Raw genomic sequence first — 230686 nt, forward strand, 5'->3', positions numbered from 1 at the left:
TCACAGCTTTTGTGGATTTTTGACTTTAAACCAACTGACTCATTTCTTCATGTCTACTAGCTCAGACAAGTCTTGATCATTAACCAATAGCGCAATTTGGTCTTTGAAGAATTGGAAACGACCTGATAACATATGCTCTTGGAAATCTTTCCAAGATTGGAATTCGCTGAGTCGGTATGGAAGGGAGGGATCCATCTTTTCAAGGAAATAGACTTTTCCATCTTTTTCATACAGCAAGCCAACATGCATGCTAATCACAGAACCTTCTACATTTTGCACTGCTGATAACAGGCGTAATTTATTAGAGAACGCCACACCTGCATCTTTCCAAGCCTTGGTCAAATCCTTTGCCGACTTGTAGGCTGGATTGTCAAGAAACAACAGACTATAGAGCTGACTGTCTGCATCTGTCAATTCAGGATGGTATTGTTTCAAGGTCTGAAACTCTGGATGTTCTGCCAAATTGCTCACCTTGCTTGTATCATAGGTCAAGAGGGAGCGTAGGAGCAGAAAAGCTGTTTGGCGACAGTTCAGATCTTTTGGAAAATGGCTGACCTTTTCCTTGTACTCTGCTTCATCCAACATCGTCGTAAACTGATTTGCATCTTGCCCGAGCTCCATACTGGTCCAGTCCTCAGCTTCCTTTTCATAGGATTTGTTATCCTGATGATAACTGTCTATAAAGGCAGATAGGGCTTGCCAATTTTCCTTTGCACCGCCTTGTGCTTGTAAATCTTCTTGAAGCTCTTCTGTATGTTTGGTGCTGACAAGATTGTGGTAGCGGTAACTAGGTGTGGCTTCTTTTTTCATCTCCGTCTTTGGGGCTGTATGGCAACCAACCAAGACAAAAGCACATAGGCTGACTAGGGCAATTAGTTTTCCTTTCACGTCTGGATTCCTCCTTATATTCTTTGTACGTTTATCATATCAGATTTATCTCATGCTTCCCTATGCTTCATCTGCTTTTCGTCTGTTTTTTTGAAAAATATCTTGCCAGTAAGTGAAGGGGTTAGAATGGCAAAAAACGAGCCAGATATAGCTCGTTTTACAAGATTTTCAGCTCACCAAATGAAAATGTCCTATATCAGCATACCAATCCCATTATTCAGCTACTAACTCTCTGAAGAAGGCTTTTAATTCTTCATTGGCTGTTTCTCGGAAATAGAGAATTTGCTCAGGATTTCCTTGATTCTGCTCAGTAATCCAGACTTGTGGTCTTCCTTGCTGGATTGTAAATAGATAAAGATGGGAGGCAGGAAATCTTGTTGTTTCAATGTCTGAATAAACAGCTACCAAGGCTATTTGTCCCGCTTCCACCAGTCCATTTTCTGACCAAATCAAATAAGGGGTCTGCCCTGCAAAATCAGGTACCATGCTTGGGAACTGACTTCGCTCCAGACTTGGGTTCAAAACATAACTCGGAATCAGCATCCCATAAAAATTCACATCATGCATGGGGTCATAAGAACGGTATTCCTGCCCCAAAGCTGGTCCCCAGTACCCAAAAATATAGTCCTGTAATCGCTGAGCTTTTTGGGCATTCCAATAGCCTCTTTCCGCCACACTCGGCTGTGTTTGATGATTGGAGTTTGTTGAAGAAGATCCAGCCATTGAAGAAGAATTTTTCTCTTTTTCGCTACTAGAAGACTTTTCCTGCTGCGCTTCTGTGGAAGATTTTTCTCTCTTTTTATTTTCAATGCTACTTAATGGACTACCGGACGTTGTTTCTTGAGGTCTTCCTGCACACGCTGCAAGCACTACCGTACACAAAAATAGCCCGACACCTATTAATTTGTTGTTCTTTATCCTTTTCATCAGAATACGTTCTCCTTATTTTATGCTATAATAATACCATATTCTCTATCCATACTCAAAGACGAATTTAGGAGAACCTTATGCCCTTACTTCATCGGACGATTAAGCTGGTGCTGGCGACTTGTATCGCCATTTCTCTAGCCGATTTTTTACAGCTATCTTATGCTACATCCGCAGGAATTATCGCTATTTTAAGCGTTTTAGATACGAGACGGGCCTCCCTAAAAACTGCCTGGACTAGACTTTGGTCAACGGTTTTAGCTCTTGCAATTGCCGCTCTTCTTTTCTCCCTTTTTGGCTTTCACCTCTTAACTCTAGGTCTCTATCTCTGTCTTTATGTGCCACTCGCTTATAAGGCGAATCTGACGGCAGGCATTGCCCCTTGTACAGTCCTTGTGACCCACCTTTTCTTAGAACAGTCCACATCCCTAGCTCTATTAGGAAACGAACTTGCTCTCTTTCTCATTGGTGCCGGCATTGCTCTTCTGGCCAATCTCTACATGCCTTCGCAAGATAAAAAAATTCAATGCTACCACGACCAAGTCGAGCAAGAACTTAAGGCTATCTTACTACGCTTCCAAGATTTTTTACTAACCGGTGATGGTCGCAACGAAGCACTGCTCATCACCCAATTAGATCAAACCCTTCATGAAGCTCTTGATATTGTCTACCTTGACCGCCACAATCAGGTTTTCCATCAAACGAACTACCAAGTCCATTACTTTGAAATGCGGTCGGCACAAAATAAAATCCTACGAACCATGGCCAATAACATCAATAAATTCTCTCTTGAAAGCCGAGAAGCCGTCATTCTAGCCAGTCTTTTTGAGCGAACAGCCTGTCAACTGAGTAGACAAAATCCTGGCCACGAACTGCTAGAAGATATCGAACTCTTTCATCAGACCTTCCGTGAGCGTCCACTTCCGCAAACACGAGAAGAATTTGAAGCGCGGGCTACCCTCTTTCAACTCCTCCATGATATGGAAGCCTTTATCCAGTTGAAAGTCGATTTTTACGAGCAATATACAGCAGAAAATGCAGCCTAAAATACCCAAACTCCCCACCAATGGCAGGGAGTTTTCTTATAGTTCAACAATTACGAAGACTAAACAATTGCTTTGTTTGTTCCATTATCAAAGAAGTGTGCTTTGTTGAGGTTGAAGGCAAGACGCACTTTTTCACCTGGTTTGTGGAAATCACGCGCATCAACACGAGATACAAACTCAGTTGAGCCGACACGGCTATAAAGCATAGACTCTGCACCGAGCAACTCAGATACCACCACTTCTGATGTCACGATGCTATCTGGATAAGTATCCAATTCCAATTGAGAAGCCTTGATGTCTTCTGGACGAATACCAAGTGTAAAGGTTTTTCCTTCGTATCCTTTTTCTTCTAAGTGTTTTCTACGACCTTCTGGTAAACGAATAGAGAAGTTATCACCATCTGATAAAACGCCATCTTTCAAGGTAACATTGAAGAAGTTCATCGCTGGGCTTCCGATAAAGCTTGCAACAAATTTATTGACTGGAGAATTGTACAATTCTTCTGGTGTACCAATTTGTTCAATCCGTCCGATCGTACCTGTACCAGCATCATTTTTCGTTGCACTCATGATAACGATACGGTCAGCAAGTGTCATCGCTTCTGTCTGGTCATGGGTTACGTAGATGGTTGTCGCACCGATACGGCGGTGGATTTTGGCAATCTCAGTACGCATAGATCACGAAGTTTTGCATCCAAGTTTGACAATGGCTCATCCATCAAGAACACTTTTGCATCACGGACAATCGCACGACCCATGGCAACACGCTGGCGTTGTCCACCTGAAAGGTCTGCTGGTTTCCGTTGCAAGAATTCAGTCAAACCAAGAATACCAGCTGCTTCTTCTACCCGTTTTTTGATTTCATCTTTGCTGTATTTGCGCAATTTCAAACCAAAGGCCATGTTGTCAAATACAGTCATGTGTGGGTAAAGGGCATAGTTTTGGAATACCATGGCAATGTCACGGTCTTTTGGCGCTACATCATTCATCAAGACATCATCAATGTATGCTTCACCTTCTGTAATGTCTTCAAGCCCTGCAATCATACGAAGAGTTGTTGATTTCCCACATCCTGAAGGACCTACGAATACGATGAACTCTTTATCTTTAATATCTAGGTTGAAGTCTTCAACTGAATAATGTTCACTGTTTGGATATTTCTTATAAATGTTTTTTAGATTTAATTGAACCATGTTCAAACCTCGCTTTCTTTTAGAACCTGTATTCATAAGCGAAGTAATTCTAATCGGGAGCTTATTTTACGATAATCAAGGCGTTTTTTTGAAGGAATACTGACTGTATTTCGAAAAAAAGCAACGATGAGTAGCGAAAAATAAGCCTCGAAGAGAGTTGCTGAACTGTGAATACATGTTCTTGCTCTTTTAGTATAAATGAAAACGCTTTATTTTTCCCTGTCAATGTGAACAAAAAGAAAAAAGCATTTTGTACAAGTTGCACAAAAGCCTTTTCGTATTCCGTCACTAGACTACCTTTCTTCCAATACGATTTGGTAACAAACTGCTAAATCCGTCAAATTGCGGAGTTGCAGACCACTGACATCAAGCCATTTTTCAAGGCGGTATTGGAGCGTATTGCGGTGCACATAGAGGCGCTGGGCTGCCTTTGTGACTACAGCGCCTTCTTCCCACAAGGCAAGAATACTGTCTGCCAACTGGTCTTGCTGGCTAATCATGTGAGATAGTTGATGCCGCAAAACCGAAAGCGACAATTCCTGTCCCTGTCCCCATAAAAAGGCCTGTCCAAAAGTTAGGACGCGTGAGGACTGGAACCGCTCTTGCCAAGCGATAAAGAGCTGATGTTCTGCTTGAAAAATCCTTGTCCAGTCCTCATCTGCTACCTGCGACCACATTTGCCCGATTAGAATAGTCAACTTCAAGCCGAAGTCAAATTCCATGGCAGACAGAGTATCAGCTAACACTTCCTGGATTGGAATAAAGGTGCTTTGATCTAAGATAAAAACTGTGTCATAGGCTGTTACTTGAAAATCTGCAATGCGGTTGGGCAGTAAGGAACGCATGACGTCACACCATGATTCAACTACCTCTTTTTCTTCATTGGCAGATAGGGAATGACGCACATGAACCCATTGCATAGGACCGATCTGCCGTGGCATTGTCCCTACTCCCTTGACTAAAAAGCGGTACCAGGGATGTCGAGAGTAGACTGCTTCATCGCCAGTCGAAAGAGACAGCAAATAGCGTTCTCGCTCTGTCAGGCTCTTCTTTTCTACCTGCAACCACTGACCATTTGATAAGGGAAAGGCGAGCTGATTAGTCTCGTGGATTGGCGTATCCACTATGGCAGCAGCTGGAAAAAAGGCTAGCGCCTCTTGGCTGTCTAACAAGCGGGAACTTCCCTCTCTCCTTACTTTACTCTTGTTTGAAAAAAGCAGTTCAGTCTGCATAGGACCTCCTATCCATTTTCGATACACCAGTCAATCACTTCTTCCAGCCGCTCGATTTGCTCCGTCATATGGAGGTAACCAAGCACTGCTTCAAAACCAGTAGACATGCGATAAGTCACGACATCCGCATTTTTTGCCTTGGTATGACTGTTCGTATTGCGGCCACGTTTGTAGATGTCAACTTCCTTTTCGCTGAGAAATTCCTCGTCCAACATTTTAGAGATGAGCGCAGCTTGCGCCTTGGCAGAAACATAGCGGTTCGCTTCTCTGTGCAAGTGATTAGGCTTGGTTAAACCTTTAAAAATCAAGTGCCTACGAATATACATGGAATAGACAGCATCACCCTCAAACGCAAGAGCAATCCCATTGATGAGTGTCACATCAATCACGTGTCCACCTCACTCCGTCCTTGGTATCAAGAAGCTTGATTCCTTGTGCAGCTAGTTGGTCACGAATCTCATCTGCCTTTGCAAAGTCCTTGGCTGCCCGTGCTGCTTGACGTTGTTCAATCAAGGCTTCAATCGCACTATCTAACACCTCTTCCTCAAAAACAATCCCAAAGACTGCTACCATTTTCTCAAATGCCGTTTTTATATCCGCATTATAGTTTCCAGAATTGATCCACTTGGCCATTTCAAAGACGACGGTAATCCCATTTGCCGTGTTAAAGTCTTCATCCATCGCTTGGCAAAATTTACTTTCAAATGTCGCTAAGCGTTCCATATCCACATTGTCAGTAAAGGATTGCTCATAAGTATTTTTCAAATACTTGAGATTGATTTCTGCGTCTAGCACCCCTTTTTCGGTAAAATTAATGGGTTTTCTGTAATGTTGAGTAGCAAAAAAGAAGCGCAAGACCTGTCCGTCAACCGTTTCAAGAGCATCGTGAACGGTAATAAAGTTACCCAAAGATTTGGACATTTTGACATTATCAATATTGACAAAGCCATTGTGCATCCAATAATTGGCAAAGGTCTGCCCTGTTTTGGCTTCTGACTGGGCGATTTCATTGGTATGGTGAGGGAATTCCAAATCCGCACCACCACCGTGAATATCAATCGTGTCTCCTAAAATTTCTGTCGCCATAACAGAACATTCAATATGCCAACCCGGACGGCCTGCTCCCCAAGGGCTATCCCATGAAATCTCACCTGCTTTAGCCGATTTCCAGAGGGCAAAGTCTACTGGATTTTCCTTACGAGCTGTCTCTTCATCTGTCCGACCACTAGCTCCTAGCACCAAATCTTCCAAGGTTTTATTGGCCAAAGCAGCATAGTTTTTTGACTTTTCAACACGGAAATAGACATCCCCTGCAGCCTCATAGGCATAGCCTTTTGCAATCAATTCCTCGATAAAGGCTACAATTTCATCCATAAAGTGCATAACGCGAGGGTGTTTCGTAGCAGGTTTGACCCCTAATTTTTCCACATCTGCGGAAAAGGCTGCAATGTATTTTTCAGCGATTTCCTGCGGTGTAATTCCTTCTTCCTTGGCACGATTAATAATCTTATCATCGACATCGGTAAAATTCGAAATATAGGTCACCTCAAAACCGCGGTACTCAAAATAACGCCGAATGGTATCAAAAGCAACGGTTGAACGGGCATTGCCAACATGAATATAGTTATATACAGTTGGTCCACAGACATACATCTTGACCTTACCTACCTCTAAAGGCACGAACTCTCGGAGACTTCGTGTCATGGTATCATAAATCGTAATCATCGTTTTATTCTTGAGCGTTGGAATTCTTCCCCCGCTCTTTCCTTTCTATCGGAAATCATCTGTCCGCATCTCTGCAAACCATCTCTATAAATAAGAGGGTAAAACAAGAACTTTAGCGTCTCTTATAAGCTCTGTAAAGCCGAACGAGCCAAAAGAGCGCAAGAGCTCCCCAAATAAGAGCAGAATCTATCTGGTCCTGTAAGAGACGAACAATCATCAAGATGATAGCACCAATCATCGTAACGAAATAATGCCAATAACGCTTGAAAAAAGCTCTACTCTTCATGATGCAACTCCTTGGCTATCGTAAAAGCAATCTCAAAAAAGGTCAGAGGATTGAGGCTTCGTTCTTCATGACGTGTATCCCATGTTTCTTGATGATGATCCACATAGTCCGCTGTATAGAAAAACTGATAAACTTTCGCCTTTCTAAAACGGCTCCAAGCCATGATGCTGGCCGCTTCCATCTCGACAACTTCTGCACCACTGGCCATTCGCCGTTTGACCTTGGCAGCCGTTTCTCGGTAAAAAGCGTCTGTCGTCCAGGTTTTGGTCCGAATATGCTCAATCTGGTGTTTATCTAGGATCTTTTCCATGGTGGATAGCAGAGCTGGCTCATAGCTAATTTCATCGCTTGAAGGAGCGTAGTGGTAGCTCATTCCTTCATCACGAAGGGCTGCGCTGGGTAAAATCAACTTGTCTGCCGCAATCTGCTTGTCCAAGACCCCGCAAGTCCCAAAAATGATGAAATTCTCAAAGCCAAGAGCCTTATATTCTTCTAGCTGACCGACAGCCATTGGTGCTCCAATGGTTAAGAGAGCAACCGCAACCTGACAGCCATCCTGTTCGTAGAGATACCAAGGGTGACGGCCGTTGAGACTCGTCAAAGCACCGCCTTCACGGACTCCCTTCATCTGCCGCACCTGATCGAGCACTTCTCCTGAAAAAGTGAGAATCATCGTCGGACAAATTTCTGCGTTGAGATGCCGTTTCACCACTACTTCTGGCTCAATGACAGCTGTGGTCGGTTCAAATTCTTCTAAAAGCATGATGTACTCCTTTCTTCATTCTTACAACTTGGCAGAATAATAACTTGCCTCTCGTGCTTCCTGTAAGGGACGGATTGCTTCTTCATCTTTTTTGCCATGAATCCGAACAATTTTTGCCGGCATCCCGACAACCGTCACGTCTGCTGGTACGTCTGACAAGACAACAGCTGCTGCACCGACCTTGGCATTTTCACCAACTTCAATGGGGCCAATCACTTGGGAATGGGCTGAGATAAGGGCACCTTTTCGAATAGTTGGATGACGTTTCCCACAATCTTTCCCAGTCCCTCCAAGGGTCACTCCGTGGTAGAGCATGACACCCGTCTCAACCTCAGCAGTTTCCCCAATCACCAGACCTGCACCGTGGTCAATAAAGACCCCACTTGCAATCTTAGCACCTGGGTGAATCTCTATTTGCGTCCAAAAACGCCAAAATTGGCTGTGCATCCGTGCCAGCAACTTCAAATTGTGCCGCCATAGAAAATGCGATACACGGTGAGCAGCGAGAGCTTTGACTCCTGGATAGGTTAGTAGCACTTCTAAAGTCGTACGTGCTGCTGGATCTTTTTCTTTTACAATCTCAATGGTGTCTTTCCACCAACCCATTTTTTCTCCTTTATTGTGGATAAGACAAGTTCTAAAGAACTTGTCTTACTCTACTTTCTACTTTTCAACCTTGTGGAACTTGAATTCCCCAAAGTTGCTATTTTCTTTCTTTTCTCTTGGACGACGTGGGCGGTCTGTTTTTTCTCTTGGTTCTGCTTGCTCAATCTTCTCTGGTCGAGGAAGGAGAACTTTCATGGACGCATCCACGCGACCTTTTTCATCAATCTTGATGACTTTGACATCCACCTCATCACCGATTTGCACCAAATCTTCGACTTTGTTCACACGAGTCCAAGCCATTTCAGATACATGAACAAGGGCATCTGTCTTGTCAAAAAGATTGACAAAGGCACCGAATTTTTCAATGCGAACAACCTTAGCACGGTAGACTTCATCAACCTTAGCTTCACGCACCAGGCCTGCGATGATTTCTTTGGCACGGTTAATGGCATCGCGGTCACTTGAGTAAATGGCAACATTTCCATCCTCATCAATATCAATCTTGACACCTGTCTCTGCGATAATCTTATCAATCGTTTCGCCACCCTTACCGATGACGATCTTGATTTTATCCACATCAATCTTAATGGTCTCAATCTTCGGCGCAGTTGGTGCTAAATCTGGACGCACAGCTGGAATAGCTTCTTCAATGACATCCAAAATTTCAAAGCGAGCTTTCTTGGCCTGAGCAAGGGCTTCTTGCAGGATTTCTGCTGTAATTCCCTCAATCTTGATATCCATTTGAAGAGCAGTAATTCCGTCACGTGTACCAGCTACTTTAAAGTCCATATCTCCAAAGTGGTCTTCAAGACCTTGGATATCCGTCAAGACAGTATAGTTGGTCCCATCTGAAATCAAGCCCATGGCAATTCCTGCGACAGGAGCCTTAATTGGCACACCACCAGCCATAAGGGCAAGCGTTCCTGCACAGATAGAGGCTTGTGAAGACGAACCGTTCGATTCAAGCACTTCTGCCACCAGACGAATGGCGTATGGGAATTCTTCAAGACTTGGCAACACTTGCTCAAGAGCACGTTCCCCAAGAGCACCGTGACCAATTTCACGACGACCTGGCGCACCGTAACGTCCAGTTTCCCCTACAGAATATTGAGGGAAATTGTAATGGTGTAAGAAACGTTTTTTATACTCAGGGTCCAAGCCATCCACAATTTGTGTTTCTCCCATTGGTGCCAAGGTCAAGACAGACAAGGCTTGGGTTTGTCCACGAGTGAAGAGACCTGAACCATGCACGCGCGGTAAGAAGTCTACCGCAGCTTCAAGCGGACGAATTTCATCCACACGGCGACCGTCAGGACGAACCTTGTCTTCTGTAATCAAGCGGCGCACTTCTGCGTGTTCCATTTGTCCTAGAATCTCCGCCACATCGCGCATAATGCGGTCGTGTTCTTCATGGTCTGCATATCTTTCTTCGTAAGTTGCAGTCACTTGCTCTTTTACCGCATTGGTTGCTGCTTCACGAGCTAATTTTTCTTCTACTTGAACCGCTTTTTGCAAATCGCTATTGTAGGCTGCGACAATCTCTGCTTGTAATTCTTCATCTACATGAAGAAGCTCAACTTCTGCTTTTTCTTTGCCGACTTGGGCTACAATTTCTTCTTGGAAAGCAATCAATTCTTTTACCGCTTCGTGACCCTTGAGAAGGGCTTCAAGCATAATGTCTTCTGAAAGTTCTTTCGCACCAGACTCGACCATGTTAATGGCATCTTTCGTTCCAGCCACGGTCAATTCCAGTAGGGAACGTTCTGCCTGTTCTTGACTTGGGTTGATGACCAACTCCCCATCCACATAGCCGACTTGAACACCAGCGATTGGGCCGTTAAAGGGAATATCTGAAATAGACAAGGCAAGAGAGCTGCCAAACATCGCTGCCATTGGGGCACTTGCATTTTCATCATAAGACAAGACGGTGTTGATAACCTGCACTTCGTTGCGGAAGCCTTCAGCGAACATGGGACGAATCGGACGGTCAATCAAACGAGCGGTCAAGGTTGCATCCGTTGACGGACGACCCTCACGCTTGTTAAAGCCTCCTGGGAATTTCCCAGCCGCATACATTTTTTCCTCATAGTTGACTTGAAGAGGGAAAAAGTCTCCTGTTGCCATTTTTTTCGACATGACAGCCGCAGTCAGCACTGTACTTTCTCCGTAGCGGACAACGACGCTACCGTTTGCTTGTTTTGCAACCTGACCGACCTCAACAACGAGCAGACGGCCTGCAAAGGTCATTTCAAATGTTTGTTTAACCATTTGGTATCTCCTGATTATCTAATTATTCCAATTTTCTTTAGAACACCAACTGTCGGCAAAACATACCCGTTCTTCATTCCAAAGAGGATGACGTGTTTTCTACAAAGGTCAACCCAGGAAGCTCCCAGACTCAACTTTGCACAAAACCACGTATCTTGTTTATTTTATCATATTTTAGCCGAAAAACAAACGAAGGAAAAGCGAATTTCTACGGAATACATGCTAAGAACCTGTATTCACAGCTCAGCAACTCTATTCAGGGACCATTTTTCGCTATTCATCATTGCTTTTTTTCGAAATACAGTCAGTATTCCTTCAAAAAAACGCCTAGATTATCGTAAAATAAGCGCCCGATTAGAATTACTTCGCTTATGAATACAGATTCTAAAAGTCGTGAAAAATTCAGTAGGACATTTTATTAAGAACCTTTTTTCTTTATTTTATACTCAAGTATTATAAATTTACTAGACTATACTTGAGAGAAATACAGAAAAAGCCCTCCCTGACTGGGAAAGCCTTCTTTCATCAAATTAACGACGAAGACCTAATGAATGAATCAATTCGCGGTAACGGTTAACGTCTGTCTTACGCAAGTAAGCCAACAAGTTACGACGGCGACCGATTTTTTTCATCAATCCACGGTAAGTTGCGTGGTCTTTTTTGTGTTGTTTGATGTGGTCGTTCAAGTGGTTGATTTCCCAAGTAAGCACAGCTACTTGTACTTCAACTGAACCAGTATCACCTTCATGACGAGCATATTGCGCCATGATTTCATTTTTTTTCTCTTTTGAGATTGCCATGAGTATTTTCTCCTTTGTTTTGAGCCACATCCGAGTAACAGGTTGGCAACCCGTGACCAAGAAAGGCTAATTCTTGTCCTTAGGACTTCATCATTGTACCAATCTTTATCACTTTTGTCAACTATTTCAGTGCTTCACGTGGCAGGATAAGGTTGAGGATGATACCGACAATTGCACTCAGCGCTGTTCCTGAAAGCGTGATAGCACCAATGTTTAAGACAGCACCACCCAGTCCCAAAACGAGCATTGAGCTTGCAATGATCAGATTACGAACTTGTCCAAAGTCCACACGGCTTTCAATCAAGACTTTCAAACCATTACTTGCAATGACACCATACAGCAAAATCGACATGCCTCCTAAAACGGCACTTGGAATGGTCGAGATTAGGGCTGTGAATTTCCCAAGGAAACTAAAGGCAATAGCGATGAAAGCTGCGTTACGAATCACCGATACCGAAGCAATGCGTGTCATTCCAATCACTCCTGTATTCTCACCATAGGTCGTATTAGCAGGACCACCGATGAAGGCAGAAACAGCTGTTGCAACCCCATCCCCAATCAAGGTCCGGTTCAAACCTGGATTTTTCAAAAATGGACGGCCACAAATTTGGCTCAAGACGGTGTGGTCACCAATATGCTCTGCTACCGTCACCACTGCAATCGGTAAAATCGCAAGCATTTCTGGTCCAAAGTAGAGTTTGTATTGCTCAAAGACACCCGTCTTAAATGGCAAATAGAAGCGGGGTAATTCAAGCCAAGGAGCTTCAATAACAGGTGTGAAGTCAACCAATCCAAGCGCCAAGGCTACTACGTACCCTCCGATAATGGCAATCAGAAATGGGACAATCTTCACAAAGCCTTTTCCTTTGGTATTGACAAAGGCAGCAATCAAGAAGGTCGCAATCGCTGCAACAACATTACGCCAATCACCGTCTGCTACAAATCCTGCATTGGTAACCGCAGAGTTAGCTAAACCAAGACCGATGACAATAATCATTGGCCCAATCACAATCGGTGGCAAGAGCGTGTCGATCCACTTGGTTCCGATTACCTTGACCAAGGCGGAAATCAATACATAAATCAAGCCGACAAAGAGAACCCCTGTCTGAGCAGCAGACACATCCCCATTCATCTCCTTAATCGCAAGCGCCATTGCTGAAATGTAGGCAAAGGATGATCCAAGATAGACAGGTACCTTGCATTGGGTAGCCAACTGATAAATCAAGGTTCCCACACCAGAGGCAAAGAGAGCCACAGACACAGGCATCCCCAAAATCAAGGGAACCAAAATAGTTGCCCCAAACATGGCAAATACGTGCTGGAAGCTTAGCAAAATACCTTGCCCAAACGACGGCTTTTCATCGACATCGAGCAATAAACGAACAGAATCTTTCATATTCCTCCTTCGGGGCACACAAAAAAGGCCCTCTAACTCATCTAGTAGTCATAGGCCTTTTGAAATCCGTATGTGTCTTTCTCACCTCACAGGATGAGTTTAAAAACCTATGCTTGTACTAGTCTACCATAAAATCATTCATTTGGCTAGTTTTCAAGTAAGATGGATTACATTTTCTTCCCAAGTAAAAAATACTAGCTGACAAGTCTCCTTGTTCCAGCCAGTATCATACAATCTGCTACACACGTCTTCTTCTTGCTGTGGAAGTTTTTTGCTTCAAGCGCAGGCTAGACCCTAGCATCAAACTCAAACCGACAGCAACAAAAATCGCTGTTCCAATCCCACCTGTATGCGGGAATTCATTTTTAGCATTTTTCACCGATAGGACAATCTGCTTATCCTCTGTACTCGTTTCCAGACGAACAATTTCTTTGTCCTTGTCTTCTAAGGTAACTTGACCATTCGAACCGATGACCAGCTTGATATCATCAGCCAAACGCACATAGCCATTCGGTGCTTTTTTCTCTCGGATATAGTAGGTTCCTTGTGGCAGATCTTTCAAGACCAACTCACCTTGATTATCCGTCACTCCTTCTTGCTTATCTATCGCCTTTTTAGCTTCATCAAGCAACTGGAAGTGTGCTCCTGACAGAGTTGTGTTGGTGTCAGACTCACGTTTGATAATTTTTAATTGATAGCGGTCATTTGGCACCAAGACAACCCCTACTTTTTCTGGTTCAACCGCAAACAGACCATTCGTTGTCACAGAGAAGGAATTCCAAGCTGCTCGCTCTTTTTCATCAATGGTGGTATCTATCACAGTCGCATCTGGATTGTCCGGAGCCTTCATCTTAAAGTCCATGTGGATGTTTTGCCCCTGAATCCAAGCAACACCTTCGTTTAACTCCACCTTAAAGGCTGTAACCGCTGACCAATCGGCAATCATATCCGCTGTCTGCCAGTTTGGATCCTCGGCATTAACCGCGTCTGGTTGGCTGGCGCCTTCTGGATAGTCAACCTTGGAATACAAGTCCTCACGGCTTGGAACTGCAACCGTGGTATAGTAAACCGTTACCTTATCCTGCCATTCAGCAGGTACAGTAATCGGCCCTGTCAAGCTAGGACGGAACTTGGAACCACGCTGCGTTGTATTTGTCACAGCTGTATCATTGAGATTTGGTAAGACATCCATGAAGCCCATACGGCGAATCACATCACCGGTCGTATTGGTAATGTCCAAACGATAGTCAATCATACCGCCGACAGGTGTATGACCAAAGGCAGAGTATTCCTTATCCAGCTCCCCTTTTACAGTCTTCTTAATCTGCAAATCACGACTGTTTGCTAATTTATAATTGGCTCTAGCAACCGCTAATTTCTCATCACGCTTATCATCACCATCAATATTATTTGTATCAATAATCGGATCTAGGGCTCCTGTTGGAACTGTGAAGTCTTTATTTCCCACGTTTCCATATCCCTCAAGGGTAAAGTTTGGATCGACAGTATTGGTAACATTTGCATTGATTTCAAGTTCGATACGATCACCTACTTGGAGCTTAGCATTGGGATCATTCCAAGTGAAGATGAGCGTCTCTCCACCTTGGGCATTGGTCCCTGTCGCAAGGTGGCCATATTTCCCATCTACGTTAATAACTTTCTTTTCCTTTCCACCTTTTTGATACAGAGTAACTTTCCAGTCAGGGTTGCCTCTATCTAGTGTGACCCCTGGTGGTAAAGATGCCGTCATAGAAATTGGCCCCGTCGCTGCTACCAAGGATGGTCCGCGATTTGTCAGACTCAACGACAAGCGATTTTTCCCTTTGGCACTAATGCTTCCATCTGCTTGAGGAACACCAGCTGTCACCACATTTCCATCTGCTTTTTGTAAGCCAATAGCAACATCGATGATGGGATTTGGTTTAGAGGTTGAATACACATTTGCTGTTCTAGCTCCGAAGGTAGAGTTCGTATCTCCAGTGCCACCCAAAGCTTGGCGGGTAAAATGGCCAACAACGCCTTGTCGTTCATTTGGACCCAAGTACACTCTATTTTGCCCAGCAGAAAAAGTAGCCGAACTCTCGTTTTTGACTGTTTTATTTGTCCCAGGCTTGATAGTATACTTGTCTACGACATTGGTCCAAAACTCTTGAGGAAGTTTTCTTTGGGCATCGTGATTTTGAAATACCACGTTATATTTAGAGACACGTTCTCCTGGGTTTAATCCCAAATCATCTCGATTCAGGACGACTACTCCACCTTGGTCATAATCAGGCGCTGTAAACGAGTTTAAAATTTCCTTACCTTGAAGCTTCGTCCAGTCCACTGGTACCGTTGCGTAACGAATCAAATTCCCGTCTAAGTCTGTTACCGTCATCCGAATTTCTGTTTTATCAGGGAGATAGTCCAGTTGGTAGGATGGCTGGTTAATATCCATCATCCGAACAGGTTCATAGATGTAGAGTTCCTGAAGGATAAGAGCATCATCGACTTTTCGCTCCATATCGATCCATTCGTATTTTTTAAAGACATTTGCTAACTCATAACCAATATTAGCTTCATTATATCGCCTAAATCTTCCATATCCATCTTTCAAATAGTATTCTGTCGGCTTACGAGGTGGGACAGGTACGGTTGCAGGTGTATTTGGATTCGCAGTCATTTCATAACCGCCAAGCGCGTCATCTGTCCCCGGTATCCTGCCCTCCAAATCATTTTAAAGGCAAGAGTCGCTGTATCAGGTACTGTCGGCGTTGGATTATAGCCACTAATTGTTCCGTTATTGATAAAGGCTCCTGCAAGCATTCCATCTCCATCCTTTGGACCAAGATTGACACCTACCAACACCCTTCCGTTCGGAGAGATTTGGGACGGATTGGATCCTTTTCCTAACGTGAATGTCGCTTCGTTTGATTCTGCTTGAATCGTTTTATCTGAGATATTGGTAAAGCTTGTGGACAGTTTATTTTTCACATTGCTCAGTTGACCTTGAAAGTTATTCGCTCTTGTCCGAATTTCAACTTCTTTTTCAAAAAGATTGCTTCGATTGGGATCAGCTTGAGCGGCAAGTTGCTCAACTAAAGATGGAGCTGCAAAACTCAAGGATACGGTTGACCCATTTCGTCTGACAGAAGCCCCTTCTCCACTTGCTCCCACATAGGTTAGCCCACTTTGAATGGTATCTGAAACAACAATCTGGCTACCTTCCTTGATAAAGGCTAGGCCAAATTCGTCCTTGGGAACTTCGACTTTCCCTTTCCAGACAATCGTCTCCCCTACCTTAGGAACATGATCCGCATCATTCTCATACCCTACTGTATAAGCATAGGTCTTGGACAAGGCGACTTGGGTGTCAGATGTCACAGACACTTGAGCCGCCTTACGGACAATCTCCCTATCTCCTTGAGTAAAGATAGCTTCTGTCTTTAGAGCCATGCCATTTGGGATGATCCCGTTTTGCGTATTGACCCGCAATGTCACACTGTAGGATTGGCCGGCCGTCAGCTGGTCAAATGTGTATTTTAGACTATTGGTCGTCTCGTCATAGACCGGCACTTGGTCAGCAATCTTCAAATCTTCTAGTTCAGAAGCTAGACTGGTCTTTCCATTTTCGTTTTCTGGTAATTTAATCTCCAGACCGACCGGTTCGGTACTCGTCCCATCAATCCCACTGGCGTAGAAATCTAGACGGTAAATGGCAGTCTCCCCTGATTGAATCGTTTGATTTTCATTCAATGAAGTATAGAAAGCATCAACCTTTACCCCTGCTATATCGTCCAAGGCCTGAGCCAAATTGTGCGGAACGATCGACAGTAGTAATATTAAAATGGTACTGATGATTAGTAATCTTTTCCTATAAAACATTCATTTCTCCCTCTATCTTCGATAAGTTCCTTTTCTCTTCTTAGCCTGTATGCCCCGCTTCCGCTGATAGCGAATGATAGCACCTATCAGCACGATGACAAGCAGGCAATTGATATAAAACAGGTATTTGTAAAAGTTTGCCTGACTGGCTTTTTCTTGCTCAGACTGCTCCTCTTCTGCCACATAGTCCGTCCGCTCCCCTGTCACCAAGAGACGGTGACTGTTAATCATATAAGGCGTACAGGTTAAGAGTGTCACATAATCCTTGCCCTCTTCAATCGCGATGGACTTTAAGTCACTGGGCTCCACCACTTTGATAGCAACTACTCGATAGGCTAAGGTCTCTTTGATGTTGCGCACATAAAAGAGGTCCCCTTTTTTCACCTTATCAAGGTCTGTGAAGAGACGGGCAGTTGGTAGGCCACGATGAGCTGTCAAGACGGAATGGGTGCTGGCGCCACCGATTGGTAGCGAAGTCGCCTCCAAGTGGCCAACCCCTTTTTGTAAGACCGCCTCTGTCGTTCCGGCATAGATGGGAATTTCTTGCGAAATCCTTGGAATCTTCACATAGCCAATCTGCTCATTGACCTCGAGCATACGGGCATATTCTTTCAGACCATCTTTTTGGCGCTGCGTAAAGATATCCTGTATACCGTCTTGCATCTGATGGACTTCATTGTAGGCCTGAGCCAGACCAATCCTTCGGTCAATCTCAGATGTGTCAATCGCAGAAGCTTGCTGATCAAACTCCTGCACCGTCACCCGAGAAGCGTAGTAATACATCACCTGACTGACAATCGGAAAGAGCATAATCGCAAAACCAAGTAAAAATATCACAATGAGAAACTTTTTGCCTTTTTTCTGCCGACTTCGTTTACGCATTCTCTTTCACTTTCTTGTGCTTACGATACAACCTGATAAAGAGTATCAATAAGATAATAAGCAGTACCAAGGTACCATAGAATAATACTTTATATAGCTGATTTTCTTTGAAGCTGCTCGTCTCTTTTTCTTCGATTGCTTCCACATATTCGATGCGGTGCCCTCTAACCAATAGCCGATGAGTATTGACCATGTAGGGTGTACAAGTCAAGAGCGTTACATAGTCATGACCTTGCACTACCGCTAATTGCTCAATGTCTGTCGGTTCGATAACGGTAATTTGATCCACCTCATAAGCTAAGGTCCCCCCGAGATAATGGATATAAAATTTGTCACCCTTTTCCAGCTTGTCTAAATTGGTAAACAACTTGGCCGTCGGCAGACCTCTATGAGCCGTCAGGACGGCATGAGTATTATTGCCACCGACAGGAAGAGAAGTCCCTTCCAAATGACCAACACCACGCTGTAAGACATTTTCTGAACTTCCCGCGTAAATGGGCAAATCTTCGACAATTTTTGGAATGCGAACATGGCCAATTTGCTCATTAACTTCCAGCATCTTGGCGTATTCCTTCAGGCCTGCTTTTCTCTCTTCTTCTGAGTAGGGGTCTGTAATCTCAATATTATTTCCAGAAGCAACGCTATCGTTGTAGGCTTCTGCTAGACGGACACGTCGCTCAATTTCTGATTTGTCAATTTTTTTCACACCATCATCAAAGCTAGCCACTTCGACAATCGATGCTCGGTAGTAGAGGTATTGACTAACTAGAGGAAACGCCAATACACCAAAACCGACTAAAAAGATAAGGAGTGAGAGGACTCGCCTCATCGTCCATTTGCCTTGTTTTCTAGTTCTGGTCATCTGTTTTTCTCTTCTTTTTCACAATCAACACCAGACCAATAGCTAGTAGTCCAATCATTCCCATGATGCTCACAGCCTCCCCTGTATGCGGTAGGAATTGACGAATGATAGGAGGAAGATTTGAACTTGGTGGAGTTAACTTTGGATCAGTTGGCGGACTGGGTGGCGTAGAAGCGAGTGGTTTATTGATAATCTCTAAAATCGTACCATCCATATAAGATGTGGCCGTCACGCTAAAGCGAATCTCTTGCGACAAGAGAGCATACTCTACCCCATCGACTACGGGAGCCTTCTCTTCTCTTAGGAAATAATCACCATACGGCAGATTCGTCACCTCAAAATAGCCATTTTCATCTGAAGTCACCTGAAAAAGAGTGTTTTTCTTGCTGTCCAGAACAGTGAAGACTGCGCCTTTCAAGACTGCTTTTTCTTCATTGACTTTTCTAAATCGTTTTCCGCCCTTATCTGTCGGCTTGTTTTCTACCTCGATGTGAGCCACATTTCCTTGTTTGATAGTAACTGCATAGTCTTGTTGCAACAGCTGATAGCCTGGAAGCGCTCTGACTTCCTTGAAATAATAGTCTCCTTCGGCGAGACCTGAAATGGAAAGCCGACCATTTCGATCCGTCTCTAGCTCATGCACGCCATCTGCATCGAGTGTCGCTTGGCCATGTTTCACGCGCACGGGCTGATGATTGGCATCGTAGAGAGTAAAAACGACTCCAGCTAACGGAGATTTTCCCCCATCCTTCCATTCATACTTAAAAAGCTGAACATCTCCAGTAGGGTGATAGGGCTTAGCATAAATTACATGGTCTTTTCCAACATCTGTCACCCCCAAGAGAAAAGGCGCAATAGTACTGACAAGTTGGTTAGTACTTGAAGAAACTGCAACCACATAGTAGGTGCCCAACCCTACAGTAACAATCTGTTTTCCAAGCTCTCCGGACGCCCGTGTCTCCACAAATGGATAGGTCTTTTCCAACACGTCTTTAGAGAGTGTTTTGACTTTCTCTATCTGTCCTTTATCTGCTATCTGAAACAGCTGGTAGCGAACATCTTGCTGGCCAACAGGGCTGATAATGGTCACACCTACTTGTTGGTCATCTGCGTGGACTGGTCGGATAAAGCTCACCAAACCTAACGTTAAACTCGTCATCAGCAGAGCGAACAACTTCCTGATTTTCATCTCTTTCATTCTCCTTTATTTTCCTAAGAGCATACATGTCTTTTCAAGGAGGATTTCGCAAAACCCTCCTTAAGAAAACAGGTGACAAGCACCTGCTCTTCTTATCTCCATATCTTCATTCTGTATGAGAAATTAGCTATGTTTTTTATCTTTTTTCAAGCCAAACACTGCAAGTCCCATCAAAGCAAGGCCGCTCACCACAAAGATGATGGTTCCGATGCCACCTGTATGTGGAATGTTTGGACGTTTGTTGTTGACTACTTCTTGCGGATCTGCATTTCCTGCGTTAGCTGTAATCGTCGTTGGATTTGTATTGTATGAAGTTTGGTTTACTTTGAATTCAATACGACCTGACAAGACTACATAACCAGCAGGAGCTTTTGTTTCTTGTAAGTAGTAAGCTTTCTCACCATCACTCTTGTTATCAGCTGTATTTGTATCAGGTGTATAACCAAGACCTTTGATTTCAAATTCACCTTTCGCATCTGACTTCAAGACAATCTCTTTACCAGCCTCAACTGTTCCGCCAAATTTACCTGCATCAATAGCAGTTTTGTTTGCCTTGATCAAACCTTCTGTCCATTTAAGTGCTTCTCCGCCTGTTGCCTCTTTATATAATTGGAATTCAGCACCTTGAAGTTTCGTTTTTGCTTCACCTTCTCCGACCTTCACAAATCTCTTACCACCTGTGTAGACATAAACTGGTGGAGTTGGCGGAGTTGTTGGTGGTACTGGTGGCTCACCTGGTGTTCCTGGAGGTGTCGGTGGAGTTGTTGGTGGTACTCCTGGTGTTCCTGGAGGTGGAGTTGGATCTTTTGGATCACCATGTTGGCCACCACGGTTATTGTAGGTAATTGTGGTACTGTTTTCAATTCCTTTACCAAGGACAGCTGTTTCATTGATTGTTGCTTTTAGGGTAACATCAACGTATGGTTTGTCAGCTGTATTTGTAGCCTTATCTAACTCTTCTTGGTTTGCATATAGACCACGTTTGTCAACAGAGATGTTGTTTGCAATCCAGTCAAGACCAGCATCAGTCAAGGCAACTTCTACCTTACGGCTAGCCTCATCGTATTTAACAGTATAGTGAGTCTCAACTGTTAAATCTTGGCCACCAACTGTGACTTTCTCAACTCCCTTATAGTCCAATTGAGAGTCAAGAGTATCATTGAATTGATAGGTCTTGTAGTCATTGATATTTTTAGGAATCGTTCCTTTCAGATGGAAGTTGATGTCATCTCCGATATTGTAGCTTCCTTCATTTTGACCAACATTCTCAACATCCTTATCTGCAACTGGTGTGTTAGAAGTTACGTTCTTTGGATAGACGTGCACTTCGCTCAAGTAGCCCGAACCATCTGCAGCACCCATCGGGAATGTCAAACGGAATGGTACAGCATAGGCTTTTGATACTTCTTGTGGAGCATTCTTTTCAATGACCCAGTACGTACCATTTTGGTCTTTCGTACGTTTAAACTCTGTAAGACCAGAAGCATCTGTTGCCGTCAATTCACCATTGTCTGTATAAAGTTTATCCAACTGCTCCTCTGTCATTCCGCGGAGTTCGTCATCGTTCTTTCCATCTGTTACTTTATACCATTTGAAGGTAACACCTGCCAAACCTTTGACATCTGCTCCTAATTCTGCCTTAAGCTCCTCTAGCGATTTTGCTACACCATTTTCATTGAGAGCAATTTTTTCATACGATTCTGCCTGCAACTTGGTAATCTTAACCGTAGTTGAATCAGGCACCTCTGCTGTCGTAACTGGTCCTTCAGCTACTACCGAAGTCACAGGTGATAATGGATAAGCTAGAGGGGCAACAACGCCACCTAATAACGCAGCCAAGACACCTAACTGAATAAGTTGTTTTTGTTTCTTCACGTTAAATCTCCTTTTCTTTTATTTTAAGTTAATATGAAGACAAGGTGATTTTACCCCCCCCCCGAAGGTTTTGTCAAGCATTTATGTGCAAATCCTTTATACTCTTATAAAATTCATAATCTTCTGATTTTTCTGTATATTTTCATTTTTTGACTTCCTTTATCAAACAAGGAATAGTTACAACTCTTATAATACCAACGATGTTTCCGTTTCCACTTTTTTAAAAACCTGCTTAAAATAGGCCTTTTGTCACTAGAAAATCTGTCCTTCCTCTATTTCTACAGTATATACCATTATTCTAGGATTTTTTGTCACCTTTTGTCACTAGATATGGAAGCAACTATTTTAAAATAGCTAATTTTAAATCGCAAAAAAATAGAAGAATTTTACATCTTCCATTTTTATTATTCCACTCCAAAGACAGTCAAGGCTTCCAATTCATCGGCAGTCAATCTACGATAGGCTCCCAGAGCGAGCTCATCGTCCAAAGTCAAGGGTCCCATGCTAAGCCGCTGTAAATCCGTCACTTCTTTGCCACAGGCTGCGACCATTCGCTTGACTTGGTGGAATTTTCCTTCAGCGATACGGATGTGAACCAGCGATGTTTCCTCGTTTTCATCCGTTTCTATAATCTCCAAATCCGCTGGCTGACAGGTAAAGTCTTTCAACTCTATCCCTTGAGCAAATCGATTGCGGTCTTCTGCCGTCATGATGCCTGCCACCTCAGCTTGATAGAGCTTCTCCACATGTTTTTTAGGCGACAAAAGCTCGTGAGCCAGTGCCCCATTATTGGTCAAGAGCAAGAGACCATGGGTATCGATGTCCAGCCTTCCAACCGGAAAGACCTCTTTTTGCCGAGCCGTATCATCTAGCAGGTCAAGAACCGTCTTGTGCTTGGCATCTTCCGTCGCCGAAATGACGCCCTTTGGCTTATTTAAGAGATAGTAAACAAATTTTTCATAGGTTAACACCTGTCCTTGATAGGTGATAATATCCTCTTTTTCATCAATCTGAGCCTTGGCAGATTTTTCGATGGTTTCGTTGACCATAACCTTGCCTGACTTGAGGATTTTTTTGACCTCTGTCCGTGAACCAAGGCCACATTCCACTAAAAACTTATCCAAACGCATCTTCTACTCTCCTTTTCCTTTATGATACAATTTTTCCACCAGACAAGCAACTGCATTTGCCAAAAACACTCCTCATACTCTATAAAAATCAACATCTGACTAGGATGAGGCTGAGACAAAAGTGTCTAGCTCAATTCCCTTATAGATTTAACAGTTTGATAGTTGTCGGGTTTGTAAAACGTTGATCAATCAACATTCTACAAACCGCGTCAACCTTGCGGGGTATGAACAGTCAGGGGAGTGACTGTTTATACCTGAACCCAAAAATTGGAAAGCGAAGACGACAAAATCGATTTCTGCGAAATACCGATTTTTCTCTCACTCCCAAGATGATCGATAAAACTAGCCTAGCTTGTGTCCTAAAAACCGCAAGGGGTAAGCAAGGTTAGCTGGACTGTTGATGCAAAGTGAGTGAACGACGCCAGATTTTGATGGTTGACAAGTATCAAACTTTCTTTCTACGCCCATTTATGGTATAGTTATCAATGAGAAAAAGGAGAATACTATGTCTGTAATTGAACGATTAACCAAAGCTAGTCACTTAATTGATATGAACGATATTATTCGCGAAGGCCATCCAACCTTGCGAAAAGTAGCCGAGGAGGTGTCTTTTCCCTTGAGCGATGAAGACGTGATTCTTGGGGAAAAAATGCTACAATTCCTCAAACACTCACAGGACCCTGTTATGGCTGAGAAAATGGGGCTTCGTGGCGGGGTGGGACTCGCAGCACCACAGCTTGATATTTCAAAGCGAATCATTGCCGTCCTTGTCCCGAACGCTCCTGACGAAGAGGGCAATCCTCCCCTTAATGCCTATGATCTAGAAGCTGTCATGTACAATCCAAAAATCATCTCTCATTCTATACAAGACGCTGCTTTAGCAGACGGAGAGGGTTGTTTATCAGTCGATCGCGAGGTCCAAGGTTATGTGGTTCGTCATGCGCGAGTGACCGTGGAATATATGGATAAACATGGTGAAAAACATCGCCTCAAACTAAAAAGTTACAACTCTATCGTTGTCCAACACGAGATTGATCATATCAATGGCATCATGTTTTACGACCGAATCAACCAAAACAAACCCTTTGAAATCAAAGAAGGCATGTTGGTCATTGAGTAATCTGAAAAAGGGAGTACGACAAAAATCGTGATTTCGTAGAAATCGATTTACCTCATTTCTTTATCTCTAGGTTCGGGCTAAACGAATCCACTGGATTCGTTTCCGCTCACCCCCGCAAGGTTGACTAGCTTCCACAATTGAGAATTGTGAAAGGTTGGGAATAGGGCTAGCAAAGAAATGCTCGCTAGCCTCTTTAATAGAATGTTGATTTAGCAACGTTTTACAAACCCGACAATCCTCGCTTTCAAATTTCTAGGCTCAGGTATCAATAGTCACTCCCCTGACTACTGATATAAGTCAAACTATTAAAACTATAAAAGAAGCAAGGCTGGACACTTTTGTCCTGGCCTCTTTTGCTTTATAGAGATAGTCTTAGTAAAATATCGTTGTCTAAAAAATATTAAAAAGACTATCAATTTAATACAGACGGACGAGCTATCTTACATATCCGAGATAGCCGTTCCAGTCGCACACGAAACGGAGCTGGTCGCACGAAAGTCATAACCACCCGTGAAAACGGGTGGCTTGTACACCGGCTATAAGCCGTTTCCCTCCAGCGGGCGTCTAAAGACGCTCGCTGAACTTCGTTCAGGTTAGTGCTATAATTACTTGACTCATGCTAGTCACAACGGGCTTTTATCTTGTTCTAAAACTGCCATCTGAAAATGGATCTTCATACTCTTTGACACTCAAGAATCAAGTGCAATGTCATTTTTCTCCTGTTCGCGAATATAGACGCGAACGTTTTTTCGTTCAGTCCAACGGTACTAACATAGTAGCCTCTAACCCAAAACTTTCGATTTCCATACTTATATTTTAAATTAGCATGTTTATCAAATATCATTAAAGCGCTTTCACTTTTCAAATAACCCATAAAATCGGAAATAGAAAGTTTTGGTGGCATCAATACAAGCATATGAACATGATCTGACATCATGTGTCCCTCAATGATTTCAACACCTTTGTATTGACATAGATGACGGAAGATAGCAATTAAATCCTGTCTAATTTTCTAGTAAATGGATTTTCTGCGATACTTCGGTGTGAAAACTATATGATATTTGCACATCCATTTAGTATGTGATAAACTGTAACTGGTTTTAGCCATTGCTAAAATAGTCCACTGGACTATTTTACTCCCCCTTTATCTAACCTGAGCAATTAAATTATAACAGGAAAAAGAAAACCACCAGCTATGCTGGTGGTTTTCTTTTTTTCTCTTCGAGAAAAACTGGCTCGAAGCCATAACAGAAAGCTCCGTCCGCTATGTATCGTTAGATGAGAAGGGAAGATCGTTGCTAAAACATGCCATCAAAGAAGCAAAAACAGTCAAAAAAATCACTGGCACTATCCTAAAACCTGAAAAAGATTATATCACGATCAGCATTAAAAATGGCAAGTTAAAACTAGAATCACCTTCATTCATGAACAAAATCTTTAAAATAGTGAGTAACGAAGTCAATATCCATGTAACACCTCACATTATGCGCCACTTTTTCACCACTCAAGCCCTGATAGCTGGAGTAAACCAATACGATGTCATGCGGTACGTTGGACACACTCAAACTAGGACTACTTCCGCCTATACTCATATCCGAGACGAACGCGCCCAATTGGTCACAGATGCCTATATTGACAGCATTCGCGAGGCATAAAAATCCCGACATTTTTGCGACCTGTTACACATAATTCACAAATCGTGATAGGTACAAACCTTGATAAATCAACGTTTTTGCTATTTATTGTTTCCATAAAAAGTGGCGAAAATTAGGTTTTTCTTATCGTTGCGATAGGTTTTTTATATTTTACAAAGGCTAGATACAGGAGTATACTAAGAACAACAAAAAGTGGAGGTGCCTTATGGCGATTTATCAAAACATTACTGAATTAGTTGGAAAGACTCCTATCGTAAAATTAAACAATCTCGTACCAGAAGGGGCTGCGGATGTGTATGTGAAATTAGAAGCCTTCAACCCTGGTTCATCTGTGAAAGACCGCATTGCCTTAGCCATGATTGAACAAGCTGAAAAAGACGGAATCATCAAACCTGGCGATACGATTGTAGAGCCAACTAGTGGAAATACTGGAATTGGTCTTGCCTGGGTCGGAGCTGCAAAAGGGTACAAGGTGATTATCGTCATGCCTGAAACCATGAGCATCGAACGTCGGAAAATCATTCAGGCTTATGGAGCAGAACTTGTTCTTACTCCAGGTAGCGAAGGAATGAAGGGAGCTATTGCTAAGGCACATGAAATAGCTGAGGAGCAAAATGGCTGGGTACCGTTGCAATTTGCCAATCCTGCTAATCCGAAAGTCCACGAGGAGACAACCGGTCAAGAAATTCTAGAAGCATTTGGTGCAACAGGACTCGATGCCTTCGTTTCTGGAATTGGAACAGGTGGAACGATTACCGGTGTATCACATACTCTCAAACAGGCAAATCCTACTATTGCCGTTTATGCTGTCGAAGCAGACGAATCCGCTGTTCTATCAGGTGAAGCTCCTGGCCCACATAAAATCCAAGGCATTTCAGCAGGGTTTATTCCAGATATCTTAGATACAGACTCTTATGACCATATTATCCGTGTGAAATCAGACGATGCACTAGCGACTGGTCGTGCGGTTGGGGGACAAGAAGGATTTCTTGTCGGTATTTCATCTGGAGCGGCTATCTACGCTGCTATTGAAGTTGCAAAAGAGCTTGGTGCAGGAAAAAAAGTCCTTGCCATTCTTGCAGACAACGGTGAACGATACCTATCAACTGCTCTTTACGAGAGGTAATACTCGTCGACAAGTGGACAAAGCTAACAGTCAACCACTACGGCAATATGTTTTTATGAACTTTGGGAAGAGAAAATAGACTTTTATCAACTGTCCTACCAAGTAAAAAAGAGAGGAGCACACCATTTCAAGGAAATGATGTCGCTCTTCTCTTTTTACTGTTCTTTTTGTTTTTCCAAAAAACTTTTTGCTTCTTTCATCCAATGCGGGAGTTGTTTCGCCAAAGGTTCAAAACCAATTTTATAGCGATCACTTGTGAAGCGGTGAGGTCGTGGCAGTTTCTGTTTTTCTTCTTCCAACGTTCGTAAAGATAGGCTAGCTTTTTTGCTATATTCATCAACATCAACAACTTGAACTAGTAGTTGTTGCCCAATAGTTAAATAATCTCGAATATTATCGACATAACCTGTCTTGATTTCTGAAATATGGATTAAACCCGTTGTCCCATTTTCCAGTTCTACAAAGGCGCCGTAGGGTTGAATTCCTGTTACGGTCCCTCGCAATTTTTCTCCAATTCTCATCTTAATCCTCAATCTCGATTGTTTCGATGACGACGTCTTCCACAGGTTTATCCATCGCACCTGTTTCCACAGCCGCAATAGCATCTAAAACACCATAGGACGCTTCATCACGCAATTGACCAAAGACTGTATGACGTTGATCCAAATGTGGAGTCCCACCTTGTGTGGCATAAATTTCCGCAATCGGAGCTGGCCAGCCACCACGTTCTAATTCTTTTTTAGCATAGGGTAGGTTGGTGTTTTGCACGATGAAAAATTGACTGCCGTTGGTATTTGGCCCTGCATTAGCCATCGAAAGAGCTCCTCGAATATTGAAGACTTCCATGGAAAATTCATCTTCAAATGCTGCTCCATAAATCGACTCTCCGCCCATACCAGTGCCAGTCGGATCTCCACCTTGAATCATAAAATCTTTAATAATGCGGTGGAAAATGACACCATCATAGTAACCGTCTTTAGCAAGAGCTACAAAGTTAGCAACTGTTTTGGGGGCAATTTCCGGGAATAACTGAAGCTGCAACTCACCATGATTTGTCTTAATGGTAGCGCGCGTGCCCCTTTACGTTTTCTACATCTAATTGAGGGTAATATTTTTTCTTTTTCTACCAACCAAATTCCTCCAAAGGCATAAAAATACCATCTTCTTCTACTGTTTTTGTAAATATAATCTGCTTTTGATTCTAATTCTGGATGGGAAACTCCCATTGCAACACTAATCCCTGCATAGTCAAAGGCCTCTAGATCGTTTAATCCATCTCCAAAAACCATGACATTTTCCGGTTTTAAACCCAGATGTTCTACAACAGCTGCAATACCAGCTGCTTTTGAAGCATCTTTTAAAATAATATCAGACGAAATAGCATCCCAGCGAACACTCCGCATATTTTCCTGAAGGTCTGCAGGAAGTTCTACTTGCCTACCTTCTTGCTCAAAAGTCCACATTTGATAAATAGGATGAGCTTGATAAAAATCCGGATCTGTTTCAAGATTTTCATAAATAATGTCGATAGTCTTGCTAATGCGCTCATCTCGATGAGACAAGGTAGACTTATCTCTTCCCATCAGACCATAATCAATGCCCACTTCTTTTGTCCACTTAACAAAACGCTTAACAAGCTCCTCAGGGATAGCTTTTTGGCGGATAACCCTGCCTTTTGCATCCTCGACAAAACTCCCATTGATCATGGCATAATAGTCAGGTTTTAAAGCTTTTAGTTCTGGAACGACTCCATAAATCGCACGTCCAGATGCAATTCCAGTGAAAATCCCTTTCTTTTTCAGAGCTTGAAACACGTGCGTCAACGAGGCTGGAACGTACCCTGTATCTTTCACGCGCAAGGTATCGTCAATATCAAAGAAAATGAGTTTTATTTTCTTTGCTTTATATTTTAATTTTGCGTCCATAATTCTCCTTTTCTCCTCTGCTTATTATATCACGATTCCTGTTCTTGTGCTACCAGTCCATGCTGGAAGGCATAGACCACTGCTTGTGTTCGGTCACTAACAGCTAGTTTGGATAAAATGTTGGAGACATGGGTTTTCACCGTCTTTAAGGAGATAAAGGATTCATCGGCAATTCGTTGGTTATCGTAGCCTTTGGCCAATAAGGTCAATATCTCTTTTTCACGTGCTGTCAAACCATCATGCAAGGCAGGATGGCGTTTTTGGTACTCCATCTTCTTTTCAACTTCTGTTTCAATCGCCAATTCTCCCTGATAGACCTTCCGAATGGCACGGACAATTTCATCAGCGCTAGACGTTTTTAACATGTAACCCTTAGCACCCGCTTTTAAAACAGGATAAATTTTTTCGTTGTCTAAGTAGGAGGTCAATATCAAGACCACTGCTTCTTTCCATTCTTTCAGAATTTCCAAGGTCGCATCCACTCCTGATAGCTGAGGCATCACCAAGTCCATTACAATAATGTCTGGCCTTAGTTCTAAGGCCTTTGCAATTCCTTCTTGACCGTCGCTTGCTTCTGCAATGACCTCAATATCTGCTTGTAAATTTAAAAAACTTTTCAATCCTAGACGAACCATTTCATGGTCATCCACCAATAAGACTTGTATCTTGCTCATGTTCTTTTCCTTTCAATAATGGCACACGAATATCAATCGCAACGCCCTTATCAGGGGCCGTACGGATTTTTACCGTTCCTGCCATATCTTCTACCCGTTCTTGAATGTTTTGCAAACCGTAACTAACTTCTTGTTCATCACTGTTCACAAAGCCCACACCGTCATCCGTCATTTTTAATTGGACTTCATGTTCTGACTGGACAAGGTAAACATCCAGATGTTTTGCTTTGGAGTGGCGCAAGGTATTACTAATAATCTCCTGACCAATCCGGAAGAAATGTTCTTCAATCGCCGTTGGTAATGTGTCTACTTCATGGTGAAAATGGACAGCAATACTACTCTTATCACTGACTTCACGTAGAATCAGCTCGAACCCTTCAACTAAGTTTTTCCCATCAAGCTCGCTAGGACGTAAATGTAAAAGCAAGATTCGCAAGTCCCGCTGGGCTGTTTCAATTGTTTCTTTGACAATGCCAAGTTGCTGCTGCAGGGTCTCTGCTGGTAGCGTCTCTAAGCTACTCGACAAACCGGATAAAATCATACTGCTGGCAAATAATTCTTGGCTGACCGTATCATGCAAATCACGAGCAATTCTCCGACGTTCACCTTCAACAATTTCTTCTTTTTTGACCAAGTCCTGATTATCAATCAGTTGAACCTGACGTGTCAAACCGCGCACTTTTTCCGATAGTTGAAGCAGGAGTTGGTCATCCTCTGATGAGGTGCGAATATTTTTATTTTGGATAATCGCACGAATTTTCTGCCGCATGCTTTGGGTTGCAACAATGGCAATGGATTGGACTAAAACAACTAGGAAAAAAGTCAGGATAATAATCAACAGAATCACTGTAAAAATAAACTGCTCTGTCGACGTCCATAAAGAGATGTCCAATAAGGATTGGTGGAGTAAGGGAAATACAGCCGATAACACAACCAGAACAATCAAGGTTGCATACCAAGCTAGAAGAAGAATAGTCCCTTTTTTTATCATACGCGGACCACCTCCACATCACCAAATAGGCAATTGACGACCAGTTTCACCCGTTTATGGGAATCCTTGTAATAGGGACTAGCTATCGCAAAACTTTCATTGCGCAAATCCCAGTAAGACAAGCCTAGAAAATGGACACGACCGTAAATACTAGAAGCAGACAGTGAAACTTCTACATCAATTGGTACGATAATCTTTGTTTTTCCAAAGGTCTTGCGAACAACAACAATATTGTCCCGCCCAACTAGAACGGTTTCATCTAGATCTACCACATCATTACCAAACAAGCGAATCAAATTAATATCTTCAAAACCGTAGGAATCCTGAGAATGATTTTGACTTCCGAACCACTTGGTTTTTTCTTTTTTGGCTTCTAATGTCTGCTCATCGAGGATAATATGTGTATATTGATTTCGCTTTTCATAGCGCGAAAAGAAGTTAATAAACATATAGACAAGCATAAAAAGAACGCCAAGTAAAAAGTAGGGATTGAGGGCAAAAATCAGAAAGACTAACAAGATAGCACTACTCAAGAATACACTTGTGATTTGACGCCCTAAAGCATACCAAATCACCAGCAAAATCCCAGCAACGAGCAACATAGCCCTTGCCCTCTCACTTGCAAGTACATCAAAGCAAGCCAAGACAAAGAGAACACTTTCGACTAGTAAAAAAAACTGAACTTTTCTCATGGACGGATTCCTTTCTCTATTATTGTACCAAAATTTGCGTGAAAATCCTCCTTCTGGAGTAGGAAAAAGGAAGCAGGCAACTAACTACCTGACTTCCTTTACTGGTTATATTCTATAAAAATCAATATCTGACTAGGTTCCACAATTGAGAATTGTGGAAGGCTGGAAATAGAAAGAGTGCAACTCGCCCCTTGCAATTGAGAATTGTGGAAGGTGACAGATAAAACTAGCGTAGCTTATCTCCTAAAAACCACAGAGGTAATGGAGGTTAGCTGAGGGGTATTTCATAACCCTTATTTCCAACCTTCAACAGTCCGCCGGACTGTTGAAGCAAGGTGAATTAAGGGCGTCAGATGTTGATTTTTGACGAGTATTAGTGATTACTCGCTGTCTCTGTCGAACTAGTCGATGTTTCCGTACTAGCATGAGTAGTGGACGAGCTGTGTGTCGGTTGTTGCGCAGCTACGGAAACATACAAGGTGACGTTTCCATCGATCATATCACCTGCTGCAGGATATTGTCCGACCACTAAATCTCCGCTAGCGCTCACATAGCTCGTATCTTCAATCTTTTCAACTGTTACATTTAGCCCTAGACTTTGTAACTGTCTGCGTGCCTCGGCATAGCTGACTTTCAAGATACCAAAGTCTGGCATAATCGGAGCTGCACCCTTAGAAACAATGAGGTTTACTGTTGAGCCCTTAGCAATTTTTCCTCCCATTTCAGGGTCTGTTCGGATAACAGAGCCTTTAGGAACCGTATCGCTAAACTCTTCCATGGTTGTTCCAACAGAAAAACCTGCTTTTTTCAGCTCCTGCGTCACAGACTCTACGCTCTTACCAGCTAGGTTTCCTGGAATCGCAACCGCCTCCACTCCTTTTGAAACCGTCATAAGAACCTTGCTTCCTTTGGCTTTGGACGAGTTTGCTTTAGGATCTGTTTCGATTACATTCCCTTCTGGTACCTTGTCACTAAAGGCTTGCTTAATGTCAACCTCAAAACCCGCTGCTTCAAGGTCACTACGTGCCTTTTCAGCTGATTCTCCTGAAACATCTGGTACAGTTATCAACTCCTTAGTTGCTACAATAATATCAACTAAGTTTCCCTCAAGTTTTGAAGTATTCGCTGCGGGATTGGTCCGCAGAACTCTACCTTCTTCTACATCGGACGAGGCCTCCTCTATAATTGTCCCAACTTTCAATCCTGCTGTCTCAATTTTTTCTTGGGCAATTTCTACCGTTTCGCCTCTTACATCAGGAACCGTAACAGTTGCTGGAGTATTGTATAGTAGCGCCACAAATGCTGCAATCACAAGCAAAATAGCGCTTATCAGGACCTTGTACCGCATTCTCATCCGTCGCTTTACCTTAGAAAGCTTTTGAGGAGAGGAGTCCGTTTTCTCTACCTTTTTATGAGTTTTTTCAGGGGCTTTCTGACGCCTAGCTTCTGCAGAAGAAGTTAATTTTGGTAAGGATTTCGTATCGACTTTTCCCTCTTCCAAAGCGACCCGTTTCTCGTTTCTCCGGCTCGTTGAAAGGGTTGAAGCCAAGTCAGCATACATTTCTGCTACTGTTTTGTAGCGCTCATCTAACTTTTTTGCGGTTGCTTTTAGAACCACATTTTCCAAGGCTTGGGGTACCGCAGCATTTTCCGCTCTTACAGAAGGTAAAGCTTTTTGGAAATGTTGAAGCGCAATGGTCACGGCACTATCTCCATCATAAGGAATGTGACCTGTCAACATCTCAAATAGAATGATTCCCATCGCATAAATATCGCTTTGAACCGTGGCTTTTGACCCACGCGCTTGTTCTGGCGACAAATAATGAACAGACCCTAACATGGAATTGGTTTGAGTCAAACTCGTCTCCGCAAAGGCAACGGCAATCCCAAAGTCCGTCACTTTTGCTGTTCCATTTCTCGTCAAAAGAACATTCTGTGGCTTTAAATCACGGTGAACAATCCCACGTGTATGTGCCATTCGCATCGCTAATAGAATCTGCCCCATAATCCGTACTGCTTCGTCATTGGATAGGGGGGCATTTTCCTTGATATACCGCTTTAAATCGAGTCCATCAACATATTCCATAGCTAGATATTGCTGGCCGTCTTCTTCACCGATATCTGAGATGCGGACAATATTGAGATGATCCAAATCCGCCATGGCACGCGCTTCACGTTGAAAACGTTGAACTGCAATCTGATCGGTTTGATAATTGGTCCGAAGAACCTTAACCGCTACTTCTTCCCCATCTAATATGAGATCCTTTGCCAGATACACATCTGCCATACCACCACGGCCGATCTGACGAACGATCCGGTAGCGGTCGGCAAATATCTTTCCAATTTGAATCATTACCTCTCCTCCTCAGTAATATGGAGAAGAGCCACCGTAATATTATCTGTTCCTCCTGCATTATTGGCAAAACGAATCAGACTTTCCGCCTTGCTGTCTAAGGAGACATCACTTAAGATAATATCCCGAATATCTTCATTTGAAACCATATTGGTCAAGCCATCACTATTAATCAGTACGTAATCGCCTGCTTCAAGGGTCTTGATGGCAATGTCTGCTTCAACAGGTTCGCTTTGTCCAATAGACTGGGTAATAAAGTTCTTCTGAGGATGGTGCTTTGCTTCTTCTTCTGTCAATTGACCTGCTCGTACCAAGGCGCCAACTAAGGAGTGATCACTCGTTAACTGTTGGTATTCTTCACCACGAATCAAACCGATACGTGAATCCCCGACATGGGCGTACATCATTTGATTCTCAATGATAACAACTGCTTCTAAGGTTGTCCCCATGCCACGATATTCTTCAGACTGACCCAATTCGTGAATCTTTTGATTTTCTGCTTCCAAAATCGTCGCAAACCATTCCCGAACATCATTCAAGGTGTGAATTTGGGTGTCTACCCAGGAAATGCCCAAGTCTGTCGCTGCCATCTCACTAGCAATATGACCCGCTCTATGACCACCCATCCCATCTGCCAAGACAATCAAATCAATCCCTGCTCGGTTCTTATAACGATTAACATAGTCTTGATTATTGGTCCGTTTCTGACCTACATCTGTCAATAATGAAATTTCCATACGTCCATTTCCTCCTCTTACGATATTCGCTGGAATTGACTGATAAAGAATCCATCACTGCCATATAACTCTGGTGTGATGAGAATGCAGCCATCCTGTAAAATATCTCCTCTTTTATGTTCTAATGTTACTTGTTTAAAGTTAGGGTGTGTCGCTAAAAAGGTTTCCACGACTTCCCTGTTTTCCTCTGCTACAATTGTACAGGTGCTATAGGTTATTATACCACCTTTTCTAAGACTTTGACAAACATTGTCTAGTATCTCTAGTTGTATGCTTTGAAGCGCTGCAAAATCCGCTGTTGCCTTATTGTATTTGATGTCTGGTTTACGACGCAGCAGCCCAATACCAGAGCAAGGAGCATCCACCAAAATTTTGTCAAAGGCATCTGCACCAAATGCTTCAAAAACTTCTCTAGCGTCTAGCTTTTTCGTCATGACTTTATCCGCCACACCTAGTCGCTTAGCATTTTGCTCAATCAAGGCTAGTTTATGGTCGTACAAATCAAGAGCTGTCACTGTTCCCGTGGTCAAATACCTGGCAATATGCGTCGTCTTCCCTCCAGGAGCTGCACAAGCATCTAGCACCTCTTCGCCTCCTTGAAGAGCAAGGGTCGGGGCAACGAGTTGGCTACTTTCATCCTGAATCGTAATCCGTCCTTCCTGAAAGGCAGATGTCCCTGCAAAATGACCACTTGATTTGACCAAACCAACCGTTGACAAGAGAGATGTTTCTGCTCCTGTTTCTTGTTTTAGGACTTCTAAATCATCCGGATTTGTGACACGAACACTCGCTTTATTTCGCACCAATAAGCTCTCAAAAATCTTGACAGCCCGTTCTTCGCCGTATTCCTCTATCAGCTTTTTCACAAGCCAAACAGGCAAGGAATATTGAATGGACAAGCGTTTATTTTTCCGTTTAATGGTCGCAGGGTCTGGTAATTCCGTATCGATTAGTTTTCTTAAAATGGCATTCACAAATCGATCAGTCCCACGACTTTTTTTGGCCAGCTCGACCGCTTCGTTGACAATCGCGTGGTTGGGAATTTTATCCAAGTAGAGCATCTGATATAGGCTCATCATGAGCAGGTAATAGACCCAAGAATCCAGTTTATCTCGGTCCTCAATCACATGTGCCAGATACCATTCCAAGGTGATTTTCCGCATCACCGTCCCATAAACCAACTCCGTCACCAGTCCCTTATCTTTTTCGGATAAGTTCGATGAGGATAAGGCATGTTGGAGAGCCAAATTGGAATAGGCTCCTTCGTCAAAAACCTGTCCTAAAACCTTTAAAGCAAGCGATCGTGCTGTATCTTTTTTATTCACCAAATCGATCTCCTACTGCTAGTTTACGGCCAAATCCATTTAGAAAATCTGCAATTCCCATTTTAGGCTTGCCTGCTGGCTGAACTGTTTTTAGAGCAATAGCTCCCTGACCTGTCGCCACCACTAATTCCTTTTTACTAAGTGCAATGATTTCCCCTGGTCTTCCAGAACCTTCTACAAGCCTAGCTTCATAAATCTTGAAGCGTTCCCCCTTTAATAAGGTATGAGCTACCGGCCATGGGTACATTCCACGAATGTGATTAAAGATTTGTCGATTGGTCTTGGTCCAATCAAGTCGCTCTTCTTCTGGGCTAATATTGGGCGAAAAGGTCACTTGGCTTGGGTCTTGTGCTTCTGGTGTTAACTCTCCCGCTACATAAGCAGGAAGATTTTCGAGCAGTAAATCGCGACCCACAACTGCCAACTTCTCAAACAAGGTTCCGACATTGTCCTCGTCTGTAATTGGAATGGCACGCTTGGCAATCATATCCCCAGCATCCATTTCCTTGACCATCTCCATGAGGGTCACACCAGCCTCGCTCTCTCCATTGATAAGAGCATAATGAATCGGTGCTCCACCACGATATTTGGGAAGAAGAGAAGCGTGGACATTGACTGCAAAATGCACACTATTTAGTAGTTTAGTCGGTAAAAATTGCCCAAATGCTGCGGTGACAATGCCATCCGCACCTAGCGACATCAATGCGTCTAATTCTGGACTGCCAGCTAATTTTTCAGGTAATTTTTCTGGTTGGTAAACTGGTAGGTCATGTGCCAAGGCTACTTCTTTGACAGGTGTCATTCGAATTTCCTTTTTCCTGCCGACCGCACGATCTGGCTGGGTCACCACCGCTAGAATCTCATACTGGGCATCTCCTAACAAGCCTTTTAGCACTGTTGCTGAAAAATCAGGTGTCCCCATAAAAATCAATTTTGTCATTCACATACTCCCTTTCTTTGAAGAATTTTCTTAACCATCGATAGAATCCATTTTATTATACCATTTTTTAGACCAATTCCCTGTCTTAAAGCCTTTAAATATCGCGCTAAACAGCGGAAAATCACCAACTAGCCGACCTTGGCATAAGCTGCAAATCGAACAGGGCCACCACTTTCTCTTACATCATATTTTGAGGTTCATGGTCAATCGTCACCCGAAGGTCTTGGTTTTCCTTTTCCTGACTCCAGTCTAGTACACGATTTAACACTTGTGACAACTGCGGTTCTTTACGATATTTGACAATCATCTGATAGTGATACAAGTTATGGGTTCGGGCAATAGGCTTAGGAGTCGGACCAAGTAGCTGAATCTGGTCGCTCAAATTTTCCCTCAGTAATGTGAGGACCTCAAACGATTTTTTGACAACCATTTCTTCTGAACGATGCGACAAGGTCAAGCCAACCGTATAGTAGTAAGGCGGATAACCCAACGATCTGCGAACGCCCATTTCATACTGATAAAAACCCTCGTAATCCTGCTCTTTTGCAAAGGTAATCGCATAATGCTGCGGATTGTAGGTCTGAATGACAACTTCGCCTGCCTTGTCAGCTCGTCCCGCTCGTCCAGCTACCTGGGTGAGTAGTTGAAAGGTTCGCTCAGAAGAACGAAAGTCTGGTAAGTTCAAGGCTGTATCAGCATTTAAAACGCCTACTAAAGTCACATTTGGAAAATCCAACCCCTTGGCAATCATCTGTGTCCCTAGCAAAATATCTGCCTCACCACGGCCAAATGCGGTTAAAATTTTCTCGTGACTCCCTTTTTTCCGTGTCGTATCGACATCCATTCGCAAGATTTTTGCTTCTGGCAAAAGCTCTGCTAATTCATCGTAAGCCTTTTGGGTGCCTGTCCCATAATAGCGAATGGAACGACTTTGGCAATTTGGACAAAGACGTGGAATCTCTTTTTGATAGCCACAATAATGACAATTCATCGTTTTGGTATCCATATGAAGCGTCAGAGAAATATCACAGTTCGGACATTCATCTACCGTACCACAGTCTCGGCACATCACAAAAGACGAATACCCACGGCGATTAAGCATCAGGACAACCTGTTCTTTTTTGGCTAATTTTTCCTTGATTTTCTCTAGCAAGACCGGTGTCACATTGCTAGCTTCTTGCTGACCAATATAGTCTCGAAAATCAACAATTTCTACAGGCGGAATATGCGCTTGCGGATTGGCACGTTTCGTCAATAGTAACAGGCCATAGACCCCCTTACTAGCCCGTGCCCGACTCTCTAGACTAGGAGTAGCAGAACCAAGTACCAATACTGCACGATGATAGTCTGCTCGCAATTTGGCAACATCACGCGCATGGTAACGAGGATTGGAATCCTGCTTATAGGTTGCTTCATGCTCTTCATCAATGATAATCGCACCAATATTTTTCAACGGAGCAAAAATAGCTGACCGCGCCCCTACAACGACTTGGGCTTCACCACGCTCAATCTTTCGCCACTCATCATATTTTTCACCATCTGATAAACCCGAATGAAGAATAGCCACTTTTTGACCAAATCGTGCAATAAACCGATTGGTCATCTGTGGTGTCAGGGAAATCTCAGGCACTAGCATAATGGCTGTTTTCCCTTGCTTGAGGACATGATCAATCACCTGTAGATAGACCTCAGTCTTTCCACTTCCAGTCACTCCTTCTAGCAAATAGGTCCTGCTCGCTTGGCCAATTTCTGAAACAATCTCTCGCACAGCAATCGCCTGCTCACTATTTAACTGCAAAGCGGAGACAGCTTGTACCCCCTCAAAATAAGCCTTGGTACGACTGACTTCTTCTTCCCACACTTCAATCAAGCTATTATCTTGAAAAAATCGAATGATTTCCGCTGAGTAGCGTTCTCGCAAACGAGTCACCAAAGCAGGTTCTGCCTGTTCCAGTAATTCTTCCTTTAACGCCTGGCGCTTTTTAGCACGATTGCCTACATCAAAAGTACGCAACTTATCAAAGCAGACTCGATACCATTTTTCTGTCTTAACCTGCTTTTTATCCCTTGCTAAATAGTCTACTTGAATTTTCCCAGATTGGACCAAGCGCATGACCCGTGCCTGTTTTTTTATATCCAAATCCGAGAAATGCACGCTCGTTTTGCCCCCAAAAATCGCTTGCCTATCCGTGTCTGAAAGCCCCACTCCTTGGGAAATCACTTTGTCATAAGAGGAATTAAGCAGATTGGGTAGCATGGCCTTTAGGAGAGAAATTTTATAGGAAAAAACTGTTTTTCGCAATTCATCAGCTAACCATAACTGCTCCGCATGTAGTACGGGCGAAAAATCCAGTACTTCTACAATATCCTTCGTTTCAGTATCTGTATCTTCCGCAAAACCAACGACAATTCCTTGAATCAGGCGATTTCCTCTCCCGAAAGGAACATGAACCCGCATCCCTACCTCTATCATCGCTTCAAACTCTTCCGGAATCCGATAGGTATAGGGACGATCTGTCTGCATCAAAGGGACATCGACAATAACTTCTGCAAACATCCTTACTCCTTTCTACTACTCAATCATTTAACGAGTGAAAAATGAAAATAAACTCAGTTGGAATGCCAACCGAGTCTTTCCTTTACATCTTGTCGCCTTCTTCTTTCTCTTTGGCGATTTGTTCTTTAATCTTACGTTCTTCTTCTTCTTGGCGAAGACGTTCTTCTTCTGCACGACGGCGAACTGCTTCTCGTTTTGCTTCTGGATCTGGATGGATAACCACATTTCCAGATTCAATTTCTTCCAAGGCACGAAGCGTTGACTTAATAGAAGTAAATTCTTGTGTTGCTTTTGCTCCTGCTTCTAATTCATGAGCACGCTTTGCCTCTAAGATAACCAATGAATACTTTGAAGGTACCTTGTCCAACAATGTATCAATCGAAGGTTTTAACATCATATCTCTTACCTAATTTCTAATTTTTTATCTCTTTTAGCATGTCTTGGTAATGACCAATCACACGATCAACACGGAAATGCTCCGCCTCAATCACCCGCTTGACACGCTCTGCCGCTAATGGCACTTCATCATTGACAATCGCATAGTCATATTCACGCATCAGAGCAATTTCTTCTTTTGCTTTTTCAATCCGTTGGGCAATCACTTCTGCACTATCTGTACCACGACCAACTAGACGATCTTGTAATTCATCCAAATCTGGTGGAGTTAAGAAGATAAAGACCGCATCAGGCACCTTCTTTTTCACCTGCAAAGCCCCTTGGACTTCAATTTCAAGGAAGACATCAATACCCTTGTCCAGTGTTTCATTGACATAGGTCAGTGGCGTACCGTAGTAATTTCCCACATATTCTGCATATTCTAGCATTTGTCCTTGACGAATCAAATCTTCAAACTCTTCACGTGTTCTAAAGAAATAATCTACTCCATCTACCTCACCTGGGCGCTGAGGACGAGTTGTCATTGAAACAGAATACTGAAATTTATTTTCTGAGCTTTCAAAAATCTCACGTCGAACCGTTCCTTTACCAACCCCAGAAGGTCCTGAAAAAACGATTAACAAGCCACGATCTGCCATCATATCTCCTTCATAATCTTTCTCTTTAGTGTATCAAAAATCCCATCCTTTTTCAACTGCTTTTCTTTATCTTCTCAAATAAAATCATATAGAAAAGATTAGCTCCTACAAACTAATCTTTCTGATTCTTATTTAGCAACTTCCGTTGCGCGTGTTTCACGGATAACCGTTACCTTGATATTACCTGGGTAATCGAGATTGTTTTCAATCTTTTCACGAATATCATGGGCCAAAATGGTAATCTTATCATCATTGACAATCTTTGGATGAACAATGATGCGAATCTCACGACCGGCCTGAATCGCATAGGCTTGCTTGATTCCTTTAAAGCTGTTAGCAATTTCTTCCAAATCTTGGAGACGTTTCACATAGGCTTCCATCGACTCACGACGTGAACCTGGTCGGGCTGCACTGAGGGCATCTGCCGCTGCAACAATCACTGCAATCGTGCTAGTCGCTTCCACATCACCGTGGTGACTCGCAATCGCATTGATCACTACTGGATGCTCCTTATACTTACGAGCTAGTTCTGTCCCAATCTCAACGTGGCTACCATCCACCTCACGGTCAATAGCCTTCCCGATATCATGCAAGAAACCTGCACGGCGAGCCATATTGACATTCTCACCGAGTTCTGCCGCAAGTACACCAGCTAATTTAGCTACTTCAATCGAATGGCGTAGTACATTCTGTCCATAAGATGTGCGGAAATGCAAACGTCCCATGATCTTAATCAAATCCGGATGAAGGTTTGGTGCACCAATCTCGTATGCTGCTGCCTCACCATATTCCCGAATGCGATTGTCCATCTCAACACGATGCTTTTCAACCAATTCTTCGATACGAGCTGGATGAATCCGCCCATCTTGCAACAAGGCCTCCATAGTCATGCGAGCAATTTCTCGACGGATTGGGTCAAATCCAGACAAGACAACTACTTCTGGTGTATCATCAATAATTACATCAATCCCTGTCAGACTTTCAAACGTTCGGATATTTCGCCCTTCACGTCCGATAATCCGCCCCTTCATCGTATCGTCTGGCAAATGAACAGATGTAATGGTTTGTTCTGTTACGTATTCACCAGAAATTCGTTGCATCGCTTGGGCCAACAGGTCTTTGGCTGTCTTATCAGCCCGTTCTTTGACTTCGCGCTCTGCTTCTTTTATGCGAGTGGCAATTTCATGGGTCATCTTATCGCGTGTATCCGTTAAGATTAACTCACGTGCTTCTTCCTGAGTGAGCGAGGCTACTCGTTCTAATTCGATAGCCTTTTGCTCTTCTAATTTTGAGACCTCTTCTTCGCGCTCTTCAATGTGTTTAGACTTATCTGTAAGAGATTGCTCCTTTTGCTCCAAAGCTTTTTCTTTACTTGTTAAATTATCGTCTTTACGGTCCAAGCTACTTGCACGTTCTGTCAAGCGCGCTTCCGTTTGTTTCAATTCTTGTCGTTCCGACTTAAATTCTTCCGCAATTTCTTCACGATATTTTCGAGCGTCTTCTTTCGCTTCTAAAAGCAATTCTTTTTTCAAGGTTTGACGGTCGCGTTCCGCAACAATCATCAACTGTTCTGCCTCTTGCTCAGCTTTTCCTCGAATATTACTTGCTTCTTGTTCAGCGTTTAAAAGTGTTAATTCTGCAGCTTCTTTTGCAGTTTTCATTTTTAAAGAAATCGCTAGATAACCAATAACTAAACCAATGAGAGCGGAAATAAGGGCAACAACAATGGATACTGTTGACATTTTTCCACCTCTTTTTTTATTTATTTTTAGATTAAAAATCTTCTTTCATTCTACCATATTTTTATTCATTTCACAATGTCCAAGTCAAAAATATGTTATAATCATTTTAAAACAAAAGGAGGACTGTTATGACCAAAGAAGTTCTGGTTGAAAGTTTTGAATTGGACCATACCATCGTGAAAGCACCTTATATCCGCATGATTTCAGAAGAAACGGGACCTAAAGGAGATGTCATTTCAAATTATGATATCCGTCTTGTCCAACCAAATGAAGATGCGATTCCTACTGCTGGTCTCCATACCATTGAGCACTTACTGGCTCTTCTCATCCGAAAACGAATGGACGGGTTGATTGATTGCTCGCCATTCGGCTGTCGGACAGGCTTTCATATGATTATGTGGGGGACTCATTCTACCACAGAAATTGCAAAAGTCATCAAATCTTGCTTGGAAGAAATTGCAGAAGTAACTACTTGGAAAGATGTACCTGGCACAACCATCGAATCCTGCGGCAACTACAAGGACCATAGCCTCTTTTCTGCCAAAGAATGGGCTAAACTAATCCTAGCTCAAGGCATTTCCGATGATCCATTTGAACGAAATCCGGTTTAATAACGTTAAAAAGAAAGGGAGGCCCCTTTCTTTTTATTCTATCCCTTTTCTTTTTTGCTTCGATAAGCAAATCCTGTTAAGGCAGCAATGGCAACTCCAAGAGCTCCTAGCCAAGCTGTAGTCGTCTCACCTGTTCGTGGAAGAATAGTCTTCGCTCCCGGTGTTGCTGGGGAGGATGGACTTGTAGATTGAGACGGTATGCCTGATGGTGTTCCTGGTACTGGTTTTGTACTTGAAGGAATTGTCGGCGTACTTGATGGAGTGGTTGCACTTGGCACTGTTGGTGGGGTACTTGTACTTGGCGGAGTAGACATACTTGGAACCGTTGGTGGGGTGCTTGTACTTGGCGGAGTAGTCGTACTTGGAACCGTTGGTGGGGTGCTTGTACTTGGCGGAGTAGTCGTACTTGGAACCGTTGGTGGGGTGCTTGTACTTGGCGGAGTAGTCGTACTTGGAATCGTTGGTGGGTGCTTGTGCTTGGTGGCACAGGTTCATTTTCGAACTCACCTAAGTCAATCTCTTTTCCGTCTCCTGTGACCGTTACTACACGCGTTTCAGAGCTAAGGCGATAACCACTAATCGTCACCTTTTCTGAAAGAACATAGGTTCCTGGCTCAACATTCTCAAAGCGAGCAATACCGTCTATACCCGTAATTGCTTCTACATCTTTGACGCCATCTCTATGTAAGGCAAATACGACGCCTGCTAACACTTTCGTATGATCTTTTGCATCAACTTTTTTAAGCACAACATTGCTACTTGGCAATTTCGGCTCATCATAGGTGTTTGTAAACGTTGGCACCTCATGTAAACCATCGTATGTCACTTCTGCAACAAGCGATTCCCCTGTTTTTATCACTGTCACGATGACTTGCTTTTTAGTCGCATCATAGGTTACATTAGCTTGACCATCATTTTCTTCAGCAATTGTATAGGTGTACACTCCCTCTTTGTCAAATGTCATTTCTGGGAAGGTCACACGTCCTGCCTTATTATTTGTCGCAACAACCTTGTCTGCAATGCCATCACCTGTCAGTACAAAGCTAAATTGGCCTGACTCCAAATCTTTTCCAGCCAACTTCTTATCAACTTGTAGCACTACTGGTACTACTGGCGCTGGTGGCGCTGTATAGACGTTGGTAAATATTGGAATCTCACTTGCTCCATCGTAAACAACTTCTGCAACTAGCTGGTTTGCGCTATTTTTCGTTACAGTAATTGACACTTGTTTTTCAGTCGCATCGTAGGTTACATTCGCCTGATTATCATTTTCTTCAGCAATCGTATAAGTATAGGTACCTTCCTTCTCAAACGTAAGCATCGGGAACTTGATTAGCCCATCCTTACTATTAGAGACACTCTCCAAGACATCAGTTCCTTGGCGCAATTCAAATTTAAATTGATGTTCAGCGAGTTCTTTGCCATCAAGAACTTTTTTAGCTTGCAACTCCACTGAAGCTGGAGTCACTTTTGGCTCCTCGTAGCTATTTGTGAATGTTGGAACCTTAGCAGAGCCATCGTAGCTTACTTTTGCAACAAGTTGACCTTTTTCGTCTTTTGTGACTGCCACAAGGACCTTCTTCTCACTTAGATCGTAAGTCACATTAGGTTGCCCATCGTTTTTCTCAGAAATCGTGTACTCATACTCGCCTTCTTCGCTGAAGGTTTGAGCCTCGAAGGTAGCTCGGCCCGTCGCTACGTTTTGCGCTGTTGCAACAACTTGGCCGTCTTTCTTCAACTCAAAGGTAAATTGGTTTGCCTTCAATTCTGCACCCTTGAGCTCTTTATCTACTGAAAGAGATACTGAAGCTGGAGTCACTTTTGGCGCCTCGTAGCTATTTGTGAATGTTGGAACCTTAGCAGAGCCATCGTAGCTTGCTTTTGCAACAAGTTGACCTTTTTCGTCTTTTGTGACTGCCACAAGGACCTTCTTCTCACTTAGATCGTAGGTCACATTAGGTTGCCCATCGTTTTTCTCAGAAATCGTGTACTCATACTCGCCTTCTTCGCTGAAGGTTTGAGCCTCGAAGGTAGCTCGGCCCGTCGCTACGTTTTGCGCTGTTGCAACAACTTGACCGTCTTTCTTCAATTCAAAGGTAAATTGGTTTGCCTTTAATTCTGCACCCTTGAGCTCTTTATCTACTGAAAGAGAAACAGAGATTGGTTGTGATGTTGGTTTTTCTTTGATATTGACAATCGGATCTAGGACAACATCCTCACCATCCTTTGTAATGGCTACCGTTCTCTCTGTTGGATCAAGAATATACCCCTCAACCGTTGATACCTCGACGATTTGATAAGTACCAACTGGAACGTTATCAAATCGAACACGCCCAATCTCATCTGAAATAGCTGTATCAACTACTTCATTATTTTGTCTCAATTCAAAGACAACGCCGGCTAGAGCATATATTGCAGAGGAATCAGCGCTTGGAGCAACATCTTTCTTTTCGGCTTCAGTAGTGCTTGACCCGCTATCATTAGCCCGTTCTACTATCCCACTTTCTCTATCAACAACACCACCTGTATTCCATGGTGACTGCAATACCGTAGATGAAACTATATGACAACCTGAACGACCAGCATCCGCACCACTCACGATAACAGGAATTGTCGAATCAGCTCGGTCAACGACACCGCCTGAATTGGTTGGTAATTGTATAACGACACTGCTATTTTGCCCTGGTGGACATGGAACGTCCGAAATTTTTTGGAAGGAAATACTTCCGGTGTTGGCCTTCTCGTTTACAACCTGATAAATAGCAGCACGAGCATCCTCTCTTGTCAAATCAATCTTTTGGGTGTGGGCTCCTTCTTTTGGAGGTTTGTAGCCTTCAGGCGCCTTCACTTCTTCGACAGTATACACACCCGGAGATAGATTTTCTACGGCGGCTTTTCCTTCATCATTTGTTGTTACATTGGCAACTAGCTCATTTTGTGCATTATAAACTTCGAATTCTGCTCCTGCTAATTTTTTACTAGCATCTTTGCTGTCAACTTTTTCGATTTGAATTTCCTTATAAGGAGTGCAGGCTTTTGATTCTGTTAAATCACCATTCTTAACTGCTTTTGCCCATTCTTGAGTAGGCTCTTTTGTCATATAAGCTACGATTCCAGAAGGTTTTGTCTTTCCAGAAGTTGGGTCAGTGTAGGTGGTAATTAACTGAACCCAAATCCCTAGGTCTGGATTATAATTCCCCTGTGCAACAACGACATACTGGGTGTGGGTATTGCTTTTTGTAGTATATTCAAGGTTCTTACCCTTTTCTTCCCGAGTGAATGATGCCGTCACGTCTGTCCAAGTATCACTATACGAACGGAAGCTTCCGTCTAGCAGCTCATCTTCTGGAACCGCATAGATGGTTAACTGCGTATCCGCACTGCGAGTCACCCTCGAATCTTGATCGTAAGTAAACTTCAACTCACTTCCAGTACCGGATACCTTGGCATTCATGATGGTCTTAAAGGTGGTATTTAGGGGGTTAACTTCTGTCAGTTTGTTCACAACCTCTGCAGGATTTTCCGAGTCGACATTGTTAAAGCGAGTCACATCTTGAAGCGACCAGTTATCCAAGTAATAGCTGTAAGAAGATTCGTGACCGGCATAGTTTCCTTTAAAGGTATAATTCTGATTTCCTCTGAGTTTGTCTTGATTTAATGTTTCAACATACTCTGTATGGATTTGAATATCTTTGTGACTTTCTACATAGGCGGTAAAGACATACGTAATGGTATTCGTCGTTGGATTATAATGAGCTGTTGCTACTAGCTCGCCACTATCATCTTTTGCATAAATATCTTTAGCTCGTGCCAAATTTTGCTGCAGCAAATCTTCAAAACGAGTCTCTTTTGGTAATTGTACTGTGAAGAAATCTCCTGCTTTCAAGGAGCCATCCTCGTTTTTTAAGGTCCCGTCAAAAGAGGTATGAATTGTTTGATAATCATTGATTTCCCACTTTTTATCACTCGGATCAGAATAGGCCTCTTTGCCTTTTTCTCCATCCCACTTTTTATGTCCAATCATAACATCTGTAAAGTCGTCTTTCACATCCCTTCCGACCCTACATTTTTCTTCATAGACATATGTCACCTTATTCTCTGGCGCTGCCACTGGCGTAGTTTCGTCTGCCGAAACTGTCAGCGGTACAACTAAACTGCTTGAAGCAAGTCCAATGACTGCTACAGCATGTTGTAGTTTTTGTAAAAACTGTTTCAATTTCATTTTCTATCTCCCTTTTTACAGTATCTCATCCAACATTTTAGCTAAATTATCCTTGTTTTCTACCGTCACTACTACTTTTTCAATCTTGTGATGACGGACAAAATACATGGTAGGAATCGTATCTACCTGTAATGCAGTTAGGGCACTAGACTCTGTATCAAATACAACCGGTAGACTATAGCCGTTTTCAGACAGGTATTGCAGGGCCTTGTCCTTTGTCTCTCGGCTACCATCGGTCATATTGACACCGATAAAATGAACCTTGTCCTTATACTGCTGGTACAGTTCTTCTACGATTGGCAGTTGTTGTTGACAATCCGGACACCAACTTGCCCAGGCAATCAGCAAGGTAGGCTGGTCACTCACTAATTCTGTCGCATACTTAGTCATGCTATCTACCGTCTGAACGGTAAAATCAGGTAATTTCTGCCCTTGCACTGCTAATGCTGTATTGATACCTCCAGCCTTATTTTCTTGTTCTTGCGTTGCTTCTGCGCTTTCTGTAGGCGCTTTGCTCTGTGCAGCACAACCACTGATCAGCAACATAGCCAAGCTAACAAGGACAAGCTGTCTCCATCTTTTCATTTTTCTCCTTTTCTTTTTATATCATATTCCCTTCATTATACATTTATTCTAGTTTTTTAGCAAAAATAATCAACCAAAAAGTAATTTCACTTATTGATCTATAAAATCCTCTTTCCTGCTGTAAAGCAAAAAAAAGAAAGGAGCGATTTTTCTTCATCACTCCTTTGTGTGCCTTCTCTTAGTAGTCCAAATCATCGGCGTAACCAGCACCATTTCCGACAAAATATCCTGTCTTCGCATTTATTGAAAAAAGATAGGTGCCATCTGGACGGAAAAGATTATAGTATCCATTTCCGTTGATAATATTGACGGGTTCTAAAATATACTGGTAGCCACTAATATACCCACGCCCCTGTGACACAGCAATAATCTGCTCCAGCACTCCTGAATTGAAAGCCCAAGCCGGATTAGTCACATCGTCAATTTTTGCTTGGTCGTACGGTACACGACTGAGATTGCGCTGCAAAGTAACTCCTGCTGGCACAGCGATACCATATAATGGATTGGTGCCGACAACAATCTGGCCAGCATTTCCGCTGATTGGTGCGACTGGTGCAACTTCTGTCACTGTAGCCTCTAGCGCAGGAGCTGGATTTGCTGGTGCGCTCGGAGCTGCCGCTGAAGAGGCTGGCGTATCTTGTTGAGACCGACCAAAATTAATTGCGGCGGTAATAGTCGCATCTACTCCTGCAATTCCTGTCGTTGTAGATGCAAAATTCGCATCTGTTTTGGCTGTTACAGTTGTGTCCAACTCTCCATCAACAATGATTGGCTTGTCAAATTGCTGGTTCGTTTCTTGAACAGCTTGAATGGCTTTTGCTAGATGATCATACTTATCCTTAGCTTTTTTATAGTCAGCTGACTTAGAATCCATTTTATCCAACAAGGCTTTTAAATTAGGCAATTTATCAAACTGAGCATTTTTTAATTTATTTTGACTGGTATCTGTAAAAAAGCTAGCATAAAGGGTGTTAAACGCCTTAGTATTTGCATCTTGACTACTTGTGGATGTCGTTGAGCTACTGCTTGACTCAGTCTCCGTCACCTTATTTTGCTCAGAATGATTGAGCCATATAAACGCTGTCGCTAACACTGCAACAAATAGCGCAACCAAACTAGACCAAATCAACACCTTCTTCTTTGTTGACACACCAACTTGGCTATCCTCTTCAAAATCATTAAACTCAGCAGATTCAGGAGCAGGGAAGGGTTCCACCACCACACTAGCTACTGCCTCATCTACTGAAGGAACATCCTCATGACTAGTTGGGAATTCCACTGTCATTCCCTCAGTAGCAAGATTCTCTAATTCTGCAATTTCTTCTGTGACCACTGGAATATTGACTTTCGTCTCATATTTTTCCGACTCGATCTTATCCCGATGTTGCTTGATATAGCGGTCTAGCACGCCGTCCTCATCTGTGACACCGACTTGCAACTCCTCGTGTTTTCGCACCGCTTCTTCTATGGTCATGTGCTTGGCTTCTTCAAAATCCAAAACTTTCTCATCATTTTCTGGAAGGTTAGCTTGCTGTTCTGTCTCTTTTACCATATCCTATCCTACTCTTTCACTATGCGTTTTACCCGTTGGCCGAAAAATTGATACAAATCAACTTTTAGCGTTCCGTTATATAATTTCCGCTTTTTGTCCGCCTGTTGTCCATAGCGGCTTTCAAATTGCTCATCACTGGTCAGGATAAATTTTGACCATGTCTTCAGCGGTTCAAAAGTTTGCCCCATCTCACTATATAGCTTTACAATCGCATCATCATCTAACAAGCGCTCTCCATAAGGTGGATTTGAAACAATGACCCCATTGATTTTGTCTGTCCGCAAATCTTGTAAACGCATTTGCTTGAAGGCGATATCCTTTGCTACACCTGCTTCAGTCGCATTTTTCTTTGCAATCTCAATCATGCGACCGTCAATATCAAAACCTGAAATATCTAGTTCTATATCAGAACGAATGGCCGCACGTGCTGCTTCTCTTTCTTGCTCTATCAAGGTAGCATCTACCCAATTCCATTCTTCAAAGGCAAAAGAGCGCTTTAAACCAGGGGCAATATTTCGAGCCAGCATTGCTGCTTCGATACAAAAAGTCCCTGAACCACACGTTGGATCAATGAAAGGCTTGTCTGGATACCAGTTGGACAATTGTAAAATCGCCGCTGCCATGTTTTCCTTGATCGGCGCACCACCTTTTTCAGCCCGGTATCCACGCTTGAACAAGCTGGAACCCGTTGTATCAATCAAAACAGTCGCAACATCTTTTAAAATCGATACCTCAATCTTAAACTCTGCTCCTACTTCCTGCAAGGGCACCCCTTCTGGGCGCGAAAAATGTTTTTGCAATTTTTTTACCACTGCTTTTTTGGAAATCGCCTGAACACTCGGTTCATTGTGCAAGGTGGATTTGACACACTTGGCTTTTGAAATCGGAAATTTACACCCTAGCGGTAGGTACTCTTGCCAATCAAGGGCAAACACCCCTTGAAAAAGCTCTTCAAATGTCTTTGCTTTAAAACTTCCTACAACAATCTTGATCCGATCCGCAGACCGTAACCAAAGGTTGGTCCGAATCAGTGCAATGATGTCACCTTCAAAACGGACCCGCCCATTTTCAACCTGACAGTCATAGCCTAACTCACGGATTTCCCGTCCAACCACCGCTTCCAAACCTGCTGCTGCAGTCGCAATAAATGTAAATCTTTCTTTCATGATTCTCCTACAATAAAAGCTAGCAAAGCTAGCTTACCTATATATGCAATTTTCTATAAGCCATGTTCTGTTCCAGCGGTACTAGGTACTACCACCTTCGATAATCATCTGTCTACTGCCTATTGCAGTCAGAAAAGTTCGTTCGGATTCCGACTTTCCCGTGCCCCGACCAAAATTTGGGTTGCTAGCTTGAGGGGTTTACCGCGTTCCACTTTCTATGTTTCCATAAAAACTCCGTCACTGTGGCACTTTCAGACCTACTCGAGCCTATCTTACGACTTAGCTGTTTTGGTCGCCGTAACGCATCGCTGCGTCCCTAGGCTTATGGATTCGCCTAGCACAAACACTACTGGCATCACAGCCAGTGCTAGCATGGACTTTCCTCATAGTAGAAATCTACCATGCGATTATCCAAAAATTGCAAAAAGCTGATATTTTCTTAATCTTCCTGAACGATTTGCTTGCCAAACACTTCTTTTTCCAGTCGATTCAATCGGCGCAAAATGTCAAAGTTTGTTGCCGAAGCCGTACGCTCTGTTCGTATCGTTTCACCAGCATCTGCTGTAGAAACAGACGTACGAGAAGCATTAGCCATCTGTGCCTTCAGACGCGCAATCTCCCCTTTTAATTCCTTAATGATGGCTTCATAGGCATCATAATCTTTCATGATATCATCAAGGAAATCATTGACCTCATCTTGGTCATATCCTCGAAATCCAATCTTAAAATCTTGTTCAAATATATCTTTTGTTGTAAACTTCACACTCGCCATAGTACTCTTCCCTTCTCTAAAACGTCACTGTCTCTATTATATGAAAAAATATAGGGAAAAATCAAGTCATATCACTCAATTTCTTTAAAATTTTCTGCTACCTCATTTAACCGATCAAAGGTAAGCGTTTTTTTACTATACTCTTCTTTTTTTAACATCTCATGATAGAGATATTTCAAGTTTGTTTCATTTTCGCTATCATAAAAAATATACGCACCGTCTGTATTGTCTAAAAGAAATTGGTTATAAGAGCGAAACTGGCTCGGATTTTCATAGCGGGGATAAATCACCTTCACAAAGTCCGTCGAGCGGAAATGAGCTAGTTTAACCTGATTGACTTCATTCCAGTTCTCTCCGTGATTTTCAAACAGGAAAAGCGTTGCCAGTTGGCACGAATAGCCTTCTTCTTTCAATTCTTTTGCGACTTCCAAGCACCAATACTCAAATCCTAAATTCCCGGTGAAGATGAGCCACTCTACACCTTCTTCAAGAAAGCGAATCAAATCTTGTCGAATAGCTTCCTTAAGGACGGCCAATCTCGGATCTTTTTCTGAAAAAATCCCTAGGTCCGTATGACGATAACCCACAACCAATAGGCTTTTAATATGCATTACTTGAACTCTTTTCTTAGTTTGTGATATAATATACTGATATTATTTTATCAAGAAGGAGTTCTATGGTCAATTATCCTCATCAGGTAAAACGCACTATCAGTAGAACCAAGCATGATACTTCCAAGGAGAAAGTGAATTTCGCTAATCGAGGGATGTCCTTTGAGGCAGCGATTAATGACAGCAATGCTTACTATTTAGCACACAACATGGCGGTCATTCACAAAAAACCCACTCCTATCCAAGTCGTAAAGGTGGATTACCCCAGACGTAGTCGGGCAAAGATTGTTGAAGCTTATTTTCGTCAGGCATCAACAACTGACTACTCAGGGGTATATAAGGGCTACTATATCGACTTCGAGGCCAAGGAAACGCGTCACAAAACCTCTATGCCGATGAAAAACTTTCATACCCATCAAATTGAACACATGAATCGCGTCGTGCAACAAAAAGGAATTTGCTTTGTGCTCCTTCACTTTTCAACACTCAAGGAAACCTATCTCCTCCCTGCACCTGCTCTCATCCACTTCTACAAAGAAGAACAGGGTAGAAAATCCATTCCCATTGACTATATACGGGAGCACGGATTTGTGCTAGAGATGGGGGGCTATCCTAGTCTACCTTACTTGACGATCGTTGAAAAAAATTTATTAGGTGGTGACACTCTTGAAAAATATAAACGTTAAAAAAATACTGATATGGATTGCAAACATTGCGTTGGCGGCTTTTATCTTTATTTTTATTGCAGTTGCCTGCTTGGTCGGCTACTACATTTCCACAGCTCCTAAGCTGACAGAAGAAGCGTTGACCGCTACTGTTTCTAGTAAGATTTACGACAAAGACAATCACTTGATTGCCGATTTAGGATCAGAAAAGCGGTCAAATGCGACGATTGCAGAAATTCCAACCGACCTTGTCAATGCCATTGTTTCCATTGAAGACCAGCGCTTCTTTGATCACCGTGGTATTGATGTCATTCGGATTGCCGGCTCCTTGGTCAATAACTTAAGAGGCGGTCGCCTTCAAGGAGGCTCAACCCTTGATCAGCAATTTATCAAGTTGACCTATTTTTCCACATCAACGAACGACCGTACAATCAAGCGAAAAATCCAAGAAGCATGGCTGGCGCTTCAACTTGAACGCCGCAATACCAAGCAAGAGATCCTGACCTACTATGTCAATAAAGTCTTTATGGCAAATGGGAACTACGGGATGAAAACAGCTGCCAAGTCTTACTACGGAAAAGAGTTAAAGGATTTAACACTTTCTCAAGTAGCCTTGTTGGCAGGTATGCCTCAGGCGCCAAACCAGTATGATCCCTATACACAGCCAGAAGCTGCAAAATATCGCCGTGACCTTGTTCTCGGACAAATGCTTGAGAAAAAGTATATTTCTCAAGAGCAGTACGAAGCAGCGATTCTAGCACCTGTTACCGATGGATTGCAACCTCTGACAAATACCTCTGCTTATCCAGCTTATATGGATAACTATCTCAAGCAAGTAATCGAAGAGGTAGAGGAAAAAACAGGCTACAATCTTCTAACAACCGGCCTTGATGTCTATACCAACGTTGACTCTGCTGCCCAACAACAACTCTGGGATATTTATAATTCCGACCTCTATGTCAATTATCCAGACGACGACTTCCAAGTCGCCTCTACTGTCGTTGATGTAGACAATGGCCGCGTGATTGCACAGTTAGGCTCACGCCACCAATCTGCCAATGTTTCTTTCGGAACCAACCAAGCCGTTGAAACCAACCGCGACTTCGGTTCCACAATGAAGCCCATTACAGATTACGCCCCTGCCTTTGAGGAACAAATTTTCACCTCAACTGCAGATACAATCGTTGATGCGCCATACTACTTCCCAGGTTCGACAACACCTGTCAACAACTGGGACCGTAGTTACTATGGTACAATGACGGTCAAGTCTGCCTTGCAGTACTCACGGAACGTACCTGCCGTCAAATCTCTTGAAGCAGTTGGACTGGATAAGGCAACTAAGTTTTTAAACAGCATTGGAATCTCTTATCCACAGCTACTCTATTCAAACGCAATCTCTAGTAATACAACAGAGGCTAGCACCAAGTACGGTGCAAGTAGTGAAAAGATGGCTGCAGCTTATGCTGCCTTTGCAAATGGTGGAACTTACTACAAGCCACAATACGTCAACAAAATTGTTTTCAGCGATGGTTCTGTCTCCGAGTATGCCCCAGAAGGCAAACGGGTTATGACCAAGCAAACAGCCTATATGATGACGGATATCCTAAAAAGCGTATTATACCTCGGAAACGGAGCTAATGCAGCAATCTCTGGCGTCCCACAAGCTGGAAAAACTGGAACATCTAACTATTCCGACGATGAATACCAAGCCATCCGCGGTGGCAATGAGGCTGCCAATTATAGCTTAATGGTCGTACCTGACGAAAACTTTGTCGGCTATTCAACCAAGTATGCGATGGCTGTTTGGACAGGATACAATAATCGACAAACACCTGTCTTAGATAGCGGAATCTTAATTGCCACAGATGTATATCGCAATATGATGACCTATCTGAATCCAGTTGAAACAGCAGAAGATTGGGAAATCCCAAGTGGCCTATATCAATACGGCTCCGGTCTATACCTAGAAAGCGCCGTTCCAAAATATACACCATCTACCTATTACGTGCCGGAAAGCTCGTCATCAACTAGTTCTTCAACAACTTCTGAAACTAGTACAAGTGACAGCACTACAAGTACGAGCGAAACAACTGAAGCAGGTAACAGTGATGCTCAGCCAATTACCGCAGAAACTGTTCCAAGCTCTTCGCAATAGCTATAAAATCAAAGAGGCTGAGACAAAAGTGTCCAGCCTCAATTCCTTTATAGATTTAACAGTTTGACTGATTGCAATAATCAGGGGAGTGACGATTGATACCTGGGCCTAGAAATAAAGGAGTGAGGATAATCGATTTCTGCGGAATACCGATTTTTGTCCCACTCCCTTTTTCTTTTTCCGCTATTTATGATAAGATAGAGCTATGAAACCAGAAAAATTTTACACAACTTTAGAGGCACAAGGATTTGCCTTAACTGACCAGCAAAAAGAGCAATTTGCCCTTTATTTTAGCCGCCTTGTCGAGTGGAATGAAAAAATTAACTTAACGGCCATCGTCGATCAAGAAGGCGTCTATCTCAAGCATTTCTATGATTCGCTGGCACCTATCCTACAGGGTCATCTGCCAAATGAACCGCTTCGTCTCTTAGATATCGGAGCTGGTGCAGGTTTCCCAAGTCTTCCGATGAAAATTTTATTTCCAAACCTACAGGTCACCATTATTGACTCTCTTAATAAACGGATTCAATTCCTAACCACCCTTGCTCAAGAACTAGGATTAACAGGAGTTCATTTCTACCATGGGCGGGCTGAGGACTTTGCTCAAGACAAGAATTTCCGTGCGCAATACGACATTGTTACGGCTCGAGCAGTTGCTCGTATGCAAATTTTAGCAGAACTAACGATTCCTTTTCTCAAAATAAATGGTAAATTGATTGCCCTCAAGGCTTCACATGCAGAAGACGAATTAGTTGAGGCAAAAAATGCCTTGACTCTTCTCTTTGCCAAGGTCATTGAAAACGTAGATTATGTATTGCCAAACGGCGATCCACGGACTCTAACTATTGTAGAAAAGAAAAAAGAAACACCCAATAAATACCCGCGAAAAGCAGGAATGCCTAACAAACGACCATTATAAAACCAAAAGAGTGAGGAAATATCATGTTGATGCCCTCACTCTTTTTCATGCTATTCTAATATGACTTTTGGCGAGTATGACAAACACCAAATCAACCATAAGCGAATTAGGCTAATGAAGAAACACTTAGCCTCTACCGATTTATGACTTCCACGGATTGTAAAAACGTCCGCCATTGATGACAAATAATGCTACTGTCAAGAGTAAAATGCTCACCGCAATCAATAAGACGATATAATCTCTTTTTCCAAGAGCTTGGTAGGTATACCACGTTCTTTTTTTATTTTTACCGAACCGTCGGAGTTCCATCGCAGTTGAAATGGTATCAATCCGCTGCAAGGAACTAAAGATTAGCGGAATCACCAAGGCCAGATTTCCCTTAATTCGGTCCAGAAGTTTTCCTTTCTGAGATAACTCAACACCTCGTGCTTCTTGGGACATTCGAATGGTATAAAATTCCTCTTGAATGTCTGGAATATAACGCATGGTCAAACTGACCGAATAGGCCACTTTATAGGAAATACCGAGTTGATTTAGGCTCGAAGCAAATTGACTAGGATGAGTTGTCATTAAAAAGATAACCGCTAACGGAATGGTACAAAAATACTTCAAGAGAAGATTTAAGAGATAAAATAATTCTTGACTGGTCAACGTATAAGCCCCAATTCCTGACCACAAGACCGTCTCTGCCCCATACAGATCAGCCCCGTACTGGGGCGCAAATAGATAAACCATTAGGGCGTTCATCAGCGCAAAAATTATGGTCACAATAAAAACGAAGGAAACATCTTTTATACGGATTCCTGACCATTTAAAAAGAGAGAGTGAAAAGACCGCTATAGCAAGTATCAACCGAGTATCATAGGTTACCATTGCTGCTACTGATACGACAAGAAAAAAGACAAGTTTACTAACGGCTGATAGATTATAAATGAACCCTTCACCAGCCCGATAGCCGATAATATTTGTTCCTTTCATCTACTATCCCCTTTCTCTTTCCATATAAAATTGAGTTAGCGCAAGCGCATCCACCCCTACACGTTTCGCTAAGTGGAAAATACTGGTCTCCTTTAAATTTGCAAGCTGAATCAGTTCTGGATTGCTCAAAATAGAAGCTGGGTGGTCATCTGCCACAATCTTCCCATCTACCAAGACTACCGCGCGATCCGAATAGTCCAACATGAGCTGCATATCATGTGTAATCATGATAATCGTATGACCTTGTTGATTCAATTCGTCTAAGAAGTCCATCATTTCTGTATAATGGCGTTCATCTTGCCCAGCAGTTGGCTCATCTAGTAAAATAATCTCTGGATTGAGCACCAAGATTGACGCAATGGTAACCCGCTTTTTCTGCCCAAATGAGAGGGCTGAGATCGGCCATTTACGAAAGGCATATAAACCGCATGTCTGTAAGGCCTGCTCTACTCGCTGTGTGATTTCTTCTTCGGCAACCCCGCGCAAGCGAAGTCCTAGAGCCACCTCATCAAAAATCATGGTCTGACTAATCATTTGATTGGGATTTTGCAAGACATAACCAATACGTTCTGCACGCTCCTTAATCGAATCTCCCAGAATAGACTGACCCCTCCAGAGAACTTCACCAGAAACCGCAACAAATTGACATAAGGCTTTGGCAAGAGTCGATTTTCCTGCCCCATTTTTTCCAATAATTGCAAGCCGTTCTCCCTGACGAATCGTAAGAGTTAGATCTTTTAAAATCTCTTTTTTGCCATAGGCAACTCTGAGATGGTTGGCTTCAAGAAGTGGAGCTGGTTGAGCCTGAGAAACGACCATTTCAGGTAGATTTCCGACAGCTACATCTGTTAAACTCAAGTTATCTATAGATGTAAGCGAATCTTCTCTTGTCACATCATAGCCTAACTGACGAAGGGTTGTAAGATAAAGCGGCTCACGGATACCATTTTCAAGCAATAAAGAAGTCCGAAGAAGAGTGTCTGGATCTCCATTGTAGACAATACGGCCGTCATTCACCAAAATAATTCGATCCACCGAACGATACAAGACATCTTCCAAACGATGTTCAATGATAATGGTTGTCGTGCCTTGTTCTTGATGCAGACGATCAATCAAATCCACCGTATCTTGACCAGATTTAGGATCAAGGTTAGCCAAAGGTTCATCAAAGAGTAAAATCGGACTTTCGTCAATCAAGACACCAGCTATACTCACTCGTTGTTTCTGCCCGCCTGACAAATCCTGTGGGCGATGACTGAGGAGCTCATGCAACTCCAAACGGCTAGCCCATAGTTGAATGCGGTCGCGCATGGTATTGATTGGAGTCACATCATTTTCAAGTGCAAACGCCAAATCCTCAGCCACACTAAGGCCAATAAATTGGCCATCTGTATCTTGCAAGACCGTACTAACCAGTAATGATTTATCATAAATAGACAGGTCAAAGGCATCCTTGCCATAAATGCGGAGTGCTCCTGTTTTTGTCCCCTGATAGATATTCGGAATAATCCCATTCAAACATTGACCGAGCGTTGATTTTCCAGACCCTGACGGTCCCACTATTAAGACCTTTTCGCCCTGGTAAATGGTCAAATCGATATCATGCAAGGTCGCCTCTTGTTGCGCATGGTATTTAAAACTAAATTTTTCAAACTCAATGATCGCTTTCTTCATAACTACTTTTATCTCATTTCTTCTGCACAGCTGATTTTACTCATTCGTATAAACCGTTTCCTATCCTTTTATTTTACCATAGATTCTAGTTATTTCTGCATAGTTTTTGGATATAAAGAGCTATAGATTTTACAAAAGGAAAAAGGGAGTGGGACTCAATTGTGATTGCGTAGAAATCGATTTTGTTAATTTCGCTTTCTAATTTCTAGGCTCAGGTATTGACAGCCCCCCTGACTGTCAATATCCGTATGTTGATTAGCTTTCACAATTGAGAATTGTGGAAGGCTGGAAATAGAACGAGCGTAGCTCGCTCATTGCAATTGAGAATTGTGAAAGGTTGGAAATAAGGCTAGCGAAGAATAGTTCGCTAGCCTCTTTATCAACGTTTTACAAACCAGACAATTCTCGCTTTTTGATTTCCAAGCTCAGATATCAATCGTCACTCTCCTGACGATTGATATAAGTCAAACTGTTAAAGCTACAAAAGAAGCAAGGCTGGACACTTTTGTCCCAGCCTCCTCTTTTCCACATCTTATAGAATCTTTTCATTTTAATTTCATACGAAGCACAGAATAAGTTAACGACCTGATAGATGTTAATTCTATTTTAATTTGCCACTACTTCATCAAGCGTTTCACCAGTACTAGAACTATTTAAAGTACTTTGATGCATTATCGATTGAATACATACCGATTCAATCTATCAAATGCTTCCGAAACTCGCGAATGTGGTAACGCTAAATTCATGCGAATATGGCACTCACCATTAAATGCTCTTCCATCTTGCCAACCAACTCCAACATCATAACCTGCTTTTAATAACTCATCAATACTTCTGTCATGTTTTTGACACCATTCTGTACAATCTAGCCACAGCATATATGTTCCTTCTGGTTTAGAAAGATGGACACCGTCAAAATGTTCAGTAATATAGTCATAAGCGAAATTGACATTTTTAGCCAACACTTCACAAAGCTCATTTACCCAGTGATGCCCCTCAGCACTGTAACCTGCTAATAATGCATGCATAGATAGAACATTCATGCTGTTATAATGAGATAGCGAAGCTTCCTTATCTATCCGATGTTTTAGCCACTTATTATAAATAATATGATAACTACCAACTAGTCCTGCCAAGTTAAATGTCTTACTTGGAGCATATAAAGCTACTGTTCTCATTTTTGCATCTTCTGATACACTTTGTGTCGGGATATGCTTTGCCCCATCCAATATTAAGTCAGACCAAATTTCATCCGAGATAACATAGACATCATATTTTTTAAACAAGGCCATAACCCGCTCTAGCTCCCACTGTTCCCACACTCTACCAGACGGATTATGAGGTGAACAAAAAATAGTTGCATGGATATTTTGAGTTCTAATTTTTTCTTCCATATCTTCAAAGTCCATCCTCCACACATTATTTTCATCTAAGTAGAGTGGACTATGAATAATTTCGTATCCATTATTAACAAGGCTATTGGTAAATCCCATATATGTCGGTGAGTGAACTAAGACTTTATCCCCTTTAGAGCATAATACATTCAATGCGGTGATAACTCCACCTAATACGCCATTTTCATATCCAATATGTGCACCTTCTAAACCGTCCACTCCATGTTTTTGGTGATGCCAGTCAATGATACTTTGATTATAGTTTTCATACGGAACAAAATAGCCATAGGCTGGATGTTCTGCTCTTTTAATAATCGCTTTAGGGATTTCTGGAAAAGCAGGAAAATTCATATCTGCAACCCACATCGGAATTGTATCAAAACCCTCTTTTCCTTTTTCCGGTGCAATACCTGGATACTGACCTAGAACATCTAAAGCAACCGCATCCTTTCCTTCTCTGTCCATAATTGTAGTAAAATCGTATTTCATATTGATACTCCTATCTTTATTTACCCTTCTGTTTGAATGTTCAAAGAGCGGTATTCCACTCTTGTAATAATTAAAAGGCCAATGATTAAAATGGATAAGGCAACAGATACAATAAATGATCCCGTAGTCAAATCTGTTGTAAACAACCCTGCAATGCTATTTAATAAAAATGCTGATATAAAGAATCCTGCACTGGTAAAGGCTGAATAAAGACTGACAGCTTTTGAAATAAGTTCTTCTTTTACAATTGAAGTAAGGAGATAGACTAATCGAGTCATAATAATACCCGCACTAATACCAGTAAAATAGCTTCCGATAAACAAACCTATTTGATTATGAAAAATTAAAAAGCAAATAAAGGACAAGGCAGCAATCAAATATCCTGTTGTCAAAGTCAAACTCTTAAAAATCTTGATAAATTGATTAATGAATAGACCTGCCGAAATCATACCCAGACTAAGAACTGATAACGCAAGTCCTGATACCGATGAATCACCTATCTTATATTGTTCTGTAAAGATAGCAATATTATTAAATGACCCGCTCACAATAATGGTTACTGACACACTAATTGCTAATAACAGGAGGATGAACGGAGAGGTGAGGGATACTTTATTGCTCCCCTTTTCTAATACAACATTTCCTGATTGTTCTCCTCCAGACTTGGATTGTTTGTCTTGAGGAATCGTTAAAAAGAAGATAATAAATGATGCAATTGGAAGTAGATAAACATAATAGTTATTGACCCAGCTATAACTTGCAAGAAATCCTCCCAAGGCTAATATAAGCATATTTCCTATACCTTGAAAGGCTGTTTGCTTCCCTAATAACGAAGATCTTGCATCCCCCTCAAAATAGGTTGAGATTAAAGAGGGAGATACTACTGTCAGCATACCTGCTCCAAAGCCAACAACACCTGAGGAAACAAGTAATACATAAAAGTTAGAATGATAAAATATTGGAAGAATACCAAATACTCCAACCAACGATAAAGCAAATAAGCCTAGTTTTCGTAATGAAACATATTCTTGAAATTTTCCGCACAACAATGCAGAGAAAAATCCAGTGAAACCTCCAATCGTTACAATAGACTGGATGACAGAAATCGGAATATCAGGAAACGATTGGGCAATACTAGGAACAGACGGAGCTAGAGCTGCATTTGACTGGGAAACAAAGGCCATTGCCAAAATTCCTAGTGTTATTTTAAACTGCTTATTCATATAGTGTCTCCTTTTATGATGAAGCTAACCCACAAAATGCAATCCCATCAATCTCAATGAGAGATTGCTTAGCTAATGCTTGCACACCTACCGCCACTCTTGAAGGAAGTTTATTGGGAAAAAATCGAGTGTAAATCGGATTAACTTCTGAAATATCTTCTATATTCACCAAATAAAGATTCATCCGGACAAGAGAATCCATGGATAAGTGTAACGACTGCAATATCGACTGTATATTCTCCATCACTTGCTGGGTCTGTTCAACAATTCCTCCTTCTACAATCTCTCCTGTTTGGAGATTAATAGGGAGTTGACCAGAGAGATACACATAGTCTCCTTCCTTTCTATACGTTGAATACGGTTGCATATTTGAACCTCCTTTTTAATTTTTATTATCTTGATAAAATTTTATCATTTTGATAAAATTTTGTCAACGAATATTGATATATTTTTTATTTTATGTACTATACTTTAAAATAAAAAAAGCTGAGGCAAACCAGAATGAGCGCGACACGCTCATTCTGGTTTGCCCAACTCCCAATAGTCCCATTTTAGATTCGTTTTAATGATATCGCTAGCATACCTCTCACTTTTGTTGCTTTTTGAGTTTAAATATTTTTCAAATACCGATAAAGAGTTGCTTCAGAAATTTTAAGAGCAACCGCTACCTCAGAAACAGCGCCCTTCAGCTGAAAAATTCCCTTTTGTTCTAAAACTTTGACAATTCTCTTATTATCGTCACTACTCAGTTTAACTGGATTATTACTTAAATCAATTCCAGCCGCAGAATTAATCAAATCAGCTATTGATTCAGGGAAAGTCTCAATATACTTTGTAGGATCATCTGTATTTGAATAACTTTCCGCCAGTGTTAATTGAGGCTCCTGAACTAAGGATAACAAGCTATTTGTAATGTCTAAAATCTTACTACAATCATGGTTGATACATAACATCCCCAATATTTCTGAACCATCTTTAATAAAAAAAGTTGATGAGCGTAATCGTTCTCCTGACTTTGATTTTCCACTATAACCAACGATAAAATCATGTTCTAGATACTTTTTTTCCTTTATTAATTGTAAAGCAAAGTCAGTCAAAGGTGCTCCGACTTTTCGACCACTAATATGCCCATTAGCAATTGCAACAATTCGAAAGTCTCCTTCAGATACTTTTTGAAGTGCAACTTCGTAATCAGCTCCCAAAGCTTGCCCCAAAAACGGAACTAGGATTTTGTAGGATTCCAATTTATCAATCTTCAACTTGATTTCTCCTTTTCTACATAGTTCTATAGTTACAGTGTTTACGTACCCTCATTATATCATAATAATTCATTTAATGATAAATATCCGAAAGGCATTCACATCAATATAAAATACTCTTATCAGCTGATATAACATCCGTAAAAAGCAGTTAGAAGGCTGATACGAAATATAAAAACATCCCAAAGTCTAGAAGAAATCGTCTAGGCTCTGAGATGCTATTTAGGTTTTAATTTGCCACTACTTCATCAAGCGTTTCACCAATTACAGCCAAACGTTCGATTACTTCTGCGCGTGTCAATTGATGTTCTGCTACATAGCGATTGCGTGGGTGAACACGGCATTCGTGTGAGCAACCACGGAGGTATTTGTGCTCATTTTCTTCCGAAGTCAAGATACGGCGGTTACAGAATGGATTGCCACAGTTGACATAACGCTCGCATGGGGTTCCATCAAACCAGTCTTTTCCAACCACAACAGGGTCTACATGGTTGACATCGACAGCAATACGCTCGTCAAAGACATACATTTTACCGTCCCAAAGTTCCCCGCGAACTTCTGGATCTTTTCCATAAGTCGCAATTCCACCATGCAACTGACCAACATCTTTATAGCCTTCACGCACCATCCAACCAGAGAATTTCTCACAGCGGACACCACCTGTACAGTAAACAACCACTCGTTTGTCCATGAATTTTTCCTTGTTATCACGGACCCATTGTGGCAACTCGCGGAAATTACGAATGTCTGGGCGAATGGCACCACGGAAGTGACCGAGGTCATATTCGTAGTCGTTACGTGTATCAAGAACTACCGTATCTTCATCCAAGAGAGCTTCTTTGAATTCTTTTGGTGATAGGTAGGCACCTGTTGTTTCAAGCGGGTTGATGTCGTTATCAAAGTCATTGTCTTCTAAGCCCAAGTGAACGATTTCTTTCTTGTAACGTACAAACATTTTCTTGAAGGCTTGCTCTTCTTCTTCATCAATCTTGAACCAAAGGTCTTCCATACCAGGAAGTGAGTGAACATAGTCCATGTATTTTTGAGTTGTTTCGTAATCACCCGAAACGGTTCCATTGATTCCTTCGTCCGCTACAAGGATGCGACCTTTTAAGCCGATTGATTTACAAAATGCTAAGTGTTCCGCCACAAATTCTTGTGCATTTTCAATCGGAACGTATTTGTAATACAGTAAGACACGAATATCTTTTGCCATAAGATTTCTTCTCTCTTTTCTTTCTAAAAATTGTCTGAATTTTATCATTCATCCATTCTATTATACTTTGCCAGAGGGATACAAGGCAATTTATTTGCCTGAAAATGTCCTCAAAAAACCTGATCAGCAATCACTGAACAGGTCATGAACGAGTAAGTTCTAATCTTTTGATAAGCTGTTACTTTGCACTTGTCTCTTAGCATAGACGGCTAGTAAAATAGTCCCCGCAATCGCAACTGTAACAGCATTGGCAGCACCCGCAACCACTCCCTGGGCAAGGACCTTGTTTGGTGCTTCATGGTAGATAATAATATCCAAAATCGGTGCAATCACTCCCCAAATAATAATATTAGCCACAACTTGGACACTATTGAAGGTAATGATATCTTTAGTTGTAAAGATTCCTTGGTTAATTCGAAGACGATTTTTCAAGATACCAACAATGAAACCAAAGACACCTGAAGCGAAAATCCATGTCCACCATGGGCCGTAGGTGAGGGAGTCTTTTACAGCATGACCGATAAAACCTATCAAAAAGCCAACGATTGGCCCGAAAAGAACAGCCAAAAGAGACTGCACTGCATACTGGAGCTGGATACTCGTATTGGGTACAAAAGTAGGGATATTGATGACTAAACTAATCACCACAAATAAGGCTGCTCCAATCCCCGTTGCTACAACTGTTTTAATCGAATTATTTTTCATAGACGTTCCCCTTTTTCCTAAATATTCATTTTCTTGATTTCAATATGCCAATTTTGTCCAACACCGACATTATAGGCCTTAGCAAATGAACCTTGATTGATAGCAAGTCCCACACGATAGAGGGAATTGATATAAAGCAAAGGCTGACCGATACGGACATCCGCAAAAGATTTCCCATAGGTTACTTGATTTTGATAGACCAACATGTCATTGTTGTAAATCGTTACCTCAAAGCGATCATCGAAGGCAGGATTTAAACTATAAAACTCTTCACGGGTAATCGATGTCCATAGAGAACCAAAACGGACATCTAAGATGTCAATCGCACCTTTGACAAAGTCTGAACCCACTTCTGTTGGAACGGTTGGGATTTCAACGATATCTGCGACACTTAATTCTGGCCCTACTTCTTCAAAAGTAATATGACCTGAAGCCAATTTTGCTCCTGTATAAGCATAAACATCTCGACCATGGAAGGTATAGGAATGTTCTGTATTGGCACGGCGATTGGCCACTTCTGAAATCTCACGTACCGCCTTAATTCCCACGTGTTGTTTGATGAATGACAGGGTGCCATTATCTGGGGTGACAATATAATGGTTTTGCTCTGTCAGAGCAACCACGCTCTTTCGTTTGGAACCCACACCTGGATCAACCACCGATACAAAAGTCGTCCCTTCTGGCCAATATTCTACTGTTTGAAAGAGTCGGTAAGACCCTTCAAAAATATTGTAGGGTGTAATGTCATGTGTTAAGTTATGAACAACCAAATCCCGTGATTCTTGTAGTGCAACTCCAATCATAGCAGATACTGCACCATCGCCCAAGCCAAAGTCGGATTGTAAAACAAGTAAATTATTTGACATAGTTTCTCCTATCGGTAAAATTACCTCTCTATCATACCAAAAAATCCCCTACTTGACTAATACCAAACCCTTATGAACCGCCATAGGCAAGAGCTATATAATGAACAAACTCCTTCGTAAATAGATGTCCTGCGAAAGGTCTTGCAGACAATTTGCTCGCCATAAAGAAAAGCAGACGGGAAACACAAAAAGCTAGACAAACCTATTAAAAAACAGTATGACTCGATGGCCATACTGTTTTAAGTTCTATAGACAATCTCCTATCATTTGACAAACGGTTCTGATGGACAATCCTATCGAACTTTCTCTTCATATCTTAAGCCACAATCGCCTTTGCGACTTCTTCTGTTGTCATGCGTGAGAAGTAGTGAGTTGTATCAATGGTTTGGAGTTTGGCTAGTACATCGGCATACTCATAGCGTGTTCCTACGAGTAATTCTTCAATGTCTGAGACATCTCCGATTCCAAAGAAATCCCCATAGATTTTAATTGATTCGATAAGGGATTTTTCTGCCTTAACGTAGGTGGTAATTTTTCCAGCTGGATAGCGAACGCTACGCTCAACCGTATACTCAGGTGTCTGACCGAAGGTCCAATCCCATGTGCCAAATTGGGTATCACGAATTTCTTGGATACGAGCCAGTTCATCTTCTGATAAGACATACTCGTCCATATCTGGGTATTCTTGCTTCATCTGATTTAAAATGGCATCTTTAAATTCTAAGACGGTCATTTTTTCTGGCAATTCGTTGTTGATATTGGTCACACGCGCACGAACGGATTTGACACCTTTGGACTCAATCTTATCCTTGCTAACTTTTAGAGCATCACCCAAGACCGTCATATCGACATCAAATAAGAGACAGCCATGGTGCATCATACGCCCCTTGGCATAGGCTTGGGCATTGCCGCAAATCTTTTTCCCATCAATTTCAAGGTCATTACGGCCCGTAAAATCAGCCTTAACCCCAAGAGTTTCCAGCGTATCAATAACTGGTTTTGAAAAGGTTTTAAAATCAAAGGCTCCTTCATCTGCCTTATTCGAAATAATCGTATAGTTCAAGTTGTTCAAATCATGGTAAACTGCACCACCACCTGACAAACGACGGACAACATGAATTCCATTGGCATCTGTATATTCCTTGTTGATTTCCTGAATGGCATTTTGGTGTTTTCCGATGATAATGGCAGGCTCGTTAATCCATAAAATAAAAATCTCATCCACATCGGTTAATTCCTTAAAGGCATAGGCCTCTAAGGCAATATTGTAGGCAGGGTCGTTACTGTTATTGACAATGTATTTCATATCGTACTCCTCATTTTTTATCACTATCTAGTATAAGGCAAACGCTGTCAAAATACAACTAATTGACACCGTTTCTTCCTCTCACAAAAAATGATATAAAAAGAGGCTACCGCCTCTTTTTGCTTTCTTATCCTCTATAAAAATCACAATCTGACTAGCTTCCACAATTGAGAATTGTGGAAGGTGATCGATAAAGCTAGCGTAGCTTGTGTCCTAAAAAACGCAAGGGTCACGGAGGCTAGCTGGAGGCTGGGAGTAAACGAATCCAGTGGATTCGTTTAGCCCGAACCTAGAAATAAAGGAGTGAGGACAAGCAGTTTCTTCGAAATCACGATTGAGTCCCTCTCCCTTATTTCCAAGCTTCAACAGTCCGCTAGACTGTTACAGCAAGGTGAGTTAACGACGTCAGATTTGGATGTTTGCCGAGTGTTATTTCCGTTTTGGTGGGTTGTGAATCGCTACTCCCAAGACATCTAAGAAGGCCTCGTACATCACTTCTGAGAAGGTTGGGTGCCCATGGATAGATGCTGCTACATCGTCCACTGTCAATTCTGCTTCCATGATGGTTGCTGCTTCGTTAATCATTTCAGCTGCTACCGGACCAATAATGTGAATACCGAGGATTTCATGGTATTTCTTATCTGCAATGACTTTGACAAATCCATGTGCCTCATTTGAAGCAATGGCACGACCATTTCCAGTAAAGCTACATCTACCGATTAAGATATCATCTCCGTATTGCTCACGCGCTTGATCTTCTGTCAAACCAACCATAGCAATTTCTGGATGTGTATAAACCGCTGCTGGTGTGAAATCCAATTTCGCCTTGTGGTGGTTACCCAAAATCGCATTTTCAGCTGCTACTTCACCCATACGGTAGGCAGCATGCGCCAACATCTTCGTACCATTTACATCACCTGGTGCATAGATACCTGGGATAGATGTTTCTTGGTAGGCATCCACTTTAATGCGACCACGATCCATTTCAAGATTAAGATTTTCAAGACCTGCCAATTGTGGCACACGTCCAATTGAAAGAAGGGCTTTTTCAGAAACAATTTCTGAACCGTCGTTCAATTTAATGGTCAATTGGTTGTTGGCTTCGATGATTTCTGATACTCCAACAGATGTCAAGAATTTCATACCTTTCTTAGAAAGCACTTTTTGTAATTCAACAGATACTTCACGGTCCATACCTGGGATGATGCGGTCTGCCATTTCAACAACTGTTACTTCTGTACCGTATGAAGCATAGACAAGTCCAAGCTCCACTCCAACAACACCACCACCCATAACTGTAAGGGATTTTGGAATTTCACGAAGATCAAGGATATCATCTGAAGTCAAGACAAGTTTAGAGTCAATTCCTGGGATATTGATCCGAGAGACTTTTGAACCTGTCGCAAGAACGATACTACGTCCTTTGATAGTTTCGCCACCAATTGTAACCGTCTTATCCGGATTTACTTGACCAAGACCATTGAAAATAGTGACTTTGTTGGCTTTCAAGAGACCTCTCACCCCACCTGTCAATGTCTTAACAACTGAGTTTTTAAAGTCTACGGTCTTGTCCATATCAATTGTATAGTTGGTTGAAGCAAGATTGATACCACGGCCAGCAGCAATCTTCAAACCATCAAGAATTTCAGCATTTTTAAGGTAGGTTTTGGTTGGGATACATCCTTTATTCAAGCATGTTCCACCAAATTCTGATTTCTCGACGATGGCAATTTTGCCACCTAATTGTGCACCACGAATCGCAGCGTAGTAACCTGCAGGACCACCACCGACAACAATCATATCATATTCATCTGCTGCAAGTTCTGCTTTAGGGGCTACAGGAGCCGCTGCTGGAGCTGCTGGTACTTCAAGACCTGCCGCTTTCAAGTCTGCTGTTGCTTGAGCAACATCTGCTTTAGGAGCTGCTGCGCCTGCTTCAACGACTTCTCCTTCTGCACCGATATAGCCGATTACTTCTGTTACAGGTACTGTTTCGCCATTTCCACGAACGATTTTTAGCAAGATTCCTGAATCTTCTGCCTCCAATTCCATGCTGGTCTTATCAGACATCATCTCTAAGATAACGTCCCCTTCATTGACGACATCACCTTCTTGTTTTTTCCATTCGATGATTTCACCTTCTTGCATGTCAACGCCGAGTTTCGGCATAATAATTTCAACTGCCATAATTATGATACAAAGAACGTCAAAATGCGACCGAATTTTAGAGTCCAACGTAGGATAGTTTGTATCCACAAGGAGGACTATCTAAATTCCGAGCATTTAGTTCGTGTTCAAATCCAACGAACTCGTTCTACATCCTTTCTTTCTTTTGTTTAAAAACTCTTCTACTGATAACGTATCCCGTTATTTCGTACTCAAATCAACAATTCCAATGGATTTTCAAGTAAATTCTTGAGATCCACCATAAACTTAGCTCCATTCATACCGTCAATAATACGGTGGTCAATGGTCAAGCAGAGGGCCATAATTGGACGGATTTTAATTTCGCCGTCGATTACGACTGGTGTTTGAACAGTTGAAGCAACTCCGAGAATTGCTGAGTTTGGTTGGTTAATAATTGGGTTAAAGGTCTTGGTACCAAACATACCGAGGTTGGTAATAGAGAAGGTTGAACCAGACATTTCTGCCCCTTTCAACTTACCTGATTGCGCTTTTTTGATAACATCTTTTGATGCAACAACAAAGTCAGAAAGGCTCATCTTATCTGCACCATGTACTACTGGCACAACCAGACCCTCGTCCAAACCAACGGCAATTCCAAGGTTAACAAATTTATGCAACTCAATTTCTTGGGCATCGTTGATGAGAGATGCGTTCATATAGCGATGCTCTTCTTTCATCAAAGTACGAGCAACCGCTAGACCAATCAAGTCGGTAAAGGTAACTTTTAGCCCTGTCTTATTCATGATTGGCTCAAGGACTTGCTTACGAAGTGCCATGAGGTTAGTCATGTCAATATCATAGTTGAGCGTAAAGGTTGGTGCCGTCAAGTAAGAGTTGACCATTCCTTTTGAAATCGCCTTACGCATTGGGCTCATCTTGATGATTTCAACGCCTTCTGGCAATTCTTTGGCTGGTTTTTCTGCTGCTTTTGCTGGAGTTGGCTCTACAGTTGCTGGTTGTTTCGCTGCTAGAGCTGCAAGAATATCTTCCTTGACAATCTTACCATTGACACCTGTTCCAACAAGCTCTTCAAGATTGATTCCTTTGTCAGCTGCCATTCGTCGAGCAAGTGGTGTCGCTTTAGGAGCTGCACCCTTGAAGTCTTCTACATCTGACTTATGCACACGACCATTTGCACCTGTTCCCGGAACAAGTCCAAGATCAATATCTAAGTCGTTCGCTAATTTACGAGCAGCCGGCGTTGCACGTACTTTTCCACCACCTTGTGGCTTGGCAGCTGGTGTCGGAGTAGCTGCTACGGCAACTGGAGCTGATTCAACAGAAGCAGTTTCTGTTACTTCTGGTGCATGCGCTGAACTTGCAACTACATCCACACTTTCGCCTTCTGCTCCGAGATAGGCAATGACTTCTGTAACAGGAACAGTTGCGCCATTCCCATGAACAATTTTAAGAAGAACACCGGAATCTTCTGCTTCTAATTCCATGCTGGTCTTATCAGACATCATTTCCAAGAGGACATCGCCTTCATTGACAACATCACCTTCTTGCTTCTTCCACTCGATGATTTCACCTTCTTGCATGTCTACACCGAGTTTAGGCATGATAATTTCTATTGCCATCTAATCTTCCTTTCTGTTTTTCCCTGCTTTTCAGTTAGAAAACAAGGGAGCGACGGCTGTGAATCATCACAAAACCGTCTTCCTTTCTTTTACCCTTTATTCACTTGTTTGTAAATTGCAGCTTTAATTTTTTCAACACTTGGTAAGACTGCATTTTCAAGAATGTTAGCGTAAGGAACAGGAACGTCATCAGAAGCGATACGAACAACTGGGGCATCTAGGTAATCAAATGCTTCGCTTTCTGTGATAATCGAAGCAATCTCACCGATGAAACCACCTGTTTTGTAAGCATCATTCACTAAAATAACTTTTCCAGTTTTCTTCACAGAATTGATAATCAATTCTTTATCAAGCGGAATAAGTGTGCGTGGGTCAACCACTTCTACGCTAATTCCTTCTGCTGCTACTTCATCAGCTGCTTGAAGCACACGTTCTAACATACGGCCATAAGACACGATTGTCACGTCTGTTCCCTCACGTTTGATTTCCCCTTTTCCAAGTGGGATATAGAAGTCTGGATCAAGGTTAACTTCTTCCTTTTTACCATAAAGTGCTTTTGGCTCTAAGAAGATAACTGGGTTGTTGTCCAAAATAGAAGATTTCAAGAGCCCTTTGGCATCGTTAGCTGTACCTGGTGCCACTACCTTGATTCCTGGAATATGCGTCAACCATGCTTCAAGTGATTGAGAGTGTTGTGCTGCTGATCCAATCCCTGATCCTGAAGCTACACGGAAAGTGACTGGGGTTTTCAAACCACCACCAAACATATAGTTAGTTTTAGCTGCTTGGTTGACAATGGCATCAAGGGCAATGGTAATAAAGTCCATGAAGGTCAAGTCAACAATTGGACGAAGACCTGTCTGAGCCGCTCCTACTGCTGAACCAGCAATCGCTGCTTCTGAGATAGGTGTGTCGCGAACACGTTTTTCACCAAATTCTTCCAACATCCCCACAGATGTTCCAAAATCTCCACCATAGATTCCTACGTCTTCTCCCATTAAGAATACGCGCTCATCTTTACGCATTTCCTCGCTTTGAGCTAAGTTAATCGCTTCACGCAAGGCCATTACTTTTGTTTCAGTCATGTTTTTCTCCTAGAAAATATCAAATCTTGGTTCCTTTAAACGGAACTCTTTCAATCGTTTTCGATAACTATGCTTATGCTGTACCTATCTATTAGTCCACAAAAACATCTTCATAAGCGATAGAAATGTCTGGATCTGGACTTTCTTGGGCAAACTTCACAGATGCTTCTACTTCTTCTGCAACTTGTGCTTCAATAGCATCTAATTCTTCGTCTGTTGCAATCTTGTTTTCTGTCAAGTAAGCACGGTATTTTTTAAGTGGATCTTTTGCTTTCCAAGCGTCTACTTCTTCTTTGGTACGATATGCACCAGCATCTGCTGTTGAATGTCCAAACCAGCGATACGATTCCACCTCTACAAGAGCAGGGCCATTTCCAGCACGCACGTATTCAATGACTTCGTGCATTTTTTCGTAGACCGCTACAACATCATTTCCATCTTCCACATAATGCCCTGGCATACCATAGGCATCTGCACGAAGGTAGAGATGAGGGATTTTCGTTGAATACGTGATATCTGTTGAAATACCATAACGGTTGTTAATAATGAAGAAGATAACTGGCAAATTCCAAACAGCAGCCAAGTTCATTGACTCATGAAAACTACCTTCGTTGGTCGCTGAATCTCCTGAAAAAGCAATGACAATGTTATCTGTTCCAAGATATTGTTGAGTTAAAGCTGCACCGACTGCAAGGGCATAACCACCACCAACGATACCATTTGTTCCATAATTTCCTTTTTCAAGGTTGGCCAAATGCATAGAACCACCACGTCCTTTTGAAGAACCTGTTGCTTTTCCAGCAAGCTCCGCCATCATGGCATTGATGTCAATTCCTTTAGCAATAGTTTGACCATGACCACGGTGATTTGAAAAGATAATATCTCGATCTGTCAAATCCGCAATTGCGCCGACAGAAGCTGCTTCTTCTCCGACTGAGAAGTGAGTCATCCCTTGTACAAACCCACGACGGACAAGTTTATTCAATTTCATATCCACATCGCGAATTTGTTGCATTTTTAAAAACATATCTAAATGTTTCTCTTTTGAAATAGATACCATATTTTCCTCCAAAGTATTTCTGTTTCTTCTATATGATAATTCAAAAATTCACAATTTGCAAATAATTTAACCGTTTTCCCATTCTTTTCATAACTTTGAAAAAGCCCTATATTCGTGCACTTTTTCACAAATTTTCAGAATCATTTCTTGTTTCCATGTTCTTTTTTTCACAAAGTTAATTTTGCATTGAATCGTCAACCATTTTATGATAAGATAGCCCTGGAGGGCGCTATGGATTTCGATTTATTTCTACTCATTTGCAACTATATTGGTACTATTTCCTTTGCTGTATCTGGAACGATTAAGGGCTTTAAGAAAAAACTCGATATTTTTGGCATTACACTCCTAGCCACGATTACGGCTATCGGTGGGGGAGTGATTCGGGATACCATGGTTAATCAGATTCCTGCCGCTCTTGTTGAGCCTTCTTCTATCTATCTCTCAATCGTCGTATCCATTATCATGTACCTATTTGTTATCATGAAGAAGAATGAATCCCCACGCGACAAGACTCTCTATCATTTTCTCAGTAAGACCAATCTTTTTTTTGATGCTATTGGGCTAGTTATCTTTGCTTTGATTGGTGCAAGTACCGGTGTCGAACTTGGCTTAAATTGTATGACATCAGGCATTTTGGCAGCCTTGACCGGTGTAGGGGGAGGAATTGTTCGAGATTTGTTGGTCAATGAAACTCCTCTTGTCTTGAAAGAAGATGTCTATGCTGTGCTGGCTCTTTTTACAGGTATTTGCTACCATATCCTTGTCCTTGACTGGAAATTAGCACGAATCCCTACCTTTATCAGCCTCTTTTTCATCTTCCTCCTCATTCGCCTACTCGTTATCAAGTACCACATCAACCTCCCAAATATGGAAAAGCCACTCAAAAAACGCTGAACACCAGCGTTTTTCTCTTTATCATTTTCAAGAAGCAAAACATCAGCTATTTGGAGTATCTGCCATCATTTCTATCTTATACTCTCATCTGACTAGGTAACGAGACCATCGATTGAACCGTCATTCATCTAGGCAGGTTAACAAAATCATAGTTTGATTTTTGATGAGTATGACTTTGTTCAGGTATTATCAAACAAGCATTGATCAGGCTATCATCATTCAACTAGTGATACAAAAGGCTCACAACAACGCATTTCAATCATTTATAGACTGACTAGCCCTCATCTTCTTTTCCCATTGCTAATTTCTCAACATCAACCACTTTATCACAAATCCTAGCGAGCAATTCATCATCGTGAGAGATGAGGAGGACAAGTTTTCCTTTTGATTTTAAGAGCTCAAGTTGAGCTGCTAGTTGCTCCATTTGCTCTCTATCAAGACCACTGGAAGGCTCATCAAAGATAAAAATTTCTTTGTTGCTAAATAGGCTAGCTGCTATTATCAAGCGCTGTTGCTCTCCCATGGATAAACTCATCGGATGACGCTCTAAGAGATGTGAAAGCCGAAAAGCACGTAATACGTCCTCATCCAACTGATCTATGCCCAGCCCCAAGCGCAATTCTTTCTCTACTCGCTCTGTAATCAATTGCTGGCGGACATCTTGCATAACATAGGCGATTCTTGCGAGGCGTTTTCGTGCAGGTAAGGATTCTCCCTGCCAACTGACAACACCTGTCTTATCCCCTTCTAAACCGACAAGAGAGCGGGCAAAACTCGTCTTACCACAGCCATTTGCCCCAATCAACCCGACAACCTGACCAGCAGCAAGCACTAGTTCAGTCACTTGATAGAGACACTTAGATTGATGATAGACTCGAAAGCGTTCCAAGGTAAGACCTGTTGGGTCATTGGTAAAGGCTCGTGCCATCTCCTTGACCTGTGCTTGAAAAGGAGCCGTATCAGATGTTCGTAAACCTAATTCCTGTCTTTTTTCCTCAGAATAAGCAAGAAAATCATGCGCAGGCAGATGGTCTACTAGCTTACCCTCATAAAAATACGCATAAGAATCTGCTATCTCTTTCAGATAAGCCAAGCGATGGTCTGCAATAATCAGGGTCTTACCCTGTTTTTTTAATGCCTTCAATAATTCCTGTACTCGCTCGACACCTCGTGCATCAAGATTGGCAGTCGGTTCATCAAAAATCATGATGTCTGTTCCCTGCATGGCTGCTGTGCCAATCGCCACGACCTGCTTTTGTCCACCAGACAATTTTTCCATGTCTTCATGTAACAAGGACGCCAGTTGAAATCGTTCTACCACCTCTGCCAATCGGTTTGAAATAGCCTCTCGTGACATTCCTTGATTTTCACAGGGAAAAACTAATTCTTGTAAAACTTCTTGATGAAAAAATTGTGTCGCCGGATTTTGAAACACAGACGCCACTTGATAAGCCAATTCTTCCACGCTACTTTCTTGATAGGATAAGGAACCAATTCGCAAACTTCCCTCAATCTCTCCTTGATAATACTCAGGAACCAAGCCATTGATGAGATGAAGAAAGGAAGATTTTCCCGAACCACTCGGACCACATAAGACAAGACACTCACCCTTCTTCACTTGTAAGGCTCCAATCTGACAGGCTATGGTCTGACTAGACGCATATCGAAGCTGGACATTACGAGCTTCTAGTTGAATTTTAGGATAAGAAAGCTGAGACACCATACACAGATACTCCAATCTAGCCAAGTCCAACGGGACTGGACAAACTCACTGGGTCTATTGGTCATCGCAATTCCCTTGGTCAAGGTTGCAACGGTCAAATCCTGAGCCGAGCGCAAGAGTGACATCATCAAGGGGACCAAGACACATTCCAAATAGCGATGCGGCTGTAAGAGAATATCTCGCTTTCTCAGAAAAATCCCCCGTGTTTTCAAGGAAACGTGTACCACTCGCACCTCTTTTTTGATCAGCGGTAAAAAGCGAAATAGAACACCTAAGGTCAATAAAAAACTCTCTGGCACATGCCATTTCCTCAGACCATGAATCAATTCATAGGCTGAGGTCGTCAACAGAAGAAAATGCCCAGCCATTAAGGGAACCCAGATATGGCTAAGCATAAAGGTAAGGCGAAAAAGCCACATAGGAAGAACAGCCACTTGACTCATCTGATAGACCAAAAGATAACCTAGCACTGTCACAAGTGCCATTTTGATACGACCGACAAGCAGACAACAAACTGCAATTCCCAGTAGTAGATAAGCACGCTCCCAAGCCGTCACATGCAGACCATAAGTAACTCCTGCAAAAATACTTAGCAGGACCTTGCTTCTGGCATCAAATCTCATTGCAGCAACCCCGATTTTTTAAAGGATTTATCGACCATTTTTTGTCCTATAACAGCTCCAATCAAGCCTCCAACGATAATGGTGGCAGAAAGCCACAAAACATTTCCAACCGTGAAATCAACCATGACACGCGCAATGTACGCTGCAGACTTTCCACGCGCTAAAAGATTTGCCTCATAGGCATCTTTCATCAACCACATAAGAATGATTGGCCCTAAATTTCCAAAAGAAAAAATAATAAAACTCACGATGTTAAGGCATTTTTGCTTGTATTGGCCTTGCTTGGCCACAAGATCTCCTGCAATCCCAAAGACTAAACTAGGTAGGAAAGCTGAGGTCATGTAGCCTGACATGAAAAAGAAACAAGCCATGACACCACTCACCAGACTAATCGAGCCAAATTTTCCCACTTTCGAGAGCAATACCATATAGACTGGACCGCCAATCACAGCTGAAAAAGCAGGCGCATACATCATATTCCCTGAACGGTCAAATACGGCTGCAATCAAGGTCCCAAGTCCTACACACAAGAAGTACAGAGCCGCAAAAGCTCCTGTCACCATAATATCTTTTACCTTTAATTGTTTCATCATTTTCTCCATAAAATCAGAGGGAAACTTCCCTCTTCAGTGCCTGACAAGCATCAGCTGTTTTCTCGTATACCTGTCTCAAGTGATACTATGATACCATGAATAAGGTACACGTGTCTATCTTTCGCTAAGCGCTACCATACCATTTTCAACTCGGAAAATCTGATCCGCACAGGCAATGGTACTAGCACGATGGGAAATCAGAAAGACAAGACCCTGACATTCCTTTTTAATCAATTGGATAAACAAGGCTTCATTGAGCGAATCCAAATTGCTTGTCGGTTCATCAAAAATGTAAACGTCTGCCTGTTTTAGCAAGGCTCTCATCAGCTCCAACCGTTGCGCCTCTCCTGCAGAAAAACTAGTCGCATCTACAACGGTATCCAAGCCTGATTCGGCTTCTAAAATCCGTTCCTTCATCTGGCATTTTTCTGCCAACTCCAAAATCTCTTCATCTGAGATATCTGTTCGACCCAAAACTAGGTTCTCCCGAATTGTCTGTTTGAAAATCTGAGGAATTTGAGGAACATAGGCAAAGTGAGACTGCAAAGCGTCTGGATGCAAGGTCTTGCTCTGATGGCGATTTAGCTCAATTGTCCCTGATTGCCAATCATACCACCGCATAATCAGCTTCATTAAGGTTGACTTTCCAGCACCTGACGGACCAACGATACCGATAATCCCACCTTTTGTAAAGTCGATAGATAATTGATCGTAAATAACCCGCCCTTCATCCTCATAGGCAAAATGAATATCACGCAGGTGAACGGCGTCAATGGTCTCTCGCAACGACTCTCCTGCTTTTTCCATTTCAGCCTCATCCAGTAGCGAAAAGATATTTCTCCCAGCATTCATCGCTCGTTTAAAGCCAAGCGGTAAGCGACTTAATTCTAAAAATGGGGCAAAGGAACTCGTAAACGCAACAAGCACAGAAAGACCTGTTACAACATTCAAGCTTTTTTCCTCCACAAGATGAAAGGTTCTCCAGGCAAAAAGCGTAATGGCAAGACCAATCACTAAAAAACTATAGGCTTGTTGCATAAAATTGGTTTGAGCGACTTGTCTTTCTCGTCTATTGACTTGCTGACTTTGCTGATTCAAGACAGTTGTGTAAGCAGGCATTTGTTGGAATTGAAGTAGGTCTTTGATAGCCTTCAATCCTTGAATAAAGGAAGCTACATAAACCTTTCGTTCCTGATTTTGCTCCTGTAAAATTGGGGTCAGTCGTCTAGCAAACTGATTAGGTAGATAAATAGCCAACAGGCTGTAGGTGAAAAACGCTATACAAGCCAGACCCCAATCCTGCCATCCTATTCCTCCAACCATTAGAAGCGTGACCAAAATTCCTGTCGAAATCGGAGCCAAGGTATGGGCAAAAAAGATTTCTAAGGCCTCAATATCCTCCCCAATCATCTTCAGCAAAACACCGCTGTCTTGGCGATCTAACTTGCCCGGCGCCAAAGCACGCAATTTAGCGAATAGCATCTTCCGAAAGGCAGCCAAGCTATGAAATGCTACATAATGCCCAAAATAATGTTCGCCATAGCGAAAAGCCCCTCGTAACAGTCCGAGCAACATCAACACGAGAAGAAAAACAAAAGAAGGTGCTTCACCTGCTTGTAAGGTGTGCCCTGCTAATTGAACCAACAGAATTGGAATACCAATCGTTGTCGCAAATCCTAGCACAGCAAATAGTACCGCAACTGCTATAAACGGCAGTAAATGCCGCATCGTCTGAATCAGACGTGGAATCAAAATCTGCGTTGGGTATGTTTCCTTATCCATAAATCGACTCCTCCAATTCTGCTTGAGTATCCACCAGATTACGGAAATCTGGCTGTTGTTGGTACAATTCCTCCGCTGATCCGACAAAGGCCTCATGATGTGACAAGAAAAGAATCTGATCTGCCAGATAAACCTGCTTCATCTTGTGCGTAATCATCACAACAATGGCTGTCTCTGAAACCAGCTGGATTAGTTGGTAAATCAAGGCTTCATTGTCCGCATCAACACTCGATGTCATTTCATCAAAAATATAGAGGGAACGCTTGGCTAATATCGCACGCGCACAGATAACTTGTTGACGTTGACCAGGTGATAAGCCCTCCCCATTTTCTCCTACAATCGTATCCAAACCTTCGGGTAATTCATGGATAAATTGCAAAATACTATGTTTATCCATCCAGGCCGTAATTTCTTCTTTTGTCCAATCACAAGCCATCGCCAAATTATCATAAATAGATTGATTCAAAAGATAAGACTGCGCAGAAACATACAGGATTTGGCGGTTAATCTCTGCTTGCGACAAATCTGATAAGGACGTTTGACCAAGTAAAATGTCGCCCGTTTGAGGTACCAAACGCTTCATCAGCAACTGCGCCAAGGTCGTTTTCCCTTGTCCAGACCCCCCGGCAATTGCATAGATATGACCAGCAGTCATCTCAAATTGAACGCCTTGTAAAACTACCTTTTTATCGTATGAGAAGGACACATCCTGCAAGCGTATCTGGTTAAAATCCGCTAAAACAGTACCTTCTTCTTCGTTTTTTTCCTGCATACCATCCAAAAATCCAAAAATCCGATCAGCCATTTTAGTATTCATCATAACTAAATGCATTCCATAACCTTGCTCGCGAATCGGTGCAAAAAATTCCGTTGCAATGAGAATAAAGAAAACGAAATGAAAGAAGGACAATTCCCCTGTCACCAATTGACTAACTGCTACGAAGCCTGAAATCCCAATCCCCAGATACATTACTGCATCCATATAACCAACCGCCTGCAGTTGAAATCCGAGCAATTCCATTGTCGCATCTCGGAAATCTTCAGCCTGTTCATTAAACGTCTTTTCGTAGGTTGCATCTGCCTGATAAGTATATAGGGTATTTAAGCCCTTTAAATCATCTAGAAAAAGATTGCCAACATCCATGTAAGAAGCCCAATAACGGTTCATAATGCGTTTTGAACGCTTCTGCATCAAGATAATTGAAATTGGAATCAAGGGAAGAGCTAGGACAAAAATGACGCTTCCAAGCGGAAAGAGCCAAGCAACTAAGGCTAGAACAGTTAAACAGTTCAAGTAGGTTCTAAGGGACATCGTGAGGTAATGAGAATAATAGGTGTCCAAGCTGTCAATACCTTGCGACGCAACCGTAAAGACATCTGCCGCAGTCGCCTCAGACTCAAACTGACCATCTCGTGCAATTAAAGCCTGAAAAAAAGAACGTTTAATCGTATCACGAGCAAACTGTGACCCGATTCCCTGTAGGTGCTTGGCAAGGATAGATACCAGAAACCCTACAAGGTTAACAGCGACTAATCGAAGCACCAATCCTCCTAAGTCAAACACGCCTCCAGTCATATATACCGCAAAGCTCTCACTAATCCAATAAAAACTCAAAATCCGCACCAAAAACTGGATCCAGGATAAGAAAGCTGCTGTATAGACCAAACCGATTTTAGGGCGTATCTGCTCCTTCAGCCTGCCCAGTAAATATTTTTTCTTTTCTCGTGAGATTTTTTTCTCTTGACTCACCCAATAAACTCCTTCCTATACTTTGTGACTATTATAACATTCTTTGAATTATCTGTAAATTTTAATTTAAACGATAAGAGGAAGAAAACGCTTCCTGTTTGTGATATAATAGACATAGTATTTCAATCAACGCAGATAGAAAAGGAGAAAAAATGAAAAAAGTCTTCCCATTATCACCGCTTTCGACCATCGCCTTATGTAGCAGTGTGCTACTCTTAACAGCCTGTACTCCGAACAAGTCAACCACTCAGTCAGACAAGTCCGAGCAAACTAGTCAAGCAAGCTCTTCTTCTAAAGAAGTCAAAGAAGTCAAAAAAGCAACCCCAGAAGAGGATAAAAAGTCTTATGCAAGTGTCTTTGAAGACTATCAAAAAATACTCGAATACAGCGCCACTTATAACACCAACCTAGGTCATATCCGAGAATTACTAGATAGCTTATCCATTGAACTCAATTCTTGGGTAATCGAAAGTGCTCTATACTCTCCAAATAACTTGCGCTACACTTTTCTTGATGTCAACCAAGACGGACAAAATGAATTACTGGTCGGCTCCATTCAATCGGATCAGCAAATTTTTCCAGTTGCTCTTTACTATTTAGACAATAACGCCCCTAAACTCTTTGCAGAAGGCTTTGTCGCCGGTCATGGCGGAGCTAGAAATGCCTTTAGGATTTACCAAAACGGCGATGTAGTCACCGCTAGTTGGAGTTCTGGGACAGGAGAAGGTACCGCAGCGCTTTACCAACTTCCTGCAGATAATAACCAACCAAAACAAAGCGACCAAACTGAATTTCAGCTTGGTCAGGATAAACTGGATCAGTTATTTGGCAAATCAACAGCAGAAGAGCTAAACTTAACTGCTCTCGACTGGGCGTCGTTTGAAGCACCTCAAAAACCTGCCGCAGCCAAGGACACCACTGCTAAAAATATGGATATTAATGCTATCTCCGCTGGTGATTTCTCAAGCCTTGTAGGAACTTGGAGAAACGCACAAGGCTGGGTATTGACCATTGACGCAGACGGGAATATCGCTTATCCAGACTATCCTGAGGTCACTAAGTATATCAATTTAAACAATGCCAAGATCGCAAACGGAATACTGAATGCTAACATCACAAACCCGAACATTCAAGCATCTGCAACCGTTCCAACTATTTTTATTCCTAAAGGAGTTGCCATCACACCAATCGCAAATGATGAAAGCGACCCAACAGACCAAACAAAAGACAGATTCTATTCCACTCAGCACTACATGTCAGCTGATGAACTCCTTCAAGAAGTTTTCTATCGCACGGATGACTAGGGAGCCATTGGGTGAAGCAGAGGCTAGGACGAACCAGAAACGACCGACTTGATAATCTACAAACAGCTACCACAGCTCCTTAGTTTTGGTCAGGCACAAAACCCACAGACTAAGATTAACCACAACATACAAAATAAGATTGGGGAAAAGCCTCTTTTAGGCAATTTCTCCAATCTTTTTGCTTTGCTCAGAAAAAATTAAAAAAACCAGTTGTTCCGCATTTCTAAGAGCTTTCACTCACACATTCACTACCGTTATTTTTATACGTCGAGCGCAATACGGACTGGTTTGCCTTTTGAAAACCAGTAAAAACTTGACTCGCCTTTATCTTTTACAAGCTCATGAAAAAACAGTCCACTGGACCGCCTCGATCTATAGTTGCTTGGCGAGGGAAAAAGAGATCCACCGGACCTGAAAAAACAACCCATCAAGGGTCTTACTCGCTTTCTTATTTTCGAGCTCGTGAAAAAACAGTCCACTGGACTGTTTTTTTAATCTTCATTTACAAATGGTAATAGTGCCATTACGCGAGCGCGTTTGATAGCTGTTGTTACTTTACGTTGGTTTTTAGCTGAAGTTCCAGTTACGCGACGTGGTAAGATTTTTCCACGTTCTGAAATGAAACGGCTAAGAAGCTCAGTATCTTTGTAATCAACATATTCAATTTTATTCGCTGCGATATAATCAACTTTTTTACGGCGTTTGAATCCGCCACGACGTTGTTGAGCCATGTTTTTCTCCTTTATAATTTTTATCTGTCCTTACCTAGAATGGTAAATCATCATCCGAAATATCCATTGGGTTTGTTGTCCCAAATGGGCTTTCTTCGCGTGCAAAGTTTGGTGTAGATTGTGCAGGCGCTTGATAGGAAGTATTGTAATCATTTCCACCAGCAAATGAATTACTTGCTTGATAACCTCCACCTTGGCCTTCACGTGCAGTACGACTTTCCAATAATTGGAAACTTTCTGCAACAACTTCTGTTACATAAACGCGTTGGCCTTGCTGGTTGTCATAACTACGAGTCTGAATACGACCAGTAATACCCACCAAAGCACCTTTCTTAGCCCAGTTTGCCAAATTTTCAGCTTGCTGGCGCCAGATGACCACATTGATAAAATCCGCTTCTCGCTCACCGTTTTGATTTTTAAAATTGCGATTCACCGCAAGTGTAAAAGTCGCAACAGCCTGATTAGACGGTGTGTAACGAAGTTCTGCATCACGGGTCATACGACCAACTAGTACTACATTATTTATCATAATCTACCTTCTTACGCGTCTAATTTTACAATCATATGACGAAGAATGTCGCCGTTGATTTTTGAAAGACGGTCAAACTCTTTAAGAGCTACGTCATCAGTTGCTTCAACGTTCACGATGTGGTAAAGTCCTTCACGGAAATCTTTGATTTCGTATGCAAGACGACGTTTTTCCCATGCTTTTGATTCAACAACAGTTGCACCGTTGTCAGTCAAGATAGAGTCAAAGCGTGCTACCAAAGCATTTTTAGCTTCTTCTTCAATGTTTGGACGAATAATATAAAGAATTTCGTATTTAGCCATTGATATGTTCCTCCTTTTGGTCTAATGACTCATGGTCTAGCCACGAGTAAGTGAGGGTTTCTCACAAGACATTATTATATCGCACTTTCAAGGAAATAGCAAGGAAAACAACAGGATTTTTGAATGAAATATAAAAAAGAGGGAACACGCTAAATTTCAAGTTCAAGTTAGCCAGTCTGTAAAAATTCTCTAGGAGATTTGTAACCCAATATCTTCTTTGGATAGTTGTTAATCCAGTTTTCAATAAATGCGACTTGTTGTTGCGTCGCATTTTTGCTTCCCTTAGGCAACCAACGCCTGATGAGTCTATTATGATTCTCATTAGTTCCTCTCTCCCAAGAGGAATAAGGATGGGCATAATAAATGTTCTCAGGATCAAAGACATCTGCCAAACGACTGAATTCAGGCCCGTTATCAGCTGTGATTGAGTTAATTTGATACTCTCTGAGGATCATTTTCAGAGCTTGATTGACTGAAGACGCGGACTTATCGGGAATAAGTCGGATGATTTGATAACGACTCTTTCTATCAGTTAGAGTCAACAGGCACTCGTTTTTTGCCCGTGTTTGAATAACCGTATCAATTTCAACATCACCAACATTCTCACGCTGATTAATGCTTTCAGGCCGTTCCTCAATCGATTTTCCAGCCGGCTTAAAGTTGGGACTCGCTTGCTTTTTCTTCGTTTTCTCTTTTCGAGGATAGAGCATGTCATCCTTGGTCAATCCTAAGTGTCCATGATGAATCCAGTAGTAAATGGTGGAGACGGAGACAGGTATCCCTTTTGCTTTTACCATCATCTCAGGAGAGTATTTCTGTTTGATGTAGTGCAGAATCTTTTCTTTGAGTTCCTTGGTTAGGGAAGCCTGCTTCACAGAATGTTTACGATTGTTTTGATAGGCTTCTTGAGCGAAGTCAGCTGAGTAGATTATTTCAAATTTTCCTTTACGCACTTGTTGTCTAACCTGACCACGTTTGACTTCGTTGTGAATAGTTTGAGGAGCTTTAGCCAATCTCCTAGCGATTTCACGATTTGAGAACCCTTCTTGAAGCCAACGTTCAATCATTCTACGCTCAGCTAGTGTCAACTGTTTCCTTTTTGGTGTATAATAGTTTTGCATCTCAGAATCTTTCTAATTGTTGTTGTGGTGATTACAATTATATCTCTCTGAGATGTTTTTTCATACCATTGAGTGGCTAACTTCATTTTAGAACTTTCGAAAGAGGGAACACCCCCTTTTTTCTAATATGTAACTAACTGGCGTTTGCCTGACAAGAAATAGGTACTGGTCAAGCTATCCTGACCGCCATTCACAAAGAGTTCGATGCTATTTGTATCAAGAACCACTAATACGTGGGGATTTTCAGCTTGCACAGCACGGCGTTCCGTAGACCAGGCTTCCTCTCCTTGAATCGCTTGTTTTAATGAACTGCGATCAATGTAGACTTCTTGCCTTTCTGCATCATAGCCAAATTCGATATAGTCCGCTTCGCTTCCCAATCGAAAGACCTTTCCACCACTCCAATCTCCTTGGAAATAGCCGACTTCAACTGCTCCTTGCTCAGGTAAGACGGGTAATTGCTCTAACAAGCTGGCAGGAAGTTCTTGAACCAGTACCCCGTTATCCCATTTCAATTTTCTTGGTAAGGTCATAGCACAAGCCCACTTATGGTCTAATTGATCCGTGATATTGGTCCGACCCCAAGTCTGCATCCAAGCAATCATAATGCGTTCCCCAGCTGTATTTTCCAAACTTTGAGGTGCATAGAAATCATGACCGTGGTCAATTTCTTTGACTGTTTCCAGTTCAAAGACCTTCTTGTCCCAATCTACACGACCTGTCATAATGACAGAAGAATTGATATTTGCATAGTCAAGACCTGTCTTTTCATATCGCATCGGCGACATAGCTAGGCAAGACACCCCATCCAATTCAAAGTAATCAGGACACTCCCACATAAAGCCTTGATGTGGCTCACCTTTTAAGAAAATAGAAGCAAAGTTCCAATTGACTAAGTCGGGTGATTCAAGTAGAACAATCGTCCCAACATCCTCACGATGTTTGGCAGCAACAACCGCATAATAATGGCCATTTTTTTCAAATAATTTTGGGTCTCGGAAATCACTGGCAATGAGCTCTTCTGGTAGCATCTCCCCTGTCGCAACTGGATTGGAGTCTAATTTTTCAAACTGAATGCCGTCTTTGGAAAAAGCCATGTTTTGCACTTGTGAAATAGAGCCATCTGCATTAACAATATGACCGGTATACATCAACCAAAGAACATCGTCTTTGACAATAGCACTTCCTGAGAAGCAACCATCCTTATCATAAGATTGATCAGGAGCAAGGGCCACTGGGAGATGTTCCCAATGGAGCAAATCCCTACTCTTTGCATGTCCCCAGTGCATTGGCCCCCACTGTGTTCCGTAGGGATAATATTGGTAAAACAAATGGTATTCCTCTCTGAAATACACCAAACCATTCGGATCGTTGATCCAGCCTATCGGCGCTGTAAAGTGAGCCTCAGGCTTGTACAAAGGATTCACCTCTGCTTGATGCTCCGCAATATACTCGTTGGCTTTGGTTACACTCAATACTTCTCCCATATTTTCTCGCTCTCTATTTCTATTTTTGATTTTCTAAGTATTTATCGTAGTATTTTTGTTTAATGGCTAACCAATCTGACAAGCCATATTTTTCTAATTCCTTGAGATAGTCATCCCATTCTTTATCGATGTTGCCGTTAACAATCCACTCTGCACGTTTGCGATAGATATAGTCATTCATATCTGCTTCAATTTGAGCAAGTTTATCCAAATCTTCTTCTTCCATGAAGACACGTGGGTAGATAGAATCATTGTTCATATATGGAACATAGGTCTGCTTCAAAATATCTAAGCGCCATGCAGCATCATCTGGTTTTGTTGTCACTTTACCATAGTAGCTGTCTAGGATAGCAAGAGGTCCTCCTACTTCTGTCTTCTGACGAAGCTCTCCTGGTGCTGTTCCTTCAAGTGGCAAGTGTTTCAAACTATTGGTTGCTTTGTCAAATTCAAAGATATTTTGTTGCGTATCATCGCCATAAGTCCCCCAGTTATTTTGAACAGATTGCAATGGTGCATACTGGGCATCAATCCATTTAGCTGTCAATTCAAGGTTTTTATTAGCACTTGTAATCACCATACGGTCGCGTGAGAAGCCCATTCCATTTGTACGAGCCACATGTTTTTTACCGCTTGGTCCTGCTAGGACTGGTAGGACATCATAGCTATCGTTAAAACCTGAAACGTTCGCCTTATCCCATGTAAAGTAAACCCCATATTGATGTTCGCCACCTTTTGCAATATAGGTGTTCCAATCTTGCTCAAAGGCTTCTGGATCAAGCAACCCTTTTTCTTGCAATTGACGAATAAATTTTACACCTTCTTTGTATTCTGGGTTGTCAGCCGTAAAGTCTACCACACCGTCATTTCCAACGACCAAGTGATCATCGTTATCCCCGATACCAAACGCTCCAAACAAGAGTTTGAAATCTTCATTTCCACCAGCATTGATAAAGGACATTGGAATTTCATCAGCTTTACCATTTCCATTTGGATCTTGTGTCTTGAAGGCTTCTAGAACTTTCACCAATTCATCTGTGGTAGTTGGCATTTCAAGATTTAATTTTTTCAGCCAATCTTTGTTAATCCAAGCCATGTCATTCACAGAGTGAATCGATTCTTTTCCGTCACCCAATTCCTCAATCCAAGGGAATGAATAGATATGACCATCTGGTGCTGTCATCAAGGCACGGTATTCTGGCTTCTCTTCCAAAATCTTCTGCAAGTTTGGCATGTATTTCTCAATCAAATCTTCAACCGGAATAATCACACCTTGTTTTGCCCATTTAACCAATTCGACATCAGAAGCACCGTCATTATGAATAGCATCTGGCAAGTCACCTGACGAAATATCCAAATTACGTTTTTCACCAAAATCAGATGAATAGTTTGTCCAGTCAATATGGACACCTGTTTCTTCCTCTAAACGTTGGTAAATCAATTTATCATTCGGATCTTTGGGAGCCAGTGGTGAACTACCTGTGATAAATTTCAAGGTCACTTTTTCCTTGAGCGGGAAAGAAACATTTTCGAGCTTGTAATCTGGACTTGAAGCTGTATTTTTGCTACCACAAGCAGCCAAGACCAAAGTAGATGTTGCTAATAGAGTCGCACTAAGACTCATCCATTTTTTCATTTTCATGAGAAAACTCCTTTTTTATTAATACAAATTTACTGATACTCTCTAAAAACTAATTTTCAGCGAGTATTACCCTTTCAATGATCCTGCCATAATACCCTTATCAAAGTATTTCTGGAAGAATGGATACATAACAATCAACGGTAAACTAGAGATAACAATTGTTGCATACTTAATCATTTCTGCAATCCGTTTCATTTCATTCATCGCAGCCTGAGCCCCAATCATATCTTTTCCTGGCTCACTTTGAATCAAAATCTTCCGCAAAACAAGTTGAAGCGGTTCTAAGTTTGGATCTTTGATATAAATCATGGCATCAAAGTATGAATTCCATTGTCCGACAAAAGCATATAGGAAAAGGACAAACATGATTGGCTTAGCAAGTGGCAACATAATCTTGACAAAGATTTCTAAATCATTTGCTCCGTCAATATAGGCTGCTTCTAACAACTCATCTGGAATACCTTGGAAATAAGTCCGTGCCAAAATGATATTCCACACATTAATAGCACCTGGTACAATAATGGCCCATACGGTATTTAGCATCCCCAAATCTTTCACAAGCAAATAAGTTGGAACCAGACCTCCACCAAAGAACATGGTAAAGATGAGAAAGGCATTAATCCATTTCTTTCCAACCAAATCCTTTTTCGATAAGGGATAGGCGGTCAGAACGGATAAAAACACCGTTAGAGTAGCAAAACTGAAGGAGTAAAAGAGAGAATTGAAGAAACCTCTTATAATTGACTTGTCACTAAATACCCTTTGATAGCCTTCAACCGTCCAATCAGCCGGATTAAAACTAATTCCTTTGCTAACAAGCACTTGAGGATCCATAAAGGAAGCTACTAAAATATAGATTAGCGGAACAAGTGTAATAAGGACCAAAAAGGCAATGATGATTTTATTGACAACTAGCATCCGCCGGTCAAATTTCGTATAAATCTGCGTATTCATTTTATCCTCCCTTATAATCCTTGACCATCATTCATTCGTTTCACAATTTGATTCACTGCAACCAATAAGATAACGTTGATAACGGCATTGAAGAGCCCTACTGCTGTCGAGTAAGAATAATCTCCTGAGACAAGACCGACCTTATAAACATAGGTTGAGATAATCTCGGAACTCGTCAAGTTGAGTGATGTTTGCATCAAGAAGGCTTTTTCATAGCCGACATTCATGATATTTCCAGCTGCCAGCACAAATTGAATCACCATAACAGGTCTTAAGGCTGGCAAATCAATATGCCAAATTCGTTGGAAAATATTGGCACCATCCATCTTCGCTGCTTCAATCAGGGACGTATCTACATTGACCAAGGTTGCTGTATACAGTGTAGAAGCCCAACCCATTCCTTGCCAGATTCCACTAAAAATATAAAGTGGTCTGAAGGCATTGGGATCGGTCAAAAAGTTCGCTTTAATCCCAAAAAGTGATAGTAGGCTATTGATTGGACCTCCAACTGAGAAGAAGAGAAATATCATTCCGACAATAACCACAACAGAGATAAAGTTTGGTGCATACAGAATGAGTTGAATCCGCTTTTTCGCCTTATCGCTTAGTAACTGATTGAGCATAATTGCCAAGATAATCGGTGGTAAGAAACCTAACAGCAAGCCATACACACTTAATTTCAAGGTGTTCCCTAACAAAATACCGAAGTTAGGAGAGGAGAGAAATTTAGTGAATTCTTGAAATCCAATCCACTCACTTCCCATTACACCCTTTAAAGGGTTGTAATCTTTAAAGGCAATCAAGACACCGTACATCGGTATGTACTTAAAGACAAACGTCAACAACAAGCCAGGAAATAGCATCATTAGCAATACTTTTTGCCGTTTGATCCTACTCCACAAAGAGTAATCCTTTCCTACGTTCATAATTCCTCCTTTTGAAACGTTTCAAATTTGAGAGAAAGGAGAAAACCTATTCACTCTTAATAGATTTTCTTTTTTGAAACGTTTCAGTTTTGTTGTAAAAAATAAATTTCCTACCTATAGTCTATCATTGGTAGCGCTTTCTGTCAAGTGTTTTTAAAAATTTTTTTGTTGTTTTTCCTTCAACATAGGAAATTGGTAAAATACTTTGGAGTTTAGGCTTTTGATTTTGTATGATAGCTAGCAAAATATCTACAGCTGTTTGAGCCATCTGCTTTAAGGGTTGCTTAATCGTAGATACATGGTAGTTTCTATCATTAGAAAAACGAATACCATCATAACCTATCACTTGAACATCATCAGGGACTCGTTTACCTTGTTTCTCTAGAATAGCAATCACATCTAAAGCTGTAAAATCATTGATTGCAAAGATACCATCAATTTGCGGATGTTGTTCCAGAAAAGCTTCTAGCTGTTCTAGAAAATTATCAAATGGCTCTTCTAAATCAAAAATCAAGCATTCCTTATCCGTCAACCTTACTGTCTCTTCAAAAAATTGACGGCGTTTTTTGGTCTCATTGACCGTGTTGTTGTGACTCCCCACAAAAGCTAGATGCTGGCAACCCTTTTCTAAAAGCATTTGCGCTGCAAGTTCACCACCTGTTTGATTATCAGATGTGACACAAGCAATTTCCTTATCCTGATACGTTCTATCAATACTTACAAAAGGAATATTCGATGCTAAATAATCTTCAATTGGACTATAGGTAATCGCAATAATGCCGTCTACCTTATTTTGTCTCAACATAGATAAATATTCAATCTCTTTTTTTGCGCCATCTGTATTGCACAGCAATAATTTATAATTCTTCTTGCTGAGGGCTTCTTCAACAAAAAAGGCAAACTCGCTAAAGAATGGATGCCAAATGGTCGGCAGAATTAAAGCGACTGTCTCTGTCCGATTGGTTTTCATTCCTCGGGCATAAACATCTGGAATATAATCAAGCTCAGCAATCGCTTGTTGAACCTTTTCAAGCGTTGTTTTCTTAATACCTTGCTCTTGGTTGATGACACGCGATACTGTACCTACACTGACGCCCGCTCGCTGTGCTACATCTTTCATTGTAACCGATTTTTTTTGCTTATCCTCCATCACTTCACCTCCTTTGTTTTTTATTATATCATTTTTTGAAATCGTTTTCCATATTTTTTTCAAGAAATAGATTATCTAGCTATGAAAGTACAAAAGAAACCCATTCCTAATCTACAAGAATAAGTCGTTTTCTCACCAATATAGACTAGCAAAAAAGCCAAGCACTACTGCTCAGCTTTCTCATTCTATTCAACACTAAACAAATATGGGTATACTGGTTGGCCACCTTGGTGGATTTCCACTTCAATGTCTTCAAATTTTTCTTCTAATGCTTCGGCGAGGGTTTCGGCTAATTCTTGATGACCATCTTCTCCAACGTAGATAGTAACAATCTCGCTGTCTTCATCTAGCATCGCTTCAAAAGTTGCCTCTAGCGTTGCCATCATATCAGGATTAGACACAACAATCTTACTGTCAACCATGCCAAGATTGTCATTTTCATGAATTTCAAGACCGTCAATCGTCGTATCACGAACTGCCGTCGTCACACTACCACTTTTAACATCGACAAGCGAAGCTGTCATCGCTTCAAAGTTTGCTTCAATATCGCGGCTTGGATCAAAGGCTAATAAACTAGTAAATCCTTGCGGAATCGTCCGTGTTTCCACGACTTTGACAGCTACTTCTGCAACTTCTGCTGCTGATTGAGCCGCCATTAAGATGTTCTTATTATTCGGCAGTAAGATAACGTTGCGTGCATTGACCAAATCAATTGCCTTCACAAAGTCTTCGGTAGAAGGATTCATGGTTTGACCACCTGAAATCACATAGTCTACCCCTTGTGACTTGAAGATTTCAGTTAAACCTTCACCCGCTGCAACAGCAATCACTGCGTATTCTGTTTGTTCAGCTGGCTTTTGGAAACTTTCTTCTTTTTCCACCTGCGCTTCGTGTTGCTCACGCATATTATCTACTTTGACCTTGACCAAACTACCATATTGAAGACCTGCCTGCATAACCAGTCCTGGATCCTCCGTATGGACGTGGACTTTCACGATTTCATCATCATTCACTACCAAGAGAGAATCCCCTAAGTCATTCAAATAGGTACGAAATTCTTCGTAATCAAATTCTTTTACATAAGTTGGCCCTTGACGAAGAGCCACCATGATTTCTGTACAGTAACCAAATGTAATATCTTCTGTTGCAACATGTCCCGCTACTGACTTATGATGCTCTGCATTAATCATCCCAGACATCACCGCAGGAGTTGCTTCAAAATCATCAGAAGCAATGTATTCACCAGTTAAAGCCGCTAAAAAGCCTTCATAGATATAAACCAGACCTTGGCCACCAGAATCTACTACACCAACTTCTTTCAATACCGGAAGCAAATCTGGTGTTTTCTTGAGTGCACGTTTTGCTCCCTCTAGGGTTGCACGCATCACTTCAACTGCATCATCTGTCTGCTCAGATTTTTTCAAAGCTGCAGTTGCTGCACCACGAGATACCGTAAGGATTGTCCCTTCAACCGGCTTCATTACCGCTTTATAAGCTACTTCAACACCATGCTGGAAGGCTTGTGCTAGGTCTTTTCCTGTTAACTCGTCTTTTCCTTTAACTGATTGGCCAAAACCACGGAATAATTGAGAAGTGATTACTCCTGAATTTCCACGAGCTCCCATCAACAAGCCTTTGGATAAAATTTGAGCTGCTTCACCAACCGTATTAGCAGGTTTATCAGACACTTCTTTTGCACCATTGGTAATGGTCATGCCCATATTGGTTCCTGTATCTCCATCTGGAACAGGAAAGACATTTAATGAATTCACATATTCTGCTTGTTTATTCAGACGAGTTGATGCAGCTTGCACCATTTCTTGAAATAAACTAGTTGTAATTTTAGACACCATTATTCTCCTACGACTTTGATATTTTGAATATAGACATTGACCGTATCTGCTGCAATCCCTAATTGATTTTCCAAGTTAAATTTCACACGCTCTTGGATATTACGAGAAACCTCACTGATTTTGACACCATAGCTCATCACAGTATAGACATCTACTGCGATATGCCCTCCTTCTGTCGTCTTAATCACAACACCCTTGGCATAATTTTCCTTACCGAGAAGCGCTTGGAAATTATCCTTAATCGCAGATTTGCTGGCCATACCAACAACGCCAAAAATCTCTGTCGTAGCACCACCCACAACCGTAGCAATGACATCATCTGTTAGCTCAATCTGGCCATCTTTTGTATTGATTTTAACCGTCATTTTTCGTACCTCAAATCATTTTATCACTCTATTTTACCATATTTTCTCACGAGTGTAAAAAACTAGGCTGTTACAGCAGATTAGACTTTTCAAACGGATAGTAGCACGCCTTCGGCAATAAAATAAAAAAGGTCATTGGACTGTCTCGGATTGCAGAAAAAGTTTTTTTGAGATACTTTTCTTAGGTGGTACGGACGGTAGCGACTTCCTGTGGAGTAAAATAATCCAGTGGATTATTTTAGCCCGAGCCCAGAAACAAAGGAGCGAGGATAATCGATTTCAGCGAAATCACGACTTCTGTCTCACTCCCACTTTTAGCACGGCGGTGGTGGCGGTATTATGCTCGCTACGCTCGCAAATTTTCTAACCTTGAAACTACAGAAATTTAAATATTGTTGTAATGTTTTTCTGAATTGTGAGGTTTGCCTACATTCTGAAACAGCTTATCAGGCTATCTGCATTTTCCGGTTTTAAGATTCAGAGAAAAAGAAGTCCACCGGACTTCTAAACTCGCTATTCTGTTTTCTTAGCTCGTGAAAAAGAGGTCCACCGGACCTCTAGACTCGCTATTCTGTTTTTTTAAACACGTTCAATTTTACCTGATTTAAGTGCGCGAGCTGAAGCCCAAACTTTTTTAGGTTTTCCATCAATCAAAACAGTTACTTTTTGAAGATTTGGTTTTACCGCACGTTTTGTTTGGTTCATCGCATGTGAACGGTTGTTTCCTGATACAGTTTTACGACCTGTAAAATAACATACTTTAGCCATGTGTATTCCTCCTCATTTGATCAAATATTACGGATGTGCTAGCACCACATACTTGACTATTCTACCAAAAAATATGACTCTTGGCAAGAAGAACTTTTAATTTTTTTAAAATCAGCACATTGTCAAGCCAAGCGAAAGTTCTAAAATGAAGTTAGCCACTCAATGGTATGAAAAAACATCTCAGAGAGATATAATTGTAATCACCACAACAACAATTAGAAAGATTCTGAGATGCAAAACTATTATACACCAAAAAGGAAACAGTTGACACTAGCTGAGCGTAGAATGATTGAACGTTGGCTTCAAGAAGGGTTCTCAAATCGTGAAATCGCTAGGAGATTGGCTAAAGCTCCTCAAACTATTCACAACGAAGTCAAACGTGGTCAGGTTAGACAACAAGTGCGTAAAGGAAAATTTGAAATAATCTACTCAGCTGACTTCGCTCAAGAAGCCTATCAAAACAATCGTAAACATTCTGTGAAGCAGGCTTCCCTAACCAAGGAACTCAAAGAAAAGATTCTGCACTACATCAAACAGAAATACTCTCCTGAGATGATGGTAAAAGCAAAAGGGATACCTGTCTCCGTCTCCACCATTTACTACTGGATTCATCATGGACACTTAGGATTGACCAAGGATGACATGCTCTATCCTCGAAAAGAGAAAACGAAGAAAAAGCAAGCGAGTCCCAACTTTAAGCCGGCTGGAAAATCGATTGAGGAACGGCCTGAAAGCATTAATCAGCGTGAGAATGTTGGTGATGTTGAAATTGATACGGTTATTCAAACACGGGCAAAAAACGAGTGCCTGTTGACTCTAACTGATAGAAAGAGTCGTTATCAAATCATCCGACTTATTCCCGATAAGTCCGCGTCTTCAGTCAATCAAGCTCTGAAAATGATCCTCAGAGAGTATCAAATTAACTCAATCACAGCTGATAACGGGCCTGAATTCAGTCGTTTGGCAGATGTCTTTGATCCTGAGAACATTTATTATGCCCATCCTTATTCCTCTTGGGAGAGAGGAACTAATGAGAATCATAATAGACTCATCAGGCGTTGGTTGCCTAAGGGAAGCAAAAATGCGACGCAACAACAAGTCGCATTTATTGAAAACTGGATTAACAACTATCCAAAGAAGATATTGGGTTACAAATCTCCTAGAGAATTTTTACAGACTGGCTAACTTGAACTTGAAATTTAGCATTGTCAAGCCAAGTGCCATTTATAAAATTCTAAAAAATATAGGATTTGTTGCACTAATTGCTTGATTTATTTGTAATTAGTGATACAATAGAAATTAGAAAGCGCTTTCTTTTTCATCTTCTTCCTATTTTTATGTGCACGATAGCTCTGAAAACGTTGGAAAATGCATGCTTTTATTAACTGTTAATTTATTATCTTGTACGATAATAAATAAGGTTACTGCAACAGATATAAATAGTAGTGCCGCAATCCAAACAGACGAAGATTACACTGCTCAGCAAAGCGAGATTGAGAATGAATTATCTCACTGTTGATGGAGAGAGAGTCTATTTTGATTATGAACAAGCTCAGAAAAACAGTGAAGATTAGGTGAATCGAAAATTTAATCTAGATAAATATCTAAAGGTAGAAACCCCTATTCACGGTAACTATTGTGGTCCAGGACACAATGGGGATAATGTCATTCTACCGGTGATTGATGTATTAGCTTAGGGATGCCAAAATCATGATAGATATTACCAGTAGGAAGGATGTCATCGTCCGTTATTAGAGTATCTCTGCATCAATAGACATTGGATTCTAGCCGATGTCCACTGAAAGGCAGATACTATGAAGATTTATTTCGAGGTGATACAATGTTAAAGGTTCGTCAATTCGTATCGCGATACAAGATAGATTGGTATTGTGTATTAGTTGTGCTACTATTGTGGTCCACTCTTTTTTGGGCATCTGAGTGGCAACTGTCATTTTTGGGGAAAGAAATGACTTGGTTTGAGCTACTACTAAGATATACTCTACCGAATATGGGAGTTGTGTTTATAATTTCTTCTATCTTTCTGCGTAGAATAAAACTGTTTATTTTAGGTGTGGCTTGCTATAATGCTTTTCTACTCACCTATGCTTTTGAATGGTTTCGCTACAGTATAATTCATTGGTTTACTAATCAATAATGGTCACTTCTCTGACTATTGGTATGCGTCAAACTATTAAATCTATAGAAGAGTTGAGGCTGGACACTTTTGTCTGGCTCTTTTTTTCATGGCTTTTAGCCATAATAAAACAACTTCTCCACGGAGAAGTTGTTAGATGTTTGGGCTAATTAAGCCTTGTTTTCAGAACCGAAAACGTCAATACGCTCTTCAACAGATGCTTGGATAGCTTTTACACCGTCAGCCAAGAACTTACGTGGGTCAAAGAGTTTTTTCTTGTCGTATTCTGCTTCGTTTGCTTCATAAGATGCTGCAAATTTACGAGTTGCGTTTGCAAATGCGATTTGGCACTCAGTATTTACGTTTACTTTTGCCACACCAAGTTTGATAGCTGCTTGGATTTGCTCATCAGGAATACCAGAACCACCGTGAAGTACGATTGGGAAACCTGGAACAGCTTCTGTCAATTTCTTCAAGTGATCAAGGTCAAGACCTTCCCAGTTCGCTGGGTATGGACCGTGAATGTTACCGATACCTGCTGCCAAGAAGTCGATACCAGTTTCTACCATTGCTTTTGCATCTTCGATTGGAGCAAGTTCACCAGAACCGATAATTCCGTCTTCTTCTCCACCGATTGTTCCAACTTCAGCCTCAACCGAAATTCCTTTTGCGTGTGCCAATTTAACCACTTCGCGTGCTTTTTCAAGGTTTTCTTCAACTGGAAGGTGTGAACCGTCAAACATGATTGAAGTGTAACCTACTTCGATACACTCAAGTGCATCTTCGTAATGACCATGGTCAAGGTGAATAGCTACTGGAACTGTGATGTTCATTGATTCTACAAGGTTTGCAATCAAGTTACGAGCTACTTTGTAACCACCCATGTATTTTGCTGCACCCATTGATGTTTGGATTAAAACAGGAGCTTTTTTAGCTTCTGCTGCACGCAAGATAGCTTGAGTCCACTCAAGGTTGTTTGTGTTAAATCCACCAACTGCGTAACCATTGTCACGAGCTGCTTGGACGAATTTTTCTGCTGAAACGACTGGCATTTTCTAGCCTCCTCTTAATTTTTGTGGGCTTCTCCCACTTACATTGTTTATTTTATCACGTTTTCGAGAAAAACGCCACTTTTTTTCTGCTCTTTCAATCTAGTTTTTGAAAAATGCGTAGATTTTCACATCCTATTTACAAGAAAAAGACTGGATAAACCAGCCTTCATTAGTGCGGAGAGAGGGACTTGAACCCTCACGACCTAAAGCGGTCACAGGATCCTTAGTCCTGCGCGTCTGCCAATTCCGCCATCCCCGCGATTGAGTACCTTAACAGTATATCAAGGATTGACTCTCTTGTCAAGAGATTTTGTCAACTTTTTTCAAATTTTCATGTTTTCTTACTATTAAAAAGTTCTAAAATGAAGTTAGCCACTCAATGGTATGAAAAAACATCTCAGAAAGATATAATTGTAATCACCACAACAACAATTAGAAAGACTCTGAGATGCAACACTATTATACACCAAAAAGAAGACATTTGACACTAGCTGAGCGTAGAATGATTGAGCGTTGGCTTCAAGAAGGGTTCTCAAATCGTGAAATCGCTAGAAGATTAGAAAAAGCTCCTCAAACTATTCACAACGAAGTCAAACGTGGTCAGGTTAGACAACAAGTGCGTAAAGGAAAATTTGAAATAATCTACTCAGCTGACTTCGCTCAAGAAGCCTATCAAAACAATCGTAAACATTCTGTGAAGCAGGCTTCCCTAACCAAGGAACTCAAAGAAAAGATTCTTCACTACATCAAACAGAAATACTCTCCTGAGATGATGGTAAAAGCAAAAGGGATACCTGTCTCCGTCTCCACCATTTACTACTGGATTCATCATGGACACTTAGGATTGACCAAGGATGACATGCTCTATCCTCGAAAAGAGAAAACGAAGAAAAAGCAAGCGAGTCCCAACTTTAAGCCGGCTGGAAAATCGATTGAGGAACGGCCTGAAAGCATTAATCAGCGTGAGAATGTTGGTGATGTTGAAATTGATACGGTTATTCAAACACGGGCAAAAAACGAGTGCCTGTTGACTCTAACTGATAGAAAGAGTCGTTATCAAATCATCCGACTTATTCCCGATAAGTCCGCGTCTTCAGTCAATCAAGCTCTGAAAATGATCCTCAGAGAGTATCAAATTAACTCAATCACAGCTGATAACGGGGCTGAATTCAGTCGCTTGGCAGATGTCTTTGATCCTGAGAACATTTATTATGCCCATCCTTATTCCTCTTGGGAGAGAGGAACTAACGAGAATCATAATAGACTCATCAGGCGTTGGTTGCCTAAGGGAAGCAAAAATGCGACGCAACAACAAGTCACATTTATTGAAAACTGGATTAACAACTATCCAAAGAAGATATTGGGTTACAAATCTCCTAGAGAATTTTTACAGACTGGCTAACTTGAACTTGAAATTTAGCGTTTTCTTACTATTAAGGCCCAAAGATTAGTGGCTATTTTTCACCGCTGCTGTTACAAAGGCAGTGTATAGGCCTTCTGGACGGTTTGGACGACTGGAGAGTTCTGGGTGATACTGACATGCCACAAAGAATTGATTATCAGGAATTTCCACAATTTCGACCAGACGATTATCAGGTGATACACCAGAGAATACAAAACCTGCTTTTTCAAAGGTTTCACGGAATTGGTTGTTAAATTCGTAGCGATGACGATGGCGTTTTTGGACAACATCTTGATGGTCATAGGCAGCTGCGGCACGACTTCCTTTTTTCAACTTAGTTGGATACAATCCCAAGCGAAGCGTTCCGCCCATGTCTTCGATATCGATTTGATCGCGCATGATATCAATGATTGGATACGGTGTTGCTGCATCCAATTCTGCAGAATTTGCCCCTTCAAGTCCAAGAACATGGCGGGCAAACTCGATACAAGTTAACTGCATTCCAAGACAAACCCCCAACATTGGCACATCTTGTTCGCGTGCATATCTGATGGCTTGAATTTTTCCTTCTGTTCCACGTTGACCAAATCCGCCAGGAACGATAATACCATCCGCATGACCAAGCAAGTCTACTACATTGTCCGCTGTCACATCATTGGCATTGATCCAATCAATCTTCACTTCCGCATCATTGGCATAGCCAGAATGTTTCAAAGCTTCCACAACAGAGATATAGGCATCTTGCAATTCCACATATTTTCCAACCAAGGCAATCTTCACTTGTTTTTTCAAGTTCATGACCTTGTCCACCATAGCAGACCATTCTGTCATGTCTGCTGCTGGCGCATCAATCTTCAAATGGTCACAAACGATTTGATCCATGTTTTGTGCTTGCAAATTGAGCGGAATTTGATATAAATGCTCTACATCAAGCGACTCAATCACTGCTTCTGGTGCCACATCACAAAATTGGGCCAATTTATTCTTAATGCCTTGACCAGCCGGCTCTTCTGTCCGAATCACCAACATATTTGGCTGAATACCAAGTCCGCGCAATTCTTTAACCGAATGCTGAGTTGGCTTGGTTTTCATCTCACCTGCCGCCTTCAAATAAGGAAGGAGAGTTGTGTGGATATACATAACATTATCAGCGCCCACATCCGCCTTCATTTGGCGAAGAGCTTCAAGAAATGGCAGACTTTCAATATCTCCAACTGTTCCTCCGACTTCTGTGATAATCACATCTGAGTCCGTTGTCGTTGCAGCTCGTTTGATTTTTTCCTTCAAAGCATCTGTAATATGCGGAATGACCTGAACGGTTGCTCCCAGATATTCTCCTTTGCGCTCCTTACGAAGAACTTCGCTGTAAATCTTCCCTGTCGTCACGTTTGAATATTTATTGAGATTAATATCAATAAAACGTTCATAATGACCCAGATCAAGGTCCGTCTCTGCTCCATCATCTGTAACAAATACTTCCCCGTGCTGATACGGGCTCATTGTCCCTGGGTCAATATTGATGTATGGGTCAAATTTTTGAATTGTGACCTTCAAACCGCGATTTTTCAAGAGACGTCCCAAACTAGCAGCTACAATCCCTTTTCCGATTGAGCTGACCACGCCACCCGTTACAAAAATATACTTTGTTGCCATGCAATTCTCCTTAAAAAACAAAAATAGCTCCCTGAAACAGGGAGCACTGACCTCAAAAGAGGTGCCCGATTAATAGCATATCGAAAATGAGAACATTTGTCAAATGATAATTATGCCTCATCGACTGTATCGTCATCTTCTTCAGAATAATCATCATCTTCTTCATTCAATTCGACTTCTTCATCAACCAAATCCTCGTCTGGGATAATTTCATTGATTTCTGAATCGTATGACTCTACTTCATCTTTTTCGTCATCTGGATTGTCATCGCCATATTCAGTTGCAGCCGTTGCATCAAATCCATCTTCATCCTCTGGATCATCATTTCCGTAATCGATCGCATCCTCATCGCCATCCATAAAGGCATTGACACGTTTTTTCTTCCGTTTTGGTGCATCTTCATCATCTTCTTCAAGTGTAATGACTTCTTCATCAATCTCATCAATCGCATACCATGAACGAAGCCCCCATTTGTTTTCACCTAGAGGGATGAAGCTACCGTCCACATTCAAATCAGAATAGAAGGTAGGAAGGGCAGCACGAATATCGCTATTTGATTTTTCAAGATAGTTTTGCACCTCATTCACTAAATCATTAAAATACATCTCGTTATCACGGCCACGTTCTTCCAAGATAGCACGTGCCACCTCAATCATGGATAGTTCACTTTTTTCTTGTCCTGCAAATACCGTTAATTCCAAGGTTATTCTCCTTATGTCTATCTGAGTCCGTTTCAGCAACAAAAGCTTAGGACGCATTCATTTTTGTCTTTCCTTACTATTTTACGCTAAAATCAGTAAATAGTCAAAGATAATTTTATCCTTATAAAAATGAGAGAAAAATAGAAGCTGAGACTTAGCTCAACCTCTATTCATCGATTTTTTGTGTTATTTTACAGTTGCTGTGCTTGTAATCACTTCCACAGCTTTTTTCACTGCAATGTCATGTTTCAACATATCTTCTGAAAGAAGGCGACGTACTTGTTCTACTTCCATGTTATATGTTGCAGCCAATTCAGTGATTTCTGCTTCGATTTCTTCTGCTGTTGCTTCAAATCCTTCTGCTTTTGCTACTGCTTCAACGACAAGATTTGTTTTTGTGCGTTTTTCAGCATCTGCTTCGTATTGTTTATGAAGGTCATCTTGTGTAGTTCCTGTGATTTGGAAGTACATGTCTGGTGAGATACCTTGTTGTTGCATACCGCCAAGGAATTCGTTGATAGCGCGGTGTACTTCTTCGTGAACCATTTCTTCTGGAAGGTCAACGATTTCTGCATTTGCAACTGCCAAATCAAGCGCTGCTGATTCAACTGCATCGTCAAAAGCAATTTCTTTTGCTGCTTCTAATTCTTTGCGGTATTTCGCTTTCAACTCATCAAGTGTTTCCACTTCTTCGTCAAGATCTTTTGCCAATTCATCATCAAGTGCTGGCACTTCTTTTGCTTTTACTTCATGAATTTTTGTCACAAAGAGAGCTGGTTTTCCTGCCAAGTCTGCTGCTTGGTAATCTTCAGGGAAGGTTACTTCTACATTTACTTCTTCACCTGCACTGTGACCTACCAATTGGTCTTCAAATCCTGGGATAAATTGACCGCTACCAAGAGCCAATGAGAAGTTCTCACCTTTTCCACCGTCAAATTCAACTCCGTCGATTGACCCAACAAAGTCAATCACAACTGTATCGCCTTCAGCTGCTGGTTCCTCCTTGATGACCAATTCTGCTAACGTATTGCGTTCGCGCTCAACTTTTGCATCTACTTCTTCATCTGTTACTTCTTTTGTTGCTTCAACAGATACTGCTAAGTTTTTGTAGTCACCTAATTTCACTTCTGGTTTTGTAACGACTTCAGCAGTAATCGTCCAGTCTTGACCTTTTTCCATTGATACAACGTCGATTTTTGGTTGCGCAACCACTTCAAGACCTGCTTCTGCTACCGCTGCTTCATAGGCTACTGGTAAAAGAGCATTGACAACATCTTGGTACAATGATTCTTCACCAAATTTTTGGTTGAAGACCGCACGTGGCAAGTGACCTTTACGGAATCCAGGTACGTTAATATCTTTCTTAACCTTGTTAAATACACGATCCAATTCTGGTTTGATAGCATCTTGAGCGATTGTAAATGTCAAGACACCACGGTTTGTTTCTTTTGATTCAAATGATACAGACATTCTGTCATTTCTCCTTAAAATTTTATTGCATACACGCTATTATATCATATCTCTCTATATTCTCCAAATTTTTGTGCCAAATCTTTTCATAACGTAATTTCCCAAAGTAAGTTCCACTTTCGTTTTCGAAGCGGAAGTTAGTCTAAAACGGATTTTTATGGTGGAATTAAGTCTGAGACGTTTGGGTTAGAAATGAGCCCTTACGATGACAAAATACAAACACCTTACCCTCTCAGACCGCAATGATATCCAGCTAGGATTAGAAAGAGGAGATTCCTTCAAAACCATCGCACAATTCATCCTTAAAGATCCTACTACTGTTTCCAAAGAAATCAAACGTAACAGACAGATCAGAACATCTACTAGTGATGGGCTTCCTTGTCCTCTCCTTGATAAGGCTCCTTTTGTCTGTAACGCTTGCCCTAAGAGAAGACAAAATTGTGGCTATAAAAAAATATTCTATTTCGCTAAACAAGCTCAAAAACAATACGAACAAACTCTCGTTGAAGCTCGTGAAGGAACACCTCTCAATTCTCAAACCTTCTGGGACATGGATAAAATCATTTCAGATGGGGTGAGAAAGGACGGTCTTATGAGGACTTCCAAAAGTATTTGACCCATAACCAACTAACTTCTTGGTTAGAAATGGACACGGTTATGGGGCGTATTGGTGGAAAACTGCTCCTCACTTTCAACGTCTCTTTCTGTAACTTTATCTTCGCTAGACTTCTGGACAATAAAACTGCCGCTGAAGTCGCTAAGCACCTCTACGAGATCAAGAAGGCCTTCTTTCAAGCAGGGAAAGATTTCCATGAGTTATTCCCTGTTATCCTAACTGACAATGGTGGGGAATTCGCTAGAGTCGATGATATTGAAATGGACGTGAGAGGAGAGGTAAACCTCTTCTTCTGTGATCCTAACCGGTCTGACCAGAAAGCAAGAATCGAGAAGAAGCATACCCTCATTCGAGATATTCTCCCTAAAGGAACGAGCTTTGATACCTTAACTCAGGACGATATCAACCTGGTCTGTTCGCATGTCAATAGCGTGAAACGCGCTGCTTTGAATGGAAAGTCAGCTTATGAACTTTTTACGTTTACCTATGACGAAGAACTGGCTAAGCTTCTCGGTATTTCCTTAATTCCCGCTGAAGACGTCTGCCAGTCTCCTAAAGTATTGCAACATAAATCCTAAAAACGAACCGAATAAAATCCACTCAAACGTCTCACACTAACTTCCACCATAGCGGAACTTAATCTGAAACGCTTTCAGATGAGGGGTTTTTGTGCGCTCTTTTTTTCAACTACCATTCGCCTAAAAAAGCCATGAAATCAACAATTATAAAAACCAGTGGAACTTACTCTGACATGGATTTCCACTGGTTTTTAACGTTTTTATCAGACTAAATGCCACTTTAAGAGGCTATGGAAGTTAGTTTGAGAATTTAGCATTGCGTATCGGTTATGACAGAAGCTACAAAATCGTCTTTACTATATGGAGCCCCATATCTGCTAGCACGATGCGCCCTCGCCTAATTCGAGCATTGTTTAATTGTCAAATTTCTCTGTTCCACAGAAATTGAACTGGTTTGCACTGCACTCCCTTCTTCTCCCTTAAGGACCCTTTTAAAACCTGCTTGAAGTTCTTGATTTTCCGTCGGTTTGACATAGACCCTATCACCATTTGTAGTGGGCGAATGAAAAACAATCACCTCCCCTTGCGCCGTAACGGCAAAGAAATAGGTATGAACATCCGGGTAATTATTCCAATTTTTATAAATTTCTACAATACGGTAGGTGCAGTACCGTCACCAGTCTCTGAGAGTTGGGCATCTAATTTTTGGGAGGATTCATCCTCATAAGAATAGATTTGGTCTATCATTTTGCCAGCTTCTTGTTCTGCCACATAGCCTATCTGTCCCATTTACTGGCTCCACTCTTCAATAAAATGCACCAACTGAACATACTTCCCTTGATCCCAAAACGTCTGAATAGCTGACGCTTTAGTGTCCACCTCAGATATTTTTCTTACTTGACCACTAGAAGTAGTAGTTGATGTATCGTTTGAGTTGATTTCGCTTCTCTTGTCTGGCGTGACTTCTTCCTTTTGGCTACAAACGCCTAGCAAAACTATTGCTAATACGAGACTCCCAATTATTTTTCCATAGGACTGCATAATTAACTCCTTTCTACATGTTACTTTTATTATGATCTATTCCAGAGCTTATGACTATCCTGAACCCTTCTAAATTAAAGTTAGCATCTTACATTAGACTGTTCCAAATGAAGCCAAGAAAGACTTCGCTTGCCAATACTTGTGTCCCCTATAAAACCAAAAGGATTTCCATCATCTGGCTTTGGAAATCCTTTCGTACTACTCACCTATTGTGTCTAACCAAAACGAAAACATGTAGGCTGTATTTGCTTCTAGCAAGTATTCATCATGAACTGGTGCGCCCCAAGAATTATCTCCTCCAACACCCATTTGAGCCGCCAATAGACGAATCCATGTGAATTGAGATGGTCCCAATTCTTCTTGGTGCGTTGCTTGCTCTAATTCATAAGCACTATGTGGTAACACACTCATTTCGAACGGTTTGTCCTTAGCGGTAAAACGCAAACCATACCCTTGCGAATCTGCCACTTCCAACCATCTAACATTACAACGATTCCCTGTTTCCTGCGGAACTAGGTAGGGCTGTAAATTTTTCTGAGCTGTTGTGTCAAAAATACCCAATCGTGCTCCTGACTTGCGATCAATATAGTTCTCCTCTGGTCCGTAGCCATAATATCGCACATGATGATAAGAGTTTTTTACCTTAAAATCAATCCCATATAGGGGTAAACTTGGTAGACCTTCATATCCTGGGTAATGTCCCTCAATCCGAATACGCCCCTTTCCATCAACCATATAAGCAACAGTATGAACAACATCTGTACCAATCGGCAACTGATGAGTGAATCGAATCGTTACTCCCGTCATAGATTCTTCCACGGATACATCAACACATTTTTGATATAGACTGGCACCTAACCAACTCCCCCTATCAAAACCATGCTTTGCTCCTCGATCATTGTCTGTTAAAGCACGCCAAAAGCTTGTCTTAGGAGTTCTGGTAATAAATTCCGTCCCATTTTTCACATAAGAAACTAGGCCACCTTCAATGACAGAAAATAAAATATCAAAATTATAGCCATGCACTCCAATATGACCATCACCCTTGACTACACGAAAATCGGCTGGAAAATCGGCTGGAAAATCGGCTGGAACCACACTAGACTCTACACATTGTATTGTCTGACCCCAACTCAATTCATGCCCTTTTTCTGCCCACAATGTATCCTTGCATAAATGCTGAGTTACCTCATAGGTATATTCACCTGCTATTGTTTGTCTTGGATAATCAAGCGATACATAGGTCACTTCTCCAGCTAAAATCGTTCGTTGAAATTCCTTTTGCCAAATTAACTCTCCATCACGCCTCAAGCGGGCTACAAAATAGGAATCACTAGTATCAGCAAACAAACATTGATTATGGATGGTTACTCCATGTACATCCGGCTTCAGGATGACATTTGCATACAATTGTTTCACCTCTTGTAATTTCGCAGTCGGTTTGCGATTAGCAAATACTAAGCCATTGCCGCAAAATTCAAAATCTGTAGCACGATCCCCCCAATCCCCACCGTATGTAAGGACTTTTTGACCAAAATCATTCTGCTTGAAAAGCGCTTGGTCAATATAGTCCCAGATAAAACCTCCTTGATAATGTGGATACCGATTCGCCAATTCCGTATAAAGGTGCATTCCTCCTAAAGAATTTCCCATCGCATGCATATACTCACACAAAATAAGCGGCTTAGAAGGTTTCTTCTCAAGATATTGGATTACATCAGCAGGCGTGGTGTACATCTGCGACTCTACATCGCTGGCCTCTTCAAACTCTCTATTCCAAAAAACACCTTCGTAGTGGACAATTCGTGTATCATCCACCTTGTGGAAAAATTCCGTCATCGCAGCGATGCATTCCCCAGCATACGATTCATTCCCGCAAGACCACATCAGGATGGATGGATGGTTTTTATCTCTCTGGAACATGTTGTTTGCACGATCTAACACATTCTCACGCCACATCGGTAAACTCCCCGGTACATTCCATGAAGGTTCGACTCCGACAGGCTTCTGCCAAGAGCCGTGACTTTCTAAATTCGCTTCGTCAATTACATATAAGCCATATTCGTCACATAGCTCATACCAGCGACTCTGGTTTGGATAATGAGATGTCCGCACAGCATTAATATTATGCTGTTTCATCAGACGAATATCCCAGAGCATTTCTTTCTCAGTTATTGCACGCCCCCTTTCCGGATGAAATTCGTGTCGGTTGACTCCTTTGAAAATAATACGTTCTCCATTCAGATACATCACTCCGTTTTGGATTTCAAACGTCCTAAAACCAACCTGTTGCCGTACAACTTCAATAGTCTGGTTATCCCGAACAAGCCGTAATTCCAACTGATAAAGATTTGGTTGCTCTGCACTCCAAGTAAGCACCGAAGAAAGTTGTTTTTCTAAAATAATTTTTTCTTTGGCTACTTCACGGTGCTGATAAACAACATCTCCTCCTGCATTTTTCAATTCTGCACAAAGATAAACATCTGTCACATCGCCGACAATTTGTAGCTCTGCCCAAAAAGAACCATTCTGATAGTGATTCGCTAGGCTTCCCTTTACAAATAAATCTTGCACATGAACTTCCGGAATAGCATATAGATAGACTTCCCTAAAAATCCCTGAAAATCGCCAAAAATCTTGATCCTCTAACCAACTTGCACTTGAACGTTTATAAACTTCAACAGCTAGCTTATTTTCCCCTTTTTGAATATACTCCGTAACATCAAACTCAGATGGCGTAAACGAGTCTTCTCCGTAGCCTATAAATTGACCATTTAGCCATACATAAAAGGCTGTTTCAACCCCTTGAAACGATAAAAATATTCGCTTATCCTGCAAAGGATTTTCTAACTCAAACTCCTTTACATAAGAACTAACTGGATTGTACTCTTTTGAGATATGCGGGGGCCGCAATGCTTCCTGACCATCCCAAGGATACAAAGAATTGATATACTGAGGAGTATCATATCCTTGCAACTGTATGTGCCCCGGTACCTGAATCGTATTAAAAGAACGGACATCATATTCCAATTTATAAAAATCCTTGATTCTCAAACTTGGGTTTACAGCATAGGCAAATTTCCAACTACCGTTTAGCGATTGTTTTAATGGGCATAGCTTCGAATCCGCTTGCGACACTGTTTCATAATATGCGTGCGCAGAATGCGCCGGAATCGTATTCACTCCAAACACTTCAGAATCCTCTAACCATCCTAAACTAGGTTCTCTATAATTCATCATTTTCTCTTTCTATTGACATTGTTTTACCCTATTACATAGGCTATTTCGTTGACCCTAACATTCCAGCCACAAAGTACTTTTGCAACGCAAAGAAAATAACCAATGTAGGAATTGTTGCTAACAAGACTCCTGACATAATAAGACCGAAGTCAGGAGAATAACTAGAACCAAGCTGTGAAATCACTAGCGGAACCGTTTGTTTTTCCGTAGATTGAATGACAACTAAGGGCCATAAGTAATTATTCCAGCTATTCATAAATGTAATAATGGCTGCAGCTGCATAAGTTGTTTTCATCGTAGGCATATAAATTTTAAAGAAAAGACCCACTTCAGATACCCCATCGATTCTACCAGCCTCCAACATTTCCTTTGGAAACATTTTCGTATTTTGTCTAAAATAGAAAATCAAAAAGGCTGTTGCAATATAAGGCATAGAGATAGAAATATAGGAGTCAATCCCAATTATAGGAGCTACGGTGGAAACTTTAGCAAACAATCGAAAAAGAGGCACCATAATGGCCGCAAAAGGAATCATCATAGATAATAAGATAATGTTAAAAACAATATCTTTTCCACGACTTCTATAAATCTCAAAGCCGTATCCTGCCGACGATCCAATCAATAATGCTAATAAGGTTTGTCCAACTGCAACAATTATTGAATTTTTGAAAGCCATAAGCATATCTGTTTGGGTAAAAATATTGCGAATATTAACCCAAAACTGATTGCCGGGCATTAAACTACCTTTCGTTACATCCACACTAGCATTTGTAGCACTAATGATCATAAAATAAAATGGGAAAGCAAAAATAATCGACATGATTCCTAAAAACAAATACGTTACTAAATTACTTTTTCGCATCTTTTCCCCCTATCCAAGTTTGAATAACCGATAATACCACCACTAAAAATACAATAGCGTACGAGACTGCTGCAGCATAGCCGAAATCAGGAGTGTATTTAAAGCTCAAATTGTAAATATACTGTGAAATTGTCTGCGTAGCTCCTCCTGGTCCACCCTGAGTAAGATTCATTGGCTCGTCAAACAGTTGTAAGGTTCCAATTGTTGAAGTAATCGTTGTAAACAAAATAACAGGTTTTAACAATGGGACTGTAATACTAAAGAATTTCCGAAACGATGTTGCACCGTCTACATCAGCTGCTTCATAAATTTCAGGGTCAATATTCTGTAATGCTGATAAAAAGAATATCATATTATAACCGGTCCAACGCCACGTAATCGCAATAATAATCAAGACTTTCGCCCAAAGCGGATCTGATAACCATAGGATAGGTTCTTTTACTAGGTGAAGCATCTGTAAAATTTTATTGATAACTCCATCATTAGCAAACAAAGACTTAAAAATCATTGAATACGCTACAAGGGAGGTCACAGCAGGCAAAAAGACGATCGTTCGAAAGATACCCTTAAATTTTAGCGTTTTTTGATTAAGCAAGACCGAAAAGAATATTGCTAAAAGTACCATAATAGGCACCTGAAAAACCAGAAAAATCAATGTGTTTTTTAGAGAATCCAAAAATGCAGGATCATGAAACAAACGCTGGTAGTTTGAGAAGCCTACATAACTAAGCTTCACGCCCTTACCAGAAGACAATGACAGCCGAAAGGATTCCACCATTGGATAGAAGTAAAACAGAATAATCAACAGCACTGGTACACATATAAATAATTGGCCAATAATTTTCGACTTTAAAAATGGGTTTATTTTTTTCACAATATCCCTCCTCACCATTTCATATTTGACAATTCACCGATTCAATTATCCATCCTAAATAAGAACTATCAGCTAGCCCATCACAATAGATATGTGTCCTTGGGCTAGCTGAGTAGACTTTATTTATTCTTTAATTGTGCTTCTGCTTCTTTCTGTGCATTTTCTAAAATAGTATCCAAATTCCCGCCATTCAGATATTCTTGAAGAGCTTTTTCAATAATATCCTCAATTTCATATGTGTTTTCACCATAGCTGACAGCGGGAATCTCTGTTGCCCAACTCGCAAAATCTTTATAAATTTTTTGACCTTTAAAATACTCTACTTCTGTATCATAAATTCCACTATCTGCCGCTGGCTTATAGGTACCCATTGCTCCAATCGCTTTATTGATTTCAGCATAAAAATCTTTACTAGACCCAAATGTTTCCTTTAAAAATTCTGCCGCAGCCTCTTTACCGTCTAAATTTAGCACATATACTGACGAACCTCCTAAGTTAGAAGCATTTACGGATTCCTTCAAATCTTGACGGGGATAAGGGAGGACAGCCCACTTCCCAGATTGGTCTTTTTGTTGCATAACTGATGGAGTAATCCAGTTCCCTTGAGGAACGGTCGCTACTTTCCCAGAGTTAAAGGCCTCAAGCATTTGTCCCCAATCAGAATGACTAGCCAATATCCCCCCTTCTTTATACGCTTTGAATGTTTGTAAAGCTTCTTTTAAGGAAGCATTATTTTTAATATTCGGTGTTTTACCATCTGCTTCTGTATACCATGACCCGCTAGAATTCATCATTGTTCTAATCCATCCCAAATCGTTTGGATCTTGTGTCATGATATCAACTCCGGCTTTTTCTTTTACTTTTTTTCCAATTTCTAATAGTTGACTCCATGTAAGATTTTGTAAGTCTTCCACTTTATAGCCAGCCATTTCTAAGTAATCTGTTCTAATATATAGACCTGTAACTCCTGTATCAAAAGGAAATGCATAATGTTCTCCTTGGTAGGAAGTTGCCTGAATCTTATAATCTGCAAAATCTTTTTCCTTAATAAACTCAGATAACGGGAAAAAACTGTCTGGATAAGCCTGCAAGAAGCTTTGCGCTCGATAATCTTCAATCAAAACGATGTTCGGTAGGCCTTTTGTCACACCAGAACTTAATGCAGTATTTAATTTTTGAACAATATCATTTTGGGCATTCTCGACAATATTTAAATCAACTGTATCCGGATGCTCCTTATCATAGATCGTTTCAGCCACTTCGAATGCTTTGATATTGAAGTTTTTATCCCAAGCCCACACAGTCAATTCTTTATTACCATCTTTTCCTGTGCTTGAATCAGATGAACCTGCCCCACAGCCTGCCAACAAGGCACTCGATAAAATAAGACCTGCAACTATTTTTGCTATTCTTCCTTTTTTCATGATAGCACTCCTTTTAAAATGATTACCTATATTATAATAGAAAACGTTTACAAAGTCAATGTTTTTTTGCTTAATTTTTTAATAAAATTAAGTAAAATTTAGTAAACATATTGATATATTATATTGCGATGCTAAATTCTCAAACTAACTTCCAGTGCCTCTTCAAGTGGCAGTTAGTCTGATAAAAACGTTAAAAAACAGTGGAAATCCATGTCAGAGTAAGTTCCACTGGTTTTTATAATTGTTGATTTCATGGCTTTTTTAGGCGAATGGTAGTTGAAAAAAAGAGCGCACAAAATCCCCTCATCTGAAAGCGTTTCAGATTAAGTTCCGCTATGGTGGAAGTTAGTGTGAGACGTTTGAGTGGATTTTATTCGGTTCGTTTTTAGGATTTATGTTGCAATACTTTAGGAGACTGGCAGACGTCTTCAGCGGGAATTAAGGAAATACCGAGAAGCTTAGCCAGTTCTTCGTCATAGGTAAACGTAAAAAGTTCATAAGCTGACTTTCCATTCAAAGCAGCGCGTTTCACGCTATTGACATGCGAACAGACCAGGTTGATATCGTCCTGAGTTAAGGTATCAAAGCTCGTTCCTTTAGGGAGAATATCTCGAATGAGGGTATGCTTCTTCTCGATTCTTGCTTTCTGGTCAGACCGGTTAGGATCACAGAAGAAGAGGTTTACCTCTCCTCTCACGTCCATTTCAATATCATCGACTCTAGCGAATTCCCCACCATTGTCAGTTAGGATAACAGGGAATAACTCATGGAAATCTTTCCCTGCTTGAAAGAAGGCCTTCTTGATCTCGTAGAGGTGCTTAGCGACTTCAGCGGCAGTTTTATTGTCCAGAAGTCTAGCGAAGATAAAGTTACAGAAAGAGACGTTGAAAGTGAGGAGCAGTTTTCCACCAATACGCCCCATAACCGTGTCCATTTCTAACCAAGAAGTTAGTTGGTTATGGGTCAAATACTTTTGGAAGTCCTCATAAGACCGTCCTTTCTCACCCCATCTGAAATGATTTTATCCATGTCCCAGAAGGTTTGAGAATTGAGAGGTGTTCCTTCACGAGCTTCAACGAGAGTTTGTTCGTATTGTTTTTGAGCTTGTTTAGCGAAATAGAATATTTTTTTATAGCCACAATTTTGTCTTCTCTTAGGGCAAGCATTACAGACAAAAGGAGCCTTATCAAGGAGAGGACAAGGAAGCCCATCACTAGTAGACGTTCTGATCTGTCTATTACGTTTGACTTCTTTGGAAACAGTAGTAGGATCTTTAAGGATGAATTGTGCGATGATTTTGAAGGATTCTCCTCTTTCTAATCCTAGTTGGATATCATTGCGGTCTGAGAGTGTGAGGTGTTTGTATTTTGTCATCGTAAGAGCTCATTTCTAACCCAAACGTCTCAGACTTAATTCCACCATAAAAATCCGTTTTAGACTAACTTCCGCTTCGAAAACGAAAGTGGAACTTACTTTGGGAAATTACCGAAATTACCCATTAACCTGCCTTTCTATCAATATTTCATTTCCCACTTGACCAATCGGCTTTTTTTCGATAGAATATTAATTGTTATGGCGGTATAGCCAAGTGGTAAGGCACGGCTCTGCAAAAGCTTGATCGTCGGTTCAAATCCGTCTACCGCCTTTTTATACCTGATTTATCAGGATTTAACCAAGTAAAAAGCCCGTAAAATCGGGCTTTTTTGATTTTTAATTTGGATAAATACAGATAAATATAGAAATTATTTCGGACGAAAAAGCCAGTTTATCAATCTCGTTAAAACAATACCAAAAAACACCAGCCTTATGGCTGGTTGTTTTCGGAGATTATGAAAAATTTTAGGATTGACTATAGTATAAACGAATCAAGTTCAAAACACATCGGTCTCAAGATGTAGTTTTTCTCTTTTTTCTACCTAGAGGAGTTACCCTTATTTCCTAGCTCTTTCATATTCTTCATCAGCTCATGATAACGAGCTATAGTATTATAAACAGCATCTTCTGACAATACCCCACGCGCCATATTTTTCGGAAATTGTCCCGCCTCGTCCATTTGATAGTGACGCATCCATTCCTTGCTTTCATAATAGGAGAACAAGCTAGATAAGGTGGGATGAAACTGCTCAAATGCCTCTAAAGACTGCTCCAAGTTTGTCAATACTGTTTCTGCTTGGTTCAAGATTTCTTCCATTTCTTGGATTTTTTTGATATCATTCATAGTTTCAGTATAACAAAAACACTAGCGGATTTGCTAGTGTTTTAAGGAGATTATGAAAAATATTTAGGATTGAATATAGTATAGCTTCTTTTAGTCCAAATGAAATCAGTCTCCAGACCGATATTTTGGATTTTACAACAGATACGCTATCACAGCGATGACCCAGATATGAAGCGGATAAAAAAGATAGAAAAAATACTTGCTCCACATCGTCTGTAAACCACGCTCACCATTATAAAGATACATAAATGGCAAGACAGTAATGAAGAGCCAATCAGAATTGTACAACAATTCGCCTAATGTCTCCTGCCAACTCAGATAAACTTGGAAACTCATAATAAATAGTAGCACACTCAAAACAACATAAGAGCTATTACGTACCATTTCTTTCTCACGAAAAGCATAGGTGAGTACAATGAATGGAATCATTAGAATCCCACCTTCTGTACCGAAAGATGCAAGGGCACCAACTAGAATCGCCAAAAAAATCCGCAAGCCTTTCTGAGGAATCAACTGCTGACCATCTCCCCAAGCTAATTGCAAGACCAGTACACCTCCTGCCAAAGTCATAAAGATATTATTACCGATGTGTACCTCTGGGCTTGCTAATAAGAAGTTCAGCGCGCCATTACCAAGTAACATCATAAGCGCAAAGGCAACTAATCGCCTAAGATAACCCCATCGGCTACGTGTATAAATAAATCCTTCAACCGCCATATAGGCAAACCAAACACCAACACAACGAGTTAATGCATGAAAAATAGACTCCATTGTCGGGTTCACTAAACCTGGAATAACATGAATATGGTCCAACACCATTAGCAAGGCCATCCCTAGTTTCAATTGAAAAGCATTAAACCGTTTCATAACTACCTCATCCATCTCGTTTACTTTTCTTTATTGTAACACATCAGAATCAGGTGTTCCCTTACAGTTTTGTAAGGAATGCTACATCATAAAAGAGGGAATGCATTCCCTCTTTTCAGTCTCGCTTATAATTCCGCAATCTGACTCAAATTCACTTCAGCAACGGTATCATTTCCAAACATAGAAATGACCATTTTTACTTTATTGTTGTCAATTTCAGTAATTTTTCCTGTATAGTCCGTAAAGGCGCCATCAATAATGCGAACCGTATCACCTACCTTGACATCAATGTCAAATTCTTGAACGGTTTGTCCCATAGACACGAGGATTTGACGAATTTCTTCTTCCAAAAGTGGTGTTGGTTTGGAACGATTCCCGTGTGAACCAACGAATCCTGTGACGTTGGGGGTATTTCGCACGACAAACCAGGCCTCATCTGTCATGACCATTTCGACCAAGACATATCCTGGGAAACGATTTTCCTCTACTTCTTTGACTTCTCCATTTTTTTCAACTTGGACAGTCTGAGTAGGGATTTCCACGCGCAGGATATTTTCAAGCATATTATAGGTATGCGCCCGTTGAAGAAGATTTTCTTTGACCTTGTTCTCATATCCTGAATAGGTTTGAAGTACAAACCAGCCTTTATCAAAACTATCTAACATAGCGTGCTTCCTTTCATAATAAAAAAGCCCGAAGGCTTTCCCTTTTCTTCATTATAGCATGGCAATTTTGGTCTTGCAAGTATTTTCTAGAAAAGATTAATCAAGCTGATCAATCCTTTTGACAGCACAAGGTCAAAAAGGTAAATGATCACCACAAAAAACGCTGTATACTGCACAACAGATACAAAGTCTTTCCAACTTTGCTTTTTCGTTGGCCACGTCGTATCTTTTAAAATACGAATAATATCTTTTAAAAATTTCACAACAAACTCCTATCTGGTTTCTTTGTGGACCGTATATTGACCACAATGCTTACAATATTTATTTACTTCTAATCGTGTCGGCTTAGGATTGCTCGAGAGTTTGATTGAATAATTACGCGATCCACAGACTGCACACGCTAGGCTTGCTTTTTTCAGTGCCATAAAGCCCTCCATCTCTGCTATTCTACCATGTTTTTTGAGATTTGGCAACTACTCAAACCAACTCTTGAGATTATCCCAAAGCGTTTTGGCGCGTTCTGGAAGCTGAGCATCTATGATTTCTTGCTTGGTTTGCTCCAGCAAGGTCTGCGCTTTGTTTTTGATATCATTGATTTGTTCTTGATAATTTCCAATGTTAGGAATAGGATTTGATTGGGTTGACGGGACTATTCCGTTTTGAACATAGGCATTTTCAACTGTGAACTCGGTGCCAGCTGTATTCGGTAAGATAGAACCAGCTACCGTTTGGAAGACGGCAGGCGCCATCCAGGAATTACTGCTATCGATATAGTGCTGTTCATCTGTTTTCTCAAAACCAACCCACTGGCTAATGACAAGATCTGGAGTATAGCCGATGACCCATTGATCATTTGTCAAACTAGCATCAAAGCTGGTTTCCGTTGTCCCTGTCTTTCCTGCAAGAGTATAGCCGTAAACAGTTGCGTTGACTCCAGTACCATTACTAAAGGTTCCCAGCATCATGGCGGTCATTTTCTCCGCAACAGCCTTGTCCATAATGCGCGTAGATTCTCCCTTATGACTCACCAACACCTTACCGCTTGCTGTTTCAATGCGAGTAATCAGATGAGCGTCTTTCATAACCCCGCCATTTGCAAAGGTTGCGTAAGCTTGAGCCATCTCAAATGGATTGGTAGAAATGCCACTCCCAATCGCAACACCCAAAACGCGGTCTGCCTTATCCATTTTTAAACCAAATTTTTTCCCATACTCAAATGCCTTATCAATTCCTAGCGTATTGACCGCCGCAACTGCCGGAAGGTTGTACGACATAGCCAAGGCTTGGTACATCGGTACAGTTTCTGAGGTTGAAAAATCATAGTTATGTAGGGTATAGTTACCGTAGGTTTCTGTATGATTGTCCAATTCCTTATCAATCGACCAACCTGCTGCAACTGCCGGAGTATAGGCAACCAAGGGTTTTATGGTCGACCCTGGGCTACGCTGAGACTGAGTAGCAAAATTAAAGCTACGATAGCTGGTTTCCCCTGTACTGTTGACCCGACCGACCAAGGCACGCACCGCCCCCGAAGCTGGTTCCATCGCTACACTGGCTGATTGTGCATGTGAACCGTCGTAAGCTGAACTCGGAAACAGACTGGCATCATTGTAAATCAACTGCATGCTAGTCTGCGAATTTTGGTCTAACTCGGTGTAAATACGGTAGCCGTTATTGATAATGTCACTTTCCTTCAGTCCATATCGGTCAATCGCTTCTGCCAAAACGGCATCAAAATACGATGGATAATTGTAATTACTTTGTCTACCAGCATAAGTATCACTGAGTTGACTAGCGATATCTACTTGCGCATCAGCATCAGCAGTCGCCTGGTCAATATAACCCGCATCAACCATCGCTTGAAGAACGGTATTTCTCCTGTTGGTAGCATAGTCAATCGAGTAGTAAGGATTGTAAATCTCAGGGCCTTTTAACATCCCTGCAATGGTTGCAGCTTGTTCCACTGTTAATTGACTAGCGGATGTCCCAAAATACTTCTGGCTAGCATCTTCAACACCCCAGACACCGTTTCCAAAATAAGCGTTATTTAGGTACATGGTGAGAATTTCTTCCTTGCTGTATTTTTTGTTAATCTCAAGAGCAAGGAAATACTCACGTGCCTTTCGACTGATTGTCTGGTCTTGGGTAAGGAAGGCATTTTTAGCCAGTTGCTGGGTAATGGTTGATCCACCGCCAGATTTTCCAAGGGTCAATACTGCAAGAAGGGTTCGTTTATAATTGATACCTGAATTTTTATAAAAGGTGCGGTCCTCAGTCGCAACAACAGCCTGCTGCAAATTCGGACTAATGGCATCTAGCTCTACATAGGTCCCTTTTTGACCAGACAAGGCCCCTGCTTCATTCCCATCCTTATCATAAATGACAGTCGTCGCTTTTAAGGCGGCTTGCAAATCCCCGACATTCGCCGTTTTTGCTAGGAAAAACAAATACCCCCCACTGTTAAGACTAGCAACCCAAGGATAATCAAAACAATCTTCGTTAGCTGATAGCGGCGCCAAAACCGACGAATCGGATCCGGTATGCGGGATTTTTTCTTTGGTTTTGCTTCACCCTCTGTCACTTTGCGACGACTGCGTCTCAATGGAAGTGCATCTTGCTCCACTAAGTCATCTTCTCTTCTATCAAATTCCTTCATTTATCTCTTCCTTTCTACATAATTTCGTACCATTATACTATATTTTACACCATTCGGCCTGATAAAACCGTTAAAATCAACTTTAGGATCTTGTCACTCTTACTATCTCAAGGCTAAACTTTAGCTCAGCGTCTAATTTTTTTGCGGCTCAGAGTGGCTTTTTTGCAGTTGTGAAAGTTATTTTATTTTGTGGTAAAATAGAGATATTCTGACTGAAAAGAGGATTTCAATGACTGAACTATATGATATTACCATTATCGGAGGGGGCCCTGTAGGCTTATTTACCGCTTTTTATGCGCATTTACGTCAGGCCAAGGTAAAAATCATTGACTCACTTCCCCAACTAGGTGGCCAACCTGCTATCTTATATCCTGAAAAAACGATGCTAGATATTCCAGCTTTTCCACATTTGACAGGGCAAGAACTAACAGATAATCTTCTAGCCCAACTTACACCATTTGAAACCAGTATTTGCCTCAATGAAACGGTGATTGGGATTGAGAAAGGCGAGCAGTTTACCATTACAACATCAAAGGGAGAACACGCTTCTAAAGCCGTTATTATTGCCATGGGAGGCGGTGCTTTCAAGCCACGTCCGCTGGAAATCAAACAGGCTGATGCCTTTGACAATATCCACTATCATGTCGCCAATATCCAGCAATATGCGGGTCAAAGAGTAGTCGTCCTTGGTGGTGGGGATTCTGCGGTTGACTGGTCACTTGCCTTTCATCATCTGGCAAATACAACTCATATTGTTCACCGCAGGGACAATTTCCGGGCTATGGAGCATAGTGTTGAAGCCTTAAAAGCATCAGATGTTACGATTCATACGCCCTACATTCCAAAAGCGCTCCAGGGAGAAAATGGACAGGCGACAGCGATTGAATTTGCCAAGGTCAAAAGCGAAGAAACTCTGACCCTGCCTTTTGATCACCTCTTTGTCAACTATGGTTTCAAGTCTTCTGTCGGTCGGTTGAAAGAATGGGGACTGGATTTGCAACGCAATCGGATCTTAGTCAATAGCAAGCAAGAAACGTCTATCCCTGGGATTTATGCAGTTGGCGACTGTTGCTTCTACGATGGAAAAGTTGACTTGATTGCGACAGGATTAGGCGAAGCGCCAACTGCTGTTAACAATGCCATGCATTTTATCAATCCCGCTGAAAAGGTGCAACCAAAGCACTCCTCTAGTTTATAATTCTATGAAATATACCATTACCATTCCTGAACAATTTCCTGCCATGAGTGTCAAAGAATTGTTAGAAGACTATTTTTTAATTCCACGAAAAATCCGCCATTTCCTGCGAACCAAAAAGCATGTTCTGGTCAATCGACAGATTGTCCACTGGCAAAGCAAGATTCAAGCAGGAGCTCGGATTGAGTTAACCTTTGACGAGGAAGATTATCCTGAGAAAATCATTCCTTGGGGGAAAAGCGAGCTTGTGCAAGTCTTGTATGAGGATGAGCACCTGATTGTTGTCAATAAACCAGAAGGCATGAAAACACATGGCAATGATCCTACTGAAATCGCCCTTCTGAATCATGTTTCTGCTTACGTACAGCAGACCTGCTATGTGGTGCATCGCCTCGATAAAGAAACGAGTGGTGCTATCTTATTTGCCAAAAATCCCTTTATCCTCCCTATTCTAAATAGGCTCTTAGAAGACAAAGTGATTTCCCGTGAATATCTTGCCCTCTGCCAAGGACGATTCCCAGAAAACACACAGACCATAACAGATAAAATCGGGCGCCACCGCCATGACAGACGCAAACGAGTAATCGACCCACAAAAAGGACAAACGGCCATTACCCATATCACTCGATTAAAAGCACTGGGAAAAACGAGCCTTGTTGCCTGCCGGTTAGAAACGGGACGAACTCACCAGATTCGCGTCCACCTCTCCTATCATGGACACGCTATTGTCGGCGACCCTCTATATAGCCACATTGTTGCAGATAGGCTCATGCTCCATGCCCACAAGCTTACCTTTACACATCCGTTTACCCTTGAAACCATTTCTGTTCAGGCTAGTTCAACGAGTTTTGAAAAAGGGTTGAGAAATCGCTAGCTATCACCGAATAGAAAAAATATATAACCAAAGGAGACAAGATGTCAAAAAAATCATTACAGCAAGTCTGCCTCTATGGCCTATTATTACTCGGAACGAATTGGGGCTTAGGGTTTCTCAGCTACTTCTTCACAGGTACTACCTACTATGTCATCAAAACAGCCTTACTGGCCTCTATCTTCTACCTAGTTGGACATCGCTTTCTCCATTTGACAATACCCCTAAAAGCTCGTATTGGAGTAGGAGAGCAATTACGGGTCAACTGGCTCAATTTTGTTTACCTCTTTCTAGTCTGCATTCCTCTGTTGGTCTTTGGGCTTGTAGAACATCTGAACTATTTGCCTGTTGCCTTGGTAACGGCTCTGGGAGCTGGATTTGTAGAAGAGTACATCTGCCGTGGTATTCTGTTACAAATCGCCTTTAAAGACGGGTTGCATTCTTATAAAAATGTCCTGCAAGCTGTCCTTCTGTCAAGTTTGATTTTCGGACTGGCTCATCTAGGAAACTTACGTACTCAGCCACTTGATGTCACCTTATTTCAGGTCTACTATGCTATGGCAATGGGAATCTACTTTTCTGCCGTTGTCATTCGCACACGCAGCCTGTGGTGGACAATTTTTATTCATTTTATGATTGACTTTGCTGCCATTTTAGCAACTGCAGGTACAGATGCCACTTCAAAACCAGCACTTGTTCCCGTTCTCATCTGGCTATTTGTTGCGATTATCGCCTTTATTCTTATCCGTCCAAAACAAATCCAACGGCTGATTGACCAAAAAATTTGACCCTAAGGAACGATTTCAGAGATGGTTAAGAAAAATTTAAGCTTGTCGCATTATACTGTATCTATCCTAAAAAACTTTTCTTTTTCATAAAATCTCCTTGAAAAGAGGCAGTTCAACAACTGCCCCTTTTTTGCTATCTAAAAAACCTTTCTTATTGCTGCTCTCTCTGCTCTTTTAAGTATTCTTTGATTTCTCGAATCGTAGCTGATACCGAATCATCTTCAAAGAATAGGATTTCTTCATTCCCGTCTTTATCAAACCTTTGAGAAAAACCTTTCCCATCTGGAGAAGTCAAATAACCCCCACCTGGATAAGCAATAATCTTGTCATTATCATCGCTATGTCGGAAGTAGGCATCTACTTCTTCCTCCGTAGAATCTTTCAACAATTCAGCATAGATTTTTATTGTCCGATTTTCAGGTACCTTTGTTTCACTGATCTGGTCACTATTTGCCGACAAACGGTTCATAAACAGCACAGGCAAAACCAGCAAGACCGTAGCTATGATAGCTAATTTATATATTTTTTTCATATTCTAGTCCTCCATAATTAGACAGGGTTGCTAACTCTATATCCTGAATTTGGAAGAGGGTCGTAAGTTTTAAAGTAGGTTCCGTTTTTGCTATATACTCGAACTGGCGCCCAATATGCTCCTATACCCACAGACACACCAAAACCATCCTCCACAATTCCTCCATCTACAAAAGCCTCCCAAGCTAGGTAGTCTCCCGTAAAAGGAGCTGGAAAAAATCTAGCTTCCCCATATCTCCAGCCTGAAGCTGAGAACGTTGGGAGGTATACGATTGATTAGCCCACAACACATGTGGTTCACTTTGCGGAAGGGCGGCTCTAAAGCCACTATAATTGATTGAATAGGCATCATCGGAAATGTCTAATTTTCTGAGAAATTCTTTATATTCCGAAACCGTCATCACATCTCGACCTTCAAGCGCCAGTTGTTCTGCTGGAAAACTAGCACTGCCATCACCGTTTTGTATATAGCCACCATCTGCGGTAGGTAATACATAGTGGTGTTCAGGCAAGCCTTCTACAGCTTTTTCAATTTACTCTTCAGTCAGGTATTCTGCCGCTTCAACCGTTGTTGTAGCAAATAGAGTAGTCCCCCACAATAAAGAGACAAGCCAATAAACGAACATTCTTAATCATGGTATACTCCTTTCTAATACCATTCACAAGTGTCAGCGCCGTTCCTACTATCACCTCTCTCCTAGCTGTATCATTACACTGTATACCTATCTGTATTATACATCTTTCACACTAAATATGTTAGCGTTTTATGCCCCTAAAATGCATTTGCTAACTGCTTTCATAAAAAATATTAATGCTGTAACTAGTTTCAAGAAGGAGACTACTCTCCTCATGTCACTCTATTCAATTAGTACTTGTCAAAAATCGGCTTATTGCGTTGTTCACTTACCTTGCTAAACTATAAAAAATAGGCTAGGACAAAGTCCCTAACCTCATTATTTTTATAGATTGAGCAGTTTGACTTATATCAATAATCAGGAGAGGGACGATTGATACCTGAGTTTGGAAATCAAACAGCGAAGATTGTCTGGTTTGTAAAACGTTGATGATTCAGCATTCTAATAAAAGAGGCTAGCGAACAATTCTTTGCTAGCCCTATTTCCAACCGTTCACCATTCTCAATTGCAAGGAACGAGCTACGCTCGTTCTATTTCCAGCCTTCCACAATTCTCAATTGTGGAAGCTAGTCAACATGCGGATATTGACAGTCAGGGAGTGACTGTCAATATCCGAGCTTAGAAACTAGAGAGCGAGGACAGTCCAGTGGACTGTTAATACTTGAGCTCAGAACTGAGAAAGTGAAGTTGACAAAATCGATTTCTACGAGATCACGATTGAATCCCATTCCCCAGATTGCAAGGCTATCAGCTATTGCAATTACCTACAGTTTCGTTGTCTAATCACATTTTGATTTTTGACGAGTATCAACGTATCCTCATTTAAAAATATTGCCCAATTCAACATCAACCTTATTTTCTTTGACATCAATGTTGGTAACAGCAAGCAATGACTTGTAATTTGCTACATTGCGGGCTCCTTTTTGGTTTTCTGCAAAAACGGCTACACCAGCTAAGCTACTGTCAAATTCTGATAAGAGGCTGATCATCCCGTTAATGGTTCCACCATTTTTTAAGAAATCATCGACAATCAAGACACGGCTACCAGCCTTAAGACTGCGTTTAGACAGAAACATTTTTTCAATTCGATCGCTAGAGCCTGAAACGTAGTTGACAGAAACCGTTGAGCCTTCTGTAATCTTTAAATCACGTCGCACAATGACAAAAGGAACATTCAAGACATTGGCAACCGCATTGGCTAACGGAACTCCTTTTGTCGCAACCGTCATCACTGCATCAATTTGCTCATCCTTGAAGCTATTTGCAATAATACGTCCGACATTTTTCAAAATATGAGGGGTTGAAAGCAAGTCAGAAGAATAGATATAACCACCTGGTAAAATCCGGCTACTTTCCGCCATCTGCCCCCGTAATTCTTCGGCAATTGTAAGAGACTCTTCCTCTGAAATCGAAGGAGTAAAAATGACACCACCACTTGCCCCTGTAATGGTTTCAATATGCCCAATCGCACTTTCTTCAAAGGCTTTTTTAATAATGGCAATATCCTCTGAAATCGACGATTTGGCAGAACTATACTTCTCTGCAAACATATTTAAACTTGTCAATTCATAAGGGTGATTGATGAGATAATGAGAGATGACAACCATTCGTTCACTTCTTCTTAATTTCATAGTCGATTCCTTCTTTGCTTTTTTAATATTATATCATAAAAAAGGAAAAAACGAACTTTTTTTATGCATTAGCCCGTTTTTTTCGTATTTTATTGATACTCTACATCTAGCAAGTTGCATTATTTTGTATTCTAACCGAATCAGTCATTTGATTAGCTATCTATTCAGTCAATATCTGGTTTATAGAAAGCACGATTGTCCATGGCAAAGATTCGACTGGTCATTTCCCCCGGTCCCACCTTATCCAAGGCTGTTAACATCATCATCATCTCCGCATCGATATTGTCAATCATATGGAGAATTTCTGCTTCCATAATCTGCGGACGAACAGGACTGCCATATTCAAGTAAGCCATGATGACTAAGAATAACATGGCGTAAAACTGTCACTTCTTCCTTGGTATCATCGATTCCTAACTCGATTAGTACCTTGGTAATCTCCTCGTCAATCAGAGAAATATGACCGATAAGATTGCCTCGTACGGTGTAGTTGGTATTGTCAGGACCAGATAATTCAATGACCTTGGCTAAATCGTGTAGCATAATTCCTGCGAACAACAAACTCTTATTGAGCCGGGGATAAATGTCTCCAATCTTATCTGCCAAGCGAACCATGGTTGCTGTGTGAAAAGATAGACCTGAGTAAAAGGCATGATGGTTCGTTTTAGCAGCTGGATAAGAATAAAATTCCTGGTCATACTTGCTATATAAGGCACGTACAATACGTTGCCAGACAGCATTTTCAATCTGAAACATCATCTGACTTAAATACTTGCGCGTATCTTCTACATTGACAGGTGGCTTTTCCTTGAAATCCGCCGGATCAGACGGCTCACCCGGTTTTGGTAACCTTAAGATAATTTGATTTACCTGAGGTGTATTGTTGTATACTTCACGCCGCCCCTGCATGTGGACGACAGTACCTGCCGTAAAATCTTTAATCTTTCCTGGTTGGGCATCCCATATTTTTCCTTCAATCTCTCCAGTATCATCTTGGAAAGTCAAGGCAAGATAATCTTTTCCAGCCCTTGTCTGCCGAACATCAGCTGTCTTAATCAGATAAAAGCCTTCAAAGAGCTCATCTTTTTTCATTTGGTTAATTTTCATCTTCTTCCCCTTCCTCCTGGAAATTCAATAGGGTAAACGAGTCCGTATCATCTGGTAATTCAATATGGCGCAGGGTACGCTCAATCGCATTGGTCCGCCGTGTCAAGAGGTCGTCTAGATTACCTGAGGCATGCTGTAAATGACGCTGAGCCTTCATCAATACTGTCCCAAATTTGCCAAATTCTGACTTGACATTCCCCAGAACCTTACTGATGTCATCAGCAGACCTCTGGATATTCAATGTCTTAAATCCGACAGATAAGGAATTCAAGAGGGCAGATAAGGTTGACGGCCCTGCCACCACAATATGCTCTGCCCGCCGCAGTTCATCAAAGAAAATCGGATTACGAACCACTTCAGAATACAGACCTTCTGTCGGTAAAAAGAGAATCCCAAAATTCGTCGTTGCTGGTGGATTCAAGTACTTCTGCTGAATATCCTTAGCAAAGCGTTTGACAGAAGCTAAGAGATGTTTACGGTGCAACTCAATCTGCTCCTTGTCACCCGCCTCATACGCATCTTCTAAACGATAGTAATCTGCCAGCGGAAACTTGGAGTCAATAGGAAGGTAAACCGCATCCTCTTTCGTATGCCCCGGTAATTTAATCGCATATTCTACCCGCTCATTAGAACCTGCTACTGTAGCAAATTCTCGTTCGTATTGGGAGGGTGTTAAAATATCTTCGATAATTTGTCCCAATTGCAACTCGCCCATAATCCCACGCGTTTTAGTATTTGAGAGAATTTTGTTGAGTGCTCCAACATCGCGCGCTACCGTCTGCATTTCTCCAAGACCACGGTTAACGGATTCCAATTGCTTTGATACCGTTTCAAATGAGGCTTGCAAGCGAGTTTGCAAGGTTTGTTCTAACTTTTCCTCGACCGTCTGACGCATTTCTTCCAGTCGCTTCTCATTCGAAGCCTGAATAGCCTGTAAACGCTGGTCTGACACATCACGGTTCTGCGACAGTAACTGGTGCATTTCCTGCCGCAGGACTGTCAATTGTTGGTACAACTCCCTACGTAAATCAGTCATATCCTGATGTAGAACTTGTTGCTGGGCAAGAGTCTGTTGATTTTTTTGATCTAAAAGATAGGTGAGCTGGTCTGACAGATGGTCTGCCATATCTTCTGATTGTATCGATAAGCGCTTCATGTGTTGCTCTAGACGGAACAACGTAAACACTGAAACCATTATTGCTACAAAGGCTAGGATATCCGCCATTTTACCTCCTATCTCGACTATAGATGAGCACAACATACCCTTTATCTATTGTAAATTCGATTTCTTTTCCGATAAATTCATTACTGCTGTAACATTTTTTGAAAAAATAATTGCTCTCATTCAAGGGATATTTGGCATGAGAGATACTCAAGCGACTGTCATCAGACGGCATAAAGGACACATAGGTCATTCCCTCAATCGGAGCAATTGTATACTGTCCTGCTGGATAAAAGCGGACAATGTTCACATCATCCACTAGCTCAATCTGCCGCATATACGGTGCTAATGCCGGTTCACTAGCGAGAAAGAGATTGCTCATCATGTGATCCAAACGGCCACCAAACGCTCCAAAAATGGTGACAGTTGCTCCTTGATAACGTGCGAAGACTTCTTTCAGCGCCAGTTCCAAATCTGTATCATCTTTTTCTGCCGGTGCCTGCACAAAAACTCCCGCAGTTTGGGCAATACGCTTGCGCTCCTCATCCGTCACCGAATCAAAATCACCCACTGCCATATCAAGAGGCAACTCTTGCTCCAAAAGATGAAGCGCCCCCCTGTCCACTCCAACAAAAAAATCGTAATCAGGCGAAATAGCTCCTCTATCTCCCCCTGCAACAAGAGCAATATTAATCATGGAGAGCTGCTTTCAAGGTCGTAACATTTGCTTGCAAGTCTCCCTTAAACAAGTAGGAACCTGCCACAAAGACATTTGCCCCTGCTTCTTTCGCAGATACAATCGTCTTGTTGTCAATGCCACCATCTACTTCAATATCAAATGACAAGCCCTTTTTCTCACGCAAACGTGCTACTTCCGCTATTTTTTCTGCTACTTCAGGAAGATAGGCTTGGCCACCAAAACCTGGATTGACTGTCATCAATAATACCTGATCTACCATATGCAAGACCGGTTCAATCAACACGACAGGTGTTCCTGGGTTGATAACGGCACCTGCTTTCATACCTGTAGCACGAATTTTTTGCAAGGCTCCATGAAGATGTTGGGTCGCTTCCGCATGAATGGTCACAATATCTGCACCTGCACGCGCAAAATTCTCAATATGCTGCTCTGGATTAGACACCATCAGATGGCAATCAAAAACTAGCTTGCTATGTGGGCGCATTGCAGCTACCACATCCGCACCAAATGAGATATTGGGGACAAAATGCCCATCCATAATATCAATATGGACATACTCCACACCAGTTGCCTCAAGACGTTTCAATTCTGCTTCAAAATTCGCATAATCCGCAGCAAGGATCGAGGGAGCAATTTTATAATGTGACATAGGAATTCCAACTTTCTATTTCATTTTTTTACTGACTTTTTTATAGGTTTCACGCACATTTTGAATTTCCGATAAAAATTGCAGATAATTGTCGTAGCGACTTTGGGAAATCACCTGTTTTTCCACAGCAGGCTTGACAGCGCAATCTGGCTCATGCGTATGGGTGCAGGTCCGAAATTTACAAGCTTGACTTTCCTTGGCAATTTCTGGAAAACAATCATTCAGTGCCTCTGCCTCTTTTACTTCGTAATCGAGCGAAGAAAATCCCGGAGTATCAGCAATTTTTCCACCATAAACGTTATAGAAGCTGACAGCTCGTGTCGTATGGCGTCCCCGACCCAAACTATCTGAGATTGTACCTGTTTCCAATTGCAATTCTGGTGCAATTTTATTGAGCAAGGTCGATTTACCAACCCCTGTCTGCCCCATAAATACCGTTACCTTATCCTTCAAGAGAGGTATTAATTCCTCCAAACTGGAAACAAAATGATAGCCGATTTGCTCATAAATCGCACGATAACCGTCCAACTCGTCTTGCTTTTCCAGCAAATCCATCTTTGAGATGTAAATGATTGGCATCATATCTTTCTGCTCTAGCAAGACTAGGAAGCGATCCAAGAGATTGGCATTGAAATCAGGCTCTTTGGCTGACATGATAACAACTGCCTGATCAATATTGACAATTGGCGGTCGTACCAAGCTGTTTTTGCGCTCATAAATCTTTAAAATATAACCCTCTGACTGCTCTTCTGCAGAAAAGTCGACAATATCTCCCACGTAAGGCGTTTGCCCTTTTTTTCGAAAATTCCCACGCGCTCGTGTCTGATAAATCTGCCCGCCGGACTCTACGTAGTAAAATCCAGCAAGGGCTTTCATAATAATACCTTGCAAATCTGCTCCTTTTATTTCCAGTTTTAGCGATTAGCAAGCCGATTCTTCCTAATCACCATTTCATTGCATATACTTGCTCTTATTATATCAAAAATCAGGCAAAATAGCCCATATTAGCTAGTAAAATCAAAGAAAAACGAAGCCAACCCTAGCCTCGTTCCCAGTATTCTCCTATCCTAACCCCGCTGCTTTCAGCGCATCACTCAAGCGAGCAAAATCTGCCAAAGTAAGAGCCTCACCGCGTACTGATGACCGTAAACCTGCTGACGCAATCGCTGCTTCCAACTTTTCTTTAACCCCATCTGCCTTTCCAAAATAACTGGTCAGATTATTCCACAAGGTCTTGCGACGGTGGGTAAAGCTAGCCTTTGCCACCTTGAAAAAGAATTTTTCGTCCGTCACTGCGACCGCAGGCTCTGGACGTCTGGTCATTTTCAAAATCGCACTATCCACATTTGGAGCAGGGACAAAAACCGTGCGTGGCACGATAAAGGCTACTTTAGCGGTCATATAATACTGCACCGCAATAGACAAGCTGCCATAAGCCTTGGTATTGGCCTCAGCAGAAATCCGGTCCGCTACCTCCCGTTGCATCATCACGACAAATTCGCTAAATGGAATTCCACTTTCAATCAAATGCATCAAAATCGGAGTCGTGATGTAGTAAGGAAGATTGGCCACTACCTTAATCGGTAGCTCAGGATTTTTAAACTGCTTGATATGCTCTACCAAATTGGTCTTTAAAATATCCTGATTGACCACCGTCACATTGTCAAAATCACGCAGTGTATCAGCCAAAATCGGCACCAGTCGGTCATCAATTTCAAAAGCCATGACCTCCGCTGCCCGCTCTGCCAAAAATTCTGTCAAGGCCCCAATTCCTGGCCCAATTTCAATCACATTGACCGACTCATCAATCTCAGCCGTATCTACAATCTTCTGTAAAATATTTGTGTCCGTCAAAAAATTCTGACCAAAGGACTTCTTAAACGTAAAACCATGACGCTCCAAAATCGCGCGCGTCACACTATAATCTGCAATTCTCATATAAGATACCAAGGGCGTAAAACGGACAAAGCCAAAATAGGAGTTTTTGTACGGAGATGCTGGCATCTACAAAAAAACTATCTTTTGGGCACAGGCCGTAGCCCGGGTTCAGTTCCTTTCTGTTTCTAAAAGTACATACAAACTAAAAAGCCACTATTTTCTCGACACTTTTAGCTCGTATTCAATTCCTTTCTTTAGATAGTAAGCCCATAAAGAACGAGGCAATCAAATTTTTCTCAGTTCCTTACATATTCATCAATCGTTCTACGACACTCAGTTTGCGTGCCGTCATGGTACTGCCCAAATATTTTTCGAGATAATTGGTGTACAACCGTTTCTTTTTCGCATCACGTGGCAGATACAAGTACAGGCATTCGCTTCCTTGAACCAGCTTCTCATCGCCAAAATCCTCCTGAAGCAGTTTGTCGAGTTTAGTTTGGGCAATAGTGTCATTTGTAAAAACCAAATGAATCCTAGTTCTGTCGTGTGAATCATCAAAGGGCTGTTCAGCCGCCGCCCTTTCCAATTGCTGGGGTGTTTTAACAACTACCGCCAAATCAGCCCCAATCTTCTCACGTATCACATCGTGAACAGTCTGCTTGATTTCTTCGTCTGACTTCGTGGTCTGTAACACGATATTCCCACTTTGAATATATGTTTTGACTTCTTCAAATCCTACTTTTTGTAAAATTTCTACAAGATAAGACATCTTGGGAATGCGATTTTGCCCTGTCGGCGTTACACCACGCAATAGTATCACTTTCTTACTCATACCCCTCCATAACCTCTTCCACTTCCGCCAAAGAAATGCCAAACATCTCAAGGCGTTTCAAAAGTTGCTTGCCATTGGTATAGCCAATACGGAGCTGTTCTCCAAGGTATTCCCTGCGTTTGCGGCTGTCTAAGCCTGCAAGAAAGCCTAAACGAATCAAATCACTCCGTGTGATGTCAAAACTCGATTGTTTCTCCGCTACATCCAGCACCTGTGAGAGTGCCCGATCCAAATCCTCAAAAGCAGCATGTTCAATCCCGAGCGATTTTCCCTTGGTTTTAGAACTGGGAGCCGCCTCATCTCGGTTTAAGAAGGCATGTTTTGCCGTTGGAACAGCTGCCATGATCATCTTGCGAATCCGCTCCCCGTTAAAGTCCGGATCTGTAAAAACAATCACTCCATGTAAGTCATTCAAGCGCTTGATCCGCTCAAGATCCTCCTGCGAAATGGCCGACCCTCTGGTTTCGTAGGTTTCTACTTCGTAAAACCGTTTGAGGTTAGCCGTATCATCTCGACCTTCGACTACGATAATTTCTGCTATTTTCCGCTTCATATCAGTCTTTTAACCCAAACAACTCTTGTGCATTAGCGTAGGTTCTATTGGCCACTTCTTCCACAGACAAGCTACGGAGCTCTGCAATCTTCTCCACCACATAGCGGGTATAGGCTGTACGATTTTCCCTCCCACGCTTAGGAACAGGAGCTAGATACGGTGCGTCTGTTTCTACCAAAATCTTATCAAGTGGCAAATGAAGTGCAGCTTCTTGGATGTCTAGGGCCTTCTTAAAGGTGACAACTCCTGAAAAAGAAATGGTCATCCCAAGCTCGATAAACCGCTCTGCCATTTCCAAAGAACCAGAGTAAGAATGCATAATCCCACCACGAGAGCCCACCCCCTCACTCTTGATGATGGCATAAGTATCCTGCAAAGCATTCCGAGTATGGACAACAAAGGGGAGACCTACTTCTTTGGCCAAGGCAATCTGCCGGCGGAACACCTGCTCCTGCACCTCTTTAGGCGCTGTCATCCAATGATAATCCAAGCCAATCTCACCTAAAGCAATGACTTTTTCATGAGTAAGACGCTCTCGCAAAAACTGCTCCACCTCATCCGTGTAACTAGCAGCTTCTGTCGGATGCCAACCAATGGTCGCATAGACCTGCTCATAGCGCTCTGCCAAGTCTAGGGCACGTTCAATCGTCGGCCGATCAAACCCCACTACATTCATTCGTGTTACACCCATTTCTTTGGCTAATTGCAATTCTTCCTCAATACGCCCTTCAAACTCTTCCACATTTAAGTGGGTATGGGTGTCAAAAATCTGAATCATCTTTTTCTCCTATAATTTTGGTAGTTACCCAATCATATTCTTTCTTCTTTTTGCTAGTTTCTGAGATCATACGAGCACAATCTGCAACCGTCATTTTTAATCCTCGGTCTAAAAAATATCATTTTAGGCTCACTTCTTTCGCGGTTTCTCTAAGATATGACTATGTTCAAATACCAACAAAATAATCATTTCAATGAACTAGTGATACTCTATCAAAATCACAATCTGACTAGGAGGCTGAGACAAAAGTGCCCAATCTTGCTTCTTTTATAGCTTTAACAGTTTGACGCATATCAATAGTCAGGGGAGTGACGATTGATACCTGAGCTTAGAAATTCGAAAGCGAGGATTATCTGGTTTGTAAAACATTGATAAATCAACATTCTAGCAGAAGAGGCTAGCGAACATTTCGCTAGCTCTATTTCCAACCTTGCGGGGGTGGGGCTAAACTAATCCAGAAATAAAGAAGTGAGGTAAATCGATTTCTTCGAAATCACGATTGAGACCCACTCCTATTTCCAACCTTCAACAGTCCGCTGGACTGTTGAAGCAAAGCAAGTTAGCAACGTCAGATTTTGAATGTTGACGAGTATGACACCCGCAAACTCATTTATTCTATTATACCGTTTTTACGACAAAAAAACCAACAGACTCGAGTTTCTGCTGGCTTTTTATCATTTTATTATGCCACTGCAAGCACTTTGCGTCCTTTACGACGACGAGCTGCTAACACGCGACGGCCGTTTTTAGTTGACATACGGTTACGGAATCCGTGTTTGCGTGCGCGACGGATTTTACTTGGTTGAAAAGTACGTTTCACGATGAATACCTCCTCATAGATTTTGTATTCGTTTAGCCGGCTAGTTTTGATCAGTTACTAAACATACCTAACTATTCTATCTGATTCTACTAGCTTTGTCAAGTTATTCTCGCTCAACATTCCTCTAAAATTGGAGAATTTACCCTCTTTTTATGAAAATACGTCGGAAATACAAGAAATTTTCAGGAAAATAGAGCAAAAAATAAGAAGCCAAGCACTACTGCTCAACTTCTATTCCCTTTAATCTTGTTTTCCATCAATATCGACCACGACATAGCGATTCGGCTCATTACCTTCTGAATAACTGGTCAAACCGTCCATTTTGGAAATAATGCGGTGGATAATTTTCCGTTCGCTACTTGACATTGGGTCAGTATGATAAGCTTCTTGCTCTTCTAACACCCGCTCAGCTAGCTTTTGAGCGTAGCCTTGTAAGACTTCTGCACGATGTTCCACATAGTCATTGACATTAATAGTGATATAAAAATTACGTTCATAGCGGTTATAGAGGAAATTTTGCGCCAATAGTTGCAAGGACTTCAAGACCTTCCCATGATAACCAATCACGCGACCTGGCTCGTCTGTGTCAACTTGAAGATTGATGGTTCGGCGATTGTGTGTTGATTCAATGCGCGCTTCCACGTCCATATCATCCAAGATTTCTTGGATATAGTCTGAAACTTCAACAACCACTTGATCAATATCATACTGTTGCTCAACCTTAATATCCAAATCTTCAAAACTTGTCGTCTCCGTTTCAGCGGCCGTTTGGTCAAGCAAGTCTTCATCTTTGATAATTTCAATGCGACCTGTTTCCGCTAAAATCGTCTTAGGATCTTTTTTATTTTTTAAAATTTTCTCCTTGACTGCATCTTCCAAGTGCTGACCAGATTTTTCAAATTCTTTTACAGCTGCGACAACTTTGCCAAGATCAACCGTTGCTTCTGATACACTTTTGACCGGTTCATTCAGTTCATTAACTTCACTTGGCACACCACGTACTGCTTTTTGATTAGCCTTGACAACGGTCGTTTCATTGATAACATCAATATCCACCTTTGCAGGTTGTTTTCCAAAACCTAGGAAACCTTTCTTCTCACGGGCAAGTACAGTAATATGCGCTCTTTTGCGAGGAATATTCAACTCTGCTAATCCATTTTGGATTGCTTCTTCAACTGTTGCTCCTGTAAATTTCATCTTCTCTCTCCTAATATCCTATTTCTTTTTGCGTGCTTTTTTCTGAGCTTTGCGAATCTTAGCCTGACGTTCCCGTTCGGCTTCGATTTTTGCTTGACGTTCTGCAATGATTTTAAAGGGATTGTTCAAGGCCAAGATTTGGAAGACTTGGTAGGCATTTGATACCGTCCAGTAGAGGGTAACACCACTTGCTGCCGTAAGGGCAAATACCAAAATGAGCACGGGCATGGCATACATCATGACCGTCATCGCACCATTGCGTTCTGGCGCGGCCTTATTACTTAACCACATACTTAAGAAAGTAAGACCAGTGGCCAAAATAGGCAAGATGTAATATGGATCTGTTGCTCCAAGGTTTAGCCAAAGGAAATGTCCAACTCTCAGTTCTGGCACCCTCGTCAACGCTTGATAGAGGGCAAGTAAGATGGGCATCTGGATAAAGACAGGAATCATGGATGCAGACATTTTAACGCCATTATCCTTATAAAGCTTCTGAGTAGCTTCTGTCAGAAGTTGTCTACTTTCCAAATCTTTTCCTGGATACTGCTCTTGAAGAGCTCGTAACTGGGGTTGCAATTCCTGCATCTTCCGAGAAGAGGTCATCTGCATTTGGAAAAGTGGCAAGAGTAAAGTCCGAACGAGAATGGTAAAGAGGATAATCCCTATTCCCAATTGTCCATTAATTGACAATAACTGAATGATGCTTGCAAACCAATAAATCAGTCGTTCCCAAGCATCGGTCGATTGGCTGGTTACATCTCCTCTGCCACAAGCTGTCAGTAAGAGCAAGGACAGGGTGAGTAAGCTCGCCCATTTAATGTTCTTTTTCAAGCGAAACACCTTCCTGGTATAAATTAGCTAGTTTCAAAACATGTAGAAGATTTTGTTTTATTTCGTGATAGGATAGATTTTCCACCCCTTTACGAGCAATGACTACAAAATCATCCGTTGCTAGATAAGGAGCGCTTTCTATCAAAACATGCCGGATTTTACGTTTAATTTTATTTCGCGTTACTGCATTTCCCAATTTTTTACTGACAGATAAACCGACTCGGAAATGCGCTTGTTCTTTCGCTAATCGGTAGACAACAAACTTCCGATTGGCCACATTCTTACCCTGTGTAAAAATATCGTTAAAATCACGTTCACGCTTCACACGATACGTTTTCTTCAAAATCTAACTCCATCTTTCAAAATTACTTCTATTATACCATATTTTTTAAAAAAGCCAATAAACTGCTTAGTTATGCCCTTTTTCGCGTCTTTGTGAAATTTTTTGAAGAATTTATGGTATCCTATTTTTAGACTAAAAAATGAGGAGCAAAACATGGCAGAATACTGGAACGCCTACTTGGCAAACGGACAAAAGACAGAGCATATCCTAGAGCGAGGAAAAGCAATCCCTCAAGGCCTTTACCACCTGGTCGTGGAATGCATCCTCGTTCATACGGACGGCAGTATCTTATTCATGCAACGAGACGGCAAAAAAGCCTCCTACCCTCATTACTATGAAGCAACCACAGGCGGCTCTGCCCTACTTGGCGAAAGTTCTGAAACAGCTATTCTGCGTGAAATTGCAGAAGAAACCGGTATCCATCTACAGACTGATCAGCTCATTCATTACCACCACTTTGTGGCCCACGATGACCAGTGTATCTTTGACCTCTTTTGGGCGAAGGTTGATAGCAAAAAAGATACGATTACTCTCCAAGACGGAGAAACAAGTGATTTCGTCTGGGTGGCACCAGCAGACCTTCCGAACTTTTTAGAAACCCAACTCGTCATTCCACGGCAAAAAAGCTACATTGAACAGTTATTTTTAGAAAAAGAATAATCCCAATACGAGCAACAGACTGATGAGACCGTGGACAACAAAGTGAGATAGGTGCATCTGACCAAAAACAAATTTTTCTACTAAAGGACGAATGAACCAAAGAAGGACTAAGCTAGTAATGAACACTCCCTGACTGACAACTCTGGTAAATTGCCCTAGCAAAGCCAGAGACACCAGAGAGACTGGCATTGCATAAACCAGTCGCCAGAGTGCAGAAATTCGCTCTTTCATCCATAAAGCAGCCAAAAATGACAAGGTAACATACAAGAAAGTCAAAAACTGAAACATATCTTTCCTCCTTTTTCACTATTACACCATATAGACTGAACTCAAGTCCAACTTCCTTTATCAAAGCTAGTAAAACAGATTGACGCAGTGGTTGATTGGTATCTTTATTCGCTTTTTAAGCTCCAAAGATAACCTAATCAACTGTGCGGGGGTGAGAATACGAACTCTATTTAACATTTTTGAGTTCTTTCTCACTCCCCCTGTCAAGCATCTTTGAAAGGAAACGAGTGAAAACTGGACACATCACCCAAACCTACAAGGTAAGCCGAGATACGCTTCGATTTTATATCAAGAAAGGATTGCTCGCACCAACTATCCAAGAAGGTCACTATCGCTGGAGCGAGCAAGATTGTCAAGAACTTGAAAACATTCTCCAACTGCGAGAACTGGGCCTTTCTATCAAAGCCATTCAACGAATGAAAGAAGTTCATGACACCATGTGTGGCACTAGAGAGCAGTGGATAGAAAACCGTCAGGTCCTACAAAAGGAAGTAGCTGAACGCAGGAAAATGATTCAGCAACTCGAAGCACAAATCCATAACATGAGCGAGTTGATTAACCAACTCGATAAAAAATTAGCAGGTTCAGAAAATGAAACTAGGCAGAAAACTTAGCACTGGTAGATTATCATGCTAATAGTGAACAATTCTTCAGTATATATCTGTCTAGGAATGGATTTCAATTAAATATCAGTGTAAAGGCTCAAAATAGGAATAAAGAATTATCATCTACTTTTGCTCACTTTACACTGCTTTTATTCTCAATTCAAGTGCAAAAACTCGTTCAAGATATGATACAATATACACATGAAAATATTATCTAAAAAGCCATCAACTTTACAACCTTTTACAAAATGGACAGGTGGAAAGCGACAGTTACTTCCAATCATTAAATCTCTTATGCCAGAATCGTATAAGAATTATTTTGAACCATTTATTGGTGGAGGAGCTCTATTTTTTGATTTAGCCCCCAAAACTGCTTACATCAATGATTTCAATAGCGAGTTAATCAATTGTTATCAACAAATAAAAAACAATCCCGAGCAGTTAATTGACTTATTAACTAACCACAAAGAGAATAATTCTAAAGAATATTATTTAGATTTGCGATCTGTTGATAGAGATGGGCGAATTGATAAGATGTCAACAACCGAACGAGCTGCACGTATTATGTACATGTTGCGAGTTGATTTTAATGGTTTATATCGGGTTAATTCAAAAAATCAATTTAATGTACCTTATGGACGATATAAAAATCCCAGAATAGTTGATGCAGATCTAATTTTAGCAATTTCAAAATATCTTAACACAAATGATATACATATTTTGAACGAAGACTTTGAGGATGCTGTTCAAAATGTTGATTCTGGAGATTTTGTTTATTTCGATCCACCCTATATCCCCTTATCAGAAACAAGTGCGTTCACATCTTATACACATGAGGGATTTTCCTATAAAGATCAAGTTAGATTGCGAAACACCTTCAAAATGCTGTCTGAAAAAGGTGCTTTTGTGATGCTGTCAAATTCATCCAGTCCTTTAGTCGAGGAATTATACCAAGATTTTCATATCCACACAGTAGAGGCAATTCGAACGAATGGTGCTAAGACCTCTAGTCGAGGAAAAATATCAGAGATTATCGTAACGAACTATGACAAATAACGAATATAAGTATGGAGGAGTTTTAATGACTAAACCATACTATCACAAAGATAAAGCAATTCTTGTTCATGCCGATACTTTTGAGTTCTTGTCAAAAATGAAACCTGAAAGCATGGACATGATTTTTGCTGATCCACCCTATTTTCTAAGTAATGGTGGAATATCGAATTCAGGAGGGCAAGTTGTTTCAGTTGATAAAGGAGATTGGGATAAGATTGAGACATTGGAAGAAAAACATGAATTCAACCGAAAGTGGATTCAATTAGCTAAAAAAGTTTTGAAACCAAACGGAACAATTTGGATTTCTGGCAGTTTTCACAATATCTATTCTGTCGGAATGGCTTTGGAACAAGAAGGATTCAAGATTCTCAATAATATAACATGGCAAAAGACAAACCCCGCTCCCAATTTATCTTGTCGCTATTTTACACACTCAACTGAAACCATTCTTTGGGCTAGAAAAAATGATAAGAACGCTCGGCATTACTATAATTATGATTTGATGAAAGAGCTGAATAACGGCAAACAAATGAAAGATGTTTGGACAGGTTCATTGACAAAGCAGTCTGAAAAGTGGGCTGGAAAGCATCCTACTCAGAAACCCGAGTATCTGTTGGAACGAATCATTTTAGCTTCAACTCAAAAAGGTGATTATATTCTAGATCCGTTTGTAGGCAGTGGAACAACTGGAGTTGTTGCAAAACGATTGGGAAGAAAATTTATTGGAATAGATGCGGAAAAAGATTATCTCAAGATAGCTAAACTACGATTAGAGAACGAAACGAAGGAGATTCTATGAGATTAAATAAGTATACGAATTTATCATCAGATGAAAGATTAAAGACATTTTTATCAACACTATCCGTAACAAATCGTACTCCAGAATACTATGTAAATTGGAATAAAGTTGAGCGGGAAACCAGACAATTTGAATTAGAGTTAAATACGCTTAACTATCTAATCGGAAAAGAGAATATCCATGAAGAAGCTTTTAGCTTATTTTCAAAACAACCCGAGTTATTGAAAGCAATCCCTAGTCTAATAGCTAGCCGTGATAAAGTTCTAGATATTTTGACTATCGATGAAAATGATAATATGATTTTTGATCAACTTAATTTTTCAAAAATTGATTCAGACCGCATCATGGAATATGTTGATTTCACAGAACAATCTGGACTACTGAACTTTCTACAAAATAAAGCAAATCGCTCGTTAGTTGATTATGTCTATGGCGTTGAAGCTGGTTTAGATAGTAATGCTCGAAAAAATCGTAGTGGAACAACTATGGAAGGTATTTTAGAACGCCACGTTGCCAGACTTACTAATGAACTAGGGCTAGAGTGGAAAGCCCAAGCTACTGCCCCCTTTATTAAAGATCATTGGAATATAACCGTCCCTGTTGACAAGTCTGAACGTCGTTTTGATGTGGCTATCTACTCAGAAAAGAAACACAAATTATGGTTGATCGAAACAAATTATTACGGAGGTGGTGGAAGTAAACTCAAAGCTGTAGCTGGTGAATTTATAGAACTTAGTCACTTTATTACAAGTTCGATTGATGATGTTGAATTTGTATGGATTACGGATGGACAAGGTTGGAAAACTGCTCATTTACCTCTTTCGGAGGCATTTGGACATATTGTAAATGTATTTAATCTACAGATGTTAAAAGAAAATTTTCTGTTGGATCTTCTAACTAAATAACAGGACTTATTACCATAATCATGATATGTTTATAACAAAAAAACTACTTACGCCAACTATCCAAGAAGGTCAATATCGCTGGAGTAAGCAAGATTGTCAGGATCTTGAAAACATTCTCCAACTGCGAGAACTGGGCCTTTCTATCAAAGCTATTCAACGAACGAAAGAAGTCCATGACACCATGTGTGGCACTAGAGAGCAGTGGCTCGAAAACCGTCATGTCTTACAAAAAGAAGTAGCTGAACGCAGGAAAATGATTGAGCAACTAGAAGCACAAATCCATAACATGAGCGAGTTGATTAACCAGCTCGATGAAAAATTAGTAGAAAAAGCCTAGGAATTTCCCAGGCTTTTCATATTATTTCGTAATTTCTGTCAGCATATTGTCCAAATGCTGGATTGATTTTTCACGACCGAGTAGATAAATCGTATCTGGTAATTCCGGTCCGTGCATCTCGCCTGAAACAGCGATACGGATTGGCATAAAGAGGTTTTTCCCTTTGATCCCTGTTTCTTTTTGAACCGCTTTGATTTGCGGGAAGATATTTTCAGATTTGAACTCTTCCTCGGTCATGGCTTCTAATTTTTCCTTGAAAGCATTGAGGACTGTCGGTACCGTTTCTCCTGCCATGACTTCTTTTTCAGCCTCTGTTAAAGCTGGAAAATCTTCAAAGAAAAGATCGGTCAATGGCACAATTTCATCAACTGCTTTCATTTGCGGTTTGTATAATTCCACCAATTTTTCAGCCTTATCTGTCAAGCGACCTGCATCTGCCAAGAATGGTTTAGCCAGTTCGAAAATCGTTGCAAAATCGGCATTCTTGATGTAGTCATTGCTCATCCAGTCCAACTTCTTCTGATCAAAGGCTGCTGGAGACTTGCTGAGACGGTTTTCATCAAAGAGCTGAATCAATTCCTCACGAGAGAAGATTTCATCCTCTCCACCAGGATTCCAACCAAGAAGGGCAATAAAGTTAAAGACAGCTTCTGGTAGGTAGCCTTTCTTGCGGTAATCTTCAATGAATTGCAGCGTATTGGTATCACGCTTAGACAACTTTTTACCCGTTTCAGAATTGATAATTAAGGTCATATGACCAAATGCTGGTGCTTCCCAACCAAGGGCCTCATAGACCATGAGCTGTTTAGGGGTATTGGCAATATGGTCATCTCCACGGATAACGTGGGAAATCGCCATCAAGTGATCGTCAATCACAACAGCAAAGTTATAGGTTGGATAGCCATCTTTTTTCTGGATAACCCAGTCGCCACCGATATTTCCACCTTCAAATTCAATCTCACCCTTGACCATATCTGTCCATTTATAGATACCAGCTTCATTTACAGCTAGACGAACGGTTGGCACAATCCCTGCTGCCTCACGTTCTGCAACATATGCCGCTTTTTCTTCAGCTGACATCCCAAGATACTCATTGATATAGCGCGGCGTTTCACCGGCTGCTTCTTGGCGCTCACGCTCAGCCGCTAATTCTTCCTCGGTAACATAAGACTTATAGGCCAAGCCTTTTTCCAATAACTCATCAACATATTGTTGGTAAATCTCAAGACGCTCTGACTGACGGTATTGTTCGTGGGTTTCTGGACTTTCATCCCAATCAATTCCCAACCACCGTAGATTTTCCAACTGCGAACGCTCTCCGTCTTCGACATGGCGCTTACGGTCGGTATCTTCAATCCGAATCAAAAAGGTTCCGCCATGATGACGAGCATACAAGTAGTTAAAGAGCGCCGTCCGCGCATTTCCGATATGTAATAGCCCTGTTGGACTTGGTGCGTAACGCACACGAATAGGTTTTGTCATTTGCTATAAGCTCTCCTTGTCAAAATTCAATACCACCATTATAGCACATATTCCCCGCTTTGAGCCAAAAAATCAGCCGCAAGGGCTGATTTCTTATAAGCTGATAATTTCAAGGGTCGAAAATGCCAAATCAGCTTTGACCACGAGTTTCTTGTCAAATACGGTAGGAGGAGATACCTGCTGAATACTGCTAAAAGCCTTATCTGCCCTGACTTGCACCAGCCAAGTAGCTGGCACGTAGAGTCGAACAGTTGAAAATGCAGCATCCACTTCAAATACCGCCTCCTCACCAGCCATGACAGCATTGTCAAAGTAAATCGTCGCACTACCAAAAGCGACATCAATCGTGTCACGTACAAAACTTGTGTCGTGAATGTAACGGGTTGAGCTACCAAAGGCTACACTATCTTCGTCTTCGACCATAGCTTCTTTTCCACCACTTGCGACAGACTTGAAATCTCCCAAAAAGCGAATATTTCTCCGCTTGGGCTTAAAGAGAATGTGACAACCCAGACAAGCCAAAATAGCACCGACAATGATTGTCTTGGTATCCACCACTAAAAAATGATACTGCTTGTTCAGCAAGATAAACAACCAAGTTCCAAAGAAGAAACTATCGTACAATCTTCTCCTCACCAGACCATTCACCGAGCCTGCTACCAACACGACAAGCCAGACTATTTTCCAAATGGAAAAATCAAACCGTGGCAAATAATTTTGAAACAAGACCAAGCCTGACAAGGTTAACAAGCCAATTCCCAATACATACTTTTTCATAGGACTACCTCAATTCCTGTAATCTTTCTTTTAATAACTGATAATAATGCCGTGAAACATGAACCACCTTGTGCGTATCCGCAAATCGAATCCGACTGGTTCCCGAAAAGGATTTATCAAGTGAGTACACCAATCGTACATTCGCAATACTGGACTTTGAAATCCGGCAAAATGTAATCGGTAAGATTTCTTCTAGTTCATACAGCTTTAATTTTACCTCGTAGGCATCAGTCTTTGAATGGGCAAAAATCTTTGCACCATCTGTCTCGAAGAACAAGATTTCTTCCAACTTGACAAAATACTCACTCGATTCCTTATAAAAAACCAAGGACGGCTGATTCATCTTTGACAAAAGGCTTTGTATCTGGTTTACCTGATCGGTCAAATTCGCAGTCCGGATGACCACTTCGACATCGTCAAGACCATCATCTAGTTCAATCCGTATCTTCATAACTCCCTCCTTATTTTTTATACAGATTATTATAACAGGATTCGCTTCAAACACAATACCAATTCAGTAACTGGTCCATTTTCACCAGTAAGTGGTCATAATCTTCAAGGAAAATAAAAAAAGAAGAACCTGCCCGCAATTCAGCATGGCATTTCTTCCCTTCTTTTTAATCGTCTAATGGCATTCTGGTGGCCTGATAATATGGTTGCAAGGTTGCAAAGGCTTCTCCTAACTGAGATAGGACTGCTTCGATAGAGGCTGCCTCTGTCAAATCCACATCCACCTTGACCAAGACCTTACGAATCTTATCTTGAGCTAGTTGTTCAAGCAATAAGGCACGATTGGCTTCTGTCCCTGCTACTCGTCTGCTTTCACCATTTTCCTGTACCATATAATAAAGAGAGTCTGTTACTGCGACTTGTAAGACTTGATTTTGCTTGGCTAGACTTTGCTCATCTTTTTTGCGCTCCACAAAACTCACCTCTACTGAGATACCATAAGCTCTTTGATCCCCATACAACCGTAAGGCAAACATCGGCTCGCTGACAGCTCCTTCTGCTTGAAAATAGGTCCAAAAATGAGGCCTTGCAATCTGGGCTTGGTTCATCCATTGACTCGTACGGTGCATGTCTAAATGTGGTTGAAACCGATGAAAAGCCTGGGCTAGTTGCTGAAATTCCTTACGTGCAGTCTGAGCTACGTGTTTCATCTCACGCATGCTCTCTTCTAATTCTCCTGCCTTTTCAGGTGCCATATATTTGTCCCCTTGGTAGGAAAGAAAAGCTGCTAGAGCAGGAAATAAGGCCATACAAACTCCTTTTTATGTTCTACTTATCCGCAGATGTTACAAAAATGCATCCAATAAGGTGGTCTTTCCGCCACCATCTCCACCACCTGTGATAATATGGCTTCCGATGATTTGAGCGAAGGTTTCAATGTTTAAGCTCTGAACGTAGATTTCACCGTAGCCAGTAAACGTATTGACTACTCCCTCACCTGTACCGATAGACTGCAAAAAGCCATTTTCAAGATGAATATCATAGTTCAACTCTCTACTCCAAGCAACGACATGGGCATTGTCAATCGTGATACTTCCTCCGTGTAGTTCCAATTTTTTAATCGAACCAAAGGCATTCGCAAGTAGAGTTCCTTGTCCTTCTGTTGTCATCACGAAGAAACCACCTTGTCCACCAAACAAGGCACGCCCTACACTTTGACGCTCCATTTTATACTGGGCAGATCCATCAAGGGCTAAAAAGGCACCGTCATTCAGGCGATATTGCTTGGTACCCAATTCAAGGGCAATTACTTGACCTGGCATAGAGGGTGCAAGGGCTAGCTTGCCGTTATCAGCGCTTGAAATAGCTTCTGTGATAAACATTGACTCGCCAGATGTCATAGAGCGACCAATGGCTCCCATTAACTTACCAAGCCCAGACCCGCCACGCGCATTCAGTTTTGTATTCAAGGTCACACTCGGTGTATGGTAAACCATGCTTCCCCGCTGAATATAAGCTGTCTCGCCTCTTTCTAGGGCAATTTCAACAAGCGGAAATTGCATATTGCTATCAATAGTATAATTCATTCGATTATCAGCCATTGTAAGGTCTCCTTTTGTATCGTTTGTTTAATACAAGTATACACTTTTCCTCAAAACCTGTCAAGCCTGATAGCAGATGAATTTCCCATTTTCATTGAATACGCGCATCACACCCTCATGACAATATGGTGGATTGAGAAAGGAATAGGACAAGGCAAGGAGCTGCAGATAGAACTGCGTTAATTGAGGATTACTCCATAATCCCTATTTCCAACCTTCAACAGTCCACTGGACTATTCTTAACGATGTCCTAATCTTTAGAACCCGTATTCATAAGCGAAGTCATTCTAAGCGGGAGCTTATTTTACGATAATCAAGGCACTTTTTTGAAGGAATACTGACTGTATTTCGAAAAAAGCCAACGATGAGCAGCTAAAAATAAGCCTTGAATAAAGTTGCTGAGCTGTGAATACAGGTTCTATTCAATTTACTAGACAACTTCTGTCATACGCCCCGTATCAACATCATAAACTGCACCAGAGATGATAATATCCTCTGGAATCAAAGGAGATTGCCGCAACAAGTTCATATCCTCACGAACACTCTCTTCTACATCACTAAAGGGCAAAAAGTCCTGATGAGACACATCTACACCTAGGATTTCCTGCAAGTCCGCTTGAAAACTCTCGTTGGTGAAGGTTTGTGCACCGCAATCCGTATGATGTAGCACCACAATTTCCCGAGTACCTAGTTGTTGTTGGGAAATGACCAGCGAGCGAATCATGTCATCTGTCACACGACCTCCAGCATTCCGCAAAATATGGGCATCTCCAAGTGCCAATCCCAAGGCTTGTGCCACGTGGAGCCGCGAATCCATACAGGTCACAATCGCTACCCTGGTCTTTGGCTTCAAGGGCAAATGGTGTGTCCCATGCAAATCCACATAGGCTTGATTGGCTTTCATAAACTGTTGAAAATAAGACATAAACATTCCTTTCCTAACTCATTTTTCATACTAGACTATCATTTTACCTTGCATTTGTCAGCCACAGGGCTTCGTAAGGCAGATTTTTACTGTTACTTCCGAATAGGTAAGAAAAGCAAAAAGCTAGCCATTTCATGTGAAAGACTAGCATTCTCTTTCCATACAGTTTTAGTAATCGTTTAACCAAACACTTTCTTCAGCACTTCGCCGATTGTCGTCACTCCAACAATCTCAATTCCTGCTGGAATTTCAAGACCAACAAGAGAATTTTGGGGAGCATAAATTTTAGTAAAACCTAACTTGGCTGCTTCATTGATTCGTTGTTCAATACGGTTGACACGGCGGATTTCCCCTGTTAAGCCAATTTCACCGATAAAACATTCTTGGGGATTGGTTGGCTTATCCTTGTAACTAGAAGCAATCGCAACCGCAACCGCCAAATCAATTGCCGGCTCATCTAGCTTGACACCCCCAGCTGACTTGAGATAGGCATCTTGGTTTTGGAGCAATAAACCAGCCCGTTTTTCCAAGACCGCCATGATGAGACTAGCCCGATTAAAATCAAGCCCTGTTGTCGTCCGCTTGGCATTACCGAACATGGTTGGTGTCACCAAGGCTTGTACTTCTGCTAAAATAGGGCGTGTGCCTTCCATCGTAACGACAATGGCTGATCCGGTCGCACCATCCAAGCGCTCTTCTAAAAAGACTTGACTGGGATTAAGTACCTCGACTAATCCTGCTGATTGCATCTCAAATATCCCAATTTCGTTGGTAGAGCCAAAACGATTTTTAACGGCACGCAAGATACGGAAGGTATGCTGCCGCTCTCCCTCAAAATAGAGCACGGTGTCCACCATGTGCTCTAGCATCCGAGGACCTGCAAGCGTACCTTCCTTAGTCACATGCCCTACAATAAAGGTCGCAATGTTATTGGTTTTCGCAATCTGCATCAGCTCCGCCGTCACTTCTCGCACTTGACTGACCGACCCTTGCACACTTGAAATCTCTGGACTCATAATGGTCTGGATAGAGTCAATAATCAGAAAATCAGGCTGAATCTTCTCAATCTCTGTCCGAATACTTTGCATATTGGTCTCAGCGTAGAGATAAAATTCATTATCAATATCACCGAGCCGTTCACTCCGCAATTTGATTTGCTCAGCAGACTCCTCACCACTCACATACAGAACGGTTCCTCGACTAGCTAATTGAGTCGAAACTTGCAAGAGCAAGGTTGATTTGCCAATCCCTGGATCCCCACCAATCAAGACGAGACTCCCTGGCACCACGCCACCACCTAAAACACGGTTGAATTCTGCCATATCTGTCTCAGTTCGAGCAACATCGATTGACGTTACTTGATTGAGTTTAACGGGCTTGGTCTTTTCACCCGTTAAAGAAACACGGGCATTTTTGACCTCAGCGACCTCAATTTCCTCTACAAAAGACGACCATGCCCCACAGTTGGGACAACGCCCCAAATATTTGGGAGAATGGTAGTCACAATTCTGACAGACAAAGGTTGCTTTTTTCTTTGCCATACTTAGTTCCCCGTTGAGCCGAAACCACCTGTACGTGTCCCAGTTGCTTCGTCACCATCTGCCAATAAAAAGGGCGCAAATACAGCTTGGACAATCCGCTCTCCAACTTCAAGTACGACTGGTTTGTTCGTAATATTTTGCATTTGGGCAAAAATATGACCTTCATTGCCTGGATTTCCATAGTAATCACCGTCAATCACACCAACCGAGTTAATCAAGACCAAGCCTTTCTTACGAGGATTGGACGAACGGTCATAGAGATAAAGAACTTCTCCTTGTTGCATATAGGCTTTCACACCTGTCGGCACCAGCTTAATCTCACCAGGGGCAATCTCCACACGCTCTGCCACTTTCAAGTCATAGCCTGCTGCATGGGCTGTCTCCCGCTTTGGCAGTAAGTTTTCATCTGTAAATTGTGATACTAATTCAAAACCACGTTGTCTCATGTCTGTCTCCTCAGTCTAATTATCATTTACCATTATACTATATATTCGGAAAAAATGAGGAAAAAGGGATAGCAAGAAAAAATTATGGTATACTAAAACTAATAAGTATTCTCATTACAAAAAGGAGGCCTCCCATGAAAGCATTGATTCGTCCTGCTATTGCTAGTTGTAGCCTTATCTGGTTCTTTGACCTAGCCATGGTCATTACCTTTTATCAGGCACCAAGTTTCTACATCAATCACCACCAGTTACTCTATTCTATTTTTCTCATCTTGCAGCTCTACTGCATCATGTTGACTGTCTATGGAATTGTGAAAAAGTTGGTCACTCTTCCCCTAGTCTCCTTTGCAACCTTCATTTTCAATGCTCTCTCCATTTTCGGCTACATCCTCTTGGTGATGCTCGTGGGGTAAAGACAATTTAATGATTTAAAAACAGCACTGCCGGGGTGCTGTTTTGGTTTATCCTCTATAAAAATCAGATTCTGACTAAGCAGTGAACTAAGTGATACCGTCAAAAGTTGATTTTTGACGAGCATTATTCAAAGACAAATTGATTATGGTACAGTTCTGCGTAGAATCCGCCGAGTTTGAGGAGTTCGTGGTGATTGCCTTGCTCGATGACTTCTCCGTCTTTTAAGACGATAATCTGGTCTGCATTCAAAATGGTCTTTAAGCGGTGGGCAATCACAAAGCTCGTGCGACCTGCTGCAATAGCTTCCATAGCTGATTGAATCTTGGCTTCGGTCACGGTATCCACATTTGATGTGGCTTCATCTAGGATTAAAATTTGTGGATCCGTCAAAAGAGTGCGGGCAATAGAAATCAACTGCTTCTGTCCTGTTGAAAAGACATTGTGCTCATCATCTACATAGGTATCATAGCCCTCTGGCAGGCTCATAATAAACTCATGGATATGGGTTGCGCGTGCCGCGGTTTCTACCATCTCCTGTGATACATCATCTGCCCCAAAAGCAATATTGTCACGAATAGTTCCCGAAAAGAGGACCGATTCCTGCAAGACAATTCCAACATTTTGGCGGAGACTGTCTAAATCAAATTCTCGAATATCTCTTCCGTCAAAACGAATACTCCCCGCATCGACATCATAGAATCGGTTGAGCAGATTCATAATCGTCGTCTTACCAGAACCAGTTGGGCCAACAACGGCTGTCATCTGCCCCTTGGGTGCTACCATGCTAACCTGTTTTAAAACAGGCTTACCTGGTACATAACTAAACTCAATTTGGTCAATCTCAACCTTATCCTTCAATTCTGTAAAGGCTGGTGCTGCCTGCGGGCGCACCTCTTCTGTTTCATCAAACATTTCTTGAATCCGGTGCGCTCCAGTAAAGGCTAATTGCATTTCCGCCCAGCTGGATGCAACCTGCATCATTGGCTGGTAGTATTGCTGCGAATACTGGACAAAGGTTACTACTAAGCCCAGCGCTGCTGCTGTTGATAACTTGCTGTCAGACAAGGCAATGGTTGACCCCACAAAAATCACAATGGCTGTGTTGACAAGACTAAGACCATTCATAACAGGAAAGAGCAATCCTGAAAAAATACGCCCTTTGAAGGTTGCTTGTCGGACCTTGGCATTTCGCTCCATAAATCCTTCAATGACTTCTTCCTGTAAACCTTGCACAATAATCGCCTTCTGCCCTGAGATATGCTCATCCATATAAGCATTTAATTGACCAACTTCCTTTTGTTGCAAATCTGTGTATTTCCGTGACATACGGATAATGAAGACCAGAAAGGCAAAGGCAATTGGACTCGTTGCCACGACTACCAGCGCCATTTTCGGATGTTGAACAAACATCATGATGACAATACCAATATATAAAATAGACTGGGTTACAACATTGGTCAAAGACATATTAAAAGCATTTTGAATATTATCCAAGTCCGATGTAAAACGAGACAGAACATCGCCATCTTGATGTTGGTCAAAAAAGCGAACCGTTAAACGCTCGAGTTTCCCAAATAAGCCTTTTCGCATCTGATTGGTCGAGTAGGAAATGATTCTGGTAAACAAAAGGGCATAGGTCACAGCACTAGCTGCCATGAGAAACACAGCTACAAGCAAACTCCGCAAAGTGACAAAAAAGACGGAAGAATCTACAGCCTGTCTTGCGGCCATTTTCTGAGCTAGCTCTGTCAACTCCGTCACCGCTTTTCCCATGTAAACAGGGGCGATCACTTGCATACCTGTCGAAAGAAGAATAGCTAGGAAGATAATGGCAAAAGATAGTTTGAATTGCTTAAAATAGGTCCAAAAAAATCGTGCTGTTTTCATCTACTCTTCCTCCTTTCCTTTCTGGGTTTCAAAAATTTCCCGATAAACGCTATTGGTTGCAACTAATTCCTTATGGGTACCTTGACCAATCAAGCGTCCTTCATCTAAAACCAAAATTGTATCTGCCTTCACAACAGACGAAATCTTTTGTGCAATGATAATCGTTGTTGTCCCCTTCAAGTCCTTGTTCAGGGCTTCTTGAACAAGTTTTTCAGACTTGGCATCAAGGGCTGAGGTAGAATCATCTAAAATGAGAATTTTCGGATTCGCAACTAAGCCACGAGCAATCGACATCCGTTGTTTCTGACCACCTGAGAAGTTATTGCCTCGCTCTTCAACTCCACTCTGATAACGATCTGGCATCCGGTGGATAAACTCCATCGCCTGCGCAATCCGTGCGGCCCGCTCCAACTCCGCATCATCGGCATTTTGCTTGCCTTGTCGGATATTTGAAGCAATGGTACCTGAAAAGAGAATGGCTTTTTGTAGAATAATCGAAACGGTTTGGCGCAAGGTTGTTTGGCTAACTGTTTTTATGTCTACCCCACCAATTTCAATTCGTCCTTCTTGAGGATCAAATAAACGCGGAATGAGTTGGGCAAGGGTTGATTTTCCTGCACCTGTTGCTCCAACTACACCAACCATTTGACCAGCTTCAATCTCAAAACTAATATCTTTCAAGGTCGGCTGTTCATCTGTCGGATAAGTAAAGGTCACATGATCAAATCGGATACTTCCTGTCAATGCTTGATCTGGCACATCTTGATAAGCTAAAGCAGGAGCTGTTTCTAAGACTTCCTTGATCCGACGAATGGAAATCATGGCACGGCTAGCATTACTTCCCATAAACCCAACCATAATAATGGCAAACATAATTTGAATCAAATAGGTATTGAAAGAAGCGAGCTTATTGATAGCCTCTGGATTGTGTCCCAACATGCCATAAACAGAATAAATAGCCGCATAAATAGCCAGATAAGAAATGAGAATAAAGACTGGTTCTAAAAAAGAAAAACCACGTCCGATAAAGAGATTTAAGGCAAACAAATCGTCCGATACTGCCTCAAACTTTTCTGCCTGATTTTTCTCTTGGACAAAGGATTTGACCACTCGCACCCCACGCAGATTTTCTTTTGCAATGGCATTAATCTTATCCACCAATTGCTGAAAGCGCCCAAAACGTGGTCCCATAACGCCCATAATGACTGTCATCGTTGCCCCAATAAGAACAATCATGAGCAGAACAATCCACCATAAAGACGGCATGGTCATCACGGCAAAGAAAACACCTCCTGCAAACATCAAGGGAAGACGCAGCAAGACTTGAAAGGTCATCATGAGCAAATTTTGCACTTGAGAAACGTCGTTGGTCATCCGCACAACTAAATTCCCTGCATTAAAGGCCTCAATATTAGCATAAGAAAAGGTCTGGATTTTCTTGAATAACTGCTCTCTTAAATCAGCCGATACAGACTGGGCAATATAAGCCGCAAGCACTGTATTGATAGCTCCTGCAAGTAATCCCATACCTGCAACCCCAAGCAACCAGCCACCTAGCTGGTAAATTCCTGCTTGGTCATTTTCTGCTACAGCAGCTAAGACATTTTGTAAAAATCGTGGCTGCAATAAACTGCTCATCACATAAAAGAAAACCATACAAACAGATGCCAGAGCATGCCATTTGTATTTCATAATCGCTCGAATCAGCATAAAACCTCCTTTGAATACATAATACTTTCTATCCTATCATATTCAACACCAATTTTCAATTACTTTTTCAAACCTCTAAAGAGAATGCTCTATGCAAATTTTTCTTAAATATGATAGAATAAAGATACGATTACTCCCACAGAGAGGAAGCAAAATGAACAAACAAAAAATCGCCGTTCTCGGCCCAGGATCATGGGGAACAGCCCTGTCGCAGGTCCTTAACGACAATGGCCACGAAGTCCGCATTTGGGGAAATATCCCTGAACAAATCGATGAAATCAATCAACACCATACCAATACACGTTATTTTAAGGATGCCGTCCTAGATTCTGCTATCACAGCCTATAAAGAATTACGTGAGGCTTTAGACGGTGTGGATGCTGTACTCTTGGTCGTACCCACTAAGGTCATGCGTTTAGTTGCAAAACAAGTCGCTGAAACACTAGATCACAAGGTGGTTATCATGCATGCTTCCAAAGGTCTCGAGCCAGAAAGCCACAAACGTTTATCAACAGTTTTAGAAGAAGAAATTCCTGCAGAGCTACGGAGCGAAGTAGTTGTCGTATCTGGTCCAAGTCATGCAGAAGAAACGATTATTCGCGATTTAACGCTTATTTCAGCCGCTTCCAAAGACTTAGAAGTCGCTCGGTATGTCCAAACACTCTTTAGCAACCACTACTTCCGCCTCTATACCAACAATGATGTCATCGGGGTGGAGACAGCTGGTGCATTGAAAAATATCATTGCAGTCGGAGCAGGCGCCCTTCACGGGCTTGGATACGGGGACAATGCCAAGGCAGCTATTATTGCGCGTGGCTTGACGGAAATTACCCGACTAGGAGTTGAAATGGGGGCCAATCCTCTTACATACAGTGGCCTGTCTGGCGTTGGAGATTTGATTGTAACAGGAACATCTGTCCACTCACGAAACTGGCGTGCTGGAGACCAACTAGGACGTGGTGAAAAGTTAGAAGATATTGAACGCAATATGGGCATGGTCATCGAAGGGATTTCTACCACCAAGGTAGCCTATGAACTCGCACAAGAATTGGGAGTTTACATGCCCATTACTCAGGCGATTTATAGTGTCATCTACCAAGGAGCTAGTATCGAAGAAGCCATTAAACAAATCATGTCGAGCGAATTCCGTCAGGAAAATGAATGGTCATAAAGGAGAAGAGCATGACAAAAAAAGTTAGAAAAGCTGTTATTCCAGCAGCTGGTTTGGGAACTCGCTTCCTACCTGCTACTAAAGCCTTGGCAAAAGAAATGTTGCCAATTGTGGACAAACCCACGATTCAGTTTATTGTAGAAGAAGCCCTCGCATCAGGCATTGAAGATATTCTAGTCGTTACTGGAAAATCAAAACGCTCTATCGAAGACCACTTTGATTCTAATTTTGAATTAGAGTACAATCTGAAAGAAAAAAATAAAAATGATCTCTTAAAACTAGTGGATGAAACAACCGGCATTCGTCTGCATTTCATTCGTCAAAGCCACCCTCGTGGGCTAGGAGATGCCGTTTTACAGGCTAAGGCATTTGTTGGAAACGAACCATTCGTTGTCATGTTAGGTGATGACCTAATGGATATTACAAACAAAAAAGCCATTCCACTGACCAAACAATTGATGGACGATTACGAGAAAACCCATGCTTCGACTATTGCGGTCATGCCTGTTCCTCATGAAGAAGTCTCTGCTTATGGTGTCATTGCACCGCAAGGGGAAGGAATCAACGGTCTTTACAGCGTGGACACCTTTGTGGAAAAACCAGCTCCTGACGAAGCTCCGTCTGATTTAGCCATTATCGGGCGCTACCTCCTGACTCCAGAAATTTTTGCTATTTTAGAAAACCAAGCTCCTGGTGCCGGAAACGAAATTCAACTGACAGATGCCATTGATACACTCAATAAGACTCAACGTGTCTTTGCTCGTGAATTTAAGGGAGACCGCTATGATGTTGGCGACAAATTTGGCTTCATGAAAACATCCATTGACTACGCCCTACAGCATCCGCAGGTTAAAGACGACCTCAAGCAATACCTGATTGAATTAGGCAAAAAACTAGACGATACCAAATAGAAAAAAGACTCTATCATTTCTGTCGGAGACAAAACTACTACAGAGATGATGGAGCCTTTTCCTTTGTCTAAGAAGCGCCACAAGTAAGAATCTCCTTATCGGAATGACGCTAATACTCTATCAAAATCCTACTACAAGCTGATTCATAATACCCCATCTAGAAAATACCTGCCTAACGATAGCAGGAACCAATTCGATCGAAAATTAGAATATACAGACTTTTTTAAATTTTGAAAATCTTATTGCATTTGTCTGGTTATCGTTGTATACTATATATGTATATATTAGTAAGGAGGCATTCTATGAAAAAATTATTGTCATATAATCATCGTTCTTTTTTAGTCACCTTTTTTATCATCAGCTTGATTCGAACGGCGGTTGTCTTGGCCTTGCCCTACGTTAGTGGTGAATTCATCGACACGATCAAGCTCAGAGACTGGCATATTTTTCTAAAATTTGCCTTGTTAATTGTCTTTCTGAACATACTTTGTCAAATTATTGATTATGTTTATGACCGGCTTGCAGGTCGATTAGATAGCCATCTTTGGCAAACAGTGACCCAGAAAACGCAGGAAAATCTTGCAGCATACGATATGAAAAAAGAAGATCTCTCAACAAGCACCATCATGCAACAGCTGGGGCAAAATTTTGAGATTGTTTCTCCCTTCTTTTATGATTATCCCATCAGCATCGTTCTTTATGGAGTACGAGCAATTGTGATTCTAGCTATTTTGTCTACCATGTCTTGGCAGTTAGCTTTGATGGTCGGCTTATTCATTCCTGTTTTTATTCTTTTTTCGGAACGCTATGCGGAAAAATTATCAACATACAATCAGAATGTGGTCGATGATATGCAGGCGCAAAGAGACTATCTTTCAGATAGTAGTCAACTAGCTAAAATGACACGATTTTTAGGCGCTTCGCCATTGATTGATTTTAAAAAGATGGGACAACAGTACGCTCATCATAAAGCTGCTCAAGTAAAAATCACTGCATTTTTTGAAAATTTTCTCTCATATTCTTTCTTAAATTTAATGATTATGCTGGCCAGTATCATCTCAGCTTATCAAGTTTTCGTTGGACAAATGACAATTGGTCAATACTTTGCGGTTCAGCTTTATGTTTCTCAATTTTGGACACCCGTAGAATATTTTCTCAATATTTATCAATCCTATATTTCTAGCGCTTCCATTATCAACAGTTTTGTCGATTTTTTGAATCCATCGCTAAAAAATATGTCGATGTCCCTATTGATAGTATCACATTAGACCAGTATGTTGGTTTGGACAAAAATCAGACACCTTTGCATGAACCTCTCCACCAAAAACTAGAAACAGGGAAGACTTATCTGATTCGAGGGAAAAATGGAGCAGGAAAAACACGGCTAGTTGAGGCCATTTTAGGTTTTCATGGAGCTTATCAAGGCAAGATTGAGTATCACCATTTTGGCGAAAATATAAATTTTGCTTATTGTCCAGCCAAACCTCTTGCCTCGCCATTCTTTGAGGACTCGATTAGCCAAGGCGCTTCAATGGGACAGTTGAAATTGCATCAGCTTGATAGTATCTTTCGCGTGGAAAAATCTGTCTACATTTTTGATGAGCCGACTAATTTTTTAGATGATGAGCACAAACAACTCGTCAAAGAAAAATTAAGAGCGTTAAGCGAAAAGAGCCGGAGTATGGTTATTCTTATTAGCCACGATAGTGAGCTATGGAATCTAGCAGACCAAGTTATTGAATTGTAAACTATTTTAGATAAGTATTTTTTAATCCTAATTCTCTGAAGATAAGCAACAAAAAAACACGAACGCACTCTAACAGCCAATTATCTGTAGAAGTGTTCGTGTTTTTCTATTCTCATTTTATAGGCCAAGGCTAATGGCAACTAAGCCAATTACTAAAAGAAGATAAACTCCCACGGCCATTTTTCTTTGCTGATGTGTAAAGAGATAAGGCTCACTGGTAGTCGGTAAGAAAACGGTGGCAATAGCGCCACCCACAGCACCACCAACATGACCAGCTAAGCTGATTTCAGGATTGAATAAGCCTAATGCAAGATTAAGGAGCAACAGAGCGATATAGCGTTGTCCTAAGAGTTGTAAGTATGGGTTCCGACTGTGGTAACGCAAGACAACCATCGCTCCAAACAGGCCAAATAAGGAAGTGGAGGCTCCCGCCGCTACCGCACTGGGGGTTAAAAATAAAATAAATGCATTCCCCATCACTCCTGCTAGAAGATACAGTAGAAAAAAGCGTTTTGAGCCGAAAATAGCTTCCATTTGATAGCCAAAAACGTAAAGAGTCATACTATTGAAGAAAAAATGCTCCCAGCCAATATGAACAAAAATGGGTGAAATCAAGCGCCATAACTGGGTCGGATCCACCTTCACAATCAGCCCATACATCCCACCAAAATCATAAATGGTCTGCGCTGTCGTTGCTTGACCAAATCGTAGCACCTGCATAGCCACAAACACCACCGCCGTCAGCAATAATAGGCCATTGGTCACAGGATAGCGTGTATTAATCATTTGTCTCATAATATAAAACCTTTCTCACCGCTTGGTCAAACTCTTCTTCTCTAAACTCATACCGTTGAACATCATGCGGGGTACTCACTGTCATTCCTTGGAATTGTGCTAAATAGCGATCGTAAAATCCACCACCGTAACCAATCCGATAGCCAGCTTGATTCCAAGCAAGTCCTGGAACGTGTATCAAATCAATCTCTGACGGTTCAAGACTCACCTCTGAACGCGGCTCCCAAACGCCAAAAGAACTGAGAACCAAGTCATTCTCATCATAAGGAACAAAGACCATTCGCCCCTTACTATAAGTTTTTGGAACCACAATCTTCTTTCCATCCAGCTGTGCTTGACGAATCAAAAATGAGGTATCCATTTCATGTGGCATGGATAAAAAAGTTGCAATCGTATCGGCTTCTTGATAAACAGATAGGCTACAAATCGCTTGACAAGACCATTCACTCCACCTTTTGTTTTCCTCTTTGGACAGAGTTTTTAATCGAGCAAGGATTTCCTTGCGGATACCGATTTTTTCCATTTCTATCTTCCCTTCTCAACGATAAAAAACCAATCCAATAGGCAGCAAACCGACGGATTGGCTCTCTTGATGTCTTACTCTTCTACCTTATATCTCAAAAACGCGGCCAAGTGTTCAACCGCAAAAGGAATGGCTTCTTCCTTGGGACTTAAGCGTGGATTGTGCAGAGGGTACGGAGTATCTACTCCTAACCAAAACATCACACCAGGCACCTTGCTAAGTAGATAACCAAAATCCTCTCCTGTCATAGCAGGGGGGCAATCAATCACTTCAATTTCAGGAATTGCCTCAAAATAAGTCATTAACTCACTAGCCAATCGTGGATTGTTTTCCACAGGCAAGTAACCACCTTGATTCAATTCAATCTCAACTTCAAGACCGAATGAAGCAGCAATCCCTTGTGCTACTTCTCGCACTCGTTTTTGGACCAATAGGCTCATTTCTTGAGTCAAAGAGCGAATTGTTCCATGCAAAAAGGCAGTTTCTGCAATGACATTATTGGTTGTTCCCGCATGCATGGAGCCAAAAGTGACAACCGCCCCCTCAATTGGATCGACATTGCGACTAACCACCGATTGAACCTGCGTGATGAAATAACTCGCAGCCACCAAGGCATCATTTGCCGTATGAGGAAAGGCCGCGTGGCCACCACGTCCAATAAAGCGAATCTTCACCTCACAAGTACCTGCAAAGAGAGTCGCACGATTGGTCGCAATTTGTCCTACTTTCAAATCCGGTCGCACATGCAAACCGTAAAACTCATCCGGTAACCACTCACCAAAAGCTCCCGCTTCATACATCAGCATTCCTCCTGCAAGATTTTCCTCCGCAGGTTGGAACAAAAAGAGCATATTCTGACGAGGCTGTTGGGCAATCATCTGCTCCAACACTCCCAGAGCAATCGTCATATGGACATCATGCCCACACGCATGCATACGACCATCATGGGTCGACGCAAAATCAAGCCCTGTCTCCTCAACAATTGGAAGACCATCAATATCTGTCCGCCAGCCAATCGTTTTTTCTCCAATTGTTCCTGTCAAATAAACGAGAATCCCAGTTTCCCACGTTCGAATCTGGGCAAAGGAACAGTCTTTTAAGAGAGTAGCAAGAGTCTCCATGAGAAAGGCATGGGTCTTGAACTCTTCCATTCCAATTTCAGGAATTTGGTGCAAAGCACGCCGAATCGCAATCAAATCAAGCATGACTATCTCCTAAAGTGTTCGAAGGGCATCTTCCAAGGCTGTTTTTTGTTGGGTTTTTTCATCAATTTCTTTAATAATACGTGCGGGAACTCCTGCCACAACGACATTTTCAGGAACATCTTGCGTAACAATGGCTCCTGCTGCCACAACAGAACCACTACCAATCTGCACGCCTTCAATTACCACAGCGTTCGCACCAACTAAGACATTATCACCCACGCGAACAGGCTCTGCACTAGCAGGCTCAATCACACCAGCTAAGACAGCTCCCGCACCGATGTGGCTGTTTTTCCCAACTGTGGCACGTCCACCAAGAATGGCTCCCATATCAATCATTGTTCCCTCACCAATTTCAGCACCAATATTGATGACAGCCCCCATCATAATAACGGCGTTATCACCAATTGACACTTGATCACGGATAATAGCTCCTGGTTCAATTCGAGCGTTAATGGCACGTTTATCAAGCAAAGGAACAGCTGAATTACGCGCGTCTTGCTCTACTACATAATCTTTATTTTCCCTCAAATGAGCAAGAAGTGGTGTGATATCTTTCCAATCACCGAATAAGACATTCCCAAGTTTTACAACTGTTTCAGGAACTGCAGCTGCCAGTTCTCCCTCAAAAGTTACTTTGACGGTTGTCTTCTTCTCTGCTTGGGCAATAAATTGAATAATTTCTTGGGCATTCATTTTTGTTGCTGTCATGATATCTCCATTTCTCAAATAAATAATTCGCTTTCTATTATACCAAATTTTCAGAATATTTGGAAATAATTATTTTTTCTTTCTTTTCGGAAGCAGTTTTGGCACCTGTTGGACAAATCTTGGAAGACTTAGTGCCTTGCTATTAACAGTCTGAGCTAAGAGTTTGCCAGTTTGTAAACCTTCTTCTGTTAGGTAATACAGTTTGACAAAACTTCCTTTTGCCACACTAGTGACAAGCATATTAGGCTTAGGCTGCATATCTAGAATCAGATTTGCTTGCTGGTGGGCATATTTCGCCTGAGCTTTTAGAGGAATGCCAATGGGTTTTAAACCAATCTTTGTCACATGTTCTTGTGCTTCATCTAAGGACAAGCCAATGAGGTTTGGCAAAGGAATGCTCAAGTCACTAGCTTCAATAATCTCTGGAGTCACATAATACAGTTTTACTAAGGTTCCTGGCTCAAAATTTCCTGACTTTGGAACCATAGCAACTATTTCGTCAGCACGTTTTTTGGCATAGGTTTGCTGAGGTTTGGCAAGAATTTTGCTGACTGTAAAACCTAGACTCTCCAAATGTTCTTGAGCTTCCTCTACATTCATATCTATCAGATTAGGCAGGCGAAGCAAGCGATTTTTCTTCTCATAATTTTGTTCTAAAACCTTGTCTACTAGCGGAACGACAGCATGGACAGCTTCTCCGATAACTCGAGTCGTGTCTGGAATAATATCCAAAATCTTCGCCACCTCACCAATCATTTTTCCATTGACTGGTAATTTCTTTTTCGCCATTTACTACCTCTTTTTCCTAATCTATCTCACCAGTATCAGCGGTGGAAAAAGCCAATTTTCTTGCTCGCTTCTACAACTTCTTCATCCACATAGTAGATCTTAACAAGCCCCTTTTTCTCTACCCAACCTGGACTGTAATCAACGACTTCATTATAGCGTTTCTTGGCATACTTGCGCTCAGGTTTGAGCAAGACTGCGCTGACTCGAAAGCCCATATCTGTCAGGTGTTTCTTAGCTTCAGCCAAATCCAACTCGATAACATTGGGCACTTCTTTTTTACCAATATGGTCAATCCCATTTAGAATAGCACTTCCTGCCAACCATAACCATGATTCCAACATTATCTCGTCCTCTTTCTAACCCTATCTTGCTTCTATTATAGGGCTTTCAGGGTAAACTTGCAAGAAAGAATGCTAGATTTTATCACTGATACTCTTTGAAAATTAGACAAAACCTTGATCAAAAAAGAGGCTGAGACAAAAGTGTCCAGCCCCGATTCCCTTATAGATTTAACAGTTTTACGCATATCAATAGTCAGGGGAGTGACTATTGATACCCAAGCCTAGAGACCCAAAAGCGAGGATTGTCGGGTTTGCAAAACGTTGATAAATCAACATTCTACAAGCCGCGTCAACCTTACGGATATTGACAGTCAGGGGAGTGACTGTCAATACCGAGCTTAGAAACTAGAGAGCGAGGACAGTCCAGTGGACTGTTAATACCTGAGCATAGAAATAGGAAAGCGAAATTGACAAAATCGATTTCTGCGAAATACCGATTTTTGTCTCACTCCCTATCATGCATCTACTGATGATAAATTTTACAATCCTTTAACTGTTTTAACCACATCTTCCACTGTAAAGCCATATTCTTCGATGACTTTGGCTGCTGGTGCAGAAGCTCCAAATGTATCAATACCAAGTACCGCACCATCTAGACCAACATATTTGTACCAGCTTTGAGTGGCACCCATTTCAATGGCTACACGGCGACGGATGGCATTTGGTAGAATTTCTTCCTTATAGGCTACATCTTGCGCGTCAAAGAGTTCTGTCGAAGGCACGCTGACGACACGAACCTTGATACCTTCTGCTGCCAAGGCTTTTGCAGCACTCACTGCCAAGTTGACTTCTGAACCAGAGGCAAGAAGAATGGTATCAAATCCTGCTTCTTCGTAAACAACATAAGCACCTTTTGCCACCTTGTCAAAGTCCGTTCCTTCTTCTACTGTCAGATTTTGACGAGTGAGAACGAGAGCTGAAGGTGTTGATGTGCTCGTCAATGACAAGTACCATGCTGCCTGCGTTTCACGTGCATCGGCTGGACGAAAGACCGTCAAGTTTGGCATCGCACGAAGTCCTGCCAAGTGCTCAACTGGCTCATGCGTTGGACCATCTTCTCCAACTGCAATCGAATCATGGGTAAAGACATAGGTTACTGGAAGTCCTTGAAGGGCTGACAAACGAATCGCTGCCTTCACATAATCCGAGAAGACAAAGAAGGTACCGCCATAAACACGAAGTCCACCGTGTGCTGCCATACCATTCAACACAGTTCCCATCGCAAATTCACGTACACCAAATTGAATATTGCGATTGAGACGATGAGCATCATCTTGCAAGCCATCTTCCTTGATGTAGGTCATATTTGAATGAGCCAAGTCAGCTGAACCACCCAAGAAAGTTGGAAGAACGTTAGCTGCTGCATTAATCGCATCTTGACTTGAATTACGAGTGGCTTGTGAGAAGCCTGCTTCATGTACTGGGAAATCGCTCGGTTTCAACTCTACTGCATCGCGACCTTCAATAATAGCAGTCACTTCTTCTGCCAATTCTGGATAGGCTGCCTTGTAATCCGCTACCAACTGCTCCCATGCTGCGTAGGCTGCTTGACCACGGTCAGCGACTTTTTCCTTGAAATCTGCGTACACTTCTGCTGGAATCTCAAATGGAGCAAGGTTCCAATCCAACGCTTTACGAGTGGCTTCTGCCTCTTCTGCTCCGAGTGGGGCACCATGTACTGCATTTGTCCCCTGTTTATTTGGAGAACCATATCCGATAATCGTTTTCACTTCGATAAGAGCTGGCTTGTCTGCTGCTTTTGCTGTTTCGATTGCCTGATTAATCGCAGCAACATCTGTCCCATCCGTTACAAGATCGGTATGCCAGCCATAGGCTTCATAGCGGGCACGAACATTTTCTGTAAAGGAATCTTTCGTTTCCCCATCTAAGTTAATATCATTTGAATCATAGAGGACAATGAGCTTGTCTAGTTTTTGCAAACCAGCATAAGAAGCCGCTTCGGCAGAGACACCTTCCATCAAGTCACCATCTCCACAAATAACATAGGTATAGTGGTCAAAAAGGTTATATCCTTCTTTATTGTACTTAGCCGCTAGGAAACGCTCTGCTTGGGCAAAACCTGTAGCAGTCGCAATTCCCTGTCCAAGAGGACCCGTCGTAATATCCACCCCAGCAGTATGACCATATTCTGGATGTCCTGGTGTTTTAGAACCCCATTGACGGAAATTCTTGATTTCATCCATGCTTACTTCTTCAAAACCAGATAAGTGAAGAAGGGCATAAAGGAGCATAGAACCGTGTCCTGCTGACAAGACAAAACGGTCACGATTGATCCAGTTTGGCACTTGAGGATTGATTGCTAGTTGATTGGTAAATAGGCTATAAGCCATTGGTGCAGCCCCCATTACTACCCCAGGGTGGCCTGATTTTGATTTTTCAATGGCATCAATACCAAGGAAACGAATCGCATTTACTGATAAGTTTGACATAAGGTTCTCCTTTTCTGTTCTATCTTCTATTATATGAAAAATATCCGCATAACGCAACGGTATGCGGATAATCTAGAAAGGGAATAGCTAACGCATCATTCCCATTTCTTTCTACAATGTTATAACAAGGCCTTAAATTGAATATTAGAATCTTCTAAGAAGCAATCATCAAAGCCACGAGGATGGTGGTATTCAATGCGATCTTGGTCAAGCGGATAGGTGTATTTACCACCTACTTCCCAGATGAATGGATGGAATTGGTATTGCAACCGTTCTTTTCGCATTTTCCACAAGGCCAAAATTTCATCCGTTGAAGCCATAAAATTAGACCAAATATCATAGTGAACAGGGATAATGACCTTGGCACGAAGATTTTCAGCCATGCGAAGTAGGTCAATAGACGTCATCTTATCTTGGATCCCCAATGGATTTTCACCATAATTGTTCAAAGCAACGTCAATCTTGAAATCGCGACCATGTTTTGCAAAGTAATTAGAGAAATGAGAATCCGCTCCGTGGTATACGGTTCCGCCTGGAGTTTCAAAGACATAGTTCACTGCCTTGCGCGCCATTTCTTCATCTGTCACAGCAAGTCCTGCTAATTCACCATCCTGAGCATCCGCCCCTTCTACCGGAAGCGTTACTAGACAGGTCCGGTCAAACGACTCAACTGCATGTACCTTCATGTCTTTAATTTCAAAACTATCACCTGGTTTTACGATGATAATACGTTCTTCTGGTACTCCCCATTTCTTCCAAATTTCACCACATTCATACGGTCCAACAAATTTCACATGGTCCAATTTAGGATTATTCACAATCGCTGCTGCTGTATTGATATCGATATGATCGCTATGAAAATGAGAAACAAGATAATAATCTAGCTCATTGATGGCAAATGGATCAATGACCATTGGTTGTACACGAAGATTTGGCTGAAGTTTACGAACCCCTGCCATATTGGCCATTTGGTGCCCACGTACCATGTCCTTCACTTTTTTGGTGGATTTCCCGCGTGCTGACCAGAGGTCCATGACAATATTAGCCCCTCCTGGTGTTTTGAACCAAATCCCACAATTTCCTAGCCACCACATTGCGAAATTTCCTTCTGGAACAATTTCTTCCTCAATTTCTTCATTGAGCCATGTTCCCCATTCTGGGAAAGTGCTTAAAATCCATGATTCCCTTGTAATTTCATTGACCTTCGCCATAATCATTCCTCCTATTAGGCTTCTTTATAGCTTCAGTATAACGCTTTCATCTATCCAAAAAAAGACCAAATAAAACACAGAGCTGTGTTCAGTTTTGGACTGTCTTTTCAAGTCAAGTATGGTCCCAACCTGCATAATCTAAAAAAGCTGGGGCATTCCCCAGTTCTCCGTCAATATAAATCTTTTAAATGACTGTCTTCAATTCTAGCTAAAAGGAGATCATCTTGGATCAATTCTTGAATTTTGACCAAGGCTTCTTGCACCTCGCACTTCTTTGGTATGTAACGAGAAAGGAGCTGCTCTAAATGCGGTTGAAACTGCCGACTTGTTTCCTTCATTGTATGGTAGGTTAAAAAGTGATTGATTTTCATCACATCTTCATAGGTCAAAACAGGATTGACTTGTAAGACTGGAAAAGAAGAACGTAAGTTGTCACTCGTTGAGATCAGCAAATCCATGTCCAAAATATCCTCTACACTGTGAAATTGCTCAGTTGTAAAGACTGCCTTGATACTGTCTACTGGAAGGTAGGATTGACATTGTTTGTACAATAATTTTTGGACACCAACCCCTTCGTCACATACCAGATAAATTTCTTGCACTGCTGCACTCTGAATATGCTTATTTTTTAAAGCTCCTCCAATATGAATCGTAAAATAGGCAAGGTCATCATCATTTAGCTGAACACCCCACTCTTTTTCTACTGTGTCAGTGGCAACCACCTTCACTGTTGCAAATAAGTCCTTATACTTTTGCTTGATTTGTCTAGTGAGTGGATTACGCGATAAAATGCCGTAGGTCTTCCGAAAGCGTAGGGCTTTTGCATGCATGATGAGGTTGCGCATGAGCAATTCACGGTTATCAATTTCAAAAACAGAGCACCGCAAAAATGCATCGACAAACCGCTCCAACGTTGCCTTGATATCCGCAAAATCTTGACTATTGGTATGAATATCCTTGTCCTTTCGATAAGACAAAAGAAGCATGGCAATCAACGAAATTTCGATTTCATCTAACTTGACTCCAAATTGCTCTGCTAGCGAAGAAGCCAAATGATGGGCAGCTGTATACTCAATGCGCTTGCGAATAAGAATAAATTCACGTTCAATTTCATGCTGCTCGCTAGGTTTTAAAACCATATTGCGGTATCCCAAAAGTAGATAAGGCAAGACTTTTAGCATAAACTCGATTTCATAATGATTAATTTTCTTGCCTAAGTCAATTTCCAACTGATTGACCTGTTCTGCTAAGAAAGTGACAATCTCTGGAGCAAAGAGCAATTCACACCCTTCAAAATAGGGAACTTTCTCATGTAAAACGGTTAGGAAGCCTTCATTTGGATTGGAAAAAACTTCATAGAGAAGGGAATGGATATATTGGATTTTATTAAGCGGGTGACATTTGAAGAAATAGCCTTCCGATTTGGTTGCATAGAGATACACCTTAAATTGTTCCGTCGTTAATTGGGCACGAATTTCACTTAAATCATTTAAGACGGTATTGCGCGAGACATCGGTCAAGGCCATGAGTTTGTCAATCGTCACACGCTCTGAGGTGATGGCAATATAGATGGTCATTAACTGAATCCGCTCTTCCATACTCATGACATAATGGTAGGAATCTACACTTCCAAGCAAGGTCTGACACGCCACCTTTTGCGTTTCATTTAATAAAATACCAACTCTAGGCAGACTCACAATCGGCTCAACGTTACTAGGAAGAGAGTCATTGATTTTCTCGAGGTGATAGTACACTTTTCTTCTGGATTGACCCATGGTACGCGAAATAGTCATGACTGTTTGCGAACTGGTCAATCCCATTAAATAAGTGAGCAATTCTACACTGCTTTTATCCAGCAACATCTGCCTCGCCTCCTTTGAGTAGTATAACTATTTTAACATATTTTATGTGTAAAAACAATTTTTTATAAGGTTCTCTGATACTATTTCTCATGTAAAAAGAAGAAGGGAAAGGCAGTCTATCTGCTTGCTCTCCCTCTTATTTATCCTGTTCAACTAGGTGTTAATGCGTTGCTCCCTTTTGACCATAATAGGCATTTGGACCATGCTTTCTGAGATAATGTTTATCCATAATATAAGCAGGAGCTGCTTCCACACGAGGATTAATCTGCTCTGTGAAACGATCCATTTTTGCCACTTCTTCTAATACGACCGAATGGTAAACAGCCTGCGCTGGATCTTTTCCCCACGTAAAAGGACCATGATTGCGCACAACAATCCCAGGTACGGCTACCGGATCAATGCCGCGTGTCGCAAAGGTTTCAATGATGACACTTCCAGTCTCTTTCTCATATGCTGTATTTACTTCATCAGCAGTCAATGAGCGAGCGCAAGGAATAGGACCATAAAAATAATCCGCATGCGTTGTCCCATAAAAAGGAATATCACGGCCAGCCTGCGCCCAACCAACTGCCTCTGTCGAATGAGTGTGGACAACCGCACCGATTTCAGGCCAAGCCTTATAGAGGGCTACATGGGTTGCAAGGTCAGAAGAAGGGTTGAGAGTACCCTCAACAACATTTCCGTCCAGATCTGTCACTACCATATTCTCAGGACTTAACTTGTCATAATCCACACCCGATGGTTTAATGACAATCCGTTCCAATTCACGACAGACCTCTGAAACATTTCCCCACGTAAACTTAACCAAACCATGCTTAGGTAGAGCAATATTTGCTTCATAAACTCGCTGACGCATTTCTTCTAATGATTTTGGCATACTAACGTAACCCCGCTTTCTCCATCAATGGGTAAAGAAAATCTTGTGCTTCTTTAATAGCTGCACGCGTTTCTTCCACCGTTGCACAATTTTCAGACCACATTTCGATTAAAAACGGCCCTTGGTAATTGGTTTTCTTTAAAACAGCAAAGGTGTTTTCCCAATCAACACAGCCTTGACCAAATGGCACATCACGAAACTGCCCCTTAGAAGTCTCAGTCACCGCATAAGTATCCTTCAGATGAAGCGCCGCAATCGCTTTGTGACCAACGACAAATTCACTATATAGGTCATTATGCCAAGCAGAAAGATTTCCCGTATCTGGATAGACAAAAAGATAAGGGGAGTTGACTTCTTTTGCAATTGCCAAGTATTTTTCAATACTATTGATAAATGGATCATCCATGATTTCAATCGCTAGCATGACCTGAGCCTGTTCTGCCCAATCACAAGCCTGACGTAAATTTCTCAAAAACCGCTCACGGGTTTCTGGTGATTTTTCTTCATAATACACATCATAGCCTGCCAGTTGAATGACCCGTACACCCAAATCCTGTGCTAATTCAATACATTTTTTCATGGTTTCAAGTGACTTGGCTTCAAGGACAGGATCGTTTGACCCCAGCGGATAGCGACGATGACCTGAAAAGCAGATTGTCGGAATGCGGATGCCTGTTTGATAAATTGCCTGAACAAGCTCCAAACGTTCCTCCTTGGTCCAATCAAGACGAGCCAAGCGGGCATCACTTTCATCTACTGACATCTCTACAAAATCAAAGCCGAGGTCTTTTGCAAACGCTAAGCGCTCTAGCCAACTAAAGTGTTTAGGCGTCGCCTTTTCATAAATTCCAATCGGTCTAGCCATAGTCTACCCCCAAATACGGCGGATTTCATCTTTAAAGGCACGTGCTGCAGCGGCTGGATTCTCTGCCTCTGTAATCCCTCGACCGGCGATAAAGGTAAAGACATCCACTCCCTCAAAAAGTTTCAAGGTATCAACGTCAAGTCCTCCTGTGACGGACACACGAAAGCCCATATCAATCAATTTTTTCACCTTGGTCAAATCCTTTTCACCCCATGTTTCCCCTGCAAGAAGGGCATCACGCGATTGGTGGTAAATAGCTTGAGAAATCCCAGCATCAAGCCACATTTGAGCCTGATCATAGGTCCAATCACCATACAGTTCCACTTGGATTTCACCTTTATCACCACGAACTTCTTGAATGGCTTTCAAGGCTGCTTTCATGGTTGGAATGGTCGCTGAGCAAATACAAGTCATCCAATCTGCACCGCGTACGGCATTGTTTTTGGCAACGGTACCACCTGCATCTGCACATTTGGTATCTGCCACGATGATTTTATCAGGAAAAAGGCTCCGAAGCACTTCAACCAGTTCACTACCGACTTGTAGTAAACAAACTGTCCCTGCCTCAATCACATCTACCTCATGGCCAACAGACACGGCTGCCTTAATCGCCCCCTGCAAATCTGAATGATCTAGAGCAACTTGTAAATTTGGAATATGTTTTGTCATACGAATCTCTTTTCTATGTTTTTGTTTTGTTTTTTCTACAGTTATTCCTCTTCATTTTAAGGCGAATTCATAACGCTATAAAATAAAAAGTTCAGAACTTGATTCAGCTTCCATTTCAATTCGAGCTAATAACTCATATCATGATTCAAGGTCAAGTCCTTCAAGATATGGGCTATTCTTGGACTCTTCCACCATTGCAAGAACTTCTGCTTCTGACTGGCAAGAAACCAAACGCTCGATTGAATTTTCTAACTCAAAGAGAGCAATAATTTGCGGAATAGCAACAGAAGTATGAATCGCAGAGCTTGTCGCAGCAAGTGTCAACAGCACACTCACTTCTTTTCCATCTGGAAAAACGACTGGCTTTGTCAAGGTGATAAAGGCAAACGCATCACGCATCACACCTGCTTCTGGACGTGCATGGGGCATCGCCATGCCTGGCATCAAGATATAGTAAGGACCGTATTCCTTTGTCGAATCAATGATTGCGTGGTAATATTCCTCTTTAACTGCTCCACTTTCAATCAATGGTTCAACAGCCAAGCGCACTGCTTCTTCCCAATTTTCTGCTGTCAAGCCTAGACGGATAGAATTATTTTCTGTAAAGGCTTTTTTCAAATTCATTTGATCTTCCCCTTCTTTTTCTATGAAAGAAGCTGGAATCACCCTCCCAGCCTCTTTAAAACGCAATCGTCTACTCCAATAGGATTATAGAACTTCCTGTAATTTTGTTTTAATCTCATTATCATCCATGAGATTGTCTAGTCCCACTAATTTTCCTTTAGTGCGCCCTTCCAATTCATTAATCAAATGAACTGAGGCAATCACAATGTCATAACCAGCTGCAAGACCTTTTGCTTCGCCAACACTACATGAATTGACCGTAAAATCACTTTGACCAAGATTACGCAGAGCATTTTCTACTTTCATCTTAATTACCATAGATGAACCCATGCCATTTCCACAGGCTGTTAGTACTTTCACCATATTCTTTTCCTTTCATTTATACCAATGGGAAACTCCCACTCGTATAAATCCTTTCTGTCATTCTATTTTAGATTTATTTTCTACTTAGTCACCAACATCAAAAGGTGACCGTTGAGGAATATCTTTATTCTTGAGCTTCCCCACGATAGTAAGCCTCTTTGTCTTTTGCTTTAGCAAATTGGAGTTGTGGAATAGCAAGGAAGAACAAACATACCAAGACATAACCAATAATACCAAGATATTTGAAGAGATAGCCAAATCCTAGCCATGGGAATTCAAAGTCGATATTACCATGGTAACCGCCATAAGCTGCCAAATCAAGTAGGGCAACACAGGCAGCACCGAGAGCCACTTGAAGCACACCTGAGATAAAGGATAGGATAACTGCTGCTTTCCAGCCTCCTCGCTTATCTGCATAAACCGCAATCGCCGCATTGTCAAAGAATACTGGGACGAAACCGGTGATAATCAAAACTGGATTTTTAAAGACAATTAAGAGAACAATCGTGATAAGTTGTCCAATCAAACCAAAAGCAAACCCTGACAACACCGCATTTGGAGAACCAAATCCATAAGAAGCCGCAACGTCCACTGCTGGGAATGACCCTGGAAGGAGTTTGCTTGAAATCCCTTGGAAGGCATTGGTCAATTCTGTTACGAACATCCGCACCCCTTGCATCAAGATAAAGAGGTAAACAGAGAAGGTAAAGGCTGTTTGGATAATATACATGTAGAAATCTTGTTTAGCTGGATTAAATGGTGCACCTGAGGTAATAACTTCCTTGTTAGACATGACATCTGGACCCAAGACTAAGAGAATCGCACCAAAGAAGACGAGCATCAAAGTTGCAGAGGCAACAACTGTATCATGGAAGATAGACAAGAATTTTGGCAATTTCAAGTTATCCAAGTTTTCTTCTTTATTACCAAGTTTTCCAGCAACTTTATCCACAAACCAAATCGCAAATTGTTGTTGGTGACCGATAGCAAATCCTCCACCACCTGTCAAGCGTTGCGTTGCTTCAACCGTCATATTTGAACTGACTGCCCAGTAAAGACCACAGATGACACCGATTGCCGTAATGCCATACCCATTTCTCAACTGAGGAATGAGGAAAAGCACCATAAGCGAGATAGTCGCTGCCTGTTGCACCATGATATGACCAGTGATAAACAAGGTCCGAACCTTCGTGATCTTACGAAAAGCAACAAGCAAGATGTTCACTCCGAAACCAATCAATAAAGCTGTTGTTGCTGCTTTGACAAAGTCAGGAAACATTTCTTGAATCTTAGTATTAGCTGCCGCCAAGCCAAAGTAAGGGTCAATAACGGCCGCACCAATATTGAATTTGAAATTAAGAGCCGCAAGGATTGGCCGGAAGGTTGTCACCAAGCCCCCTGCTGCTACGTTCAAAATCATATACCCTACGGTTGCTTTCACAAAACCTGAAAATACTTCATGCCCCGGCTTTTTCAAGAGAGCATATCCTAAAAGGACTAAGAGTCCGACAAAGAAGGCTGGATTCTGCAAAATATTTTGCGAGAACCAATTGAGAATGTTTTTCAAAATCTCCATTCTATTTACCCCATTTCTTTTTGTTTTTTGTTTTCCTAGTTTCATTATAGAACTTGTAAACGCATACAAAAAGACCAAATAAAACACAGGCTTGTGTTCACATTTGGACTGTATTTTTTATTTATGAAAGAAAAATAATGAGACTGAGACAACAGTGTCTAGCCTTGCTTCTTTTATAGCTTTAACCATTTGACTTCTATCAATAATCAGGGGAGTGACGATTGATACTTGAGCCTAGTAATCCGAAACCGAGGATAGTTTGGTTTGTAAAATATTGATAAATCAACATTCTAGTAGAAGAGAGGCTAGCGAGCATTTCTTCGCTAGCTCTATTTCCAACCTTTCGCAATTCTTAATTGCAAGGAGCGAGCTACGCTCGTTCTATTTCCAGCCTTTCACAATTCTCAATTGTGAAAGCTAGTCAACTTGCGGGGGTGGGAGTAGTGGATTCGTTTAGCCCGAACCTAAAAATAAAGGAGTGAGGACAATCGATTTCTTCAGAATCACGATTGAGTCCCACTCCCACTAAAGAAAGTTTGAATTATAATCGAGCGTTCAATTCTGCTCCAAGTTCTTCAAAGCCTGGTTTACCAAGAAGAGCAAACATGTTTTTCTTGTAGGCTTCTACCCCTGGTTGGTCAAATGGATTTACACCATTGAGGTAACCTGAAAGGGCAATCGCAAGTTCAAAGAAGTAGATTGTGTAGCCAAGTGTAAACGCATCTTGTTGTGGAAGCGTCACAAACATATTTGGCACGCCACCGTCTGTATGGGCAAGAAGAACACCGTCTGTTGCTTTTTTGTTGACAAAGTCAACATCTTTTCCTTGAAGGTAGCCAAGACCATCCAAATCTTCTGCCATTTCTGGAATCAAGATATTTTTTCTTGGTTTGTCAACACGAATCACTGTTTCAAAGAGATTACGGTAGCCTTCTTGGATAAATTGACCCAGCGAGTGCAAGTCAGTTGAGAAGTTAGCTGACGTTGGATAAATCCCTTTTTGGTCTTTCCCTTCTGATTCACCAGCCAATTGTTTCCACCATTCGCTAAAGTATTGAAGAGAAGGTTCATAGTTGGCCAAGATTTCAGTCACATAGCCTTTTCTGTAAAGGATGTTACGCACAACTGCATATTGGTAAGCTTCATTTTCTGCAATCTTATCAGAAGCGTAGTCCTTACGAGCTGCATTTGCACCTTCCATAAGAGCTGTAATATCCGCTCCTGAAGCTGCAATTGGAAGCAAACCTACAGCTGTTAAGACAGAGAAACGCCCGCCAACATTATCTGGAACAACAAATGTTTCCCAACCATTTGCGTCAGCTTCTACTTTGACTGCCCCACGCTCACGGTCAGTTGTTGCATAAATCCGTTTGTTAGCTTCTTCTTGACCGTATTTGTTCACGAGCAATTCTTTGAAGACACGGAAGGCAATCGCTGGCTCAGTCGTCGTACCTGATTTTGAGATAACATTCACTGAGAAATCTTTATCTGCCACATAGTCTACCAAATCAGCCAAGTAGCTAGATGAAATTGAATTTCCTGCGTACAAGATTTGTGGCGCTTTGCGCTCATCTTTTGTTTGCAAGTTGACAAAAGAAGTGTTCAAGAAATCAATCGCAGCTTTTGCACCGAGGTAAGAACCACCGATTCCGATTACAACCAAAACATCGCTATCTGACTGGATTTTTGCAGCTGCTTCTTTAATACGAGCAAATTCTTCCTTGTCATAGTTTTCTGGTAAATCAAGCCAGCCAAGCATTTCAGCTCCTGCTCCAGTACCATTACGCAAGTCTGCATCAAGTGCAGTTACTTGGCTTTGTAAAAAGTCGATTTCCGTTGGAGCAACGAATTGTCCTAGAACTTTTGAATAATCAAATTGGATATGTGCCATTGTAAATCCTCCATTTTTTCTACATACCTAATGATAACGCTTTATCGGGAATTTTTCAAGGAAATTCTTGATTTTCATTCATTTTCATAAAATGTAACTTATATTTTCTAAAAATATGAAAAGCGAAGTCCTCCTCATTCTGTTAAAAACAGAAAAGAGCACACACCTGACATCGCTTAGGGCTGCTGGATTCCTCCCCTGACCCACTTCACGCACAAGTGTTGCTCCACTTATTATTATACCATAAATTTGAAATCGTGCAACTATTTTCAATCGTCCGTCAGGACAAACGCATGAAAAATTGCACCTATCCTAATTTTTGATAAGTGCCATTTTTAAAACCATTTCATAACTTTTTGAAGGAAATAGTAAATTTTCTCTCATTAACAACTTAAGTATACTATAATTTTTCTAAATACTAACACCAACAATTGAAAATAGGATTTATGAAAACTATGCTTTCTTCATGAGTTTGTCGTGATCGACCGTATATTCTTGAAACTGCTGAAGCTGCTTAAGAGCTTTCTTTTTCTCACGTCCTTGACGGAAAAACGCCTGCATCATCTTAGCGCACTCATCTTCTAAAACACCTGTTTCGACGGCAACACGATGATTCAGACGCTCGTCTTGCAAAATATCATAGAGGCTGCCTGCGGCACCAAATTTCTGATTCGGCGCACCATAGATGACCTGCGGAATCCGTGCGAGGCCAATCGCACCACTACACATGACACAGGGCTCAATGGTCACAAAGAGTGTTGTATCGAGCAAACGCCAATTTTTTTCTTGCCGATTGGCTTCTTGAATAGCCATAATCTCTGCATGTAAGATTGCCTGATTTCGCTCCTCACGCGCATTGTGCCCTCTACCGATAATGGCCCCGTCTTTGACAATGACACATCCAATCGGAATCTCGTCTTTTGCTAAGGAACGCTCTGCTTCTTTCAAAGCCTCCCGCATGAAATACTCTTTTTCTTCTTGACTATAGCTGTTTTTGATGTCCATGTCTGTATTATACTAAAATTAACCCTAATAATCTTTCGTGAACTTCCAAAATAGTAAAACCACACCAAATAATACTGTCAAGATGTTAAACGCAATCCCCATAACAACAATGTTTTGATACACTAAAGGAAGCGCCATAAATAGAATACCAAACAAGGCATAACTCGTCCGTATCATGCTGGAAATCCCTGCTAAACTCTCTGGTTTATAAGAATGAATAACCAATTTTTCAAAAAAGTTTCCTGAAATACCTATGATAACAAACGCAATAAAATAAAGGCTTAATTTTATCAGCGGAGCATTTAATATAAAAACTCCCAGCAAACATAAACCGGATAGAATGTAGTCAATACAGAAAAAATTTGTCGGCAACATTTTTATATACGGAGCTATCATAGCTCCACAAAAATCCGCTCCTTTTTGAACTGCCAGAACCAAGCCAAGCCATTTAATATCTACATCAATTAAAATTAAATATAATGGTAGCAAGGTTAATAAAAGATCCGTCGCTCCACTTAGAAAAGCCTCACACAGTATAACAAAAGATGTTTTTTTAGCGGAGAAAAACCCTCTAAATGTATCCGATAAAGAAGCGAGATAAGCACCATCTTCTTCTTCTGTCTCAACAGGTGTTTTCATCAAATTTAGTTTATAAATAAAAAATAGTCCCGAAATAAAAATTGGAACACTCAATTTTAACACAAATTGGTATGAAACAATGCCTAGTAAAACAGAGGCAACAAAATTCGAGATAATATCTAAAACATTTCCAGCTAGATACTGGATATCAATTGATTTGTCAATCAACTCATCCTGATATTCTAATGCAATCGGAACGATACTTAGCTGAAGCGCACTGACAATTGTATTTACCGTATGAAACAAGATATTCAACAGATACACATAAATCAGTCTAAGCCTATACTGAAAAACAACAATCCGAAAGTTCTAAAATGAAGTTAGCCACTCAATGGTATGAAAAAACATCTCAGAGAGATATAATTGTAATCACCACAACAACAATTAGAAAGATTCTGAGATGCAAAACTATTATACACCAAAAAGGAAACAGTTGACACTAGCTGAGCGTAGAATGATTGAACGTTGGCTTCAAGAAGGGTTCTCAAATCGTGAAATCGCTAGGAGATTGGCTAAAGCTCCTCAAACTATTCACAACGAAGTCAAACGTGGTCAGGTTAGACAACAAGTGCGTAAAGGAAAATTTGAAATAATCTACTCAGCTGACTTCGCTCAAGAAGCCTATCAAAACAATCGTAAACATTCTGTGAAGCAGGCTTCCCTAACCAAGGAACTCAAAGAAAAGATTCTGCACTACATCAAACAGAAATACTCTCCTGAGATGATGGTAAAAGCAAAAGGGATACCTGTCTCCGTCTCCACCATTTACTACTGGATTCATCATGGACACTTAGGATTGACCAAGGATGACATGCTCTATCCTCGAAAAGAGAAAACGAAGAAAAAGCAAGCGAGTCCCAACTTTAAGCCGGCTGGAAAATCGATTGAGGAACGGCCTGAAAGCATTAATCAGCGTGAGAATGTTGGTGATGTTGAAATTGATACGGTTATTCAAACACGGGCAAAAAACGAGTGCCTGTTGACTCTAACTGATAGAAAGAGTCGTTATCAAATCATCCGACTTATTCCCGATAAGTCCGCGTCTTCAGTCAATCAAGCTCTGAAAATGATCCTCAGAGAGTATCAAATTAACTCAATCACAGCTGATAACGGGCCTGAATTCAGTCGTTTGGCAGATGTCTTTGATCCTGAGAACATTTATTATGCCCATCCTTATTCCTCTTGGGAGAGAGGAACTAATGAGAATCATAATAGACTCATCAGGCGTTGGTTGCCTAAGGGAAGCAAAAATGCGACGCAACAACAAGTCGCATTTATTGAAAACTGGATTAACAACTATCCAAAGAAGATATTGGGTTACAAATCTCCTAGAGAATTTTTACAGACTGGCTAACTTGAACTTGAAATTTAGCGAAAAACAACAATCAACATCACAACACTAATGATATGGAGTAGTTGTATCCAAAATAAAGCTCTTTTTTTATCACGTATCCGATCAATTAAATGGCCATAGGAAAATGATAGTACAGAAGGGAGCATTCCAAGTAAAGTGAAGAGAGAAATTGCACCAGCATCAATTTGATACAATTGAACTAACGCTACTGTAATAGCTACAGAATAAAAACTATCTGCAATATTCAGAGTCGCTTTTTCATAAATTAAATTATAAAAGTTTTTGGTGTAACGATGCATTTTTGATAAGATCAAATCGGTGTACCTCCCATATGATTTCCGTTCATAACAGTTCTCCTTTCCATTTATATCGAATCTTCTGAATTGACAGAAAACTCTGTATTCATTATATCAAAGAGTTAGTAGAAAACTTAAAAATCGCAAATATGAGATTTTTAGGCCTTTAAATAGCATATTTTCCATTCATCGGTTTTCAATAATTTTTAAGGTATACTTTTAACTGGAGGTGAGATTTGACATGAATAAAACAAAACTATGCACTCTCGCAATGGTACTATTCGATATTATTATTGTGATTCCCTATATCAACATTTGATAATAATCCAACTTGAAGCGTAACAGGGCTACTAGCGACTCTTCTCCGATATCTTCAAGAGATTGAATAAACTGTTCAATCTCTTTTTTATTCCTGCCATCAGTCTGCAAAAACGTTTCAACATACAGAAGGAACTTTAAAATCATTCTCTCAAATACATCATACGGCTCTAACATTTTTTCTAATGCCGTTTTAAAAAGCAAAATATACTCATATTTTTTTCGTTCAATGACCTCTGCTATCAAATTTAACAACCCTTGTTTCAAGTATAGTTTATTATGTAACAACATTTGAAAAGCCTCTGCTTTTTCCAACAGTTCTATACCAAGAAATATCAAATCTTGGTCGTTCAACAACGGCATCGTATTAAAAAAAATATATAACTCAAACCAAGTCCAAGACTCGATTGAATATAAATACTCCGTGACAAAATCCTTATCCTTTTGCGATAGTACGCATTGCTTATCAAGAGAGTATAAGGCATTCTTAACCACAATACTATTTAAACGATTGTAGCGAGAAGATTCCTCCTTCACCCGTAGCTCTCGTAATAATCTTGCTAACTCCTGTCCATCTTGCTTGATATGTGCTGTAGAGATTCTTTCTGCCAATTCTATATGTTCCGATTCATGATAATTGTTCAATCGATAGGCAAACTCCGAAAAGGTCATGTTTATCCCTTCAATCGCCAACAAGAGACGGTCAACAGACAACATGGATTGCCCTAGTTCAAACTTGGACAATTGCGAAGCCGTCAAGGAACCTCTTGCAACTTCTTTTTGCTTGACACCACGGGCAATACGTAATTCGCGGTAAAATTCTCCCAATTCCTTTTTTTCAATCACAACCTTGCTCCTATATATCTGTTTTTACCATTGTATCATATTTTCAGAAAACATCCTGTAAAAAACCGCCCTGCATAGCAAGGCGATTCTGTGTTCTATTTGACAACGATATTGACTAATTTATTTGGTACAGCAATGACTTTTACGATGTCCTTGCCAGCAATTTCTGCTTGGATTTTTTCATCTGCTAGAGCTGCTGCTTCTAATTCCTCACGAGAGAGGTCTTTAGCAACCACTAATTTGGCACGAACCTTGCCTTTAATTTGGACAACGATTTCAATCTCATCTTCCACTAGGAAGGCCTCGTCATAAACTGGCCATGGCACGTAGGAAATCCCCTCATTGGAGCCAGTTAAAATTTGCCACAGTTCCTCTGCCAAATGCGGTGCAAATGGAGCGATTAATTGAACAAAGCCTTTTGCATAGTCCACATAGAGTGTTTCTTCTTTGTTGGCACTATTGACAAAAATCATGAGTTGAGCAATCGCCGTATTAAACTTGAGAGTCTCAATCTGCTCTGTTACAGCTTTCACCGTTTCATGGTAAACCTTGTCCAAGTTGCCATTATTTTCTGCTACAATAGCTTTTGAAGTTAGCAGGCGGTAGACACGGTCAAGGAATTTCCGACTACCTTCTAAACCTTCTTCACTCCAAGCAATCGAAGCGTCAAGCGGTCCCATAAACATTTCATAGACACGAAGGGTATCAGCTCCATATTGTGCCACTACATCATCTGGATTGACAACGTTTTTGAGGGATTTCGACATCTTGGCAGGAGCTTGTTCTAACTCTTCTCCTGTTTCGATGTTGAAGAATGAACCGTCCCGTTTTTCCACCTTATCAGTCGCCACAAGAGCTCCACGACCATCTCGGTAGCTTGTTCCTAAAATCATCCCTTGGTTAAAGAGCTTTTGGAACGGCTCCTTGGTTGGTACGACACCAAGGTCATAGAGGAATTTATGCCAAAAACGTGCGTAGAGGAGGTGAAGCACTGCATGCTCTGCACCACCAATGTAGATATCCACTGGCAACCAAGCCTTCAGCAAGTCTTCATCTGCCAGTTTTTCTGTATTGTGCGGATCAATGTAGCGGAGGTAATACCAGCTTGAACCTGCCCATTGCGGCATGGTATTGGTCTCACGACGGCCTTTAACACCATCTTCACGTACTACTTCAAGCCAATCTGTCAAGTTAGCAAGTGGACTTTCTCCTGTACCAGACGGCTTAATGTCGCTTGTTTTTGGCAAGACAAGTGGCAAGTCACTTTCTGGAACAGCTGTTGACGTTCCATCTTCCCAATGAATAATTGGAATTGGCTCTCCCCAATACCGTTGACGGCTAAAGAGCCAGTCCCGCAAGCGATAGGTCACTTTTTCCTCACCAACACCTGCTTCTTCTAGCCAAGAGATGATTTTTTCAATCGCTTCTGCCTTGTTCAATCCATTCAGAAAATCAGAATTGATGTGTAGACCGTCTTCTGTATAGGCAGCTTCTGTGACATCACCACCTTCGATAACCGCTACAATTGGCAAGCCAAAGGTTTTGGCAAATTCCCAGTCACGACTATCATGCGCAGGTACTGCCATCACCGCACCTGTCCCATAGCTCGCTAGCACATAGTCCGCAATCCAGATTGGAATTTCTTGACCATTGACTGGATTGATCGCATAGGCACCTGTCCAGACACCTGTTTTTTCCTTGGCAAGATCCGTCCGAGCAAGGTCTGATTTGAGACTGGCTTGGTGCTTGTAGTCTGCAACGACTTGAGCCTGTTCAGCTGTCGTAATCAAGTCCACCAATTCATGCTCAGGTGCAAGAACTGCAAAGGTTGCACCAAAAAGGGTATCCGGACGTGTGGTAAAGACAGTAAAAGTCTGATCCGTACCTTTAATAGTAAAGGTGACATTTGCTCCTGTTGATTTTCCTATCCAGTTGCGTTGCATATCCTTGATAGACTCTGGCCAGTCCAAATCTTCCAAGTCCGTCAAAAGGCGCTCTGCATAGGCTGTAATTTTTAGCATCCATTGGCGCATGGGTTTTCGAACGACAGGATATCCTCCACGCTCAGAAGTCCCATCAGGCAAGACTTCTTCATTGGCAATAGCTGTTCCCAACTCTTCAACCCAGTTAACAGGCACTTCAGCCTCGTAAGCCAAGCCTTTTTCGTACAATTTCGTGAAAATCCATTGTGTCCACTTGTAATAATTTGGATCTGTCGTATTGACCTCACGATCCCAATCGTAGGAAAAGCCAAGCGCATTGATTTGGCGTTTGAAATTGGCAATATTTTGTGCCGTAAATTCTGCTGGGTCATTTCCTGTATCCATAGCATATTGCTCAGCAGGTAAACCGAAAGCGTCCCACCCCATTGGGTGAAGAACATTGTAGCCTTGGGCACGCTTATAGCGGCTTAAAATATCTGTTGCTGTATAGCCTTCTGGGTGACCAACGTGAAGACCAGCCCCACTAGGATACGGAAACATATCAAGGGCATAAAAATTTGGTTTTTCTTTATCTGTACCTGTCTTAAAGGTATGGTGTTCTGCCCAGTATTTTTGCCATTTCGGCTCAATCGCTCCATGATTGTAAAAACTCATAGCTATTTCTCTCCAATTTTGTATGATATTCCTATTATACCATTTTGTAAGATATTTGCGATAGAAGACGAGATAGAAAATTCAGGATTTTCTTGATTTCTCGTATTGAAAGCGATATACTAAAGAAAAAAAGTGTACTACTGTAAAGTTGCCAGACCGCGTTGACTACTATCCCCTCTCACCGACATCTCAACCTTTACTTTTCTAGCCAGTAGCTACTTTTAAAAGCCAAGGAGACTATCACTATGAGAAAAGAACTATTTTACTATTGGGAACATTTCTGCCTGCTAAACGCCTTGTTATGTGGAGCTCTTGCCCTAACCATGCTCATCTTTCCACATATACAGCCAACTTTGCATTTCTCGCATTTCGGTAATTTCTTTACTTTTCCGCTAGTTCTCAACCGCAAAATGAAATCCAAGCTCCGCTATCGTCTCTTCATCGCTATCAGCCTGATGTTCATTTTAGAGCCAATTTGGAACACAATCTCAGCAGAACCCATTCATCCAACACCGCTCTTCTACTTCCTAGCCAGTCTCGCATTGAGCTTACTTGCTCTGGGAAATTATCTCTATCTAAAACGAAGCTAGGCAAATAGTAAAAACGCATACAATCAGTGTCTTCTAGAACTTGATTGTATGCATTTTTGCTATTTAAAGATGTTTTTACCAAATCACCACGCGGTCTTCTGGTTTACGCCACATGCCGTCTTCTTCTGTCACTCCAAAGGTTTCAAAGAATTCTGCGAAGTTTGGTACTTGGAGATTGACACGCAATTTAGCAGGTCCGTGAACATCAACACTTGCCAACAACTGCATATACTCTGTCCGTGCCTTCATACGCCAGATGCGTCCCCAGTTGGTGAAGAATTCTTCTGCTGAGAAATCCTCATCACGTTTTGCAGCCTCAAGTGCTGCGGCAAGTCCGCCCAGGTCTGCCACGTTTTCAGAGACGGTCAATTTTCCGTTAACCTTAGCCCCATAAGAATCTTGTCCCTCAAAAAGATCGATGACTTTTTGCGTTTTTTCTTTGAAGGCTGCATAGTCTTCCTCCGTCCACCAGTTTTTCAAACTACCATTTTCATCAAAGGAAGCCCCATTGGTATCAAAAGCATGCGAAATTTCGTGAGCAATCACTGCACCAATTCCCCCATAGTTTTCAGAGGACGTTTGCTCCAATGAATAGAAGGGTGCTTGTAAAATGGCTGCTGGAAAGACGATTTTGTTTTGCTGTGGATTATAATAAGCGTTGACCATGTGGGCTGGCATGCCCCATTCACTATCGTCCACAGGCTGATTCCATTTGCTCCATGAATGCTTAATCGACAATTCTTTCAAAAACTGGGCATTTTCAAGGAGAGAAAGATTCTCATCAATGACCTTGTCATAATATCGCTCTGGCAATTTCTCAGGGTAACCGATATAGGGCTTAATGACCCCAAGTTTGACAATAGCTTGCTGTTTGGTTTCTTCTGTTAACCAATCATTGGCTGCCAAGCGCTCTTTATAAACCTCAATCATGGTAGCAACCTTGTGCTCCACATCAGCTTTGGCTGCTGGTGAGAATTTTTCGCCCGCATACCATAAGCCCAAGGCTTGGTCAAATGGGGCTTGAGCCAAGTAAAAGGCAGCTTTTTCCTTATTTTGTGCCTCTGGTGTACCTGATAATGCCCGCCCATAAGCTCCTGACAGGACCCTGATTTCATCTGTCACGTAAGCTGTCACCGAACCAACTGCATTGACAAGCAAGCTCGCTTTTAAATATTCCCAATTCTCTTCGCAGTAAAAGTCCTTGGCAACTTCCCAGAAACGAGGATTTTCCACAATAATCTTGTCTGGGACTTGACCAATGACCTGCCTAAAGAAACTGTCTAACGGAAGCGTTGGAACAAGTGCTGCAAAATCCGCAAATGCATAAGGATGATAGAGCTTGAAATACTCCGCCTTGTCTTCATTTGACAGAACGATTTTTGCCACACGCGCATCGAACTCTTCCACTTTATCCAGTAAATCCGTAATTTCTTCATCTGAAAAGTCAAATTTGCGAAGCACATCTGTCTCTGATTGACGCCAAAGAGCCAATAATTCTGCTTTTTGTGGGTGATCTTCTGCATAGTAGGTCGTATCTGGTAAGATTGTGCCTGGCTCACCTGCCCATAGGACATTAGTCTTAGCATCCATGAAGTCAGGTGCAATGCCAAACGGTAGAGCATTTGGTTTTCCAGCCAATTCAAATACCGCCATTTTTTCCACAAAGTCTGCAAAAGACTGGAGATTTTTGTACTCTTCAATTAAGGGAAGGGCTGGAGTAATTCCAAGTGCTTCTCTTTTTTCATGGTCTGCTGCTAAGCGGTGGTATTTGATAAAGTTTTGAAGCACGCTGTCTTCAGGCACTTCTTCACCTTTTAACCACTTGGCTGTTGTTGACAGCATCAAGTCCTCAATCTCATCATGCAAATCGATAAAACCACCTGTTACAGGCTTGTCATTCGGAATAACAGCTGTTTCTGCCCAACTACCATTAATCGCTTCATAAAAATCATCTTGTAACCGTACCATATGTTACCTCTTTTCTTTTTTCTATCTATTATGATAGCAGAAAGCGAAAAAAATTGCAGACATTTTACCAAATTTGCACCAAAAAGCAGAAAATGCTTACATCCCTTCCTTTCTGGCTGTTGAAATTGAAAAAAATGTTATTTTTCTTAAAAATTAACTTGACTTAATTTTTAAATTAAGGTATATTAAAAAATATACGAGGTATGAATGATGATCGAAATAGAACAACTCAGTGTCCGCTACCGTCAGGTGCTAGCGCTGGACACAATCAATTTACGGATCCAAGGTCCGACTATTACAGGAATTTTAGGGCCAAATGGAGCGGGGAAATCAACTTTATTAAAGGCCATGCTCCATATTATTGACCATGACGGAAAAACCATTCTAAACGGCAAGGATATTCGGAAACAACGTGGCAAAATTGCCTACGTTGAGCAGAAAGCTGCGATTGACTTTACCTTTCCGATTACCGTCAAAGAATGTGTATCACTAGGTCTTTATCCTAAAATTACATTTTTTGAACGCCTGAAAGCAAGCCACTGGAAAAAGGTCGAAACAGCTCTTGATTTAGTTGGCTTAAAAGAGTACGCTGACCGTCAAATTAGCGAGCTTTCTGGGGGACAATTCCAACGCGTTCTCATCGCACGTTGCTTAGTACAGGAAGCAGATTACATCTTTCTAGATGAACCCTTCGTAGGAATTGATTCTGTCAGTGAAGAAATTATTATGAAAACGCTTCAACGACTCAAGGCAGAAGGAAAAACCATTCTGATTGTCCACCATGACTTGGACAAGGTCAAACACTATTTTGACCATGTGCTTCTTCTAAACCGTAAACTCATTGCCTTTGGAGAAACAGAGACTACCTTCACCAAAAAGAATCTCCAAGTAGCCTATGGCAATCATGTGATACTAATGGAGGACGAGGCAAAATGATTCAAGAATTTATCGATGGCTTGCATAGCTTTCACTTTCTGCAAAATGCGATGATAACAGCCATTGTCATTGGTATTGTCGCTGGAGCTGTTGGCTGTTTTATTATCTTACGGGGCTTGTCGCTCATGGGAGATGCGATTTCTCATGCCGTTTTACCAGGCGTTGCCCTTTCTTATATCTTAGGCATTAACTTTTTCATCGGTGCGATAGCCTTTGGCCTTCTCGCATCGGTCATGATTACGTATATCAAGGGAAATAGTATTATCAAGAGCGATACCGCTATCGGGATTACCTTCTCAGCCTTTTTGGCTCTAGGAGTCATTCTCATCGGTGTCGCCAATAGCTCGACTGATTTATTCCATATTTTATTTGGAAATATCTTGGCCGTACAAGATGTGGATAAATGGATTACAATTGGCGTTGCCATTGTCGTTCTTCTAATCATTCTCATCTTCTTTAAGCCGCTCTTGATAACCTCTTTTGACCCCTTGCTTGCAAAATCCATGGGCATGCCTGTTAATGCATACCATTATTTGCTCATGATTTTGCTGACCTTGGTTTCGGTCACAGCCATGCAAAGTGTCGGAACCATTCTCATTGTCGCCATGCTGATTACCCCAGCCGCTACTGCCTATCTCTATGCAAATAGTCTTAAAACCATGATTTTCCTATCCTCCACCTTGGGAGCTCTTGCTTCAATCGTCGGACTCTTTATCGGATATAGTTTTAATATTGCTGCAGGTTCCAGTATCGTGCTGACTTCAGCCACTTTCTTTTTGATAAGCTTTCTCTTTGCCCCAAAACAGGGAATCTTGATACGCTACATCAAAAAGTCGTCTCATTCATAAGGAGAACAGAATGAAAAAACTCTCTATCTTAGCCCTTGCAGTCTTTGCAATCTTTGGGCTTGCAGCTTGCTCAAGCAGTAGCAACAAAACAGCTGAACACGGCAAATTAAAGGTTGTCACTACTAATTCTATCATTGCCGATATGACCAAAAATATCGCAGGGGATAAAATTGATTTGCACAGTATCGTACCTGTCGGGCAAGACCCACACGAATACGAACCCTTGCCTGAAGATGTGAAAAAGACATCTCAAGCAGACCTTATTTTCTATAACGGGATTAACCTTGAAACCGGTGGAAATGCTTGGTTCACAAAATTAGTCCAAAATGCTAAGAAAACAGAAAACAAAGATTATTTTGCTGTGAGCGATGGCATTGAAGTCATCTACCTTGAAGGACAAAATGAAAAAGGCAAGGAAGACCCACATGCTTGGCTGAACCTAGAAAACGGGATGATGTATGCCCAAAACATTGCCAAACAATTGATTGCCAAAGACCCTGACAACAAGGAAACCTACGAGAAAAACTTAGCTACCTATCTTGAAAAACTCAGCACCCTCGACAAGGAAGCCAAAGAAAAGTTCAACAACATTCCTGCTGAAAAGAAAATGATTGTCACTAGTGAAGGTTGTTTCAAATACTTCTCTAAAGCTTACCAAGTCCCATCTGCTTACATTTGGGAAATCAATACAGAAGAAGAAGGCACTCCTGACCAAATCAAGAGTTTAGTAGAAAAACTACGCCAAACTAAGGTTTCTTCCCTCTTTGTTGAAAGCAGTGTTGACGATCGTCCAATGAAAACTGTCTCAAAAGATACTAATATCCCGATTTATGAAAAAATCTTCACAGACTCTATCGCTGAAGAAGGGGAAGAAGGCGACAGCTACTATGCCATGATGAAATGGAATTTGGACAAAATCGCAGAAGGCTTAGCAAAATAGTTTATCCAGTGTGATTTTACGGGTGATTGGTCTATCAAGGTCATACCATTATTTATTCGATCTTATTTGGCACTAATTAGCCGAAACACCTCTATATCTTCTCCCCTTGATAGAACTGATTCATTCCTTGGAATCACACCCTGATACCCTCTGAAAACCATACGGTAGAGCCCTCTTTTACAGCACGCCTGTAGAGAGACTACTCTTCATGGATAATCAGCACGGAGTATCTGCCTCATCAAACCCCTATTTTACTAGAACATACCTCCTAGTGAAATAGGAGTTTGATTTTTTACTCATTACGAGACAAGTCAGAGTCCTTCCTCCCTCATTTTTGTTATACTAGAGAGTATAAGAAAGGATATTGAATGACCCCCAATAAAGAAGACTATTTAAAATGTATCTACGAAATTAGTATACGCACCCCCAAAATTACCAATAAAGAAATTGCTGAAAAGATGCAGGTTTCACCGCCTGCTGTAACTGAAATGACCAAGCGAATGATTGAAGAACAGCTGATTCAAAAAGATAAACAAGCTGGCTATCTCCTTACTCCACTAGGCCATCAGACGATTGCGCGTCTTTACCGCAAACACCGTTTGATAGAGGTCTTTCTCCTTGAGCACCTTGGTTATACCACCCATCAACTCCACGAGGAAGCTGAAGTACTAGAACATACGGTATCTGATTACTTTATTGATCAGCTAGACACTTTCCTAGGATCCCCACAGACTTGTCCACACGGTGGCACGATTCCCCAAAAAGATCAGCTCTTAACCGAGCAATACCAACAAACCCTAGAAGAAGTCACACAGCCTGGAAATTACCAATTGGTGCGTATCCATGATTCTTTCCCACTCCTTCAGTACCTAGATCAGGTTGATTTAGCTATAAATGATACCTTCACCGTACAACAAATCGACACCTTCACCCAAAGCATTCTGATTGAATGCAAGAACCAAAAGATTGCCATCCCCTTTGCCATCGCTAAAGAATTATATATCGAAGTACAGTAAAAGACCTAGAACTCGTTCGTTAAAACGCTCGTCTAGGTCTTTTCTTTTATTCATCGGATGCATTTGACCAATAAGGAAATCTTAGACAAGCTCCTATCCTACTCAGATGAGTTACGACAACATTATGAACTCTATCAACTTCTCTTATTCTATTTACAAGAGAAGAACTCAGTTCATTTCTTTGACCTAATTGAACAAGAAATAGCCACTGTTAACCCTATTTTCCAGACGGTATTTAAGACGTTTCTAAAAGATAAGGACAAGGTTTTAAACGCTTTGGAATTTCCTTATTCCAACGCTAAATTGGAAGCTACCAATAATCTTATCAAAGTCATCAAGCGTAATGCCTTTGGATTTCGGAAGATGAAAACTTCAAAAAGCGGATTTTGATTGCCTTAAACATCAAAAAAGAGAAGACCAAGCTGGTCCTCTCTAGATGTTAGCTGACATCTACCCACTACAGTTGACAAAGAGACTCCAAAGAAAGTATTCGATTACAAAGCTCTCCAAAGAGGTTGTATACACTGGCTAACTTGGACTTGAAATTTGCCCTAAGATATCTAATTACAATTTCTCAGAGTGAAGAAAACACCATTTTTTATCAGATTATTTTTTATTAATAGATAAAAATAGGGCAAATATTGAAATAATGATAAATATAAACCACGTAATATTTATACTATAGACTGCTAAAGATGAAAAAAAGAAAGTTCCGACAGGGAGCGATAGAGTAAAAGTCATACCTAAAAAATTATTACTTTGCGCCAAAATATCTGAGGGTAATTTTTCCATCAGTAATGCATCTAATTTTGGTGTTGCTTTACCCATGATGTAGGCCGCAAAAAACAATATAACAATTCCCAATAACGGGCTTATAGGGAGTGAATTCACAAATCCCAGAATAATAAATAAAGAGCTATTAATCATTAAAAGAGTTGGAAAAGTTTTTTTCGAAAAATAGTCATTAGGGGTCAAGCTTCCCAAAATAGCCCCTACCAATAATACAATTTCAACGATAAGTAGAGATTGTCCGTAACTCAAATTAGGTAAACTCTGCTTCATGAAATAGAAGTTATAAATACTACCGACTGCTCCACCCAAAGCATTTATAAATAGTATCGCCGATAATATTTTTATAAAGGAAGTATTATTTGAATTTTTAAAGATAACATCCATGTTCCTATACATTTCTTTAAATTGTTTTAATAAAGAATTAGAAGTATTTGAAACAACAACAGGTTCATGTGTGAGTTTCTTCTTATTGATTAAAAGGATAGCTGAAGCTAACAAAAATGACACTGCATTTATTATAGCGACAAATGAAAAATTGTTGTCTGATATCGTAAGCAGCCATACCCCAAAAGATTGTCCCAAGATGTTACAAAAATATGAAGTGAATTGGCTAAAAGAATACGCTTCGAACAAATCTTCTTTCTCAATATTTTTCTGTAAAATAGGGAGACGTAAGCCTGAAGCATAATCGCTTAGTATGTCACTAGTTATATTTAGAAGACATAGCCAAGAAAACACAAAAAAGGTCTTATTTTTAATAACAAAAGCAACTAAGGAAAATAAAATTGCTTGGATAAAACCGATAGAAATCATCCAAATTGCTTTGTTTCGAGTTCGATCTGCTTTTATACCTATCCAAAATGTAAAAATTGTAGGGATAATCGTAACCATATTTGCTATAAATACCGCAAAAGTGGCTTTCGGTAAGCTAGCAGCATAGATAATAAAGACTAAATTATAGATATATGAACCGAAAGAGTTTAGCATCCGGGATATTGTTAATATTCTATATAAATTGTTTTTTAGTAATAATTTCATTATTTACCTCAAGATATAACTTTTTGTATTGACTTAAAACGCAAATATAATCAAATTGTAGCTTCTGGTCTTTCTCAGCTAATATCCCACTAGCGATTAAGAGTTCTTTTGCATTTTCAAAATATTTATAACTTTTTGTTAAAGCAAAAAGTTTTAATAGTGTTTGAGCAATTCCCAACATCCCATCTAAAAAACGAGCAGATTGTGCATATTCAAAAGTTAAAGTTTCGGCTAGTTGGCAAATATCTTTTAAATATTGTTCAGAATCTATATAAAGCAGAGCTTGAATGATTCCGGCAGTCCCATTGTACAAGTAAGGTGAAGCTGCATTTTGGGAAATTCGTACACCTTTAAATTTTCCATCAATAGTTATTAGGTTATCAAGAACAAATTGAATGCCATTTTTGATGACTTCGTTGTCATATTTAATATATTTCAAATAGACTAATCCCCCCATAGCTCCGTTCAATCCTAAATACTTTTCTTTTTTGATTTCTTGCAACACCAGTTGTCTATCATTTAATTTTTTTTGATAGTTCTTAACTACTTCTTCTTGAGATAAAACAAAATCAATTATGTCAAGTTCATAGCTTGCAGGATTAATATTTGAAAGATCTAGAGTAAGAATCTTAGTAGTGTCTCCTCGAAAATAAATTTTAGATTTTAAAATTTCTAAAGCTGTATGTATATCTGCATCCTCAGTGAATAAGTAATCAACCAAAACGTCCAAGTTAGAATCGATTTTTTTTTGTAACAGTAATTTTCTTAAATCTTTTACAAAAAAATCACCCTCTTTTACATGCAATTTCCCAATTAAATACAACAACATATTCCCGATTTTATGACAATCTGCAACTTTTCCGTCTATGTTATTCCACTGTTTTAGAGATATTTCTGAATATACTCCTGTTAATGGTTTTTGGTGTTGCATATAAGAATTTTCCATGTCTATAAAATAAACCTTAAAATTTTCACTGATTATAAAATTATTTGGGTGTACATCATTTAAAACTATCCCTATCTCATGAAGTTTTTGTACAGTTTTTAGCAACTCTGTAATACAATTAAAAATATTATTAAAATGTAAATAATTATTTTCTGGACAATACTGGCTATATGAAAACAAGTTCTCTTGGTTACAAAATTCTAATAAATTTTGTCCTTCTATATAGTCGTATATATAATATTGATTTATCCATTCAGAAACTTTCTCAATTCTTGCAGGAATGCAATCTTGTATGATTTTAGACAGTCTCCATTCGTTTTCTCTCACGTTATTTTTAGTCACTGTCGTTGTACAAAGAATATTAGGACGACATTCTTTTATGACCACAATTTCGCCTGAATATTTATTCTTTGCTTTATAAACATTTCCGCCGTTACTTTGTTTCAGTAATGCTACAAGTTGATAAGTATTTCCTAAATAGGAAGGGATAAATTCCTGTTTTTCTTGTAAATCTTCAATCCAACTAGGAAGATCATAGTAATTTTTTTGGAAATCTTGCCAACATTCCCCATTAGGACCTCTTAATGTTGGAAGTCCATCCATTAATTCATTTTGAACTAATTTAATACACCCATAACGGTAAAAAATAACATTCGAATCTTTGTAATTTCTATCACTAAGAATATATACCCCACTATTTTCAGAAGGTATCAATAAATATAATTCTTCTAATAATTGTTTGCAATGAACTCTATCTTTAGGATAAATTGTAATTAATTTCCCAGATTCTGCAGGAGATTCTTCTTCAGATAGATTATAAATTATGCTTTCTTTTGACTCTAAATATTTAAAACAAATATCCTTAGACATTAAATAAGGTATCACTAAATAATATATCTGTTTATAATTCTCTAGAGTTCCAGAAATATGGATTTTAAAGCCAAATTCAGGGATATCATACCAGGACGTCTCGTGATGTTTAAACTGTGAGGATTCCATATCTATTCTCCATTGCTAATGATTTTTACAAATGGATATTTTTGAGGATTATTTACTATTTTTTTTACTTTATTCTCTATATACTGCTCAAATTTGTCTTCAAAGATATTACTCTTTAAAGACTGTTGATTTTCTGAATTACAGTATCTTGTTAAAATTGTTTTTTTCATTGTACTCTCATTTCTAATCAAATCCCCCTATCCAATACTGGAAAGGGGAACTTGATGGTTAGTTAGTGCTGACTTGACATTTGTATGTCAGCACAATATCTTGAACTGGTGCAGAATATTTGCTAGCTTCAAGCGCAAATTGTGTCATGTTGTATTCCTCCTCTATTGTTTTTTACAAACACATTATAACCCAGCAAGTAGCATCTCAAAAAAAGTTTTCATATTTTCTTATTCCTTTTTTATAAAAAAAAGAATATTTATCTCCAATATCCTTGTTATAATAGGGAAATTGGAGATAAATATTCTTTTCGACAAATCCATTCCATTTGAATTTATTCAAAATTTTCAAGCCATTGTTTTAGACTGTTCATATAATAATTTGCACTATCTGTACAATTTAAAATTTTTAAAATTTCAATCGATTTCTCCATCTTTTGAATACCCATTTTTTTATTTCCCTTTATATAATCATGCTGCCCATCTGCAAACAGATATACGATTCGTAAATAGCTATCATTTTCATCAAAGAAATCATCTCTAATCTGTTTATCAAAATAAGCTGCTTTACTTAACTTTTTCTCATCTATAGCTTTAAATAAGCCATTTAAGAGAATTGTATGTATATAGTTTTTATTTGTTCTCAAATTTCCTAAAAAATCAATTTTTTGAAGCATTTCCCGAGTATATTGAAAATATAAATCTAAGGGTAACAAAGGAGCGACATCTGAAAATAATTTTAACTCAAACTCTCCCCATATCTCTATCAAAAATAAATAGTCATATAAAAATTCAAACTCTTGAGCATTGATTTCAATGCTTTCGTTAAAGAAGCACATATGGCTTTTTATAATAATAGCATTTAATAAATTATTATTATTTTCGTGAGCTTCATACTCATTTATCTCAGACTGGTACATTTTTTGTAACAAAGATAAATCATGCTTGCTTTTGGCATCCCATATTCTCTCCTTTAATTTGTCATACTTTGTTGGTTGAAATCCTCTAACTAGATAAACAAATTCAGTCAGTTCTGTATGAATGTTCTCTAAAGCAATCAGCAACTTTGATATAGTTATGTCTGATTCTCCATTTTCAAATTTGCTTAGCATTGAGTAAGAAAATTTATCTCCTGTAGCTTCTTTTAAAGAAATTTTTCTACTCATTCTTAAATCCTTAAATATTTCACCCATATAATTCATATTTTTCTCCTCGTACATCAAAAATAATAAATTTTATAAATATCTGCCTGTCGATTATTCTCAATCGATAACGTGTCGTATATTTGTTTATCTATGCTTTGCGTTTCATAGCCAACAACATTCCGTCCCTCTTTCGCTGTATGCAACACTATTCATGTTTTGCAATGTACCTTTGATTTTACAAAAACAATGTTGAAGGATTTTGAAATGTGAGAAGATGGTAAAAAATGAGTCTGTAGTCTGTTTTAAAATCCTTAGGCAAAGAGGAGATGACGATTTTCAAAAAGTTCGTCATGATCCAAATTTGAATGAAGTTTATTACCAACACGAGAGAGGCTATCTTGATGGAACCAGGTCAGGCGCTCCGTCAGGTTGGAATTATGGCCGCTAGTAAACTTTATATAAGTTCAAAAACATCTAGAACCATTCACTAAATAAATAACTATTCTGTTTTCATTTTCAACCTCGATATCTCATTCTTCAGCAAAAATAATATCGTGCCAACTTTTTCTAAATTATCTCTCTTTAGTGTCCAGTAAAATCGTAACTGGACCATCATTGACAAGCGAAACCTGCATATCCGCCGCAAAGATTCCTGTCTGGACAGGAACAAACTGGCTTAATGCCTGATTCAAGGCCTCATAGAGGTTATTTGCGAGATCTGGCGCAGCAGCTCCGACAAAGGCTGGACGATTTCCTTTTTTCGTATTCGCAAATAAGGTAAATTGCGAAATGGATAAGATTTGCCCCTTAATATCTTGTACAGAGCGGTTCATTTTTCCTTCTTCATCAGAAAAAATCCGCATATTAGCAATCTTTCTAACTGCATAGTCTACATCTTCTTTGCAATCATCAGGTCCAACACCGACTAGTAAAAGGAGCCCTTGCTGAATGTGACCGTGAACTTTTCCGTCAATCGCCACAGAAGCTTCACTCACTCGCTGGATGACTATTTTCATATTCTCACCTACCCATTTGTCCGTTTGACCGAATACACTTCTGGCACAGATTTAATCTTATCCACAACGCTAGTCAAGGTTGCTAGATTTGGAATACCAAAAGATACGTGAATCGTTGCAAATTTCATGTCCTTTGTCGGTTGCGCATTGACAGAAGAGATATTCTTGCTCGAATTGGTCAAGACTTTTAAGACATCGTTGAGAAGACCTGAACGATTGAGACCATATATATCGATATTGGCCATATATTCCTTACTGGATGGCTCATCTTCCCACGATACATCAATCAGACGTACTTCGTAATTATCCTGACTTTTTAGATTCATACAATCCGTTCGGTGAACAGCCACACCACGTCCTTTTGTAATGTAGCCTGTAATCTCATCACCTGGTACTGGATTACAACACTTGGCAAGGCGAATCAAGAGCCCTGAAGCTCCTTCTATGACAACCCCACCTTCATGACGAATCTTTAGACTATCCTTATTGTCTTGTTTGACTTCTCCACCATTTACCAATTCATCTGCTACCGCTTTTGCCTTGGCCCGTTCTGCTTCTCTGCGCTCTTTTTCTGTTAAACGGTTAAAGACAGCCATGGCAGAGATTTCGCCAAAACCAACAGCTGCAAAAAGACTCTCATCTGTCTTATAACTTGTTTTTTGTAGGACATCATCTAGGTGCTTGCGGTCGAGGTATTGATTAGCCACATAACCGTGCTCTTGCAAGAGCGTTTGGACCATTTCACGACCTTTGTTAATGGATAATTCCTTGTCTTGATTTTTGAAAAATTGACGAATCTTATTTCGTGCTTTATGGGTTTTGACCAAATTAACCCAGTCGCGACTAGGACCAAAGGAATTGCTACTAGTGATAATCTCGACCTGATCCCCTGTTTTTAGCTTGGTTGTCAGAGGCACCATACGGCCGTTAACCTTGGCTCCTGTCGCCTTCTCTCCAATCTTGGTATGAATTTCATAGGCAAAGTCAATTGGCACCGAATCTTTTGGAAGCTCCCTCACCGATCCGTCTGGTGTAAAGACATAGATTCGTTCGGTAAAAATATCATCTTTGACAGAATCAACAAAGGTCTGCGCATCTCCTGCGTCCGCCTGCAATTCAATTAAATTATTAATCCATTTGAGTTCTTGTTGACTAGCAGTAGCCTTTCCACCACGCTTATAGGCCCAGTGCGCTGCAACCCCGTATTCTGCCACCTGATGCATCTCTGCCGTACGAATTTGAAATTCAATCGGCCCCTTAGGACCATAAACTGTCGTATGAATCGACTGGTAGCCATTTGCCTTAGGATTGGCAATGTAATCCTTAAATCGCCCCGGCATCGGACGCCACAACTCATGAATGTACCCCAACATCGCGTACACATCACTTGGCGTTTCCATGATACAGCGAATGGCAATCAAATCATAAAGTTGATCAAAGCGCTTCTTCTTGTCGTGCATTTTCCGATAAATGGAATAAATATGCTTGGGACGACCGTAAATATGACCAAATAGATGATGCTCATTAGCATAATCACGAATTTTATCGACCACCTCATTAACCAAGGCCTCGCGTTCCCTACGCTTTTCCGTCATGAGATGCGTAATTTTATAGAATTCCGTCTCATTCAGATAGCGAAAGGCCATATCTTCTAGTTCCCACTTAATAGAAGAAATCCCCAAACGATGGGCAAGCGGTGCATAGATTTCCATTGTTTCACGTGAAATACGCTCTTGCTTTTCTTTACGCAGATGCTTCAAGGTCCGCATATTATGCAAACGGTCTGCCAATTTCACCAAGATGACCCGCATATCCTTTGACATGGCAATCAGCATTTTCCGGTGATTTTCAGCCAGTTGCTCCTCGTGCGACTTATATTCAACCTTACCGAGCTTGGTTACTCCGTCTACAATCATTCGCACATCAGAGCCGAACTCTGCTTCCATTTCATCCAGCGTAATATCGGTATCTTCGACCACATCATGCAAAAAGCCACAAGCAACCGTTACTGCATCAAGCTGTAAACCCGCCAATATTCCAGCAACTTGAATGGGGTGGATAATGTAGGGCTCACCTGATTGACGAAATTGCTGACTATGTGCCTCAACAGCATAATGCAATGCTTTTCGAACAAAAGCCACATCTTCTTCAGGCATATACTGGGCCGTCAGAGCAATGACATCTTCTCCTGTTAGATTGATTTCTTTCATTCCTATTCCTCTTCATGCTGTTTATTGTTCCTATTTTACCATTTTAGTTGAAAAAGAAAAAGGCTCAAACCCTATCTTTAAGCCATAATTAAAAAATACAGCGATAACCGCTACCTATCCTTCGTGAGGGTATTGCTATCAATCTTTTGTATCTTTGCTTATTCCAATGAGTGGCACCTTTCCCAAAGAAGCGAGGAAGGGATTCTGCCTGTTACTTTGCGGTTGCCTATTGCTCTTGGGACAATGAAGACGCCAATGACTCACTAGCGGACGAGAAGTTAGAAACGTTGCACTTATTTTTGCAATTTATCATAAAAAATATTGACAAAAGTTAAATTTTGTTTTAATATTTAAGTGTGGATTTAACTTTGTCGACTTTAGAATATCTTTAATCACATTATTTAAAGGAGTACTGCTATGGTAACGAAACAAGACGATGTCATTATCATTATTATTGTAAAGAAATAAACGAATCATTTTTTGGTTAGATCTACATTCAGGCAGCGTTAACAGTCATTTTTAATTCTGCCTATTTTTAATTGGAGTACAAAATGAAAATCTATAAATATAAACATGTTCCAACAGCAATTCTTTCAACAGTCGTTTTCTCCTTGCTAAGTGTTTTATTGTCTTACTCGTTATCTCTATTAGTGGTTCAAAATCAGCAAAAACTGCTGCATAACTTCCTCATTGTCTTTTTATATATGCATTGCATTCCTTCTCTTTATTTTGGAATCTTAGATCAGTCGCAAAAGCTGAAACCCATCTGCAAGACACCTTTGCCCAACAGGCTGACATTCATTTTGCAAGTATGAATTTCGAAACTTTTAAAGCAAAAGACCACGGAGAACATTTATCTCTATATATTAATGATATTCCAAAAATGATTGAATTAACGCTTGATAAGTATATTTCGCGTATTAAAATGGCAACTACTGCTTTAGGGAGCTTTTTTGCTTTAATGACTATACATTATTCACTTGCTCTAATAGCAATTGTTGCATTTCTACTAATGTCATTTGTTCCGAAACTTTTTCAATCTAAACTCAGAAACTATATTTCTGGATTGCAAAACGAAAAAGCTATTTACACGAGTAAAATGAGAGAGCTTTTACAAGGTTACACGACTTTTTTTGAAAATATCGCCTTTTCAATATTCTTTAAAAAATCAACTATTGCAACAAAGAAATATACAGATTACCAACTCAAAACTCAAACCTTTACAGCATCGATGAGTGCCTGCCTTACCTTTGTCAATGGTTTCGTATCAGCTATTGCAGTAGCTTATGTTTCTTATTTGGTTTTAAAAAATCGAGTAGAGGTGGGAGCACTACTTGCCGTTCTTTCTCTTATCCCTAGTTTCGGCAGTTCAGTTATTCAATTTTTGTCTGAGGGAGAATTTTATAAATCAGGACTGTCATTATTTAATGAAACCTTTCATTTTGCAAAAGGAAACTATAAGCTGCAAGATTCTTCAGATATTCAGATCAACGAGCATACAATATTAGCCTCTCCTTCTCCACTTTCTATATCTGTCAAAAATGTTAGTTTACCTTTCGAATCACAACTTTCATTTCCAAATTTGACATTTCTACCTGGTAAAAAATATGCTATAATGGGGGAAAGTGGTTCTGGAAAGTCTAGCTTAATTAAAGCAGTGATTGGAGAAATTGAAAACTACTCTGGTCAAATTCTTATCAATAAGGCTGTAAAGAAACCTTCTCAACATATTTTTAATAGTGTCAGTTATATGAATCAAGAAACTTTTTTATTTAATGATACTATTAAAAATAATATTGACTTACTAGGTAATATGACAGATGATGAAGTGCAAAACCTACTAAACAACGTGGGTTTGAATAACTTTTCTCCCAACTCGATTTTGCAGGAAAATGGGAAAAATTTATCCGGCGGTCAACGTCAAAGATTAGCATTTGCTCGTGCTGTTGCACGAAAAAAAGACATACTCATTCTAGATGAGCCGACCGCCAATCTTGATGCTCAGTCTGCCAGTACTCTTGAAAAGTTAGCAACTAAATCAGCTAAGACTGTTATTATGATAACCCATCGTATGAATGAAGAACTTCGTTCAACTATAGATGAGGTAATTACTATTAGGAGTAAAAATGAATCCCCACGATAAAATAGTAGACTTTTGTCTCTCTCTAATCTACGCAGGAAAAAATCTCGAGGACTATAAAGAATATAATGACGTTGTAAAAATAGTAGATAAGACGTATTTAAGTGAAATAAAAAAATATCAATTTTTTTTACAAAATAACACTAGATACATCGAATTTTTTGTCAATGAAGAATTTAATCTCCTATCTTATATATTAGTCGTTCAACAAATTACTAGCTTTGAAGAGCTGTCCTCGTTTCTAAGGGACGTCTCGAAAGATCAATTATTTCAAATCATTTCTACCCATATACTTGATAAGGAAACTAAATTTTCAACAAAAGATCTGTTGGACGTTTCGTTGGAAGAAAAAAATAAATGGAAATTAACCGAACTATATTACCATTATCCTCAAATCAAGAAAAAACTGTTGGAAATTATTGAACAATCGTGGAACCAATACTTACAAGTTGTTACAAATTTAGAAAAAGATTTTTATTCTAAAATCATTCAAGAAAAGAAACGACTTGCAGATAAATCTAGCGAGTTATATGCTGTCGTTTTTCAACATTATATTTCAGAAAACGACTATGCTTCTGCCCAAAACAACCATCTTTTATTAGTCTCATTCCAAAAGATACTTTTTATAAAACTTGAAAAAGACACTACTTTAGGATTAGGTCTCTTTACATATGATTATTTAAACTTTATTAAATCGATGAATTCTTACAGTCAGGAGAGTAGAGAAAAGTTTTTAAAGATTTTGGCAGACCCTACTAGATACGGAATCTTGAAACTAATTATTGAAGGAGTCTCGACAAATAAAGTAATCGCTAACAAATTTGGAATTTCTTCTGCAGCTGTGAGTTATCAACTGAAAAATCTGCTCGATAATAAAATTATCATTGTAGAACCTGGCGGTAGAAAATACTCACTGAATAAGGATTTACTAAAACAGATTATTTCAGGTATCGAGAAAGAACTATTTCTAGACTAACAAGCTAGTAATATACAATTTAGGCTAGATAGCATTCTAAAAAGGCATGAAATCAGGTACATCAAAACCTTCATTTCAGGACTTTTGTCATTTCCAATCTTTTACTTCGTTTTTCGTAAGCGTCCAATAACAAAATAGCTCGCCATCTTCTCACATCTGTTAGTAGAAAATAGAACTGGTGTTCAGCAAAGTGAGTTAACGACGTCAGATTTTGATTTTTGATGAGTATAAACCAAAAAGAAAAGGTTCAAACCCTATCTTTATGCTATAATAAATAAAAATACTCTAAAGGAGCAAGCTATGAATCAGCCAATCATTGTGACAAGCGAGAAAAGCCGCTATGTTTCATTGAGTGTTCTATCTTTCGTGATGACATTGCTGTCAAACTTTTGTATCTTTGCCTATTCCAATGAGTGGCACCTTTCAGTTCTGTCCTTGGTGTTCACTGTTTTTGGGCTGATTGGAGTTGTTTTGTTCGGCTGGTTCTTTGTATGTTATACAAAATGCGTCTTTGTTAAGCAACTCCCTCCCATTCTCGTTGTGGATGATAAGGGCATAACAGACAAGTCTTCTGCCATTTCGATTGGCTTTATTCCATGGGAGGATATTACTTATATCCGCCTCAAACCCCACCTCAATCAGACTTATATTTCTGTTACCCTAACAGACAACGACAAGTATTTGTCCAAAATGAACGTTTTTCAAAAATATAGTTCCAAGGCAAACCTCAAAATGGGCTTTCCTTTGGTCAATATCGTTTTGATGACTAGCAACCAAACTCCTCAACAGGTTTACTCTGCGATTCTTCATCAATACGGAGATAAGTTTATACAATAAAAAACTTGCAAGTGCAAGTTTTTTATTGTTGCATTTCTAAAGCAAAACTCACTGCCGACAGCGCATAAAGCGGAGCGGTTTCTGCCCTCATAATCCGTGGGCCAAGACCGACCTTACGGCCACCCTTCCTTTCAAATTGTGCCACTTCATCAGGCGACAAACCACCTTCAGGCCCAAAGATAAAGAGAATTTTTTCGCCATTAGAAAGGCTCGAAAGAACTTCTACCAAGGCCGACCGCTCCCCTTCCTTAGCTGATTCTTCATAGGCAATTAAAATGCGGTCAAACGAGTCCAATGCCGCAAGAAAATCCGTTTGATGAGCAAACAAAGTGACCCTAGGCACCCGATTACGCTTGCTTTGCTCTGCTGCTCCTAGGGCAATTTTTTGTAACTTTTCGACCTTTTTAACAAGTTTCTTACTATCCCATTTGACCACGGACCAAGCCGCTGGAAAGGCCCAGAGCTGATGTGCTCCTAGCTCTGTCGTTTTTTGGGCAAGAAATTCTAATTTGTCCCCTTTTGGAAAACCACAGGCAATCGTCACATTGACTGGTAATTCCACTTGGTCAGGTAAGTCCTCAAGGAGTTCAAATCGGTATTCTGCTTCATTGACCACGCGCGCCAAGTGCTTCACTCCATCGTCAAAAACCAAGACCACTTGATCACCTTTTGCCAAGCGCATGACCTGAAACATGTGCTTGATTGTGTCCTTATCTTCAATCGTCACAAGCGACATTGCTTCACCCTTTACAAAATACTGCTGCATCTAGCCTCCTATAACACCTGAGATATCCTGCGTTTTTTTCAACACAAGAGCATTCCATTCCCCTTGAATCATCTGGGTTTCCAAGAAAAAACCTGCACGATAAGCTGCTTCTAAGACCATATCCAACTTATCCGCAATAATCCCACTCATAATCAGATAGCCTTCGTCTTTCAGCAAGCGATAGGCATCATCTGTCAAATGCACCAGGATATCCGCCAAAATATTGGCTACAATAACATCCGCCTCAAGCTCTACGCCACGAAGTAGATCCCCTGTTTGTACCGTGATATTCTCTGTATCAGCATTCAAATCAATATTTTCCTGTGCAACCCGTACTGCAACCTCATCAAGGTCATAGGCATGAATCTCACCTGCACCTAGAAGAGAACTGGCAATCGATAGCACCCCACTTCCTGTCCCAACATCAAGCACACGCTCGCCACCTCGCAAGACTTGCTCTAAGGCAAATAAGCTCATCTTGGTCGTCGGATGCGTTCCCGTCCCAAAGGCCATACCAGGATCGAGCCGAATGACCTTCTCCCCAGCTGTCGCCTCATAGTCCGTCCAAGACGGCACAATCGTCAAATCGTGGGTAATCCGTGCTGGCTCATAATATTTCTTCCAGTTATCAGCCCAGTCTTCCTCTTCCAAGGACTGTTCCTCTAGACGAACCGTGTCTGGGTCTAAAAAGTCACTAACTTCTTTCAAGCGCTCAAGGAGGCTCTCCTTGACATCTTCAATTGCTAAATTTTCTGGATAGTAAGCAACAATCGTAATTCGATCTGACTGTTCCTTTTCAGGTACAATTTCTCCGAACAAGTCCTCCTTGTCCACATAATCTGCCGTATCTTCAATCGCAACTCCCTGCGCTCCCAGCTCAATCAAGAGATTGGATACAATCTCCTCACCTTCTCGCTCAAGTTCTACTCGTAATTCCTGCCACATAGTCTCTCCTTTACTTGCTGATTTCTTGTTCCTCTAGTTCTTTCAAGCTCATACCTGCTTGATTTTTCCATTCTGTCCGTCCGTTCGCACTCATACCAAGCACAAACATAGCTGCTGTTGAAGCACTATTGAAAAGTTGATTTTGTTGCAAAATACCATCTTGAATCACATTCCTTTTCACCAACTCTTCTCTTAGTTCCTTCACCAATTCAGAAAGATGGGGAGCGTCAATCAGATCCACCATACTGCCTTTTAAGACGACAAACCCTTCCGCAGTCCGCTTACAGGTCGCTTGAATTTCTTGTTTGGATTTCTTTGTCTTTCGTTTCAAATGAAGTAGTTGCTCATCTTCCTGCTGTTTTTCAGAAAAGACAGACTCTTTGCGAATAATCGGTACAAATAGCTTATAGCCTAATGTTCCAATAATCATCGTCGTATATTCAATAATTTCGTCTAACTCCGCCTGCTTCTCTTCTGTCACATGACCTGGATTAGGCTCATTACCATTTTTAACGATAAATCGCCCAGCTTCCTTGGCAAGGTTGGTAAACGAATTTTCCAAATAGCTAATTTCAGTTGGCCCGAATGAATTGTTTTGCGTTGTTAAAATAATGACATCGTTGAAATAATCAGCATGAGAGTCTCTGGTATGCTCCTGCACACGCAATAAGACACCTTCCCCATTTTTTCGAGTGGTTGCTTGACCAATATACGTAATATCTTGTTGGGTCTCATCGTCCTTGCCAAACAAAAAATAAATGCCACTTTGTTTTAATTCGTCCCGTTCTTTGAGAGTCGCAAGTTGGATGCGAGGAATTTTATACAGGACTCCTGTCCAATTGGACAAGGTACACTTCATTCTCCCTGTAACATCTCCATCCATTAGAAAAATATTGATATTTTTACTACGATGATACATCTCTAATACCTCGGATAAGGGTGAAAATCCTTTTCTTGCAAAGCCACTCTGCCATTTTCAAAAGCCTCTTTATCCCAGACAATCGCAAATTCTTCTGCTTCTTCATCTGCCAAAAAGTCCATTAAATCATCCAGTCCTTTTTCAGCTGCTTCTGCCAAAAATCCGACAAAATAAGCCAAAAACTCACTGGATAACCCTTTTTTCTGCTCATAAGGAATCGTCGCTAAATACTCCTCTTCCTGAACAGTTGATTTTAGAGGATTATAAAATAAGACTGCCTCTTCAAAGAAGATATCTTCTGTTGTCCGATTTCCCTCATCATCAACTGTTTCAATACCTGCCTGATTTTCCACTTCTAACAGAAAAGCGACCTCCACCGCATGATTTTTCTTATCCCAATTGATTTCAAAATCGTATGGAAAATCCTTCTCCATGCTCTTATCCAACACATCTAAAAATCCGTACTTACTCATCTTGCCTCACTTTGCTGTATTTATGATAGAATATATAGATAAGTGTAACACAAAACCAGCCAAAAAGATAGGAGATGGGAAATCCATGATTGAGAATTTAGCACTGAGCATGCGTCCCAAAACCATTGACCAAATTATTGGCCAAGACCACTTAGTCGGAGAAGGAAAGATTATCCGCCGGATGGTCGAGGCAAAACGCCTGTCTTCCATGATTTTATATGGCCCACCAGGCATTGGAAAGACCAGTATCGCAAGTGCCATAGCAGGAACCTCAAAATACGCTTTTCGTACTTTCAATGCGACTGTTGACACCAAAAAGCGACTCCAAGAAATTGCAGAAGAAGCCAAGTTTTCAGGCGGTCTGATTCTACTTCTCGATGAAATTCATCGCTTGGACAAGACCAAACAAGATTTTCTCTTGCCTCTCCTTGAAAACGGCAATCTCATCATGATTGGTGCTACCACAGAAAATCCATTCTTCTCCGTGACACCGGCTATTCGCAGTCGTGTTCAGATTTTTGAGCTAGAACCACTTTCCAACGACGACATCAAAACAGCCGTTCAAATGGCTATTACTGATACTGAGCGTGGCTTTGATTTCCCGGTCTCTCTCGATGATGAGGCTCTTGATTTCATTGCAACCAGTACCAATGGGGACTTACGTTCTGCCTTTAACTCCCTTGAGTTAGCCGTCCTATCCACCCCGAGAATGAAGAGGGCGTCCGCCACATCACACGCGATACCATGGAAAATAGTTTACAAAAAAGCTATATCACCATGGATAAGAATGGCGACGGACATTACGATGTCCTCTCTGCTCTTCAAAAATCCATCCGTGGGAGTGATGTCAATGCCAGTCTCCACTATGCAGCTCGCTTGATTGAAGCTGGTGATTTACCAAGCCTTGCAAGGCGACTCATGGTGATTGCCTACGAAGACATCGGACTTGCCAATCCCGAAGCCCAAATCCACACGGTAACGGCCCTTGAAGCCGCTCAAAAAATTGGTTTTCCAGAAGCTCGCATCCCCATTGCCAACATTGTCATTGATCTCGCCCTGTCACCAAAATCAAACTCTGCTTATCTAGCCATGGATCAAGCAATTGCTGACCTCAAAAAAACAGGGCATCTTCCCATTCCACGGCATCTCCGGGATGGTCATTACAAGGGAAGCAAGGAGTTAGGCAATGCACAAGATTATCTCTATCCCCATAACTTTCCTGAAAAATGGGTTGACCAGCAGTATCTACCAGATAAATTGCGCGATAAGCAATATTTTTCAGCTAATGAGACTGGGAAATACGAGCGAGCACTCAAACTAACCCAGGAAAAAATTCAAGCATTAAAAAATCGAAAGCGTAAAAAACCTTGAGAGAGTAAGCCGAACACGTCTTTTTTTGACAACGCTTCCTTTTTTTCAAATTTTCTCTTGATTTTTTTCAAAAATATGGTAAGATAAATACATAGATAAGAACTGCTGTGGTATACGAATTCATACCTATGTGTTGACCGACTATTTTTGTATTACTAGGGAAACAAGAGTTTTCTAACAGTATGCAGGCCGTCTCACACGGAAGCGACTGAAGTTAGAAACGAGTTACCCACCTGCTACTTACTGTGCGGGATCAATACAATTCATGAATCACCGGTACCAATACAGCGTTTTTCTTTTCCTTCCTTAGCTCAGCTGGCAGAGCAGCGGACTCTTAATCCGTGGGTCGTAGGTTCGATCCCTACAGGGAGGATATATCTCCGAAAGCCTTGCACTGCAGGGCTTTTTTGATTGTAAATAGCAAATTTGCTCTACTTTTCCGTTTTCATTAAATTTTCAAGATTATTCTACAACCCTAGCGATTGCTTCACCTTCTCTATGTCCCTATAGCCTTTGGAATTACCCTATGACCACTGCTTTATGAAGATGAGGGATAGAGTTATATTTGTTCCTTGTCGATATTATACTCGTCAAAAATCAAAATCTGCCGTCGTTAACTCGCCTTGCTGAACTCTACTAGTTCTACCTTCGTTTTTAAGGACATGACTTGGTTTTTTCAGCCGGTTACCATTTTGATAGGCCGTAATCAAACAATTGACACAGTTTCTGCCTAGATCTACACAGGCTCTGCTTTTCTATTTTAAGCATTTTTCTAGTTTAACAGATAGGACTTCGACTGATAGTACAACTACTACAAGATACACGACAAGATAAGATGGAGAATGACAGATGTTGCGCTTTTTGATATAATGAAGTGATTATATCGAGGAGAATCCAATGGCAGAGACAGAAACAACATACAGTCGTTCAGAAAATTACTCACAGCATGTAAGAGGAGGGAAGCGCAGACGGCACGCACGTCAGCAGCAGGCACATTACGACCAGTCATTCAATGAGCGACTAGTGTCAACAAAAGTATGGCCCGCCTTTCTTTGGAGCCTAGTTGTAAGCGCTCTTAGTGTTGCTAATCCCTACTTAATGCAACTCGCAACAAATTTACAATCTCAGGATTTGTACGCTGGTATGGCGATGCAGGCCGGACAAAGTCCCTATGGGCAATTCTTTGGCACGAGTGGCGTTCTTTATTATTTAGTTACTTATATCGGCTCTTTTTTCGATACAACAATTGGATTAGCTGGGTTACAGTTTATCGCCTTGCTAGTAGCTGGTATCTACTTCTATAAGATTTCTGCTTATTTTAGCAATTCGTCCCAGGCGGCTACGAGTTTACAGCATTGGTTTTATCTATTTCTTTTAGCACTCAATTTTGGTGGTATTCAGGCTAGTCTGTTCGTCTTACCTGTTCTGTTCACCAGTTTGTGGTTGCTAATTCGCTATTTTGAAAATGCTGTGCGGGACGAAGCCTTCATTTTATACGGAATTGATGCAGCGATTGCTTTTATGATATATCCAAAAAGCAGTTTACTCTGGGTCGTCTCTGTCCTAGTGCTATTGGTTTACAATGCGACACATCATCAGATTGCAAGAGGGATTTATCAGGCCTTAGCCACTATCTTTGGATTTTTATTGATTGTTTATTCGGTAGGGTATTATACTTTTGAGGCTCAAATATTAGGTTCTGCCATTCACCAGACGTTTTTATATGAATTAGGGTTGAATTTCAGCTATGACGGTATTTTATGGACGGTTGCCCAAGTCGGTATCTTTCTTGTTTTATCAGGTTTTTTGAAGCATTTTATACAGACCGTAGGATCGCTGGAACAACATCGACATACCTATGTAAAAGTTATTGTACTGCTAACATTCTTTGTGCAATTATTCTTTGTTGTAGCAAGCGGGCATTTTGCAATTAGTCAGCTGGTCTTGTTCCTGCCCTATGGCTTTATCATGTCCTTGATTCACTACATGCCTGAAGATGATGATGCGTTTGATGACGATGAGGCTTATTCCTATCTTCGCTCAAGTTTCTACTTACCTCTTTTACTCTGCTTGTTCCTGTTTGTACAGCCTGCTATGACGTATTTTGTCGAAGGAGATTTGACGAAGGAGCGTGAGAGTCTGGCTCGCTACATCCGTAATAATTCCAAAAGTTCCGATACAGTATATGCCTGGGATGACAGTGCTCAGATTTATCTTCAAAGCAAGCGATTGTCCGCTGCAACTATCCTAACTCCAACGCCGTACTTGGATAGACAATCGAATCAAGATAGCCTGACATTTGATTTAAACAAAAACAAGGCCCGCTATATTGCGGTCAATCACCAAGTGGCCATGCTAGACAGCGTCCAAGAAAACTTGGAGGCAAATTATGAAAAAGTAGACTTAGGCACAAAACGACTCAGCTTATATGAGAAAAAATAGTGGAAATGATTGTGAAAGCAATCATTTTTTACTTTTTCTCTTATCCTATATATTGTGCTTTTGATAAAAAAACGATAAAACTCATACTAGATATTGAATTTCTGTTTGTGAAGTGATACACTATAGAAAGACAGAAAAGGAGAATACGAAATGGTAGTACAAGTAGAACAAATGATTGTGCCAGAAATTCTTGTTCTAAAGCGTGATGGGCGGACAGTAGTCTTTGATGCGGGAAAGATTTTTTCAGCTCTTAGTCGTGCTAATGCTGAGCTAGAGCAACCTTGTTCACAGGCGGTTCTTGAACACATTGTAGAAGCTGTACTCGAAGAAATTGGTCGCCGTTTTCATCAGGATATTCAAATTTATGAAATTCAGACCATTGTTGAACAAGAATTGCTAAAGGCACACTTGTATGAATTGGCAGAAGTTTATATTCAGTATCGGACCAGACGTGATTTTGAGCGTCATCAGGCGATGGACATTAATTTTTCCATTGAAAAACTCTTGAAAAAAGACCAAACGGTCGTCAATGAAAATGCCAATAAGGATAGCGAGGTCTTTAATACCCAACGTGATTTGACAGCAGGAATTGTGGGAAAATCGATTGGGCTCAAGCTCTTGCCAGCTCATGTGGCAAATGCCCACCAAAAAGGGGATATTCATTTCCACGATTTAGATTACAGTCCCTATACACCAATGACCAACTGCTGTTTGATTGATTTTAAGGGGATGTTGGCTAAGGGATTTAAAATTGGAAATGCAGAAGTGGAAAGTCCCAAGTCTATTCAGACAGCAACAGCTCAGATTTCGCAAATTATCGCGAATGTCGCCTCAAGTCAGTATGGTGGCTGCACAGCAGATCGTGTAGATGAGTTGTTAGCACCGTATGCAGAATTGAATTATCAGAAGCATTTAAAGGATGCAAGAGAGTGGGTCTTGCCTGAAAAGCAGGAAGACTATGCACGTGAAAAGACTAAAAAAGACATCTACGATGCCATGCAGTCCTTGGAATATGAGATTAACACCCTCTTCACCTCAAATGGGCAGACACCGTTTACTTCTCTAGGATTTGGCTTGGGGACTTCTTGGTTTGAACGAGAAATTCAACGGGCTATTTTACAAATTCGAATAAAAGGCTTAGGGAGTGAAGAGCGGACGGCTATTTTTCCAAAGTTGATTTTTACCTTGAAACGTGGTTTGAACCTAGAAGAAGGAAGTCCAAACTACGACATCAAGCTCTTAGCCTTAGAATGTGCAACGAAGAGAATGTATCCTGATGTTTTGTCTTATGATAAAATCAAGGAATTGACGGGCTCTTTCAAAGCGCCGATGGGCTGTAGATCGTTCTTACAGGGCTGGTTGGATGAAAATGGGGAAGAAGTCAATTCTGGTCGCATGAATCTTGGCGTGGTCACGCTCAATCTACCGCGGATTGCGATGGAGTCTGGTGGTGATATGGACACGTTTTGGGCTATTTTTGAGGAACGAATGGCGATTGCTAAGGATGCTTTAGTTTATCGCTTACACCGTGTCATGGAGGCACGGCCAGCCAATGCCCCTATTCTGTACCAATATGGAGCATTTGGGCAACGTTTGGGCAAAGACGATGAAGTCGGGCAGCTGTTTATCAAACGTAGAGCGACCATTTCCTTGGGCTATATCGGTCTTTATGAAGTTGCTACGATCTTCTATGGCAGTGAATGGGAAGGAAATCCAGCTGCGAAAGAGTTCACGCTTGACATTATTCGTGTCATGAAAGAGTGTGTCGGTACTTGGTCGGATGAATACGATGTTCATTTTTCAATCTACTCAACGCCATCTGAGAGTTTGACTGATCGTTTTTGTCGCTTGGATCGGGAAAAATTTGGTTTGGTCAAGGATATTACGGATAAGGAATATTACACCAATTCTTTCCATTACGATGTTCGAAAAAATCCAACACCGTTTGAAAAATTAGAATTTGAAAAGGCCTATCCAGAGGCAGGTGCGACAGGTGGATTTATCCACTATTGTGAATATCCTGTTTTGCAACAAAATCCTAAGGCCTTAGAAGCTGTGTGGGATTTTGCTTATGACCGTGTGGGTTATTTGGGGACCAATACCCCGATTGATCGCTGCTATGAATGCCATTTTGAGGGAGATTTCACACCGACGGAGCGAGGCTTTGAGTGCCCAAATTGTGGCAACAGGGATCCTAAAACAGTTGATGTGGTCAAGAGAACCTGTGGTTATTTAGGAAATCCGCAGGCACGGCCAATGGTAAATGGACGGCACAAGGAAATTGCCGCGCGTGTGAAGCACATGAATGGCTCAACCATCAATAGAGAAGGAGAAAAAGATGGGGAAATACCAGCTAGATGACAAGGGAAAGGCCCTTGTTGAACGTTACCACGAAAAACATTCGAAAGGTGGCACGACGAAAAAAGACAAGGTTGCCCAGTTACGGGAACAGTTTTTGAAAAAACAAGAGAAATAATAACAGAGGAGGGGCTAAAGCCCTTCTTGTATTATACTACCCTAAAAATGAAAATCTGACGTCGTTGCCTCACCTTGCTGAACGCTCGTTCTACCTATAGTTTTGTTGCCTAGTCAGATTTTGATTTTTAGAGAGCCAAAGGAGGAGAGCGATGGAGTTAAGACTACCAACCTTAGCAGATAAGGAAGCGATTTTAGAGATGATTGAGGAGTTTCGTCATCGTAATAGTCCCACGGATGGATTTTTTGCTGGGGAGAATTTTGCCTATGAAGAGTGGCTAGAAACCAATACTAATGCGGAAAGGGGATTAGGAATTCCAGAAGGATTTGTGCCGTTTATTCAGTATGTCTCCTTTGATGGGCATGGTCGAGCGTTGGGCTTTCTAAACCTTCGCTTACGGCTCAATGACAAACTTCTGCAACATGGTGGCCATATTGGTTATTGCATTCGTCCCAGCGAACGCGGAAAAGGCTATGCCAAGGAGCAGCTACGCTTGGGTTTGATAGAAGCGAAGGCTAAGGCTATTTCCCGTGTACTTCTGACTTGCCATGTGGACAATGAAGCAAGTCGCCGTACCATTCTTTCACAAGGTGGTCAGTTGGAAAATCAGGTTGGTAAAACGGAACAGTACTGGATTGACCTAGAAAGGGAGTAGGCCATGGAGTTAAGACGACCAATTTTACAAGACAAGCAAGATTTTTTAGATATGCAAGCAGAATTTGAGCGATTTGGCTCACGGGCGAGTGGTAATATTTACGCTTGGCAGAAGGCAGATGGTAATTTTGAAAGGTGGCTTGACTTGCTGCACCAACAAGAAACGAGGGATGTATTAGAAAGTGGGCTTGGTCCATTTGTCCTTTATTTATCCTACGAGGGTAATCGTCTGCTTGGCTTGTTAGCTCTTAGGACAACGAATACCCCTGCGGTACTGGGTGAATATGGCCATATTGGCTACTGCATTCGTCCTAGCGAACGCGGAAAAGGCTATGCCAAGGAGCAGCTGTGCTTGGGCTTGATAGAAGCGAAGGCTAAGGCTATTTCCCGTGTACTTCTGACTTGCCATGTGGACAATGAAGCAAGCCGGCGTACCATTCTTTCACAAGGTGGTCAGTTGGAAAATCAAGTAGATGGGACGGAACGGTATTGGATTGAGTTGGAGGAAGCATGAATCATCCAAAACCACAAGAGTGGAAAAGTGAAGAATTGAGTCAAGGACGAATTATCGACTACAAGGCCTTTAATTTTGTGGATGGAGAGGGGGTACGCAATTCCCTCTATGTCGCTGGCTGCATGTTTCATTGCGAGGGTTGCTACAATGTGGCAACCTGGTCTTTTAAGGCAGGAATTCCTTATACACAGGAATTGGAGGAGCAGATTATGCAGGACCTTGCTCAGCCTTACGTACAGGGCTTGACCTTGCTAGGTGGAGAGCCCTTTCTTAATACGGGGATTCTTCTTCCCTTAGTCAAGCGTATTCGCAAAGAATTACCTGAAAAGGATATTTGGTCTTGGACTGGCTATACTTGGGAAGAAATGATGCTAGAAACACCAGATAAGCTAGAATTACTCAGCTATATCGACATTCTAGTCGATGGCCGGTATGATCGGACCAAGCGCAATCTCATGCTGCAATTTCGTGGTTCGTCTAATCAACGGATTATTGATGTCCAAAAATCCCTAAGAGAGCAGCAAGTGGTGATTTGGGAGAAGTTGCAAGACGGTACCAATCACTATGAGCAGGTAGTACGAGAGGAAAAATAGACCAATTTTCTTCATAATTGTGATATAATGGTAGGGTTATTTTAGGGAAGAGAGTCAGGAAATGTACGATTATATTATTGTTGGAGCTGGACTATCAGGTGCTGTATTTGCTTACGAGGCGACCAAGCGTGGTAAAACCGTCAAGGTGATTGACAAACGAAACCATATCGGAGGCAATATCTATTGCGAGTCGATTGAAGGTATCAATGTTCATAAATATGGGGCGCACATTTTCCATACATCTAATAAGCGTATTTGGGATTATGTTAATCAATTTGCAACATTTAACCACTATATCAATTCTCCTGTTGCCAATTATCAAGGGAAATTGTATAATCTGCCTTTTAACATGAATACCTTCTATGCCATGTGGGGGACCAAGACTCCGCAAGAAGTGAGGGAAAAAATTGCTGAGCAGACTCAGCATTTGCAAGGTATAGAGCCAAAAAACTTGGAAGAGCAAGCCTTGAAATTGATTGGAAAAGATGTCTATGAACTATTGATCAAAGGCTATACGGAAAAGCAGTGGGGACGATCTGCGACGGATTTACCACCCTTTATCATCAAGCGTTTGCCAGTTCGTTTTACATTTGATAATAATTACTTTAATGACCGCTACCAAGGAATTCCAGAGGGGGGTACAATGTTATTATTGAAAAAATGTTAGAAGGCATTGAGGTTGAACTTGGTGTAGATTTCTTTGAAAAAAGACCAGAATGGGAGAGCCAGGCTAAAAAAGTAGTCTTTACAGGCATGATTGACCAGTATTTTGATTACAAGCATGGGGAATTGGACTATCGTGGACTACACTTTGAGCATGAAGTGTTGGATATAGATAATTTCCAAGGTAATGCTGTGGTCAATTATACCGAGCGCGAAGTCCCTTATACACGGATTATTGAACATAAGCACTTTGAATTCGGAAGGCAGGAAAAAACCGTTATTACCAGAGAATACCCAGCCGATTGGCAAAAAGGTGAGGAGCCTTACTATCCAATCAATGATGCGGAAAACAATGCTATTTTTGCCAAGTATGCAAAAGAGGCAGAAGCTATTCAAGACAGGGTCATTTTCTGTGGTCGTTTAGCAGATTACAAGTATTATGATATGCACTTGGTCATCGAACGGGCACTTGCAGTAGTTGAAGCAGAGTTTGCAAAATCGTAATAAAATACCAGATTGGAAATGCCCAGTCTGGTGTTTTTGTTATTAAGTAATAAAATGTATCTTCACGCTACGAAACATATCAGAAATAAAGTCATAATACTCTATTTACTACTTAGGGGTTACTTCAAATGTATCGTTTTTGATGGCTTTTGAGATTGGTATTGAATTTTTCTATTTGTAGCTCAGGAAATAGCTAAATAAGATAGCTATAGTATGTCATCAGCGAATAACAAGGTATTTCCCAAAAATACCAATCCCACTCGACCATGTTTTATCGTTGTAGCATATTCGTTTAAAAAATACAGCCAATTCTTCCTACGAACTAACAAGTACATTTCCAGAAAAACTTTTAGAGAAAACAGCAGGAACTTAAAAAGATAGAAAAGCACCTCTACTCCTCTGTACAGATGCTCTTTTTTACTTTAATTGACAAATTCGATGTCTGCTTGCCTCTTTTCGTCGCAAGCCTGTAGGCATGTTTTCTGCCACTTCCAATAATATTAATGAGTGATAATTTTGCAAATATTCATCACACTCATCACACCAATATTGATCTTGCGGATCCCAAAAGGCTGTCATCAAACCATTCTGGCTTTCCTTCATTGGAAAGTATTCAGAAAGACAGACCCACTGCCGTTGATAATCTTGCAAAGCTTCTTCGTAATTACTGTATTTACTAGTACTAATAATATTTTCTTCCCAGCCATCCAAGAACCACCAAGGCTCAAAATCACCATACATCCTAATCACTTGATACATCTCTTCACTCCCTTACGCTGACTATTATAGCGAATTTTCATACAGGAGAAAAAGAATTAGCTTGTGAAATTTATTCTACTTAAAAAACATCTCACTCAACCTCTCTATTTTTTGAGAGAAACTGAAGTGTGCAAGCAATGATATGAAATAATTACCAGCAAAGATTAAAATCTGACGTCGTTAACCCACCTTATCGAACTCTAGTTCTACCTGCATTTTCGTTTCCTAGTCAGATTTTGATCTTTATAGAGTATAAAGCAAGCCCCATCATCTGCTCCATTTTTCTTTCTAGTATGCAAAAACTCTCGCAGAATAGCTTCTACGAGAGTTGATTATTACATCATACCGCCCATCATGCTTGGGTCCATTGCTGGAGCTGGGGCAGCTGGTTCTGGTTTGTTTGCGACAACTGCTTCTGTTGTCAAGATAAGGCTGGCAACGCTGGCTGCATTTTGAAGGGCAGAACGCGTTACTTTAACGGGGTCAATAATCCCTGCTTCAATCATGTTGACCCACTCGCCTGTTGCTGCATTGAAGCCTGTTCCAGCTTCTGAATGCTTCAAGCGGTCAATCACGATAGAGCCTTCAAAACCTGCATTCAAAGCAATTTGACGAACTGGCTCTTCCAAAGCTCGAAGGACAATATTGCGTCCTGTCGCTTCGTCACCTTCCACCTCAAGGCTCGCTACAGCATCAATAACATTGACAAAGGCTGTTCCACCACCGGCTACAATTCCTTCTTCAACAGCTGCACGAGTGGCATTGAGAGCATCTTCGATGCGGAGTTTCATTTCTTTCAACTCAGTCTCTGTCGCTGCACCGACTTTAATGACTGCCACACCACCTGACAATTTCGCCAAGCGTTCTTGTAATTTCTCACGGTCAAAATCAGAGGTTGTTGTTTCGATTTGTGCTTTGATAATGCCGATACGGTTGCGAATCGTTGTCGCATCGCCCGCACCTTCTACAATAACGGTTGTGTCTTTGTCAACTGTTACTTTAGAAGCCTGACCAAGTGCTTCAATGGTTGCGTCTTTCAATTCAAGACCTAAATCATCAGTGATAACTGTACCACCTGTCAAGATTGCAATATCTTCCAGCATAGCCTTGCGACGGTCACCAAATCCTGGTGCTTTTACAGCTACAACATTGAAAGTTCCGCGAATCTTATTCAAGACAAGGGTCGGAAGAGCTTCACCATCTACATCATCTGCGATAATCAAGAGTGGGTGGCTCGTTTGGAGAATGCTTTCCAACAATGGCAAGATTTCTTGAATATTTGAAATCTTCTTATCTGTAATTAAGATATACGGGTTATCAAGGTCTGCCACCATTTTTTCATTATCAGTCACCATGTATTGAGACAAATAACCGCGGTCAAATTGCATACCTTCTACGACATCCAGCTCTGTCTCCATCCCTTTAGACTCTTCAATGGTGATAACGCCGTCTTTGCCAACTTTTTCCATGGCTTCACTGATGTATTCACCCACTTTTTCGCTACGAGAAGATACAGCTGCAACTTGGGCAATGGCTTCTTTATTGGCAACAGGGACTGAATTTGCTTTAAGAGCTTCTACAGCTGCACTGACCGCCACTTCAATTCCACGGCGAATACCGATTGGATTTGCACCTGCGGTTACGTTTTTAATCCCTTCACGGACAATTGCCTGAGTTAAAACTGTTGCAGTTGTTGTTCCGTCACCAGCGATATCATTGGTTTTAGATGCTACTTCGGACACCAATTTAGCACCCATATTTTCAAAATGGTCTTCCAGTTCGATTTCCTTGGCAATAGTCACACCGTCATTGGTGATAAGGGGTGAACCAAATGCTTTTTCAAGCACGACATTACGACCTTTTGGTCCCAAGGTTACTTTGACTGTATCTGCTAAAATATCAACTCCACGCACCATGCTCGTGCGGGCATCTGATGAAAATTTAATCTCTTTTGCCATCTTTTTCCCTTTCTTACTCTACAATTGCTAAAATTTCTGCTTCGCGAACAAGCAAGACCTTCTCTTCGCCGTCTTTGACTTCAATTCCTGCGTGGTCTTCAAGGACAACCTTGTCCCCAGCTTTCACACTTGATGGGACTAATTCGCCCGTTAAGGTGCGGATTCCCTGTCCTACTGCAAGGACTTCAGCAACCTTAGTCGCCTCACGGCTATTTCCTGCAAGGACAAAGCCTCCAACAGTTTGTTCTTCTTTTTCTGCTACTTTTACGACCACATGATCGTTCAATGGTTTTAGCATATCTTACCTCCAAGAATTCGTTTAGCACTCTTTCTAGGTGAGTGCTAATTTCTATGGTTTTATTATATCATTTGGTCAAAAATAGTCAAGAGAATTTCATTTAGTTTTTTGAAAATAGTACTACAGACTGAAAAAGAGAGAGGAATGAACGCGAATGATGAAAGAAGAAGTCTCTCTCTAGTTTCTAAGCCCAGGCCAAAGATGATTTTACTCCCACCCCGCAAGGTTGACGCGATTTGTAGAATGTTGATTTAGCAACGTTTTACAAACCCGACAACTACTGCATCAAAATGTTACAGCTATAAAAGAAACGAAGCTAGACACTTTTTATACGTAATCTTCCAGATTATATTCTTTTGTGGATGAGCGAGGCACGCTCATTATGATTTGTCTCATCCTCCTTTCTCCTATAATAATATTGCAACAAAAGTCTGATTAGAAAAGTAAAAAGCGAACAAAGGAAGAGTTAAAATCTTAAAATTCTCTCTTTGCTCACTTTTTATATATTTTAGTAAAAGAGACTATCTGAAATTATAGCATTTCTACCGTGAAAATCTTTTTGTCCCAAACTCGTTTTACAAACCAGACAACTACTGCGTCAAAATGTTACAGCTATAAAAGAAACGAAGCTGAACACTTTTTATACGTAATCTTCCAGACTACATTCTTTTGTAGGCAAGCGCGACGCGCTCATCCTGATTTGTCTCAGCCTCTTATTCTATCTAAAATGGTAATTCCTCTTCCTCTAATACCAAGTCTGCCAAATCTTCACCTGTATTATTTTCACGCATGGCACGTTGAGCACGACTTTCTAGCAATTGAAATGACTGACCGAGCACTTCTGTTACATATTGGTTTTGCCCATTCTTCTCATATTTACGTGTGCGCAGCTCCCCATCAATAGAAATTAGGCTACCTTTCCCTCCATAAGAAACAAGGGTTTCGGCCAATTTCCCCCAAAAGACAGCTGTAATAAAATCAGCTTCACGCTCACCATTTTCTGTCTTGAATCGACGATTGACAGCGATGGTGATACGGGTCACATTTTTGCCACTGGCTGTCTGGTTCAATTCCGGTTGGGCCGTCAAACGACCAATCATAATCACTTTATTGTACATCTTTTTCCCTCCTACTTATTTATTCGAAAAAGATGTAAAAAAGTCGGCCTGAGCCAACTTTTTTATTATCCTTGCCAATGCTTTGCAGGATCAAAGGGTGTCCCTACTACTTCACTTGAATCTAGCTCAATGATACCACGTTTTTGTGGAGCATTTGGCAGCTGCAATTCACGTGGGCTACACATCATCCCAAAACTTTTTTCACCACGTAATTCTCCCGAGAAAATCAGGCTACCATTTGGCATCATCGCACCAGGCAAAGCAACAATCGTTTTCAAACCAAGGGCAGCATTCGGCGCTCCTGCGACAATTTGAACTGTTTTTTCTTCCCCTATTTTAACTTGACAGATATTCAAGTGGTCACTATCTGGATGAGCAACCAATTTCACAATTTCACCAACGACAAATTTGGGTTCCTTATCATTGACCAACGATTCTGCGAAGCCTTCTTTTTGTAATTCTTGATTGAGAATAGCTACATCTTCATCCGTTAAAAAAACTTGACCACGTCCTGAAATTGTCAACAAGCTAGAGACTTGAAAAATATTCCACGCCACAGTTTCTTGAGTGTCTATCAGAAAGACACGCGCAACATTTCCTTTACGTTCAACAGCCACTTGGTCATTCTTACTATCTGCCACAATAACCATTAAGACATCACCAACATGTTCTTTATTATAGGTAAAAATCATTTCTTATCCTCTCACATTCGCTAAAAAATCATTGATTTCCTGCTTGGTTTTCCGGTCTCGATTGACAAAGCGGGCTATTTCCTTCCCATTTTCCAGAACCACTAAACTGGGAATCCCAAAGACATTCCACTGCTGGGCTACGTCCATATACTCATCTCTGTCCACCAAGACAAATTGAAAGTCTGGATTTTCAGCCTCAATCTCTGGTAAAAACGGCTTAATAAAGCGACAATCACCACACCAATCGGCAGAAAAGAACAAGACTTGTTTTCCTTCTTGCTCGACAAGACCAGCCAATTCCTCAAGACTCGTTGGCACAATCATATCAATTCCTCCTCATACCAAATCACACCTGCTTCATTTTCAAACAGATAGACTGTTTCATCTTCCATGACAACACCACCCACTAAACGGTGCTTATCTGATTCTACCTCGTTGATAAATACAGTTGCAATTTCTCCATATTCAGCAAAAAATGTACGCACTTGCTGGAGAGCTTTCGCTTTTTTTCGTTCTTCATACATGGTCATCGAAAATCGCGCGCTAGCTGCGAGAATACCCGCTCCAACTACACCTGCTAGCAAGGCTGCTTTTTTCTTGTTCATATCCAACATTTTACCACAATTCATGATAAAATAATAGACAGGAGGATCATTATGTCACATTCTATTTTATTTGAAAAAATCAAAGAAGTTACCGAATTACAAGGTATCGCTGGATTCGAACACGAGGTCCGCAATCACATGCGCCAAAAAATCACTCCATACGTTGATCGTATTGAAACAGATGGATTGGGAGGGATTTTCGGAATCAAGGAGACAACCGAAGAAAACGCTCCTCGTATTCTTGTAGCTGCCCACATGGATGAAGTTGGTTTTATGATTAGTCATATTCAAGCAGACGGAACATTCCGAGCAGTAGAAATTGGCGGTTGGAATCCACTTGTCGTATCTAGCCAGGCCTTTACACTACACCTGCAAGACGGTCGAAAAATTCCTGTTATTTCTGGCTCTATGCCTCCCCACCTTTCCCGTGGTACGAATGGTAGCGCTGGACTTCCTGCTACAAAAGATATCATCTTCGATGCAGGATTTAGTTCAAAAGAAGAAGCAGAAACATTTGGCGTACGTCCTGGTGACATTCTCGTTCCGAAAAGTGAGACCATTTTAACTGCAAATGGCCAAAACATCATTTCCAAGTCTTGGGACAATCGTTTTGGGGTGCTAATGGTAACAGAATTGCTCGAAAGTCTATCAGATATCCCTCTTCCAAATCACTTGATTGCTGGTGCCAATGTCCAAGAAGAAGTTGGCTTACGTGGTGCATATGGATCCACAAACAAATTTAACCCTGACATCTTCCTCGCTGTCGATTGTTCCCCTGCAGGTGATATTTTTGGAGAACAGGGCAAAATCGGTGACGGTACCCTCTTGCGATTCTATGATCCAGGGCACATCATGCTCAAAAACATGAAAGACTTCCTTCTCACAACCGCAGAAGAAGCTGGTATTAAATTCCAATATTATTGCGCAAAAGGTGGCACTGATGCAGGAGCAGCCCATAAGCAACTACACGGTATCCCTTCTACTACAATTGGCGTCTGTGCTCGGTATATCCATTCACATCAAACTCTTTACAATATGGATGATTTCTTACAAGCACAAGCCTTTCTACAAGCCATTGTGAAAAAATTAGACCGTTCAACAGTAGATTTAATGAAGCAATACTAAATAGAAAAAGCAACAATGGGATGAATTGTTGCTTTTTTATTATCTTGTTATTCCCATTAACTTACGTACTTCTGGGATTCTTTGAAGCTGCGGCAATAACATCATTGTCACAACAACTCTGAATGGAATTTCTAATACTTTAAAAATACGTCCCTGAACAAAAAACTGGACTGAAATAGGGACCTGTTGGTAGATTTGATTTAAAATTGGGGTCAACAGGAAGGTTCCAATCCCCATAATCACCGTTGTCGCAAGTAGCACATAGAGCCAATCTTTGATTTTATGAATGTCTAATTTCTTTCCATAGTAGAAATAGCCATATAAAAAACCTTGAACTGCTTCTAACAGGGTAAACCAAATAATGAATGCGTATCCCGAGTTTAAAGCAGTCAACACATCATTCACCACAAACACAACAACTGCAATCCATGGACCTGCCAACATTCCGATCAATGTATTTGCAATAAATGACAGACTAACTTTCAATATATTCGGTATAATCCAAAATGAAAAGTAATGACCCAAGATGTAACGTACAGCGATTAACATCGCCAACGCAACTATTAGCTGCACTCCTAATTTAGGAGATTTTTTCGAAAACATATTCTGCTCCTTTTATCAAGTGGAGCTGTCGGCTGATCGACAGCGGATGCAATGGTTTACCGCGCTCTCGCTTCGTTGTACAGCAACATCCCATCCATACACACTTAACGCAAACCACCTACTCTGCGCAAATTACTTTGCCATTTCATTCTACCATATCTCTATTCTTTTGACTAGAGCCTTCCCTGACAAAATCTCAACTTGACGTTGTCTGTTGATGCATCTATTCAACTCCTTACTGCTATCCCTTTTGCACTTGAATAACCCCATTCTAGGAAAAACACTCCTCACTTACAAGAGCAAAAATAAAAAGTGCCCGAGGTAATACTCTATAAAAATCAAAATCTGATTATTCCACAATCGAGAATTATGGAAGGCTGGAAATAGAACGAGCGCAGCTCGTCTCCACTGAACCACTAGTTTGAACTAATGTTAGCTGAGGATTATGACATAATCCTTATTTCCAACCTTCAACAGTCCCCCGGACTGTTGAAGCAAGGTGAGGTAACGACATCAGACTTTGATTTTTGACGAGTATAAGTTCTTTTTCTCCTAACAATGGTACACAAAGACGGATAACCAACTACTGGCTATCCGTCTTCCTTATTTTCAATTCTTATTTTTTCAAACGTTCTACATCACGCGCAATCACAAGTTCTTCATCAGTAGGAATGACTAAAACTTTGACCTTCGAATCAGCTGTTGAAATGTCGCCTTCTGCTCCGAAAACATTCTTTTCAGGATCCAATTCCATCCCAAACCAAGACATACCTTTCACAATTGCATTGCGTACTGTTACAGAATTTTCACCGATACCAGCTGTAAATACCAACGCATCTGCTCCATTTAACACGGCAAAGTATTGAGCAATAAATTTTTGCAAGCGATTAACAAACATATCAAAAGCAAGGGTACACTTTGCATCACCAGCTGCACGACCAGCTTCTATCTCACGCATATCACTTGATACTTCTGCAATTCCTAGGAGACCAGATTGTTTATTCAAGGCGTTGACAACATCCGCTGCATCTTTTAATTCTGCAACATTCTCAATCAGGTAAGGGATAATCGCAGGGTCAATATCTCCAGAACGTGTTCCCATCATCGGTCCAGCTAACGGAGTAAAGCCCATTGATGTATCAACGGATTTCCCGCCATCAACTGCTGTGATTGAAATCCCGTTTCCAATATGAGCCGTAATCAGTTTTAAGTCTTCAATTGGCTTATTTAATACTTTTGCAGCCTCACGCGAAACATAATAGTGAGATGTTCCATGAGCGCCGTATTTACGAACTTGATGCTCTTCATAATATTTCGTCGCAATTGGGTAACGATAAGCAACATCTGGCATGGTTGTATGGAATGCTGTGTCAAAAACAGCCACACTTGTAATATCTGGCAAGATATTCTTAAATGCGCGGATACCTGCAGCATTGGCTGGATTATGAAGCGGTGCTAGTGCTGATAATTCCTCAATTTTAGCAAGTGCTTCATCATCAATTAAAGCTGAATCTTTGAAAAATTCGCCACCAGCTACCACACGGTGACCAACACCAGTGATTTCTGAAAAGTCTTCGATAATGTGATGTGCCAACAAATCGTCTAATAAAATTTTTACCGCCTGCACATGATCAGCAATATCGAGTGTTTGACTAGCAGCTTGACCATTGAATTTAACCGTTGAAATCGAATCTTTCAACCCAATCCGTTCAATCAAACCTTTCGCTAATACTGTTTCCTCTGGCATTTGGTATAACTGCCATTTCAGACTAGAACTACCCGCGTTAATCGCAATTGTTTTTGACATAAGTTTCCCCTTTTAAGCGTTTTCCTAACTAGTATATCAAATTTTCACTTAAATTCCATTATCTTGTTTCCATTTTTTAAAATTCTCTGTAAAAGCCTGTAATTCCTCAGCATGTTGAAGATTCGTTAATGGATAAACAAAGGTTTCTAACGTCTGGACTGTCTGCTTTTGCAGAACGAAAATAGTCTTAGCCATAGCTTGGGTGCCAAAAACAGTCGCTGGAAGAGTAATCACTGCTGCAACCTTTGCATGCTCTTTCATCCAACCTTTCAGTAACGGACTTTGTGGACTTGTCAGTAAATCATTTGGTGCCAACAAGATAGCATATCCCCCTTGTTTCAGGTATTTCAAGGATTGTTCCATCAATAAGTGATGCGCATAGGTATGCTCTTCAGAGCTAGCTACTTGATAACGCTGAGCAATTCGATCATCCGGATAATAGCCAATCGGCAAATCGCTAATAATGACTTGACTCTCCTTCAGAATCTGCGGACGAACAGCATCTCCTTGTGCAAAATGCAGATTACTTCCTATCACATCCGCAATACTAGCAGACAAATCAATCAGCAAGTCATCCACTTCAATACCAAGATAGTCAATCTCTTTTTGACTATGATTTAAAATAGTCTGCGCTAAATTACCTGTTCCTGATCCAATTTCTAGGACCGTTACTTGCTGCTCATCAACCAATTGCTCCAACAGGAAGGTAAGGATAAAACCGATACTATCCGGTGTAAATTGGTGATTGTATTGCATCGGTTCGGTCTGATTAGCCTTGATAAAAAGAAACTGATACGCTCTCCGCCATTCCTCAGTTGTTAATTGTAACTTCTTCAAGGCACTGATATTACGAGACACCCTTTCATTTTCATGGCTACCTGTTACATAGGCAGCATTCTGCTCAATCAAGGCGTCATAAATATTTGTTCCCAAAAGATTTTGGATCGTCTGGACATTTTCTAATAGCAGGTCATAAGCCTGTTCAATCTTTTCAAAATTCATACTCCTATCATATCAAAAAACATCATTTTTCGCTAGGTAGAGGAAAAGAATAGGAGAAGTCATGACCAGCTGTCGTCGTGACCGTCACAAGAAGCCAGCCTTTTTCAGAGTGATAGTGGGAGCTACCTTTGGAGAATTGGAGATTGCCCTGTGCATTAGTCGTTTTGGGAGTTTCTTCCTCTTTTGTCTCTTCTAGCTTTTCACGGCTGTCTGTCTTAGAGGGAGAAGCAACCTCTTCTGTACCTTGTTTTGTTTCGGTAACTTCTTCCTTCTTTTCTTCTTTCTCAGTCTGTTTCACCTCGACGTGAGAATCCGAAAACTTACTTGCATCCTCGATCTCCTTACGAACCGTATCCTTGGTCAACTCTGCCATCAAATACGCTTCTGTCCCCTCACGATTAGCAAGTACAATTCGGCTTTCTGCTAGCTGACAATGAAGGTAAAACTGCAAGAGCAAGCTAAATACCGCTACCATCAGCAAGGCATACAGCATGACACCTGCTTTACTTCTTTTCTTCAAATTGATAAACAAAACTTCTCTCCCAACCATTTTCAAATACAAAATCAATCTGAACATACTGGCTTTCTTGGTAGACAGTTGCAGCGGCTACCTGATACAGCATCGGTTGGTAACCACGACCACGATCGTTTGTCTTGCGAAAATCATCTGCCTTTGACTTTCCGAAAGATAATTGTTGCCCTGATTTATCGACATATAGGCGATTGTTCTCCACTTTGACTAGCCGAACCCCATCCAATTCCGAGCGAAACTGGTCTACAAAAACAAGCCAGTCCTTCTCTACATTCGTCGTCTGATAGGCTATTTCATGATGAATCAGCTTCGTCAGCCCCTCAAAAACGAGTAATCCACCAGATAAAATCAGCAGAGCAACCAAACACTCTAACAAGGTAAAACCTGCCACCTTACTCTTTCGCCACATGAAGTAGCTCCTTCCCATCATGGTATACCCTAATCTGCTGCTCATCGCGTACAACTTCTACTGTCAAATCATTGAGACTAAACCGATCTTGCCTAGTTTGAACCGCCATTTTAGCAAGCGATAACAGTTCCTGTTGCTGCATTTCTGCCACCTGCTGCCTGCGACTCTGCTGAATTCCTGATAACAACAGACTGGTAATCATTGCAAAAATAGCAAGGGTCACCAGACTTTCCATTAAGATATACCCTTTACTCTTCTGTCTTTTTATAACGTCCACTCCCTAAATATAATTGATAACGTACTATTTTCTGGTCCGTTAAAAACTGTAATTTTGCCAAAGAAGAATTTCCTCCATCCTTGTCAAAGACAATCTTTTGCCCATTGTCTACCTGAACCGACTCTGGCAAATAAAGGCTTTGATAGCCATTGGTTATTTGCTGAGGCGTCACATCTAGCGAAATCGTCTGTTGAGATGAGACTGCTAACTTCTGGCTACTTTTGTAGAGTTGTTCAAATTCCATAAAAAAGACTTGCTCCTCTACCTGTCGGAAAACCGAATGAACTGAACCAGACAAGGCAAGTGCTAGAAAGCTCACGATAAATAGGGTCAATAAACTTTCTAGCAAAGTGAAGGCCTTAAGGGTTGACCGTACGAGATTGGCCTGTATTTTTTGCAAAGTATTCATTGTAAGCCTCTGCCTGTTCTTCTGAAATCATCTCTTCTTCTACTAATTTGGCAACGCTAACTTCACCACTATGCTGCAACGTGTACAACTCAGCCTGACCTTCTACTACTTTGACCACAGCAGCATTTCCTTTTTCATGCACTGCTTCTTTTTGTTTACTTAAATTCGGTACAAATAATAACAATAGCACACTAATAACTAATAGTACCACTAACATTTCTACCAAAGTAAAGGCTTTTGCTTTCATTTTCATCAATTTTTTCATCTTAAATCTCCATATTTTGATAAATCGGTAACAGCATAGCTGCGTAAATAAGGACAACGACCAAGGCTACAAAAATAAAGACAAGGGGCTGGATCAACTGCATGCTAGCATGTAATTTACTAAAGAAATTCTCCCAGCATTCATCAGCATAGATGGCCAACTCCCGTCCTAACTTGGACTTCACCTGTCCATATTCAATAATCAAACTCAGTTCTCGTTTAAAGAAGGGGTACCGCTTAATTTGCTCTTCAAAAGAAATCCCATTAGACAATGCTACTTCTAAATCCTGTCCTAAAGCTCGGAAAAGGGCTGATTGCTGTTCTTGCATCAAACTCAAAATTTGTGTCATTTCTAATCCTTGACCGATTAAACTCCCCCATTCACGCGCATAATATGCGGTCAAGTACAATTGAACGAACTTACCAACAAACGGTAACCTTGCTAACAAACTAAAGACGCGGATTTTATTTGTCTTTTTATACCAAACTGTCACTATCCCGATGAATACTAGGTTAGTAGCAACAGCTCCCAAAAAGATTGTCGGTAGGTAATGAATGATTGTCGTTGCTAGATTCCCTTCTTCCAATTGCGGAAGCAGATAATTTTTCAAACCGAGCATAATCAAAACTAAAAATCCCAGCAATATCAATGGATACGTCGCGACTTCAATCAATTTTTTCCGAACTTTTGCAAGATTTGTTAGGTAAGCCTGAATATTCATTAGACTCAGCTGTATATTCCCGTGTACTTCCGCTAAAGCGACTTGGGTGACAACTGCATCTGAAAACTTCAAATCCGCTAGCAAAGCCGCAAAGGATTTTCCAGCCAGCAAACCGTCTGACATCTGATTTGTGTACTCGTCAGCCAGCAAGCGACTCCGTTTTAAGAAATCCACAATTTCTACCAAGTGAAAACCACTTGAAAATAGATTGGCAAATAATTCAATGATTTTACGCTGGCGTAGCAAAGACAATTTTTTCAGTTTCTGCTTGCTGAGGACTGATATGTCCTGCTGCAAGAAGGCTTTCAATTTGCTGATTCCACTGGTCTGCGGAATGATTTTGGTAGTCCTTGTTTGCAAAGTCAACAACACCTCCTCCTCCAATTAAACGTTGGTAAGCAATTCCTTGTAAGGCGTGGCGCAATTCGTCTTCGCTCACCCCTAACTCTAGCATCCGAGCATAGACTCCAGCGATACTCTTGGCATGAACGGTTGAAAAAATTGTTGCTCCTGTTAAGCTCGCTCGAATCACTGCTCGGGCCGTTTCTGTGTCCCGAATCTCCCCAATAATTAGCAAATCCGGCCGATGGCGCAGGGACAGCTTTATCAGATTATCATAGGTGGCTCCGATTGCCTCATTCAATTGCAATTGGAGCATGTCTTCCTGCTTAATTTCCACAGGATCTTCAATCGTTAAAATTTGTTGATTGGCGAATTTCAGCCTGGCAAGATGATACATAAGCGTTGTCTTGCCAGAGCCGACTGGACCCGAAAAAAGGTAAAGCCCTCGTCCCTTGATTTCTTTTCCAATTCGCTCTGCTGCATTAAACCAAAATTTTAAATCGTGATCATTATCGTAGAGAAAACGGATTACCAGACTTTCCTTACCTCTATAATCACCTACTGTCGAAAAGCGCAACGGAATCTGACCTTGACCATAGTCATAATCACACGACCCTTGTTGACTACGCCGCTTCTCTCCCACATTCATGCCTGCAACGAACTTAAAATGGCTAATCAAAGCAGCATACTCCACCTCATCATAATCACCAATAAAACGACGTTCATCCATAATCCGCTCATAGAGCTGGTAGTGAGTCTCCTTGGGGACTAAGTACAAGTCGCTGACCCGCTTTTCTACTGCTTTCTGAATCATTTCTTTTGCTAAATCTTGAATCATATTTCCTCCTCACTTTATCTATTCGCAACGCTTCTTCTTTTTTCAAAAAATTTTTCTAAAAACCAACGAAATCATTCACTACTTTGAGAAACTTCCTTTGATATGCTTGCCAAATGAGTTAGTCGTTACTACTCAATGAAAATCAAAGTTAGCATTTTTGCAACTTACTTAAATAGTTTGCTATTTTTTATTACTATCCGTTGCATTTGCTGAAAAAGCATTCTATTTGACTCACTTAGTCTACTCCATTTTATAGCGAAAAATAAATAACTATTTTGAAATTAAATGAGTATAAAAATGAGAGAATATACTATCACATATTTCACTCTAAAAGAAAAGACCTAGGAGGTATAAATCATCCCAGATCTTTTTATTGTATATTTCCTTATAGCTTAGCAATCACCCTGAAACAAGACTAAAACATCCACTGGACTTCCTATCCTTTCGAATTTTTAGGGATACGGCTAAAATAGCCCACTGGGCTATTCACTCTATCTAGTTTTTAGGAGTGAAGCTAAAAACGTCCACTGGACTATTCGCTCTTTCTTGTTTTTAGGAGCAAAGCTAAAATAGCCCACTGGGCTATTTTACTCCTCCATAAAGCTGTTAAAGACTTCTTCAATCATATCCCATTCTGCTGTTGCGTCTTCTGGGATTGGCTGGAGGTCTCCCTCTGTACCGTCTTCATTTTCAACGTAGGAGTAGGCTTGAATTTCAACCTCTCCATTTTCATCTTCTTCTGCACTTGCAGGAATCAAGAGAACGTAATTTTTCCCAAATTCTTCTTGACCATCAATCGTTAAGAGGATTTCAAATAAACTTTCATTTCCATTATCATCCACCAAGGTGATAAGTTCACGTTCTTCGTGATTATGATCGTGTTCGTGATTATGTGCCATGTGTTACTCCTTAAAATGTTCTATCTAAATAATTTTGCAAAATGAGCTGCGCAGCTAATTTGTCAATAACTTTTTTACGTTTGCCACGACTAATGTCTGCTTGCTCAATCAACATGCGTTCTGCAGCTACGGTCGTCAATCGTTCGTCTTGATACTTGACTGGTAAGCCAAACAAGGTTGCTAATCGGTCTCCATAGGCCTGACTCGCCTCTACACGAGGGCCGCTCGTATTGTTCATATTCTTAGGTAAGCCCACTACAAATGTATCAACCTTATATTGATTGACTAATTCTGTCAGGCGTTCAAAGCCAAACTCGCCTTTCTCCTCGTCAATCGGAATAATTTCCAACCCTTGTGCTGTAAAACCAAGCGGGTCTGAAATGGCTACTCCGACCGTTTTAGAACCGACGTCTAATCCCATTATTCTCATCAGAGGTCAATCCCATTTCCCTTCAGGTAAAAACGCACCAACTCTTCAACAATTTCATCGCGTTCATACTTACGAATCCGATTACGTGCATCGTTATAACGAGGGATATAAGCTGGATCTCCACTCAGCACATAGCCCACAATTTGGTTAATAGGATTGTATCCTTTTTCATCCAAAGAACGATAAACATTTGTTAAGGTCTCGCTGATTTCCTGTTTATTGATGTCATCTAACCGAAAACGAACAGTTTCTTCTGTGAATCCCATACTTACACCTTCTTTCTTTATTCTACTAGTCTGATTATAACATATTTGATACCTCTTTTCAATGTTTCAAGCCGAAATCACGCCCGTCCTCGTTAAAATTTAGCATCTATCAGAAAAGAGCTTGGGCGCTTAGCTCAAACTCCTTGCTCTTTAACTCTATAAAGCAGCTCGTAAACGGGCTTGCGCATTTTCTACGTTCCGCACAGAACGCGGTAGAAAGGCACGAATGTCATCCTCTTTGTAACCAACTTGAAGACGTTTCTCATCAATCAAGATGGGACTTTTTAAAATACGAGGATTTTCTGTAATCAGTTCAATCACTTCATTGACACTCAATTCTTCGATATCACAGTTGAGATTTTTAGCATATCGATTTTTAGACGATACAATACTTGCAATGCCATTTTCTGTCTTTGTCAAGATATTTAAAATCTCTTCTTTGCTGATTGATTCTTTCCCTAAATTGTGCTCATTGTACGATAGTTGGTGAGCGTTAAGCCAGTTTTTAGCCTTTTTACAACTCGTACAGCTCGAAACGGTATAAATTTTTATCATGTAGTCTCTCCTTTGCTACATTTTCTTAAACACATTATACCCTATTATAGCATAAAAACGCTTCGGTCTAAAGACCTATTTTTCATTTTTTATGCCTATTTTTTAGTAAAAATCAACAATTATCATCCGTCATATGGGGAATTACCCCAGTTGGTCCTAGCAAAAAAATGAAAAACTAGGAATCTTCCTAGCTGTTCACCTTAATCTTCTAACTCAATGCCGCCATCTAAATCAAGGACTACCTCTTGATTTTCTGCTGCGACAGCGTCTTTGCTCTCTTCAGCTTTTTCTTCTTTGTCTGCCGTTTCTACCACTTCCGTTTGTTCTGAATCTTCAATCAAACCATAGTGGACACGAATTTTTCGGTCGATTTCTGCAAAGATTTCTGGATGTTCCTCCAAATATTTCTTGGCATTTTCTGAACCTTGACCGATTTTCTCATCGTTGTAAGAATACCAAGCACCTGCTTTTTTGATAATACCAAGATTACTTCCGATTTCAACTAATTCACCAGTCTGTGAAATACCGTGACCATACATGATTTCAACAACTACTTCCTTAAATGGTGGAGCTACCTTATTTTTGACGATTTTGACCTTGGTTTCTTTTCCGACATTGGTATCTTTTTGGTCACCACTACCCTTAATCTGGGTATTTCCACGAACATCCATACGGACAGACGCGTAGAATTTCAGCGCACGTCCACCAGGCGTTGTCTCAGGATTTCCAAACGACACACCAACCTTTTCACGCAATTGGTTGATGAAAATGGCTATCGTCTTGGTTTTATTGATTGAAGCAGATAGTTTCCGCATCGCCTGACTCATCATCCGAGCTTGCAAACCAACGTGGCTATCCCCGATCTCACCATCAATCTCAGCGCGAGGAACAAGGGCAGCAACCGAATCGACTACCACTAGGTCAACTGCGCCTGAATCAATCAACTTTCCTGCAATTTCAAGTCCCTGCTCACCAGAGTCCGGTTGTGATAAAAGCAACTCATCAATGTTAACACCTAGCGCTTGGGCATAAGCCGGATCAAGTGCATGCTCAGCATCGATAAAGGCTGCAATACCACCCTCTTTTTGCGCCTGAGCAACTGCATGAAGAGCAACCGTCGTCTTACCTGAACTTTCAGGACCGTAGATTTCGATAATCCGTCCTTTCGGATAACCACCAGCACCTAAGGCAATATCAATAGACAAGCTTCCTGAACTCATGACTTGGACTTTTTGTTCTGCCCGTTCTCCGAGGCGCATAATCGCTCCCTTACCAAAGTCTTTCTCAATGATTTTAAGGGCATCATCTAAGGCTTTTTTCCGTTCATCACCATATTTTTTGGTAATATCTTCTAATTTTTTACTTGGTTTTTTCGCCAATTTCTTTCTCCTCTATTTCTAATTCTCAGCTCATTATAGCAAATTTTTGTGCTTTAACAAAATCTTACGCATAGCACTCAAAGCATGCAAGCAAGCAATTTGTCGCATATGTTGTTCAGTATAGCCACCTAGTTCAACCTCTGACACTGTCATACAGTTATCGAAACAAATGGCAATATAAAAGTACGCTAGGACATTGTCAATTTGCGATTCAGGCTTTATAGTGCCAAGTAGCGCCAGGCCTAGAATAGCTCCTGAGTTTTTACAGATGCTTTTTGCCAACTCTTCTGCTTTTGCAGCATTACAAACTGAATCTGATACCACAACACCACCTTTAAATAGTTGACGACCCTGTAAAGCAATTGTCAACTCAGATTGAAGCAAGCCTGCTGTTACATTTTCAGCAATGGCGAAGGTAATTTGTTGTTTTTCCAATTCGTCAGCTAGAATCCTAGCTAGACTGTTGTCTTCTCCGTACCCATAAAGGCAAGATGCAAGATTTTCTCGTGCAAGAATCTCTTTTTCCAATTGATCTAATTTTTCATTGGCTATAATAGAGTTATCCGCTTTCGTAGATAGGCGTAGGGTAACCTCTCCTGTCTTGGCGTATGGAGCTAGGGTCGGATCAGACTGAGAAGCAATCAAATCCTCTAAAATAGTCACTAGCTGACTTTCACCGATACCAAAAAAGCGCAATACACGGGAGTATAGCTTTTCATTGGAATGAAGCAACAAGGGCTGTAAACTTTCTGTAAACATAGCTTTTAACTCACTCGGAGGGCCAGGCAACACAACATAAGTTACACCGTCTTGTTCTATTAACCCACCGACTGCTAGACCTGCTGGGTTTTGCAGTGCAATACTGCCCTCTACCAACTGAGCTTGTCGGTCGTTATTTGGTGTCCGAATACGACCTTTTCTACTTGCAAAAAAGCGGTCTAACTTGGCCAAAGCTGTTTGATCAAAAACTAGATTTCGACCTAAAAATTTAGCCAATGTCTGCTTGGTCAAATCATCTTCGGTCGGCCCTAGTCCACCACAAAGAACGACTAACTCACTTCTCTTGCTCGCCACCTCTAGGACAGATACGAGACGCGCTTCGTTGTCACCAACTGCTGTATGAAAAAAGACGTCAATGCCTAATTCTGCACATTTTTCCGATAAAAATTGCGCATTTGTATTGACGATTTGTCCGATCAGTATCTCAGTTCCAACCGCAATCAACTCCGCTTTCATCTGGACCTCCTTCATATTATTATTCGTAAATATTTCCTTGATTATAACACAAAAAGAACCATTTCGGTTCTTTTTAGAGATTTTGTAGGAGAGTCAAGAGTCCCATAACATTATTGAGTACATGAAGCGAGATTGGAAAAGAAATATTCTTATCTGTTTTCAAATAAATAAGAGCAAATACCAAGCCAAAACCAAAATGCCCTAAAACGCCAACAAATTCTGATAGCTGAAATTGATGTACATGTAAAACTGCAAATAAAACTGATGAAATAATAATAGCTAAACTTTTTGGCAGATAATTTAAAAGAGTATTAAGCAAGAACTGACGATAGAACAGCTCTTCAACAAGAGGACCAAAAACTCCCATCACACTGAGAATCAGATAAGCTGGATACTGTTTTACTACTGCATATATCCCTGTATCATTGGTCAATTCTTGCTGTATATGAAATAGCTGACGTACCCCACCCTCGAAAAAATCAAAGAGATGATGAACTATCACCATCAATAAATAGCCTAAAAGAAGGATACCCAACGCTTTTAAGGGATGCTTTTTCAGCCAGCTAGATTTTTCGGTTAATTTATCCCAATAAGCATAGATGCCTAGGATACATAAAGCAGTATAAACCGTAAATTTAATAGGAGCTTTGAGCGTTGCAGGCAAGAGCCAATCTCCCAAACGTCCCCAAAACATCACACTATACAAGACTACAAAAACTACAACTGATTTTCTTTGCCTTTCCATAAAGCCACCTTTTTCCTGATGAATTTTGAAATATCTATTAGAAAAAGGATAAAAATAACGCCGACTGTCAAATAGGCATAGAAGACCAGGCTTTTCTCGCTTGTTAAGAGCAACAAAGTAAGAATTAGGATTAGCAATCCATATTTTAAAACTAACTTTTTCTTATTGTAGCTCGGCGTTTCAAGTCCTATCACGGCATCAAAGGAGAAACCGTAAAGTTGACTCAATTCTTTCAAGTAATCAGCTGCTGGAATGGTTCGCTCATTTTCCCAATTGGAAATGGTTTGGCGGCTGACACCTAGTTTTGTAGCGAGATACTCCTGTGAATGACCTGCTTTTAGACGATTGTCTTTTATCACTTGTCCTATTGTCATATTTCCTCCTCAGTTTACAGTAGCACATGAAAGTTGTCTAGGCCAAATCCTTTGACAAGATAGGTCAAAATGCTTTTCCATAGGGCTTTAATGAAAATCACAATCCACTTCATGGTCATTGACAAGCCCTGCTGCCTGAAGATAGGAATAGACGCAGACAGGACCCACGAAGGTAAAACCTCGTTTTTTCAAATCTTTTGATAGTTGTTCTGACAAAGCTGTCTTGCTAGGCACTTCACGATAGTCCTTTACACGATTGTCAATCGGTGTAAAATCCACCCAAGACCAGAGATAATCTGCAAAGGTACCATACTCCTCCTGAACCTTGAGAAAGGCTCGCGCATTTTGTCGTGTCGCAAAAATCTTGGCTCTATGGCGGATAATGGCTGGATTGTGCAGCAGACTTTCCAATTCACTGTCTGACATCTGCGCAACGACTTGCACATCATACCCATGAAAAGCTTTTTGAAAAGCTGAGCGTTTATTGAGAATGGTTTCCCATGACAGACCAGCTTGATAGCTTTCGAGACATAAGAGTTCAAAAAGGGATTGCTCGTCTTTGAGAGGTCTCCCCCACTCCTCATCGTGATAGGCGACATACAAGGGATTGTTTTCCTTAACCCAACCGCATCGTTTCATAGTTTTTACTCCTATTTCATTAGCATTTTAAGGGCTGATTTGATGTAATTTTCAGCCGTATCGGTCGTTCCTTCAAAGAATTTCTTGATTTTCTTCAACTCGGCTGGACGGTAACCCAAGGCCTCCATTGCTTCCATAGCTTCATTAAGAGCAGTATTGGCGGATTCCTCAACAGCTAGGCTTGGCACTTCAGCTTGCTCTGATAAGACAAATTTGCCTTCCAAATCAAGCACCATTTGCTGGGCTGTTTTTTTCCCAATCTTTGGAAACTTAGTCAAGTAAGTAATGTTTTTCTGTTCAATCGCTCGCACCAAACCGTCGTTGTCATCTACTGCAACAATCGCAAGAGCAGTTGTGGGGCCAATTCCTGATACAGAAATTAGGTTCAGAAAAACTGATTTTTCAGCCTCTGTTCGAAACCCATACAAGAGGTGGGCATCCTCACGAATAACCTGATGAGTGTAAATCGTCACCTGCTGATTCATGTCACCTGAGTAGGCATAGGGATTGGCAACTTGAAGAATAAAACCGATGCCACCTACTTCGACCACAATATATTTAGTTGTTATTTTCGTTAAGATTCCTTTGATATAATCGTACATAATCTCTTTCTCTCTAATATTTACCTAGTTCACGAAGACTGGTATGATTTTCCTGAATGCGGCGGAACATTTTTTCCATATCGGACGTTGTAAAATGAACCAAGACGGGTCGCCCATGCGGACAATTATAAGGATTTTTACAGGTCGCTAATTGGCGCAATAAATGCCGAGCGGAATAGTCATCTAAGGTATGATTAGCCTTGATTGATCGCTTACAAGACATCATAATCGCTAGTTCTGCTCGATACCGCTTGATAGACACCTCATCCGTGAGTAAGAGCATGTCACACATCTCATAGACAGCAGATTCAATCTCGTCTTCTTTCATCCAAATGGGATGTTCACGCAAAATGAATTGGTTGACACCATATTCCTCTAAATTGACACCAACTTGACGTAAAGAGTCTGTTTTTTGCTTGAGCGATAAGGCATCATTTGCTGGAAAATCAAATATGTAGGGCACTAATAGTTGCTGAGAAGAAGCATCTACATGAGCAATGCTCTCGCGGTATTCTTCATACTTCACACGCTCTTGAGCTGCGTGCTGGTCAATGATATAAAGACCTGATTTTCCTTGCGCAAAAAGATACGTTCCATGCATTTGACCAAAATATTCCAACTCTGGGAAGGTTGAGGTTTCTTCATTTTCTAGGCGATCAGCTAATTTGGCTACTTCTTTTCTTTCAAGACTTGGATGTTCTGAATTAGCGGAAGTAACTTCCTCTCTCTGAGCAAATTTGACATTGACAATTTTGTCAATTTCTTTGTCAACTTGATTGACAGATTCGAATCCTTTGATTTCTTCTGCAACCGTCTCTGATTTGACAAAGAAATCTTGTCGGACAGTATCATAATAAAGGTTGCTCTCTTTTAAGGGAAGTGTGACTTGCTCTGTCTTTACCGCTTTCCTCGTGCTAGACTTGGCGAGATTTTCTAAGGCATCTGGAATCAAATCTTGCTCTTTGAGTGCTACTGCAATGGCTTCACGAATAAGGGTCATCAATTCCTTTTCTTTTGAAATCCTCACTTCCTGCTTGGTTGGGTGCACATTGACATCTGCTAGATACGGATCAATCTGAATGGCAATCACAGCAAGCGGAAAACGACCGACCATGAGCTTGCTACCATAGCCGTCTAAAATCGCACGATTGAGCAAGAAATTCTTGATATAGCGTCCATTGATAAAGATGCTGATATAATTGCGATTGGCCCGTGTCAATTCTGGCAATGAAACATAGCCTGTCACCTCAAAATCCAAATCTTCTGCTGTGATTTCAACCATTTTTTTAGCTGTAGCAATGCCATAAACACCTGAAATAGCCTGACGGAGATTTCCTGTTCCTGCTGTCTGAAGTAATTCTCGTCCTTCATTCATCAAGCTAAAGGCAATCTCAGGGTGAGCCAAGCTCAAGCGATTAATCACATCGACAATATGGGACAATTCCGCCTGCTGACTTTTGATATATTTGAGACGAGCGGGCGTATTGTAGAAGAGATCCTCTACCGTAATCCGTGTACCGACAGGACGACTAAGGACTTCTTCTTTAGTAATTTGACCTGCTTCAGCTTCCAGTAACAGACCATGAGGGGCCGTTTCTGTTGCCGTTTCAATCCTAATCCGACTGACAGATGCGATGGAAGGCAAGGCCTCGCCACGAAAACCAAGTGTCCGAATACGAAATAAATCAGACTGGCTTTTGATTTTACTAGTTGCATGACGGCGAAGAGCTAAGGACACTTCATCTGGTGCAATTCCCTCTCCATTGTCACTGATTTCAATTTTTTTCAGTCCCGATTCTTCGATACAGACGCTAATCTGGCTAGCTCCTGCATCAATCGCATTTTCCACCAATTCTTTGACAACGCTAGCTGGGCGTTCAATGACCTCTCCTGCTGCAATCTGATTGGCTAGGACTTCTGGTAATTCAATAATAGTTGCCATAATATCTTCTCGTCTTTCTAATGTCCCTATTATACCATAAAGACCGAGCGTTTGAGAGAATGGAGAGGCGTGATACAGAGCTCGAATCATGCAAAAAGAAACTTCGCTTTTCTAGTTTATGGGTTCCGGTATCAACACCACTTCTCTGACTAGACTTGCCAGAATCGGGTATCCATCACTACATCAAGCTCCTGTTACTACAGTGAATTGAGAACTGAACACGGACTAAGAGCTGTGTAAAAAAGAGACGCAGATGTTCCAACTTTAGCTGGTTACAGCTGAGGCTCCCTTTAGGGATAGATTTCCTTGTGTTCATCAAACACAAGGAAATCTATCTTTTTTACCGTAGCTGTTACGAGCTTGCCCGTTCTACAGATACGGATGCCCTAAGGGTATACTTTGCTCTTGACGTCCTTTGTATCTTATGAAGGAATAGGGCAAGGCAAGAAGCTACAGATAGAACTGGCATTAATGGAGGATTACTTCATAATCCCTATTTCCAACCTTCAACAGTCCACTGGACTATTGAAGCAAAGCGACTTAACAATGTCCTAACCTTTATTCAATTCACTATAATTCCGATAAAAAAGGCTGGATTTGTATTCCAACCTTGACTTATTTATACATTCGTTTTTTCACCAGAAGGCGGTATTTCCTTGATTTGTTGGTAGATACGATGCCAAAATACAAAGGAAATTCCTACTAATAGTAGCCCTACAATGGGAAATAGCAAACGATAACCAACCCCTGCTCTCATCAGTTCTACTACTAAGGCAAGAATGCTGATTAAACCCGCAACAATCAAAATATAAAACAACCGTTGAAAAGAGCGCATGATTTTCTGATCCATATTCGTCTCCTTTTGTGAAAGTATGTTTATGATAGCATATATTTAATAGAATTGCAAACAGCTATTTCCTCAAAGATTGGTTAATAGCTGTCACCTGCTTTTTCATGGCTTGGTAATTGATAAAAAAGATA

General features: G+C 41.1%; 216 protein-coding genes, 3 tRNA genes, 3 other RNA genes, 10 pseudogenes and 1 riboswitch (1 of these 233 only partly in view). Of the genes and pseudogenes, 50 read left to right on the forward strand and 182 right to left on the reverse strand.

Features of this window, described 5'->3' with window-relative positions:
- Nucleotides 1–39 precede the first annotated feature (39 nt).
- Both A4H00_RS02375 and A4H00_RS02380 read right to left on the reverse strand, forming a co-directional pair.
- Nucleotides 40–888, reverse strand: coding sequence for a DUF4300 family protein (locus tag A4H00_RS02375; protein ID WP_082815574.1), 849 nt, complete (start codon nucleotides 886–888; stop codon nucleotides 40–42).
- 213 nt (nucleotides 889–1101) lie between these two features.
- Nucleotides 1102–1815 carry a DUF4767 domain-containing protein gene (locus A4H00_RS02380; RefSeq protein ID WP_067086827.1) on the reverse strand — a complete coding sequence of 238 codons (714 nt, stop codon included), beginning with the start codon at nucleotides 1813–1815 and terminating at the stop codon, nucleotides 1102–1104.
- 80 nt (nucleotides 1816–1895) lie between these two features.
- Here A4H00_RS02380 and A4H00_RS02385 point away from each other — a divergent pair, with 80 nt between their 5' ends.
- Entirely contained in the window at nucleotides 1896–2861 is a 966-nt protein-coding gene (locus A4H00_RS02385; RefSeq protein ID WP_067086829.1) for an aromatic acid exporter family protein, read from the forward strand.
- Nucleotides 2862–2920: 59 nt separating this feature from the next.
- Here A4H00_RS02385 and A4H00_RS02390 read toward each other — a convergent pair.
- The 17 genes and pseudogenes from A4H00_RS02390 to A4H00_RS02470 all read right to left on the reverse strand — a co-directional run bounded on the left by A4H00_RS02390 (nucleotide 2921) and on the right by A4H00_RS02470 (nucleotide 22940).
- A pseudogene (locus A4H00_RS02390) lies at nucleotides 2921–4053 on the reverse strand (ABC transporter ATP-binding protein).
- 293 nt (nucleotides 4054–4346) lie between these two features.
- Nucleotides 4347–5285, reverse strand: a complete 939-nt coding sequence (locus A4H00_RS02400) for a helix-turn-helix domain-containing protein (protein ID WP_067086832.1) — start codon at nucleotides 5283–5285, stop codon at nucleotides 4347–4349.
- Nucleotides 5286–5293: 8 nt separating this feature from the next.
- Nucleotides 5294–5674: a Mini-ribonuclease 3 gene (locus A4H00_RS02405; RefSeq protein WP_067086835.1), complete on the reverse strand. Its 381-nt coding sequence runs from the start codon at nucleotides 5672–5674 to the stop codon at nucleotides 5294–5296.
- Nucleotides 5667–7010, reverse strand: coding sequence for a cysteine--tRNA ligase (gene cysS / locus A4H00_RS02410; protein ID WP_067086837.1), 1344 nt, complete (start codon nucleotides 7008–7010; stop codon nucleotides 5667–5669). The genes A4H00_RS02405 and cysS overlap by 8 nt, the downstream gene beginning before the upstream one ends.
- 112 nt (nucleotides 7011–7122) lie before the next feature.
- Nucleotides 7123–7296 carry a hypothetical protein gene (locus A4H00_RS11790; RefSeq protein ID WP_157770973.1) on the reverse strand — a complete coding sequence of 58 codons (174 nt, stop codon included), beginning with the start codon at nucleotides 7294–7296 and terminating at the stop codon, nucleotides 7123–7125.
- The gene (locus A4H00_RS02415) at nucleotides 7286–8059 is read right to left on the reverse strand and encodes a nucleoside phosphorylase (RefSeq protein ID WP_067086840.1); all 774 of its coding nucleotides are present in this window, start codon (nucleotides 8057–8059) and stop codon (nucleotides 7286–7288) included. The genes A4H00_RS11790 and A4H00_RS02415 overlap by 11 nt, the downstream gene beginning before the upstream one ends.
- Before the next feature lie 21 nt (nucleotides 8060–8080).
- Nucleotides 8081–8665, reverse strand: a complete 585-nt coding sequence (gene cysE, locus A4H00_RS02420) for a serine O-acetyltransferase (protein WP_067086843.1) — start codon at nucleotides 8663–8665, stop codon at nucleotides 8081–8083.
- A 57-nt stretch (nucleotides 8666–8722) separates the two neighbouring features.
- Nucleotides 8723–10933: a polyribonucleotide nucleotidyltransferase gene (gene pnp, locus A4H00_RS02425; protein ID WP_067086845.1), complete on the reverse strand. Its 2211-nt coding sequence runs from the start codon at nucleotides 10931–10933 to the stop codon at nucleotides 8723–8725.
- A gap of 530 nt (nucleotides 10934–11463) precedes the next feature.
- Entirely contained in the window at nucleotides 11464–11733 is a 270-nt protein-coding gene (gene rpsO, locus A4H00_RS02430) for a 30S ribosomal protein S15 (protein ID WP_067086848.1), read from the reverse strand.
- A 121-nt stretch (nucleotides 11734–11854) separates the two neighbouring features.
- The gene (locus A4H00_RS02435; protein ID WP_067086850.1) at nucleotides 11855–13129 is read right to left on the reverse strand and encodes a uracil-xanthine permease family protein; all 1275 of its coding nucleotides are present in this window, start codon (nucleotides 13127–13129) and stop codon (nucleotides 11855–11857) included.
- 238 nt (nucleotides 13130–13367) lie between these two features.
- Nucleotides 13368–15791 carry a SpaA isopeptide-forming pilin-related protein gene (locus A4H00_RS02440; RefSeq protein WP_067086853.1) on the reverse strand — a complete coding sequence of 808 codons (2424 nt, stop codon included), beginning with the start codon at nucleotides 15789–15791 and terminating at the stop codon, nucleotides 13368–13370.
- Nucleotides 15788–16993: a hypothetical protein gene (locus A4H00_RS02445; protein ID WP_067086856.1), complete on the reverse strand. Its 1206-nt coding sequence runs from the start codon at nucleotides 16991–16993 to the stop codon at nucleotides 15788–15790. The genes A4H00_RS02440 and A4H00_RS02445 overlap by 4 nt, the downstream gene beginning before the upstream one ends.
- A gap of 12 nt (nucleotides 16994–17005) precedes the next feature.
- Nucleotides 17006–17875 carry a class C sortase gene (locus A4H00_RS02450; RefSeq protein WP_067086859.1) on the reverse strand — a complete coding sequence of 290 codons (870 nt, stop codon included), beginning with the start codon at nucleotides 17873–17875 and terminating at the stop codon, nucleotides 17006–17008.
- A complete protein-coding gene (locus A4H00_RS02455) occupies nucleotides 17868–18737 on the reverse strand; it encodes a class C sortase (protein WP_067086862.1) in 870 nt (289 codons plus the stop codon). Before A4H00_RS02455 ends, A4H00_RS02450 begins: the two co-directional genes overlap by 8 nt.
- A complete protein-coding gene (locus tag A4H00_RS02460; protein ID WP_067086864.1) occupies nucleotides 18724–19926 on the reverse strand; it encodes a SpaA isopeptide-forming pilin-related protein in 1203 nt (400 codons plus the stop codon). Before A4H00_RS02460 ends, A4H00_RS02455 begins: the two co-directional genes overlap by 14 nt.
- Nucleotides 19927–20058: 132 nt before the next feature.
- A complete protein-coding gene (locus tag A4H00_RS02465; protein ID WP_067086867.1) occupies nucleotides 20059–21810 on the reverse strand; it encodes a SpaH/EbpB family LPXTG-anchored major pilin in 1752 nt (583 codons plus the stop codon).
- Nucleotides 21811–22214: 404 nt separating this feature from the next.
- Nucleotides 22215–22940, reverse strand: a complete 726-nt coding sequence (locus A4H00_RS02470; RefSeq protein WP_067086870.1) for a pseudouridine synthase — start codon at nucleotides 22938–22940, stop codon at nucleotides 22215–22217.
- Between the two features lie 505 nt (nucleotides 22941–23445).
- On the opposite strand from A4H00_RS02470, the gene def reads away from it, so the two are divergent.
- Nucleotides 23446–24060 carry a peptide deformylase gene (gene def, locus A4H00_RS02475; RefSeq protein WP_067086873.1) on the forward strand — a complete coding sequence of 205 codons (615 nt, stop codon included), beginning with the start codon at nucleotides 23446–23448 and terminating at the stop codon, nucleotides 24058–24060.
- Nucleotides 24061–24696: 636 nt separating this feature from the next.
- On the opposite strand, the pseudogene tnpA reads toward def, so the two are convergent.
- Nucleotides 24697–25168, reverse strand: a pseudogene (gene tnpA, locus A4H00_RS02480) (IS200/IS605 family transposase).
- A 136-nt stretch (nucleotides 25169–25304) separates the two neighbouring features.
- On the opposite strand from tnpA, the gene A4H00_RS02485 reads away from it, so the two are divergent.
- Complete coding sequence (locus tag A4H00_RS02485; protein ID WP_082815576.1) at nucleotides 25305–25715, forward strand: site-specific integrase; 411 nt, start codon at nucleotides 25305–25307, stop codon at nucleotides 25713–25715.
- A 205-nt stretch (nucleotides 25716–25920) separates the two neighbouring features.
- On the forward strand, nucleotides 25921–26841 hold the full coding sequence (cysK, locus tag A4H00_RS02490; protein WP_067086879.1) for a cysteine synthase A: 921 nt from the start codon (nucleotides 25921–25923) through the stop codon (nucleotides 26839–26841).
- Between the two features lie 155 nt (nucleotides 26842–26996).
- Here cysK and A4H00_RS02495 read toward each other — a convergent pair whose 3' ends face one another.
- The 13 genes and pseudogenes from A4H00_RS02495 to A4H00_RS02560 form a co-directional block, all read right to left on the reverse strand.
- A complete protein-coding gene (locus A4H00_RS02495) occupies nucleotides 26997–27362 on the reverse strand; it encodes a S1 RNA-binding domain-containing protein (protein WP_067086881.1) in 366 nt (121 codons plus the stop codon).
- Between the two features lies 1 nt (nucleotide 27363).
- Nucleotides 27364–28766: pseudogene (locus tag A4H00_RS02505) on the reverse strand (bifunctional Cof-type HAD-IIB family hydrolase/peptidylprolyl isomerase).
- Between the two features lie 29 nt (nucleotides 28767–28795).
- A complete protein-coding gene (locus tag A4H00_RS02510; protein ID WP_067086890.1) occupies nucleotides 28796–29440 on the reverse strand; it encodes a response regulator transcription factor in 645 nt (214 codons plus the stop codon).
- A complete protein-coding gene (locus A4H00_RS02515; RefSeq protein WP_067091396.1) occupies nucleotides 29409–30428 on the reverse strand; it encodes an envelope stress sensor histidine kinase LiaS in 1020 nt (339 codons plus the stop codon). Before A4H00_RS02515 ends, A4H00_RS02510 begins: the two co-directional genes overlap by 32 nt.
- On the reverse strand, nucleotides 30428–31123 hold the full coding sequence (liaF, locus tag A4H00_RS02520; RefSeq protein WP_067086893.1) for a cell wall-active antibiotics response protein LiaF: 696 nt from the start codon (nucleotides 31121–31123) through the stop codon (nucleotides 30428–30430). The genes A4H00_RS02515 and liaF overlap by 1 nt, the downstream gene beginning before the upstream one ends.
- 373 nt (nucleotides 31124–31496) lie before the next feature.
- Nucleotides 31497–33476: a Stk1 family PASTA domain-containing Ser/Thr kinase gene (gene pknB, locus A4H00_RS02525; protein ID WP_067086895.1), complete on the reverse strand. Its 1980-nt coding sequence runs from the start codon at nucleotides 33474–33476 to the stop codon at nucleotides 31497–31499.
- Nucleotides 33476–34213, reverse strand: coding sequence for a Stp1/IreP family PP2C-type Ser/Thr phosphatase (locus A4H00_RS02530; RefSeq protein WP_067086898.1), 738 nt, complete (start codon nucleotides 34211–34213; stop codon nucleotides 33476–33478). Before A4H00_RS02530 ends, pknB begins: the two co-directional genes overlap by 1 nt.
- Before the next feature lie 17 nt (nucleotides 34214–34230).
- Complete coding sequence (gene rsmB, locus A4H00_RS02535) at nucleotides 34231–35541, reverse strand: 16S rRNA (cytosine(967)-C(5))-methyltransferase RsmB (protein ID WP_067086901.1); 1311 nt, start codon at nucleotides 35539–35541, stop codon at nucleotides 34231–34233.
- On the reverse strand, nucleotides 35531–36478 hold the full coding sequence (gene fmt / locus A4H00_RS02540; protein WP_067086903.1) for a methionyl-tRNA formyltransferase: 948 nt from the start codon (nucleotides 36476–36478) through the stop codon (nucleotides 35531–35533). The genes rsmB and fmt overlap by 11 nt, the downstream gene beginning before the upstream one ends.
- A gap of 178 nt (nucleotides 36479–36656) precedes the next feature.
- Nucleotides 36657–39035 carry a primosomal protein N' gene (locus tag A4H00_RS02545; protein WP_067086906.1) on the reverse strand — a complete coding sequence of 793 codons (2379 nt, stop codon included), beginning with the start codon at nucleotides 39033–39035 and terminating at the stop codon, nucleotides 36657–36659.
- An 82-nt stretch (nucleotides 39036–39117) separates the two neighbouring features.
- On the reverse strand, nucleotides 39118–39432 hold the full coding sequence (gene rpoZ / locus A4H00_RS02550) for a DNA-directed RNA polymerase subunit omega (protein ID WP_067086908.1): 315 nt from the start codon (nucleotides 39430–39432) through the stop codon (nucleotides 39118–39120).
- Nucleotides 39433–39448: 16 nt separating this feature from the next.
- A complete protein-coding gene (gmk, locus tag A4H00_RS02555) occupies nucleotides 39449–40072 on the reverse strand; it encodes a guanylate kinase (RefSeq protein WP_309109427.1) in 624 nt (207 codons plus the stop codon).
- 125 nt (nucleotides 40073–40197) lie between these two features.
- The gene (locus A4H00_RS02560) at nucleotides 40198–41811 is read right to left on the reverse strand and encodes a ribonuclease Y (protein WP_067086913.1); all 1614 of its coding nucleotides are present in this window, start codon (nucleotides 41809–41811) and stop codon (nucleotides 40198–40200) included.
- A 128-nt stretch (nucleotides 41812–41939) separates the two neighbouring features.
- On the opposite strand from A4H00_RS02560, the gene A4H00_RS02565 reads away from it, so the two are divergent.
- Nucleotides 41940–42422, forward strand: coding sequence for an S-ribosylhomocysteine lyase (locus A4H00_RS02565; RefSeq protein WP_067086916.1), 483 nt, complete (start codon nucleotides 41940–41942; stop codon nucleotides 42420–42422).
- A gap of 38 nt (nucleotides 42423–42460) precedes the next feature.
- On the opposite strand, the gene A4H00_RS12415 is transcribed toward A4H00_RS02565, so the two are convergent.
- The 8 genes from A4H00_RS12415 to A4H00_RS02600 form a co-directional block, all read right to left on the reverse strand.
- The gene (locus tag A4H00_RS12415) at nucleotides 42461–42568 is read right to left on the reverse strand and encodes an LPXTG cell wall anchor domain-containing protein (RefSeq protein ID WP_418080451.1); all 108 of its coding nucleotides are present in this window, start codon (nucleotides 42566–42568) and stop codon (nucleotides 42461–42463) included.
- Nucleotides 42529–46644, reverse strand: coding sequence for a Spy0128 family protein (locus A4H00_RS02570; protein ID WP_067086919.1), 4116 nt, complete (start codon nucleotides 46642–46644; stop codon nucleotides 42529–42531). Before A4H00_RS02570 ends, A4H00_RS12415 begins: the two co-directional genes overlap by 40 nt.
- A 15-nt stretch (nucleotides 46645–46659) precedes the next feature.
- Nucleotides 46660–47229, reverse strand: coding sequence for a TlpA disulfide reductase family protein (locus tag A4H00_RS02575; protein WP_067086921.1), 570 nt, complete (start codon nucleotides 47227–47229; stop codon nucleotides 46660–46662).
- Nucleotides 47230–47407: 178 nt separating this feature from the next.
- Nucleotides 47408–48781: a cell division site-positioning protein MapZ family protein gene (locus A4H00_RS02580; protein ID WP_067086924.1), complete on the reverse strand. Its 1374-nt coding sequence runs from the start codon at nucleotides 48779–48781 to the stop codon at nucleotides 47408–47410.
- An 8-nt stretch (nucleotides 48782–48789) separates the two neighbouring features.
- Nucleotides 48790–49947 carry a THUMP domain-containing class I SAM-dependent RNA methyltransferase gene (locus A4H00_RS02585; RefSeq protein ID WP_067086926.1) on the reverse strand — a complete coding sequence of 386 codons (1158 nt, stop codon included), beginning with the start codon at nucleotides 49945–49947 and terminating at the stop codon, nucleotides 48790–48792.
- A 51-nt stretch (nucleotides 49948–49998) separates the two neighbouring features.
- Nucleotides 49999–50366, reverse strand: an RNA gene (gene rnpB / locus A4H00_RS02590) — RNase P RNA component class B.
- 20 nt (nucleotides 50367–50386) lie between these two features.
- The gene (gene gpsB, locus A4H00_RS02595; protein WP_067086929.1) at nucleotides 50387–50719 is read right to left on the reverse strand and encodes a cell division regulator GpsB; all 333 of its coding nucleotides are present in this window, start codon (nucleotides 50717–50719) and stop codon (nucleotides 50387–50389) included.
- Between the two features lie 71 nt (nucleotides 50720–50790).
- Nucleotides 50791–51324, reverse strand: coding sequence for an SLOG family protein (locus A4H00_RS02600; protein ID WP_067091401.1), 534 nt, complete (start codon nucleotides 51322–51324; stop codon nucleotides 50791–50793).
- A 71-nt stretch (nucleotides 51325–51395) separates the two neighbouring features.
- Between A4H00_RS02600 and recU the strand changes: the two genes are divergently transcribed.
- The 3 genes from recU (at nucleotide 51396) to rsmG (ending at nucleotide 55069) form a co-directional block, all read left to right on the forward strand.
- A complete protein-coding gene (gene recU, locus A4H00_RS02605; protein ID WP_067086932.1) occupies nucleotides 51396–52016 on the forward strand; it encodes a Holliday junction resolvase RecU in 621 nt (206 codons plus the stop codon).
- Complete coding sequence (gene pbp1a / locus A4H00_RS02610) at nucleotides 51997–54150, forward strand: penicillin-binding protein PBP1A (RefSeq protein WP_237334207.1); 2154 nt, start codon at nucleotides 51997–51999, stop codon at nucleotides 54148–54150. Before recU ends, pbp1a begins: the two co-directional genes overlap by 20 nt.
- 205 nt (nucleotides 54151–54355) lie before the next feature.
- Nucleotides 54356–55069, forward strand: a complete 714-nt coding sequence (gene rsmG, locus A4H00_RS02615; protein ID WP_067086934.1) for a 16S rRNA (guanine(527)-N(7))-methyltransferase RsmG — start codon at nucleotides 54356–54358, stop codon at nucleotides 55067–55069.
- Nucleotides 55070–55210: 141 nt separating this feature from the next.
- Here the strand turns inward: rsmG and A4H00_RS02620 are convergent, their stop codons facing one another.
- From A4H00_RS02620 to A4H00_RS02685, 14 genes are all read right to left on the reverse strand, one after another.
- Nucleotides 55211–56047 (reverse strand): energy-coupling factor transporter transmembrane component T family protein, encoded by an 837-nt coding sequence (locus tag A4H00_RS02620; RefSeq protein ID WP_067086937.1) that lies wholly within the window; start codon nucleotides 56045–56047, stop codon nucleotides 55211–55213.
- A 3-nt stretch (nucleotides 56048–56050) separates the two neighbouring features.
- Nucleotides 56051–57721, reverse strand: coding sequence for an ABC transporter ATP-binding protein (locus A4H00_RS02625; RefSeq protein ID WP_067086940.1), 1671 nt, complete (start codon nucleotides 57719–57721; stop codon nucleotides 56051–56053).
- 671 nt (nucleotides 57722–58392) lie between these two features.
- A complete protein-coding gene (locus A4H00_RS02630; protein WP_067086943.1) occupies nucleotides 58393–59604 on the reverse strand; it encodes a MalY/PatB family protein in 1212 nt (403 codons plus the stop codon).
- A 20-nt stretch (nucleotides 59605–59624) separates the two neighbouring features.
- Nucleotides 59625–60827: an MFS transporter gene (locus A4H00_RS02635; protein ID WP_067086946.1), complete on the reverse strand. Its 1203-nt coding sequence runs from the start codon at nucleotides 60825–60827 to the stop codon at nucleotides 59625–59627.
- A 13-nt stretch (nucleotides 60828–60840) separates the two neighbouring features.
- Nucleotides 60841–61194, reverse strand: coding sequence for a Rid family detoxifying hydrolase (locus A4H00_RS02640; protein WP_067086948.1), 354 nt, complete (start codon nucleotides 61192–61194; stop codon nucleotides 60841–60843).
- Between the two features lie 241 nt (nucleotides 61195–61435).
- Nucleotides 61436–62086: a helix-turn-helix transcriptional regulator gene (locus A4H00_RS02645; protein ID WP_067086951.1), complete on the reverse strand. Its 651-nt coding sequence runs from the start codon at nucleotides 62084–62086 to the stop codon at nucleotides 61436–61438.
- Nucleotides 62087–62315: 229 nt separating this feature from the next.
- Nucleotides 62316–63302 (reverse strand): oxygen-dependent tRNA uridine(34) hydroxylase TrhO, encoded by a 987-nt coding sequence (trhO, locus tag A4H00_RS02650; RefSeq protein ID WP_067086954.1) that lies wholly within the window; start codon nucleotides 63300–63302, stop codon nucleotides 62316–62318.
- Between the two features lie 159 nt (nucleotides 63303–63461).
- Entirely contained in the window at nucleotides 63462–64007 is a 546-nt protein-coding gene (locus A4H00_RS02655) for an ECF-type riboflavin transporter substrate-binding protein (RefSeq protein WP_067086957.1), read from the reverse strand.
- Nucleotides 64008–64024: 17 nt separating this feature from the next.
- Nucleotides 64025–64873, reverse strand: a complete 849-nt coding sequence (locus tag A4H00_RS02660; protein WP_067086959.1) for an SAM hydrolase/SAM-dependent halogenase family protein — start codon at nucleotides 64871–64873, stop codon at nucleotides 64025–64027.
- 316 nt (nucleotides 64874–65189) lie between these two features.
- Entirely contained in the window at nucleotides 65190–66179 is a 990-nt protein-coding gene (locus tag A4H00_RS02665; protein ID WP_067086962.1) for a lipoate--protein ligase, read from the reverse strand.
- 429 nt (nucleotides 66180–66608) lie between these two features.
- Nucleotides 66609–68366: a dihydrolipoyl dehydrogenase gene (gene lpdA, locus A4H00_RS02670; RefSeq protein ID WP_067086965.1), complete on the reverse strand. Its 1758-nt coding sequence runs from the start codon at nucleotides 68364–68366 to the stop codon at nucleotides 66609–66611.
- Nucleotides 68367–68557: 191 nt separating this feature from the next.
- Entirely contained in the window at nucleotides 68558–69946 is a 1389-nt protein-coding gene (locus tag A4H00_RS02675; RefSeq protein WP_067086967.1) for a dihydrolipoamide acetyltransferase, read from the reverse strand.
- 89 nt (nucleotides 69947–70035) lie between these two features.
- The gene (locus tag A4H00_RS02680) at nucleotides 70036–71031 is read right to left on the reverse strand and encodes an alpha-ketoacid dehydrogenase subunit beta (RefSeq protein WP_067086971.1); all 996 of its coding nucleotides are present in this window, start codon (nucleotides 71029–71031) and stop codon (nucleotides 70036–70038) included.
- Nucleotides 71032–71122: 91 nt separating this feature from the next.
- Complete coding sequence (locus A4H00_RS02685) at nucleotides 71123–72091, reverse strand: thiamine pyrophosphate-dependent dehydrogenase E1 component subunit alpha (RefSeq protein WP_067086974.1); 969 nt, start codon at nucleotides 72089–72091, stop codon at nucleotides 71123–71125.
- 231 nt (nucleotides 72092–72322) lie between these two features.
- Between A4H00_RS02685 and A4H00_RS02690 the strand changes: the two genes are divergently transcribed.
- Nucleotides 72323–72985 (forward strand): trimeric intracellular cation channel family protein, encoded by a 663-nt coding sequence (locus A4H00_RS02690; protein WP_067086976.1) that lies wholly within the window; start codon nucleotides 72323–72325, stop codon nucleotides 72983–72985.
- A gap of 274 nt (nucleotides 72986–73259) precedes the next feature.
- Here the strand turns inward: A4H00_RS02690 and A4H00_RS02695 are convergent, their stop codons facing one another.
- The 5 genes from A4H00_RS02695 to A4H00_RS02715 form a co-directional block, all read right to left on the reverse strand.
- The gene (locus A4H00_RS02695) at nucleotides 73260–74708 is read right to left on the reverse strand and encodes an ABC transporter ATP-binding protein (RefSeq protein ID WP_067086979.1); all 1449 of its coding nucleotides are present in this window, start codon (nucleotides 74706–74708) and stop codon (nucleotides 73260–73262) included.
- Nucleotides 74672–75331: an energy-coupling factor transporter transmembrane component T gene (locus A4H00_RS02700; RefSeq protein WP_067086981.1), complete on the reverse strand. Its 660-nt coding sequence runs from the start codon at nucleotides 75329–75331 to the stop codon at nucleotides 74672–74674. The genes A4H00_RS02695 and A4H00_RS02700 overlap by 37 nt, the downstream gene beginning before the upstream one ends.
- Nucleotides 75328–75921, reverse strand: a complete 594-nt coding sequence (locus A4H00_RS02705) for an MptD family putative ECF transporter S component (protein WP_067086984.1) — start codon at nucleotides 75919–75921, stop codon at nucleotides 75328–75330. Before A4H00_RS02705 ends, A4H00_RS02700 begins: the two co-directional genes overlap by 4 nt.
- Nucleotides 75922–76038: 117 nt before the next feature.
- Nucleotides 76039–77706 carry an amino acid ABC transporter ATP-binding/permease protein gene (locus A4H00_RS02710; RefSeq protein ID WP_067086987.1) on the reverse strand — a complete coding sequence of 556 codons (1668 nt, stop codon included), beginning with the start codon at nucleotides 77704–77706 and terminating at the stop codon, nucleotides 76039–76041.
- On the reverse strand, nucleotides 77699–79456 hold the full coding sequence (locus tag A4H00_RS02715; RefSeq protein WP_067086989.1) for an ABC transporter ATP-binding protein/permease: 1758 nt from the start codon (nucleotides 79454–79456) through the stop codon (nucleotides 77699–77701). The genes A4H00_RS02710 and A4H00_RS02715 overlap by 8 nt, the downstream gene beginning before the upstream one ends.
- 152 nt (nucleotides 79457–79608) lie before the next feature.
- On the opposite strand from A4H00_RS02715, the gene A4H00_RS02720 reads away from it, so the two are divergent.
- Nucleotides 79609–80760: a DUF6287 domain-containing protein gene (locus A4H00_RS02720; protein ID WP_067086991.1), complete on the forward strand. Its 1152-nt coding sequence runs from the start codon at nucleotides 79609–79611 to the stop codon at nucleotides 80758–80760.
- A gap of 491 nt (nucleotides 80761–81251) precedes the next feature.
- On the opposite strand, the gene rpsR is transcribed toward A4H00_RS02720, so the two are convergent.
- The 12 genes from rpsR to rpmB form a co-directional block, all read right to left on the reverse strand.
- On the reverse strand, nucleotides 81252–81491 hold the full coding sequence (gene rpsR, locus A4H00_RS02725) for a 30S ribosomal protein S18 (protein ID WP_002939250.1): 240 nt from the start codon (nucleotides 81489–81491) through the stop codon (nucleotides 81252–81254).
- Between the two features lie 34 nt (nucleotides 81492–81525).
- Nucleotides 81526–82020, reverse strand: coding sequence for a single-stranded DNA-binding protein (locus A4H00_RS02730; RefSeq protein ID WP_067086994.1), 495 nt, complete (start codon nucleotides 82018–82020; stop codon nucleotides 81526–81528).
- A gap of 11 nt (nucleotides 82021–82031) precedes the next feature.
- Nucleotides 82032–82322 carry a 30S ribosomal protein S6 gene (gene rpsF, locus A4H00_RS02735; protein ID WP_067086996.1) on the reverse strand — a complete coding sequence of 97 codons (291 nt, stop codon included), beginning with the start codon at nucleotides 82320–82322 and terminating at the stop codon, nucleotides 82032–82034.
- 167 nt (nucleotides 82323–82489) lie between these two features.
- Nucleotides 82490–83443, reverse strand: coding sequence for an IS30 family transposase (locus A4H00_RS02740; RefSeq protein WP_067086998.1), 954 nt, complete (start codon nucleotides 83441–83443; stop codon nucleotides 82490–82492).
- A 122-nt stretch (nucleotides 83444–83565) separates the two neighbouring features.
- Complete coding sequence (locus A4H00_RS02745; protein ID WP_067087001.1) at nucleotides 83566–84930, reverse strand: glycoside hydrolase family 32 protein; 1365 nt, start codon at nucleotides 84928–84930, stop codon at nucleotides 83566–83568.
- Between the two features lie 19 nt (nucleotides 84931–84949).
- Nucleotides 84950–86563, reverse strand: coding sequence for an ABC transporter substrate-binding protein (locus A4H00_RS02750; RefSeq protein WP_067091410.1), 1614 nt, complete (start codon nucleotides 86561–86563; stop codon nucleotides 84950–84952).
- Between the two features lie 72 nt (nucleotides 86564–86635).
- Entirely contained in the window at nucleotides 86636–87523 is an 888-nt protein-coding gene (locus tag A4H00_RS02755) for a carbohydrate ABC transporter permease (protein WP_067087004.1), read from the reverse strand.
- Nucleotides 87524–87534: 11 nt separating this feature from the next.
- Entirely contained in the window at nucleotides 87535–88449 is a 915-nt protein-coding gene (locus A4H00_RS02760; RefSeq protein ID WP_067087006.1) for an ABC transporter permease, read from the reverse strand.
- Nucleotides 88450–88573: 124 nt separating this feature from the next.
- Complete coding sequence (locus tag A4H00_RS02765; protein ID WP_067087009.1) at nucleotides 88574–89599, reverse strand: LacI family DNA-binding transcriptional regulator; 1026 nt, start codon at nucleotides 89597–89599, stop codon at nucleotides 88574–88576.
- Nucleotides 89600–89784: 185 nt separating this feature from the next.
- Complete coding sequence (locus A4H00_RS02770; RefSeq protein WP_067091413.1) at nucleotides 89785–91449, reverse strand: DAK2 domain-containing protein; 1665 nt, start codon at nucleotides 91447–91449, stop codon at nucleotides 89785–89787.
- A 2-nt stretch (nucleotides 91450–91451) separates the two neighbouring features.
- Entirely contained in the window at nucleotides 91452–91817 is a 366-nt protein-coding gene (locus A4H00_RS02775) for an Asp23/Gls24 family envelope stress response protein (RefSeq protein WP_067087011.1), read from the reverse strand.
- A 579-nt stretch (nucleotides 91818–92396) separates the two neighbouring features.
- The gene (gene rpmB, locus A4H00_RS02780) at nucleotides 92397–92585 is read right to left on the reverse strand and encodes a 50S ribosomal protein L28 (RefSeq protein ID WP_067087013.1); all 189 of its coding nucleotides are present in this window, start codon (nucleotides 92583–92585) and stop codon (nucleotides 92397–92399) included.
- 231 nt (nucleotides 92586–92816) lie between these two features.
- Here rpmB and A4H00_RS02785 point away from each other — a divergent pair, with 231 nt between their 5' ends.
- The gene (locus A4H00_RS02785) at nucleotides 92817–93770 is read left to right on the forward strand and encodes an IS30 family transposase (protein WP_067086998.1); all 954 of its coding nucleotides are present in this window, start codon (nucleotides 92817–92819) and stop codon (nucleotides 93768–93770) included.
- A 1119-nt stretch (nucleotides 93771–94889) separates the two neighbouring features.
- On the opposite strand, the gene A4H00_RS02795 is transcribed toward A4H00_RS02785, so the two are convergent.
- Both A4H00_RS02795 and A4H00_RS02800 read right to left on the reverse strand, forming a co-directional pair.
- Complete coding sequence (locus A4H00_RS02795; protein WP_067087018.1) at nucleotides 94890–95771, reverse strand: class II fructose-bisphosphate aldolase; 882 nt, start codon at nucleotides 95769–95771, stop codon at nucleotides 94890–94892.
- Between the two features lie 173 nt (nucleotides 95772–95944).
- Nucleotides 95945–96030, reverse strand: a tRNA-Leu gene (locus tag A4H00_RS02800).
- 189 nt (nucleotides 96031–96219) lie between these two features.
- Here A4H00_RS02800 and A4H00_RS02805 point away from each other — a divergent pair.
- Nucleotides 96220–97173, forward strand: coding sequence for an IS30 family transposase (locus A4H00_RS02805; RefSeq protein ID WP_067087021.1), 954 nt, complete (start codon nucleotides 96220–96222; stop codon nucleotides 97171–97173).
- A 45-nt stretch (nucleotides 97174–97218) separates the two neighbouring features.
- Here A4H00_RS02805 and A4H00_RS02810 read toward each other — a convergent pair whose 3' ends face one another.
- The 3 genes from A4H00_RS02810 to tig form a co-directional block, all read right to left on the reverse strand.
- Nucleotides 97219–98826, reverse strand: coding sequence for a CTP synthase (locus A4H00_RS02810; protein ID WP_067087023.1), 1608 nt, complete (start codon nucleotides 98824–98826; stop codon nucleotides 97219–97221).
- 110 nt (nucleotides 98827–98936) lie between these two features.
- On the reverse strand, nucleotides 98937–99527 hold the full coding sequence (gene rpoE / locus A4H00_RS02815; protein ID WP_067087026.1) for a DNA-directed RNA polymerase subunit delta: 591 nt from the start codon (nucleotides 99525–99527) through the stop codon (nucleotides 98937–98939).
- Between the two features lie 186 nt (nucleotides 99528–99713).
- On the reverse strand, nucleotides 99714–100997 hold the full coding sequence (gene tig, locus A4H00_RS02820) for a trigger factor (protein WP_067087029.1): 1284 nt from the start codon (nucleotides 100995–100997) through the stop codon (nucleotides 99714–99716).
- A 205-nt stretch (nucleotides 100998–101202) separates the two neighbouring features.
- On the opposite strand from tig, the pseudogene A4H00_RS11380 reads away from it, so the two are divergent.
- Nucleotides 101203–102191, forward strand: a pseudogene (locus tag A4H00_RS11380) (transposase).
- Between the two features lie 337 nt (nucleotides 102192–102528).
- On the opposite strand, the gene A4H00_RS12420 reads toward A4H00_RS11380, so the two are convergent.
- From A4H00_RS12420 to A4H00_RS11385, 8 genes and pseudogenes are all read right to left on the reverse strand, one after another.
- A complete protein-coding gene (locus A4H00_RS12420) occupies nucleotides 102529–102786 on the reverse strand; it encodes a DUF4767 domain-containing protein (protein WP_082815577.1) in 258 nt (85 codons plus the stop codon).
- The gene (locus tag A4H00_RS11800) at nucleotides 102780–102920 is read right to left on the reverse strand and encodes a hypothetical protein (RefSeq protein WP_157770975.1); all 141 of its coding nucleotides are present in this window, start codon (nucleotides 102918–102920) and stop codon (nucleotides 102780–102782) included. The genes A4H00_RS12420 and A4H00_RS11800 overlap by 7 nt, the downstream gene beginning before the upstream one ends.
- Nucleotides 102921–103172: a hypothetical protein gene (locus A4H00_RS02840; protein ID WP_067087039.1), complete on the reverse strand. Its 252-nt coding sequence runs from the start codon at nucleotides 103170–103172 to the stop codon at nucleotides 102921–102923.
- Nucleotides 103173–103370: 198 nt separating this feature from the next.
- On the reverse strand, nucleotides 103371–106409 hold the full coding sequence (gene lacZ / locus A4H00_RS02845) for a beta-galactosidase, LacZ type (RefSeq protein ID WP_067087042.1): 3039 nt from the start codon (nucleotides 106407–106409) through the stop codon (nucleotides 103371–103373).
- 43 nt (nucleotides 106410–106452) lie between these two features.
- On the reverse strand, nucleotides 106453–107274 hold the full coding sequence (locus tag A4H00_RS02850) for a carbohydrate ABC transporter permease (protein WP_067087045.1): 822 nt from the start codon (nucleotides 107272–107274) through the stop codon (nucleotides 106453–106455).
- Nucleotides 107261–108166, reverse strand: coding sequence for a carbohydrate ABC transporter permease (locus tag A4H00_RS02855; protein WP_067087047.1), 906 nt, complete (start codon nucleotides 108164–108166; stop codon nucleotides 107261–107263). The genes A4H00_RS02850 and A4H00_RS02855 overlap by 14 nt, the downstream gene beginning before the upstream one ends.
- 101 nt (nucleotides 108167–108267) lie before the next feature.
- Nucleotides 108268–109572, reverse strand: coding sequence for an ABC transporter substrate-binding protein (locus A4H00_RS02860; protein ID WP_067087050.1), 1305 nt, complete (start codon nucleotides 109570–109572; stop codon nucleotides 108268–108270).
- Nucleotides 109573–109957: 385 nt separating this feature from the next.
- Nucleotides 109958–110946 (reverse strand): annotated as a pseudogene (locus A4H00_RS11385) (transposase).
- A gap of 200 nt (nucleotides 110947–111146) precedes the next feature.
- On the opposite strand from A4H00_RS11385, the gene A4H00_RS02875 reads away from it, so the two are divergent.
- A tRNA-Cys gene (locus A4H00_RS02875) sits at nucleotides 111147–111217 on the forward strand.
- A 267-nt stretch (nucleotides 111218–111484) separates the two neighbouring features.
- Here the strand turns inward: A4H00_RS02875 and A4H00_RS02880 are convergent.
- The 6 genes and pseudogenes from A4H00_RS02880 to pbp2a form a co-directional block, all read right to left on the reverse strand.
- A complete protein-coding gene (locus A4H00_RS02880; protein ID WP_067087056.1) occupies nucleotides 111485–111790 on the reverse strand; it encodes a DUF4298 domain-containing protein in 306 nt (101 codons plus the stop codon).
- Nucleotides 111791–111922: 132 nt separating this feature from the next.
- Complete coding sequence (locus A4H00_RS02885; protein ID WP_067087059.1) at nucleotides 111923–112657, reverse strand: TraX family protein; 735 nt, start codon at nucleotides 112655–112657, stop codon at nucleotides 111923–111925.
- 125 nt (nucleotides 112658–112782) lie between these two features.
- Complete coding sequence (gene nusG, locus A4H00_RS02890; RefSeq protein WP_067087061.1) at nucleotides 112783–113322, reverse strand: transcription termination/antitermination protein NusG; 540 nt, start codon at nucleotides 113320–113322, stop codon at nucleotides 112783–112785.
- An 86-nt stretch (nucleotides 113323–113408) separates the two neighbouring features.
- The gene (gene secE, locus A4H00_RS02895) at nucleotides 113409–113585 is read right to left on the reverse strand and encodes a preprotein translocase subunit SecE (protein ID WP_067087064.1); all 177 of its coding nucleotides are present in this window, start codon (nucleotides 113583–113585) and stop codon (nucleotides 113409–113411) included.
- A gap of 9 nt (nucleotides 113586–113594) precedes the next feature.
- Complete coding sequence (rpmG, locus tag A4H00_RS11390; RefSeq protein ID WP_075104965.1) at nucleotides 113595–113747, reverse strand: 50S ribosomal protein L33; 153 nt, start codon at nucleotides 113745–113747, stop codon at nucleotides 113595–113597.
- 48 nt (nucleotides 113748–113795) lie between these two features.
- Nucleotides 113796–115978, reverse strand: a pseudogene (gene pbp2a / locus A4H00_RS02900) (penicillin-binding protein PBP2A).
- A 229-nt stretch (nucleotides 115979–116207) separates the two neighbouring features.
- Here pbp2a and A4H00_RS02905 point away from each other — a divergent pair.
- The 3 genes from A4H00_RS02905 to A4H00_RS02915 are packed head-to-tail and all read left to right on the forward strand — an operon-like array spanning nucleotide 116208 to nucleotide 118832.
- Nucleotides 116208–117176, forward strand: coding sequence for an NAD(P)/FAD-dependent oxidoreductase (locus A4H00_RS02905; RefSeq protein ID WP_067087067.1), 969 nt, complete (start codon nucleotides 116208–116210; stop codon nucleotides 117174–117176).
- 4 nt (nucleotides 117177–117180) lie between these two features.
- Complete coding sequence (locus tag A4H00_RS02910) at nucleotides 117181–118047, forward strand: RluA family pseudouridine synthase (protein WP_067087070.1); 867 nt, start codon at nucleotides 117181–117183, stop codon at nucleotides 118045–118047.
- A gap of 41 nt (nucleotides 118048–118088) precedes the next feature.
- Nucleotides 118089–118832: a CPBP family intramembrane glutamic endopeptidase gene (locus A4H00_RS02915; protein ID WP_067087072.1), complete on the forward strand. Its 744-nt coding sequence runs from the start codon at nucleotides 118089–118091 to the stop codon at nucleotides 118830–118832.
- A gap of 151 nt (nucleotides 118833–118983) precedes the next feature.
- Here A4H00_RS02915 and A4H00_RS02920 read toward each other — a convergent pair whose 3' ends face one another.
- The 3 genes from A4H00_RS02920 to A4H00_RS12280 form a co-directional block, all read right to left on the reverse strand.
- Nucleotides 118984–119364, reverse strand: a complete 381-nt coding sequence (locus tag A4H00_RS02920; RefSeq protein WP_067087075.1) for a hypothetical protein — start codon at nucleotides 119362–119364, stop codon at nucleotides 118984–118986.
- Between the two features lie 184 nt (nucleotides 119365–119548).
- Entirely contained in the window at nucleotides 119549–119875 is a 327-nt protein-coding gene (locus tag A4H00_RS02925; protein WP_067087078.1) for a hypothetical protein, read from the reverse strand.
- A 49-nt stretch (nucleotides 119876–119924) separates the two neighbouring features.
- Nucleotides 119925–120053: a hypothetical protein gene (locus A4H00_RS12280; RefSeq protein WP_257721992.1), complete on the reverse strand. Its 129-nt coding sequence runs from the start codon at nucleotides 120051–120053 to the stop codon at nucleotides 119925–119927.
- A gap of 414 nt (nucleotides 120054–120467) precedes the next feature.
- Here A4H00_RS12280 and A4H00_RS11805 point away from each other — a divergent pair, with 414 nt between their 5' ends.
- On the forward strand, nucleotides 120468–120620 hold the full coding sequence (locus tag A4H00_RS11805) for a hypothetical protein (RefSeq protein ID WP_157770976.1): 153 nt from the start codon (nucleotides 120468–120470) through the stop codon (nucleotides 120618–120620).
- 196 nt (nucleotides 120621–120816) lie between these two features.
- Here the strand turns inward: A4H00_RS11805 and purR are convergent, their stop codons facing one another.
- The 14 genes and pseudogenes from purR to rnpA form a co-directional block, all read right to left on the reverse strand.
- Entirely contained in the window at nucleotides 120817–121629 is an 813-nt protein-coding gene (purR, locus tag A4H00_RS02930; RefSeq protein WP_067087081.1) for a pur operon repressor, read from the reverse strand.
- Nucleotides 121630–121793: 164 nt separating this feature from the next.
- On the reverse strand, nucleotides 121794–122735 hold the full coding sequence (locus A4H00_RS02935) for a 3'-5' exoribonuclease YhaM family protein (protein WP_067087083.1): 942 nt from the start codon (nucleotides 122733–122735) through the stop codon (nucleotides 121794–121796).
- Nucleotides 122725–123744: pseudogene (locus tag A4H00_RS02940) on the reverse strand (DNA recombination protein RmuC); the annotation flags it as partial. The pseudogene A4H00_RS02940 and the gene A4H00_RS02935, both read right to left, overlap by 11 nt.
- Nucleotides 123745–123961: 217 nt before the next feature.
- The gene (locus tag A4H00_RS02945) at nucleotides 123962–124594 is read right to left on the reverse strand and encodes a thiamine diphosphokinase (RefSeq protein WP_067087090.1); all 633 of its coding nucleotides are present in this window, start codon (nucleotides 124592–124594) and stop codon (nucleotides 123962–123964) included.
- Complete coding sequence (rpe, locus tag A4H00_RS12065; protein WP_067087092.1) at nucleotides 124587–125246, reverse strand: ribulose-phosphate 3-epimerase; 660 nt, start codon at nucleotides 125244–125246, stop codon at nucleotides 124587–124589. Before rpe ends, A4H00_RS02945 begins: the two co-directional genes overlap by 8 nt.
- 15 nt (nucleotides 125247–125261) lie before the next feature.
- On the reverse strand, nucleotides 125262–126137 hold the full coding sequence (gene rsgA / locus A4H00_RS12070; RefSeq protein WP_067087095.1) for a ribosome small subunit-dependent GTPase A: 876 nt from the start codon (nucleotides 126135–126137) through the stop codon (nucleotides 125262–125264).
- A gap of 171 nt (nucleotides 126138–126308) precedes the next feature.
- Entirely contained in the window at nucleotides 126309–127184 is an 876-nt protein-coding gene (gene rsmA / locus A4H00_RS02960) for a 16S rRNA (adenine(1518)-N(6)/adenine(1519)-N(6))-dimethyltransferase RsmA (protein WP_067091416.1), read from the reverse strand.
- A gap of 244 nt (nucleotides 127185–127428) precedes the next feature.
- Nucleotides 127429–127956: a DUF1697 domain-containing protein gene (locus A4H00_RS02965; protein ID WP_067087098.1), complete on the reverse strand. Its 528-nt coding sequence runs from the start codon at nucleotides 127954–127956 to the stop codon at nucleotides 127429–127431.
- Nucleotides 127949–128509 (reverse strand): ribonuclease M5, encoded by a 561-nt coding sequence (rnmV, locus tag A4H00_RS02970; protein ID WP_067087101.1) that lies wholly within the window; start codon nucleotides 128507–128509, stop codon nucleotides 127949–127951. Before rnmV ends, A4H00_RS02965 begins: the two co-directional genes overlap by 8 nt.
- A 1-nt stretch (nucleotide 128510) precedes the next feature.
- Nucleotides 128511–129284 carry a TatD family hydrolase gene (locus A4H00_RS02975; protein ID WP_067091419.1) on the reverse strand — a complete coding sequence of 258 codons (774 nt, stop codon included), beginning with the start codon at nucleotides 129282–129284 and terminating at the stop codon, nucleotides 128511–128513.
- A 685-nt stretch (nucleotides 129285–129969) separates the two neighbouring features.
- On the reverse strand, nucleotides 129970–130107 hold the full coding sequence (gene rpmH / locus A4H00_RS02980; protein WP_018368178.1) for a 50S ribosomal protein L34: 138 nt from the start codon (nucleotides 130105–130107) through the stop codon (nucleotides 129970–129972).
- 240 nt (nucleotides 130108–130347) lie between these two features.
- On the reverse strand, nucleotides 130348–131304 hold the full coding sequence (gene jag / locus A4H00_RS02985; protein ID WP_067087103.1) for an RNA-binding cell elongation regulator Jag/EloR: 957 nt from the start codon (nucleotides 131302–131304) through the stop codon (nucleotides 130348–130350).
- A gap of 18 nt (nucleotides 131305–131322) precedes the next feature.
- The gene (locus A4H00_RS02990; protein WP_067087106.1) at nucleotides 131323–132135 is read right to left on the reverse strand and encodes a YidC/Oxa1 family membrane protein insertase; all 813 of its coding nucleotides are present in this window, start codon (nucleotides 132133–132135) and stop codon (nucleotides 131323–131325) included.
- Entirely contained in the window at nucleotides 132119–132478 is a 360-nt protein-coding gene (gene rnpA, locus A4H00_RS02995; RefSeq protein ID WP_067087108.1) for a ribonuclease P protein component, read from the reverse strand. Before rnpA ends, A4H00_RS02990 begins: the two co-directional genes overlap by 17 nt.
- Nucleotides 132479–132631: 153 nt before the next feature.
- On the opposite strand from rnpA, the gene A4H00_RS03000 reads away from it, so the two are divergent.
- Nucleotides 132632–133138, forward strand: a complete 507-nt coding sequence (locus A4H00_RS03000; RefSeq protein WP_067087111.1) for an NUDIX hydrolase — start codon at nucleotides 132632–132634, stop codon at nucleotides 133136–133138.
- Here A4H00_RS03000 and A4H00_RS03005 read toward each other — a convergent pair.
- Complete coding sequence (locus A4H00_RS03005) at nucleotides 133124–133426, reverse strand: hypothetical protein (protein WP_067087114.1); 303 nt, start codon at nucleotides 133424–133426, stop codon at nucleotides 133124–133126. The genes A4H00_RS03000 and A4H00_RS03005 overlap by 15 nt on opposite strands.
- Before the next feature lie 227 nt (nucleotides 133427–133653).
- On the opposite strand from A4H00_RS03005, the gene A4H00_RS03010 reads away from it, so the two are divergent.
- The 5 genes from A4H00_RS03010 to A4H00_RS03030 all read left to right on the forward strand — a co-directional run bounded on the left by A4H00_RS03010 (nucleotide 133654) and on the right by A4H00_RS03030 (nucleotide 137128).
- On the forward strand, nucleotides 133654–134040 hold the full coding sequence (locus tag A4H00_RS03010; RefSeq protein WP_067087116.1) for a MerR family transcriptional regulator: 387 nt from the start codon (nucleotides 133654–133656) through the stop codon (nucleotides 134038–134040).
- A gap of 192 nt (nucleotides 134041–134232) precedes the next feature.
- Nucleotides 134233–135087, forward strand: a complete 855-nt coding sequence (locus A4H00_RS03015; RefSeq protein ID WP_067087118.1) for a DNA adenine methylase — start codon at nucleotides 134233–134235, stop codon at nucleotides 135085–135087.
- Nucleotides 135077–135886 carry a DNA-methyltransferase gene (locus A4H00_RS03020; RefSeq protein WP_067087121.1) on the forward strand — a complete coding sequence of 270 codons (810 nt, stop codon included), beginning with the start codon at nucleotides 135077–135079 and terminating at the stop codon, nucleotides 135884–135886. The genes A4H00_RS03015 and A4H00_RS03020 overlap by 11 nt, the downstream gene beginning before the upstream one ends.
- Nucleotides 135883–136791 (forward strand): type II restriction endonuclease, encoded by a 909-nt coding sequence (locus tag A4H00_RS03025; RefSeq protein WP_067087124.1) that lies wholly within the window; start codon nucleotides 135883–135885, stop codon nucleotides 136789–136791. The genes A4H00_RS03020 and A4H00_RS03025 overlap by 4 nt, the downstream gene beginning before the upstream one ends.
- Before the next feature lie 25 nt (nucleotides 136792–136816).
- Nucleotides 136817–137128, forward strand: a complete 312-nt coding sequence (locus A4H00_RS03030; protein WP_067087127.1) for a MerR family transcriptional regulator — start codon at nucleotides 136817–136819, stop codon at nucleotides 137126–137128.
- A 21-nt stretch (nucleotides 137129–137149) separates the two neighbouring features.
- On the opposite strand, the gene gltX is transcribed toward A4H00_RS03030, so the two are convergent.
- The 8 genes from gltX to A4H00_RS03070 form a co-directional block, all read right to left on the reverse strand.
- Nucleotides 137150–138610 carry a glutamate--tRNA ligase gene (gltX, locus tag A4H00_RS03035; RefSeq protein ID WP_067087129.1) on the reverse strand — a complete coding sequence of 487 codons (1461 nt, stop codon included), beginning with the start codon at nucleotides 138608–138610 and terminating at the stop codon, nucleotides 137150–137152.
- Nucleotides 138611–138703: 93 nt separating this feature from the next.
- On the reverse strand, nucleotides 138704–139387 hold the full coding sequence (locus A4H00_RS03040; protein WP_067087131.1) for a LiaF transmembrane domain-containing protein: 684 nt from the start codon (nucleotides 139385–139387) through the stop codon (nucleotides 138704–138706).
- 4 nt (nucleotides 139388–139391) lie between these two features.
- Nucleotides 139392–139838: a LytTR family DNA-binding domain-containing protein gene (locus A4H00_RS03045; RefSeq protein WP_067087134.1), complete on the reverse strand. Its 447-nt coding sequence runs from the start codon at nucleotides 139836–139838 to the stop codon at nucleotides 139392–139394.
- A 166-nt stretch (nucleotides 139839–140004) separates the two neighbouring features.
- Nucleotides 140005–140646 (reverse strand): ribonuclease P, encoded by a 642-nt coding sequence (locus tag A4H00_RS03050; protein WP_067087136.1) that lies wholly within the window; start codon nucleotides 140644–140646, stop codon nucleotides 140005–140007.
- Between the two features lie 36 nt (nucleotides 140647–140682).
- Complete coding sequence (locus A4H00_RS03055; RefSeq protein ID WP_067087139.1) at nucleotides 140683–141438, reverse strand: TIGR00266 family protein; 756 nt, start codon at nucleotides 141436–141438, stop codon at nucleotides 140683–140685.
- A 430-nt stretch (nucleotides 141439–141868) separates the two neighbouring features.
- A complete protein-coding gene (locus A4H00_RS03060; protein ID WP_067087142.1) occupies nucleotides 141869–142363 on the reverse strand; it encodes a beta-class carbonic anhydrase in 495 nt (164 codons plus the stop codon).
- A gap of 179 nt (nucleotides 142364–142542) precedes the next feature.
- Nucleotides 142543–143904: a DNA repair protein RadA gene (radA, locus tag A4H00_RS03065; RefSeq protein WP_067087144.1), complete on the reverse strand. Its 1362-nt coding sequence runs from the start codon at nucleotides 143902–143904 to the stop codon at nucleotides 142543–142545.
- Nucleotides 143905–143906: 2 nt separating this feature from the next.
- The gene (locus A4H00_RS03070) at nucleotides 143907–144350 is read right to left on the reverse strand and encodes a dUTP diphosphatase (RefSeq protein WP_067087147.1); all 444 of its coding nucleotides are present in this window, start codon (nucleotides 144348–144350) and stop codon (nucleotides 143907–143909) included.
- A gap of 134 nt (nucleotides 144351–144484) precedes the next feature.
- Here A4H00_RS03070 and A4H00_RS03075 point away from each other — a divergent pair, with 134 nt between their 5' ends.
- A complete protein-coding gene (locus tag A4H00_RS03075) occupies nucleotides 144485–144763 on the forward strand; it encodes a hypothetical protein (protein WP_067087148.1) in 279 nt (92 codons plus the stop codon).
- A gap of 124 nt (nucleotides 144764–144887) precedes the next feature.
- Here the strand turns inward: A4H00_RS03075 and A4H00_RS03080 are convergent, their stop codons facing one another.
- Both A4H00_RS03080 and A4H00_RS03085 read right to left on the reverse strand, forming a co-directional pair.
- Complete coding sequence (locus tag A4H00_RS03080; protein ID WP_067087152.1) at nucleotides 144888–146651, reverse strand: ABC transporter ATP-binding protein; 1764 nt, start codon at nucleotides 146649–146651, stop codon at nucleotides 144888–144890.
- Nucleotides 146652–148361 carry an ABC transporter ATP-binding protein gene (locus A4H00_RS03085; protein ID WP_067087155.1) on the reverse strand — a complete coding sequence of 570 codons (1710 nt, stop codon included), beginning with the start codon at nucleotides 148359–148361 and terminating at the stop codon, nucleotides 146652–146654.
- 154 nt (nucleotides 148362–148515) lie between these two features.
- Between A4H00_RS03085 and A4H00_RS03090 the strand changes: the two genes are divergently transcribed.
- The 4 genes from A4H00_RS03090 to A4H00_RS03105 all read left to right on the forward strand — a co-directional run bounded on the left by A4H00_RS03090 (nucleotide 148516) and on the right by A4H00_RS03105 (nucleotide 152190).
- Entirely contained in the window at nucleotides 148516–149532 is a 1017-nt protein-coding gene (locus tag A4H00_RS03090) for an NAD(P)H-dependent glycerol-3-phosphate dehydrogenase (protein ID WP_067087158.1), read from the forward strand.
- Between the two features lie 11 nt (nucleotides 149533–149543).
- Nucleotides 149544–150443, forward strand: coding sequence for a UTP--glucose-1-phosphate uridylyltransferase GalU (gene galU / locus A4H00_RS03095; RefSeq protein ID WP_067087161.1), 900 nt, complete (start codon nucleotides 149544–149546; stop codon nucleotides 150441–150443).
- A 302-nt stretch (nucleotides 150444–150745) separates the two neighbouring features.
- The gene (locus tag A4H00_RS03100) at nucleotides 150746–151711 is read left to right on the forward strand and encodes an ABC transporter transmembrane domain-containing protein (RefSeq protein ID WP_067087164.1); all 966 of its coding nucleotides are present in this window, start codon (nucleotides 150746–150748) and stop codon (nucleotides 151709–151711) included.
- A 14-nt stretch (nucleotides 151712–151725) separates the two neighbouring features.
- Entirely contained in the window at nucleotides 151726–152190 is a 465-nt protein-coding gene (locus tag A4H00_RS03105) for an ATP-binding cassette domain-containing protein (RefSeq protein WP_067087166.1), read from the forward strand.
- A 117-nt stretch (nucleotides 152191–152307) separates the two neighbouring features.
- On the opposite strand, the gene A4H00_RS03110 is transcribed toward A4H00_RS03105, so the two are convergent.
- The 19 genes from A4H00_RS03110 to A4H00_RS12150 all read right to left on the reverse strand — a co-directional run bounded on the left by A4H00_RS03110 (nucleotide 152308) and on the right by A4H00_RS12150 (nucleotide 170829).
- Nucleotides 152308–152985 (reverse strand): rhomboid family intramembrane serine protease, encoded by a 678-nt coding sequence (locus A4H00_RS03110; protein WP_082815580.1) that lies wholly within the window; start codon nucleotides 152983–152985, stop codon nucleotides 152308–152310.
- Nucleotides 152969–153508 carry a 5-formyltetrahydrofolate cyclo-ligase gene (locus A4H00_RS03115; RefSeq protein ID WP_067087169.1) on the reverse strand — a complete coding sequence of 180 codons (540 nt, stop codon included), beginning with the start codon at nucleotides 153506–153508 and terminating at the stop codon, nucleotides 152969–152971. The genes A4H00_RS03110 and A4H00_RS03115 overlap by 17 nt, the downstream gene beginning before the upstream one ends.
- 74 nt (nucleotides 153509–153582) lie before the next feature.
- Nucleotides 153583–154713 (reverse strand): N-acetyldiaminopimelate deacetylase, encoded by a 1131-nt coding sequence (locus tag A4H00_RS03120; protein ID WP_067087172.1) that lies wholly within the window; start codon nucleotides 154711–154713, stop codon nucleotides 153583–153585.
- Between the two features lie 9 nt (nucleotides 154714–154722).
- Entirely contained in the window at nucleotides 154723–155421 is a 699-nt protein-coding gene (gene dapD, locus A4H00_RS03125) for a 2,3,4,5-tetrahydropyridine-2,6-dicarboxylate N-acetyltransferase (RefSeq protein WP_067087176.1), read from the reverse strand.
- Nucleotides 155422–155490: 69 nt separating this feature from the next.
- A complete protein-coding gene (locus A4H00_RS03130) occupies nucleotides 155491–156210 on the reverse strand; it encodes a PASTA domain-containing protein (protein ID WP_067087179.1) in 720 nt (239 codons plus the stop codon).
- A 35-nt stretch (nucleotides 156211–156245) separates the two neighbouring features.
- Nucleotides 156246–156551, reverse strand: a complete 306-nt coding sequence (locus tag A4H00_RS03135) for a PASTA domain-containing protein (protein WP_067087181.1) — start codon at nucleotides 156549–156551, stop codon at nucleotides 156246–156248.
- 479 nt (nucleotides 156552–157030) lie between these two features.
- Complete coding sequence (gene tkt, locus A4H00_RS03140; protein WP_067087183.1) at nucleotides 157031–159001, reverse strand: transketolase; 1971 nt, start codon at nucleotides 158999–159001, stop codon at nucleotides 157031–157033.
- Between the two features lie 119 nt (nucleotides 159002–159120).
- Nucleotides 159121–160212 (reverse strand): L-ascorbate 6-phosphate lactonase, encoded by a 1092-nt coding sequence (gene ulaG, locus A4H00_RS03145; RefSeq protein ID WP_067087186.1) that lies wholly within the window; start codon nucleotides 160210–160212, stop codon nucleotides 159121–159123.
- A gap of 170 nt (nucleotides 160213–160382) precedes the next feature.
- Nucleotides 160383–162074, reverse strand: coding sequence for a BglG family transcription antiterminator (locus A4H00_RS03150; RefSeq protein WP_067087189.1), 1692 nt, complete (start codon nucleotides 162072–162074; stop codon nucleotides 160383–160385).
- Between the two features lie 160 nt (nucleotides 162075–162234).
- Nucleotides 162235–162951 (reverse strand): L-ribulose-5-phosphate 4-epimerase, encoded by a 717-nt coding sequence (locus A4H00_RS03155; RefSeq protein ID WP_067087192.1) that lies wholly within the window; start codon nucleotides 162949–162951, stop codon nucleotides 162235–162237.
- 1 nt (nucleotide 162952) lies between these two features.
- Nucleotides 162953–163816, reverse strand: a complete 864-nt coding sequence (locus A4H00_RS03160; RefSeq protein WP_067087194.1) for an L-ribulose-5-phosphate 3-epimerase — start codon at nucleotides 163814–163816, stop codon at nucleotides 162953–162955.
- 3 nt (nucleotides 163817–163819) lie between these two features.
- The gene (locus A4H00_RS03165; RefSeq protein WP_067087197.1) at nucleotides 163820–164485 is read right to left on the reverse strand and encodes a 3-keto-L-gulonate-6-phosphate decarboxylase UlaD; all 666 of its coding nucleotides are present in this window, start codon (nucleotides 164483–164485) and stop codon (nucleotides 163820–163822) included.
- A gap of 138 nt (nucleotides 164486–164623) precedes the next feature.
- Nucleotides 164624–165109 (reverse strand): PTS sugar transporter subunit IIA, encoded by a 486-nt coding sequence (locus tag A4H00_RS03170; RefSeq protein WP_067091426.1) that lies wholly within the window; start codon nucleotides 165107–165109, stop codon nucleotides 164624–164626.
- Nucleotides 165110–165193: 84 nt separating this feature from the next.
- Nucleotides 165194–165472, reverse strand: a complete 279-nt coding sequence (locus A4H00_RS03175) for a PTS sugar transporter subunit IIB (RefSeq protein WP_067087200.1) — start codon at nucleotides 165470–165472, stop codon at nucleotides 165194–165196.
- Nucleotides 165473–165596: 124 nt separating this feature from the next.
- Complete coding sequence (locus tag A4H00_RS03180; protein ID WP_067087203.1) at nucleotides 165597–167048, reverse strand: PTS ascorbate transporter subunit IIC; 1452 nt, start codon at nucleotides 167046–167048, stop codon at nucleotides 165597–165599.
- Between the two features lie 541 nt (nucleotides 167049–167589).
- On the reverse strand, nucleotides 167590–168939 hold the full coding sequence (locus A4H00_RS03185; RefSeq protein ID WP_067087206.1) for a glucose-6-phosphate isomerase: 1350 nt from the start codon (nucleotides 168937–168939) through the stop codon (nucleotides 167590–167592).
- A gap of 140 nt (nucleotides 168940–169079) precedes the next feature.
- Nucleotides 169080–169177: signal recognition particle sRNA small type (ffs, locus tag A4H00_RS03190), an RNA gene on the reverse strand.
- A gap of 215 nt (nucleotides 169178–169392) precedes the next feature.
- Nucleotides 169393–169944 carry a tRNA adenosine(34) deaminase TadA gene (gene tadA / locus A4H00_RS03195; RefSeq protein WP_067087209.1) on the reverse strand — a complete coding sequence of 184 codons (552 nt, stop codon included), beginning with the start codon at nucleotides 169942–169944 and terminating at the stop codon, nucleotides 169393–169395.
- A gap of 24 nt (nucleotides 169945–169968) precedes the next feature.
- Complete coding sequence (locus tag A4H00_RS12150; protein ID WP_237334208.1) at nucleotides 169969–170829, reverse strand: MFS transporter; 861 nt, start codon at nucleotides 170827–170829, stop codon at nucleotides 169969–169971.
- 154 nt (nucleotides 170830–170983) lie between these two features.
- On the opposite strand from A4H00_RS12150, the gene A4H00_RS03205 reads away from it, so the two are divergent.
- A complete protein-coding gene (locus A4H00_RS03205) occupies nucleotides 170984–171937 on the forward strand; it encodes an IS30 family transposase (protein WP_067086998.1) in 954 nt (317 codons plus the stop codon).
- A gap of 14 nt (nucleotides 171938–171951) precedes the next feature.
- Here A4H00_RS03205 and A4H00_RS03210 read toward each other — a convergent pair whose 3' ends face one another.
- The 3 genes from A4H00_RS03210 to leuS all read right to left on the reverse strand — a co-directional run bounded on the left by A4H00_RS03210 (nucleotide 171952) and on the right by leuS (nucleotide 175994).
- Entirely contained in the window at nucleotides 171952–172251 is a 300-nt protein-coding gene (locus A4H00_RS03210; protein ID WP_157770977.1) for a hypothetical protein, read from the reverse strand.
- A 285-nt stretch (nucleotides 172252–172536) separates the two neighbouring features.
- Nucleotides 172537–173397 (reverse strand): helix-turn-helix domain-containing protein, encoded by an 861-nt coding sequence (locus A4H00_RS03215; protein ID WP_067087217.1) that lies wholly within the window; start codon nucleotides 173395–173397, stop codon nucleotides 172537–172539.
- A 95-nt stretch (nucleotides 173398–173492) separates the two neighbouring features.
- Complete coding sequence (gene leuS / locus A4H00_RS03220) at nucleotides 173493–175994, reverse strand: leucine--tRNA ligase (protein WP_067087220.1); 2502 nt, start codon at nucleotides 175992–175994, stop codon at nucleotides 173493–173495.
- 245 nt (nucleotides 175995–176239) lie between these two features.
- Between leuS and A4H00_RS03225 the strand changes: the two genes are divergently transcribed.
- The gene (locus A4H00_RS03225; protein ID WP_067087222.1) at nucleotides 176240–176584 is read left to right on the forward strand and encodes a hypothetical protein; all 345 of its coding nucleotides are present in this window, start codon (nucleotides 176240–176242) and stop codon (nucleotides 176582–176584) included.
- Between the two features lie 75 nt (nucleotides 176585–176659).
- Here A4H00_RS03225 and A4H00_RS03230 read toward each other — a convergent pair whose 3' ends face one another.
- Entirely contained in the window at nucleotides 176660–178552 is a 1893-nt protein-coding gene (locus A4H00_RS03230; protein WP_067087225.1) for a M13-type metalloendopeptidase, read from the reverse strand.
- A 210-nt stretch (nucleotides 178553–178762) separates the two neighbouring features.
- Between A4H00_RS03230 and A4H00_RS03235 the strand changes: the two genes are divergently transcribed.
- From A4H00_RS03235 to A4H00_RS03255, 5 genes and pseudogenes are all read left to right on the forward strand, one after another.
- On the forward strand, nucleotides 178763–179488 hold the full coding sequence (locus tag A4H00_RS03235) for a metal ABC transporter ATP-binding protein (RefSeq protein ID WP_067091429.1): 726 nt from the start codon (nucleotides 178763–178765) through the stop codon (nucleotides 179486–179488).
- Nucleotides 179485–180336, forward strand: a complete 852-nt coding sequence (locus tag A4H00_RS03240) for a metal ABC transporter permease (RefSeq protein ID WP_067087228.1) — start codon at nucleotides 179485–179487, stop codon at nucleotides 180334–180336. Before A4H00_RS03235 ends, A4H00_RS03240 begins: the two co-directional genes overlap by 4 nt.
- A 10-nt stretch (nucleotides 180337–180346) precedes the next feature.
- The gene (locus A4H00_RS03245) at nucleotides 180347–181276 is read left to right on the forward strand and encodes a metal ABC transporter substrate-binding protein (RefSeq protein ID WP_067087231.1); all 930 of its coding nucleotides are present in this window, start codon (nucleotides 180347–180349) and stop codon (nucleotides 181274–181276) included.
- Nucleotides 181277–181644: 368 nt separating this feature from the next.
- Nucleotides 181645–182292: a metal-dependent transcriptional regulator gene (locus A4H00_RS03250; RefSeq protein ID WP_067087233.1), complete on the forward strand. Its 648-nt coding sequence runs from the start codon at nucleotides 181645–181647 to the stop codon at nucleotides 182290–182292.
- Between the two features lie 54 nt (nucleotides 182293–182346).
- Nucleotides 182347–182735 (forward strand): annotated as a pseudogene (locus tag A4H00_RS03255) (transposase); the annotation flags it as partial.
- A gap of 163 nt (nucleotides 182736–182898) precedes the next feature.
- Here A4H00_RS03255 and A4H00_RS03260 read toward each other — a convergent pair.
- The 6 genes from A4H00_RS03260 to A4H00_RS03280 all read right to left on the reverse strand — a co-directional run bounded on the left by A4H00_RS03260 (nucleotide 182899) and on the right by A4H00_RS03280 (nucleotide 190605).
- On the reverse strand, nucleotides 182899–184122 hold the full coding sequence (locus A4H00_RS03260; RefSeq protein WP_067087237.1) for an MFS transporter: 1224 nt from the start codon (nucleotides 184120–184122) through the stop codon (nucleotides 182899–182901).
- On the reverse strand, nucleotides 184091–186067 hold the full coding sequence (locus tag A4H00_RS03265) for a class III lanthionine synthetase LanKC N-terminal domain-containing protein (RefSeq protein ID WP_067087239.1): 1977 nt from the start codon (nucleotides 186065–186067) through the stop codon (nucleotides 184091–184093). The genes A4H00_RS03260 and A4H00_RS03265 overlap by 32 nt, the downstream gene beginning before the upstream one ends.
- A 2-nt stretch (nucleotides 186068–186069) precedes the next feature.
- A complete protein-coding gene (locus A4H00_RS11810; protein ID WP_157770978.1) occupies nucleotides 186070–186237 on the reverse strand; it encodes a hypothetical protein in 168 nt (55 codons plus the stop codon).
- Nucleotides 186238–186569: 332 nt separating this feature from the next.
- Nucleotides 186570–187436, reverse strand: coding sequence for an Rgg/GadR/MutR family transcriptional regulator (locus A4H00_RS03270; RefSeq protein WP_067087241.1), 867 nt, complete (start codon nucleotides 187434–187436; stop codon nucleotides 186570–186572).
- A 515-nt stretch (nucleotides 187437–187951) separates the two neighbouring features.
- Nucleotides 187952–188395 carry a D-aminoacyl-tRNA deacylase gene (dtd, locus tag A4H00_RS03275; protein WP_067087242.1) on the reverse strand — a complete coding sequence of 148 codons (444 nt, stop codon included), beginning with the start codon at nucleotides 188393–188395 and terminating at the stop codon, nucleotides 187952–187954.
- Nucleotides 188396–188403: 8 nt separating this feature from the next.
- Complete coding sequence (locus tag A4H00_RS03280; protein ID WP_067087244.1) at nucleotides 188404–190605, reverse strand: RelA/SpoT family protein; 2202 nt, start codon at nucleotides 190603–190605, stop codon at nucleotides 188404–188406.
- Between the two features lie 811 nt (nucleotides 190606–191416).
- Here A4H00_RS03280 and A4H00_RS03290 point away from each other — a divergent pair.
- The 3 genes from A4H00_RS03290 (at nucleotide 191417) to A4H00_RS03300 (ending at nucleotide 194558) form a co-directional block, all read left to right on the forward strand.
- Complete coding sequence (locus A4H00_RS03290) at nucleotides 191417–192748, forward strand: ATP-binding cassette domain-containing protein (protein ID WP_067087248.1); 1332 nt, start codon at nucleotides 191417–191419, stop codon at nucleotides 192746–192748.
- Entirely contained in the window at nucleotides 192732–193721 is a 990-nt protein-coding gene (locus A4H00_RS03295) for an ArsR/SmtB family transcription factor (protein WP_067087250.1), read from the forward strand. Before A4H00_RS03290 ends, A4H00_RS03295 begins: the two co-directional genes overlap by 17 nt.
- Before the next feature lie 300 nt (nucleotides 193722–194021).
- On the forward strand, nucleotides 194022–194558 hold the full coding sequence (locus tag A4H00_RS03300; RefSeq protein ID WP_067087251.1) for an STM3941 family protein: 537 nt from the start codon (nucleotides 194022–194024) through the stop codon (nucleotides 194556–194558).
- Between the two features lie 22 nt (nucleotides 194559–194580).
- Here the strand turns inward: A4H00_RS03300 and A4H00_RS12075 are convergent, their stop codons facing one another.
- The 4 genes from A4H00_RS12075 to A4H00_RS03320 are packed head-to-tail and all read right to left on the reverse strand — an operon-like array spanning nucleotide 194581 to nucleotide 197661.
- Nucleotides 194581–195324 carry a 16S rRNA (uracil(1498)-N(3))-methyltransferase gene (locus A4H00_RS12075; protein WP_067087254.1) on the reverse strand — a complete coding sequence of 248 codons (744 nt, stop codon included), beginning with the start codon at nucleotides 195322–195324 and terminating at the stop codon, nucleotides 194581–194583.
- Nucleotides 195325–196269, reverse strand: a complete 945-nt coding sequence (prmA, locus tag A4H00_RS12080) for a 50S ribosomal protein L11 methyltransferase (protein WP_067087256.1) — start codon at nucleotides 196267–196269, stop codon at nucleotides 195325–195327.
- Between the two features lie 10 nt (nucleotides 196270–196279).
- Nucleotides 196280–197188, reverse strand: a complete 909-nt coding sequence (locus tag A4H00_RS03315) for a GIY-YIG nuclease family protein (protein WP_067087259.1) — start codon at nucleotides 197186–197188, stop codon at nucleotides 196280–196282.
- A 2-nt stretch (nucleotides 197189–197190) separates the two neighbouring features.
- Nucleotides 197191–197661, reverse strand: a complete 471-nt coding sequence (locus A4H00_RS03320; protein ID WP_067087262.1) for a DUF3013 family protein — start codon at nucleotides 197659–197661, stop codon at nucleotides 197191–197193.
- An 85-nt stretch (nucleotides 197662–197746) separates the two neighbouring features.
- Between A4H00_RS03320 and A4H00_RS03325 the strand changes: the two are divergent.
- The 10 genes and pseudogenes from A4H00_RS03325 to glf all read left to right on the forward strand — a co-directional run bounded on the left by A4H00_RS03325 (nucleotide 197747) and on the right by glf (nucleotide 206878).
- Nucleotides 197747–199032: pseudogene (locus A4H00_RS03325) on the forward strand (replication-associated recombination protein A).
- A gap of 99 nt (nucleotides 199033–199131) precedes the next feature.
- Nucleotides 199132–199327, forward strand: a non-coding RNA gene (gene ssrS / locus A4H00_RS03330) — 6S RNA.
- A gap of 5 nt (nucleotides 199328–199332) precedes the next feature.
- Nucleotides 199333–199405: transfer RNA gene (locus A4H00_RS03335), tRNA-Lys, on the forward strand.
- A gap of 524 nt (nucleotides 199406–199929) precedes the next feature.
- Nucleotides 199930–201474, forward strand: coding sequence for a quinol oxidase (locus tag A4H00_RS03340; RefSeq protein WP_067087265.1), 1545 nt, complete (start codon nucleotides 199930–199932; stop codon nucleotides 201472–201474).
- 150 nt (nucleotides 201475–201624) lie between these two features.
- Nucleotides 201625–203835 (forward strand): anaerobic ribonucleoside-triphosphate reductase, encoded by a 2211-nt coding sequence (nrdD, locus tag A4H00_RS03345; protein ID WP_067087268.1) that lies wholly within the window; start codon nucleotides 201625–201627, stop codon nucleotides 203833–203835.
- On the forward strand, nucleotides 203813–203950 hold the full coding sequence (locus A4H00_RS12005) for a hypothetical protein (RefSeq protein ID WP_099092152.1): 138 nt from the start codon (nucleotides 203813–203815) through the stop codon (nucleotides 203948–203950). Before nrdD ends, A4H00_RS12005 begins: the two co-directional genes overlap by 23 nt.
- Before the next feature lie 151 nt (nucleotides 203951–204101).
- Nucleotides 204102–204605, forward strand: a complete 504-nt coding sequence (locus tag A4H00_RS03350) for a GNAT family N-acetyltransferase (protein WP_067087269.1) — start codon at nucleotides 204102–204104, stop codon at nucleotides 204603–204605.
- 3 nt (nucleotides 204606–204608) lie between these two features.
- A complete protein-coding gene (locus A4H00_RS03355; RefSeq protein WP_067087272.1) occupies nucleotides 204609–205118 on the forward strand; it encodes a GNAT family N-acetyltransferase in 510 nt (169 codons plus the stop codon).
- Entirely contained in the window at nucleotides 205115–205711 is a 597-nt protein-coding gene (nrdG, locus tag A4H00_RS03360) for an anaerobic ribonucleoside-triphosphate reductase activating protein (protein ID WP_067087275.1), read from the forward strand. Before A4H00_RS03355 ends, nrdG begins: the two co-directional genes overlap by 4 nt.
- Nucleotides 205712–205772: 61 nt before the next feature.
- Nucleotides 205773–206878, forward strand: a pseudogene (glf, locus tag A4H00_RS03365) (UDP-galactopyranose mutase).
- 417 nt (nucleotides 206879–207295) lie between these two features.
- On the opposite strand, the gene A4H00_RS03375 reads toward glf, so the two are convergent.
- The 7 genes from A4H00_RS03375 to A4H00_RS03405 form a co-directional block, all read right to left on the reverse strand.
- Nucleotides 207296–207637 carry a DUF1033 family protein gene (locus A4H00_RS03375; RefSeq protein WP_067087279.1) on the reverse strand — a complete coding sequence of 114 codons (342 nt, stop codon included), beginning with the start codon at nucleotides 207635–207637 and terminating at the stop codon, nucleotides 207296–207298.
- 335 nt (nucleotides 207638–207972) lie between these two features.
- On the reverse strand, nucleotides 207973–209595 hold the full coding sequence (groL, locus tag A4H00_RS03380; RefSeq protein ID WP_067087281.1) for a chaperonin GroEL: 1623 nt from the start codon (nucleotides 209593–209595) through the stop codon (nucleotides 207973–207975).
- 13 nt (nucleotides 209596–209608) lie between these two features.
- Nucleotides 209609–209893, reverse strand: coding sequence for a co-chaperone GroES (gene groES, locus A4H00_RS03385; RefSeq protein ID WP_067087286.1), 285 nt, complete (start codon nucleotides 209891–209893; stop codon nucleotides 209609–209611).
- A 722-nt stretch (nucleotides 209894–210615) separates the two neighbouring features.
- Complete coding sequence (locus A4H00_RS03390) at nucleotides 210616–211011, reverse strand: single-stranded DNA-binding protein (RefSeq protein WP_067087289.1); 396 nt, start codon at nucleotides 211009–211011, stop codon at nucleotides 210616–210618.
- A 65-nt stretch (nucleotides 211012–211076) separates the two neighbouring features.
- Nucleotides 211077–211703, reverse strand: coding sequence for a YtpR family tRNA-binding protein (ytpR, locus tag A4H00_RS03395; protein ID WP_067087291.1), 627 nt, complete (start codon nucleotides 211701–211703; stop codon nucleotides 211077–211079).
- A gap of 3 nt (nucleotides 211704–211706) precedes the next feature.
- Nucleotides 211707–212027, reverse strand: a complete 321-nt coding sequence (locus A4H00_RS03400) for a thioredoxin family protein (RefSeq protein WP_067087294.1) — start codon at nucleotides 212025–212027, stop codon at nucleotides 211707–211709.
- The gene (locus A4H00_RS03405) at nucleotides 212024–212308 is read right to left on the reverse strand and encodes a DUF4651 domain-containing protein (RefSeq protein WP_067091432.1); all 285 of its coding nucleotides are present in this window, start codon (nucleotides 212306–212308) and stop codon (nucleotides 212024–212026) included. Before A4H00_RS03405 ends, A4H00_RS03400 begins: the two co-directional genes overlap by 4 nt.
- A gap of 51 nt (nucleotides 212309–212359) precedes the next feature.
- Here A4H00_RS03405 and pepA point away from each other — a divergent pair, with 51 nt between their 5' ends.
- Nucleotides 212360–213433 (forward strand): glutamyl aminopeptidase, encoded by a 1074-nt coding sequence (pepA, locus tag A4H00_RS03410; RefSeq protein ID WP_067087297.1) that lies wholly within the window; start codon nucleotides 212360–212362, stop codon nucleotides 213431–213433.
- Between the two features lie 39 nt (nucleotides 213434–213472).
- Here the strand turns inward: pepA and A4H00_RS03415 are convergent, their stop codons facing one another.
- The 23 genes from A4H00_RS03415 to A4H00_RS03525 form a co-directional block, all read right to left on the reverse strand.
- The gene (locus A4H00_RS03415; protein ID WP_067087300.1) at nucleotides 213473–214036 is read right to left on the reverse strand and encodes a folate family ECF transporter S component; all 564 of its coding nucleotides are present in this window, start codon (nucleotides 214034–214036) and stop codon (nucleotides 213473–213475) included.
- Between the two features lie 38 nt (nucleotides 214037–214074).
- A riboswitch (THF riboswitch) is annotated at nucleotides 214075–214164 on the reverse strand.
- A gap of 488 nt (nucleotides 214165–214652) precedes the next feature.
- Nucleotides 214653–215843, reverse strand: coding sequence for an acetate kinase (locus A4H00_RS03420; RefSeq protein ID WP_067087302.1), 1191 nt, complete (start codon nucleotides 215841–215843; stop codon nucleotides 214653–214655).
- A gap of 48 nt (nucleotides 215844–215891) precedes the next feature.
- Nucleotides 215892–216845 carry a class I SAM-dependent methyltransferase gene (locus tag A4H00_RS03425; RefSeq protein WP_067087305.1) on the reverse strand — a complete coding sequence of 318 codons (954 nt, stop codon included), beginning with the start codon at nucleotides 216843–216845 and terminating at the stop codon, nucleotides 215892–215894.
- A 22-nt stretch (nucleotides 216846–216867) separates the two neighbouring features.
- Nucleotides 216868–217377, reverse strand: a complete 510-nt coding sequence (gene comGG, locus A4H00_RS03430; protein WP_067087307.1) for a competence type IV pilus minor pilin ComGG — start codon at nucleotides 217375–217377, stop codon at nucleotides 216868–216870.
- Nucleotides 217349–217786: a competence type IV pilus minor pilin ComGF gene (gene comGF, locus A4H00_RS03435; RefSeq protein ID WP_067087309.1), complete on the reverse strand. Its 438-nt coding sequence runs from the start codon at nucleotides 217784–217786 to the stop codon at nucleotides 217349–217351. Before comGF ends, comGG begins: the two co-directional genes overlap by 29 nt.
- Nucleotides 217770–218009, reverse strand: coding sequence for a competence type IV pilus minor pilin ComGE (gene comGE, locus A4H00_RS03440; protein ID WP_237334209.1), 240 nt, complete (start codon nucleotides 218007–218009; stop codon nucleotides 217770–217772). Before comGE ends, comGF begins: the two co-directional genes overlap by 17 nt.
- A 25-nt stretch (nucleotides 218010–218034) precedes the next feature.
- Complete coding sequence (gene comGD, locus A4H00_RS03445) at nucleotides 218035–218472, reverse strand: competence type IV pilus minor pilin ComGD (protein WP_067087315.1); 438 nt, start codon at nucleotides 218470–218472, stop codon at nucleotides 218035–218037.
- The gene (gene comGC, locus A4H00_RS03450; protein ID WP_067087318.1) at nucleotides 218423–218737 is read right to left on the reverse strand and encodes a competence type IV pilus major pilin ComGC; all 315 of its coding nucleotides are present in this window, start codon (nucleotides 218735–218737) and stop codon (nucleotides 218423–218425) included. Before comGC ends, comGD begins: the two co-directional genes overlap by 50 nt.
- A 1-nt stretch (nucleotide 218738) precedes the next feature.
- Nucleotides 218739–219767 (reverse strand): competence type IV pilus assembly protein ComGB, encoded by a 1029-nt coding sequence (gene comGB / locus A4H00_RS03455; RefSeq protein ID WP_167541367.1) that lies wholly within the window; start codon nucleotides 219765–219767, stop codon nucleotides 218739–218741.
- Complete coding sequence (comGA, locus tag A4H00_RS03460) at nucleotides 219688–220638, reverse strand: competence type IV pilus ATPase ComGA (RefSeq protein WP_067087321.1); 951 nt, start codon at nucleotides 220636–220638, stop codon at nucleotides 219688–219690. The genes comGB and comGA overlap by 80 nt, the downstream gene beginning before the upstream one ends.
- A 587-nt stretch (nucleotides 220639–221225) precedes the next feature.
- Entirely contained in the window at nucleotides 221226–221537 is a 312-nt protein-coding gene (locus tag A4H00_RS03465; RefSeq protein ID WP_067087324.1) for a DUF1292 domain-containing protein, read from the reverse strand.
- Between the two features lie 10 nt (nucleotides 221538–221547).
- Nucleotides 221548–221967, reverse strand: a complete 420-nt coding sequence (gene ruvX, locus A4H00_RS03470) for a Holliday junction resolvase RuvX (RefSeq protein WP_067087326.1) — start codon at nucleotides 221965–221967, stop codon at nucleotides 221548–221550.
- Nucleotides 221967–222233 (reverse strand): IreB family regulatory phosphoprotein, encoded by a 267-nt coding sequence (locus tag A4H00_RS03475; protein WP_067087329.1) that lies wholly within the window; start codon nucleotides 222231–222233, stop codon nucleotides 221967–221969. Before A4H00_RS03475 ends, ruvX begins: the two co-directional genes overlap by 1 nt.
- 156 nt (nucleotides 222234–222389) lie before the next feature.
- Nucleotides 222390–222788, reverse strand: a complete 399-nt coding sequence (spx, locus tag A4H00_RS03480; RefSeq protein ID WP_067087332.1) for a transcriptional regulator Spx — start codon at nucleotides 222786–222788, stop codon at nucleotides 222390–222392.
- A gap of 200 nt (nucleotides 222789–222988) precedes the next feature.
- Nucleotides 222989–224167, reverse strand: coding sequence for a recombinase RecA (gene recA, locus A4H00_RS03485; RefSeq protein ID WP_067087334.1), 1179 nt, complete (start codon nucleotides 224165–224167; stop codon nucleotides 222989–222991).
- A 33-nt stretch (nucleotides 224168–224200) separates the two neighbouring features.
- Nucleotides 224201–225403 carry a competence/damage-inducible protein A gene (locus A4H00_RS03490; protein ID WP_067087337.1) on the reverse strand — a complete coding sequence of 401 codons (1203 nt, stop codon included), beginning with the start codon at nucleotides 225401–225403 and terminating at the stop codon, nucleotides 224201–224203.
- Between the two features lie 73 nt (nucleotides 225404–225476).
- A complete protein-coding gene (locus tag A4H00_RS03495) occupies nucleotides 225477–226148 on the reverse strand; it encodes a CPBP family intramembrane glutamic endopeptidase (protein WP_067087339.1) in 672 nt (223 codons plus the stop codon).
- Nucleotides 226121–226522, reverse strand: coding sequence for a helix-turn-helix transcriptional regulator (locus A4H00_RS12085; protein WP_067087340.1), 402 nt, complete (start codon nucleotides 226520–226522; stop codon nucleotides 226121–226123). The genes A4H00_RS03495 and A4H00_RS12085 overlap by 28 nt, the downstream gene beginning before the upstream one ends.
- Before the next feature lie 87 nt (nucleotides 226523–226609).
- A complete protein-coding gene (locus A4H00_RS03505) occupies nucleotides 226610–227161 on the reverse strand; it encodes a DNA-3-methyladenine glycosylase I (RefSeq protein WP_067087344.1) in 552 nt (183 codons plus the stop codon).
- Nucleotides 227162–227172: 11 nt separating this feature from the next.
- Complete coding sequence (gene ruvA, locus A4H00_RS03510; protein ID WP_067087347.1) at nucleotides 227173–227763, reverse strand: Holliday junction branch migration protein RuvA; 591 nt, start codon at nucleotides 227761–227763, stop codon at nucleotides 227173–227175.
- 13 nt (nucleotides 227764–227776) lie between these two features.
- Nucleotides 227777–229705, reverse strand: coding sequence for a DNA mismatch repair endonuclease MutL (mutL, locus tag A4H00_RS03515; RefSeq protein WP_067087350.1), 1929 nt, complete (start codon nucleotides 229703–229705; stop codon nucleotides 227777–227779).
- A 619-nt stretch (nucleotides 229706–230324) separates the two neighbouring features.
- The gene (locus A4H00_RS03520; RefSeq protein ID WP_067087353.1) at nucleotides 230325–230555 is read right to left on the reverse strand and encodes a hypothetical protein; all 231 of its coding nucleotides are present in this window, start codon (nucleotides 230553–230555) and stop codon (nucleotides 230325–230327) included.
- 61 nt (nucleotides 230556–230616) lie between these two features.
- Nucleotides 230617–230686: the 3' end of a DUF3021 domain-containing protein gene (locus A4H00_RS03525; RefSeq protein ID WP_067087355.1), read on the reverse strand. It continues 377 nt past the right edge of the window; only the last 70 of its 447 coding nucleotides appear in the window; its start codon lies off the right edge, out of view — the gene reads right to left on this strand; the stop codon is at nucleotides 230617–230619.

Origin of the sequence: Streptococcus marmotae, from assembly GCF_001623565.1 — a bacterium.
Lineage (GTDB): Bacteria > Bacillota > Bacilli > Lactobacillales > Streptococcaceae > Streptococcus > Streptococcus marmotae.

Coding starts and splice junctions, on each gene's coding strand:
- A4H00_RS12075 (WP_067087254.1), bottom strand. CDS start 195,324: ATGCAGCAGTATTTTGTAAAGGGTGAAGCAATGTCGCTTGTGACGATT.
- pepA (WP_067087297.1), top strand. CDS start 212,360: ATGTCACATTCTATTTTATTTGAAAAAATCAAAGAAGTTACCGAATTA.
- A4H00_RS02625 (WP_067086940.1), bottom strand. CDS start 57,721: ATGAAGAAAGCGATCATTGAGTTTGAAAAATTTAGTTTTAAATACCAT.
- A4H00_RS02795 (WP_067087018.1), bottom strand. CDS start 95,771: ATGCCAGTCGTTTCAGCAGAAAAATTCGTCCAAGCAGCTCGTGACAAT.
- comGF (WP_067087309.1), bottom strand. CDS start 217,786: ATGTGGCGAAAGAGTAAGGTGGCAGGTTTTACCTTGTTAGAGTGTTTG.
- A4H00_RS03135 (WP_067087181.1), bottom strand. CDS start 156,551: ATGTTGGAATCATGGTTATGGTTGGCAGGAAGTGCTATTCTAAATGGG.
- A4H00_RS02630 (WP_067086943.1), bottom strand. CDS start 59,604: ATGAAATACGATTTTACTACAATTATGGACAGAGAAGGAAAGGATGCG.
- A4H00_RS02510 (WP_067086890.1), bottom strand. CDS start 29,440: ATGAGCAAGATACAAGTCTTATTGGTGGATGACCATGAAATGGTTCGT.
- A4H00_RS03240 (WP_067087228.1), top strand. CDS start 179,485: ATGATTCAAGAATTTATCGATGGCTTGCATAGCTTTCACTTTCTGCAA.
- A4H00_RS03000 (WP_067087111.1), top strand. CDS start 132,632: ATGGCAGAATACTGGAACGCCTACTTGGCAAACGGACAAAAGACAGAG.
- A4H00_RS12005 (WP_099092152.1), top strand. CDS start 203,813: ATGGGGAAATACCAGCTAGATGACAAGGGAAAGGCCCTTGTTGAACGT.
- A4H00_RS03420 (WP_067087302.1), bottom strand. CDS start 215,843: ATGTCAAAAACAATTGCGATTAACGCGGGTAGTTCTAGTCTGAAATGG.
- A4H00_RS03300 (WP_067087251.1), top strand. CDS start 194,022: ATGAATCAGCCAATCATTGTGACAAGCGAGAAAAGCCGCTATGTTTCA.
- A4H00_RS03205 (WP_067086998.1), top strand. CDS start 170,984: ATGCAAAACTATTATACACCAAAAAGGAAACAGTTGACACTAGCTGAG.
- ytpR (WP_067087291.1), bottom strand. CDS start 211,703: ATGATTTTTACCTATAATAAAGAACATGTTGGTGATGTCTTAATGGTT.
- A4H00_RS02860 (WP_067087050.1), bottom strand. CDS start 109,572: ATGAAAAAAGGAAGAATAGCAAAAATAGTTGCAGGTCTTATTTTATCG.
- A4H00_RS02620 (WP_067086937.1), bottom strand. CDS start 56,047: ATGAAAGGAACAAATATTATCGGCTATCGGGCTGGTGAAGGGTTCATT.
- A4H00_RS02765 (WP_067087009.1), bottom strand. CDS start 89,599: ATGGAGGATAAGCAAAAAAAATCGGTTACAATGAAAGATGTAGCACAG.
- comGA (WP_067087321.1), bottom strand. CDS start 220,638: ATGATTCAAGATTTAGCAAAAGAAATGATTCAGAAAGCAGTAGAAAAG.
- A4H00_RS03055 (WP_067087139.1), bottom strand. CDS start 141,438: ATGGCTGATAATCGAATGAATTATACTATTGATAGCAATATGCAATTT.
- A4H00_RS02575 (WP_067086921.1), bottom strand. CDS start 47,229: ATGAAAAGATGGAGACAGCTTGTCCTTGTTAGCTTGGCTATGTTGCTG.
- A4H00_RS03070 (WP_067087147.1), bottom strand. CDS start 144,350: ATGAGACAACGTGGTTTTGAATTAGTATCACAATTTACAGATGAAAAC.
- A4H00_RS02905 (WP_067087067.1), top strand. CDS start 116,208: ATGACTGAACTATATGATATTACCATTATCGGAGGGGGCCCTGTAGGC.
- A4H00_RS03265 (WP_067087239.1), bottom strand. CDS start 186,067: ATGGAATCCTCACAGTTTAAACATCACGAGACGTCCTGGTATGATATC.
- A4H00_RS03270 (WP_067087241.1), bottom strand. CDS start 187,436: ATGAATTATATGGGTGAAATATTTAAGGATTTAAGAATGAGTAGAAAA.
- A4H00_RS02705 (WP_067086984.1), bottom strand. CDS start 75,921: ATGAAACAATTAAAGGTAAAAGATATTATGGTGACAGGAGCTTTTGCG.
- pknB (WP_067086895.1), bottom strand. CDS start 33,476: ATGATTCAAATTGGAAAGATATTTGCCGACCGCTACCGGATCGTTCGT.
- comGD (WP_067087315.1), bottom strand. CDS start 218,472: ATGAATACTTTGCAAAAAATACAGGCCAATCTCGTACGGTCAACCCTT.
- nrdD (WP_067087268.1), top strand. CDS start 201,625: ATGGTAGTACAAGTAGAACAAATGATTGTGCCAGAAATTCTTGTTCTA.
- A4H00_RS02675 (WP_067086967.1), bottom strand. CDS start 69,946: ATGGCAATAGAAATTATCATGCCTAAACTCGGTGTAGACATGCAAGAA.
- A4H00_RS02695 (WP_067086979.1), bottom strand. CDS start 74,708: ATGGTGTCTCAGCTTTCTTATCCTAAAATTCAACTAGAAGCTCGTAAT.
- A4H00_RS03260 (WP_067087237.1), bottom strand. CDS start 184,122: ATGAAATTATTACTAAAAAACAATTTATATAGAATATTAACAATATCC.
- A4H00_RS03400 (WP_067087294.1), bottom strand. CDS start 212,027: ATGATTGTGCCAACGAGTCTTGAGGAATTGGCTGGTCTTGTCGAGCAA.
- nusG (WP_067087061.1), bottom strand. CDS start 113,322: ATGTTAGATAGTTTTGATAAAGGCTGGTTTGTACTTCAAACCTATTCA.
- A4H00_RS02805 (WP_067087021.1), top strand. CDS start 96,220: ATGCAACACTATTATACACCAAAAAGAAGACATTTGACACTAGCTGAG.
- A4H00_RS02440 (WP_067086853.1), bottom strand. CDS start 15,791: ATGACTGCGAATCCAAATACACCTGCAACCGTACCTGTCCCACCTCGT.
- A4H00_RS02530 (WP_067086898.1), bottom strand. CDS start 34,213: ATGGAAATTTCATTATTGACAGATGTAGGTCAGAAACGGACCAATAAT.
- A4H00_RS02910 (WP_067087070.1), top strand. CDS start 117,181: ATGAAATATACCATTACCATTCCTGAACAATTTCCTGCCATGAGTGTC.
- spx (WP_067087332.1), bottom strand. CDS start 222,788: ATGATAAAAATTTATACCGTTTCGAGCTGTACGAGTTGTAAAAAGGCT.
- A4H00_RS03115 (WP_067087169.1), bottom strand. CDS start 153,508: ATGGAAAAAATCGGTATCCGCAAGGAAATCCTTGCTCGATTAAAAACT.
- rpmB (WP_067087013.1), bottom strand. CDS start 92,585: ATGGCTAAAGTATGTTATTTTACAGGTCGTAAAACTGTATCAGGAAAC.
- recU (WP_067086932.1), top strand. CDS start 51,396: ATGGTCAATTATCCTCATCAGGTAAAACGCACTATCAGTAGAACCAAG.
- A4H00_RS02570 (WP_067086919.1), bottom strand. CDS start 46,644: ATGAAATTGAAACAGTTTTTACAAAAACTACAACATGCTGTAGCAGTC.
- cysE (WP_067086843.1), bottom strand. CDS start 8,665: ATGGGTTGGTGGAAAGACACCATTGAGATTGTAAAAGAAAAAGATCCA.
- A4H00_RS03110 (WP_082815580.1), bottom strand. CDS start 152,985: ATGAGACAAATGATTAATACACGCTATCCTGTGACCAATGGCCTATTA.
- A4H00_RS03160 (WP_067087194.1), bottom strand. CDS start 163,816: ATGGCTAGACCGATTGGAATTTATGAAAAGGCGACGCCTAAACACTTT.
- leuS (WP_067087220.1), bottom strand. CDS start 175,994: ATGAGTTTTTACAATCATGGAGCGATTGAGCCGAAATGGCAAAAATAC.
- A4H00_RS02710 (WP_067086987.1), bottom strand. CDS start 77,706: ATGGATAAGGAAACATACCCAACGCAGATTTTGATTCCACGTCTGATT.
- A4H00_RS02470 (WP_067086870.1), bottom strand. CDS start 22,940: ATGCGTTTGGATAAGTTTTTAGTGGAATGTGGCCTTGGTTCACGGACA.
- A4H00_RS02810 (WP_067087023.1), bottom strand. CDS start 98,826: ATGGCAACAAAGTATATTTTTGTAACGGGTGGCGTGGTCAGCTCAATC.
- A4H00_RS02785 (WP_067086998.1), top strand. CDS start 92,817: ATGCAAAACTATTATACACCAAAAAGGAAACAGTTGACACTAGCTGAG.
- A4H00_RS02915 (WP_067087072.1), top strand. CDS start 118,089: ATGTCAAAAAAATCATTACAGCAAGTCTGCCTCTATGGCCTATTATTA.
- rnmV (WP_067087101.1), bottom strand. CDS start 128,509: ATGAAGCGGAAAATAGCAGAAATTATCGTAGTCGAAGGTCGAGATGAT.
- rpoZ (WP_067086908.1), bottom strand. CDS start 39,432: ATGATGTTAAAACCTTCGATTGATACATTGTTGGACAAGGTACCTTCA.
- gpsB (WP_067086929.1), bottom strand. CDS start 50,719: ATGGCGAGTGTGAAGTTTACAACAAAAGATATATTTGAACAAGATTTT.
- trhO (WP_067086954.1), bottom strand. CDS start 63,302: ATGGCAAAAGATATTCGTGTCTTACTGTATTACAAATACGTTCCGATT.
- prmA (WP_067087256.1), bottom strand. CDS start 196,269: ATGTGGCAGGAATTACGAGTAGAACTTGAGCGAGAAGGTGAGGAGATT.
- A4H00_RS02880 (WP_067087056.1), bottom strand. CDS start 111,790: ATGAATGATATCAAAAAAATCCAAGAAATGGAAGAAATCTTGAACCAA.
- A4H00_RS02755 (WP_067087004.1), bottom strand. CDS start 87,523: ATGAATACGCAGATTTATACGAAATTTGACCGGCGGATGCTAGTTGTC.
- groES (WP_067087286.1), bottom strand. CDS start 209,893: ATGCTAAAACCATTGAACGATCATGTGGTCGTAAAAGTAGCAGAAAAA.
- A4H00_RS03465 (WP_067087324.1), bottom strand. CDS start 221,537: ATGGCACATAATCACGAACACGATCATAATCACGAAGAACGTGAACTT.
- A4H00_RS02545 (WP_067086906.1), bottom strand. CDS start 39,035: ATGTTTGCAGAAGTTATTGTCGATGTCCCTTTGATGCAGACAGATCGT.
- A4H00_RS03295 (WP_067087250.1), top strand. CDS start 192,732: ATGAATCCCCACGATAAAATAGTAGACTTTTGTCTCTCTCTAATCTAC.
- A4H00_RS03060 (WP_067087142.1), bottom strand. CDS start 142,363: ATGTCTTATTTTCAACAGTTTATGAAAGCCAATCAAGCCTATGTGGAT.
- A4H00_RS03030 (WP_067087127.1), top strand. CDS start 136,817: ATGTTTATAACAAAAAAACTACTTACGCCAACTATCCAAGAAGGTCAA.
- A4H00_RS02700 (WP_067086981.1), bottom strand. CDS start 75,331: ATGAGATTTGATGCCAGAAGCAAGGTCCTGCTAAGTATTTTTGCAGGA.
- A4H00_RS02920 (WP_067087075.1), bottom strand. CDS start 119,364: ATGAAAAAAATATATAAATTAGCTATCATAGCTACGGTCTTGCTGGTT.
- gltX (WP_067087129.1), bottom strand. CDS start 138,610: ATGACAAAACCTATTCGTGTGCGTTACGCACCAAGTCCAACAGGGCTA.
- A4H00_RS02665 (WP_067086962.1), bottom strand. CDS start 66,179: ATGAAATACATTGTCAATAACAGTAACGACCCTGCCTACAATATTGCC.
- rpe (WP_067087092.1), bottom strand. CDS start 125,246: ATGTCACATTATAAAATTGCTCCCTCGATCCTTGCTGCGGATTATGCG.
- lpdA (WP_067086965.1), bottom strand. CDS start 68,366: ATGGCAGTTGAAATTATTATGCCGAAACTCGGCGTTGACATGCAAGAA.
- purR (WP_067087081.1), bottom strand. CDS start 121,629: ATGAAATTAAGAAGAAGTGAACGAATGGTTGTCATCTCTCATTATCTC.
- A4H00_RS11790 (WP_157770973.1), bottom strand. CDS start 7,296: ATGAAGAGTAGAGCTTTTTTCAAGCGTTATTGGCATTATTTCGTTACG.
- fmt (WP_067086903.1), bottom strand. CDS start 36,478: ATGACAAAATTGATTTTTATGGGGACACCTGATTTTTCAGCAACAGTG.
- A4H00_RS03355 (WP_067087272.1), top strand. CDS start 204,609: ATGGAGTTAAGACGACCAATTTTACAAGACAAGCAAGATTTTTTAGAT.
- A4H00_RS02460 (WP_067086864.1), bottom strand. CDS start 19,926: ATGAAAATCAGGAAGTTGTTCGCTCTGCTGATGACGAGTTTAACGTTA.
- A4H00_RS02640 (WP_067086948.1), bottom strand. CDS start 61,194: ATGCAACCGTATTCAACGTATAGAAAGGAAGGAGACTATGTGTATCTC.
- mutL (WP_067087350.1), bottom strand. CDS start 229,705: ATGGCAACTATTATTGAATTACCAGAAGTCCTAGCCAATCAGATTGCA.
- A4H00_RS12085 (WP_067087340.1), bottom strand. CDS start 226,522: ATGACAATAGGACAAGTGATAAAAGACAATCGTCTAAAAGCAGGTCAT.
- A4H00_RS02745 (WP_067087001.1), bottom strand. CDS start 84,930: ATGGGAGAAGTATTGAGTGTAACCAAAGCCAACGAGTATATTGCGGAG.
- A4H00_RS02720 (WP_067086991.1), top strand. CDS start 79,609: ATGAAAAAAGTCTTCCCATTATCACCGCTTTCGACCATCGCCTTATGT.
- A4H00_RS02445 (WP_067086856.1), bottom strand. CDS start 16,993: ATGTTTTATAGGAAAAGATTACTAATCATCAGTACCATTTTAATATTA.
- A4H00_RS02885 (WP_067087059.1), bottom strand. CDS start 112,657: ATGAAACGGTTTAATGCTTTTCAATTGAAACTAGGGATGGCCTTGCTA.
- cysS (WP_067086837.1), bottom strand. CDS start 7,010: ATGATTACGATTTATGATACCATGACACGAAGTCTCCGAGAGTTCGTG.
- A4H00_RS03085 (WP_067087155.1), bottom strand. CDS start 148,361: ATGCTGATTCGAGCGATTATGAAATACAAATGGCATGCTCTGGCATCT.
- A4H00_RS03005 (WP_067087114.1), bottom strand. CDS start 133,426: ATGTTTCAGTTTTTGACTTTCTTGTATGTTACCTTGTCATTTTTGGCT.
- A4H00_RS02435 (WP_067086850.1), bottom strand. CDS start 13,129: ATGAAAGATTCTGTTCGTTTATTGCTCGATGTCGATGAAAAGCCGTCG.
- A4H00_RS03185 (WP_067087206.1), bottom strand. CDS start 168,939: ATGGCACATATCCAATTTGATTATTCAAAAGTTCTAGGACAATTCGTT.
- nrdG (WP_067087275.1), top strand. CDS start 205,115: ATGAATCATCCAAAACCACAAGAGTGGAAAAGTGAAGAATTGAGTCAA.
- A4H00_RS03375 (WP_067087279.1), bottom strand. CDS start 207,637: ATGTATCAAGTGATTAGGATGTATGGTGATTTTGAGCCTTGGTGGTTC.
- A4H00_RS02635 (WP_067086946.1), bottom strand. CDS start 60,827: ATGAATAAGCAGTTTAAAATAACACTAGGAATTTTGGCAATGGCCTTT.
- A4H00_RS03415 (WP_067087300.1), bottom strand. CDS start 214,036: ATGTTTTCGAAAAAATCTCCTAAATTAGGAGTGCAGCTAATAGTTGCG.
- A4H00_RS02495 (WP_067086881.1), bottom strand. CDS start 27,362: ATGAGAATTGGAGAAAAATTGCGAGGGACCGTAACAGGAATTCAACCC.
- A4H00_RS02380 (WP_067086827.1), bottom strand. CDS start 1,815: ATGAAAAGGATAAAGAACAACAAATTAATAGGTGTCGGGCTATTTTTG.
- cysK (WP_067086879.1), top strand. CDS start 25,921: ATGGCGATTTATCAAAACATTACTGAATTAGTTGGAAAGACTCCTATC.
- gmk (WP_309109427.1), bottom strand. CDS start 40,072: ATGATGGCAGATCGTGGCTTGTTAATCGTTTTTTCAGGACCTTCTGGG.
- A4H00_RS03490 (WP_067087337.1), bottom strand. CDS start 225,403: ATGAAAGCGGAGTTGATTGCGGTTGGAACTGAGATACTGATCGGACAA.
- A4H00_RS03050 (WP_067087136.1), bottom strand. CDS start 140,646: ATGGCCTTATTTCCTGCTCTAGCAGCTTTTCTTTCCTACCAAGGGGAC.
- A4H00_RS03040 (WP_067087131.1), bottom strand. CDS start 139,387: ATGAAAAAGTATGTATTGGGAATTGGCTTGTTAACCTTGTCAGGCTTG.
- A4H00_RS02685 (WP_067086974.1), bottom strand. CDS start 72,091: ATGGTATCTATTTCAAAAGAGAAACATTTAGATATGTTTTTAAAAATG.
- A4H00_RS03250 (WP_067087233.1), top strand. CDS start 181,645: ATGACCCCCAATAAAGAAGACTATTTAAAATGTATCTACGAAATTAGT.
- A4H00_RS03245 (WP_067087231.1), top strand. CDS start 180,347: ATGAAAAAACTCTCTATCTTAGCCCTTGCAGTCTTTGCAATCTTTGGG.
- A4H00_RS02565 (WP_067086916.1), top strand. CDS start 41,940: ATGACCAAAGAAGTTCTGGTTGAAAGTTTTGAATTGGACCATACCATC.
- A4H00_RS03520 (WP_067087353.1), bottom strand. CDS start 230,555: ATGGATCAGAAAATCATGCGCTCTTTTCAACGGTTGTTTTATATTTTG.
- def (WP_067086873.1), top strand. CDS start 23,446: ATGTCTGTAATTGAACGATTAACCAAAGCTAGTCACTTAATTGATATG.
- A4H00_RS02965 (WP_067087098.1), bottom strand. CDS start 127,956: ATGAGTAAGAAAGTGATACTATTGCGTGGTGTAACGCCGACAGGGCAA.
- A4H00_RS11800 (WP_157770975.1), bottom strand. CDS start 102,920: ATGGGACAGATAGGCTATGTGGCAGAACAAGAAGCTGGCAAAATGATA.
- rpsR (WP_002939250.1), bottom strand. CDS start 81,491: ATGGCTCAACAACGTCGTGGCGGATTCAAACGCCGTAAAAAAGTTGAT.
- A4H00_RS03315 (WP_067087259.1), bottom strand. CDS start 197,188: ATGTATCATCGTAGTAAAAATATCAATATTTTTCTAATGGATGGAGAT.
- jag (WP_067087103.1), bottom strand. CDS start 131,304: ATGAAATTTACAGGAGCAACAGTTGAAGAAGCAATCCAAAATGGATTA.
- A4H00_RS03045 (WP_067087134.1), bottom strand. CDS start 139,838: ATGAAGATACGGATTGAACTAGATGATGGTCTTGACGATGTCGAAGTG.
- A4H00_RS03340 (WP_067087265.1), top strand. CDS start 199,930: ATGGCAGAGACAGAAACAACATACAGTCGTTCAGAAAATTACTCACAG.
- A4H00_RS03280 (WP_067087244.1), bottom strand. CDS start 190,605: ATGAAAGAAATCAATCTAACAGGAGAAGATGTCATTGCTCTGACGGCC.
- A4H00_RS03120 (WP_067087172.1), bottom strand. CDS start 154,713: ATGCTTGATTTGATTGCGATTCGGCGTGCTTTGCACCAAATTCCTGAA.
- A4H00_RS03165 (WP_067087197.1), bottom strand. CDS start 164,485: ATGACAAAACATATTCCAAATTTACAAGTTGCTCTAGATCATTCAGAT.
- A4H00_RS02400 (WP_067086832.1), bottom strand. CDS start 5,285: ATGCAGACTGAACTGCTTTTTTCAAACAAGAGTAAAGTAAGGAGAGAG.
- tkt (WP_067087183.1), bottom strand. CDS start 159,001: ATGTCAAACTTATCAGTAAATGCGATTCGTTTCCTTGGTATTGATGCC.
- A4H00_RS03075 (WP_067087148.1), top strand. CDS start 144,485: ATGAAAGCATTGATTCGTCCTGCTATTGCTAGTTGTAGCCTTATCTGG.
- A4H00_RS02690 (WP_067086976.1), top strand. CDS start 72,323: ATGGATTTCGATTTATTTCTACTCATTTGCAACTATATTGGTACTATT.
- A4H00_RS03025 (WP_067087124.1), top strand. CDS start 135,883: ATGAGATTAAATAAGTATACGAATTTATCATCAGATGAAAGATTAAAG.
- groL (WP_067087281.1), bottom strand. CDS start 209,595: ATGGCAAAAGAGATTAAATTTTCATCAGATGCCCGCACGAGCATGGTG.
- A4H00_RS02585 (WP_067086926.1), bottom strand. CDS start 49,947: ATGAAAGAAAGATTTACATTTATTGCGACTGCAGCAGCAGGTTTGGAA.
- A4H00_RS03405 (WP_067091432.1), bottom strand. CDS start 212,308: ATGAACAAGAAAAAAGCAGCCTTGCTAGCAGGTGTAGTTGGAGCGGGT.
- A4H00_RS03175 (WP_067087200.1), bottom strand. CDS start 165,472: ATGGTGAAAGTACTAACAGCCTGTGGAAATGGCATGGGTTCATCTATG.
- A4H00_RS02775 (WP_067087011.1), bottom strand. CDS start 91,817: ATGACGGTTAAAATCAATACAAAAGATGGCCAGATTGAGCTAACAGAT.
- rpsF (WP_067086996.1), bottom strand. CDS start 82,322: ATGGCTAAATACGAAATTCTTTATATTATTCGTCCAAACATTGAAGAA.
- rpmG (WP_075104965.1), bottom strand. CDS start 113,747: ATGGCACTGAAAAAAGCAAGCCTAGCGTGTGCAGTCTGTGGATCGCGT.
- A4H00_RS03225 (WP_067087222.1), top strand. CDS start 176,240: ATGAGAAAAGAACTATTTTACTATTGGGAACATTTCTGCCTGCTAAAC.
- A4H00_RS02945 (WP_067087090.1), bottom strand. CDS start 124,594: ATGATTAATATTGCTCTTGTTGCAGGGGGAGATAGAGGAGCTATTTCG.
- A4H00_RS03350 (WP_067087269.1), top strand. CDS start 204,102: ATGGAGTTAAGACTACCAACCTTAGCAGATAAGGAAGCGATTTTAGAG.
- A4H00_RS02760 (WP_067087006.1), bottom strand. CDS start 88,449: ATGAACGTAGGAAAGGATTACTCTTTGTGGAGTAGGATCAAACGGCAA.
- A4H00_RS03080 (WP_067087152.1), bottom strand. CDS start 146,651: ATGAAAACAGCACGATTTTTTTGGACCTATTTTAAGCAATTCAAACTA.
- A4H00_RS02750 (WP_067091410.1), bottom strand. CDS start 86,563: ATGAAAAAATGGATGAGTCTTAGTGCGACTCTATTAGCAACATCTACT.
- A4H00_RS03015 (WP_067087118.1), top strand. CDS start 134,233: ATGAAAATATTATCTAAAAAGCCATCAACTTTACAACCTTTTACAAAA.
- A4H00_RS03235 (WP_067091429.1), top strand. CDS start 178,763: ATGATCGAAATAGAACAACTCAGTGTCCGCTACCGTCAGGTGCTAGCG.
- A4H00_RS03425 (WP_067087305.1), bottom strand. CDS start 216,845: ATGAATTTTGAAAAGATTGAACAGGCTTATGACCTGCTATTAGAAAAT.
- lacZ (WP_067087042.1), bottom strand. CDS start 106,409: ATGAATTATAGAGAACCTAGTTTAGGATGGTTAGAGGATTCTGAAGTG.
- dtd (WP_067087242.1), bottom strand. CDS start 188,395: ATGAAAATAGTCATCCAGCGAGTGAGTGAAGCTTCTGTGGCGATTGAC.
- dapD (WP_067087176.1), bottom strand. CDS start 155,421: ATGACAGCAACAAAAATGAATGCCCAAGAAATTATTCAATTTATTGCC.
- A4H00_RS02740 (WP_067086998.1), bottom strand. CDS start 83,443: ATGCAAAACTATTATACACCAAAAAGGAAACAGTTGACACTAGCTGAG.
- ruvX (WP_067087326.1), bottom strand. CDS start 221,967: ATGAGAATAATGGGATTAGACGTCGGTTCTAAAACGGTCGGAGTAGCC.
- A4H00_RS02385 (WP_067086829.1), top strand. CDS start 1,896: ATGCCCTTACTTCATCGGACGATTAAGCTGGTGCTGGCGACTTGTATC.
- A4H00_RS03090 (WP_067087158.1), top strand. CDS start 148,516: ATGAACAAACAAAAAATCGCCGTTCTCGGCCCAGGATCATGGGGAACA.
- galU (WP_067087161.1), top strand. CDS start 149,544: ATGACAAAAAAAGTTAGAAAAGCTGTTATTCCAGCAGCTGGTTTGGGA.
- rsmA (WP_067091416.1), bottom strand. CDS start 127,184: ATGAGAATTGCAGATTATAGTGTGACGCGCGCGATTTTGGAGCGTCAT.
- A4H00_RS02560 (WP_067086913.1), bottom strand. CDS start 41,811: ATGTCAACAGTATCCATTGTTGTTGCCCTTATTTCCGCTCTCATTGGT.
- radA (WP_067087144.1), bottom strand. CDS start 143,904: ATGGCAAAGAAAAAAGCAACCTTTGTCTGTCAGAATTGTGACTACCAT.
- A4H00_RS03230 (WP_067087225.1), bottom strand. CDS start 178,552: ATGGTACGGTTACAAGATGATTTTTATGAAGCGATTAATGGTAGTTGG.
- A4H00_RS03155 (WP_067087192.1), bottom strand. CDS start 162,951: ATGCCAAAATCATTAGAAGAAATGCGTCAGCGAGTTTATGAAGCAAAT.
- A4H00_RS02840 (WP_067087039.1), bottom strand. CDS start 103,172: ATGCAGTCCTATGGAAAAATAATTGGGAGTCTCGTATTAGCAATAGTT.
- A4H00_RS03130 (WP_067087179.1), bottom strand. CDS start 156,210: ATGGCGAAAAAGAAATTACCAGTCAATGGAAAAATGATTGGTGAGGTG.
- comGC (WP_067087318.1), bottom strand. CDS start 218,737: ATGAAAAAATTGATGAAAATGAAAGCAAAAGCCTTTACTTTGGTAGAA.
- rsmG (WP_067086934.1), top strand. CDS start 54,356: ATGAAACCAGAAAAATTTTACACAACTTTAGAGGCACAAGGATTTGCC.
- tig (WP_067087029.1), bottom strand. CDS start 100,997: ATGTCTGTATCATTTGAATCAAAAGAAACAAACCGTGGTGTCTTGACA.
- A4H00_RS02660 (WP_067086959.1), bottom strand. CDS start 64,873: ATGTCAAATAATTTACTTGTTTTACAATCCGACTTTGGCTTGGGCGAT.
- A4H00_RS02450 (WP_067086859.1), bottom strand. CDS start 17,875: ATGCGTAAACGAAGTCGGCAGAAAAAAGGCAAAAAGTTTCTCATTGTG.
- A4H00_RS02680 (WP_067086971.1), bottom strand. CDS start 71,031: ATGACTGAAACAAAAGTAATGGCCTTGCGTGAAGCGATTAACTTAGCT.
- A4H00_RS03495 (WP_067087339.1), bottom strand. CDS start 226,148: ATGGAAAGGCAAAGAAAATCAGTTGTAGTTTTTGTAGTCTTGTATAGT.
- A4H00_RS03290 (WP_067087248.1), top strand. CDS start 191,417: ATGAATTTCGAAACTTTTAAAGCAAAAGACCACGGAGAACATTTATCT.
- A4H00_RS03020 (WP_067087121.1), top strand. CDS start 135,077: ATGACAAATAACGAATATAAGTATGGAGGAGTTTTAATGACTAAACCA.
- A4H00_RS03390 (WP_067087289.1), bottom strand. CDS start 211,011: ATGTACAATAAAGTGATTATGATTGGTCGTTTGACGGCCCAACCGGAA.
- A4H00_RS03320 (WP_067087262.1), bottom strand. CDS start 197,661: ATGAGTAAGTACGGATTTTTAGATGTGTTGGATAAGAGCATGGAGAAG.
- A4H00_RS02415 (WP_067086840.1), bottom strand. CDS start 8,059: ATGCTTTTAGAAGAATTTGAACCGACCACAGCTGTCATTGAGCCAGAA.
- A4H00_RS02580 (WP_067086924.1), bottom strand. CDS start 48,781: ATGGTAAAAGAGACAGAACAGCAAGCTAACCTTCCAGAAAATGATGAG.
- A4H00_RS02730 (WP_067086994.1), bottom strand. CDS start 82,020: ATGATAAATAATGTAGTACTAGTTGGTCGTATGACCCGTGATGCAGAA.
- A4H00_RS02655 (WP_067086957.1), bottom strand. CDS start 64,007: ATGAAAAATAATTCGATTAAAACAGTTGTAGCAACGGGGATTGGAGCA.
- A4H00_RS03170 (WP_067091426.1), bottom strand. CDS start 165,109: ATGAATTTGAAAAAAGCCTTTACAGAAAATAATTCTATCCGTCTAGGC.
- ruvA (WP_067087347.1), bottom strand. CDS start 227,763: ATGTACGATTATATCAAAGGAATCTTAACGAAAATAACAACTAAATAT.
- A4H00_RS03100 (WP_067087164.1), top strand. CDS start 150,746: ATGAAAAAATTATTGTCATATAATCATCGTTCTTTTTTAGTCACCTTT.
- A4H00_RS03150 (WP_067087189.1), bottom strand. CDS start 162,074: ATGTTGCTGGATAAAAGCAGTGTAGAATTGCTCACTTATTTAATGGGA.
- pnp (WP_067086845.1), bottom strand. CDS start 10,933: ATGGTTAAACAAACATTTGAAATGACCTTTGCAGGCCGTCTGCTCGTT.
- A4H00_RS02855 (WP_067087047.1), bottom strand. CDS start 108,166: ATGGTGAGGAGGGATATTGTGAAAAAAATAAACCCATTTTTAAAGTCG.
- liaF (WP_067086893.1), bottom strand. CDS start 31,123: ATGAGAAAAGTTCAGTTTTTTTTACTAGTCGAAAGTGTTCTCTTTGTC.
- tadA (WP_067087209.1), bottom strand. CDS start 169,944: ATGGACATCAAAAACAGCTATAGTCAAGAAGAAAAAGAGTATTTCATG.
- A4H00_RS02935 (WP_067087083.1), bottom strand. CDS start 122,735: ATGAAAATTAACCAAATGAAAAAAGATGAGCTCTTTGAAGGCTTTTAT.
- A4H00_RS03505 (WP_067087344.1), bottom strand. CDS start 227,161: ATGAAACGATGCGGTTGGGTTAAGGAAAACAATCCCTTGTATGTCGCC.
- A4H00_RS11810 (WP_157770978.1), bottom strand. CDS start 186,237: ATGAAAAAAACAATTTTAACAAGATACTGTAATTCAGAAAATCAACAG.
- A4H00_RS02850 (WP_067087045.1), bottom strand. CDS start 107,274: ATGCGAAAAAGTAATTTAGTAACGTATTTGTTTTTAGGAATCATGTCG.
- A4H00_RS02455 (WP_067086862.1), bottom strand. CDS start 18,737: ATGACCAGAACTAGAAAACAAGGCAAATGGACGATGAGGCGAGTCCTC.
- A4H00_RS03180 (WP_067087203.1), bottom strand. CDS start 167,048: ATGGAGATTTTGAAAAACATTCTCAATTGGTTCTCGCAAAATATTTTG.
- ulaG (WP_067087186.1), bottom strand. CDS start 160,212: ATGGCGAAGGTCAATGAAATTACAAGGGAATCATGGATTTTAAGCACT.
- A4H00_RS03475 (WP_067087329.1), bottom strand. CDS start 222,233: ATGGGATTCACAGAAGAAACTGTTCGTTTTCGGTTAGATGACATCAAT.
- rpsO (WP_067086848.1), bottom strand. CDS start 11,733: ATGGCAATCTCAAAAGAGAAAAAAAATGAAATCATGGCGCAATATGCT.